The following is a 230,686-nucleotide window of genomic DNA, read 5'->3' on the forward strand; positions in this document are numbered from 1 at the left end:
GCCCACGACGTAGGTGCGGGTGCAATCGGAGTTGAACCCGCGCAGGTGCGCACCGAAATCGATGGTCACAAGGTCGCCGTCCTCGATGGTCCGGTCATCGGCACCATGGTGCGGCATTGCCGAATTCGGGCCAGAGGCGACGATGGTATCGAAGCTCACCCGCTCCGAGCCGAGCATGCGCATCCGGTATTCCAAATCGGCGGCCACCTGGCGCTCGGTGCGGCCGGCACGCAGCTCGCCTGCAGCAAGCAAGTCTTCCAGTGCCTGGTTAGCCAGGGCGGCAATTTCTTCCAACTTTTCTAGCTCAAGTTGGTCCTTGACCAAGCGGATATTTTCAATCACCCCAGTAACAGGGACCAAGGTGACCGACTCCGGAGCCGAGTCTTCAAGGTCCTTGAGCTCAGAGACCGTGAGATAGTCGGCTTCGAAGCCCACGCGGACCGGGCCGTCAACATCGGCAAACTGCTGGAGGAGCACCTTTCCTACCGCGCGGCCTTGGATAGCCTCCAGATCGGGAACCTCGCGGGCGATCTGCGTGGTGTACCGGCCGTCGGTAGCAACCTGCGCGGTAAGATCCTTGCGCAAAAGCAGCCCGCCATTCGAACCGGAGAACCCCGAAAGGTAGCGCACGTGCGTGAGGTGGGTTACCAGAACGGCATCTATGCGCTGGGCGGCTAGTTTCGCGGCAAGCTTGCGGCGCCGGTCGTTAAAGCGGGTATCTGCCAAAGCCATGATTTCATCCTTCTGGGTCGACTGCGGTGTAGAAAGTATCCACCCAGTATATCGACGCCGCCACCACAGTTGGGCCGCTTTATCTCTTCACGGCTTCTATCCAGCCCGTTCGTGGGTGCTTATTGGCACAGGTAATCCACTGCCGCCACGTAGCCAAAAACTCCCAACCCGGCGATGACGCCGCGGGCAATAGGGCTGAGATAAGAGTGATGGCGGAAGGGCTCGCGCGCATGCACATTAGAGATATGCACCTCAACGAATCCGGCTCCATCCGCGACCTCTGCCAAGGCGTCCCGCAGGGCCACTGAGGTATGGGTAAAACCGCCGGGGTTGATAATCACTGGGTGCCCCGCATCCGCAGCGGCATGTACTTTCTCAATCAGCTCGCCCTCATGGTTGGACTGGAAGCACTCTACTTCTGCCCCGTGCTCGGCGGCGCGAGAGGAGACCATATTCTCTACGTCCGCCAAGGTGGTGGAGCCGTAGACATCCGGCTGCCGCTTTCCCAAGCGGTTCAAGTTCGGGCCATTGAGTACAATAATCTTCATTTCTACTCCGAAATCGCGGCGTAGGCCGCCTCTAGCTCTTCCGTGCTGGGGCCTTCTAAGCGCGTGGTCTCGCCCACCCCAGTCAAAGCGACAAAGCGAATCTTGCCGTCGCGGTTCTTCTTATCGTGGGTCATTGCCTCATGCAGGTCTGCAAACTGGCCTGCTCTATATGACGTCGGCAGCCCAATGCTGTGCAGGATACGGCGGTGCTTTTCCACAAGTTCAGTGTCAATGAGGCCGCGCGCTTGCGACAGGTGGGCAATAAACATCATGCCGACCGCTACCGCGTTGCCATGGCGCCATTCGTAATGTTCATGGCGCTCCACAGCATGGCCAAAGGTATGGCCGTAGTTCAGCGTTTCACGCAGTCCCGATTCTTTGAGGTCCTCGCCTACCACCGCGGCCTTAACCGCAATAGAGCGCGCAATCAGTTCTGGAAGGAAGCCCTGCGGATCCAAACAAGCGGAAGGATCACTTTCATAGTGCTCAAGGATTACCGGGTCATGGATGAACCCAGTCTTGATGATCTCTGCCGAACCGGCCACGAGTTCTGCCGTGGGCAGGGTTTCAAGGCGTTCCAGATCCACAAATACAGAATCCGGCTCGTGGAAGGCTCCGACCAGATTTTTCCCGGCTGCCGTATTGATGCCGGTTTTGCCGCCGACGGCTGCGTCAACCATTGCCAAAAGCGTGGTAGGAACCTGGATGACCTTGATACCACGCATCCACCCGGCCGCGGCAGACCCCGCCAAATCGGTGGTGGCACCACCTCCCAGGCCGATGATGACGTCACGGCGGTTAAAGCCCTTCTCCCCCAGCTGATCCCATACTCCACCGATGACGCTGAGCTGCTTGGCGGCCTCGGCATCGGGGACATCGATAAGCGTAGGCGAAACTCCCTCCGCGGCAGCGAGTTCGGCTAGGTGCTCAGCCGCGGCACGCAGCGGCGGCTGGAAGACAATGCCCGCCTGGTTGGCACCAATCTCCACGCAGCGCCGTGCGATGTCCTGGTTTAAACCGGCGCCAATGCGAACTTCATAGGGCTGCGGTCCATTAACGGCAATCGTGGGCATGGGGTGGTCCTTTCCGTTCGCCGCCCAGCCGGTGTGGCGAGGAACAAGTGCTAGCGCAGGAGCTTTTAAAGGGTATCGAGAAAGCCGAGAATATCGCCGACTACCTGCTGCGGGGTCCGGGCATCGGTGCGTACCCGGTAATCGGCAACTTCCAGGTAATACTGGCGCCGCGCTTCCACGAGGCTGCGATAGTGCTCAAGGGGATCCTCAGCCGCAAGAACCGGCCGGTTACTATCGCCGGAGGTGCGCCGTACACCTTCTTCAGGGGAAATATCCAAGAAGATGACGGTATGGCGCTCCAGTAGTTCACGGGTGGAATCCGTGAGCACCGCCCCGCCGCCAAGGCTGACGACCCCAGACGTGCGCAGGGCAGCAGCGACGTGCTCAGCTTCGAGCGCGCGGAAGTCCGGTTCCCTGAGCTCGCCAAAGACTTCTCCACAAGGCTTTTGCTTTGCCTGTTCGATGAGGTGATCCGAATCCACCAATTCACAGCTCAAGGCATGAGAAAGGCGGCGGCCAATGGTGGATTTGCCCGCGCCCGGCGGGCCAACCAAAACAACGCGTGGACGGGGTTGCCCCGTGACAGCGGCTGGGGTGGTCATAACCTACTCCTGGTTAAAAGCAAGACGGTCCGAAACGTATTTATCATACGCAGCAATGGCCTGGAAAGTTTCTTCGAGGCTATCCCCGCCGAATTTTTCAAGCACAGCACGCGCAAGAACGAGGGCAACCATGGCTTCCGCCACCACCCCGGCCGCTGGAACGGCGCAAACGTCCGAACGCTGGTGGATCGCGGTAGCATCAGCGCCGGATTCCATATCAATCGTGCGCAGTGCCCGCGGAACGGTGGAAATCGGCTTCATCGCCGCACGCACACGCAATTGTTGCCCATTAGTCATGCCGCCTTCGAGGCCACCTGCACGGTTGGTGAGGCGGGATACGCCGTCTGCAGTTCGCACCATTTCATCGTGGGCAGCGGAGCCACGACGACGAGCCTCTGCAAAACCATCACCAACTTCCACGCCCTTGATAGCTTGAATCCCCATCAAAGCGCTGGCCAATTGTGCGTCCAAGCGGTCATCGCCGGAAATGTGTGAGCCCAACCCAATAGGCAGGCCATCCACCACGACCTCGACGATGCCGCCCAAGGTATCGCCCTGCTTCTTTGCAGTCTCGATTTCCGCGATCATGGAGGCTTCAGCCGCCTTATCGCAGGCGCGTACGGGCGAATCATCGATAGCTTCGATATCTGCGAAAGCTGGCGTGGGCCCCTCATAAGGCTCGGAAGCGCCAATAGAAATGACGTGGGAGAAAACCTCGACGCCGAGGGTTTCGCGCAGGAAATTGCGAGCAACGGTAGCGGCAGCCACACGCGCTGCAGTCTCACGGGCGGAAGAGCGCTCCAGAACCGGCCGCGCTTCACTGTGGCGGTATTTCACCATTCCGGCAAAATCCGCGTGTCCCGGACGCGGCCTAGTCAAGGCGGCACCACGCCCCGAGTTCATCGCCTTAATATTGTCTTCATCGTCCATATCCAACGGGTCAGGCGACATGATAGTGGTCCACTTCGGCCATTCCGTATTGCCAATCATGATGGCGATGGGGCTACCCAGGGTGAGCCCGTGGCGGACTCCTCCCAGCACGGTGGCCTCATCAGCCTCAAACTTCATACGGGCACCGCGGCCATAGCCCAGGCGGCGCCGGGAAAGCTGATGGGAAATATCGGCGCGGGTGATAGGAACCCCGGCGGGCATATGCTCCAGGATAGAAATGAGAGCCTGGCCGTGGGATTCACCTGCAGTAGTCCAACGAAGCATGCGGGTATTATCGCACGGCATGGCCAATCCAGTATGAACTTGGCACTGCAATATATTCTTCCACCCCCTCAAAGAGGGTGCGCACACACCACGACAACGGCCGCGGCAAGCAACATCGCGGGGCCATGCGGGCTTTTCTTCTGCCCAGTACACGCAGACCAAAAAAGCGTCAGCATAGACGCGCAGCCACTGGCCGCCACCACTCCCATAAAACCCGCCACATGCCCCACCAGCATTCCCAAGGGCAGGGCGAGTTTTATGTCCCCTCCGCCCACGCCTGCGTGGGCCAGCCCCAGAACGAGGTATATCCCCGGCCACCACAGTCCACTCCAGTTGGCAACGGTAAGCGACAGCGCTGCTGCCGGCAGCGTTAACCAATCTGGCAAACGGCGCTGCCGAACGTCCCACCAAGACAGCACTGCTGCCCAGGAACAATAGATAATTCCCCCGAAAATAAGCACGGGGCTCAGAGTAAGCCACGCTTAGAGGAAGCGCTGACCGCTTACTCATGCATGGCGAAATCTGCTGCGTTTCCCCCACGCGGTTGCGGCCCGCGCTTGCCGACGCCTCACCTAGTGCGTGTTCTCCGAGCGTCGCCGCAATTCCTCATTCAATGCGTCCAACATTTCTTCCCGCGGAGCGGCCACCCCTGTAAATTGCTCGAATTGGCTAAACGCTTGGTACGCGAGCATGACATGCCCGCCGATAGTTTTGTGCCCATTGGCCGCCGCACATGTAGTTAGCGGTGTGGGCCATGGATCATAGATGACATCCAGCACCGGTGCGTGAGCGATGTCAAAGACATAGCCTTCCAAGGCTGCAGCTGGAACGGTAGACACGATGACGTCGGCTGCGCGAGACAGCGCAGATAAGTCCCCGTCGAAGCCGGCAAAGGAAAGCTCCAGGCCTAATCCGTGCGCAAGCGGTAATAACTCGGTGCTACGGTCCGAACGGTTGAGAACCGTAACGTTAGCCGCTCCGCGCTCGGCAAGCGCCCACAACGCGGGGCGGGCGGTGCCCCCTGCACCGATCAGCAGCGCGTGGCGTACTGGCTCATCCCCCAGTAGTTCTGCGAGGGCACCGCGCACGCCCTCGGTGTCGGTATTGTCTGCAAACCAACCATCTGCCCTACGCACCAACGTATTAGCCGAACCAATCAGCTGTGCGCGGTCACTCACGGAATCTGCGAGGCGTAGGGCGGCGAATTTGCCCGGCATGGTGACGGAGAAACCGACGAAATCTAGATCCCTTTTCTCTACAAATTCCGGCAAACCCTCTGCTGTCGTTTCGAAGCGAGTGTATTCCCACCCTGCCAGCCCGGCTGCCTCGTAGCCAGCATTGTGGAGCACCGGAGACAAGGAGTGCTCGATGGGACTGCCCAAGACTGCCGCGCGTGGCATGATGATCTACCCCTTCATGGCTAGCGGGACTCTAAGGAGCCGGTTGATCGGCAGCAGCGTCGCCGTTGCCGGAACCAGCGCCTTCGCCCTCGCGCTTCGAATCGAGAACGCCGGAACGGATGGCATCATCCACACGACCCAAGTGTTCATCGTAGGTATCCGAGAAGACAGTGGTGCCTTCTTCGTCCACGGTGACGAAGAACTTCCAATTACCTTCAGCTGGCTTCTCCATTGCCTGAATAGCCTCATCGGATGGAGATGCAATCGGAGTGTCCGGCAGGCCTTCCTTCGCGTAGGTATTCCACGGGGTCTTCTCCCCACGGGCCTCATCGGTGGTGGCCAGCTCAACGTCTTCCAAGCCGTAGTTCACGGTGGAGTCAAACTCCAGGCGCATTGGCTCGTCCAAGCGGTTGAGGATAACGCGGGCAACCTTGTCGAACTCACCCGCTGGGGCCTCACGCTCCACCAAGGAAGCGGAAGTAAGCAGCTCATATGGGCTCAGCCCAATGGCCTTTGCGCGTTCTTCAATATTGGTTTCGTTGTAACGCTTGGTGGAGCGGGTGATGAGATCCTTGAGGATGTCCTTGGCCTCCATGTTGGGATCCAGGACGTACTGGCCTGGGGCAATGAGGCCCTCAATGCGCTTGGGGTCATTGCCGCGCTTATTAATAGCGTCCAAGGCCCACTCCGGTGCGCCCAGCTCGGCTGGGTCGGTTTCGGCGGCAACCTTTTCTAGGTCCTCCTTCTTCAGGCAGTTGCCATCGTTGCAGCTGACCTCAGAAATCAGGGAGTAAATGCCGTAGCGAACGTCTCCGCCCACAACCTTGACGTCCTCCAAGGTGGCACCACCTTGCACCTCGAGCATGTCCACGCGGTTATTCTCATCCAGCAATGCCTCGACCGCTGCGTCTGCGCTCATTTCTTCCTGCAGACGGTAGAAACCCGGCTGGATTTGGCTCGCACTGTGGTTCATCGACGCAGCAGAATCGAAAGCGTCTTTCGTCTTCACCACATTCTTTTCTACCAATGCAGGTCCGAGCTCGGACATGGACGAGCCTTCCGGCACCTCCACCAGCTGGGTGGTACCGTTGCCGGTTCCTTCATAATCGGCGGAGGTATTGCCGAGGCGGAATCCGATGTAGATAAGGGCGCCAAGGATAACGATGATGGACGCAATGACAACGGCAATGCCGCGCTGGCGGCGCTTGACGTATTTCGGCTCCATCGATCGGCCGAGGCGTTCTTGGTTACGGCTCACGTGTTTTAGTCTCCTGAGTCTGAAGGCTGGTCTATTGCATCATGGGAGCGTAGCGCGTTCGCGCGCCCATCTAACCAAGTCTGCAATATCTCCACCGCTGCTGCTTGGTCGATGACTTTACGGCCCTTCTTCTCGGACACGCCGGACGCGCGCAGCGCGGTGGTTGCTGCCACGGTAGTCAGACGCTCATCAGCCAAACGTATTGGTGGTGGAACTTTATCTATATTTGCATCTCGATTCAACCGACGGCGGATGCGAAACGCAATTTCTTTAGCATGTTTTACGCTTTTGGACCCATTTCCCTGCAAGTCCCGTGGCAACCCTACGATGACCTCAACTGCATCGTAGGAATCAATGAGTTCCAAGATGCGGTCAATATCGCCCTTATCGCGATCCTTGAACCCGGTTTCCCGGTGCACGGTCTCCACTGGAGTGGCAAGCGTTGCTTCCCTATTGGACACTGCCACGCCAATACGCACCGTACCGACATCGAGTGCGATCCGGCGGCCCTGCCCCGGGTCATCAACTCCGGGGGTATCTGGTTCCACTTTTGCCACGGTCGAACTCCTATAGGGACTCGAGCATGTCCTTGACGGCTGCAAAGCCGCGCTCAGCACCGGCTGCAGTAGAACCAGAGCCCTGAGCCATATCCGGCTTACCGCCGCCACGACCGTCGACGTACTGGCCAAACTGCTTCACAATGTCCCCGGACTTCACGCCGCGTCCAACGGCCTTGTCCGTAGCCGCCGCGATGAACGGGAACTTACCCTTATCCTCGGCACCCAAGACGATAACGGCTTCTTCCTCGCGCAGGCGGTTGCGCAGGTCCGTAGCAACGGTGCGCAGGTCCCCGCCAGTGGTGCCTTCCGGCAAGGTCAGCGCAATGACCTTGAATCCATTAATGTCCTTGGCTGCGCTGACGAACTCGGTGGCACGCGCAGCCAGCTGTTGCTTGCGCAGGGTTTCAATTTCCTTCTCCGCTGCCTTGAGCTTTTCAGACAGCTGCGCGATGCGATCCGGCAAATCCTCGGTCTGCACCTTGAGCTCGCGGGACACGCCTTCTACCAAGGCAGTTTCCTTGGAGTAGTAACGGAAGGCATCCAAACCAGAGTAGGCCTCGATGCGGCGAGCACCAGAGCCAACGGAGGACTCACCCAGCACGGACACCGGTCCGATTTCAGCGGAGGAACCAACGTGGGTTCCGCCGCAGAGCTCGATGGAGAACGGTCCGCCGATTTCTACTACCCGGACTTCCTTGCCGTAGTTCTCACCGAATAGTGCCATAGCTCCCATGGCCTTGGCCTCCTCCAGGGAGGTCTCAATGGTGTTAACCGCAAAGTTGGAGTCGATTGCCTGGTTGGTAATCAAAGCAATCTCCTCCAGCTGTGCCTGGCTGAGCTGCTCGGAGTAGTTGAAGTCAAAGCGCAGGTAGCCCGGGCGGTTCATGGAGCCGGCCTGGACGGCGGTGGGGCCAAGCACCTGGCGCAGTGCGGCGTGAATGAGGTGCGTAGCAGAGTGTGCCTGGGTAGCACCGTGGCGCCACTGCTCGTCGACGGCCGCTTCAACGGACATACCCAAGTCAAGGCCGCCAGCGGTAACCGTGGCCTTGTGTACCCACAGCTTCTTGCCAATCTTTTGAACGTCGTTGACCTCTAGCAAAGACTCACCGGCCATAATGCGGCCGCGGTCTGCCATCTGGCCGCCTGCTTCGGCGTACAGCGGGGTGTGGTCCAAGATGACCTCAACCTGCTCGCCCTCGTGCACCTGGTCGACCTTTTCGCCGCCGCGGACGAGGCCGATCACGCGGGCGTTGGAAGTAAGCTCCTCAAAGCCGGTGAAGACGGTGGGATTATTGTCTACCCAGTCGCGGTAGAGGGAAAGGTCGGTGTGGCCGTGCTTCTTGGCCTGGTTATCGGCCTTGGCGCGGCGGCGCTGCTCGCCCATGGCGTCGTTAAAGCCATCCATGTCGACCTCAAGGCCGGCTTCCTGGGCCATCTCCAAGGTCAAGTCGATGGGGAAACCGTAGGTATCGTGCAGTTCAAAGGCCTTCTCGCCCGGCAGCACCTTTGCGGTCTTCGCGCGGGAAGTGGACTTGAGCTCCTGGACGGCATCATCGAAGAGGCGCGTGCCGGACTCGAGGGTCTTCAGGAAGGCCTTTTCCTCATTCACGGCAACGCGCAGGATGCGCTCGCGGTTGTCCGCAATCTCCGGGTAAGACGGGGTCATGGTGTCCATGACCGTATTCATGAAGCGTTCCATAGTCGCGCCCTTAGCGCCCAGCAGCTTGGCGGAACGGATAATGCGACGCAGCAGGCGGCGCAGGATGTACCCGCGGCCCTCATTGCCCGGGGTCACGCCATCCAGGATGAGCATCATGCCGGTACGGGAGTGGTCAGCTACCACGCGGAAGCGGATGTTGTCTTCGTGGGATGCCTTATCGCCATAAGTGGCACCGGTAAGCTCTTCAGCTACGTCAATAACTGGGCGCAGCAGGTCCGTTTCATAGACATTGTCTACGTCCTGCAAGATGCAGGCCACGCGCTCGATGCCCAGGCCGGTATCGATGTTCTTCTTGGGCAGCTCGCCGACGATCTCAAAGTTGCCCTTGCCAATGCCCTCGCCGCGCTCATTTTGCATGAAGACCAAGTTCCAGATCTCCATGTAACGGTTGTCATCGGCAATCGGGCCGCCGTCCTTGCCGTACTCCGGACCGCGGTCATAATAAATCTCGGAGCACGGGCCACAGGGCCCAGGGATGCCCATGGACCAGTAGTTGTCTTCCATGCCGAGGCGCTGAATGCGCTCTTCTGGAACACCGATCTTGTCGCGCCAAATCTCGGCGGCCTCATCATCATCCAGGTAAACCGTGACCCACAAACGCTCTGGGTCTAGGCCAAAGCCTCCCTCATCAACGGAGCCGGTAAGCAAGGTCCACGCATTGGTGATGGCGCCTTCCTTGAAGTACTGGCCAAAGGAGAAGTTGCCGGCCATCTGGAAGAAGGTGTTGTGGCGGGTGGTAATACCCACCTCATCAATGTCTAAGGTACGTACGCACTTTTGGATGGAAGTGGCAAGGCCCTTGGCAAAGGGCGGGTTCTGCTGGCCCAAGAAATAGGGCTTAAACGGAACCATGCCGGCATTAACGAAAAGCAGGTTAGGGTCATCCAGGATCAGCGAGGCGCTTGGTACTGCCTCGTGACCAGAATTGACGAAGTGCTGGGTAAACCGTTCCCGGATCTCATGAGTCTTCACGAGCAACAATCCTAACTGTCTGAGCTTTCATCTTCTATCAAGAAGTTTCTAACCCGCCCAACTCTACCCTTCGCTGCACAGCGATTTCCCATCGGTGGGGATCAGCGAGGCCGGCGAGCGTTTTTGCCTGGGCCGCGCTTGCCACGAATAATGCTGCGCAAGCGGCCAATATAGTCATAAACTCGCTTCTCAGCCCCGTGATCGGTGGGTTCATAGTAAACCGAACCCTCCAGCTCATCGGGCAGGTACTGCTGCTCCACTACGCCGCGGGGATCATCGTGGGGATAGACATAGCCCACGGCATTTCCCATCCGCTTGGCACCCTCATAGTGCCCATCGCGCAGATGCGGTGGCACGTGGCCCACCTTGCCAGCGGCTACATCGGTTTGCGCTTGCGTGATGGCAGAAATGACCGAGGGCGATTTTGGCGCGGTGGCCAGGTGGATGGTGGCTTGCGCGAGCGGGATTCGGGCTTCTGGCATGCCAATGAGCTGAGCGGCCTCGGCCGCCGCCACGGCCACCTGGAGCGCGGTTGGATCAGCCATGCCGATGTCCTCAGAGGCGTGCACAATGAGCCGCCGGGCAATAAAGCGCGGGTCCTCCCCGGCCTCTACCATGCGGGCGAGATAATGCAGCGCGGCATCCACGTCGGAGCCGCGGATGGACTTAATAAAGGCAGAAACCACGTCATAGTGTTGGTCGCCGTCGCGGTCGTAGCGCACCACTGCCTTATTGACATTGTCCGTGACCGTTTGTGGGGTAATTTCCCCGCCAGCGTCAACTGCTTCGGCCGCGGCCTCAAGATAGGTCAGCGTGCGCCGCGCATCGCCGCCGGCGAGGAGTACCAACTGGTCCAAGGCTTCATCGGTAATTCGAATGTTGCGCTCACCTAGGCCACGGTCGCTTTCGAGCGCACGCTTAGCGACGCCTCTCAGGTCATCATCGCTTAGCGAATGCAATTGCAACAGCAGCGAACGCGACAAAAGCGGCGCGACGACGGAGAAGGAAGGGTTTTCCGTAGTTGCCGCTACGAGCAATACCGTGCGATTTTCCACGGCTGCGAGGAGTGCGTCCTGCTGGGTTTTGGAAAAGCGGTGCACCTCATCAATAAAGAGCACGGTCCGCCGGCCTTGAATGAGCTCTTGCCGGGCGTGGGTGATGACCTCGCGGACCTGCTTGACGCCCGAATCGAGGGCGGAGAGGCCCACGAAGTTCTGCCCCATTTGGCTGGCAATGAGCGAGGCAATGGTGGTCTTGCCGGTGCCCGGCGGCCCGTACAAGATGACGGAGGCCTCGCCTGAGCCTTCCACGAGGCGACGCAATGGCTTTCCGGGGGCCAAGAGATGGTCTTGCCCGACCACTTCATCTAGGTTTTGGGGACGCATGCGCGCCGCCAGTGGGGACCCGGCGTGGGTGGCGAAAAGGTTCTTCCCGGGCAGCGGCGACGCGCTGTGGTCCGAAGTGGGCCCGCCAAATAATGAGTCTTGAGACACTGGAAAGCTACCTCCTATAAGGGTGCGGGCACACCGTGATTGTCTATTCGTCATCCAAGCGGCGCGCAATGGTGCTGCCAAATTCTGCGATGGGTGCACAAGCGGGGCCATCGCAGCGCGCGGCATACCGGGATAGCGCCTCAAAGGTTTCATAGAGGTCGCGGCGCACGAGCAATTCATCTTCCGTAAACGGGCCGTGGTCGGCCGGACGCAAAATGGAGCGCTGCGGATCATGGACGACCTCGGCTTCTCCCCTGGCTAGGGCAACCAGGCCTTCGATGCCGCCGGCGTGCATCGTGGTCACGCTCGATAGCGCCCAGCCAATGAGCGACGCCACGATAAGGCCGTGGATTTCTTCCGCATTAGAAAATAGCGGCCACACCTCAGATACGGCACGACACCAAGCAGAGATGAAGATATCTGCCTCTTCGTCCGTGATCGGCTTGGAGAACAGGAACTGTGGGAAGCCGGCGATAACGCAGGCTACGTCGAAGCCAACATTGCGGAATCCTGCCCATTCATAGTCCAAGAAGTGCAGGCGATGAGACACAATAATGTTATCCGGCGAAAGGTCGAAGGGAGTAAATGCCCGGTCCTTGCCGGATGCCAGAGATCGAGCGGCTTGCCCCGCTAGCTCCCGGAAGCTGACGGGTGCCTCAAGCCCGGCTTTATCCAGCAAGTCGAGACCGATGCCAATGGAGCGCTCCAGCGCCTCATCGCGCACGGACTGGTGCGGAGCCAAGTCCGGATTCTTGCGCAGCATCCTATTCAGTAGGGTTTCATAATCTTGCTCGTGGCCCGCGGTTCCAGCGTGCATGTGCCCCAACGCACTGCCTAGCGAGCGCAATACCCGCACGCGGCCATCATCGGTGGACTGTACAAGGACGTCGGCAAGCGTTTCGCCCTCACCCAAGTCCGTCAACACAATAATGCGCTGCTCCAGATCGTGGGCAAGAAGCACGGGGCCGGGACGCACGTCCTCAGATAACGCGGTGGTGAACTGATAAGCCACAACCTCGCGCAGCATCGCAGCATCATCGACACCATAACCGGTAACCGGGTTGTACTTAATAACTACCGAGCGGTGCGGCAGGAAGGCTCCGGGGGCGATCCTAGCGCGCAAGACCATTGCATTGCCGGAACCGTCCAAGCGCTCCACGCTCGACATCTCCGGGGTACCACCAAAACGGCGCGACAACATCTCCGAGGCGGCCTTGATGACATCCTCGGGTGATAGCACAGCTTCGTTATCAACCATAGTTCTATCCAGTATGCCCCCTCACACCAAAGCGGGGTCACAAGTTCGCCCGCAGCGAAATTGCCGCGGCCAACGATGTGCCCCGCACGGTGCGCCTGAAAGGCCGAGGATTAAGCTACCCGCTTACTTCTCCTCAGCAGTCTCGGCCGTAGTGGAGCCGGCCTTGTCCTGTTCCTTCTTCTTTTCCGGCTTGTAGTCTACGCCGGTCTCCTTACGCTGTGCGGCAGGGATAGCCGCCGGGGCGTCGGTAAGCGGATCCACGCCGCCTCCGGACTTCGGGAACGCAATGACGTCGCGGATGGAGTCGAAGCCGCCCAGCAGGGAGACGATGCGGTCCCAGCCGAAGGCAATGCCGCCGTGTGGTGGGGCGCCGTACTGGAAAGCATCGAGCAGGAAGCCGAACTTCTCCTGAGCCTCCTCATCACCGATTCCCATGACGTCGAAGACGCGCTTCTGCACGTCCGGCTGGTGGATACGGATGGAGCCGCCGCCAATCTCGTTGCCGTTGCAGACAATGTCATAGGCGTACGCCAGCGCCTCGCCCGGGTTCTGGTCAAAGTTGTCCAGGTACTCCGGCTTCGGGGAGGTAAAGGCGTGGTGAACCGCGGTCCACTTAGAGTGGCCCAAAGCGACGTCGCCGGAAGCAGTCGCATCAGCGGAAGGTTCAAAAAGCGGAGCGTCTACAACCCAGGTAAAGGCCCAGTCGCCTTCCTTGATAAGGTCCAGCTTCTTTGCAATCTCGCCACGTGCAGCGCCCAACAGGGCGCGGGAAGACTTGGTGTCACCGGCGGCAAAGAAGATGGCGTCGCCCGGCTTAGCGCCGACGTGCTCTGCAATGCCCTCGCGCTCGGCGTCGGTAATGTTCTTAGCCACCGGACCGCCCAAGGTGCCGTCCTCGCCCACGGTGATGTAGGCCAGACCCTTGGCGCCACGCTGCTTCGCCCAATCCTGCCAAGCATCGAACTGACGGCGCGGCTGGGAGGCGCCGCCTTCCATAACCACGGCGCCGACGTATTCGTTCTGGAAGACGCGGAAGGTGGTGTCCTTGAAGAACTCGGTGCACTCCACAATCTTGATGTCAAAGCGCAGGTCCGGTTTATCGGAACCGTAGTACTTCATCGCATCGGCGTAGGTCATGCGCGGGATCGGAGTCTTGATCTCGTAGCCGATGAGCTTCCACAGCTCGGTGACGATCTCTTCCGCCAAGGCGATGACATCGTCCTGGTCTACGAAGGACATCTCCACGTCCAGCTGGGTAAACTCCGGCTGGCGGTCAGCGCGGAAGTCCTCATCACGGTAGCAACGCGCGATCTGGTAATAGCGCTCCATGCCGGAGACCATGAGCAGCTGCTTGAAAAGCTGCGGGGACTGCGGCAGTGCATACCAGGTGCCTGGCTTCAAACGTGCTGGAACCAGGAAGTCGCGTGCGCCCTCCGGGGTGGAACGAGTCAGGGTTGGAGTCTCGATCTCGGCAAAGTCATGCGAATCCAGTACCTTGCGGGCCGCGCGGTTGGCAGCAGAACGAAGCCGCAGCGCCTGTGCCTGGCGCTCGCGGCGCAGGTCCAGGTAGCGGTACTTCAGACGAGTCTCCTCGCCTACCTCACCTGAGGTGGAAGGATCATCAATCTGGAATGGCAGCGCTGCGGACTTATTCAGAACCTCAAGATCCGCGACGTTGACCTCAATCTCACCGGACGGCAGGTTGGGGTTTTCCGAGCCTTCTGGGCGAGGCTCCACGGTACCAGTGACCTTAACGCAGTATTCGGAACGCAGGTCGTGGGCGCGCTCCGCCACGTCAGATTCACGGAAGACAACCTGAGCGATGCCGGACCGATCGCGCAGATCAATGAAGATCACACCACCGTGATCGCGGCGGCGGGAGACCCAACCGGTTAGGGTGACGGACTCTCCTGCGAGTTCTTTGCGGAGTTCACCAGCTAAGTGGGTACGCAGCACTGTTGTTCAATCCCTTCTGAAAATTGTGTCACTTGCGGGTCCTGCCACGCGTAAACAGCGCGCGCCGAACCAAGCACAAGACTAGGAACGCGCACAATTCTACATCCCTACCGGTACGCGGAGCGCAGTAAGGTAGGCGCAAGCTAACCTCTAAGGCCGCAGAAGAGCCACCGTTTCCCTGCTTCAGTCTCTTTCCAGCAAGCTTCATCCTGTGTATGAGGAGGCCATGTGGCACTATTTAGGCATGACTTTTAGATCAGGTGCCGATTTCGGTGGCAAAGAAGCGCGTTCGGGTGGGGGCGGTGGTGGCATCGCCATTGGCGGTGGCGTCGGCTCAATTGTTCTAGTAGGCCTTTTCCTCCTTATGGGCGGCAATCCCTCAGACTTGGGATCGATTCTGGGCAGCGAGCAGACCCAATCCGACGGTGCTGCACAGGGTGAAAGCCCCGAATGCGAAACTGCAGAAGATGGAAACACCAAAGATGATTGCCTCGTAGAGTTCACCGGGCGCAGCGTGGATAACGTCTGGTCCAAGGTCTTGCCGGAACAGGCAGATATCCAATACACCGAACCGGAGCGCGTAGTCTTCCACGGCAGCGTTAATACCGGCTGTGGCGCCGCGTCTTCATCTACTGGCCCCTTCTACTGCCCGCGCGATGAGTCCGCCTATTTCGACACCGCGTTCTTTGATTCCCTGCGCAACTTCGGCGCGGAAAATGCCCCTTTGGCCCGCATGTACATCGTGGCGCACGAGTTCGGCCACCACATTCAAAACCTTGAAGGCACCCTCGGCCTGTCGGACTATAACGACCCAGGCGCCGATTCCAACGCGGTAAAGATCGAGCTACAGGCTGACTGCTACGCAGGCCTGTGGGCTTCCTATGCCGATAAGGGTGATAACCCCTTGCTTGAGCCAATCACCAAAGAACAGGTCTCGGACGCCGTAGCGGCCGCCCAGGCGGTGGGCGATGACAATATCCAGCGCCGCTCCGGCGGCCAGGTAGAGCCTGATTCCTGGACGCATGGTTCTTCCGAACAGCGTGAAAAGGCATTCCTCGCCGGATATAACTCTGGCAAAATGTCCCAATGCGACACCCTTGAGCGCGGCGCCTACCGCGGCTAATACTCACAACGTGGCCGTCACCGAGAGCGGCGGCCACTATGTTCGCGAATAGCCACAATGCTTTCACGAACTCCACATCTTGAGTTCACTTTCCCGAAACCTAGGGGCTTTAGTCTGAGCGTGCATTCTCTACATAAGAATTTCTTTTGAGAATCCTATACGCCTCGCTGAGAAGCGCGGGCATACCTCTTGTGCACGCTTTCCCGAAAGGTTCCACCTGTGTCTACCCCTACCACCCACATGACGGACATTGAGGCCGTCAACGGCAAGGGCAACGACTGGATTTGGCACGCCATCTTTGGCGGCCTTACCGCCCTTACCCTCATCGGCTTTATGGTCTGGGGCCACGACTACGTCGACGGCTCTAAGCCCATTCTCCTTGGCACCGCCATTCTCTTCGCCCTTTTCATGGCCTTCAATATTGGCGGCAATGACGTCGCCAATTCCTTCGGTACCTCCGTAGGCGCCGGAACGCTGTCTATGAAGCAGGCCCTCGTTGTCGCCGCCATCTTTGAGGTCTCCGGCGCCATCCTCGCCGGCGGCGAAGTTACCGATACCGTGCGCTCTGGCATCGTCGACCTTGACGCCATTGATGGGCTAGACCCCATGGAGTTTGTCTACATCATGATGGCGTCCCTCTTGGGTGCGGCCATCTGGCTCCTTGTTGCCACCCGTATGGGGTGGCCAGTATCTACCACCCACTCCATCGTCGGCGGCATCGTCGGCGGTGCGCTAGCGGTCGGCTTTGTCACCGGCAAGGGCAGCTGGAACATGGTGCAGTGGGGCGAGATTGGCACCATTGCCATCTCGTGGGTGCTCTCCCCTGTCCTCGGCGGTCTCGCCGCGTTTATCCTGTTCAAATGGATTAAGACCTCAATCTTGGTCTACAACGAGGAAGCGGACCAAAAACTGCGCGAAATCAAGACCCGTCGCGCGGAGCTGCGCCAAGAGCACAAGACTCGCTTTGCTCGCCTCAATGAGATCCAGCAGATTAGCTACACCAACGCCATGGCCCGGGACGCCGCCTTGGTGGCGGAAGAAGACTTCGATCCGGATCAGCTGGAATCTGAGTACTACCGCGATCTGTATAACCTCAACAAGGACATGGATGATGTCAAGGCTCACCGCGCCCTGGAGAGCTGGGTACCGGTACTAGCCGCCATCGGTGCCATCATCATTTCCGCCATGGTGATGTTCAAGGGTCTCAAGCACACCGGACTCGATTTCAGCGTTCTTCAAAACCTCCTGGTCATGGGCATGGTCGGCGCTGTGGTGTGGATGGCCGTCTTCATTTTCGCCCGCTCCCTGAAAAAGAAGTCGCTGGCTAAATCCACCTTCCTTCTCTTTTCTTGGATGCAGGTCTTTACCGCCTCCGCTTTCGCCTTCTCCCACGGTTCCAACGACATTGCCAATGCCATTGGCCCCTTCGCTGCGGTTATTGACGTCCTCAAGACCGGCCAAGTAAACGATGAGGCTGCCGTGCCGGTTGCCGTCATGATTGCCATGGGCGTTGCCCTGATTTCTGGCTTGTGGTTCATCGGCCGCTTCGTGATTCAGACCGTGGGCTCGGGCCTAACCCAAATGCACCCCTCCTCCGGCTTCGCTGCTGAGCTTGCCGCCGCCGCTGTAGTGATGGGTTCATCGATCTTGGGCCTTCCGGTTTCTTCCACCCACATCCTCATCGGCGCCGTGTTGGGCGTGGGCATTGTCAACAAAGCAGCAAATTGGAACCTGATGAAGCCTATCGCCTTGGCGTGGGTTATTACGCTCCCAGCCGCCGCAGTCATCGCCGCCATTACCGTGTCTGTACTGCGCGTAGTCTTCTAACGGCAGTCCCTCTCGGTTCAGCCTCGGCAAGCTCACCACATCCGCTAGTCTCACCGACCATTGCGCCGGGGCTAGCGGATTTTCCATTGGGTGGCTCGGACAAACACCCTGCTTGGCGACGCCCTCTTCTCTACACTGGCCCATATGACCGCGCACCGAGCTACTGCATTCCTGGCTGCATTCAACGACATAGAACAACACTTGCGCTCAGCTCTCAACGCTGAGAACTCAGATTCTTTCTGGTGGATCGTAGACAAGGCACGAGACAAGCACGTGCTTTCCAGTAAGCAAGCCGAAGCGCTCAAAGATTTTTCTAACCTACGCAATGCCATTGCCCACGGTCGCTACTACAAATCAGAGCCCATTGCAGAACCGAACGAGGCCGTGGTTAAGCAGATTTCCGCTCTCCGAGACATAGTGGTTTCCCGCCCGACACCCTCCGCGTCTTGCAGCCACAAAAGGTATTCACCTTGACGTCTGCCACATCAATCATGGAGGCATTTAACGTCATAAAGGATAAGGACTTCTCCCAAATCCCTATCTACGATGAAGGTCGCTTCACCGCTTTGTTAACCACCAACACTATTGCGCGATGGGTAGCAAGAGACCTCAGCGATAATCACATGCTCGATGCCACGGACATCGCAGACATTGTGGAATACAAAGAACCCAGTGATCGCGCTATCTTTCTTGCCCGCGCAGTAAGCGTGCAAGAGACGGTGGATGCTCTTTCAGAAACCGATAGTCAAGGGCACCGCCCTTGCGCAGCGGTCATCACAGAACACGGCAAAGTCAATGAGAGACCCCTGCGCCTCGTTGCACCGGCCGATCTACCAGCTCTTTTTGATGCCCTAGAATGGGAATAATTCTCCCGCAGCCGGCTTCTCTTGCAGCCGGCACTGCGTCTATCTTCACTCCTGTGCACCGCATAGAAAGGCAACCATGCAATTCGGCATCTTCACTATCGGGGATCTCACTACTGACCCCATCTCAGGAAAGACACCCACTGAGGCTGAGCGCATCCGCAATCTAACGGAAATTGCACTCAAAGCCGAAGAGGTTGGCCTTGACGTCTTTGCCACCGGTGAGCACCACAACCCACCCTTCGTACCGTCCTCTCCTACAACGCACCTGGCTTATATCGCCGCGCAGACGGAGCGCTTGCATCTATCTACTGCCACCACGCTGATTACTACCAATGACCCGGTAAAGATCGCGGAGGACTACGCCTTTCTGCAGCACCTTGCTAACGGCCGCGTAGACCTCATGCTCGGCCGCGGAAATACCGGCCCAGTCTATCCCTGGTTTGGCAAAGACATCCAGCAGGGCATTCCTTTGGCTATTGAGAACTATCACCTGCTGCGCAGGCTCTGGCGTGAGCCGGTTGTTAACTGGCAAGGAAAGTTCCGCGCGGGACTAGAGGGGTTTACCGCTACTCCGGCACCGCTGGATGGAATTCCGCCGTTTGTCTGGCACGGCTCTATTCGTTCACCGCAAATCGCTGAACAAGCGGCATACTACGGCGATGGCTTCTTCCACAACAATATCTTCTGGAATAAGGAGCACACCGCTCAGTTGGTGGATCTCTACCGCCGTCGCTTTGCAAACTATGGCCATGGTCAAGCGGACCAAGCAATCGTCGGACTTGGCGGCCAAGTCTTCATTGGCGAAACCGAACAAGAAGCTAAAGACTTCTTCCGCCCCTACTTCGACAACGCCCCAGTCTATGGCCACGGACCAAGCCTTGAGGACTACACGGCGCAGACTCCATTGACCGTTGGCACCGTGGAACAGGTAATTGAAAAGACCCTCAGCTTCGCTGACTGGGCCGGTGACTACCAACGCCAGCTATTCCTCATCGATCACGCCGGACTGCCCCAAGAAGTAGTTCTCCAGCAGATAGAAATCCTGGGTACACAAGTAGTCCCCGAGCTGCGACGCCGCTTTGAGCAGCGCCGTCCGAGCCACGTACCTTCTGACCCACCGACGCACGCAAGCTTGCTCTCTGTGCCTAATCCTTCGCACCTTCAGGTCAGCCCAGGAAAGGAGAACTAGTTATGCGCTCCCTACTCGTTATCTCAGCTGGCCTTTCGCAGCCGTCTTCTTCTCGCAGGTTGGCAGACATGCTCGCAGAAGCCACGCGCGCCAAAATCTCTGCGCGCGGTGAAGGAGCCCAAATCGATGTCATTGAGGTTCGCGATCTCGCTTTCGAATTAGCTACCGCCATGACCGATCAGACTGCGCAAACGCCCCTTTTGGCTCGAGCCAAGCAGCAAGTTGCCGATGCCGATGGCCTGATCACCGTCACCCCTGTGTTCCAAGGCAGCTATTCGGGCCTTTTCAAGATGTTCTTTGACACCTTGGAGCCCCATGCCCTCGACAACCTACCCACCATCATCGCAGCTACGGCTGGTTCTTCACGCCATGCCCTCATTTTGGACTACGCGCTGCGCCCGCTATTTAATCAGCTCCACGCAAACGTCGTGCCGACGGGCGTGTTTCAGGCCACAGAAGATCTAGGAACTCCGGAAGGAGAGCGCATTGCTGCCCGCATTGAGCGCTCTGCCATCCAGCTGGCTGACCAGATAGTTGCCCCGCAGGACAGAGTGCCCGGAATTGCCGGCGATCTCACCGGGCTGGGAGGCCGCTCCACCGTCCGGCTAGCAAAGGAGAACTTCATCCCCCTTGACAAGCTCCTGAATGGGTACGGCAAATAAGCCACAACGCTAGCAGTGCTACGCATAGACGGCGATTGATAGAAGGTGTGACTTTCGCTACTCTGGTCACATAAAATCTGCCTCTACCCTTTGGGTCCAGCTTCGACCGCAATAGCGGCACAGCAAGCACCCGATAGCTATCCCTTCAGAAAGGTTCGGCACAGCTTAACTATGACAATTAGCGTCACGGACATCTTCTCCATCGGCATTGGCCCTTCCTCTTCGCACACCGTTGGACCCATGCGCGCAGCTAAGCAATTCCTCGATTCCTTAGAGAAGCACCCAGCTAAGGTCTATACGGAATTGCGCGGCTCGCTTTCCGCCACTGGCCGTGGCCACGCTTCCGATCGCGCCGTCATCCTTGGGCTCGCCGGCTGGGATCCGCTGAGCGTGCCTATCGACGCCGAACCTCACGCGGGCGGCTTTATCCCTAGCGAGGGAACCATTTCTGGTCCCCGGGGCACGGTGGACTATGAAATCGTCTTTGATAACGAACCGCTGCCCCAGCACCCGAATGGCATGATTTTTAGCGCCTGGGATGACAGCGGCAACCTCCTCGCAGAGAAGGAAGAGTACTTCTCTGTCGGCGGCGGCTTTATTCTCTCCCGCACCGAGCTCGATGCGGAAGTCGCCGAAAGCAATGAGGTTCCTGCCGGCGTAGCCGCCGCCCATGTAGAAGACTCCATTCCCTATAAGTTCACCACGGGCGAAGAATTGCTCAACCTCTGCGAGGCTCATGACAAAGCAATTTGGGAGCTCGTCCTCGCCAACGAGGAGGCCTTGCACCGCGATGAAGGCGGAGCGGAATACGTTCTGCGCCACCTTGATTTGGTCTGGGACATCATGCGTGAATGTGTGACTGAGGGTATTTCCACCAAGGGCCTTCTTCCAGGTGGCCTGCGTGTGGCACGCCGTGCCCCGAAGATGTATGCCCAGTTGCTAGAAAACCAAGACGATACCAGCTGCGGTTTCTCCGCCATGGAGTGGGTTAACCTGTACGCCTTGGCGGTTAATGAGCAAAACGCTGCCGGTGGCCGCGTCATTACTGCACCTACCAACGGCGCGTGCGGCATCATTCCAGCGGTACTGCATTATGCGCGCGATTTCCGCGCAGACTTCACCCGTTCCACTGCCCGTCGGTACCTCTTGACCGCCGGTGCCATTGGCATGATTATCAAGGAAAATGCGTCCATCTCCGGAGCCGAGGTTGGCTGCCAAGGCGAGGTGGGTTCCGCCTCTGCTATGGCCGCCGCAGGCATGGCTGAGCTACTGGAGGCAGCCCCAGCGCAAGTGGAAAACGCCGCGGAGATTGCTTTGGAGCATAATTTGGGACTTACCTGCGACCCAGTCGGCGGATTGGTGCAGATTCCGTGCATCGAACGCAATGCCATCGGCGCGGTAAAGTCCATCAACGCCGCGCGTATGGCCAAAATGGGCGAAGGCACTCACCACGTGACCTTAGATAATGCAGTACAAACCATGGCTGAAACCGGCCGCGATATGCTCTCTAAGTACAAGGAGACCTCCCTGGGCGGATTGGCCAAGACCATGGGCTTTAGCGTTTCGCAGGTGGAGTGCTAAAAGGACTCCATGCGCGCAGATGCCCTTCACCGCCGCACCGCCATTATCGCTGCGGCCTGCCAGCTCTTTCGTACCCACGGCGATGATGTCGCTTTGGAAAAAGTGGCTACACAGGCTGGCGTAAGTGTGGCAACGGTCTATCGCAACTTCCCCAACCGCGCGAGCCTTATCCGCGCGTGCGCGGAATATATGGGTGATGCCTTTGCCAAGTTTCAACAGCGCCTCATCGCGGACTTTGAAAACTCCACGCATTCTGGAGAAGACTACGTCCGGACCTACGCCAACCATATCCTGACCATGGGACTAAACACACTCATTCCTGCGTTCGTCCCTCAGGATTTGGACTCTCTTAGCCCTGAATTAACCGCCCAGCGCGACCTCCTAGAGCGCAACGGCCGACGGTTTATTGAGCTAGGCCAAGAGCAAGGCGAGATTGGCCCCGGCGTCACCCACCTCGAATTCATTGTGGGACTGTTAAGCTTGGCACGACCCCGCGAGGTTGATATTGAGGCCTACCAGCCGGATATTCAGGAAAAGATAATTGACCTCTTTCTGGCGGGCATAAAAAGTGGGCACCGCGCCTAAGCGCGATGCCCACCGACCAAAGAAATCTATGCCTCGACGTTCATTTCCCGAGCAAGTACGGATACTAGGTCAGAAACCTTTACGTCGTGCTGCTCATGGGCGGCAAGGTCCTTGAGCGCAACCGTGCCATTTTCTAGCTCCTGCTCACCCAAGACCAGCGCGAAGCGTGCACCGGCGCGATCGGCGCCCTTCATCGCGCCCTTCAGGCCGCGGTCTCCAAAGGACATATCCGCAGAGATTCCGGCCTTGCGGAGGTCATTGATCAAAGTGGTCATGGTGCGCTTGGCGGCAGCACCCAGTGCAACGCCAAAGACGTCCACGCGGGACTCCACGCCATCCAGGGTGATGCCCTCAGCCTCCAGCGCCAGCAGGGCGCGGTCGACACCCAGACCGTAGCCGATACCAGACAGGTCTTGGCCACCTAGCTGGGCCATCAGCCCGTCGTAGCGGCCACCGCCGCCGATGCCGGACTGAGCACCAAGTCCGTCATGGACGAACTCGAAGCAGGTCTTGGTGTAGTAGTCCAAGCCGCGGACCATGCGTGGATTAATCTCGTAGGCTACGCCCATATCGTCCAGCATGCCGGTAACGGTTTCAAAGTGCGCACGGCATTCGTCATTGAGGTGGTCGAGCATCAAGGGGGCGTCAGCAAGCTGCTCCTGGACCTCAGGGCGCTTGTCATCCAGTACGCGCAAAGGATTGATCTCTGCACGGTGGCGGGTCTCTTCATCCAAGTTGAGCTTAAAGAGGAATTCCTGCAGCTTCTCGCGGTAAGCCGGGCGGCAGTTGCGATCGCCCAAGCTGGTGAGCTCAAGGCGGAAGCCGTTAAGCCCCAGCGCGCGGAAGGAGCGATCCGCCAAAGCGATGACCTCGGCGTCTAGCGCGGGATCGTCCACGCCAATAGCTTCTACACCGACTTGCTGTAGCTGGCGGTAGCGGCCAGCCTGGGGACGCTCATAGCGGAAGAACGGACCAAAATAGTTGAGCTTCACGGGCAGCTGGCCGCGGTCCAGATTGTGCTCGATGACCGAGCGCATTACGCCGGCGGTACCCTCTGGGCGCAAAGTAACGGAGCGGTCGCCGCGATCAGCAAAGGTGTACATTTCCTTAGACACCACATCGGTGGACTCGCCCACGCCACGGGCAAAGAGCGCGGTGTCTTCGAAAATCGGCAGCTCGATGTGCTGGAAGCCGGAGAGATGTGCCTGTTCCACCATGGTCTGGCGCACCTTATAAAATGCGGCCGACTGTGGCGGGAAATAGTCTGGGACACCTTTGGGGGCGGACAGGGCTTGGAACTGCTTCTTATTACTCACGGGTATTACAGTACCTCCCTCAATGTTCCGAAGAAGGGATTGGTCGCCCTCTCCTTGCGCATGGTGGTGGTGGGACCGTGGCCGGGCAGAATGTCTAGGTTGTCTGCCAAACTCCACACCGGGCTGGCAAGAGATTTTTGCATGGCATTAGGGTCCGAGTGAGGTAAGTCGGTGCGCCCAATGGCGCCGGCAAAGAGCACGTCACCGGTGAGGGCAAAGTCCTCGGAGACAATCATCACGCATCCCGGCGAGTGCCCAGGCGCGTGTTTGAGCTCAAAGGTATGACCGATAAGCTCCAGGGTTTCGCCGTCATGGAGCTCGCGGAGGTCGGAGATGGGGGTCATATGGGCAGCGTCGAAAAGCTCTTGGGCCTGGGGTGATACTCCTTCGCCGCTGTCGAGCATAAACTTGTCAGCGGGATGAATATAGACAGGGATGTCGAGCTCAGCCGCCAAGGTGCCGGCATCCCGGGTGTGGTCAATGTGGCCGTGGGTGAGCACGATGGCCTCATAGTCCAAGTCATGCTCAAGGACTTTTCCCGCTGCATCCATGCCGGGATCCACTATGAAGGCGCGGCGGCCTTCCGCAATTACATAGGTATTCGTCTGAAACGGACCACCAGTAAAACCGTAAGTTTCCATACCCACTACCCTAGCTGCCCACATAAAAAAGAGCCGGTCTCCCCCATCTTCTGGATGAGTAGAGGCCGGCAACCGCCTGAAGGCTTAGCGCAAAATATCCCAAACCTTGTCGTAATCAAGCTGGGTTACAACGCCTGGAACCATTTGGGTGTGGATCACCTTGTGGTTTTCATCAGCCACCACCACGGAGCGGGCAAGCAGGCCTTCCAGGACGGAATCGCGCACAGTCACGCCGAACTTCTCACCAAAGTCAGAGCGAAATGCGGAGGCGGCGATGACATCATCAATGCCGTCAGCTGCGCAAAAGCGCTTGAGGGTAAAGGGCAAATCGAGAGAAACGGAAAGAAGCTTAGTGTTATCTAGCTGCGAAACCTGCTCATGAAAACGGCGCAGCTGATCCTGACAGGCAGGGGTTTCGATAGAGGGCAAGATGGAAATAATAAGGCGCGTGCCCGCAAAAGTCTCATTGGTAATCTGACGCAGGTCGGTACCGATAAGTTCAAATTCGGGCAGCGGGTCTCCCACTGCGGGAAGTTCACCAACGGTGGGCGTTGGCGGATCGGTGAAATCTGATTCAACCATAGAAACCAGAGTACTTATGATTGGGCTTAAAAGCTATTAACTTGCCCTATTTTCATGCCGACGCCCTCACGAGAGTATCCAACCGCTAGAATCGGTCAGGTTGAATCATGCCACCGATAATCGCTAGAAAGGTTGACTCCCGGTGCCGAATAATCAAAAGCGCGGCGAAGAGGCGCTGAGCAAACTCGAGCGCGAGCTGAAATCCCGCGAACGCAAGCAAAAGGCACGCCCATTGGGCGTTGTTGCCGCCTCCCTCGTAGTAATTCTCGCCCTCGTCGGCGGCATCTACTTCTTCTCCACCCGCGAAGGCGACGATGAAAATGTACAGGCTGAGGAGTCTTCCGCAGCTGAGACCTCGCAGGAAACCCCACAGGCGCAGCCCATCGCTGACAAGCGCGCTAAGGCTCTGCCGGATACTGTGACCTGTAAGTATGAGGACAACGGTCAAGAGTCCAACGGTGCGAAGAAGCCGAACGGCAAGGATATTTCCACCAATGGAACCGTCACCGTTTCCTTTGAAACCAACCAGGGCACCATTGAGATGGAAATGGACCGCGCCAAGGCGCCGTGTACCACCAACGCTATTTCTGAGCTGGCTAAGTCCGGCTACTACGATGACACCGTCTGCCACCGTATGACCTCAGGCGGGCTCAACGTGCTGCAATGCGGCGACCCAACCGGTTCCGGTTCCGGCGGTCCTGGCTTCAGCTTCACCGATGAGTACCCCACCGACGAGGTGGACGAGAAGGACGCACAGAACCCTGTTGTCTACCCGCGCGGCTCTGTCGCCATGGCTAACAGCGGCCCGGACACCAATGGTTCCCAGTTCTTCCTCAACTACGACGATTCTGAGCTGGCCCCGAGCTACACCTACTTCGCCACCATCACCGACAAGGGCATGAAGACGATGGACAAGATTGCCAAGAACGGCGTCGAAGGCGGCCAACCAGATGGCAAGCCGGCAAAGGAAGTCAAGATTAAGAAGGCAACCGTCAAAGCTTAAGCGGCGGAAAAGCCCTGCTTGACGACGCCCCCTCTTTACCCCACCGCACCACACCCTCTAACGGGGGCGGGCACAAAGCCCCGGCCATTCACCACACATTCCGTAGATGAATGCGCCGGGGCTTATCCTTTCCTTAAATTATACTGAGCCCGATTATGAGGGTTAAGCTGCAGAAACAGGAGAACACTAAAATTCCTCGAGATCACAAGAATCACAGTAGTAAACACGCAGCACACAGCGGCCGTTCAGCTAGTTCAGCCAATGAACAAAAACCTGCGAATACTGTTGCGGAAGCCTGTCAGCCTGTCTAGTATTTGAAACGTCTTTGAACACACCAAGCTTGTTAGGAATCAAAAAATGAAGCTTTTCTCCCGCAAGGCACTTGTTGCTGGCGCAACCGCTCTGTCCATGACCTTTGCTGGCACCACTGTAGCTACCGCTGCTGAGACAACCACTGCTACCAAGTCCGTAGAGACTAAGCCGGCAAGCACCCCGACCAAGACCACCAAGCCGTCTGAGGAGCCAAAGGAAGGCTCTTCCATCAAGGACTTGGATCCAGATGAAATCAAGGCTTGGATTGGTGTATTCACCGCCGTCATCGGCGCTCTGGGCACCCTTTTCGCCTTCGCAGACAAGTACCTCGACCTGCCTTTCGGCACCAAGTAAGGTCACCGCTTCATAGCGATTCTTAAGCCGCTGCATTCCAATAGGGAGTGCGGCGGCTTTTTCATAGGCTTTTGAGCAATCGGAAGTATTGCGCGACGCCTGTTTTTCCAGGTCTAGAGATGCATCTAGGACTCTTTGGCGTCCTCAATGTACTCGGCCCCTACGAGGTCCTTGAAAAGCTCTGGGTCGATTATTTGACCGACCCTGATGACAGAGATGTGACCCGTGGGCTCAAGGATCATAATCTGGACGTCCTGCATGCGGCTAATGCCTGCCTTGCGGGCAGCAGAATAAATATCTGACTTAGTAATATGTGCCAGGGTTAAGTTATCCTCAACCATCTTCCCGCGAAAGACTAGGAGAATTGGGCGCCGGTCAAGAAAGCGAGTCCACTTCACCACTTTGCGGATAGTACCAAACGCGGCCTCTAGAGCCATCAGGGTAGTCAAGCCGATGACGCCGGCGGCCAGGGTCGGTGGATTACCCACAATGACACGGCCTGCAACCGCGCCAAACATAATGATGATGATGGCATCTGAGGCCGTCATGGACGTAAGTACGCGAGAGCCAAATACCTTCACCAAAACCATGAAGGATAGGTAGATACCCAAAGTCGCCAGCACGACAACGGGAATACGGTGCCATTCAATACCCAGCTGATAAGTAATCTCGCGGAGGAAGAGTTCTAGAGTATCCACGACTGCTTAGGTTACCCGGCAGCCGCGAGACATACAGAAAAGGCGGAGCGTCACTCCCCCGTTCAGGAAGAGCCGCTCCGCCTTGCGTTGTGGTGTCCTAGATGTGGAACTGCTTGCGCAGGTCCTCAATCATCTTGCGAGCTGGGGCAGGAAGAATCTGCGGGTTCATGCCCACTACCGCAACGCCAGCTACCAGCGCTGCAACGATGGCAAGTACTGCGCCGCCCACGGAAGAGCCGTTGGAGGACAAGGAAGAGCCCTTCGGCTCAGGCTTAGCTCCCAGCTCTTCGGAGCCCTCGCCGCTTACCTCGAGTGGCAAAGTTGCCTTAGTTCCAGCGTCGGTGGTGATTTCTAGGTTCTGGGTACCGCTCAGGTTCTCTGGAACGGTGAGCTTTACCGTTGCGCGACCGCGCTCACCAAATTGCGCATCGCCTTCTTGCGCAGCATTGTCGATGTCGACGGTCTCCTCAGCGTCGCCCAACTTCACGGTTGCCTTCTTGGCCATCGGTTCGCCCTCGGTGGAGTAATTAAGGCTAGATAGATTGACGGTGATTTCTTCACCCGGCTTCACGTCCCCCTCAATGTGTGCACCGATCTGGCCCTGGCCGGTGCGAACCTCCGATTCACCCGACTTGATGTAATCGATCATAGCCTGAGTGTCCATGTAGCCCACATCGTTCTTGTCCTTGATGGAACCAGCGTTGAAGTAACCGTCACCGCCTGCTTCTTCATCACTGGAAGCAAGGAAGGAAGACAGGGCAATGGAGTAATCCTTCTTCGGATCAATTGGCTCGCCGTTGATGGTCACGGACTTTACGCGCTCGCCCTGGTCGGCCTTCTGGTCGTAGACAACCTGAACATTATTAGAAAGGCCCATGGCCAGGCGTGGACGGCTGCCTTCCTGCCACTGGTTGTCCAAAGCATTGATGAACTCCTCGCCGGAAATCTTGGCGGTAATCACGGAGTTGCCAAACGGCTGCACCTCAAAGATGTCCTTGTAGGTAACGTCACCACCCTTCAAGTCGGCCCGCACACCACCGGCGTTCATCACACCGATCTCGATATCCTTGCCTACCTGCTTGCTCATGGCATAGCGTTGGCCTTCTGCGATGAAGTTATTGAGGGTGGATTCTACGCCACGGTTGGAGCCTGCCTCTGCGCCTTCGTCAGAGCCACGGAACAGGTCTTGCTTCACATTGCCGGCAGTCTTAGAACCTTCAACCTCGGCTTCCTTCTGTGCCTTCTCAACGACGGCCGCAATCTCGGCGTCCGGCTCAACAGCGGCAGCAGCCGTAGCATCGTACTGGCTGAGTTTGATGTCGGTTACCTTCTTGGCGGACTTGTCAAAGGTAATGTCGACGTCATTAAGCAGCTTGCCATACTCATGACCCTGCGCCCATTGCAATGGGAGTGCGCCTTCGCGCGGGACTTCGCCCTTGGTACGCTGGTGAGTATCGCCGCCGAAGAGCACGTCTACGTCTTTATTGAAGCCCTCGGCATATTCTTGGGCATCCTCGTGGAAAAGGGCGACAACAACGTCTGCTTCGCCGGATTCCTTTAGCCGGGTGGCCTCTTCATTCGTTGCCTTTACTGGGTCCGTGAAGGTAACGCCCGGGATCTTCGCCGCGGATACCTTGTACTTGGTATTTTCCGTCACGGTTCCGACATAGCCCACCTTGACGCCGTCCACCTCTTCAACGTGAGAAGGCTTGAGCAAGGGTTGGCCATCCTTAAGCACGTTTGCACCCAGGATGGGGTACGTGGAGCTCGGCTGAATGCGCTCGGTGAGATCCTCGGTGCCCTTATCGAACTCGTGGTTGCCCACTGCTGACACCTTCATGCCCATCTGATTGAGAGCCTCAAGGGTGTACTTGTCATCAGAAATTGCAGAGACGAAGGCGGAGCCACCCACATTATCGCCCGAGGAGGTCAGGTTGAATTCCTGCCCCTCATTTACCTGTTTAATGAGGGTCTGCAGACGAGCTACGCCGATCTCATCGCCGGCCTTGGCTGGGTCACCAATCTTGTCTTCCAAGTGACCGTGAATATCGGTGATATTGGTGACGGAGATGGTGGTCTTAGTTTCCTGTGCTACCGCCTGCGCGCCGGAGAGAGCAACAGCGGAAACAGTAGTGGCGGCCACGAGCTGGCCGATGCGACGGAACTGCATTGAAGTACTCCTAGATAGTAGAAAGCGACAGGATAATTTATATCGCTTTGCTAACTACTTGGCAGGAGAAATTAAGCTTGCTTGCTGGAGTTTTACCTTGCAGCAGTCAAGAATTCACACACAGGTAACCTCCCCGATGCCTTCGCGTTGCTTGCCCCGCCCCTCCTTGAGGGTGGGGGCACAGCGCCTTAGGCGGTTACTCGGTAAACGTCAAAGACGCCTTCGGTATTGCGCAGTGTGGTCATCAAGGTTCCCAATTGCTTGGTATCCGAGACGGAGAATGTGAACCTTACCGTCGCGATATGGTCATCGCCACGATTAGAGTTCATGGTCAAAACGTTGATGTTCTCATCGCTCATTACCCGAGTGAGCTCCGAAAGGAGGCCCTGACGGTCGAGGGCTTCCAATTGCAGCGTCGCCGAGAAAGCGCCCGTTGCGGAGGTCCCAGAAGACCAGGCCACCTCTAGCATGCGCTCTGGTTCTGCCTTGAGCTTTTCCGCATTAGTGCAGTCGGCTCGGTGCACGGAGACTCCCCCGCCGCGTGTAACGAAACCGAAAATGGCATCGCCCGGCACGGGCTGGCAACACTTGGCAAGCTTTGCCATCACATCGGGGCTGCCTTCCACCAAGATGCCAGTGCCCGATGCCGAGTCTTCAGTGTGTTGGGCGCGGGAGTGCTCAATCTCAGACAGTGGCGTGCGCGAGGCCAGGGTGTCAATGGCATCGTCTTGGTCGCCGAACATGGCAACCAATTGGTTGGCCACGTGTTGAGCAGAAACGTGGCCCGCGCCGATGGCGGTATACAGCGAATCGACGTCAGCGTAGTGCAGCTGCTCGGCTACCTGCTTCATGGAGCTGGCGGTAAACAGGCGGTGCATAGGCAGGCCGCCGCGCTGGACTTCGGTCGCCAGGGCATCGCGGCCGGCTTCCAAGTGTTCTTCACGGCGTTCCTTGGCAAACCACTGCCGCACCTTGGTCTTGGCGCGAGCGGACACGAGGAAATCCTGCCAATCGCGGGACGGACCAGCATTGGGATCCTTGGAGGTAAAGATTTCCACCTTGTCGCCGGACTTTAGCTTCGATTCAAGCGCGACGAGCTTGCCATTGACTTTGGCGCCGATACACCTGTGCCCCACCTCAGTATGTACTGCGTAGGCAAAGTCCACCGGAGTTGAACCGGCAGGCAAGTTCACCACATCGCCTTTCGGGGTAAAGGCGAAGATTTGCTTGGCGGTCAGGTCGTAGCGCAGCGAGTCGAGGAACTCGTTGGGATCGGCGGCTTCCTTCTGCCAGTCCAGAAGTTGGCGCATCCAAGCCATCTGGTCCACTTCTTCCTGGTGGCCCGAGTTCTTGCCCTTGGTTTCTTTGTAGCGCCAGTGAGCGGCCACGCCGAATTCGGCGTTGTAGTGCATCTCGTGGGTGCGTACCTGGACCTCTAGCGTCGCGCCACCATTGCCCAGCACGGTGGTGTGCAGCGACTGGTAGACGCCAAATCGCGGCGAAGAAATATAGTCCTTAAAGCGCCCGGGCAGAGCTTGGTAGATCGAGTGAACCACGCCAATTGCGGCATAACAGCTATTGACGTCTTCGACTAGGATGCGGATGCCCACTAGATCAAAAATCTCTGCAAAGTCGCGGCCGCGTACGATCATCTTTTGATAGATGGACCAGTAGTGCTTTGGGCGGCCCATAACTTCGGCTTCAATGCCATTTTCCTTCAGCGCCCCACTGACCTGGCTAATGATCTCTTTCAGCGCGCGATCGCGCGAGGGGGCGCGATCTGCCACCATGCGCACGATCTCGTCATATTTCTTCGGATACAAGATGGCAAAGGACAGATCTTCCAGCTCCCACTTCACGCTGGCCATGCCGAGGCGGTGAGCTAGCGGCGCGATAACCTCGAGGGTTTGCCGCGCCTTCTTAGCCTGTTTTTCGGGCGGGAGGAACCGCATTGTGCGCATATTGTGCAGGCGGTCGCTGACCTTAATGACCAGGACTCGGGGGTCGGTGGCCATGGCGACAATCATCTTACGAATGGTCTCGGCCTCTGCGGCCGACCCCAGTGCCACCTTGTCCAGCTTGGTCACGCCATCGACCAAGCGAGCCACCTCCGGACCGAACTCTCGGGTGAGGTCCTCTAGCGAATAGTCCGTATCCTCCACGGTGTCGTGTAGCAGCGCTGCAACGATGGTGGTGGTGTCCATACCGATCTCCGCCGCGATCGTCGCCACGGCGAGCGGGTGGGTAATATACGGTTCTCCGGATTTGCGAAAGACACCCTCATGAAGCCGCTCCGCAGTGTCATAGGCGCGATTAAGCAAATCAGCATCGGCCTTGGGATGAAACTTGCGGTGAATGGACATCAACGGGTCCAGCACCGGATTTACCTTCACTCGGCCGCCGGTAAGCGAACGAGCGAGGCGAGCCGACATGCTGCGCATTCCGCCGCCGGACTGGCGCTTTACGGGTTTGTCCATGGCCAAATCTACCGCCCTTCACAGTGCCACAGGCCTTGTGGCCTCATGTCCATCTAGATCGTGGAATCTAGCTTAGGCATCCCATCTTAGTCTGTGGCATTCAACACAATGAGCGGCGGTCCGGATAAGCGCTCACGCCCGTTGAGACCCTTGACTTCCAACACCACCACATTGCCAGCGACTTCGGCACCTGCGGACTCAAGCAAAAGCTTGGCACCGTGGAGGGTGCCACCGGTGGCCAAGACGTCGTCGACAAGCACTACGCGCTTGCCCTTGATGTCAACGCCGCTGGCTGGAATCTCCAGCGCCGCAGAGCCATACTCCAGCTCATATTCCTCGGTATATACCGGAGGGGGAAGCTTGCCCTTCTTGCGGATGGCCAGGATACCCAGTCCCATCTTGTAGGCGACGGCCGAGCCGAGGAGGAATCCACGGGCGTCTAGGCCGCCAATCATATCTGCGCCCAATTCCTCGCAGGCGGCCGCCAAGCCGTCCACTACGGTGCGAAATGCCTCTGGGTCCGCCAAGACTGGGGTGAGGTCCTCAAAGAGGATGCCCTCCTCTGGGAAGTCTTGAACGAGGCGAACCTTGTCCTTGAGTGCCTGTGCTGCTGATTCGTAGTGCGAACTCATAATCTTCCTTGAGAAATAATTGCGAGAGGTCGTAAACGCCCGATATTCGGGGCCTATTCCTTGTCCGTTGGGACGGTGCTGTGCCAGCGGTCCATATTCCAACCGATACCCGAGACGCCAGTGTACGGCAGGACACCTTCCACGTCGCGGCGGACGAGAAAGACGCGCGGCTGCGCGGAGAGCGGAATGGATGCCACATCCTTCCACAGAGCCTCTTCTGTTTTCTTCAGCTCCGCAGAGTTCTTCATGCTGGACTCCACCGTGGAATATTCCGTCTGGGGATCGACCGGTCCGAGGAAGGCATCGACGGTAGGCGTCCAGGTTTCCGGATCCATTTCCAAGTAGTGCTGGGACATGAACTCCGCAGACGCGTCCTCAATGGTGATACCAGCCGGCTCACAGGATGCACGAAGTTGTTCCACCATGGCGGCGTAGCGTTTGTCTGGCCCCAAATAGCCGACCTTGATGGTCGTACCGTTGAGGTCGCCGGCCTTGGCTAAATCGGTGTCTTGGTGTTGCTTACCCACCTTGTCTAGACCGCCGGCGACTGGGTTGGTAGCGGAAACAGTACGCAGGTAGGCCGGTGGCACCTCCACGCCAGAGGCCGCTGAGCTTGCTTGCGCAACAGCCTGCTGGTCGACGCAAGCGGCAAAGCTCTCGCGTGCCCACGGCTCCGCGAATATTCCAGCTTCAGATAGCGTGAGCGTGTCCGTAAGCTCGCCAACCATTGGAGTGACCTCGTAAGGGGACTCCCCTGACTCATCCTTCGTGCTGTCCAGCCAGTCAGGGTTTTCACTTGCGGCATCCACTACGCGCAACGCGCCTTTATCTGCGAGCTTTTGTGCATCAGCATCCGAAGGCCAGACCACAACATGTTCCTCGGCGGGGGCGTCTCCGAAGTACTTTTCGTTTGCTTTGAGAATGATCTCCCCTTCGTCGCCTACCTTGTCAATGACATAGGGGCCGAAGGAGACCTGCAGCTCGGGATCTAGTTGATCCTTGGCCACGGAGAAGCCATAGCGCCATTCCTTAGCAACCGGCGCAAGCGCCTGCATGTCTTCTACTGTCAGCGCCGCGTTGAGTTCCTTAACGCTCAACCCGGACTTTTTGGCTAGGGCATGGGCCGGCATGATCGTGCCGGCGCCAAACATGTGGCGCCAGCGCTGCCCCTGATCCTTGTTAAAAGTCAAGGTGAACCTTTTACCTTGGGGCTCACAGCTAAAATCCGCGATGTCATTCATCAACGGCATATGTGAGGCAAATTCAGCTGGATGAGTACCGGCCACATACGCCAAAAAGTAGTCATCACAGGTAACGGGAGTGCCATCGGAAAAGACGGCATCCTCCTCCAAAGTGAGCTGAATGCTGCGCTGGTCACTGCCGGCTACAGGCGGAAGCTCTTCCGTCTCCACTAGATCCGCATTGGGGATCAGCTCGCCGGAGGGCCCGGGCACGAAAAGTCCTGGATAAAGCCGCGTAGACAACAGACCGGCGGAGGTGGCATCACCAAAAGACGTGCCGGCATTGGTCGTGGCCAAGCGGGAATTTACCTGGTAGCCAAAGTATCCGTAGGATTCTGGCTCCTGCGGCACGCTAGCTGTGTCCTCCTCACTGCCCTGCCCGCTACAGGCAGAAGCAGCTAGGGCTATGGCCGAAACGCACGAGGTAATTACTTTCCTTCCCCAGTGACGTTCACTAGAACCGCTCTTTAACTTAAGCACCGTATTTTGCCCTCACTTCAGCTACCACTCCGCGAATATTTTACTACCGGAGGTTACCGGCCCGGGCGCCAGGTTGCGCCGGGTTGTCCAGTGGACTCGGCCGGATCATCATCGATCTCAGCCGGAGTGGCGGTTGCGCTCGTTGGTGAGACCACGGTGCGGGCGGGGGATGCTGCGCCAGATTCTGCCGCGGCATTCTCGTCCTTGCCGGCACGGTAGTCCGTGACCCGCTTGTTGTGACGCTTGATCCTCTTGGACATGTTGGCGAAGGTCACAACCAAAGGCGTAGCGAAGAAGATGGAGGAGAAAATACCCTCGACCACACCGATGAGCTGGATGAGCGCCAAATCGCGGAGGGTACCGATACCCATGAGCCACACAGCTACCACGAAGAGCGCGATGATAGGCAGCGCAGAAATAACCGAGGTAGAAATCGAGCGCATAACGGTCTGGTTAATAGCCAAGTTTGTCAGTTCAGCATAGGTCTTCTTGCGTTGGCCCTCGAGGCCTTCCGTATTTTCGTTGATCTTGTCAAAGACGATGACCGAGTCATACATAGAGAAGGTCAGGACGGTGAGCAGACCAATGATGACAGCCGGGGAAACTTCGAAGCCAAAGAGGGCATAAATGCCGGCGATGATCACGCCGTCTGCAATCAGTGCGATGATGGCGGCGAAAGCCATGTTCTTCTGCAAGCGAATGGCCACGTAGACGGTCGCAGCCACCAGGAAGACCAGCATGGCAATGAGCATGCGCTGGGTAATAGAAGAACCCCAGGATTCGGATACCGTGGACGAGCCAATGGCGTCCGGGGTGGCCTTGCCGTTTTCATCCTTCGGTTGGAAGTTGTCATAGATAGCCGCGCGGGCCGCATCCACGTCCTCTTGGCTCAAGCGCTCAGAAACGATTTCCAAGGTCTCGGAATCGCCAGCGCCCACGATGTGAACCTGCTCGGGTTCTACACCGGTGGAGTCTTCGAAGACCTGGCTTACCTCATCTTCCTTGAGGTCGCCTGCCGGCATCGACAAAGTGGTGCCGCCTTCGAAGTCAATAGAGAGCGAGAAACCACGAATGAGGATCGCGGCCACTGCGGCCACGATAAGTGCTGCAGTGATGCCGTACCACAGCTTGGTGCGGCCGATGAAGTCATAACCGCGCTCGTCCTCGTAGAGGCGGTCCATCCGGGAAATCTTATGCTTAGTCGAAACAGCCATGCTTATTTCTCCTCATCTTCCGCAGCATCTACGGGACGTGCGGTACTTGCGGCAGAATCTCCTGCCGTTGCTTTGGTGGCTGACTCCTTCGCGCTCGCGGACTCAGCAGCGTGTGCTTGACGACGTCCCGAGCCGAAGTAGCCGCGCTCACGGCGCTCTTCCACCAGTGCGTAGATACCACCGAGGCCGTTCATCGAAGGTTTAGCAGCAGCCGGACGGCGGCCGACCATCTGCATCAGCGGCGCCATGACCAGGAAGGATACGACCAGGTCGAATACCGTGGTAAGGCCCAAGGTAAAGGCGAAGCCCTTCACCTCGCCGATGGCGAGGAAGTAGACCACAACGGAGCCAATCAAGGTCACCGCGTTACCGGTCACAATGGTGGCACGAGCGCGCTCCCACGCCTTTTGCGTAGCGGAGCGGAACGTGCGTCCCTCGAGGAGCTCATCCTTGATGCGCTCGTAGTAGACCACGAAGGAGTCAGCAGTTGCGCCCACACCAATGACTAGACCCGCGATGCCGGAAAGGTCCAGCGAGTAACCGATCCAGCGGCCCAGCAGAACCAGGGAGCCATAGGTCAGGAGGCCAGAGGCAATGAGGAAGATGAGGGATACGCCGGCAAGCGCGCGGAAGTAGTACAGCGAGTACGCCATCACTAGTACTAGGCCAACGAGGCCTGCAATGAGGCCGGCCTGCAGTGCGGCCTTGCCCAGTGTGGGCGGAATGGACTCCACGGTGCCGCCTGGTTCGCCATTTTCACCTGCGAAGGACAACGGCAGTGCGCCATACTTCAGGTTATTTGCCAGACTCTGTGCCTCTTCCTGGCTAAAGTCACCAGTAATGGAGGTGGCAGAGCCTACCGGGGTTGCACTCTGGATAACCGGTGCGGAAATAACCGCAGAGTCAAGCGTGATGGCAACCTGGTCCTTAAGGTGTTCCTGCGTCAGGTCTGCCCAAGTCTGAGAACCGTTCGGACCATCACCGGTCTTGAAGGAGAAGTTGATCTCCATCTGGCCAGACTGGCCGTTGAGACCGCCTTCGATCGGAGAATTGGTATCGATTTCGTTACCGGTGAGGCGGGTACCGTTTTCGTCCTTGATGCCATTGAGAAGCGGTGCTGGCTCCAGTACGTACGGGTTGCCGTTGGAGTAGTCACAGGTAACAAACGGTTTAGCAGGATCGTCGGCTCCGGCAAGGGGATCGGTACTGCCCTGGCAGGTCATCAGCGCGGAAGCTGCAGCCTGGGTGGTCGGATCCTCGGACTGACGGTCCTTCAGCAGGATTTCCGTTACTTCATCGCGACGCTTAGTCTGCTCAATAGAGTTGCTTGGCTCCTCAAGCGGCTTGGCGCTGACCTTGGGAGCTTTCTGTTTCTTCGGCTCCTTACCAGTCATCTGCGCTTCTTGCTGGGCGATGGCCTGGGTCATCTGCTCCATCTGCTTGTTGGCCTCGTCTGCGCTGAGTACGTCGTACTTCACCCAGCGGTTGGCCATATCTTCCAGCTCCTTATTGAGCTTTTCCATATCCGGCATGGATGGCTTAGCCACCGGACGGAAGAACAGCTGCGAGGTTTGGCCGACGGCCTGCGCTTGGGAGGCATCTTCTCCCGGAACGGTAATGACCAAGGTGTTGCCGTTGATGACAACCTCAGAACCAGAAACACCCATGCCGTTGACACGCTGTTCCAAAATGTTGCGTGCTTGCTTGAGTTGGTCTTGGGTGGGTTCCTCGCCTTGCGGCGCCAACGTTACGCGAGTGCCACCCTGCAAGTCGATGCCGAGCTTCGGGGTGCTTTGACGGTTACCAGTTAAAAAGATAAGCGCGTAGATAACAACCACAATGAGAACGAAGAGCGCGATCGCGCGCTTCGGCCATTGGCGTTTGCTATTTTTCATAGCGCCACGGGTTTTTGCGGACAACGATAATCTCCTGTGCTGCTTATAACAGGGTGTTTAAACATTAAATACGGCCCAGCCACATGGCGCAGGCACGTTAACAACGCACAATCGTACGTCATCAAGCGGAATTTTCCTTAACGAGGTCCAGAAAAGACTCAAAGTGTGATGGGGTCTACGCTCCCCGAAGGCCCCACCCACCTAGCAAACGTTAAGGCAACTCTTAGGAAATAGCGGGCTATTTCTTCTCCTGGCCGTCAAACGGAGGATATTCCTCATCTGGCAGGTCATCTGCCGCATCATTCTTGGCGTCCCCAGCAGCAGGGCGCTCAAGGCTATTGGCTTCCTCCTCCGTGCGAATGACGGCCATCTTGTCAAAAGTAACCACCACACCAGGGGCGATTTCTAGATCCACATCCTTGTCGCCAGTACTGCGCACCACGCCGTGCACGCCGCCCGCCGTAACGATGGCGTCGCCCGGCTGCAGGGAATTCTGGAGGGCCTGCATCTCATTTTGACGCTGGCGCTGCTTTCGCATGGCCATAAACGAGGGAACAACGAAGAGGATGCCAATAATGATGAGAATGATGATTTCCATAGCACCCTAGTGTGCCAGACGGCGGTGCGCACAGAAACCCCAAGGGGGCCATCGCCAAGCAGGCTAGCCCTTAAATTAAAACAGCCCGGCCGCGCCCTCCGGCGGGGTAAGCCCTAGGTGTCGCCATGCTGCAGCGGTAGCTACACGGCCGCGTCCCGTGCGCGCAACCATCCCGGCACGCACCAGGTAAGGCTCACACACCTCCTCTACCGTCGAGGGCTCCTCGCCCACTGCGATGGCCAGTGTGCTCACGCCAACCGGTCCGCCGCCGTGCCCCTTAATCAAGGCATTGAGCACCGCTCGGTCGAGGCGGTCAAGTCCCATGTCATCTACGTCAAAGACTTCGAGCGCTCCCTGGGCCGCGCTGAGATCAATCCGGCCGGTGCCATTGACCTCGGCATAGTCACGAACGCGGCGCAGCAAACGGTTAGCAATACGCGGGGTTCCGCGCGACCGAGAGCCAATTTCTACCGCCGCATCGTGGTCAATTTCCACGTTCAAAATGTGGGCGGCGCGCTTGATCACCTGGGTGAGATCAGCCGTGTCGTAGTACTCCATCTGCGCGGTGAAACCGAAGCGGTCGCGCAATGGGCCCGTGAGCATGCCGGCGCGCGTAGTCGCACCGACCAAGGTAAAAGGCGGGATCTCTAGCGGAATAGAAGTAGCACCAGGCCCCTTGCCCACGATGACGTCAATGCGGAAGTCCTCCATTGCCATGTACAGCATTTCTTCTGCTGGCCGGGCAATGCGGTGGATCTCATCGATGAACAGGACATCGCCTTCCATAAGGTTGGAAAGCATTGCGGCCAAATCACCGGCGCGCTCCAAAGCGGGCCCGGAAGTCATACGCAGCGAGGTGCCCAGCTCTTGGGAAATAATCATCGCCATTGTGGTCTTGCCCAAACCGGGCGGCCCCGAAAGCAAAACGTGGTCGGGCGTGACCCCACGGTTCCTTGCCCCCTTAAGCACAAGGGAGAGCTGCTCGCGTACCTTGGGTTGGCCGATAAACTCCTCGAGCGACTTTGGACGCAAGGAGCGTTCAATATCATGCTCCTCGGAGTGCGCGGTGGCATCCACATCGCTATTGCGCGGGGTGGCGTGTGCCGCGTCGACGCCCTCAGGGAGATTGAACTCGGTGCGCTCAATATCGGACATGATTTTCAGCCTTCCTGCCGGTTATTTCTTCTTGCCCAGCTGCGCCAGCGCCGCGCGCAAGAGAGAGGACGTATCGGCATCGGGATTTTCCGCGTAGGCGGATTCCACCACGGGACGCGCTCCCTTATCGCTAAACCCAAGGCCAACAAGTGCCTCAGTCACGCTTTCAACCACGGCACCACCGGCCGGCGCGGTGACGGCATCAACGGAGCCTGCGGCGGCAGGCTCGCTTGGCGCAAAGGCCGCTACCTTATCTTTCAGCTCCAGAGCCAAGCGTTGAGCCATACGCTTGCCGACGCCCGGGATAGTCTGCAGCGCCTTGACATCTTCCGCGCCAATTGCCGCAGCAAGTTCCCCTGCCCCCATGACCGACAGCGCCGCTAAGGCCAGCTTGGGGCCTAGACCAGACACGGATTGCAGCACTTGGAACATCTCGCGGTCCTCATCAGCGCTAAAGCCATAGAGAGTCAGAGAATCTTCCTTGACCACCAAGTTGGTAAGAACCGTAGCCTGTTCTCCGCGACGCAAGGTGCCCAGTGTCTTTGGGGTAGCCAGAAACTTGTACCCCACGCCTGCACAATCGATAACCCCATGGTCGAGTCCAATATGGATTACCTCTCCACGCAGTGCAGCAATCATTGGCTTCTTATCCTTCCACTCTCAGTAAAAATCCCTAGCGCTTCTTGCCCTGGCCGCGCACGCCGCTGGTCTTAGCACCAAGCCCGAGCCCGGTATGGTCCATCCGCACAATGGCCGGGGCACGCCAGCAGTGGCACACTGCCAACGCAAGAGCGTCGGCGGCGTCGGCAGGCTTGGGCGGTTCAGTCAACCCCAGAATACGGGTAATCATGGTGGTCATCTGCTTCTTATCTGCGCGTCCGTTCCCTGAGATGGCCTTTTTCACCTCGGACGGGGTGTACATGTACACCGGAATATCGCGTTCAGCCGCAGCCAGCACCAGCACCCCTACGACGTGGGCCGTTTGCATGACTGTGGATACCTGGCCGCGTTCGAAGACGCGCTCGATCGCCACCACATCTGGCGAATAGTCATCCATCCACTCTTTCGCCGCCACCGAAAGGCGCAGGAGGCGCTCCGTCAAGTCCTTATCGCTAGGGGTGCGCACCACGCCGACAGAAACGGGAAGGATTGCTCGGCCACGACCAGCCTGAACCACCGAAAGCCCGCAGCGCGTCAAGCCTGGGTCAATTCCCATCACGCGCATTCCTTCTAGGTTCATCTCTCCCCCATGGTCATGTCGGCACCACCGTGCACTGCCTACCGCCCCATTATGGACTACACACAGGTGTTCTACAAGCGTAGCATCCAGCCACCCCATGGAAAAGCGCCGGCAACGTCTCCTGCGGGCAATCCCCACGGAGCGCTACCGGCGCTAAGGTCCGTTCCTGCTACAAGAGGATTAATCCTCGTTCAGCTCGGCTAGAACCTCATCGGAGAGATCCATATTGGTGTAGACGTTTTGCACATCATCGGAGTCTTCCAAGGCATCAATGAGGCGGAAAATCTTCTTGGCGTCATTGGCCTCCAGCGGCACCTCGACAGACGCACGGAAGTCATTGTCGGAGTCATCGACCTCAATATCGGCGTCCTTGAGCGCGTCCTTGACTGCCTGCACATCCGTCGGCGCGCAAACGATCTCAAACTTCTCGCCTTGGTCCTTAACCTCTTCCGCGCCTGCTTCCAGCACGGCCATCAAGACGTCATCCTCCGTCAGCTCGCCTTTTTCTACCAAGACGTAGCCGGTACGGGTGAACATGTAGGCCACAGAGCCGGACTCACCCAGGTTGCCGCCGTTCTTGGACATCGCGGTACGCACGTCGGTCGCCGCACGGTTGCGGTTATCCGTCAGGCACTCAATGAGCATTGCTACGCCGTTCGGGCCGTAGCCTTCGTACATTATGGTTTCCCAATCGGCGCCGCCGGCTTCTTCACCGGAACCGCGCTTGCGAGCACGCTCAATATTGTCATTGGGGACGGAGGCCTTCTTGGCCTTCTTGATCATGTCATCAAGGGTTGGGTTAGCCGCTGGGTCACCACCGCCAGTACGAGCCGCCACTTCGATGTTCTTGATCAGCTTGGCAAATTCCTTGCCACGCTTGGCATCGTTGGCAGCCTTCTTATGCTTGGTAGTTGCCCATTTCGAGTGGCCTGACATGTAGTCCCTTTCTAATCGGGTGCTGAAACTGGTGGCAATTATACGTGTGCTGCACGAACGCGTGAAAGCGACCCCCTTATAAGCGGGACATCCTTATACGTTGTGCCAATTGCCATGGGCAGAGCCGCTGCCCAAATTTTCATCTAAGTAACGTGTAAGGCCCTCTTGATTTACCAACGCCACCAATTCACCCTGCTCTGTAAAAATTTTGCCACGCGCAACCGCCGTTGCGTTCGACGCCGCGGGTGATACCTGCTCATACAACAACCACTCATCCACGCGGAATGGGCGCAGGAACCATATCGCATGGTCAAGGCTGGCCAATTGCACTTTTTCTCCCTGATGCGGAATAAGGGCCGAGCGAATCAGCGTCATATCTGACATATAAGTCAGCGCAGCGCAGTGAAAGGCAGAATCCGCTGGGAGATGACCTGTGTTGCGGAACCAGATATACCGATAGCCTGCACCGGTGCGCTCTGCAGCCTCCGGATCGCGTCCTTCTTCTGGCACGAGGCGAATATCCCATTCCTCCCACTCTTTGAGGATAATCCGGGTGGAGTACGGGGCCCCACCGCCCATCCGAGCTGCCTCCTCGGGCCCTGGCACCTTCGGTGCGGCGTCCTGATGCTGCGGACCATAGTCACCGTCGCGGTGGAAACTAGCCATGAGAATAAAAAGGAGCACGTCACGCTGGTAGACACGCACCTGCCGATTGGCAAAGGATCTCCCCTCCCGAATGCGTTCGACCCGGATCTCAATTGGCCGGCTCGCATCGCCAGGGCCGACAAAGTAGCCATGCAGGGAGTGGATGTCTTTGCTGGACACAGTGCGCTGGGCTGCGGCCACTGCTTGAGCAGCAATCTGCCCGCCGAAGGTACGTTCAATCCGCGACTCCACAGCAGGGCCTTTAAAGACATCGGCCACTTTCGTTTCCTCGACAGCCAGAACCTCGCGAATAGATGCCATCTGCACACTCCCTATGTCCTACATCACTTTCTAAGCAATTGCCGTCCACACTACTCACTGGACGAGCCGTCAGTTTGTTTTTCAATCCGTCCCCCACTTCTGGGAGCAAAAGTGGAGGAATTTTCTAGAAGAAACTATGTCCGCTACCGAAGTAGGCGCGCATTGAATAAAGTCTTTTGAGTGAAACGCATCGCTTCTGTTCCAGCAGTATGGATTGGGTGGGTCATCGCCCGCCTCGTCCTTATTTACCTACTCAAGATTAACCACAATCCCAGGGGCGATGTCGCATATTATTTTGCCGGGCTCTTTGGCGATGACCCGACACAGATGACCGAATACCCCCACTCGGGCACGTGGCCCACGGTGCTTTTGGGATGGCTCACCGGCGAGAATATCACCGCATTCTATATCGGCTTCACCATCATGACCCTGCTTGTTGACGCCGCCTTTTTAGCCCTCCTCCTGCGCCACCACCCGACTCAACCGCGCAGTTTCCAGGCCGCCTGGTTCTGGGTCCTCTTCGGCACCGCAGCTGGCCACACCTTTGTGTGGCGTCTCGATATTTTCCCCGCCTTAGCCGTGGCCGGGGCAGCTGCACTTCTAGCTACCCGTCCGCTCATCGCCTCAGCGGTACTGGGATTTGCCACCACGATGAAGCTATGGCCAGGAGTCCTCGCTGCCGGCTTGGTGGGCCGCTTCAACAGCTCCGCAACCTGGCAGCGCCTACTCGCGTTTTTCTGCACCATCGTCGCGGTCTGCACCGTCACGATTACTGCCTCTGGCACCGAGCGCCTGCTTTCACCGCTGAATTATCAGGGCGTGCGCGGTCTCCAGTTGGAGTCCATCCCGGCGACGTTCCTGCTGCTGCAGGCACATCGCTCTCCGGGGCGGTGGCACCTGGGCTACGCGCCGTCCAAGAGCTTTGAAATTTCCGGGCCTGGCGTAGATACCGCAATGACGTGGAGCACTATTGCCACCATTGCCATGCTCCTCTTCGCAGTGGGCTGGGCGCTGTACCGACTGTGCGCCGGCGGATGGACCACCCGCACGACCATGGCGTTTTTTACCGTTATGGTCCTGCTTCTTATCGCGACGAATAAGGTTTTCTCCCCGCAATACATCGTCTGGCTGGGCCCCTTGCTTGCCGTGGTGATCCGCCAGCGCCTGCCGCAAGGATTCGCCTCCCTGCGGAAATTCCAAGCCTTGTTAGCGTCCTGCACCATCATCGCCGCCGTGCTGGGCACCTTGGTCTACCCATTCAACTATGACTACATCTGGAACCACGTGGGCGAGAACATGTTCGCCGTCTACCTATTGGTAGCCCGCAATATCCTCATCGTTGTCATGGCCATCATCGGACTTATCTGGTTTGCAGTCGAGGTGGCCCTGGCTTCGAAGATCGAGCGGGCAGATGTGCAGCAGCGACAGCCTCCTTCCTCCCCGGCAGATGGCGCGGCTGCTAGCACCGAGGCACAGCCGGTATTCCGTCGCCGACGCGGCCGGCACGCACTTGCCTCCTGAAACTTGAGGTAGATCTGCTGGCTACTCGGCCAGCATATAGTCAAAATATTCCGGCAATTTTGCGGTGCCGCCCAGATGAAAGAGCCGTACCGCAGGGCGCAAGCGCAGCGCGCGAGTGTCGCTGACCGCCTCATTGTAGAAGCGATGGGCAAGTTGGATGCGGCCCTCGGCGTCGGCAAGCGCGGCAGGGCGACGGTCCGCCGGAAACTCCCTCACTATGGCGGCAGATAGTTCCCGCTCGGCCATCGTGCGTGGTTCGAAATGACCCTGATAGAGCTCGGTAGATTCCGCTCGCTGAGCTAGCGCCGCAAGCTCTGGTGCTACGGCCGCTGTCACCGCTGCCCTGCGGTCTAGAGCCGCCTGCAGCTGGGCCAGCGAGGCATCAGTGCGGATATGCAGTGAGTTAAGCCGCTGGGCGGTAAAAAGCGCCCACAAACCGACGATGATAAGTAGGAAGAGGACTAGAGCAATTTCAATGGCCATCAACGCTTTACCCTCACCTTGGTACCGTCTTGGACAGTCTCATAGACCTGCATCACGGCCGCCGCTACATGGTCCCAGTCATAGGTGCTGGCACGTTGGACGCCATTGCGCACCAACTGGGCCCGATACTCGGCATCATCAAGTACCTCGTTGAGGACGCGAGCCAAATCCTCGCTGTCTTCATTGCGAAAAAGTGCGCCGGCAACCTCGTCGGAATCGGCATTGCACACCGCACGGAAGGCTTCAAGATCGGAAGCAACGACAGCTGCGCCGGCGGCCATGGCCTCTACCAGCACGATGCCGAAGCTTTCGCCACCGGTATTTGGGGCCACGTAGACATCGGCACGGCCCAGGATTTCTGCCTTTTCGGCGTCGCTGACCCGGCCTACAAAATCCACACTCTCGACCTCGCGGGCGCGGCCACCGCCCATGATGGTCACGCGGATATCGTGGTGTACTTGGCGGAGCGCGCTCAGCAGGATATCGAGGCCCTTGCGCGGTTCATCCAAACGTCCCAAGAAGACAACTTCCAGGGGATCGCCAGAGGCTTTGGCCGGGCTCCGGCGCCGAGCCTGGGCGTAGACCGACGTATCCACGCCGTTGGGAATGAGGACCGGGTCTCCGCCCAATTGCTCCACCTGCCACCGCCGCGCCATGTCGGATACCGCGATGCCACCCCGGATCTTTTCCAAGAAGGGTACGAGGAAAGGTTTGGCCAGGGTCAGCACCAGGGAGCTAGACGCGGAAGCGTGATACGTCGCCACCAGTGGGCCTTGGGCCACAGCCAACGCGGTCATGGAAAAGCTCGGGGAGTTCGGCTCATGGATGTGCAAGACATCGAAGTCGCCCTCCTTGATGAATTGCTTTACCTTACGTGTTACATGGGGCCCCACGGACAGGCGCGCCACCGACCCGTTGTACGCGATGGGGAAAGCCGGCCCTCCCTTGACTACGAAATCCGGGAGCTGGGTGGATTCCGCAGCGGGGCCAATGACCTGTACATGGTGCCCTTGTTCAATGAAGACAGTCGCTAGGTCAAGAATATGGGCTTGAACCCCGCCTGGTTCATCGAAAGAGTAGGGGCATACGATTCCTATGCGCACTAGCTCCCCCCTTCCTGCGATGGCCCAGTGTGGCGGGCATTGCGGGCATTTTCGGCCGCCCGCGCTTGCCGACGCCTCTCTATGTCCACATTCCACTGCGGCTGCAACATATGCCAATCCTCCGGGTGGCGGCGGATATTGGCGGCGAAGCCATCGGCCATGCGCTGCGTTGTCTCCTGCAAGTCCGTTACCTCGAGCTCAGGAGACACAGAGAGCCCCCAGCCCTCGCCTGCAAACCAGGAGTGCACCACGTGCAGGGCGGCGCCAGTCTCTAGGGCAAGCTGTGCGGGACCGGCGGCCATATTGGCCTTTTCCCCCATGAAATCCACGGTAACGCCGCTTCGGGTGAGGTCGCGCTCAGCCAGCAGGCAGACCACGCCACCGGCTTCCAGCACCTCTTTGAGGCGGGCGAAAGGCGAGGCTTCGCCGCCAGTGAGGGGGAGAACCTCAAAGCCAAGGGTTTCGCGGTAGTCCACAAAGGCGTCGAAAAGCACTGCGGGCTTAAGGCGCTCTGCAACGGTAGTGAACTGGCCATAATGACCGACGAGGAAGACGCCCGCCATATCCCAATTGCCGGAATGTGGCAATGCCAAAATGGTGCCGCGGCCGGATTGAGCCGAAGCATCAAAATGCTCAAGGCCTTCCAAACCACTGAGCAAGCGCTCATGCAGCCCGGCATCACCGTGGATAGCTGGCAGGCGGAACGCCTCCATCCAATAGCGCATATAAGAACGCACGGAATCCCGCACCAACGCGCGGGTAACGTTTTCCGGGCCCACCACTCGCGCTAGGTTGCGGCGCAAGCCCTCCATTCCCCGACCGTTGCTACTTGCGTAGTCCGCACCCCAGCGAAAAAGCGTGCGCGCAATGGGCTCGGGCAGACGGCGCACCACCTTCCACCCCGCCAGGTAACCCGCCGCGGAGAGGTCTTCTCTATCCCACATGGTGTCACAACCTCCTGTTTTAGGTGGTGCAGTACCAGCTACTGCTGCTCTTGGCGGGCAGCAATAACCATACGCTGGCACACGGTAAAGACGGAGCCAACGGCCAAGATCCACAGCGCTACCTCAATGGCATGCGGGACTCCCAAGCCTTCGAGGCCGATGCCGCCCAATCCCAAAATAAGCCGCTCGGGACGCTCAATCAGGCCGCCGACCATCTTGAACCCGGACGCTTCTCCCCTAGCCTTGATATAGGAAATGACCTGAGAACATACCAAGGTGACAAAGCACGCAATAACCGTGATGCGGGAAGAATCCGCAGAATAAATCAGCCACCATGCAATAGCACTGAACAATGCACCGTCGGTGATGCGATCACAGGACGCATCCAAGGTCGCACCAAAGGCAGTAGCCTTGCCGGTCAAGCGCGCCATTGTGCCATCGAGCATGTCGAAAGCGGCGAAGAGGCCGGACAAAACGGCAGCGGAAAAAAGGTGGCCGGTAGGAATGAGGATCACCGAAATCGCAATGGTGACTATGGTACCCACAACCGTGACCACATTCGGGGTCAGGCCTAGCTTCAAAAAGGCCTTGGCTATAGGTTCCACCACCACGGCGGCGGGCTTTCGCCCATGCACGCTAAGCACGCGAATCCTCCTCTTCCATCTCGCGCCATCCTTCTGCCAGCACGCGACGCGTATCCTGCAGAAGCTGCGGTAATACCTTAGTCCCATCGAGGACAGTCATAAAGTTACTATCCCCGGGCCACCTTGGCACCACATGCAGGTGCAGGTGATCTCCCACCGAGCCGCCCGAAGCACGACCCAGGTTTAGGCCCACATTGATGGCTTCTGGGTGTGAAACCCGCTTGAGCACCCGGACGGCCTTTTGCGCGAAGGCCATCAACTCCTGAGATTCCTCTTGCGTAAGGTTCTCCAGCTGCGATTCCTTGCGATACGGCACCACCATGAGGTGCCCGGCGTTGTACGGAAACAGGTTCAGCAATGCATACACGGACTTGCCTCGAGCAATGATGAGCCCGTCTTCGTCGCTACCCTGTGGCGCTTCCACGAAGGGGTCCTTAGAACGCTTGGCAATATAGGCCATGCGATAAGGCGCCCATAACCGCTCTAGGCGGTCCGGCTCGCCAGCGCCTGAGTCAACGAAGGTCTCCTCCGCAGCTGGGTTTTCAGCGACGGAGGAGCTGTCGGTTTCGTGTGTCTCTTTAGCGTCGGGCACTGATGAGCTCTTCGGTCGGCTGCTCGTTGTTGCGCTCTGCTACCCATGCGGCGATGAGCTCCACAGCTTCCTTTACCGGCACACCATTGACCTGGGTGCCGTCGAGGAAGCGGAAGGACACGGCATCAGCTTCTACGTCGCGCGCGCCAGCCACCAGCATGAACGGAACCTTACCGGTGGTGTGGTTGCGAATCTTCTTCTGCATGCGGTCATCAGAGGTATCCACATCGGCGCGGATACCCTTCTGACGCAGCTGGGCGGCAACCTCTTCGAGGTGCGGGGAGAATTCGTCAGCCACCGGAATGCCCACCACTTGGTGCGGTGCCAGCCATGCTGGGAAGGCGCCGGCGTAGTGCTCCAGCAGGACGCCAAAGAATCGCTCGATGGAGCCGAAGAGCGCACGGTGAATCATGATTGGGCGCTTCTTCGTGCCGTCCGACGCAGTGTATTCCAGCTCGAAGCGCTCCGGCAGGTTGAAGTCCAACTGCACGGTAGACATCTGCCAGGTACGGCCGATGGCGTCGCGAGCCTGCACAGAAATCTTCGGACCGTAGAAGGCTGCACCTGCGGGATCCGGAACCAGCTCCAAGCCGGATTTTTCTGCGACCGACTGCAGGATAGACGTAGAGCGATCCCAGATCTCATCAGAACCGACGAACTTATTCGGGTCCTTGGTAGAAAGCTCCAGGTAGAAGTCAGACAGTCCGTAGTCCTTCAACAAAGAAATGATGAAGTCAAGGACCTTGGTCAGCTCCTCTTCCAGCTGCTCTTCGGTGCAGTAGATGTGAGCATCGTCCTGGGTAAAGCCGCGGGCACGGGTCAGGCCGTGGACCACGCCAGACTTTTCATAACGGTAGACGGTACCGAACTCAAACAGACGCAGCGGGAGCTCGCGGTAGGAACGGCCACGGGATGCAAAAATTAGGTTGTGCATCGGGCAGTTCATGGGCTTGGCGTAGTAGTCCTGCGGTTCCTTGACGGTATTGCCCTCTTCGTCATATTCGCCATCGAGCTGCATCGGCGGGAACATACCGTCGGCGTAGAAGTCCAGGTGACCAGACTTCTTGAATAGGTCACCCTTGGTGATATGCGGGGTATTAACAAAGGAGTACCCAGCCTGTACGTGGCGGTTGCGAGAGTGGTTTTCCATCTCCATGCGAACGGTCGCGCCATTCGGGTGGAATACCGGGAAGCCGGAGCCAATCTCATCTGGGAAGGAGAAGAGATCTAGTTCCTGACCCAGGCGGCGGTGGTCGCGCTTTTCAGCCTCTTCCACCATGGTTTGGTAGGCCTCCAGCGCCTCCTTGGACTCAAAAGCGGTGCCGTAAATGCGCTGCAGGCCAGCCTTGGACTGGTCACCGCGCCAGTAGGCAGCTGAAGAACGGGTCAGCGTGAAAGCCGGGATGTACTTGGTGGTCGGCACGTGCGGTCCGCGGCAGAGATCGAACCACTCTACTTCCCCGGTGCGCGGGTTGATGTTGTCATAGTGGGTGAGATCGCCGGAACCGACTTCTGCGGCCTCGTCGGAGTCAGGGTCAACGTTGCCCTTGTCTTGGACCAGCTCGAGCTTGAAAGGCTCCTCGGCGAGGGCCTTTTCCGCTTCCTCCGCGGATTCATAGACATGGCGCTCGAAGCGCTGGCCGCCCTTGATGATCTTCTTCATGCGCTTTTCAATCGCTTTGAGGTCTTCCGGCGTGAAAGGCTCGGCGGTCTGGAAATCGAAGTAGAAGCCATTCTCAATGGCCGGGCCGATGCCCAGCTTGGTGCCGGGGAATTCGGCCTGCACGGCCTGGGCCATAACGTGGCCGCAGGAGTGGCGGATGACGGCACGGCCGTCTTCCTCGCTAGCGGCAACCGGGGTAAAGGTGGACTCCGTGTCTGGGGTGTGCGACAAATCAAAGAGAGTGCCGTCCTCACCGCGCACGACTACGACAGCCTCAGGGCCCTTATTAGGAAGGTTGAGCTCTCGCATTGCTGCGCCCACGGCCTGGCCGGCGGGCACGGTGAAGGAATCGTAATTGACCGGTACTGCGGGGATGAGTTCCGCCATAATCGCGCTCCTTTATGCGCTCGTGCGTCGGCGGCATACCTGGCCGCGTCCGCTATTTAAATTTACGGATAGCTATTCTACAACCCTGCATGCTCGCAGAGCGATTTTGCCCACCATGACTCGCGCCCGTCGGCATCGCGGGTGCCCGGCGGGCAGAAATACATAGCCGAACCAATATGAGTCAACCACTCGTTCAGCAGGTCCGATTTATCCAAACGGGCCTGGATAGGCTCGAATTGCTTGGTGGGATCTTGCTGATAGCAGATGAAAACCTGGCCAATATTGGAAAGCTGCCCATCCTTGCCATCGGGAGCCAGCTCATAGTTATACGGCCGGCGCAGGATGCGCTGCTCTGGATGATCGGCCGGCGGGGCGGCAACGGCCATGTGCGAGTTCTTATCAATCACCGGCAGGCCGTAATCATCTACCGCATCAAAATCTGCAGCATCAAATTCTTCTTCACCGGTAAGCGGGGCGCCGGTGTCGAGCTTGCGGCCCACCGCATTTTCGCGGGAGGGGCGGTCGAGTTTCTCCCACGTATCCACATTCATGCGAATGCGACGCACTACCATCGCCGTTCCGCCTTGTGCCCACTTCGGCCCTTTATCGATCCATACCTGGGCTGCAAAATCCTCCTCGCTGCGCGGATTGACGGTGCCGTCCTTTTGCCCGAACATATTGCGCGCGGTAGCGCCCTTTTCGTGGCTGCCATAGGCGTTAATAAAGCCCTGCTGCAGCCACTTCACGCTGGCATAGTGCTCACCTGCGCGCACCATGTGCCGCAGGGCGTAGGTATTCATCAGTGGGTCATCGCAGCAGATCTGCAAGACGATATCGCTTTGTCCCCACTTAGCCTCCAGCGCATCGCGTTTAAAGGAACGCACATCTCCCAACCAGCGTGGTTTCTCCACGCCGAGCAAGGAGAAAACCTTTTGACCTAGACCGCAGGTGATGGTCAAGTTGGCGGGCTGTTGCACCATTTCCGGTTCCAGGGTGCCCAGCGGCGCCTCCCCCGTACACAGCGCGCGGGCGTCCTCAGTCCACAGCTTCATGAGGCTGGCGAACCCCCGCTTGTCGACGCCCCTTTTAAGATCAAACCCAACCAGGTTCAGGTGCGCTTGCTCCGCGGTTGCGATGCCTGCTTGATGCTCGCCGTCAAAAGCCACGAGGGCGTCGGCCAACACAGGCTGTTCCTGTGCCCCAGCATCCGGGGAAGACCCCTGGTTATTGCAGCCTGCCAACGCGAAGGCACTGGTCGATACCGCAGCGCCGGTAAGAAACCCCCTTCTGCTGAATCCAGACATAACTAGTGGTCGTGGCCTTCCTTATTGTGGGACATATCTCCGTGCTCCATGTGGGACATTTCGTGGCCCTCCATATCGCCGTAATCCTCATCCCCAGCAGGCATGCTACGCGTTTGGATCTCGCCCAGATCGAGCTCTTCGCCGCCCTCTAGTTCCACTTTGAGGTCAAGGGATTCGCCGGGAGCGATGTGATTTTCCATGTCCATGAGCATGAAGTGGTCACCACCAGGTGCCAGCTCGTGGGACTCGCCGGCTTTGACTACCAGTGGGCTCGACATTTCCTGCATCTTGCCATCGACAGTCTCATGCATCTGGTTCACCTTGGCATTGAGGCTGGTGGAAAAACCGGTGATAGCGATGTCCTTATCGGTATGGTTCACCAAGGTGCCAAAAATAGCAGTCATGTCCTTGTCCTCATTGGCGCGCACGACAGCATCCTCAAAGGTCAGTTCTTTAGATTCCGCAGCGGAGGATGTTTCCCCGACACTAGTGGAAGCATCCACCTTCGACTCGGTGGAATCATTTTGGTTTTGCGGTGAGCAACCCGCCAGGGCGAGGCCGGCCACAGTCAAGCCCACAAGGGCGATGCTAGAAATCTTGGACATTATTTTTCACCTTCCGAATCAATGCGACGAGACTTGGCAATAAATAGGGCAACTACTGCGGCAATTGCCAAAACACCGCCCACCCCCAGAATGATTTTCAGCGGCATTGACAGGCCCTCGGTTCCTTCCTGGTCTGCCGTGTCTGACTCTGGGGCCTCGGTGTTTTCGGACCCGTCACCTTTGACAGAAAATTCCACACCGCCGCGGGTAGCGTGCCCATCCGATGACGTGATCTGAAAGCCCACCTGGTATTTACCCGGCCCAGGATGGACATCCGCAGGGGTCTCAATGGTGAGATCCCGCTCATGGAGCTTTGGTTCTTGGCTAAAAAGTTTCTCACCGGTATCGGTGTTGGTTACGGCGAAGGTGTTGAAGTCCTCTTTGGGGATGCCAGAAAACTCGAGGGTGATTTCCTTAGGGAACTCATCGAGTTGGTCGCCGTCTTTGACCGAACCGCCAATAACGGAGTCGTGCGCGAATGCGGCAGGCATTGACCCTCCCAAAACCAGTGCGGCCGTGCCCACTGCTGCAGCTGTACGGCGCAGCCAAGGTACGCGGTAGCCCATAGATAGCTCCTTTTGTGTTGAAAATGCACAAGTTGAATTGTCAGACATACTAGCCCCGCGACTTGCCAGAGCGGCAATCACAAAAAGCAGCGCGTCGAGACATATGTCGGCTTGAACTGGGATCGAGTTCCACCTTCGAAATAAAAAGAGGTATTTATCACTATTTAAGCCAAGTTGACTCAATTCGAACGGACCCTACCTTAGGGCCTCTCCATTTGTCGGGCATTAAAAACGGACCAGAAGCCATCAAGGCAAAAATAACCAAGGCGGCGCCTACGCCGATAAGCGCCAAAGGCCACGCCGCGTTGCCGCTGCCGTCACCCGCATCTGCCGCAGTAAGGCCCGCAGAGAAAAGTACAGTCCCCGAAACAAAAGACGCGAAGCCGCAAGCTCCAACCAATAGCGGTACCACTAATGTGCGTAACATCTTTCCTCCTCCGCTGAGGGTTTTGACCTTGCAAAGGCAAGCGTATCGCACAAAGCGCAGAAGGAAACATAGAAAAAGCCACCCCATGGCAGGGGTGGCTATATGGAGCGGATGACGAGACTCGAACTCGCGACCCTCACCTTGGCAAGGTGATGCGCTACCAACTGCGCTACATCCGCGTGGCAAACATAAGTTTGCCACGGGTTCTAAAAGGAACCCTGTGCGCGATACTGGGATTGAACCAGTGACCTCTTCCGTGTCAGGGAAGCGCTCTCCCACTGAGCTAATCGCGCTTAATGCCCGAAGGCATTAAGAAGTTGAGGTGGAAACGGGAATCGAACCCGTGTGCACGGTTTTGCAGACCGTTGCCTCACCACTCGGCCATTCCACCGTGGCGATACCGCCTCACACAATACAGTGCTGGAGCGGATGACGAGACTCGAACTCGCGACCCTCACCTTGGCAAGGTGATGCGCTACCAACTGCGCTACATCCGCATGCGAAACCAGGCCCGGTTTCTAGGACAAAGTCCTTGTGCGCGATACTGGGATTGAACCAGTGACCTCTTCCGTGTCAGGGAAGCGCTCTCCCACTGAGCTAATCGCGCGTTATTCATTTAGAATCACTCTTCACGGGAGAACCCTTAGAAAAGCGTGGAGCGGATGACGAGACTCGAACTCGCGACCCTCACCTTGGCAAGGTGATGCGCTACCAACTGCGCTACATCCGCATTGCCCCGCGAACTTTGTACCGTTGCGGTGCGAGAAGAAACATTATCGTGCTCCGCGCCAGTTTCCAAATCCCCAGCCCAGCGGCATTCTTTGCGGCGCCGATTTTTTACATTCGGACCATCCCAAAACACACTGATGTGATTCTCTGAAGACAGAGAACCACAAGCCGCCTCCCTCTGATGTGCACTCCTGCCCAGCCAATTAGGTGTTTGAATTTAGTGCGGTGTAGATTTAGCCACCGCAAGGTCCTATAGCTCAGTGGGAGAGCGTTCCGTTCACACCGGAAAGGTCACTGGTTCAATCCCAGTTAGGACCACAATTTCCCGCCCATCGCTCCACTCCATGGGAGCTTGGGCGGGTTTCTTTATATGCCTGTAAAGTGTCCCGACGTGTTGTGGATTCTCTTAGGCATTATCGCCGGACTCGTTCTGCCCGTTCAGACCTTGGTTAATACGCGCCTTCGCGCGTCTACTGGCACGCCGTTTTCCTCCTCGCTCATCTCGTTTGCCGTGGGCACGATGACTTTGCTTGTCATCGCGACAGCCGTCACCGGCGGCGAATTCGGCATTTCCCGTGCCTTTGGGGAACCGCTGTGGATTTGGTTCGGTGGCCTGCTCGGCGTGGTTGCGCTTACTGGAAATATCCTGTTGTTTCCTCATCTGGGCGCGGTCCAAACCGTGGTCCTTCCCATCGCTGGCCAGATCATGATGGGCCTTGTCGTCGACCACTTTGGACTATTTGACTCCCCCACTTCCCCACTATCTCTGGTTCGCGCCCTAGGGGCACTAATTGTCCTCGGTGGAGTGATTTCTATTGTAGCCAGCCCCGGCGCGCCGACGAAGCAAGAAGACAGTGTTATGGCGTTATGGCTTTGGCGCCTCGCAGGCTTTGTCTTTGGTTGCTTTACCGCAAGCCAATCCGCCATTAACGGCCACCTTGGTCAGATCACCGGGTCGCCCGTTAGTGCGGCTTTGGTTTCTTTTAGCATTGGCGTTTCCGCGCTGGTAGTGCTCAATATTGCTTTGCGCTGGCGCCCTCGCATTGAGCGTCCTGAGGGCAAGGCTAACCCATGGTGGATGTGGGCAGGCGGCGCCTTGGGAGCCTTGTTTGTCTTTGGCAACGCGGCCTTAGTACCGCAGATTGGTACTGGGCTTACTGTGGTGGCAACCCTTCTTGGTTCCATGGTGGGCTCCCTACTGATCGATCGTCTGCGGGGCGCCCCCGTAGCAATGCGCCAGGTAGCCGGCATTGCAGTGATTTTGGTTGGCGTAATACTCATCCGCTTGATGTAGGCCCATCGTCTGGGGTGCGCCCTGCGCTTTACCGTTCTGGGTATCTGCTGCCTTGACTAGGCTGGGAAGGCATGGATATCTCTTCGCTATTGGGCCCGGATTCCGGTGATGTATTCACCGTCCGCACAAATATGGTCAGCACGCTAACCGGCTCGGCAACCATGAACCACGTTTCCGAAGACATGGGAAATGATACTGACGGGCAGCTCTTCGCAGCTTTACGTAACTGGGCAGACGTCGTGTTGGTGGGTGCGCAAACGGTGCGTGCGGAGGACTATTCAGGAGTCGCTCCAGCCAGGGATGGCTCACGTCCCGCTCCGATTGCGGTGCCTTCCCGCAGCCTTGATTTCGATATCACCTCGGACTTCTTCACGGATTTCACAACCCCTCCCATCCTCTTAGTCCCCCATAGCAGCCGGGACGACCAAGAGCTCGCACAGCGCATCGTGACCATCGAATCCGCAGGCGCGGAAGTCTGCGATGCTGGCAAAGGAACCGTGCGGGACTATATATCCGTCTTGAAGGACCGCGGGTTTAAGCGCGTACTCTGCGAGGGCGGGCCAGGAATGATAGGGCAGCTGGTAGACATCGATGCCATCGACCAGATGTATTTGACCCTAGACCCACATCTATCTACCGGCGTGGAAACTCCCATGGCAACTTTTCAGGGCGAGCATTCCCATCGCCGCATGCAGTTAGAAAATGTCGCGGCCGATCACGATGGCACGGTGTTTCTGCGGTATTCCCGCGCCCGCTAGGCCGTAGACTAAGGGGCCGTGAATTCCCGAATCAATGCCGCTGCCTGGCCTGTGGCCATCCTGCTTGTTGTGCATCGCGTGTTCATCATCGCGCGCAATGGCACGCCGACGGATGATTTCACCACGGTGTATAACGCTGTGGCACGCATGTCCACTGGCCAGCCGGTCTATGAGCAGGCTTATAACCACGTTGATCCGCTGTACCTGTATACCCCGGGGGCGACGCTGCTGCTCGCGCCGCTAGCGCACATCGATTTTTCGCTGGCACGGGGACTATTCATCGTCGCCAACGCTGCTGCAATCGTGGCAGCGCTAGCGGTACTCACCCTTGCGGTGGGCCGCACACTTACTTCGGCAGTGTGGCCAATATCCATCGCTTTGGCCTTTGTCACGGAATCGGTGACCAATACGCTCGCATTTACCAATATCAACGGCATTCTCTTGCTGTGCATGGCCGTATTCTTGTGGGCCTTCGTGCGCGCCGAGCGCACCCCATTGATGGGCTGGGTGGCAGGCGTGGCCATTGGACTGGCCATCGTCATTAAGCCGCAATTTGCGCCGTTGCTCTTCCTGCCGTTGGTCAAGCTACAATGGCGCAGTCTCGCGACCGGAGTCAGCGTACCGGTAGTACTCAACCTACTAGCGTGGCCGCTCGTGCCGGACGCTAGCGGCTTTGTGGATAACCTCCTGCCCTACCTCTCAGAGACCCGTGACTATGCCAATTCTTCCTGGGCAGGCTTCCACGCCTACGTTGACTTTGGCACGGGACTGTATTGGACCGTGTGGTTGATATTTGCCGCGCTTTCGGCCGCAGCGATTCTCGGGCTTTTACGCTGGCGCAACTCCGACCCGACCTTGTGGGCACTGACGACCAGCGGGGCGATCATGGTGGGTATCTTCTTCCTGTCTTCCCTCGGCCAGCAGTACTATTCCATGTGGCTTTTCCCGCTGATGTTTACCGTGGTACTCCCACGCTCAGTATTTCATTCCGCAGGAGCGTGGTTTGCGGCCTTTCTCTATTTGGCTCCCGTTTCCTGGGCGTCTACAGCGCACCCGGATGCTGGTCGGTGGATGAATTTTTTCACGGCCACGGCGGGATGGGCGCTGCTTATCGTCGCAATTTTCGCGACAGTCGCCGGATGGTGGCGTGCCGCGCGCAGCACGGTTTAGACTCGGCCCATGACCGATTTCAAGCTCATTGCCGATACCGAATGGCGCCAGCGCTTAAGCCCTGAGGAATACTACGTCCTGCGCGAAGCCGGTACCGAGCCGCCCCACGTAGGCGAGTACACCAATACCACCACCGAGGGGGTCTATTCTTGCCGCGCGTGCGGAACGGAGCTCTTCCGCTCTACGGAAAAGTTTGAGTCCCACTGCGGCTGGCCTTCCTTTTTCTCCCCACTCGCAGGAGACAAAATCATTGAGCGCGAAGACAACTCGCTAGGCATGCGTCGTGTAGAGGTTTTGTGCGCCAACTGCGAATCCCACCTAGGGCACGTCTTTGAGGGCGAGGGCTACGATACCCCCACCGACTTGCGTTATTGCATCAACTCCATCTGCCTGGACTTGGAGGAAAAGCCGGTAGAAGGTGGCACCGCCTAAGGTGGCATGCACAAGAAAGCGCGCCCCGTCAGCAGCCTAACTTGCAGGCTAGTGACGGGGCGCGGCTAAGAGGGGACGTCGCCAAGCAGGGCTACTGCTGGGCGGCGCTTCTTTTAGGGCAGTACTGCGATAAGCTCTGCTACGTCCTTGACGCGGCGGCCGGTGTGGAAGGGAATCTCCTCCCGCACGTGGTGGCGGGCCTCGGTGTACCGCATCAGGTACATCAGGTCGACGATGCGGTGGAGCTCATCCGCCTCGAAGGCCAAAATCCACTCATAGTCACCCAGGGCAAAGGCTGGGACGGTATTTGCACGCACATCGGGGTAGTCGCGCGCCTGCATACCGTGCTCCATGAGGATGCGGCGGCGCTTTTCCTCGTCCATGGTGTACCAGTCATAAGAGCGCACGAAGGGGTATACCGAGATCCACTCCTTCGGCTCCTCACCCATGATGAAGGATGGCAGGTGGGACTTATTGAACTCTGCTGGACGGTGCAAGGCATTGCCCACCCAGGTCACTTCGCTGACTTGCCCTAGGGTGGTCTCACGGCGGAAGTCCCCAAAGACCTTCTGCAGGTCAGAGAATTCCTCAGCGTGCCACCAGATCATGAAGTCGGCGGAATCGCGCATAGCCGTGAGGTCGTAAATGCCGCGCACCGTTACCTTCCCGGCCTTTTCCACGCCGGCAAAGAACTCCTGCGCTTGGGCGATGATCTCCGCTCGCTCGGTGCCGAGCGCGCCCGGAATCACCTTAAAAACCGCGTGCTGGGAATATTGCTGAACCGCGTTGAGTTCCTTGTAGTCAAGCTTCGCCATTGCGTTCTCCTTTGCAGAAGTCTTTGGATTAACGAACATATCCATCATAAGTTGGATATGGAACCTTGTCACTTCCCTTCCCACACAAATGGCGACACACTTGCGGATCGGCGCGCCTCCCCCAGCTAGAGGCCGCGAAACTATAGCTTGAACGTCGTGAGCAATTCCGAATCGACCACCCCACGCAGCGCCGAGGCCTCCGCCCCCACCCCTTTGCACGGGCAGGCGGAAAGCCACGAGCCAGCCACCCCCGCCGCCTTCACTCAAGCAGTGGAGTCCATGCACGCGGCCGACCTGCGCCCTGAGATAACCCTAGGCTCCATTCGCCCACCGCAACGCCTTGCGCCGTTTAGCCACGCAATCGGCCTCGAAGTGGGAAACGAAGACAACCCAGATATCGTGCCCACCGATGCAGAGGGCGACGCCTTTGGTCGCCTCATCCTGCTCCACGATCCGGGCGCTGAGGAAGCTTGGGAGGGCGCCATGCGCCTTGTGGCCTATATCCAGGCGGATATGGATGACGCCGTAGCCGGCGATCCTCTCTTGCCCGATGTGGCGTGGCAATGGCTCAACGAAGGCTTGGAAAAGGAGGAAGCCGACCACACCAATTTGGGCGGCACCGTCACTTCCACCGCGTCCGTGCGTTTTGGCGAGATTGGCGGGCCTCCGCGCGCCTACCAGATCGAAATGCGTGCTTCGTGGACTGCCGAAGGCCTCGACCTCGCACCCCACGTCCAGGCTTTTGCCCAGGTATTGGCCAACGTTGCCGGACTACCCCCTGAGGGCGTCACCGAACTCGGCCGCTAATATGCCAGAATTCCGCAGCCGGCCGCTCGAGGGCATCCCGCCGGTTCTTGCCACCCCGGAGGGATTCACCGCTGCCGCGGCCCGCCTCGCCGCAGGTACGGGCCCCTTTGCCATCGACACCGAGCGCGCCTCCGGCTATCGCTACGATGATCGCGCCTTCGTAGTGCAAATTCGCCGCCGCGGCGCGGGCACGATGCTTTTTGCCCCTGAAGGCCACCGCGAGGAGCTCACGGCCGCCCTTGCCCCAGTGCTCAACGGCACGGAGTGGATTATTCACGCCGCCCATTCGGATTTGCCTTGTCTCGGGTGGCTCGGTCTATTTCCTGGCTCCATCTTTGACACGGAACTGGCAGCGCGGCTCGCGGGATTTGAACGGCCCAATCTGGGCACTATGGTCGCAGAGCTTTTTGACGTCGAATTGGAAAAGGGCTACGGCGACGCCGACTGGTCCACCCCGCAGCTCAGCGAGGAACTCAAGGCATACGCCGCGCTCGATGTGGAACTGCTCCTCGAGCTAGCCGAAGCCCTGCGCGACATTCTGGCCGAACAAGACAAGATGGACTGGGCTTTAGAGGAGTTTTCCGCCATAGTCCAAGAACATTCCGGAGACTTCGCTCCCCAGCCGCCCACGTGGCGCGATCTGAAAGGCATCTCCAGTTTGCGCAGCGGCACTCAGCTCGCTGCTGCTCGAGCGCTGTGGTTTAAGCGCGACGCTATCGCTCGGCGCACGGACACTGCGCCCGGCCGGGTATTAGCAAATAAGACGCTGGTAGAAATTGCACGCGCCCTTCCCACCACCGCCGGCGATCTTGCCCGAGTCAAGGGATTTCCCCGCCGGCGCAAGGGCGCGACCGCCCAGTGGATGGCTGTCCTTCACCAGGCGCGCGCCGTTCCCCCGCAGCAGCGGCCTCGCGTCCATCGCGCCCCACAACCGGTTCCTTCCAAAACCATCTGGGCCAAGGATTACCCGAACCTATGGGAGATATACCAAACTATCCGCGCGGACATCGCCGATCTCGCCACTGAACTCGGTATGCCATCCGAACTCCTTATCCGCCCGGCCGCTTTGCGTGCAGCGGTATGGGCGAAGGTAGGTGTACGCGCCGATAAGCGCCACCGCGGACCTGATTCTGTCGCCGGTGCCATTCGCCAGCCAGGCGACGTCGCTGCCTTCCTCCGCGCGGAGGGCGCGCGCGAATGGCAAATAGAAATGACCGCCCCGATTATCGTGGACGGCCTTTCTAGGAATATTTAGCAGGATAGGTTTAGTTCTCTTCTCCTCGCGCGTTGGCATCAGCAGTGAGGTTTTCTAGCCACTCGCTTATCGACGCCGCCATAAGCTCCGGCGTTAGCCCAAATTCTTCCAAAACCTCGCCGCGGGAGCCGTGCTTAGGGAAATACCCCGGAACGCCGAGTCGGCGCACAGGAGTATCGACCTCGGCTGCGCTGAGGGCCTCCGAAATCATGGAGCCAATACCGCCGCGTACAAGGCCGTCTTCTGCAGTAACCACCAAGTCGTGGTCAGCGGCGAGAGCCACCACAGAGCTTGCCACCGGCGCTACCCAACGTGGGTCAACAACGGTAACGTTCACGCCCTGCTCGCCGAGCAGCTTTGCAGCCTCGATGCTGCGAGCGGACATGGCGCCGATGGAAACGATGAGTACCTCAGGGATGTCCTCGCCGGCATCGGCTTCGCCATAGTGCAGGATGTCTACACCATCTCCCAACGTATCCACCGCTCCCATATCCGGCAGCAGGTTGCCCTTAGGGAAGCGGACCACGGACGGACCAGATTCAATCTCTAGCGACTCACGGAAGAGCTCCCGCAGGCGCGCGCCATCGCGCGGGGCGGCAATATGCATGCCCGGCACAATGCTCATGAGCGCCATATCCCACACGCCATTGTGCGAAGCGCCATCGGAACCGGTAACTCCGGAGCGGTCAAGCACGATGGTTACCGGCAGCTTTAGCAGCGCAATATCCATAATGACCTGGTCCACGGCCCGGTTTAAGAAGGTGGAATATACCGCCACGACGGGGTGCATCCCGCCGAGCGCCAAACCAGAGGCAGAGGTCATTGCGTGCTGCTCGGCAATTCCCACATCAAAGAACCGCTCTGGGAAGCGCTCTTGGAAGGGAGCAAGCCCAGTTGGTCCGGCCATAGCAGCGGTAATGGCAACGATGTCATCGCGCTTTTCAGCAGCGGCTACCAGCTCCTCTGAAAAGGCGGCCGTCCAGCCAGGTTGCTTGGTGCCCTTAGCCACACCGGTGACCGGATCGATAGCACCGGTGGAGTGCATCTGGTCCTTCGGCTCATTGACGGCTGGGGCAAAACCGTGGCCCTTTTCGGTAACCACGTGCACGATGATGGGCCCGTCATAATCGCGGGCATAAGTCAGGGCATGCACCAAGCCATCGAGATCGTGCCCGTTGATGGGGCCGATGTACTTCATCCCCAGTTCCGGAAACATCTCGGTAGGCAAGACGGTGGACTTGACGCCTTCCTTCATGGCGTGCAAGGCATCAAAGGCACGCTCGCCTACCCATCCCATTTGCTTCAGGCGGCGCTTACCCTGTTCCATGAGCTCGTCATAACCGTGCTGGGAGCGGATGCGGCCTAGGTTTTCGGAAATGCCACCGATAGTGGGCGAATAGCTACGGCCGTTGTCATTGACCACGATGACCGCATTGCGCCCCTTATCCTCAGAGATATTGTTTAACGCCTCCCAGCACATGCCGCCGGTGAGGGCGCCATCGCCGACGACACCGATGACATTGTGGTGACCGTCGCCGCGAATCTTGAAGGCCTTAGACAAGCCATCGACCGTAGACAGCGACGCCGAAGCGTGGGAGGACTCGGTCCAGTCATGCTCGGATTCGCCGCGGTCCGTATACCCCGAAAGGCCGTCCTTTTGCCGCAAGGTATCGAATTGATCCGTGCGCCCAGTCAACATCTTATGCACATAGGACTGGTGCGAAGTGTCAAAAATAATTGGCTCGCGCGGAGAATCAAATACGCGGTGCAACGCAATAGTCAGTTCCACTACGCCCAAGTTAGGTCCCAGATGTCCGCCCGTGACGGAGACCTTGTCAATGAGGCGCTGCCGAATCTCTGCCGCCAGCTCCTCAAGCTTGTCTGCAGACAGTGCCTTAAGGTCCTGCGGCGAGTTAATGGTATCCAAGATAGTCATGGAGCGGCCTTCAACTCCTTCTGTGCTTAGTTCTTCTTTTCTACCGTACCCGCGGCGGGCGGTGAATATTATATCGGTCAATGTTCCGAGAACGGCGCGGCAACGTGCCACACCCCGCCTCGGAGCTATAAAGGCTCCTTAGGCAGGGGTAATGAGAGCAATCGTTTCAAAGTGGTGCGTTCCGGGGAACGCGTTAATGAGTGCCATCTTTTCTATTCCGTATCCGTGCTGGTTCCAGTATCCCAAGTCGCGCGCGAAAGTGGCGGGGTCACATCCCACGTGAACGACCGCCTGGGGTGCAGCGGCCGCCACGGAACGAATCACGTCCTCCCCTGCTCCGGTGCGCGGCGGATCAAGGACTACAGCGCCAGGCTTGCGAAGCTGTGCGGCGACGTGCTCTACCTTCGCGGACTTTACTTCCACATCGCAGTCCGCCAGGCCGGCCTGTTCCCCGGCCGTAGCCGCCGGTGAGTAATCCACGGAGATAACCTTGCCCTGCACGGCGTGGGCCAATACTGGAACGAAGAGGCCGACGCCACCGTAGAGATCCCAGGCGGTGTGCTCTTGGTACTCGCGGCCCCCGAGCCACTCCGCTATCAGATCGGTATACGCGGCCGGAGCGTGGCTGTGGGCCTGCCAGAAGGCGGTAGCAGGAAAGCTAAACGCCCGCCCGGCGACATGCTCGTGCACCTTGCCGCTGCCTTCTACCACCTCACGGATGGTCTCCACACGGCGCCCGCGCGGGGCCTTGCGGGTTTCTACCACGTGGCGGTTGCCCTCGCCATCGAAAACGGCGATAACCTCAGCACCTGGGGTAAACCGGCGCGCGCCCTCTCCAACGAGCCCCTCTGCCAATCCCGGAGCCAGTTGCGTACACGCAGCGCCCGTAACAAGCTCATTGGACCTACGCTGACGGGTTCCGGCGCGCCCTTGCTTGTCGACGCCCCACCTCACCCGCGTGCGCCATCCCCGAACCGGCTCTAAGGTGTACTGCTCAATTTTCAGTTCCTCGCTGGTGACAACGCCAGTGCGGCGCAGCTGCTCCGACAAGATCTCTGCCTTGATTCCGGTTTCGGCCGCGGGATCCAGCTCGGCGAAATCACAGCAGCCTGCTCCTTGCGCGGCCGCAGGACATGACGATGGAACGCGCAACGCCCCAGGGCTTAGTACGCTTTCCAGGTCTGCCTTAATGAACGACTTCTTTACACGGCCGGCCGTAGCTTTTACGACGTCGCCAGGAAAAGCGCGGGGGACAAATACCACTCGCCCATCCGGCGCCTGGCCAATTCCTTCCCCGCCATGCGCCATGCGGTCAATGGTGACCTCAAAACTATCGCCACGGCTCATCGTTGATTCAATCATTTTCTGCCTCAGACTTTTGTTCTCGTTCTGCGTTAGTGTGCTCACCTGCGCCCGCCGCTGCGTCAACGGCAGCATCCGCGCGGCGCACCATCCACACGGTCAGCGCCGTAACTAGAAGCGTCAATGGCCACCCCATCAGGATTCGGGTCACCCCTAAGGCCGTGGTTGCATCCGCATCATAAATGGCGCGCTGAACAACAAAACGGGCCAGGAAGATGACCGCCCACCCACCAGTAGCGATGGCATAAGCCCGGCGCGCCTCTGGAATCTTTTGCCACTGCATCTCCTCGCCATTGATCCCCTTCCAGATGACACCCACAGCGGGCCACCGAAAAAGGATTGATAGTACCGCGGCAATGCACAGCGCCAACGACATCCAGATGCCGTACAAGAAATACCCTTTTGCATCACCGGTAAACCAGGCGATGGCTGCGCAAAGAGCCACTCCCAGCAGACCCGATATAGCTGGCTGCAGGGTCTCTTTACGGATTACCCTCCAAAGTGCAATAACAACGGCCACGCCGAGCGCCGCCGCTAAGGCTGGCCCCAGCCCAAAGAAGTTATTGACAGGAATCAGCACAATGACCGGCAAGGTCGCCGAGATGAGCCCTGATAAGCCTCCCATTTGCTCCAGCAGGGTGGGTTCGGCAGCAGACTCCTCAGAGTCCAGGTTCTTAGCGTCCGGGGAAGGTTGCGGCGAGGAAGAATGTGTCACGTGGTTTACTGCTTTGCCTAGTTCTTGGAATTAGGTGCAGAGCCCTCATCGGGCTTCTGCGGGGACGATCCATTCTCACCCTGTTGTGGGGTACCACCCAAATCGCGCAAGTGTTGCTCCGCCTCTGCTTCTGCCGCAGGGTCGGGGCCGCCCCCGCCGTTTTCTGAGTGGTGTTGAGCATTAGCGGCTGCCTGCTGTTCTTGCTGGCGCTGGTCCATGGCCTGCTTGACCTGCTCTACGAGCTGCTCGGGCATGATGACCGGCAAAGCATTTCCCGCCAGGATGGGGTCTTCCCCGCGGTAGACGAAGGTACGGGCAGCAACCTCGCGGGCCATGTCTGCTAGGTCTGCTTCCATACCGGCCGGCGCGGCTAGGGTCATGCGCAGCATCCAGCGCGGACCATCTGCGCCGATAACGCGGACCTGACCGTTGTCGTTCTTGCCTACGACCTCAGCACCCCAAGGGCCTGGCTCGGTAGTAACGGTAAGTCCGTCGCGGCTCATGCCCTCCTTGATTTCCTCTACGGATTCTGCCCACTGGCCTGGCTTACGTGGGGCAGCAAAGGCTACTGGAGTAATTCGGCCTACCTTGGTCACGATGTGTAGCATTCGTGGGCCTTGTTCGCCCATTTCCACTTGTACCTGGGATTCCTTTGGCAGTGGGATGCGCAGGGACCCCAAATCTAATACGCCAATGGAAAAGTCGCTGAAATCGAAGGTCTCGATATCGACGGAGTCGCCATCAAAGGGGCCGGTCTGGCCATTGATCGCATCATGGGCGAATTCGCGGGGTTCATTGCCAGAAGCCGCCGCGGCATCTGCTGCGGTGTCGCCTACTGGAGCATAGGTCTCCTGCGCCTCCGCATCTGCGGACGTGGGGTCCGCCGGCTTTTCGCTTTGTGCTGCAGGCTTTTCCTGAGCCTTCTTTTCTTCGTCGTTCTTCTTGCCAAAGGGCCAGATTCCCATGGGTGCTACGTCCTTTCTAAAAGTTTCGTTGAGTCTCTACTGCTTGAACTACACACCGGTAGAGCCATAGCCGTCGGCTCCGCGGACGGTGTCATCCAATTCTGCAACCTCAGCAAACCCCACCAGCTCTACGCGCTGGACCACGAGCTGAGCGATGCGCATTCCGCGTTCGATCTCAATAGGAGTATGCCGGTCGTGGTTGATGAGGCAGACCTTGATCTCCCCGCGGTAATCGGCATCCACCGTGCCCGGGGTATTGACAACGGAAAGCCCTTGCTTGGCGGCTAGTCCGGAGCGCGGGTGAATTAAACCGACCGTTCCTAGTGGCAGCGCAATGGCAATCCCGGTGCCGACGAGGGCGCGCTCGCCGGGTTGCAGGGTAAGAGCTTCAGCTGCATAGAGGTCCGCACCGGCGTCGCCACGGTGGGCGCGGTGCGGCAACGGAAGCTCCTTATCTAGGCGCTTGACTTTAACGTCCCCAAAGGGGCTTTCTGATTGAGAATGCGGAATCGAGTCAGTCACCTGGCCAATCCTACCTGCCTTGGAAGGTTCATTCTGCGGCGCGTGTGGTCTAGACTGACTAGACGTGTCTGATACATCTGCTACTTCCGCAACTCCGGCACCGTCAAGCGCCGCTTCGGCACAGGGCACGGTGGCTCCTCAGGTGCTCTACCGCGAACGCCAATGGGTCCCTTGGTACTTTTGGCTTTTTGCAGCCGCCATCGTGGGGCTTACTTCCGCTACCGCTGGCCTTAACCGCTCCATGTGGTGGACCATTATTCCCGCGATCCTCCTTGGTGCTATCGCCGTATGGGTGCTTATTACCTGGTCCAATACAGTCATCAAGGTAGAGCGTGACCCGGATGGAACGCGTTGGCTCACGGTCAAAGATGCCCAATTGCCTAACGACGTCGTGTCGCGGTCTATCACCGTTCCTAAATCTGCGCGGCGCAATGCGCTGGGTCCGCAGTTCGATCCCGCAGCGTTTTTGGTTTCCCACGCTTGGGTGGATGAGCACGCCATGATGGTGCTCGATGATCCAGAAGATGATACTCCTTATTGGCTCATCGCCTCGAAGGATCCGGAGGCTTTGCTCCACGCTTTCGTTCCGGAACAGCACTAATCTTTATTGACTTCGCACACCACAGAAAATGTGGTAGCTGCTACAACAAACCCCGCACTCGGCAGATGAAAAGTTGCCGAGTGCGGGGTTTCGTTTCTGCTGCGTATTCCTTTAGGCGCAATCCTTGCAGATTGGCTGGCCGTCCTCTTCGTGGGAGTAACGCTTATTTGACTGCACTAGGAAACACGAACCGCAGGTAAACTCATTTTCCTGACGTGGAACTACCTCAACATTAAGCTCCTCGCCCGTGAGGTCTACTGATGGCGGCTGGAAGGCTTCGACGATTTCTCCGTCATCGTCCATGCCGTTGTTATCGCCCTCAGCGGCTTTGAGTCCTTCTAGGGAGTCAGTTTCGAGTTCATCTTCCGCGCGCCGGCGCGGTGCGTCATAATCGGTGGCCATAATGCACGCCCCTAATGGTCAAGTTGCTTCAAGGAATGGGTATTTATCGATCGCGCATAGTAAAGCACAAATGGCTCGATGTCATCTCACCGCTCGCCGGCGTGGGAAACTATTACCCCCCCGCAGCGCGTCCGTGGCCCTGTGCGCTGCTAAAAGCTTTTCGAATGCGGGGGCCAAATCTGCCCCCGCGGCCCAGGTAAGTTCACCGTCAGCGGAGCCTTTATCAAAGCCTGGATGGCGCACCACCGCACCTGCCTCGCGAGCAATGATTGCCCCAGCAGCGAAGTCCCACGCATTGATGCCGTGCTCAAAGTAGGCATCAACGGTTCCCTCTGCCACTCTGCATAGGTCGAGCGCGGCAGCGCCGATGCGGCGAATATCACGCACATTAGGCAGGAGCTTGGTGAGGAGCTCGGCTTGGGCTGCTCGCCGGTCAGCTTCGTAACCAAAGCCGGTGGCTACCAAGGCCAACGCAGGATCTTGTGTCTCGCCACACCGCAGTGCGTGCTCAATTCCGTCTGGGCCGGTGACCGTGGCACCTCGGCCGGCTGCGGCAGCATAGGTGCGCCCGCGCGCCACGTTGACCACCACGCCAGCTACGAGGTGCCCTTGGTATTCTGCACCAATAGATACGGCGTAGTCCGGCACCCCGTAGAGGAAATTCACGGTGCCGTCAATCGGATCGACAATCCAGGTAACACCACTCGTCGATTCCACATTGGCGCCTTCTTCGCCAAAGATTCCGTCCCCGGGGCGTTGGGTGCGGATGGTGGTGGCAATGAACTCCTCTGTCGCGGTATCGACCTCCGTTACTGGATCTACGTCACTGGACTTGGTGTGAGTATGCGCCGCGATGCCGTCGCCTGCTACGAGTTCTGCGCGCCGCGCAGTAATTAATTCCGCAGCCCGCGTGGCGGTAGAAACGGCAAAATCCCGCAAGTGGAGAAAATCGATCTGCTCAGTCATGCCAACTATTGTGCCTTCTTCTAGACTATCGGGCATGACTACTCTTTCTGGCCATTCCTTCGGCATCGATATCGGCGGCTCCGGCATTAAAGGCGCTGAGGTGGACCTTGCCACCGGCGAATTCGTAGGTGAACGCATGAAGATCGCCACCCCACAGCCATCTACGCCGCACGATGTTGCCAAGGTGGTAGCCCACATCGTGCAGGAAAAGAAGTGGGACGGCCCCGTTGGCATCACCCTGCCTTCCGTGGTTCGCAACCAAGAAGTCGAGACTGCGGCAAATATTTCCAAGGACTGGATTGGGGTCAACGCCACAGAACTCTTTGCGGACTACCTCGATGCAGATTTTGTCGTGCTTAACGACGCCGACGCGGCGGGACTAGCCGAGGTCGCCTACGGAGAGGACATCGCCAAGCAGGGCTCCGTAATCTTCCTAACCCTGGGCACCGGTATTGGGTCGGCCTTCTTCCTGGACGGCCAGTTGTTCCCTAATACCGAACTGGGACACCTCACGGTGGGCGATGACGAGGCTGAGAAGATTGCGTCCTCGGCCGTAAAGGAACGCGAGGGACTCAAGTACAAGCAGTGGACTAAACGGCTCAACAAGGTCCTCGCGGAATATGAAAAGCTCTTTAACCCGCAGGCCTTCCTCATCGGGGGTGGGATTTCCCGCAAGTTTGAAAAATGGGGCCCACACCTTGATATTGAAACCCTCGTCATGCCTGCACAACTGCGCAATCGCGCAGGAATTGTCGGCGCTGCGATGGCGGCGGTAGACGGTTTGAAACCGTAATATTTACGCACTGCAGGTGACCCTATCCACCGGCAGATTGGAAAGATCCTCTATACTGGGCGGTCGATCCTAAGTTAAATAGCTCTAGGGCGTGTCTGGCCTGCATAAGGCCACAACGCGCTAACATCACACTGATGCACGAGCACCCGACTAGGGCGCACAGAGCTGTTTCAATCAAGAAGTTAGTCGAAAGGGCGTACGTGGCAGCCACTGAATCTTCAGACCAGGCACTCGGCGAGGGCGAAAACGCCGCTGAGGCATCTACTCCTGCAAAGAAGACCGCCAAGAAGACGGCAAAGAAAACCGCGAAAAAGACGGCTAAGAAGACGGCCAAAAAGACCGCTAAGAAAACAGCCAAGAAGACTGCGAAGAAGACCGCCAAAAAGTCGGCCAAGAAGACCACTAAGAAGTCTGCCAAAAAGGCCACTAAGAAGACGGTCCGCAAATCCGCGGCAAAGAAGCAGGAATCGCCAGCCGAGTCCGAAAAGCAGGCACAGCCGGAAGCAGAAGAGGAGCTCGAGGAGGACGAGCACGACGAAGACGTCGACTTCGATCCCACCAATGCGGACATCGAAGACGATGATGACTTCGACGCCGGCGAAGACCTCGAAGAGGACTTGGACGACGACGATGAGGAAGAAGAGGAAGACTCCTCTTCCGTCTGGGACGAGGAAGAATCCGCTGCGCTGCGTCAGGCACGCAAGGATGCGCAGTTAACCGCCTCTGCTGACTCCGTTCGTGCCTACCTCAAGCAGATTGGTAAGGTCGCCCTGCTCAACGCCGAGCAAGAGGTTTCCCTAGCAAAGCGCATCGAGGCTGGCCTGTACGCACAGCACCGCATGGATGAGATGGAAAAAGCCCGCGCCGAAGGCGATAAGGCTGCCAAGCTCTCCCCCATGGAAAAGCGCGACCTGCGCAGCATCGCCCGCGATGGCCGCAAGGCCAAGAACCACCTACTGGAGGCCAACCTGCGTCTGGTGGTTTCCTTGGCCAAGCGCTACACCGGCCGTGGCATGGCTTTCTTGGACCTCATTCAGGAAGGCAACTTGGGCCTTATCCGCGCCGTGGAGAAGTTCGACTACACCAAGGGCTACAAGTTCTCCACCTACGCCACGTGGTGGATCCGCCAGGCGATTACCCGCGCCATGGCGGACCAGGCCCGCACCATTCGTATCCCGGTACACATGGTGGAAGTCATCAACAAGCTCGGACGCATCCAGCGCGAGCTGCTGCAGGACTTGGGCCGCGAGCCCACCCCGCAGGAGCTGGCCAAGGAGATGGACATCACCGAGGAGAAGGTGCTGGAGATCCAGCAGTACGCCCGTGAGCCCATTTCCCTGGACCAGACCATTGGTGATGAGGGCGATAGCCAGCTGGGTGACTTCATTGAGGACTCCGAGGCAGTCATTGCTGTCGACGCCGTGTCCTTCACCCTGCTGCAGGACCAGCTCCAGGACGTGCTCACCACCCTGTCGGAGCGCGAAGCCGGCGTGGTTCGCCTGCGCTTCGGCCTCACGGACGGCATGCCGCGCACTTTAGACGAGATTGGTCAGGTCTACGGCGTTACCCGCGAGCGTATCCGCCAAATCGAGTCCAAGACGATGTCGAAGCTGCGCCACCCGTCGCGCTCGCAGGTCCTGCGTGACTACTTGGACTAGTTGCATGTAGCCCTTGCGAAAAGGGAGAGCGGCGAGGAGATTACGTATCCCTCGCCGCTTTTGATCTAAGCTCCTTCAGGATGGACTGTAGAAGAGCCGCCGAAAGCACGACAACTGTTACCGCGCTTATAGGAACCTGCGGGATTCCCTCTACGGCGAGCATCGAAGGCGAACACAACTTCTCTCGTGAGATCTTCCCCGTCTACGCCGACGCGGAATTCGTGAAGTAAGAGCCGGCCTTGGGCCGGCTCCATAAGCATCCGCATGAGGCGCGTAGTAGGAACTTGCCGGTGTTGCCATACCGATTCGCTGGATTTGGTTGGTTCAGGGTTTTGCGCTTTCACGGGAACTTAGCCGCGTTCCACCTCAACCGCTATCCAACCAGTCAGGGCACGAAACCACCACGGGCGGGCCATTTACCCCTCATATCATGGCACCCGTGGAAGTACTCTTGACTTACTCGTCGAGTCCCTGAGCGATACCGTCAGCAATCTGGTCGACAAGGGCAGAGTCACCAGCTTCTCCGCTGACGGTGACTGACGCGCCATGAGGCGCGCCGAGAGACATCAGCATCATTGCTGAATCTGCTTCAGCGTCCTCACCATCGTAAGCAATGACGATGTCACCGTCTGCCGTCGCCGCCATTTCAGCGACTTTTGAAGCGGGCCGGGCATGCAGGCCCGCTGCGTCCGCAACAGTGACGGTTCGCTTATATGACTCTCCCGTTTCTGATGTTGCACTCGCAGTGCTTTCGTCAGTTGTCGCCGAGCGGGAAGAATTCGATGCGACAAAGATATCAATGGCCTGTGCTGCTGCCGTGGCTACGGCGGCAAGGTCATCTCCTTGTTGCGCAGACGTAGCCGCAGCAATGGCGGCCTCCACCAACGGTGCATCAACGAAAGTCACCGGATCATCTTCTAGGAACTCCAGTACAGACTCCACTGTCATCGTGGCTGAGCCTAAGTCAGTGAGAACAACCACACCGAGCTCCTGACTTAGGAGGTCGGTGATGGCAGATTCGATGAGGTCATACGAGGTTCCAATTCCCCCGTCTTCGAGTCCACCAGCTGTGCGGATGGTGACGTCCGAGGCCATCTGGGCTGCGAGTTCCGCGAGACCTTCGACAAGTTTGGCCGAATGAGAAACGAGTACGAGGCCAACGTGTGGTTGTGGCATCGTCTAAGCCTCCTCTGCTTTGTTGTTGCCGCTGTCTTCAGTCACTGCGCTCGAGGCTGCGTCGGCAGCCGCTGCTAGAAAGAGCGCGGTGGACGCCGCACCTGGGTCCTTGTGCCCTACGGATCGCTCTCCCAGATAGGAGGCACGTCCCTTCGTCGCCACCATTGAGATGGTAGCCTCGGCGCCTTCGGCTGCGGCTTCGGCAGCCGCGCGCAGAACCTCAGCTGGGCTGCGTCCGGCATTTGCTGCTTCACGGGCAGCACGGGCAGCAGGAGCCCAAGCATCAACCATCGTCTTCTCCCCCTCCGTGGCCTTGCCTCGCGAGGTGATTCCTTCAGCGGCGGCTTCGATAACTGCAGCCGCTGTAGAGGCATCGAGATCACCAGAGCCGGCTGCCTTAGCAGCACGTAAGAACGCGGTGCCCAACAGAGGCCCGGAGGCACCACCAACAGTGGACATCAGAGTTTTGGCGGTGAGCTTGAGCACGTCCACAACGGTCGAGCCGTCTTCAGTGGTTTCGGCAGCAACCTTGTCCACCACGGCACGGAAACCGCGGTCGACGTTTTCACCATGGTCGCTGTCACCAATTACACGGTCTAGCTCGATGAGCTCATCACGATGGTCATGGGCGGCTGCAGCACAGTTCTTCATCCAGTCCTGTGCCCAAACAGTTGAAAGGTTAGTCATGATTACATTCCTTTGCGTAGAGCGGCGGTGTGGCAGGGGGCGTCGAACAGCGCAATATCTTGATCATCAGCGCGCATCACGGTGACAGAACAACCCGCCATATCCAAGCTAGTAACGAAGTCACCCACGAGTGATCTCTCGATGGTCACGCCCGCGTCCTTGAGACGTTGAGCCACACGGCGGTAGACCACATAGAGTTCCGAAGCAGGCGTAGCTCCCATGCCGTTTACCACAACGATGGTGCGCTCGCCTTCACTCAGTTTAAGGTCCGCCAGGATGGGATCCAGCAGGTGATCCGTTACGTCGTCAGCAGAAACAATCGGGATTTCTTTCCGGCCGGGTTCACCGTGAATACCGACGCCCAACTCGACCTCGTCCTCCCCCAAATCAAAGGAGGGCTTTCCCACATGGGGCACGGTGCACGCAGACAATGCTGCCCCCATAGTGGCAGTGTTCTCCACTACTTTCTTTGCGACAGCAGTAACGGCAGCAAGGTCATCGCCTCGCTCGGCGGCCGCGCCCGCCAGCTTCTCCACGAGAAGGGTTCCAGCCACGCCGCGGCGGCCAGCGGTATACGTTGAGTCCTCAACGGCGACATCGTCATCTACGATGGCCTGGCTGACCTCAATGTCATCAAACTCGGCGAGTTCAGCCGCCGTATCGAAGTTGAGGACGTCCCCCGTGTAGTTCTTAACAATGTAAAGCACGCCCGCGCCGGCATTGACGGCGTTGGTTGCTGCTTGAATCGCATCCGGCGTCGGTGAGGTAAACATCGCACCGGGAACAGCAGCGTCGAGCATGCCATGGCCAACGAATCCCGCGTGGAGCGGCTCGTGTCCCGAACCGCCGCCAGAAACGACGGCGACCTTGCCGCTCTCCTTTTTCTCTTTGCGGCTTACGAATAGAGGGTCAGTTGCACGCGTGACGATGTCTTTGTGTGCCTGCGCGAATCCTTCAACAGATTCAGCAACAACGTTTTCCGGCGAGTTGATGAGCTTCTTCATCATCCATCTCCTTGGATCTTCTTAAGCCAAAGGCCTACGGGCAGGATGATATCGAGCTTACTCTTCCTAAAAACATTTACACCGTTCACATTTTCAGACGCACGTTCGGCGCACCTCCGCTGAGACTCAGCGGACGCTTCTCGAAGCGTTTACCACTTGCGCAGGTAGTCGATGCGCTCGCGAAGCTGCTCGGCGTCGCACAGCGCGGTGGGCGGCCCGCCGCAGGCCTTGCGTGCTTCGGTGTGAATGGCGCCGTGCGGGCGTCCGGTGCGCTGCGCGGTGATAGACACGACGGTGTTGAGTTCCTTGCGCAGCGCCGAGATTTCATCCACCGTTCCGGCATCGGAGCCGGCAGAGCTTGGTGCCGCCCCCGCGGCACCCGCCTGTCCCCCACGCTTCGGCGCGTGCGGGGTGCCGTAGAGCTTGCGACGCTGTTCCTCGGCTGCCTCTGCAGCCCGGCGCGCCTTCTCCTCGGCCTCGCGGCGGTCCATCTCTTCCGACTGCTTCTTGCGCAACAGGTCCTTGACCTGGTCGGCGTCGAGAAGCCCCGGAATGCCCAGGAAGTCCTCGTCCTCGTCAGTGATTGCTCCGGTGTTGAACTGGGAGCCGTTGTACAGCAGGCCGGAGAACTCTGCCTCCGCGCCGAGGGACTCATAAGAAGGCTCGAGCATGTCGGGCTCGGACTTCTTCTTATTGGCATCCTCAAGCAGCTCGTCGTCCCAGCCCTCCTTGTCGGGGTTCTTCTCCCCGCCGAGGACGTGATCGCGCTGCTTTTCCATATTCTCCGCCAGGCCCAACAAAACCGGTACGGAGGGCAGGAATACTGAGGCGGTCTCTCCCGGCATGCGGGAGCGGACGAAGCGACCGATGGCCTGCGCGAAGAAGAGCGGGGTGGACGCCGAGGTGGCGTAGACACCCACGGCGAGGCGGGGGACGTCGACGCCCTCAGACACCATGCGCACGGCCACCATCCACTCGTCGGTGGATTCAGAGAACTCGGCAATGCGCGCGGACGAACCCGGGTCATCGGACAGGATGACGGAGACCGGGGTGTTGGAGATCTGCTTGAGGATCTTGGCGTAGGCACGCGCCGTCGTCGTGTCGGTTGCCAGCACGAGGCCGCCAGCATCCGGCATGTTGCGGCGCATCTGCATCAGCCGGGTGTGCGCCGCCTGCAGGACCGTGGGGATCCACTCGCCCTTCGGGTCCAGGGCAGTACGCCAAGCACGCGCGGTCTGCTCCGGATTGAGAATGTCTCCTAAGCGCGCGACGTGTTCCTCGCCGGCGCTGTCGCGCCAGCGGGATTCGCCGGAGTAGCTGAGGAAGACGACGGGGCGCACGACGCCGTCGGCAAGCGCATCGCCATAGCCATAGGTATGGTCCGAGCGGGATACCTTGTGCCCCTCCCCATCGTCTACGTATTGGACGAAGGGAATGGGCGAGTCATCGGAGCGGAAAGGCGTACCGGTCAAAGCCAGCCGGTGGTTGACATCGTCATAGGCTTCCTTGACGCCATCGCCCCAGCTCTTAGCGTCGCCTGCATGGTGAATCTCATCAAGAATTACCAAAGTCCGCCGAGCAGAGGCCACCGCGCGGTGCTTAAAGGGGTGCATACCCACCTGCGCATAGGTCACCACAATGCCGTCCATGGAGGGATTAACGGCAGAGGAATTGCTAAACGCCGGATCTAGAGCCAGACCTACGCGAGCGGCAGCGCTAGACCACTGGGTCTTGAGGTGTTCGGTGGGCACCACCACGATGACGCGTTCGACCGTGCGGTCTTCCATAAGCTCGGTGGCAATGCGCAGTGCGAAGGTAGTCTTTCCGGCGCCCGGGGTCGCCACCGCCATGAAGTCCTGCGGCTTAGTGGCGAGGAATTTATCGAGGGCGGATTGCTGCCAGGCGCGAAGGTTAGTCTTTTTAAAAGTCCTCACTTGCGGCGCAGACCCTTATACACACGCTCACAATCGGGGCACACCGGAGAACCCGGCTTTGCCTGCTTGGTCACCGGGAAAGTTTCGCCGCACAGCGCAACGACGTACTTGCCGTTCACCGCGGAATCGAGGATGTGATCCTTTTTGACGTAGTGGAAGAACTTCGGCGTGTCATTATCCGTCGTCGAAGTGTCTTCACGAATATCTGGCCGTTCAATTGTCTTCGTAGTCGTAGTCACGCACTCCATTTTGCCGCATCGGCATCGAACTTTGCGAGTCAGGCGGCTACCCTTGGAGAACATGTACACGTCATGCACGCCGGCCACTGCGCCCCACTCCCCTTATCGAGGGAACTCCGACGCGCACGAGGGGAGCCGAGTCTAGGTTGTTTGGCAAAAAAGAGCGCTATCTCATCACAGATGCCAAGCTCACGCCTGGCCAGGACCGCAAGCGCCGCGAAATTCGGTACGGAATCTTCCAGTTTTTGCGCGTTCCTTCCCTGCTCATCGCCGGCTATTTCCTTTATATGCATTGGTGGCTTTTAGCCGCCATCATTGTGGGCGTGACATTTCCCCTCCCCTGGATAGCCGTGGTGATTGGCAACGGCCGGGGTGAAAAGAAGGATAAGCGCGAGAAAAACGTGTACAAGCCAGCCATGAACCGGCAGCTTTATAGCCAGGCCCACGCCCCACAGGTATCCGGCGGCACCGCTCGGCCTATTGAGGCACACCACGACATCATCGATCACGAAGAAGAGTAAAGGATTCCTGCCTACATGACGACCGCTTTTGGCCCCGACTTTGATGCCCCCGCGCTAGCCAAGCTGGCCGCAGAGCTTTCCGACGTCTTTACCGCCGCCGGTTTTACTACCGATGGCGTAGCCGGGCACCTAGGTCCGGAAGTTACCGAGGCCCTCTTCCGCGGCGAACCCGCACCAGTTGCGCTCGCCGCGCACAGCGAATCTCAATTGGACCTTTTGATCCGTTTCTTCCTCCTGCATCAACACCTGCCGGCCACGCTTTTGGGCGAGGCGGTAGGCGCGCGCCTGGCTACCCAGTTGCTGGATGCCAATGTTGCGGTTGCCGACGCCCATGGCAAGGCCTACATTGCCCTCGATATCCGCCCCCACACCATCGTTGGCGCCAACCGTCTCATCTTCTCCGACGTCGACGCCTCCTTGGTCGACCACGTACCTGGCCCAGACCATGTGCTTGGCGTTGGCGCGGCAAGCCTCTCCCTACTGCAATCCACACCAGTAAGCCCAGTGGGCAGCGTCTTAGATCTAGGCACTGGCTCGGGCGTCCAATTGCTGGGGCAGCTCGATTGCGCTGAAAAGATTACCGCCACCGACGTGCATGAGCGTGCGTTGAAGCTGGCCGAGGCTACCATTGCCGCTACTGGCGATAGCGAGAAAGTGGAATTGCTGCAAGGTTCGTGGTTCGACCCCGTAGCCGGCCGCCGCTTTGACCGCCTCGTAGCTAACCCACCTTTTGTCGTTGGTCTTCCCGAAGTTGGCCACGTCTACCGCGATTCCGGGTTAAACCTGGACGGTGCCAGCGAGCTAGTTGTCTCTCGGGCCGCCGACCACCTAACCCCTGGCGGAACGGCTCACCTTCTGGCCGCTTGGGTACACACCAGCGGCGAGACCTGGCAGCAACGCGTTGCTTCCTGGCTGCCGGACAAAGGAATTGCCGCCTGGATCATTCAGCGCGACGTAGCCGATCCCGCACTCTATGTGTCCACCTGGCTCGAAGACGAATCCCTGGATGTACGCTCCTCTGAAGGACAAGAACGCTCACGCGCCTGGCTGGAACATTTTCAGCAACATGAGGTCAATGGCATTGGCTTTGGATTTGTCGCTATCCAACGCATCGGCGACGATGAACCTGCCGATATCTTGGCCGAAGAAATGCCGCAGGCCTTTAGCGACCCACTTGGCCCTGAAGTAGAAGAATACTTTGCCCGCGTGGCGTGGTTGCGCGACCTAGTACCCGGCGAGCTACAGGGAAAGCACTTCCACGTGCGCCCGGGGCTGGCACGCGAAGATATCAGCACCCCAGATGGGGAATTGGGCCAGGGCTTTACACGGGCCGCTCTACGTCTTACTCGCACCGACGGTCCGCGCTGGAGCCACGAAGTAGATGAACATATCGCTGCCATAGTCGCCGGACTCAACCCACAAGGCTTGAACCTGGAAGAAACCATTGGCCTGTATGCGGCGGCGTACGGATTCGACGAAGCAGAACTTACTACTGCTGCCCTACCCGCCGTGATCGATATGGTCCGACATGGCCTGCTTATCCCAACTGATCTCCTCTTGGATACCGATTCGCCGGACCTCAGCTAGATCCACACTGTCCCCCCACTCGTTTTATAAGGAGAAGTAAACCATGCGCGCAGTTTTGACTCGGGTATCGGAGGCCACAGTGAGCGTCGATGGAGAAACCGTAGGGGCCATTGCTAGTCCCGAAACCGGTGGCCTTCTCGCTCTAATTGGGGTCTCGCGCGAGGATATGGATGATTGGCAGCCCCGCGCTGAGAAAATGGCACGCAAGATTGCAGAACTGCGCATTCTTGATGGCGAAGTGTCAGTCATTGATGCCGGAGCGCCCGTGCTTGTGGTGAGCCAATTTACTTTGTACGGCAGCACCGCCAAAGGACGACGCCCTTCGTGGGCGGATGCCGCTCCAGGACCCGAGGCCGAACCGGTCATCGCGGCGATTATTGCGAACCTCAGGGAACGCGGCGTGTCAGTAGAAACAGGCCAATTCGGGGCTAAAATGCGCGTTTCCTCTGTGAACGAAGGACCTTTCACCGTCTTGGTAGAGACCTAGCCCGCACCCTCAATTTCCGCCCCACGAGATCTGAAAATCGTGTTAAGCAGGCCCTTTTACAAACGATTCCGTGACCCAAACCACTTTTCTGGATTTTGCGTAGAGCAAGCCATAAAGCGCTGGGGAATGCAAATTCTCAGAGAGTGATAAATGCCCTACTCGCAGTGCAATAATTTATTATCATTCTGCAAGATTTTGTTCTATACTGAAGGCACAGCGAAGCAAAAGGGCTGGACACGCAGGATACGAGATAGATTCTCAAAATCCTACAAACGCAAAATTGATTGAGAAAATTTTTCTCAATCATGGTTGCAGAAGCCCAAACGCTTCGGCCGACCAACTAGATGTAGGAAAGAAAATGTCCCACTCAATCACGCGGCGCAACAAAGCCCAACACCCAGAAAACCAGGCTGAGATGCCTGAGGATCTCAAGGCCTCCAAGGCAGCTCCCTCCTCCAAGGAATCCGCACCAGCCCCTGGCATTGACACCCCGTTCGATGGCCAGAAGGGTGCACCGAAGTGGAATAAGGAAGACACCGTATGGATGCTCTCCCTGTTCGGCACCGCAATCGGCGCTGGTGTCCTCTTCCTCCCCATTAACGCCGGCATTGGTGGCATCATCCCGCTTATCATCATGACGGTCTTAGCACTGCCTATGACCTACTGGGCTCACCGCGGAATGACCCGCTTGGTACTGTCCAGTTCCAAGCCAGACGGTGACCTCACGGACGTCGTGGAAGAGCACTTTGGCAAAAAGGCTGGTGTGCTCATGAACGTCCTGTACTTCCTGTCGGTCTACCCCATCCTGCTGGTCTACTCGGTCACCATCACCAACACGGTCAACTCCTTCCTGGAGCACCAGCTCGGAATTACTCCTCCGGACCGCTGGCTTACCTCCCTCCTGCTGGTAGGCGGCCTCATCCTAATCGTCCGCATGGGCAAGGACGTCGTAGTTCACGTCATGTCCTATTTGGTATACCCATTCATCGGCATCTTGGTTCTGCTTTCCCTCTACCTCATCCCGAAGTGGAATACCGCGCTCTTTGATTCCTTCGACCTCAACGTTGCTCGCGAGGCTTCTGGCCACAGCATGGGCGTTACCCTGATGCTGCTGGTTCCGGTTATGGTCTTCTCCTTCAACCACTCCCCGATGATTTCCTCCTTCGCCGTTGACCGCCGCCAGACCTACGGCAAGTTCGCTGAGGCCAAGTCCCGCAAGACCTTGCTCCGCGCAGAAATCCTCATGGTCGTCGTGGTTATGTTCTTCGTCTTCTCCTGCGCTCTGAGCCTCTCCCCGGCTGACATGGCGGAAGCTAAGGCACAAAACATCACCATCCTGTCCTACTTGGCCAACCACTTCGATAACCCACTTATCCAGTGGATTGCCCCAGTCATCGCCATGATTGCAGTTGCTAAGTCCTTCCTCGGCCACTACCTCGGCGCAGCCGAAGGCTTCGAAGGTCTCGTCGTCAAGGGCAGCAAGAACGCAAGCAAGGACGACGCAGAGTCCGCCCACAAGCTCGATACCATCACCCTCATCTTCATGCTGGTCACCGCTTGGCTCGTCGCTTGGGCTGACCCATCCATCCTGGGCATGATTGAAACCCTGTGTGGCCCGACGATTGCCATCATGCTCTTCATCATCCCAATGGTCGCCATCCACAAGGTCCCAGCGCTGAAGCGCTACAAGGGCAAGGCTTCCAACTACTTCGTCTTCTTCATGGGCCTCGTCGCCCTAGCAACCATCATCTACTCCATCGTCCAGGCTTTCTAAGCACCGCCGCAGACGAGAAAATCGCAGAGGATTCAAGGAAAGAACAATGTTCATCAGCATCTTCGATATGTTCAAGATTGGCATCGGCCCCTCAAGCTCACACACCCTTGGCCCAATGAAAGCCGGCAAAGCTTTCGTGGACGAGCTCAAGGAAAAGGATCTCTTAGACAAGGTCACTCGAGTTCAGGCAAATGTCTACGGCTCCCTCTCCCTCACGGGTATCGGCCACTCCACCGACAAGGCCATCCTCCTCGGCCTCGCTGGTGAAGAGCCAGAGACGGTTGATATCGACGGCATCTCCGAATTCATGAAGAATGTCCGCAGCAGCGAGAAGCTCATGCTGGGCGGCTCCCACGAGGTGGAATTCCCCAAGGACGGCGGCTTCTTCTTCCACGACGAGTACCTGCCAATGCACGAAAACGGAATGTGTCTTATCGCCTTCGCCGGCGAAGAAGACATCCTGCACAAGACCTACTACTCAGTCGGCGGCGGTTTCATTGTCAAGCAGGAAGACTTTGCCAAGCGCACGGACGTCAAGGTTGATATCCCCTTCCCGTACGCCAGCGCCGCAGAAATGCTCGAGCTGTGCGAGAAGAACAACATGACCCTCCCGGAGCTAGGCCTTGCCAACGAGTTGGCACTTCGTTCCGAAGAAGAGGTCAATGAGCACCTGCGCAAGGTTCGCGATGTCATGTACACCGGCATCAAGCGCGGCTCCGCTACCGACGGCCCGCTCCCAGGCTCCCTCCTTGTCCCCCGCCGCGCCGCTGCCCTCAGGCGCCGCCTGGAGCAGTCCGAACCGCACGATGGTCTGAACATCCTCAGCTGGGTCAATATGTTCGCACTGGCTATCTCTGAAGAGAATGCATCCTGCGGCCGCGTTGTCACCGCACCTACGAACGGCGCCTGCGGCGTTGTCCCGGCAGTACTGGCTTACTACGACAAGTTCGTTGAGCCCGTTACCACCGAGATGTTTGCTGATTACATCTTCGCCTGCAACCAGATTGCTTCCCTGTACAAGATGAACGCTTCCATCTCTGGCGCTGAGGTCGGCTGCCAGGGAGAGGTTGGTGTAGCGTGCTCCATGGCTGCTGGCGGTCTCGCCCAGCTCATGGGCGCTACCCCAGAGCAGGTTTGCATTGCAGCCGAGATTGGCATGGAGCACAAGCTGGGCCTGACCTGTGACCCAGTCCTTGGACAGGTTCAGGTACCCTGCATTGAGCGCAACGCTGTCGCTGCCGTTGACTCCATCACCAGCGCCCGCATGGCGCTGGAACGCGAGAGCAAGCCATGCGTTTCTTTGGACGAAGTCATCTGGACCATGTATAAGACTGGTAAGGATATGAACGCCAAGTACAGGGAAACCTCACAAGGTGGCCTGGCCCTAGCAGTTCACCCGCCAGTTCCGGTGTGTGGATAGAGACCACCCTGTAAAGAAGCGATGAGCCGGGTGAGCACAGCGCTAAGCCGCTTGTGTTCATCCGGCTTTCTTGGCGCTACTCCCCCTTCCGCCTATTCGCTTCCGTGTGATATCTTCTCTATAACCTGACAGGAATTAAAGGACATGCTTCAGCTAATGAATTTCCCTAGCGGCAGTGCCTCCGAAGAAAACTTCCTCGAGCAGTACATTCCCCTCGTCGAATTCCTCGGTAAGGCAATGGGCCCCAACACCGAAATCGTGCTGCACGATCTCGACGTTCCCGATAAATCCATCATGGCCATCGCCAACGGCCACATCTCTGGCCGGCAGCTAGGCGGCCCCGTGACCGATTTCGCTCTGTGGTTTATGAAACAAGGCGATGCCGCAGCAATCCCCATGATGACCGGCTACCGCGCCCTCAATGCGGAAGGCAAAATTTGCCGCTCTTCTAGTTATTTCATCCGAGACGACTCTGGCCATATGCGCGGCATGCTGTGCATCAATGTTGATGTCTCCGAGTTGGTACACATTCGCGATGCCGCCGCCGCACTTATCGGCAACGCCGATGATCCCGCATTTGATAAGTCGAAGGCCTTCGGCGGCTACCCCGGCACGGAAGAACAGCCGCAACGACCCGTCGCGGTACCAGACCCGGTTCCAGAAGACGAGGCTGCGGAAGAGGAGCCAGAGAAGGAAGAAGTCAGCGAGTCTTTGCGTTCCAACGTGGAGAACCTTCTAGATTCCATGTTGAATTCCGCAATTTCTAACCAGAGCACGCCAGTACCTCGCATGCAGCGCGAGGAGCGACTCGAAGTGGTCTCTGACCTTGAGGATGCAGGATTCTTCCTTCTTAAAGGCGGAATTGCCGCGGCAGCGACGCGCCTAGGCGTATCTGAACCGACTATCTACCGCTACCTCGTCCAGGTGCGCGGATAGTAGTTCCACATACCAAGCTATTCGCAGCTCGTAACCGTTCCCCGTGGTACCTCTCCCCCGAAAAGGTGGATTTGTACCACGGGGACCAACTGTTTTTAACAATTCTCTCTGCACCGGGAACTAAATCGCTAAAGACTCCGTTGTACTTTGTGAAACCGGCGACAAATTCAGGAGGCTTCACTATGACGAAGACATCTGCCACCACCGCCAAGGGCACTTCAAGTGCCACTACTGATGAAGAACAGGAAGTAGACCGCGGATCTCGCCGCAACCAAACCAACGATAATCCTTCTGCCGACCTCGTCCGCGTTTATCTCAACGGCATCGGCAAGACCGCACTGCTCAGCGCGGAAGATGAGGTAGAACTCGCTCAGGCCATCGAGGTTGGACTGTACGCGGAGTACAAGCTCAATAACGCAGAAAAGCTCACCCGTGCCGAAAAACGCGACCTAAAGATCCTCGCCCGCGAAGGCAAGAAGGCACGCTCCCACCTGCTCGAAGCCAACCTGCGCCTCGTTGTCTCGCTGGCCAAGCGCTACACCGGCCGCGGTATGCCACTGCTGGATCTCATCCAGGAGGGCAACCTAGGCCTTATCCGCGCAATGGAGAAGTTCGATTACGCCAAGGGATTCAAGTTCTCCACTTACGCCACTTGGTGGATCCGTCAGGCGATTACCCGCGGCATGGCTGACCAGTCCCGCACCATTCGCCTCCCAGTCCACTTGGTTGAGCAGGTTAACAAGCTTTCTCGTATTAAGCGCGAGATGTATCAATCATTGGGCCGCGAAGCTACCAACGAGGAGCTTTCGGAAGAATCCGGTATTGATGAGAACAAGATTGAAATGCTGCTGCGCCAGTCACGCGATCCGGTCTCTCTCGATATGCCGGTAGGTACCGATGAAGAAGCTCCTTTGGGCGACTTCATTGAAGATGCAGAAGCTACCGATGCTGAAACTGCGGTCGTCGCATCTATGCGCCATTCTGATATCCGCGGTGTGATTGACACCTTAGAGAAACGCGAGCAGGACGTCATCCGCCTGCGTTATGGCCTCGATGATGGTGTTCCGCGCACCTTGGATCAGATTGGTCGCCGCTTCGGCCTTTCACGCGAGCGTGTACGCCAGATTGAGCGCGAAGTCATGGCAAAGCTGCGCGATGGAAACCGCGCCGATCGCCTGCGCGAGTACGCTTTGTAATCCACGCCTACTGCATTCGGCAGCGCATCCTCTCCCCGGGCCCATTTGGCAACGTACCGCCATGGGCTCGGGGTTTGGCGTTGATAAGGCATCGGCTTGGTTCCTAGCGGCGAGCCAAGCCTTGGGTAGGCTAATCTGGACTGCAGAGTCTAGAAAGCGCTTTCCCGTTCTTGGGCGGGACTATAGCCGCGTAACGGTATTCACACAGAAAGGTATGCCCACGTGAGGGACCTAGTTGATACAACGGAGATGTATCTGCGGACCATCTACGAGCTAGAGGAAGAAGGCATTACTCCCCTACGCGCCCGCATTGCGGAGCGTTTGGAGCAGTCCGGGCCTACGGTCTCTCAGACTGTAGCTCGCATGGAGCGCGATGGCCTTTTGCACGTGCGCACCGACCGCAGTTTGGATCTCACGGACAAGGGCCGCGACCTAGCTACCGCAGTCATGCGCAAGCACCGGTTGGCAGAGCGTTTGCTTACCGACGTCCTGGGGCTCGACATTGCCAAGGTTCACGACGAGGCCTGCCGGTGGGAGCATGTGATGAGTGAAGAGGTGGAAAAGCGCATGGTTGCCGTTCTCGATGATCCGACGCGGTCGCCTTTTGGCAATCCTATTCCGGCGCTATCTGCACTTGGCTTCGATGTTACGCAGCCGGACCAGGGCACCCGCGCGGTCGATCTCCCCAATGGCGAGCAAATCTCCGCGACCGTCATCCAGGTCAATGAAATCCTGCAGGTTGATGATGGCACCTTCCAAGAACTCACCGATGCTGGAATCCGTGTGGGCGCCAAGGTGTCTGTAGTCAATAACAGCGGCACGATTACACTGTCGACACCGGAAGGTGGCAGCGTCGTGCTTTCCGACGATTTGGCGCACGCAGTGCGCGTGGAGGTATAGCCATGAAACTTCTCATCACCGGTGGCGCCGGCTACGTGGGCAGCGTCTGCGCCGCAGTATTAGTTGAGCAGGGCCATGACGTAACCATCATCGATAATTTCTCCACCGGCAACCGTGAGGCCGTTCCGGAAGCCGCCCGCCTCATCGAGGGCGACGTCGCGGACAAGGCTGCCGATGTCCTGGGCGAAGGTGGCTTCGAAGGCGTCATTCACTTCGCTGCACGCTCCTTGGTGGGCGAATCCGTGGAAAAACCAGATGAGTACTGGCAGCACAACGTAGTTACTACCCTGATGCTGCTTAATGCCATGCGCGATAACGACGTCAAAAACCTCGTCTTTTCCTCCACCGCTGCAACCTACGGTGAGCCTGACCAGGTCCCGATTACGGAAGACATGCCAACCCAGCCCACCAATCCGTATGGTGCGACCAAGCTGGCCATCGACTACATGATCACGTCCTTTGCCCACGCCTACGGCCTGGGCGCTACCTCGCTGCGCTATTTCAATGTAGCTGGCGCCTACGGAAATATTGGCGAGAACCGCGAGGTAGAAACCCACCTCATCCCCATCGTGTTGCAAGTTGCTTTGGGCCACCGGGATAAGATTTTCATGTTCGGTGATGACTGGGATACCACAGACGGCACCCCAGTGCGTGACTACATCCATATCTGCGATCTGGCCGACGCCCACGTGCTTGCCCTCGAGTCCAATGAATCTGGCGCCCACCGCATTTACAACTTGGGTTCTGGCGATGGGTACTCCGTCAAGCAGGTCATCGAAATGTGCCGCAAGGTCACCGGCCACGACATTCCGGCTGAGGTGGCCCCGCGCCGCGCAGGCGATCCAGCTACGCTCATCGCTTCCTCTGAGAAGATTCAGCGCGAGCTCGGGTGGAATCCCACCCGCACGGACCTGGAAACCATCGTCACCGACGCGTGGAACTTCACCCGACAGCTCGGCGATAAGGCACATTCGGCGAAGCGCTCCTAGAACGCCGAGCGTGTTAGGCGGGGCTGTCGACGCGAAGCCCCGCTGCCACGCGGGCTAGCTCGCAACCATGGCATAGGCTGGAGACCAACCGCTTTCCCATGCCGCTGCGATATCCCTGCGCTATGAGGCGCCCCAAATTGTGATGGGGCGCCTCTTCTACTACGACGGAAAGCGCCGGACCGGCATAAATTCCGAATTCGTGGGACACCTGGCTAGCAGCATACAAAGCTAGGGCGTTGTAGCGAATAGGCCCCTGGAATGTACGTGCTACCGCCAATAACAGGTCACCTGCTTCCTGCGGCGCGGAGACGAGCTCCGTAATGACTAGGTCGCGGGTCCAGGTGGTAGACATCCACATGGCTGCCACACACAACAATTCTTCATTTTCTAGGGTTTCCTCCAGCGATTCGACCTCGCTGAGCACATAGCGGGCATCGGCAATAAGGTGTTTGACCACCTGCACAGGATCTGTAGTGCCGTACCCGTGCCCGGCGCGCAATTGGCAGGCAATCTCTTCGGCGCATCGCTCCATGGCCCTAATCTCTTCTTCCCCAAAGTAGGGGTTCGGGTCCTTAAAGCGCTGGACCAAGTCATGACGGCTAAGTTCCGGAAGCATGCCATTATTCACGCAGGCGCGCATCGTGTGGCTCGTCGAGATGGCGGGTATGGTTCCTTCCATCCAGTTCTGCAGCGGGCCCTCGCCGCTTTCTGTTGCGTGGCCAAAGATGAGGTCATAGGCGGTATTGGTGGAGAGTTCTTCGGACAGCCAGCAGGCATCGATACCCATACCTGTCCGGTCTTGGAAATGGTAAAGAGACTGCAGAATGTCCCAGAGCTCGCCTTCCTCGCGCTGGGAGAGCACGAAACAGAAAATGATTTCGGGATTTCCGCAGTGAAACGCATCCATCACTTCGTGAAGGGCACCAGGCACATCGTGCAGATCGAGGCGGGCTACTGGTCCGATGCTGTATCCGCGTGGGCTGGGCTGGATGGAGATGAGGACGACTGATTCAGTGGGAAAAAATCCGAGAATTCCTGGAATATTGGCGAGGATATCGCCGGGCGTACGGATGGGCTGAGTTGGTGTTGTGATGTCCATAGCCCCAGCTTCAACCACGCGCGCAACTATGCATAGGCCACCAAGGGCTAGGTAAGGGGGATCTGTGGATAGGTGGGGTAAAGGGGGCGTCGGCAAGCGGCTTTCCACACCCCGCCCCGGATTGCGCTGGCAATGCGCAGCGGTTTGGGGCACAATTGTTTATTTAACCTCGCAGTGCGCGCGGGAATAGTACGCACGCACGCGGCGTTGGCGTAGGTGAGAAAGCAAGGAGGTAACACAACATGCACGAAGAAGATCGCCGCATGTATGAGCTGGAATATCCGGCTCCGGTGATTAGGGATGATTCCGGTGACGGACAAGGCCCCACCATGATTGTTGCCATGCACGGCTATGCTGACGCTGGCCAGGCCATTGAGGCAAGTGCTGACCACCTGAAGGCCGCTTTGGAAGGCCGTCAGCTGGCATCGTTTAACTCTGATGAGCTGATTGATTACCGCTCGCGCCGCCCAGCCATCACGATTGATAAGGATCGGGCGCTGGAAATCGAGCCTATGGATCTTGGTATTAAGGTCCTGCGCGATAATTCCGGCAAGACCTTCCTACTGCTGTCTGGGCCTGAGCCAGACATGCGCTGGGAGGCGTTTACCACCGCCGTGGTGAAGCTGGTGGAAAAGTTCAATATTGAAGACACCATCATGCTTTATGCCGCGCCGATGCCGGTGCCGCACACCCGCCCTACGGTGGTTACGGCCCATGGCACCTCCTCCCGCTTGACCGAGCACATGCTCTCGATGGATTCCACCATGATGGTGCCAGGCTCCGCCGCGCTGTATCTGGAAAAGGCTCTGGCGGATAAGCACCGCACGGTAGCTGGATATACCGTCCACGTGCCGCATTACTTGGCCGCTTCGCCTTATCCGCAGGCCACGTTCCAGTTGCTGGATGCGGTGGCCCGGGCGGCGCGCCTCAATATTCCTTTGGGCAGCATTGAGGCCGACATTTCTCGCGTGGAAAACCAACTGGAGGAACAAGTTGGTGGCTCGGATGAGATTGAAGACGTAGTCCAACAACTCGAGCAGCAGTATGACGCTTATATGGAGCGCTACCGCAAGGAGCATCCGCAGGCGATCATGCCTGGCGAGGAGCCCATGCCTACCGGTGAGGAAATCAGCGAGGAATTCCAGGCATTCTTGGCTTCCTTGGATGAAGAAGAAAGCCAGCAGATTATCAATACCGAGATCGATGACCGCGAAGATTCCGCCGAGGAGGAAGGCCCGCAGTCCGATGATGGGAAGGATGGCCCTGATTCTGCTTCAGGCGAGGGCGACTTAGGTGACGATATCTAACTAACCCGCCCCCATCGCCGCTATGGTGGTGGGGGTGAACTTATCTCAGCTGCTGCCAGATTTAACGGAAGTACCCGAGTCCCTCGTAGACGAGGCAATTTGGGATACCTTTACCTCGTGGACCACCGCCCGGGGTATCAATTTGTACCCAGCTCAGGAAGAAGCCTCGCTCGGTATTTTGGCCGGCGATAATGTTATCCTCGCTACCCCTACGGGCTCGGGAAAGTCCATGGTGGCTAATGCTGCGCACTTCATTGCCCTAGCTCGTGGCCAGCGCAGTTTCTATACCGCGCCGATCAAGGCCCTTGTGAGCGAGAAGTTCTTTGCCCTGTGCGATATTTTCGGCGCCGAGAATGTGGGCATGATGACTGGCGACGCCACCGTTAATGGCAATGCCCCCATCATCGCCGCCACCGCCGAGATTGTGGCCAATATTGCGCTGCGCGATGGCGCCGAGGCCAATATCGACCAGGTAGTGATGGACGAGTTCCACTACTACTCCGAACCGGACCGCGGATGGGCATGGCAGGTGCCGCTGCTGGAGTTGTCCAAGGCGCAGTTCCTGCTCATGTCCGCCACTCTGGGCGATACTCAGTGGCTAGAAGAGGATCTCACCCGCCGCACCGGCCGCGCCACCAACCTCGTCGCCGGCACCACGCGGCCCGTGCCACTGGACTTTTCCTATGTCTTTAGCGCGGTGCACGAGACCATCGAGGAGCTCTTGGCCGATAAGAAGGCACCCATCTACGTGGTGCACTTCTCGCAGCGTGAAGCGGCCGAGCGCGCGCAGGCGTTGACCTCACTTTCGGGGATTATCACTAAGGAAGAAAAGGAAGCGATTGCCCAGGAAATCGGTGGGTTCCGCTTCACCACCGCCTTTGGCAAGGATCTATCCAAGCTGCTGCGCAAGGGCATCGGCATCCACCACGCGGGCATGCTGCCCAAATACCGCCGATTGGTAGAGCGCCTGGCGCAAAAGGGTCTGCTTAAGATCATTTGCGGTACCGATACCCTGGGTGTGGGCATTAACGTTCCCATCCGCACAGTGCTGATGACTGGACTTGCCAAGTTCGACGGCCAGCGCCAACGCATCCTCAAATCGCGCGAATTCCACCAGATTGCCGGCCGCGCCGGCCGCGCCGGCTATGACACCGAGGGCACTGTGGTGGTCGAGGCCCCCGAGCACGAGATCGAAAATGCCAAGGAACGCCGCCGCATCGGCGACGACCCCAAACGCTTGAAGAAGCTCAAGAAGAAGTCCGCCCGAGAAGGCGAGGTGTCCTGGTCCGAGAAGACTTTCGCGCGCCTTACTGAGGCTGAGCCGGAACAGCTGACCTCTCAGTTCCGCGTTTCTAATTCCATGCTGCTCAACGTCTTGGCGCGCCACGGCAATGGCTATGACCACATGCGCCACCTGCTGCGAGACAACCACGATAACCGCAGCAAGCAGAATAAAGACATCCTCACCGCACTCGATCTCTTCCGCGGGCTAGTGGATTCCGGCGTGGTGCAAAAGTCCACCAAGGGATTGGATATCTACGGCCGCCCCTACCATTTGGTGCGAGAGCTGCCGCGTGACTTTGCGCTCAATCAGCCGCTGGGTCCATTCGCCTTGGCGGCGCTCTCGCTGCTGGACCCGGAAGCGGAGACCTATAACCTCGACGTTATTTCAGTTTTTGAGGCCATCCTAGATGACCCGCGCCAGGTGCTCATTGCCCAGCAGAAGCAGCGCCGCGGCGAAGAGATCGCCGCGCTGAAGGCGGACGGGGTGGACTACACCGACCGCATGAATATCGTGGAGGATATCACTTGGCCGAAGCCGCTCGAGGAGCTACTGGAGCAGGCCTACGATACTTTCGCTGAGACCAATGCGTGGGTCAAGGAGTTTGAGCTGCGACCCAAGTCCGTGGTGCGCGACATGCTCGAGAATGCGATGACCTTCTCGGATCTGGTCGCAACCTACGGCTTGGCCCGCTCCGAGGGCGTGATTTTGCGCTACCTGACCGACGCCTGGCGCACTCTTAAGCAATCCATTCCGGACGAGTACAACACTCCAGAGCTCGAAGATATCGTTGTCTGGCTAGGTGAGCTTATCCGCCAGGTGGATTCCTCGCTTGTCGACGAATGGGCGCAAATGGCCGGCGAAGATTCCCCCATCGACCAAGACACGGTGGACCGCGAGCTGGCCTTTGGCGTGGAGGACCCCACCGCGCTCACAGCCAATCGCCGCGCCTTTACCATCATGGTGCGCAATTACATGTTCCGCTTGGTGCAGCTCTTTGCTTTGGAAAAGGAAGACCGCTTGGCGGAGCTGCTCGATTACTTGGACGAGGTGCCGGACTTCGGCGCTATCCTAGATGATTACTTCGATGAGTATGATGACATCGATTCCGGCCCCGAGGCCCGCGGTCCGGAGTTTTTCCGCCTAGGCGATACTGACTCGCGTTCGTGGTCCGTGCGTCAGATCATCAAGGACCCAGACGGCGATCACGCCTACCAGTTCGTCGCTACGGTAGATCTCGATGCCTCCGATGAGGCCGGCGAAGTCCGCCTAGCAGACCTGCGCGTGGAGTACTAGCCTGCGACAACGACAAAGCCGCCCTGGCTGCCACCCCCCAGATAAGAGGGACGTCGGCAAGCGCGAGGGCGGCTAAAAGCCGGCTATTTTAGCGTGCGGCCTCAATCTGGACAGCCTGTGCCACAGCCTGGACAACGGCCGCAACCTTGACGGCCTCCCAGACCTGCTCCTTGCTCAGACCAGCCTCGTTGAGCTCGTGAGCGTGAGCACCCAGGCAGTGCTCGCAGCCATTGATGGCGGAAACTGCGGTATTCCACAGCTCGAAGTTGGCCTTGTCCACGCCTGGCTTGGAGATGATGTTCATGCGCAGGCCGAACTTAACCTGTGCGTAGTCATCGCCCAACCAACCCTTGGCGCGGTAGGCAACGTTGTTCATAGCCATAACGGTGGCTGCGCCGTAGGCTGCCTCGATAGCCTCCTCGGAGAGGTGGTCCTTTGCTTCCTCCGCAATCTCAGAAAGCACGGTGTCATTGCGGGTTGCGGCAGCCGACGCCAGCAGGCAGCCCCAGAGCTGCTCCTCGTCCAGGTCCTTGGAACGGGTCAGGGCGCCCAGGTTGAGCTTCTGATCCTTGGCGTACTCCGGCAGGGAAGACTTCAGATTATCAATAGACATAGCTTTTCTCCTTTGAGGTTTTGATAGGAATTTTCTGCACTGGATTTAAAAGGAAACCCCGCCACGAAAGCGGGGTAAACCTGCATCTCAGTGAGATTTAGAGTGCGGACTGAACGACGTCCATCTTGTTGATGTTCTTGGTTGGGTCGTTCTTCTCCCAGTTGCAAGCGCAGACCTCTTCGGACTGCAGGGCGTCGAGCACACGCAGAACCTCGTCTACGTTACGGCCAACGGCATCCGGGGTAACGGAGACAAACTGGATAACGCCATCCGGGTCGATAATGAAGGTGGCGCGGTCAGCAACGCCATCAGCGTTTTCTACGCCCAGTGCGCGGATGAGGTCGTGGCGCACGTCAGAGAACATCGGGAAAGGAACTTCCTTCAGGTCCGGGTGGGTTGCGCGCCAGTTGAAGTGAGCGAACTCGTTATCGATGGAGCCGCCAAGGATCTGGGTATCGCGGTCCTGGAACTCCTCGTCCAGCTTGCCAAAGGCAGCAATCTCGGTCGGGCAGACGAAGGTGAAATCCTTCGGGTAGAAGAAGACGACCTTCCACTTGCCCTCGTACTTGTCCAGGGATACCTGCTCGAAGTAGTCCTCCGGCTGGTTAGCATTGACGTCGTGCAGGTCGCCACCGGTCAGGGCGGTGAGGTTGAACTCTGGGAACTTTTCGCCGACAGTCAAAATAGGCATAGTCTTCAACTCCTTTAGCAAAGGCTTTTCCTCTAAGTTTCCTGCCGCTTGGCGTACAAGCAGCGGGGCCGGACCGCATCCGGCCCAACACGATCAGTTATACCATCTTTTCCGCTCGCGTCAATAGGAAATCCTATAGGTAAGTGTTAGAGTAATAGGCATGCATAATAAAGAGTATCGCCCTACACTTGCTCAGCTGCGTACCTTCGTCACCGTTGCAGAAAACAAGCACTTTGGTACCGCGGCCGCCAAACTCGAGATTTCCCAACCCTCCCTCTCCCAGGGCCTCGTTGCCCTCGAGCAGGGCTTGGGCTTGCAGCTTATCGAGCGCTCCACCCGCAAGGTCATCGTCACCTCGGCTGGTGAGACCCTCCTCCCCTACGCCAAGGCAACGCTTGAAGCAGCCGATACCTTCCTCGCCCATGCTCGCGGCGCCAACGGCACCCTTGCCGGTCCACTGACCATCGGCGTTATCCCCACCATTGCTCCCTACATCCTCCCCGATCTGCTCTCCATGCTTGCGGAGGCTTACCCGGATCTCGAGCCGCGCTTCGTTGAGGAGCAAACCCAACACCTCATTACCCGCCTGCGCAACGGTAACTTGGACCTTGCCATCATGGCCCTTCCATCCGAGGCCACCGGCATGGTCGATAGCCCGCTTTACACGGAGCAATTCTCCATTGTCTGCCCGCCCGATCACCCCATCGCTGGCCGTGAGGATGTCGAGCTTGCGGAACTCAAGGACCTGGATTTGCTGCTGCTTGACGACGGCCACTGCTTGCGCGACCAAGTAGTCGACCTTTGCCGCCATGCCAATATCAACCCGGCCGAGGCCACCAATTCCGTCACCCGTGCTTCCTCCCTGACCACCATCATGCAGCTGGTCATGGGCGGCCTGGGCTGCACTCTCGTCCCCGAATCCGCCCTCGCCACCGAATGCCATGGCAAGGACGTCGCCATCGCCCACTTTGCCTCCGATGTCACCGCCGAACGCGAGGTGGGTCTCGTGTTCCGTTCCTCCGCAGCTCGCGCCGAGGAGTTCCGCGAATTCGGCACGCTCATCACCGCCGCCTATAATAAGGCGATTGAGCGCTCCCGGCAGTAATCGCTCACGGCAAGCCCCACGGGGGCGTCGCCAAGCACGCCAAAGGCCACCGTTCCCGCGTAGGAAACGGTGGCCTTAATCTTTATCGCGCTATAGCTGCGGGAGCGTATTGCGCCCAGCACACTGGCGGAACATATGCGCCTGTGCCAAGAGGGTAACCGGATAAGCCACGATGAGGCCAATGCCCAAAAGCAAGAAGCCGGCCACAATGATGAAGAAGTTCAAAATGGAAAGCAGTAGCAGCTGACCGTAATTGTTCTTACCTGCCTGAAAGCCCTTCTTCACGGCGTCACCAACGCCATCGCCGTCGGCCGCGAACCATTGCATTAGTGAGAAGAATGGTTGGATAAAGAAGCTAATGAGCAAAAGCACGCCCATGATGCCCATGACGCTTAATACTGCCGCAACTGCTTCGTCCTCCGTCATATTCTCGGCGTCGTTAAGCAACCCATAGACAGTTCCACCTACTGCAGCGAATGCAATGAGGCTCGCCACCGCTCCGATGACGAGCATGATGACCAGCGGCTGCCACCAGCGTACGTTCTTAAACAGATAGCCCCACCCGGTGCGAGAATCATCAATCTGGAAAAGCGCCAGACGCATAATTACCAGCGACAATACAAAGCTTAGGACAGTCGAGATGAGCTGAGAAACCGAAGAACCCGCAGTTGACTCACCCGTACCGGAGTAGCTCGCGGCATTGATGCCGCCTGCAACGGCGACAAAAACGATACTTAGAACAAAAAGCGCTAGTGCTCCTAGAATCCACAGCTTCCAATTGCCAAAGACAATCCTAAAAGCCCAAGAAACCGCATCTATTGCGGAGGCCTTTCCGGTAAACGGCCGCTGGCCTGCTTGATAGCCCACGTAGCCTTGGGTATTTCCTTCATGGCTTCCGCCATAGGACGGAAGCTGTCCGTAGTTTGGACGGTCCTCGGGGTGATCGGTCGGTTCGTAGCGCGGAAAATCATCATTCCCACCCGAATACGGGTTCGTCATAACCGGGGTTCCTCCTTATGGAATGCGAATCAGTGCATGGATAAGTATTTTCACTTTAACAACTTTTTCCTCATTTCTGATGGGCAGGTAAACTCTGTGCCTAGTCATGACTATGAATGAAACCCCTTCCCGCGATGAACTTTTCGCTGCACTCGACAATGTCACCCTCTCTGCAGCCCGGTCCTTCCGCCGCCGCCTCAAGAAGGCCCGCGCCCCTAAAGCGCTGCAAGAAATCGGCGCTGAAATCCATGACGCGGCCGAGCGCGTCGCACTTACCGACGCCGCCGTTCCCACCATCTCCTACCCCGACGCCCTCCCCGTCACCGCCCGCAAGGACGATATCGCCGAGGCAATTCGGGACAACCAGGTCGTCATCATCGCTGGTGAGACCGGTTCTGGTAAGACCACCCAGATCCCGAAAATCTGCCTCGAGCTAGGTCGCGGCCGGCGCGGGTTCATCGGCCATACCCAGCCGCGCCGTATTGCAGCGCGCACCGTGGCCGAACGCATCGCCGCGGAATTGGACCAGAAAATCGGCGAGTCCGTTGGCTACGCCATCCGCTTCGATGACCGCGTCTCTGAGACCACCGCCGTCAAGCTTATGACCGACGGCATTCTGCTCGCCGAGATGCAACGCGACCGCTTCCTCAATAAGTACGACACCATCATCATCGATGAGGCCCACGAACGCTCGCTCAATATCGACTTCCTCTTGGGCTACTTGAAGCGCCTATTGCCCAAGCGTCCCGACCTCAAGGTGATCATCACCTCCGCAACCATCGACCCAGAAAGCTTCGCCGCCCACTTTGCCGACGCCGACGGCAACCCCGCCCCTATTATCGAGGTCTCCGGACGCACCTACCCCGTAGAAATCCGCTACCGGCCACTCGAATTCGAGGCCGGCGGAAAAGTCGTGGACCAAGACCCGCTCGATGGCTTGACCGAGGCCATCGAAGAGCTCATGCGCGAAGGCGACGGCGATATCCTGTGTTTCTTCCCTGGCGAGCGAGATATCCGCGATGCCATGGAGGCCATCGAAGGCAAAAAGTGGAAAAACGTCGAGGTCACTCCCCTCTTTGGCCGCCTATCTAACCAAGAGCAGCACCGCGTGTTTAGCGAGCACCGTGGCCGCCGCATCGTCTTGGCCACCAATATCGCCGAAACCTCGCTTACCGTGCCCGGCATCCGCTATGTCGTCGATACCGGCACCGCCCGCATCTCGCGGTATTCCACGCGCACCAAGGTCCAGCGGTTGCCCATCGAGCCCATCTCGCAGGCCTCCGCCAACCAGCGCTCCGGCCGTTGCGGCCGCGTTGCCGACGGCATCGCCATCCGCCTCTATAGCGAACAGGATTTTGAAAGCCGGCCCGAGTTCACCGACCCAGAAATCCTGCGCACCAATCTCGCGAGTGTCATCCTCCAAATGGTTTCGCTCAAGCTCGGTGATATCGAACAATTCCCCTTCATCCAACCTCCCGAGCACAAGGCCATCCGCGATGGTCTCACACTCCTCCACGAGCTCGGCGCCCTCCACGACAAGCAGGACAAGCCCTCGCTCACCACCATCGGCCGCGATCTCGCCCGCATCCCCCTCGACCCGCGCATGGCACGCATGCTTATTGAGGCCAATACCAACGGATGTCTCAATGATGTCATGGTCATCGTTGCCGCCATGACCATCCAGGATGTGCGCGAACGCCCCCTCGACTTCCAAGCCCAGGCCGACCAAGCCCACGCCCGCTTCAAGGACAAGACCTCGGATTTCTTGTCCATGCTCAAACTATGGGATTACATCAAGCAAACCCGCAACGAGCAATCCGGCAATAAATTCCGCAAGCGCATGAAACAGGAGTTCCTCCACTACATGCGCATCCGGGAGTGGTTTGACTTGGTGCGCCAGCTCAAGGACGTCGCCAAGCAGCTGGGTTGGACCTACCAGGAAGGCATCGAGCGCCGCTCCGATGACATACACATGTCCCTCCTTTCGGGCCTGCTATCCAATATCGGCGCCCGCGATGGCAACTCCAAAGAATTCCAAGGCGCGCGCAACACCCGCTTCCTGGTATTCCCCGGCTCCGCCCTGGCTAAAAAGCCTCCCGAATTCCTCATGGCTGCCGAGCTGGTAGAAACTTCCCGCCTCTGGGCGCGCGATGTCGCCGCCATCGATCCTGCCTGGGCGGAAAAGCTCGGTGCAGACCTGCTCAAGCACAACTACTCCGAGCCCACCTGGTCTCGCAAGCGCGCCGCCGCCATCGCGCACCAAAAATCCACGCTCTACGGCGTGCCCATCGTGGCCGACCGCACCGTGCCCTACCACCGGGTCGATCCCGCCGCTGCCCGCGATATGTTCATTCGCAATGCCCTTATCGCCGGCGACTGGAACACCCACCACGCCTTCTTCAAGGCCAACGCCCAAGCGCTTGACGACGCCGCCGCATACGAAGAAAAGGCCCGCCGCCGCGGCCTCATCGTGGACGAAGACACACTCTTCGATTTCTATGACCAGCGCATTCCGGCAAAGGTAACCACCGGCCGCCACTTTGACTCGTGGTGGAAAAAGGAGCGCCGCCGCACCCCGGATCTGCTGGATTTCGATCCCGCTAAGCTCATCGATGACTCCCACGAGGTCACCGAGGAATCCTTCCCCGACCACTGGCGCAAGGGTTCTATCGATTACGAACTGACCTACAAGTTCGAGCCCGGCGATCCTCTCGACGGCGTCACCGTAATGGTTCCCATTCCTATGCTCGCCGGCTTGGATACCGAAGGCTTCGATTGGCTCGTTCCGGGTCTGCGCCTCGAGCTCGTCACCGAGCTTATCCGGAGCCTGCCCAAGGCCCTGCGCCGCACCGTCGTACCCGCGCCCGAGTTTGCCGAGCGCGCCATCGACCGCCTCATCCCTTATGAAGGACCCATCACCCAGCAGCTTGCCGACGTCCTCCGCGAACTCGGCGGTCAAGGAATCAACGCCACCGACTTCCAGGCCAGCAAGCTACCCGCCCACCTGCGGATGAACTACGGGGCCATCGATAAGCACGGCAAAATCGTCGACTCCGACCGCGACCTCGCGGCGCTCGTCCGACGTCAGGCCGGACACATCAAGTCCTCCGTATCTCGCGTCTCGCGCACCTCCGAGTCCACCGCCGTCAGCGAATGGACCGACGACACCCTCGGCACCATCGATGACACGGTCAAGACCACCGTCGACGGCCACGAGGTCACCGCCTACCCTGCCCTGGTCGCTACCAAAAACGGCGTCGAACTCAAGGTCCATCCCACCAAGGCCGCCGCAGATGCTGCCATGGTCACGACCACACTTACGCTCCTCATGCGTGAGATATCCGTCAACGCCTCCCAAATGGTCAAGGGCCTGCCATTGCAACAGCGCGTCGCCGTCGATTCCTATCCGCACGGCGGCGCCGACGGCCTTGTCAACGACGCCCGCGTCGCCGCGATCCGCGACCTGATGATGGAAGCCGGCGGACCCGTCCGCACCCCCGCAGCGTTCCAGAAGCTTAAAGATACCGTCAAGCCCCAAGTCCCAGGCCGCGTACGCCAGGCAGTAGTAGCTATTGCCCCAGGACTCGCCGAGTACTCCAACCTGCGAGCGGAACTCGCTCATTGGGACGGTCCAGCGATCGATGACATGCGCGCACAACTGGACTTCCTCCTACCCCGAAACGCCATCACTGTCCACGGAATGTCCCATCTGCGTCATCTACCGCGATATATCCAAGCCATGCGAATTCGTCTAGAGGACATGAACCTTGACCCGGACCGCGATGCGGACCGCCAAGCCGAGGTAGATAACGCCAAGGCCTACCTATCCAACCGCCTTCGCAGCCTCCCGGCCGGCCGTGAAAAGACCCGCGAGGCCAAGGACGTGCACTGGATGATCGAAGAACTTCGAGTTTCTCTTTTCGCTCAGCGCCTTGGCACAGCCCACGCCGTTTCACTCCGCCGTATCCAAAAGGCGGTGGACAAACTGCGTTAAAAGTCCTCGCGATCGCGCCTTCGCATCAGCCGAATCTCGGATTCAAAGTCATCTGCGCTTTCAAAGGATTTATATACAGAGGCAAAGCGCAAATAGGCCACTTCATCAAGGTCCCGCAGTGGTTCCAGGATGGCCAGGCCAATCTCGTTCGCGTTGACCTGCGAGGAGCCATGACTGCGCACGGTCTCCTCTACTTCTTGCGCCAGCTTCTTCAGGGCATCGTCGCTTACATCTCGCCCCTGGCAGGCACGGCGCACGCCGCGAATCAATTTATCTCTGCTGAAGGGCTCGGCCAGACCGTTTCTCTTCACCACAAGCAACACGGCCTTCTCAACCGTGGTAAAGCGCCCCTTGCACGAAGCACACTCGCGCCGACGACGAATCGACGCTCCAGCATCGACCACACGCGAATCGATGACGCGGGATTGCTCATTGTGACAAAAGGGGCAATACACAGTGGTCCTTTCACTGACGTTGTTACGCCAGTAGTTTACTCACCTTCAATTCCGCTCGACCACCGGGCTTCGCCCCCGTTCCCCCCTAGCGTGTTACTGCAGCCTCTACTTGTTGCACATTAGAGGCCGGCGGTTGCGGTGCACTGTTTCCTTCAGTGCTAGCTAGTCCGCCTAACAAAGTGCCCACAAAGACCGCTACACCAAACACGGCGCCCAATGCGTAGTTACCTGTGTTCGACTCACCCACACTGTTTCGGACCCTATTCGATCTGTCCCCAGAGCCTCCGGTCGACGTACGGTTCGAACGATAGGTCGTGCGATCCTCCACACGTAGAGTTCGAACATACCTAGAGTTTGCGGAACCGCGGACCGCAGAACCGTAGCCACGCTCCACATCCCATACGGATACAGAAGGCACCACTACGGGTTCGATAGCGTTGCGAGTTACCAGGTTATTGCGGGAATTGATCAGCAGAGACATAACTTTCCTTTCGACGACTGAACCCACCGTAGGCACCTCATGCGACACGTCATGATTCCCAGTCGCCATAATGTTCGATTTAGTTGGTACGTTCGATTTATAGCATCGCTTCGAATACTTGTCCAGCCCAACGCGCAAATCTCGAACATCTGTACTTTTCGTGCTACAAATGACGTGTGGCAACTTTTCAACGCCGCCAGCTAACAGACCACCTATAAACCCACCCGATCCCCTCCGAGGAGCCAGCAATGGGCCGCAAGCCAAAGAAGACCACCGAGAAGACCGATTACGCCTCCCTATCTGACCGCCAGCGACGCATTCTCAACGTCATTAGTGACGCCGTTATGTTGCGTGGTTACCCACCAAGCATTCGCGAAATTGGTGACGCAGCGGGTCTACAGTCCACATCATCGGTCGCCTATCAGTTAAAACAATTGGAAGAGAAAGGGTTTTTGCGCCGAGACCCTAATAAGCCGCGTGCCGTAGATGTTCGTCACCTTAATACGGATGATGGCGCCAAAAAGCCCGGCCGCAAGCCGGTTAAGCCTGAGCAGCAAGTTCCCGAGGATGCAGGTGCCGTTTCCTATATTCCTGTGGTCGGCCGTATCGCTGCGGGAGCACCTATTACCGCAGAGGAAAACGTCGACACATACTTCCCAATGCCTGACGAGGTGGTCGGTGGCGGCGACCTTTATATGTTGCAAGTAGTCGGCGACTCGATGCAGGATGCCGGCATCCTTGACGGCGACTGGGTAATCATTCGTTCCCAGTCAGTTGCAGAGGAAGGCGAGTTCGTGGCCGCCCTGCTCGAAGGATCTGAAGCTACCGTCAAGGAGTTCCACCGCGATTCCTCCGGCGTATGGCTGCTTCCCCACAATGAGGCCTACGCTCCCATCAACGGCGATAATGCGGAAATCATGGGCAAGGTTGTATCGGTATTCCGTAAGCTTTAACCACTCACCCGACGCAGATTCTATAACCCCGCAAGGGCCGAGCGTGGCCTCGCGGGGTCTATCTATGTTCACCCTTCGTTGACGCGGCCGGTTTCCTGCCACCCCCATTTTTGCTCCAATTCGGACCCGGACACCAAAAGAGACGAAAATCCCACTTTCCCACTTTTCCTCCTAACCAGGCATTTCAGGGCGCCAGATCCACAATGCAACCGTGCAAATTTTTGCTTTAGTCCGTTTATTCCCGATTTTTGAAACAATGGACTAAGTAAAACAACATCGCCGGATCTTCACTTCCGCATAAAGTGGCAACTTTTACCCCCACGCCATGACGCGATGTCTCTAGATTCAAGGAGGAATCATGTACGCAGAAGAGCGGCGTCGCCAAATCGCTTCCCTCACCGCCGTTGAAGGCCGCGTCAACGTCACTGAACTCTCAGAACGCTTCGAAGTTACGGCCGAGACCATCCGCCGCGACCTTGCGGTGCTTGACCGTGAGGGCGTCGTCCATCGCGTGCATGGCGGCGCAGTAGCCTCCCAATCCTTCCAGACCGCGGAACTTACCCTGGATACCCGCCAGCGGTCCGCCTCCGGCGCAAAAGCGGCTATCGCCCGCGCGGCCCTAGATTTTCTCCCCCAGGGCGGCGGCAGCATTTTCTTAGACGCAGGCACCACCATTAACGCGTTCGCAGAGCTCATTGGACAGCAATACCCGCAGGCGCAGTTTAATATTGTCTCCAATAGCCTGCCTATCGCCCTGTCGCTAGCGGGCAATGGCGTGCCTGACGTCCAGCTACTTGGCGGTACCGTCCGCGCGATTACCCAAGCCGTCGTTGGCGATACCGCGCTGCGCACCCTAGCTTTGATGCGTGCCGACGTCGCCTTTATCGGCACCAATGCCCTAACCCTGGACCATGGCTTGTCGACGGCCGACTCCCAAGAGGCAGCCATCAAGTCCGCCTTTGTCACCAATGCCCACAAGGTAGTGGTCATGTGTGACTCCAGCAAGCTGGGCAATGACTATTTGGTAAGTTTCGCGTCTGCCGCCGATATCGACGTCGTCATTACGGACGCCGCTGCCCCCGATTCTTTCGTGGAAGCGTTGCGCGAGCGCGAAATTGAGGTCGTGCTCGCCAGCGAATAATCCCCCGATCCTTCGCCTGCTTTAGGCGAAGGACTCCATGCGTTCTACCACTGCGGTACGGGCAGCGTCAGGGCTTTCCGCATCCAGTGCCACCTCGGCAAGCTGTTGGCATTGTTCCAAGGTAACTTCTGCCAGCTGCGCGCCGACGCCTGCTACCGCCGTCGACGCTGCGGATAGCGAATTTACGCCCAAACCGGTAAGCACGCAGGCCAACATCGGGTCGGCCGCTGCCTCACCGCACACGCCTACCGCGACGTTATTGGCCTGGCCCACGATGCAGGTGTGCTGAATGAGCCGCAGCACAGCCGGCTGCCACGGGTCGGTCAGGTAGGCCAGCTGTGGCGACAGGCGATCTGCAGCCATAGTGTACTGAGTCAGGTCATTGGTGCCGATGGACACGAAATCAAGGTGCGGCATGATTTTATCCGCCATAAGCGCTGCGGCCGGAACCTCGATCATGGCGCCGGCAGTCAGGCCGCGTTCGCGGCACAGGCTAGCAAACCACTGGGCCTCGGTAGAGGTGGCAACCATAGGAGCCATGACCCAAGTAGATGCTTTGTCATCGCGAGCCTCAGCCGCCTGCGCAATCGCATCCAGCTGACGGGTCAGCAGAGCTTCATTATCGCGTGCTATACGCAGGCCACGAACACCCAATGCTGGGTTTTCCTCGGAGCTTAGCGTGGCATAAGAGATAGGCTTATCGGATCCAGCATCCAGCGTACGTACGACAACCTTTGATTCAGGAAAGGCATTAAAGACCTTGCCGTAAATCTTTGCCTGCTCATCAACGCTGGGCTCTTCACTGGCCGAGAGGAACGATAGTTCCGTGCGGTACAGGCCGATACCCTCTGCCTGCGAATCCGAAGCAATGCGGGCAGCGTTGCCATCAGCGACGTTGGCAAGCAGCTGCACACGGTGACCGTCCTTGGTTTCAGCCGGGCCGCGCCATTGGGCAACGCGTGCCGCACGCTCGCGGTACTCGGCCACTGCCTTTGTGGAAGCCTCTTCATCGGCCCCAAGGGTAACGGCGCCCACTGCACCATCGACGAATACCAACGTGCCGCTTTCAATATCGCTAAGGGCGGCGCCCACAGCAACGATGCATGGAATATCCAACTGACGGGCGATGATGGCCGTATGGCTGGTAGGTCCACCAAGCTCGGTGACAAGGGCCTTGATGTGCTTGGTATCAAGCGTCGCGGTATCGGCCGGGGCCAAATCGTCCGCGAACAGCACGGCCTCGCCGTCTACGAGCGGCAGGCCCGGCTCGTCCTCGCCGCGCAGCTCTGCGATTACGCGGTCGCGCACGTCCTTCAAGTCAGTGGTGCGCTCTGCCATCACGCCGCCAGCGGCCTCGAACATGGTGACAAACTTATCGGTGGCACCGACAGTGGCGAATTCCGCATCCCGGCCGGTGCGGATATTCTTGCGCACCGCCTTATGCCAACCACGGTCCTTGACCATGCCGGCCGTTGCGGTCAGAACTTCCGCAGCCTGACCTTCCGCGGCAGCAGCTCGCTGCTCCAAACGGCCAGCGACAGTATCTACGGCCGCAAGGAAGCGGTCATATTCAGAATCGCTCGCTTGCTCTGGGTCAATGCTTCCCTCGGTAGGCAGGGCCGGGCGAGGGCGGACCCACACGGCTTCGGCGTAGGCGACTCCGGCAACGACACCGGTTCCTTTGATTGTGGACTCAGACGCGTTTTTCATGAGCGTACTTCCTTCAAAGATAGCGGTTTATTAACTTCCAGAACACCACAAATCGGATAGAAAAGCAATGTATACCACAGAAATTCTGTTGACTTTCGGGCACAATCGGACAAGAATCAACATTTAAGGGCGGGCCATGCCCGCGAGGTTCTCTCCAACGGCGTTCGGCCCCAATATACAACCTGCGAAAGGGACAACTTGATTCTCACGCTGACCCCCAATCCCAGTATCGACGCCACCCTTGTGCTCAGCGAGCCATTGACCTCCGGTGATGTCCACCGCGCCAGCGAGGTCACACAGGTTGCTGGCGGCAAGGGTGTAAACGTCACCCATGCCGTGCACTTGGCCGGCGAGCAATCCTTGGCTCTTTTCCCGGCCCACGACTCCGATTCTTTCCTAACTCTCATCCACTCGGCCGGGCTGCCTTCCTCTGCAATCCACATGGATGGCACAATTCGCGTCAATACCACCATCACAGAGCCTGATGGCACTACCACCAAGGTCAACGGTCCAGGCCCTGTGCTTTCCGACGCCGACTCCCACGCCATTACCTCCGAGCTCACCGCCCGCGCCCTTGCCTCCGACTGGGTGGTTCTAGCCGGCTCCCTGCCGCGTGGCGTTAACACCGATTGGTATTGCGACCTCATCTCCGCGGTCCGCGCGGCCGCACCACAGGCTCGCATTGCCGTCGATACGTCAGATGCCCCAATGCAGGCCATTGGCGAAAGCCTCAATTCTGCTGCGCCGGATCTCATTAAGCCCAATGGATTAGAGCTCGGCCAGCTCACCGGAACCGACGGCCGCGAACTGGAAGACCAGGCCGCACGCAGCGAGTACTCGGGGGTTGTTCGGGCGGCCCGGGACGTCGTCAAGCAGGGCATCGCAGAAGTACTCGTCACTCTTGGCGGTGCCGGCGCGGTGCTGGTTACCGCGGACGGCGCTTGGGCTGCAACTCCCCCGCCAGCAACGGTGAAATCCACCGTAGGCGCCGGTGACGCCGCGCTCGCCGGATACCTCCTCGGCCGCACCGCAGGTAAATCACCGGCCGATAGCCTCGCACAGTCGGTGGCCTACGGAACTGCGGCTGCATCCAAACAAGGCACCCAATTCCCCCGCCCAGAAGAACTCGATATCGCACATACCCCCGTAAACTCGCTAGCCTAAGGAGTGCCTAAACATGGCTTCCGACCTCATCACTACCGACCTAGTCGCGCTCGACGCCGACTTCGGCGACAGCGTTGACTCCGTCATCACCAACCTGGCCACGCTGGTCCATGACACCGGCCGAGCCACCGACATCGCCGGTTTGGCACAGCCCGCCATCGACCGCGAGGCCAAGGCCGGTACCGGCGTCCCTGGCGGAGTCGCCATTCCACACTGCCGCTCCGAGGCCGTGACCGAACCTACCCTCGCATTCGCTCGTCTGAGCCGCGGCGTGGATTTCTCCGGCCCCGACGGTGACGCTCAGCTCGTTTTCCTCATCGCCGCTCCGGCCGGCGGCGGCAAAGCCCACTTGAAGATTTTGTCCAAGTTGGCCCGCGCCCTAGTACGCAAGGACTTCCTCGAGGCACTTCGCAACGCACCCACCAAGGAAGAAATCGTTCGGCTTGTGCTGGACGTAATAAATGCCGAAAAGCCGAAGAAGAAGCCAGCCGAAGAACCGGCCGCCCAGGGCGCTACTGCCGGCACTGCCGCAACCGGCGCCGGTGCCGGTGCCAGTGCCGCCGGCTCCTCCGCCGCCGCGCCCTCGGCCGCAACCCCTACCAACGCAGAATCTTCGGCCGATGTCACCCGCATCGTGGCCATCACCGCCTGCCCCACCGGCATCGCCCACACCTACATGGCCGCCGACGCGCTGACCCAGACCGCAGCCGAGCGTGACGACGTCTCGCTGACCGTAGAGACCCAAGGCTCGTCAAATAATGAGTCTGTCTCTCAAGCCACCATCGACGCGGCCGATGCAGTTATCTTCGCCACGGACGTCGGCGTGCGCGATCGCGAGCGCTTCGCTGGCAAGCCGGTAATCGAATCCGGCGTCAAGCGCGCCATCAATGAGCCCGGCACCATGCTCGATGAGGCCGTCGCTGCCGCTCACAACCCGCACGCCCACAAGGTCTCTGGCACCGCTACCCGCGCCGATGCGGAAGAAGGCAAGTCTCTTGGTTGGGGCAAGCGCATCCAGCAAGCCATTATGACCGGCGTGTCTTATATGGTCCCGTTCGTCGCGGCCGGTGGTCTGCTGCTCGCCCTCGGCTTTCTTTTCGGTGGTGCCGATATGGCAAATGGTTGGCAAGCACTATCGACGGACTTTTCGCTCGGCAACCTCCCCGGCCATGACGTGACCGTTGACGGCGAACTCATGCACTTCGAGCGCTCCGGGTTCTTGCTCTATCTCGGCGCTGTTCTCTTCGCCGTCGGCCAAGCGGCTATGGACTTTATCGTCGCCGCGCTGTCGGGCTATATCGCCTACGCGCTCGCCGGCCGTCCGGGCATCGCCCCGGGCTTCGCGGGCGGCGCGATCGCAGTCACCTTGGGCGCTGGGTTCATCGGTGGCCTGGTAACTGGTCTTCTGGCGGGCTTTATCGCCATGTGGATTGGCAATTGGAAAGTGCCGCGCTGGCTGGGCTCGCTCATGCCGGTCGTCATTATCCCGCTGCTTACCTCGCTAATCGTCGGCCTTGCAATGTACCTGCTGCTGGGTGCACCGTTGGCAGCCATCATGGACGGCCTGCAAAATTGGCTATCGTCCATGTCCGGCTCCTCGGCCGTGCTCCTTGGCATCATCCTCGGCTTGATGATGTGCTTCGACCTGGGCGGCCCAGTCAATAAGGCGGCCTACCTCTTCGCGACGGCCGGGCTTTCCACCGGTGACGAATCCTCCATGCAGATCATGGCCGCCGTCATGGCTTCCGGCATGGTCGCACCGATTGCGCTGTCTCTGGCTACGTTTATCCGCAAATCGCTGTTTACACCGGCCGAGCAGGAGAACGGCAAGTCCGCCTGGCTGCTGGGTCTGTCCTTCGTCTCGGAGGGCGCCATCCCGTTTGCGGCGGCCGATCCGTTCCGCGTCATCCCTTCGATGATGGCCGGCGGCGCGGTGACGGGCGCGATTTCGATGGCCCTGTCGGTCGGTTCCCGTGCCCCGCACGGCGGCGTGTTCGTCTTCTTCGCCATCGACCCGTTCTGGGGCTACCTCGTGGCCATTGCAGCCGGCGTGGTTGTCTCCACTGCGGCGGTGCTGGCGATGAAGCAGTTCTGGCCTAACAAGGCCGTCGAAGAAGCCGCCCAGAACGTGGCAGCATAAACCAAACACTCGTACACTGGATTGTAAAAATCCCCGTAAGAAAGGATATTTTCCATGGCTTCCAAGACTGTAAAGGTTGGCTCCTCCGTAGGCCTGCACGCACGTCCCGCATCCATTATCGCGGACGCTGCTGGCGAGTTCGATGAGGATATCTTCCTTAACCTGGTCGGTGACGATGATGAGGATGAGACCGACGCTGCCTCTTCCCTGATGATCATGGCTCTTGGTGCAGAACAGGGCGATGAGGTTACCGTCACCTCCGAAAACGAAGAAGCAGTGGAAAAGATTGCCGCTCTCATCGAGAAGGACCTAGACGCTTCCTAAGTCCTAAAACGGTTCGACTTTAGGCTCCCCACCCTTGCGGTGGGGAGCTTTTCGCTTGCCGACGCCACCTATCCCCACGGTGGCACCCACGTCACCTGCCCACGCACTCGGGCTAGCCGGCCTCGTCGCGGCGGGGCGTTGGGGTCATCATCATTGACGCCGTTGTGATAGGGACAGCATGTCGCAAGGTTCGCAGCGTTGGTCTCGCCGCCATGCTTCCAGGCTTTGAGGTGGTGAATCTGGCACTTGTCGGCAGGATAGTTACAGCTCTCCCACGGGCATACCGGGTTGACCGCAGCCGCCATGAGCCGCTGCTTGTCGTTGGCTACGCGCGAGGTCCGGTAGAGGTTGACCGGACCCTCATGGGGATGGACGAGCGTGACATAGCCGTGGTCACTCAGTGTCCGCGCGACAAGCTCGGCTCCGGTGATTCGAGCGCCATTGGTGAGTTGGAGGGTGATTTCCTCGCCGCCTCCGTCTACTACGCGGTCGAGCTCGTCAAGGGTGAGAACCACCTGCGTCGTCACCGTCGCCCGCGTTGCATCCGCCTTGCCAAAGAAGAGGTCTTTGGCAGATTCCAGCGGCTTATTGGCATCCAATGCAGCGTGCATATCCGCCACATCGGCCGAATCCCCGGTAATGGTCAGTGACCACGGGCCGCCGGAGCGGCGGGTAATTCGTACTCCCTTTTCGGGCGCGCGGCGCGGTCGCAGTTCGCGTACCAAAGCGCGGGCACGCTTTTCCAGGGCGGTGGCGCTGCCGCGAAAGGCACACAGTTCGGTGCGTAGGGTCCAGGCATCGCGCTGCGTCGGCAAGCGCAAGGCGTATTTTTCAATCAGCAGTAGCACGTCGAGGGAATGCCCAGTCTGCCGCGCCGCTCGCTGTTTGGCAGCAAAGCCGCACCGGCCGAAATAGGTATCACATAAACGCAGCAGGTCGCGCGCGGCTATATCTGAGGCGCCTCGCGCGATCAGCTCACGATCGCTGAGCCCCTGAACTGCGGCGACAATGTCCATGCCGCCGCTGACAGCGTTTAAGTATGCGTCTAATGCGGTCATGCCGCTGAGTTAAACAGCGCCCGCACGCCTACGCGAGCCGCATATCGGCCCGCTGTGGATAACCCGCGTTGGCCCGTCAACAAAACTGCCCGCCGCGGGCGCGCGACGGGCAGTTATTCACAGGTTGAAAATTAGTACTTGGCGCCGTGTCCCTCGCCGACGGAATCGTAGAGCTTTTTCATAATCGGATAGGCCACGATGATGCCAACCGAGCCCCACGCAATGCCCTCGAGGGAAACCCCACCTACGGTGAGGGTCAGGTTGCCGATGCCCGCGATCAGCGCCACCGCGGCCGCAGTCAGGTTGACCGGGTTATTGAAATTAACCTTATTATCCATCCAGATGCGCACACCCAGCATGCCGATGAGTCCATACAGCACGATGCAGGCGCCGCCGAGAACGCCGGTGGGGATGGTAAAGATCAGCGCACCAAACTTCGGCACGAAGGCCAAAAGGATAGCGGTAAAGGCTGCTACCCAGTATGCGGCGGTGGAATACACACGCGTTGCGGCCATCACGCCGATATTTTCGGCGTAGGTCGTGGTACCGGAGCCACCGAAGCCGCCGGCAAGGGTGGACGCGAGGCCATCGGCAATCAGGGCGTCACCGGCCAGGTCATCGAGATCGCGCTTTGTCATCTCGGAGACGGCCTTGACGTGGCCGACGTTTTCCGCGATGAGAACTACCAGCACGGGAAGCGCCACGGCAATGGCGGAGACGTTGAAAGAAGGCGCGTGGAATTCCGGCAGGCCCATCCACGGGGCGGCATCGATGGCCGCCACGGCGTCATCGCCGAGGTTGCCGGTCAGCGCCGCGAAGACCCAGCCGACGACCACGCCGAGCAGGATGGACAGGCGCGAGACCATGCCGCGGCCGGCGACGGTGGCCAGCAGGATGACGAGTAGCGTCACGGCGGCCACGAGCGGCTGGGAGGCGAAGTTCTCGGCCGCATTCGGCGCTAAGTTGAGCCCGATGAGGGCCACGATCGCACCGGTCACGGCCGGCGGCATGACGGCGTCCAAGACGCGGCGGCCGGCGATTTTGACTGCCACACCCACCGCGGCCAAGACGAGGCCGGTGACCAAAATGGAACCCGCTTGCGCGGCGATGCCGTACTGCTGCGACGCCGAAAGCGGTGCGATGAACGCGAACGAGGAGCCGAGGTAGGACGGCAACCGGTTGCGCGTGATAAGCAGGAACAAAATTGTGCCGAGACCGGAAAAGAGCAGCGTCGTATTGACGGGGAATCCGGTCAAGGTGGGAACCAAAAGCGTAGCGCCGAACATGGCCACCACGTGCTGCATTCCGATTCCGATGGTTCGGCCCCAGCTGAGTCGTTCTTCCGGCGCTACGACCGCGCCCGGTGCAATCCTTTTACCGTCTCCGTGGACGGTCCAACCTTTTAAGCTCACGAGCCTTAATTATGGATCACCCGGGCTAGTTTTAGGAAACTTCCTCCACGATGAATTCGGCGAGTTCGCGGGCGGTGGGTGCGGGAAGGCGGACGTCGACAAGCGTGCCATCGGCCGTGTACTCCTCGTGGCGCACCGTGCCCTCGGCGTGGACGCGGGCCACCACATCGCCGCGGGTAAAGGGAACCTGCAGCTTGACGTGGCTGTCGCGGGCGTTGAGGAAGAGCTCTACGCGCGCGGTAAGCTCGTCGATTCCCTCGCCCGTGCGCGCGGATACGTAGACAACATCCTCGTGGTCGAGAACGTGGCGCAACTCAGCAAGTACCAGCGGGTCGGCCTGGTCGATCTTATTGATCACGATGATCTCGGGCGGGGCCTGCTCGCCGGTTTCGGACACAATGTCATAGATGACCTGGTTGACCGCCTCAATCTGCTTGAGCGGGAATGGGTCAGAGCCATCGACCACGTGCAACATAATATCGGCGGCCAGTACCTCTTCCAGGGTGGATTTGAAGGCCTCGACCAGCTGCGTGGGCAGGTGGCGGACAAACCCGACGGTGTCGGTGAAGACGACCTGGCGGCCGTCGGCAAGCGTGGCACGGCGAGTGGTAGGGTCCAACGTAGCAAAGAGTGCGTCCTCCACCAGCACGCCGGCGCCGGTCATGGCGTTGATGAGCGAGGACTTTCCAGCATTGGTATAACCGGCAATGGCTATCTGCGCGATGGTTGAGCGCTGGCGCTTGGAACGCTTGACCTCACGGGCGGTCTTCATAGCGCGCAGCTCCCTGCGCAACCGAGCCATCTCCGTGCGGATGCGACGGCGATCCGTCTCGATCTTGGTCTCACCGGGACCACGCAGGCCCACACCGCCGTTGGAGCCGGCGCGGCCGCCCGCCTGGCGCGAAAGATTGCCGCCCCAACCACGGGTATGGGTGTAGAGGTATTCCAGCTGCGCCAAGGAGACCTGTGCCTTGCCTTCTTTGGACTTGGCGTGCTGGGCAAAGATGTCAAGGATGAGCATCGTGCGGTCAATGACCTTGGTGTTAAGCGCGCGTTCGAGAGCGGTGAGCTGGCCGGGGTTGAGCTCGCCATCGCATACCACGGTATCGGCGCCGGTGGCCTCGACGATGTCGTGCAATTCCTTGACCTTGCCGGAGCCAATGAAAGTGCCGGAATCAGGTTTATCGCGCTTTTGGTAGATCATCTCTACTACTTCGGCGCCGGCGGTCTCGGTCAGCGCCGCGAGCTCGTCCATGGTGGCTTCGACTTCGGCCACGGTGCCTTCGGTCCACACGCCAACCAAGATGACGCGCTCGAGGCGCAGCTTACGGTACTCCACCTCATAGCCGTCGGTGGTGTCCTCGGCGCGGATGGTGGTCTCACGGGTAACGCGACGGAAGGCGTTGCGCTCCGCCAGGTCAAGGTCACCGGTGGTGGGCGTCGCCTCTGGTGCGGCCGGGGCGTCATTATCGCGGAACGCGCGGGCAAGGAGATCGTCGTTATTGTGCTGGGAAAATTCGGTCATACTAACTTTCATTTTGGCATGTTGCGGCCGAAAGCGGGAATTGCGGATTCTTAGCTGGCTGCGCAAGGCGATACAATGGCGGGCATGAACGTTAAGGACACTGGGGTGAAGCAGAATACCGAAATGCAGGCCATCGGCCTCAATTTCGCACGTTGGCAGGATGCCGTCGAGGCCGCTATCGCTAGCGATCGCTTGGCCGTTACCGGCGAGGTACGCGGTGGTCAGCTGATTCAGTTCACCGATCCATCGGGCGCGCAGCTCAATATCCTCGCGGTGGAGCCTTTTGCTACTTTCATTGGCTTCAATGCCGTTACGCAGGGGTTCGCCCACGTGGAGATGGTCAACGATGTCCTCGCCCTGCTGGAGATTATCGATCCTTTCGGCACCACCATCGCCCAGGCCACCGCGAACTTGGCGCAGGGGCCTTTGCTTGCCGACGAGCCCTTGCAGCAATGGCAGCAAATCTCCCTCACCGCCATGGGCCTTGATGTCCGCACCTACGAGTCTGCCGCTGCCTATGAGGCGGCCGAGGGCGAGTTCCCGGCGCTCTTTGAGTCCGCGGGAGCGAAGGTTATCTCCTCCGGCTCTGGCGCGGAGGTTCCTACCCCAGCCGCTACCTTTGCGGCCCGCGTCATGGAATCCGAGTGGCGTACCAATGAGCTAACCGGCGAGAAATTCGCCCACCTCGTCATGGATGGCCTTTTCCCCTTTGATCTCTGCCTACCTGCGGGGGGCGACGAGCTACCGACCAAGGACTCTATCGTGGCCGGCACCGCCTTGCTGACGGCTTCTATTGAAATGCCCAGCGGTGGCTGCGGCGACGGCGCTGGCTGCGGTTGTGGCTCTGGTGGCTGCGGCTGCGGCGGCCACTAAGAACTGACGCAAAGGCCTGGTGGAATAGCTGTGTGGATGCCTTTTCCGGAAAATGCGAGAAACCGGCGGGTGCTGGTTCTCGCGCTGATCCTGGTCGGATCAGTGGCGGTTGTGGCAACCCTAAAACTTCCCGGTGTTTTCATCGCGGCACTACTTATCGCGGCGGCACTGCTTATGCTCCACGCACGGCCGGATGCCTCGGAGCAGGCGGCGCTGCGCAGCTCTATTCGGCTCTCTGCCGAAGATATTGAGGACATCTTGGCGGAGTACGAAGACTTCCGGTCCTCCGAGGCGGCCGAGAAGATCGCGGACCGCACGCTCTACCGGCCGGCGCTTTTAGATCTGGATTGCTCCGACCCCACCATCGAAGCCTTCCACTATGAAACTTCGGGCGCCCGACGGTTCCTGCGCCGGTTGAACCTGCGCGTCAACGCGGAAGAGGTCAGCACCAACGAGCTGGAGTCCTTGCTGAAGGTGACCGATGGACGGGCTCGCGAGCTCAAGGAAACATGGCTATCCGCCCGCCGCGCCGCTTTTGCGCTCGGGCCGAAGTATGAAAAGAACGAAGTAAAAAATCGCGCCCTGCGCCGCCAAGCCCTCGAAGAGCAAGCATTCGAGAAAGAGGAAGGCGAAGGGCGCAGCGCCTAAGCACTCACCGCGCGCGTCGGGCCCGACGCAGTCTAAAGGGAGGTCTCGCCGGTGGCAACGATGGCGGACGGGCCGGTCAGGCGCGAGCCACCCTCGTAGATGTCCACCGTCACTTCCCCGCCGGGGACGTGTACGTGCACGGTGCCGTGAGGGGTGGTGGTGTGGTCAACGGCGGCGTCGGCAAGAGCGGCGGTCGCGGCCGCCACGGTGCCGGTGCCGCAGGAGCGAGTCTCTCCTGCCCCGCGCTCAAAGACGCGCATATGCACGTGGCCATCGCGCAGCGGGGTCACGATCTCAACATTCACGCCGGCGGGGAAGAAAGAATCATCAATGACGGGCTGCTCGAAGGTCTTGGCTGCAAGGCCCTCGGCGTCCAGCCCCGGCACCACGGCCGCGAGGTGGGGGTTGCCCATGTCAATGCCTAGACCGGCGTAGCTCTCCCCGCCCATAGACGCGGTAGATACACCCGTTACTTCGGCCGGCCCCATTTCCACGGTGACCTCAGCCGCATGCTCATCGCACGAGTGCACCGTCACGCGCTTGGCGCCGGCGCGGGTACCGATGGTGAACTCGTCTTCTTCCACGAGGCCGCGCGAGCGCAGCCAGTGGGCGAAAACGCGGGTGCCATTGCCGCACATTTCGGCCACGGAACCGTCGGCGTTGCGGTAATCCATGAACCAGTCATTGGACGCGATGCCCTCGGGCAGCGACTCGATTTCCCCGGCCGCGAGCAAGGCCTCGGCGCGCACCACGCGCAGCACACCATCGCCGCCGATACCGGCGCGGCGATCACACAGCGCCGCTACGCGCTCGGGGGCAAGCGGCGTGGCGGCCGCGTGGTCTTCGACGATGACAAAGTCGTTCTCAGTTCCATGACCCTTGGCAAATTTCATGCTCCCTACCCTAGCGCGCGCAGCGCCTGGGCGGTCGTATCGCCTGCGGCATCCAGCCACATGATCCGCTTATCGCGGTTGAACCAGGAACGTTGGCGGCGCACGTAGCGCCGTGTCCCGGTAATTGTGCGCTCGACGGCCTCATTCCACGTAAGTTCGCCGCGCTGGGCTTGGAATACCTGCGCATACCCTATGGCGCGCCCGGCCGTGGAATCGGCCACCAAGCCTTGGGTTTGGAGGCGCTCGACTTCCTCAATGAGCCCGCGCTCAAACATCTGGCGCGTGCGTAGCTCGATGCGCGGATTAAGCCAATCTGCGGTAGTGCGCAGGCCGAGCAAACGGGTGCCCCACCGCGGCGGGGCATCCTTCGGCGGTTGGCTAGCCTTATAAGGTTTACCGGTCAGTTCGATGACCTCCAAGGCACGCACTGTGCGACGTGGGTCCTTATCTTCAATGATGGCGGCTGCGGCCGGATCTACCTGCGCCAGCTCCTCGTGCAGGGCATCGGTACCGATTTCTACGCGCCGGGCCTCATACTTGGCGCGGACGGCGGGGTCGGTGGGTGGGAACTGCCAGTCGTCGACAAGCGCTTGGGCATAAAGCATGGAGCCGCCGACGAGGATTGGCGTCTTGCCGCGGGCCATGATGCCTTCCACGTCCGCGATGGCATCGCGCTGGTAGCGGGCCACAGAAGCGGTCTCGGTCACGTCCCACACATCGAGCTGGTGGTGCGGGATTCCCTCGCGCTCGGCCGGGGTGAGCTTGGCGGTGCCAATGTCCATACCGCGGTAGAGCTGCATGGAATCGACGTTGACCACCTCGCCGTCCAGCTCATGCGCCAGCGCCAACCCCAGCGCCGATTTGCCGGAGGCGGTGGGTCCAAAGACTGCAATCGGGCGCATTAGACCTCCCACCCTGCAACGTAGCGGCCAACACCCAGGGTGGCGTCGGTGGCCAGCAACTGCGCCTTCTTTGGTTGTAGTCCTGCTAACTGCTCCCACAGCGCGGGCTCTACCACACCGCGCTGGGACAGCCACTCGCCTGCCTTGCTTGCCGACGCCCCCATGAGCACCTCCTCGCACCACTCGTGCGCTTCCTGGGCACCGGGAACCAGCGCCAAGGGGGCGCGCTCGGTCAGACCCGCGCTGCCATCTGCCACCACGATGGTCAGCGCCGCCGGATCCGGCTGGCCGATGTGCTCCCGGCTAGCGCGGGCTTCAAGCTGCGGCACGCTGTGCAGCACGTACCGGGCCATGATCTCCGGAAGAAAGTTGCCGCCGCCTAGGTCCGTAGCCGCGCCCCAGGCCCGTAAGCTACCGGTATGGGCGGTATACCAGCGCTTATCCTGGCTGCCGACGATATCTACTTCCGCTATTCCGGCGGCCGCAGCCTCCACTGCGAGCGTACGGGCAGCAGCAAGTAGTGCGCGGGAGGCGGCGTCATGAGCGGAAAGCTCCACGGCCAACGCCGGTGACGCTGGCATTACCATGAGATTGAACATTATTCCTCCATACTATCTACCCAAGTGGAGGTAATTAAATAGAATCTGGGCACGCGCGGGATATTCGCGGTAATGTATCGAGTGATTTTATTCGGCAGCCGTGACGCGCGGCGATCTATGCATAGGAGGGCTTGTCATGTCTCCCATCCCTACCCCAGGTTCCATGCCCAAGAAGGGCCCTCGCCCCACCGCAAAGCCTGTTCCCGTGCAGGCACCAAGCAAGAATGACCCGGCCAAATGGGGCCGCGTCGACGCGGATGGTTCCGTCTTCGTTTCCGCTCCGGAGGGCGAACGCAAGATTGGCGAATGGCAGGCCGGCACCCCCGAGGAGGGCCTGAAGCACTATGGCGCGCGCTACGACGATCTCTCCACCGAAATTGAATTGCTCGAGGCTCGCCTGCGCGCCAACCCCGGTGAGGCCGCTGGCATCAAGAAGACCGCAGCGCAATTGCGCGAAACCCTGCCTACCGCTGCGGTTATTGGTGATATCGCGGCCCTTGACCGCCGCCTTGTTGCCGTCATTGAGCACTCGGTAGAAGCCGGCGAGCAGGCGCAGGCCGATAAGGAGCGTCGCCGCGAGGAAGCTATTGCTGCCAAGGAGAAGCTGGCGGCGGAAGCAGAAGAGATTGCCGAAAACTCCACCGAGTGGAAGGCCGCTGGAGACCGCATCCGCGCGATCTTGGAGGAGTGGAAGCAGATTAAGGGCATTGATCGCAAGACCGACGATGCCCTGTGGAAGCGCTACTCCCGCGCCCGCGACTCCTTCAACCGCCGTCGAGGCTCCCACTTTGCCGAGCTGGACCGCGCCCGTGCGGTTGCCCGCAAGAAGAAGGAAGAACTCGTCGAGCGTGCCGAGGCCATCCAGGATTCCACCGAGTGGGGCCCCACCGCCCGCGCCTACCGCGATTTGATGACCGAGTGGAAGGCCGCCGGCCGCGCCCCGCGCGACGTAGACGATAAGCTTTGGGCCCGCTTCCGCGCCGCCCAGGACAAGTTCTTCAATGCCCGCAATGCCGTCAATGACGAACGCGACCGTGAGTTTGCAGAAAATGCCAAGGCCAAGGACGCCTTGATTGCGGAATACGACGGCCAGATCGACCCGTCCAAGAGCATCGAAGGTGCGAAGGCCAAGCTGCGCGAGCTGCAGGAAAAGTGGGAAGAGGTAGGCTTCGTTCCCCGCAAGCAAGTGCGCGAGTACGAGTCCAAGATTGAGGCGCTGGAGCAGCGCGTCACCGAGGCAGAAAAGTCCGAGTGGCGCCGCACCGACCCAGAGGCGCAAGCACGCGTGGCGCAGTTCCAGGCTAAGGTCGATGAGTTTAACTCTCAGGCCGAGGCAGCTGAGGCCAAGGGCAATGCGAAAAAGGCCGCTGATCTGCGTGCGCAGGCCGAGCAGTGGCAGGCTTTTGCCGACGCCGCCGCTAACGCCGTCAACGATAAGTAGTGCACCTCGTCCACATTGCGCGGCCACCGCGGCCGCACTCGCCTACCGCTCACGCCCGGCCCAGCGAACCTGCGGACTGCATTCGCAGCTTCGTCTTTTGGGCCAACTTGGCGGCCCAAGAAGCAAGCGGCGATGCCGCGGCGTCGACGTCGCCCGGCCGCGTGGTTCAGCGTCTGCAGGGTTCTAGCGAATCACAGACCCATCTCTTTGCCGTAGTGGACGGCGACTCCACCCTTGGTGAGGTTTCTGAGCTGGGACTGCCGCTCATCCCCTCGGTGGAGCCGAGCCCGGAGCTGGATTACCTCGGGTTCATCCACATCAGCCTGCCGCTGTTGGAGGAGCGCGAGGCCGCAGAGATTGAATGCGTGCTGTGCGACCTGCCTCTGCCCGGCGAGCAGCTCGATGAGGAAGGGCGCAAGGTTGCTGAGTGGATGGGTGCGAAGGCGCTGGAGCTGGCCCGTAAACTCGGCCGCACCGTAGCGCACGTAGGACTATTGCACCCGCCGGGCGCGGACCCAGACTACGACGCTATGGGCAGCATCTACCGCGAGTTGGGATTTACGCAGAGGCATGCGGAGCACCAGCTGGTGATGGACATCCCTGAAAGCCCTGTGGCAGCGCTACTCCCGGCGGGAATCACCGCCCACGTTTGGCCGGATTACGACATCCCTGAGGGCTACCTCGACGAGGTCATGCGGCTGCTTAGCCTAGCTTCCGCTGACGCGGAAACTGGTGATCTGACGGTGGAGCCCATCGTGTGGACGCGTGCTCGATTGCGCGAAGCGCACAGCCGACTGCGCTCTCGTCGCGGGCACACGCTTCTTGTCGCACTCACCGGTGAGGAGGGAAAAATCCTCGCGCTGGCGGAAATGGCTCGGCACGAGGACGCGAATCCTGAAGTATGCGAGTGGACTCTGACTGTAACCGATCGCCCGCACCGACGCCGCGGACTTGCGCAGCTAGCCAAGCTCACAGCGCTGCATGAGGTGGCAGACTATTGGCCGCGGGTACGGCGCTGCTATTGTTCCGTTGCCGCCAAGGACGCGGCAATGAATGCCATTTACCGCAGCTTGGGCGCCCGGGAACTTTCCCGCTCTTCTGCGTGGGAGTTACGGCTGCGGGACTAGTGGCGGTGATAGGCCTACTGCTCGCCGCGCTGGGCGCGGTGGCGTTCGGCGGCTTGCTTGCGGCGATTGTCCACCAGTGGCTCCCGCTGCGGTGCCGCGTCTATCCTGGATTGAAATTCGCCCACCTCATCGAGCTGTCCGGCGGTGGCGCGCACGCGGGCTTCGGCGGCCTTCTGCTCTGGGCTGCGGCGCAGCGCCACCGTGCTATAGGCCAGAAATGCTAGGAAGGTAGCCAGCATTCCTACCCACATTCCCAACGACGCCCCGTCGGCGGTAGAACCACGGAACCAGAAACCCCATAGGTTGGCGAAGAAGGACACCGTCACCAACATCCACGCGATGAGTCCCGGCGTAGCGCGGCGGGTAAACAGCGTCACCGGAGTAAGAACGCCCAACCCAATGAGCGCGAGCCACGCGGAGACGGTTTCCATGATGGAAATCCTCACGCCACTAGATGTGGTGCCGAAGGTCAGTGCCTCCCAACCATGGGCCGGACCGGCGTAGGGCAATATCAGGTAGAGGATATAGGCCACCACTGCAATACACAGCGTCACCTTGTGACCGCCGAGGTCCATTGTTTGTGCTGCTCTCCGCTCAGCGTTAGCTGCATTGTGGGCTGCGGTGGTCGTATGTTCCTCAGTCATGGCTCCCTAGCCTACTCCCCTGCTAGCAACCGCAGGAATCGCCGGACTCGGCCACCGCGGGCTTGCCAATCGACGGCAATCCCAGACCGACGCCGATGGGTGCGGTGGTAGGCGTTTCGCCGGCAGCAGACATGTCGCCGGCCTTGGTGCGGGTGTGGGAGGTCACGGCGGCGTCGGCAAGCAAGAAGAAGGAGCCCGCACCGGTGACCTGGGTATGCACCACATCGCCCGGGCGAATCTCCGCCGAAATATCCGTGCCGTCAGAGTCAACCGGGGTGAAATGCACTAGGCGGCCATCGCGGGCGCGGCCGGTCATGCGGTGGGTTTCATCGTTCTTGCGGCCGCCTTCGGCCTGCACCAAAAGCTCCACATCGGTGCCGATGAGCTTCTTGTTTTCCTCGGCCTGGATGCTATCTTGCAGGGCAACGAGACGCTCGAAACGATCCTGGACGACCTCCTTGGGAATCTGGTCCTCCATTTCCGCAGCCGGGGTTCCCGGACGCGGCGAATACTGGAAGGTAAAGGCCGAGGCAAAGCGAGCGCGGCGCACAAGCTCCATGGTGTCTTGGAAGTCTTCCTCGGTCTCGCCTGGGAAGCCCACGATGATATCGGTCGTGATTGCGGCGTGCGGAATCTTATCCCGTACCTCGTCCAAAATCCGCAGGAACTTCTTCGTGCGGTAGGAACGGCGCATGTCCTTAAGGACCTTGTCGGAGCCAGACTGCAGCGGCATATGCAACTGCGGGCACACGGCCGGGGTCTCGGCCATGGCATCGATGACGTCGGAAGTAAACTCCGCTGGGTGCGGGGAGGTAAAACGTAGGCGTTCAAGGCCTTCGATCTTGCCTACCTCGCGCAAAAGCTTAGAAAAGGCGAAACGGTCGCGCGGCATCTCGGGATCGGCGAAATTGACGCCATAAGCATTGACGTTTTGCCCCAGCAAGGTGACCTCGGATACGCCCTGATCTACTAGGGCTTTGACCTCGGCCAAGATATCGCCGGGCCGGCGGTCCTCTTCCTTGCCGCGCAGGGAAGGAACGATGCAGAACGTGCAGGTGTTATTGCAACCTACGGAAACAGAAACCCAGCCGGCATAGGCAGACTCACGCTTGGCTGGCAAGACCGACGGGAAGGCCTCGAGGGAATCAACGATTTCCACCTGTGCTTCGTCGTTGTGCCGGGCGCGCTCTAGCAGCGTCGGCAGGGCCGCCATATTGTGGGTGCCAAAGACAGCATCAACCCACGGGGCATTATCTAGGACGGTGTCCTTGTCTTTCTGCGCCAAGCAACCACCCACGGCAATTTGCATGCCGGGATGATTTTCCTTTGTCTTCTTCAAGGCACCCAAGGTGCCGTAGAGCCGTTTATCGGCATTTTCGCGCACGGCGCAGGTATTGAAGACGATGAGATCTGGCTCCACACCTTCGCCGGCGGCCGCGTAGCCGGCCTCCTCCAAGAGGCCAGAGATGCGCTCTGAATCGTGCACATTCATCTGGCAGCCGAAAGTTCGGACTTCATAAGTACGGTTATCTGCGATTGTCTGCTCCACGTCGGCATAGTTTAGCCATGAAGCTAGGCATCTCATAACTGTCGGACTTGTTCACTCCGGCGCTACCCTGCCTTGGCCGTATCAGTCCTCTGCGCGCAGTTCCGCGCACCGCGCGTCAAGCGCTGCGATTGCGATCTGCAATGACATTCCTTCATTGAAGCCGCGGCGTGCCAGCACACCCACGATGCGGCGTAGGGCCTTGTCGCGCTCCTTGCGATCCGGCGGGACGGTCTTAATGGAGCGAGCCTTCTTTTCCGCAAGGGCCTGCGCCATGGCTTGTTCATCGGCAGGGTCAATTTGCTCGAGGGCCTCAGCACGGTCGGCCTCGCTCACGCCCTTTTCCCGCAGTTCCCTGTTGAGAACCGAGCTGGACTTGCCGCGCCGCTTATGCCGTTGGCGCACCCACTCGTGTGCAAAGGCTGCGTCATTCACCAGCCCCGCGTGGGCTAAATCATCTAGCACGTCCTCAACGACATCTGGCTCAAACTCGACCTTTACTAGACGATCATAGAGCTCTTTCCGGGACCTAGAACGCTGATCCAAAAGGCCCAGTGCCCGAGAGCGGACCTTGGCCTTGGCTTCCTCTGCCTCTCGATCAAAAAGCCCGCCCCCAGCTGCTCCATTCTCATAGGCCTCGAGGGCCTGACGGAGTTGGGCGAGCTTTTCGGGGGCGGGCTGATTCATGATGCAGATTCAAATGGTACGCGGAGTGTGTGGGTACGGGGTTAGACGATTCTAGTCGTCATCAAAATCGACGTTTGGAACGAGATCAACGGACTCATCGGTTAATGGGTCATCGGCACCAGGAACGTCCATCGCGGCACCCTCCTCGCCTTCGGCCGCGGCCTCGCCGATACCGAGCTTCTGGAAAATCTTCTGCTCGATTTCATTGGCTAGATCCGGGTTATCCTTCAGGAAATTACGCGCCTTCTCCTTACCCTGGCCCAGCTGGTCGCCTTCGTAGGTAAACCAAGAGCCGGACTTGCGAATGAAGCCGTTTTCGACGCCAAGGTCAATGATGGACGACTCGCGAGAGATGCCTTCGCCATACATGATGTCGAACTCGGCAATCTTAAATGGTGGCGAGACCTTGTTTTTTACTACCTTGAGCTTGGTGCGGTTACCGATGGCGTCCTGGCCATCTTTTAAGGTCTGGATGCGGCGGATATCGCAGCGCACGGAAGAGTAGAACTTGAGCGCTTTACCACCGGTGGTGGTCTCTGGCGAGCCGAACATCACGCCAATCTTTTCGCGCAGCTGGTTAATGAAGATAGCGGTGGTACCGGAGTTGTACAGGGCACCGGTCATCTTGCGCAGCGCCTGCGACATCAGGCGGGCTTGGAGACCGACGTGACTATCGCCCATCTCACCTTCAATTTCCGCCTTCGGGGTAAGGGCAGCCACAGAGTCAACGACAATGATGTCAATTGCGCCAGAGCGTACCAGCATATCGGCGATCTCCAAGGCCTGTTCGCCGGTATCTGGCTGGGAAACCAAAAGGTTATCGGTATCCACGCCAAGCAGGCGAGCATACTGCGGGTCGAGCGCGTGCTCGGCGTCAATAAACGCGGCAATGCCGCCGTCCTTTTGTGCAGATGCAATGGCGTGCAGCGCAACAGTGGTCTTACCAGAAGACTCCGGGCCATAGATTTCTACGATGCGCCCGCGCGGGAAACCACCAATACCCAGAGCAACATCGATTGCGGTATTACCGGAAGAAATGGCCTTAATCGGTGGGCGGTTGTCATCACCCAGGCGCATCACAGCGCCTTTGCCGTAATCCTTCTCAATCATGGCCATTGCGGCATCGAGGGCCTTTTGGCGGTCATCTCCCTTAGAGGCGGCAGAAGAAGACTTCTTTTTGGTTGCCATTAACTTTCATCCTTATCTTTAACGACGATGTACTAACGCATTATTAGACTGCCGTGGAACTCAAACGGTTCCCTCCGTCAACGCCATCCCACTGTAGACGACTGCATCGACACCTCCGCCATATTACATACATCTGTTCGAATTTTGAAAGTGGACACGCCAGTCCGTCAAATTCGACAGCGCTATAAAGTAGGGTAATCGACTCCCAACCTGCGCTCCTTCGGTACATCAAAGTCATCGCACAGGCTCAGCCAGACGCGACGCGGATCGACGCCGCGTTCGATAAGCTCATCGGGCGTTGCCCCGAGGTCGGGCAAGACCTGGGAGTGGCTAATCCACTTTCCCTTAGACTCGCCGAATTCGTCCACAATGAGCTGGTGATACTCAGTCAATCGCATGCGCGCCATCCTACTCAGCACTAAAGCACGGGCGCCAGCGGTCCAGAAAGCGTCGATTGGGAGCCCGCCGCAATGGCCCTACCTCACAATTATCAGCGTCAGATGAACACCGTTCAAAACCCTCAATTGTCTGCAGTTTTCATGCAGTGCTAACCTCTTGAACATGAAAAAGAACTCTCTGGCAACCACCATTGCCTATGTTGCCGTGTTTACTGCTCTCGTCATCGTCCTTGCCTTCGTGTCCATCCCCATCGGTTCGGCCGGCGTGCCCATCGTGTTGCAAAACGCAGCGCTGATCCTCGCCGGCCTTATTTTGGGTAGCAAGCGCGGCGGTTACGTGGGACTCCTCTTTTTGTTCCTGGGCCTTGCCCTCCCAGTTTTAGCAGGTGGCGGTACCACGCTGCGTGCCTTGGCAGGCCCAACCGCGGGTTACATCATCGGCTATGTTCTCTCGCCAGCGGTTGCAGGTGCAATTGCCTACCGCTCCCCTAAGAACAAGGGTGGCATGGCGGTCATACTTGCCATTGCTGCGATTGTCGGCCTTGCCGTCCAATACATCTGCGGCGCCTTTGGTCTCATGATCCGCTCTGGCTTGGAAATTGGTCCAGCCTTCGCAGCCCAATTGCCCTTCATCCCTGTCGATGCTGGAAAGCTTGTCGTTGCCGTCATCATCGCTCTCGGTGTTCACTCGGCCTTCCCCGATCTGATGGGACGAAAGGCCGCCTAGTGCCCACGATCGAATTTACCTCGGTCTCGGTGGCTTTTGATGACACCGTGGTGCTCGAGGACATCAACCTCACCCTCACCGAACAACGCATTGGCATCATCGGCCAGAATGGTGGCGGGAAATCCACCTTGACCAGGCTCATTAATGGGTTGGGCGAGCCTAGTGAGGGTACGGTGACGGTGGACCAGATGGACGTCGCCAAGCAGGGCAAAAAGGTGCGCGAAAAGGTGGGGTTTGTCTTTTCGGATGCCGAAAACCAGATTGTCATGCCCAATGTGCGCGATGACGTCGCCTTTTCGCTCCGCCGCTTTAAGCTGCCCAAACACGAGCGCCTCGCCCGCGTGGATGCTGCCCTCGAGCGCTTCGGACTCGCCGAATTTGCTGAGCGCTCACCGCATACGCTCTCCGGCGGACAAAAGCAGCTCCTCGCGCTGGCAGCGGTCATGGTCATCGACCCGATTCTCATCATCGCTGATGAGCCCACTACCCTGCTGGATCTGCGCAACCGCGATCGAATCAAAAGAGAATTCGCGCGATTGGAACAGCAACTAATTGTGGTGACGCACGATCTGGACTTTCTGCGCGATTTTGATCGGGTCATTTGCATCGATGACCACCGCATCGCCGCGGATGGCCGGCCGGCGGAGGTCATAGATTTTTACCAAGACCTCATGGCCCAGCGGCCGCTGTAGGGAGAATTGTCATGCAACGACGCACGAATCTCCCACTTTCCGTCTATGTTGATGGCACCAGTTTTGTTCATCGCATCAAACCTAGTTGGAAGATCGCATTCCTCTTAGTCTTTATCCTGGTCACCAGCATCTTTTTCAAGTCCATTCCGTGGGCAGCAGGCGGCGTCATTCTCGTCATCTTTCTCTATGCTTGCGCCCGGATTCCACTGGGCATTGCGTGGAGTCAAATCTGGCCGCCTCTCTTTTTCCTAGTCCCCTTGGCAGGCTTTCAATGGTGGGCAAAGGACTTCGACTATGCGGCGGTGATGTTCCTCAATGTCTTCGCCGCTATGATGGCTGCCTTCTTGCTCACGCTGACCTCCACGGTAGATGAAATCATGGAGTCACTGGAAGAGTCGCTGCAGCCCCTAAAGCGACTAGGAATACCGGTAGAAAACATCAGCTTGGCTATGTCACTGACTATTCGGCTCATCCCGCTGATGTTTGAAACCGTCTATGAAGTCCTAGATGCCCGCAAAGCGCGCGGTGCCGGGATGTCCCCGCTGGCATTTGGCACCCCCGTTATTATTCGCTCCATCCGGCGAGCGCGCGCGATGGGGGAAGCGTTGCAGGCCCGCGGCGTCGGCGACTAGCAGCATAAGTTATCGCCTCCCTTGCACCACCAAATGATGACCAAGGGAGGCGATAATTTTTTAAAAGACAGTCGGGGGTTTTACTCCCCACGCAACTCACGCAGACGGGCCTGTACAGCATCGTTGTTGGCACTGCCTGGCTGGGCAGCGTTGTCGGCAGCAGAGCCAGAAGCTTTATTGCCCTCAATGGCCTGAGCCTTATTGCCTTCCACGGACTTAGAAGAGTTCATTTCACTGCGAATCTGCTCCAAACGGGAATGACCGGCCATCTGCACGCCTGCCTGCTGAACCTCGGCCATGCGGTTTTCCACGGAGTTCTCGGCAAGCTCAGCCTGGCCGAGCGCCTTGGAGTAACGGCGCTCAATCTTATCGCGCACAGCATCCAGAGACGGCGTATTGCCATTGGCAGTCAGCTCGTTCATAGAGTTCAAAGACTCAGAGACCTTTTCCTGCATCTTTGCCTGCTCCAGCTGGGAAAGCAGCTTGGAGCGCTCATTGACCTTTTCGCGCAGCGCGGCGTTGTTACGCTGAACTGCATTCTTGGCCTTTTCTGCCTGCTGCAGCGCCTGGTCGTGCAGCTTCTTGGTATCCTCCACGGACTCCTCAGCCGTAACCAGCTGGGCGGCGAAGGCCTCTGCTGCGTTCTCGTACTCCACGGCCTTATTCTCATCGCCCTTGGCACGGGCCTGATCAGCCAATTCCAGAGCCTGGCGAGCATTGCCCTGCAGCTTTTCTACCTCTGCCAAACGGCGGTTAAGCTGCATTTCCAGCTGCCGCTGGTTACCAATCACGGCGGCCGCCTGCTGAGACAGCTCCTGATGCTGGCGCTGAGCATCCTCGATAGCCTGCTCGATCTGCACTTTCGGATCGGCGTTTTCCTCGATCTTATTATCGAAGAGTGCCATCAGGTACTTCCAGCCCTTAACAAATGGGTTCGCCATGGTGTGCTTCAACCTTTCTAGGTTAAAAATGTGCGTAATGTTCTGCTGTTTATACTAGCGAAGCGCTGTTTCCACCGCTTGCACTCCCCGCGGTCGCGGGCGCTTGCCGACGCCCCCCTTAACCACCACAGCCGACCCTCCTCGCGAGAGAATAGGCCGGCTGTTGGCGTATACCGCTGTGGGCTAAAGCTCTGATGCGGCAGGTGCCGTATGGGCTAGCTCCTCATCCATGGAGGGCAGGGCCATGTAACCGGCTGCTTCAATCAATACGTCAGAGACCGAGCAATCTAGCGCGTGGCACACAGACGCAAGGAGCTCAGAGGAGACCTCCTTGCGACCGCGTTCGAGCTCTGAAAGGTAACCCGGCGATACGCGGGCCACTCCGGCCAATTCGCGTAGGGTCACTCCTTTGTCCGCGCGGAAGGCGCGCAGCGTCAACCCAAGAGCCTCACGCAAAAGCGGCTCAGGGGTACGAGCAGTGGCGGGCGCCGCTGGTGCAGTAGCGCTGTTTACCGAGTGTTCGAGGACTGCAGTGGAAGTGTTCATCACTATGGTCAACGCTCCTTGTCTCGCTATTGTTCCCGCAGTGCCGGATTTTCTTCCACAGTTGCGCGCAATAGACGCAAGGCGGCTGCGACCGTGGCCTCTCTAATTTCGTTGCGCTCCTTGCCCAATCCGGATAGCAGCTGGGAGAAAGCGACTCTGCCAGGAGAATAGATGCCGATATATACGGTGCCCGCCGGCTTGCCTTCTTGTAGGTCTGGTCCTGCCACTCCGGTAAGGCCTATCCCCCAGTCCGCAGCGGTTTCTGCCACTGCCGCGCGGGCCATAGCAAGGGCGGTCTCCCCAGAAACCACTCCGGCTGCTTCGATATCGGCTACCGGTTGGTGCAAAAAGTGGGATTTCACCTCGGTGGCATATGTTATAAGCCCTCCGCGCAATACAGCCGAGGCTCCAGGGACAGAAGCCACCGTGGCGCTGGCCAACCCAGCAGTAAGTGACTCACAAAAGGACAAAGTCTCGCCGCGCTCGGTGAGCTCGGATACGAGGCGGGCCGCCATGGTGCTCATTAACTACCTAGCTATTCTGCTTCTTGCCGTCGATGAGGTATTGGACGCCGGTAACGACGGTCACCACTGCGGCCAAGAGCATCACTAGGAAGGTAGGTACGTTCATCCACTCCGGCAACGGCCACAGATACAGCCCGACTGCCAAGGATTGTAATACAGTCTTCAGCTTGCCGCCCTTCGAAGCAGGTACCACCTTGCCGCGGCGCAACAAGACCATACGCCAGATGGTGATACCGAACTCACGGATGAGAATGACCACGGTAATCCACACTGGCAGCACCCCGATGATGTTGAGGCATACCAGTGCGGTAGTCATAAGCGCTTTATCCGCGATGGGATCAGCAATCTTGCCAAAATTGGTGATAAGGCCACGGGCACGTGCGATGTCCCCGTCGAGCTTATCTGTGAGCATTAAGGCGGCGAATAGGCCAAAAGCCCACCATTCATGGCCGGCAATAACTAGCCATGCGAAAACCGGAATGAAAAGAATGCGCAGGCTGGTGAGAATATTTGGCAGGTTCCAATTGGATACCTGTGGATTCACATCCGAGGATTGCGCTGACTGTGTTCCGGGTTGATTCACGTTATACATACTACCTGTTAGCACCAAGCACCTGCGCTTGGATGCCCCTGCATTTTAAAATGCGAAGCATGAAGTATTTTGCTGTTAGCTACGACTACAACCCCAATAATCCTGAGATTGCTAAGGCTCGCCCCGCGCACCGCGAGTTTACCGCGCAACTTTTTGAGGAGGGCACCATCATTGCCACAGGCCCCTTGACGGATTCCAAGGGCGGCGCACTCGTCATCGTGGGGCTTGCCGACGACGCCGTGGTCGCCGACGCCATCGCCCTCATGGACAAAGACCCCTTCTACCAGGCCGGCTGCATCACCGGCCGCAGCTTCCGCGAATGGAATCCCGTAAACGCCCGCTTCTAGTGTGGTAGCTCTTCCTTGGGCAGGTCTTTGGCCTTGCCCAAGAACTCGCCCCTCTTGTTCCGGACGATCTTATTGCCTTCCTCGTCCCAATCGAAGTGATTGTGCGATACCGGCACTCCGCCTTGGTTCTCATCGCGTTTATTTTTAATAATCGAGGCGATAACCGTAATAACCAAGACACCCACGATCACGATAAGTGAGGTGATGGTGGAAAATTCTGGGATCGACTCCACGTTCTCGCCGCCGTTTACGAACGGCAAGTTATTCTCATGCAACGCATGGAACATGAGCTTTACACCGATGAAGCCCAAGATGATGCCCAAACCATAGGGCAGGTACACCAAACGATCCAGTAGGCCATCCAGCAGGAAGTACATCTGGCGCAATCCCATGAGGGAGAAAGCATTCGTGGTAAAGACCAAGAACGCTTCTGAGGTAATGCCGTAAATGGCTGGGATGGAGTCGAAGGCAAACATCACGTCGATAAGGCCAATGGACACCAACGCAATAAATAGCGGGGTGAACGCAAATTTCCGCTTGCCCGAGGAATCTTCCACGCGGTGCGTGAGCCTATCGCCGTGGTAGCGCGGTGTGACGTGGACTACCTTGCGGATCAGCTTGATGATGGCCATGTCATTGGGATCGGTTTCGGGGGCATCCCGAATCTCATCGACGATGAGCTTGATCGCTGTGTAGATGAGAAATATCGCGAACAGGTAGAAGATATCGGACCATGCCGCGATGACCGCAGCACCCAAAAGGATAAACACCAGGCGGCATGCCAAGGCAATAACGATACCGATGAGCAATACCTTTTGCTGGTACTTACGCGGGATCTTGAAGGCGCCCATGATAAGCGCGAAAACAAAGAGGTTATCTACGGATAGCGCTTTCTCTGTCACGTAACCCGTGAGGTATTGGATGCCGTGCTCGTGGTCCCATATGGCCCACACGCCGGCACCAAAAAGTAAAGCGAGGCCGACATAGAATAGGGTCCAGAACCCGGATTCCTTCAGCGTCGGCTCGTGCGGGGTGCGCACGTGGGAGTAGAAATCAAAAACAAAGAATCCAAGAATGACGACGATGGAAATCGCCCAGATCCACAATGGCACATGCATTGGTACATCCCTCCGGTCGAAGATACAACAAAGTGACCGGAGGTCTCCCCCGCCCGGCTAGATAGCTGCAGCCGGGCCGGCACGACCGGGAGCGTAACGCTTCCGTGCTGACGATCAATGCCGAAGGATGGGGTACTCCCCTCCAAGACCCGTCCAACTCTACACGATCTTAGAAGGCACCTGTCGAAGGGTTATACGTTGCCTGGACGGTACGGGTGTCCTCGGCATCGCCCTGCGGAGAGGAATCGGAGCTTGGAGAAGAGTCGGCATCGGAAGTAGCGGCGGCATCATCCTGCTCCTGCTGTTGCATCTCCTCCTGAATTTCCTTCGGCGCCTCGGCAGGATCAGCGCCCTTGATCATCCAAATGATCGTATCCAGCTCTTCTGGCTTTACCAGTACCTCACGGGCCTTGGAGCCTTCTGATGGACCGACGACGCCGCGGGATTCCATGAGGTCCATGAGGCGACCGGCCTTGGCAAAGCCGATACGGAGCTTGCGCTGGAGCATCGAGGTCGAGCCCAACTGGGCGGTGACCACCAGCTCGACGGCTTCGAGGAGGTCGTCCATGTCCTTGCCAATTTCCTCATCGATTTCCTGCTTGGCCTCGGATTGTTTCTCTTCAGTTACGCCCTCGGTGTAGTTCGGCGCGGCTTGCGACTTGGCGGCATCGACAACCGCCATGACTTCATCATCCGAGACGAATGCTCCCTGCATACGCACAGGACGCTTGCCCTGCGGAATGAAGAGGCCATCGCCCATACCAATGAGCTTTTCCGCGCCACCCTGGTCCAAGATAACGCGAGAGTCCGTCAGGGAGGACGTCGCAAAGGCCAAGCGTGAAGGCACGTTTGTCTTAATCAGACCGGTCACCACGTCAACGGACGGGCGCTGGGTTGCCAGCACCAGGTGAATTCCTGCGGCACGCGCCTTCTGGGTGATGCGGACGATGGAGTCCTCAATCTCCTTTGGCGCAGTCATCATCAGGTCCGCCAGCTCGTCAACGACACAGACGATGTACGGGTACGGGCGTACCTCACGCTCGGAGCCTGCCGGTGCCTGGTATTCGCCGGAGACCACCTTGCGGTTATAGTCCTCAATCTTGCGCACGCGAGCAGCCTTCATATCCATGTAGCGCTGCTCCATCTCCTCCACCAGCCACTGCAGGGCTGCTGCAGCCTTCTTCGGCTGGGTAATGATGGGCGTGATCAAGTGCGGAATGCCCTCGTACGGGGTAAGTTCCACCATCTTCGGGTCCACCAGGATGAGGCGAACCTGCTCAGGGGTGGCTCGGGTTAGCAGCGAAACCAACATGGAGTTGACGAAAGCGGACTTACCGGAACCGGTAGCACCGGCGACCAGCAAATGCGGCATCTTTTGTACCGAGAACGAGGTGTATTCGCCTTCGATGTCCTTGCCCAAACCGATGAGCATGGGGTCCGGTGAGCTGGTCATGTTCGGCGCATCAAGCACCTCGCGCAAGTGCACCATCTCGCGGTCCGGGTTCGGGACCTCAATGCCGACGGCCGACTTGCCGGGGATGGGCGTGAGCAAACGTAGATTATCCGTGGCCACGGCGTAGGCCAGATTGGACTGCAGGTTCGTAATCTTCGATACCTTGACGCCTGGTCCCAGCTCGATTTCATAACGGGTAACTGTTGGGCCACGGCTAAAGCCGGTTACCTGGGCATCGACCTTGAACTCTTCGAAGACATCGGTGATGGCCTCAATGATGCGGTCATTAATCTCCGTGCGCTCCTTTGCTGGAGTACCCGGGGTCAGCAGGTCCGTGGTAGGAACCGCGTAATTCTCATTGCCAAACTGCGCGGACGGAGCGGGAGCTGCAGAAGTACCCGTTTCCCCTGCGGCCTCTGCCGCAGGCTCGGTGGAGTCCACCTGTGCACCGGTCGTAGCGTCGCGTCCGGAGCGATCGCGGAAGAGTTGGCGGGCCTTCTCGTGCGCGGACGAGACCGCATCAGCGCCTCCTTTCACCGCAGATCCAGCAGCACCGCCTGCTGCAGCGCCAGCGGCACCGGCAGCACCCGCAGCAGCAGTCTTTGCTTCGCCACTTGCAGCTCCCGCAGCACCCGCGGCGCCCGCAGCCACACCAGCGGCCGAGCCAATTGCGGTACCGGCGGCGGTGCCAGCATCAGCACCCGCTGACGTAGCCGAGCGAGTGGAAGGAGAAGTGGGACGTTGACGAGTAGTGCCCAGCACTCGGGTCGGTTCCGGGTCCCCGGAAGCCGGTTGTTGCGGCGACGACGCAGCGGCGTCGTCTACCACCGGGATCTCATCGGTATCACCGATGTCACGAGAGACCGGCTTCTCAGCCGCGTTAGACACGGACTGGAACCCGCCTCGGGTTGGTGCACTAAAGGCGCGGGTGGCATGTTCCTCCTCTGCTGCAGCAGGGGAATCCACCGGATAAGAAGAACCACGCGGGGCGGGGTCTTCAGTGGGGCGTCGGAAAGCGCGCAGGCTTCCACCACGCTCAGAGGAACGACGCTTGGCCACAGGTCGTGCTGGGCGCTCGCTGCGCTCGCGTCCCTCCGCGATGTCATCAATATCGCCAGTCACGTGGCCGTAGAGGTCATCGCCCTCTTCGTCGTAATAATCTTCCTCCGCGCCGCCAAAGCGGGAAAAGGCCGCAGCAATGGCATCAGCCACCAACTCATAGGCCTCGCGGATAGTAATGCCGGTGACCAATAGGGCGCCGTAGATAATGACGAGGAAAAGCAACGGCACAGCGACGAAAGAGGTGAAGGCCGTCTCCAGAAGGCCGCCGATGGCGTAGCCGATTACACCGCCGGCACCACCGGCGCTGTCCGGGGTAAAGCCGAGCTCAGGGGTACCAGCAAAGATATGGATCAAGCTGAGCATGGCAAGGACGATAATGCTAATACCGCCCACAATGCGCGGCTTAAAGTGTCCCGCTGGACCAGAGATGTCCATCATCAAGGCAATGGCCAAGGCCACTAGAGCAACCGGCAGCACCCATGCACCTGCACCAATGACATAGCGGACGATATTGCCCACCCAGGCGCCTACCTGGCCGGCAACGCCAAACCAGACGGTAGCCGCAAGCACGATGGCAATGCCGATCAAAACGAGTGCCACCGCATCAGGATTTTTCACCTGAATACCGCGTGATTCTTCCTCGCTTACTTCCTTGGTAGAAAGCTCTTCTTCCGCAGCTACCTCGCGCGCCCGAGTAACCTTGTTCTTCTTCTTTTTCTCCCCGCGTGCAGAAATTTCTTCCGGCTCCCTCGACGTCTCGTACTCCTCGGTGTCATATATGTCTTCGCTAGGCCTGAGCCCGGCCACGCCATGGCTTACGCCCCGCGCCATATTTCCCATGCCGCGAGCCGTGGCACCAAAGGCAACACCCAAGCCCTTGCCGACGGCCCGGAACGCACTGCCCGTACGCTCCTGCGAGGTCGCCGCCGCGCGCCGATGCGAAGACGTCATAGCCAGGTTTTCCGGCATGCCAGCACCGGACCGGCTGCGGCCCGACGGCCGTGAACGATTCGACTTTCGGCGCGTTCCGCGCGAAGAGGCATTTTTGACAGACATGCCTCTACTTTAGCCGGAACACCCCATAAATAACATTAGCCACACGCGTTTCTTTAACTCCGAGACCGCAATCTATCGGCATACACCTCAGTCACAGCCCGCAGCTAAGGATAAGCACTTAAATCAAGTTTAGATAATTGACTTTACAATCTTCTCGGTATCCCCTTCGACCTTAACTTCAGCAGCATCACGCCCGAAGGACCAGAGGATGAGCTCGCCTACCTCGCCTGAAACGCGGACCACGGCATCGCCCTTATCCGCCACGCCATGCGTATCGGCGGCCACGATTCGCGGCAAACCTTCCGGCTGCAGAATAACCGGACGTTCAGATTTACGCAGAGCCAGCTTAGCCAAGGGCTTTAGGTAGCTATGCATCTGCTGCTTGATGCGTGCCGAAAAGTCGCGTGGGCCCATGCCGTTAGCCCGGCGAATATCTTCGTGGTGAACAAAGTGCTCCACAAAGTTTTGCTGTGCATCCACGAACCGGACGGGGTTATAGGAAGCAGGTCCCCTCCCCCAGTCATCAACCAACTCATCAAAGTCGCGCTCGGCCACCTTGCGTGATTCCTTTTCAAGACGGCTAGACAGTGCTTTAACGAAGATGCCGGCGGCCGCATCGGGGCGATTTTCCCGCACCCACAGATGTACCGCTAAGTCGCGGGTTGTCCAGCCCTCACACAAGGTGGGGGCATCGGGACCAAGCTTATGAAATAGCGCTACCATCTTGGCGCGCTCAGCAGAAGAAAACGACATAAGCCCCAGCATACCGAGCTAACTGGCATGCTGGGGCTTGCTTTTACTTAGCGCGAGGAACCCGTTCTATTTACAGGGACTCCCGAGAAGCGTCAACGTCTTCTTCATCGGTAACCAAAGGACCGGAATTAGTCGGCACGATGGTCGGGAGAATAACCGGCTCGCGCTTGTACTTGGAATCCATAAGCTTGGATACCTTGCGGCGAAGCTTCTGCACCATGCGGTAGGTATCGTTCTCACCCTCCGCGGCGAGATCGTTCATGGTGTTTTCCACCATCTCCGCAACCTCCGGCACAATGCCGCGGTCATCATCGGAGAAGCCTGTGGTAGATACCGTTGGGTGCTCCAGCAGGCGCGAGGTGCGGTTATCAATCACACAGGTGATAGACACCACGCCGCCGGCACCCAGGTTGGTGCGATCAGCCAAGGTATCGGCATCCACATCGCCCATGGATACGCCGTCGACATATAGGTTACCCACCTGCATCTGACCTACGACCTCGGCGCGGCCCTTGCGCAGGTCCACGACGACGCCGTTTTGTGCCAGCACGGTACGGTCGCGGTCCACACCGGTGGAGATAGCCAGTTCCTTATTGGCGCGCAGGTGGCGCCACTCGCCGTGCACCGGCATCGCGTTGCGCGGGCGTGCTGCGTTGTACAGGAAGAGTAGCTCGCCAGCGTAACCGTGACCGGAGGCGTGCACCTTTACATCTTGGTTAGTAATGACGTTGGCGCCGATCTGGGACAGCATGTTGATGACGCCGTAGACGGCCTCCTCGTTGCCCGGGATGAGCGAGGAAGAGAAGATGATGGTATCGCCATCGCGGACGGTAATCTGGCGGTGCTCACGGCGAGCCATGCGCGACAGAGCTGCCATGGGCTCACCCTGAGTACCGGTGGTAATCAGCATGGTCTTATGCGGAGCCATCTTGGCTGCCTCATCGATGGGGATAATAGTGCCGCGTGGAACCTTCAAAAAGCCCATCTTCTCCGCAATTTCCATGTTGCGCATCATCGATCGGCCGTTAAAAGCTACCTTGCGCCCGTTAGCGACAGCGGCGTCGATAGCGGCCTGGACACGGTAAACATTGGAGGCGAAGGACGCCAAGATTACGCGCTGTTTAGCGCCGGCGACGAGCCGCTTGAAGTTGGCGGGAATATCGCCCTCAGACGCCGATACACCAGGGACCGTGGCGTTGGTGGAATCACACAGCATGAGGTCAACACCCTCGTCACCATAGCGGGACAGGGCTGGGAGATCCGTTGGACGGTTATCCAGCGGGGTCTGGTCCAGCTTGATGTCACCGGTGTGGATGATGTTGCCGGCTGGGGTCCCCAGCATGATACCCAAAGCATCCGGCACGGAGTGGTTGACTGCCCAGAAGCGCACGCGGAACGGACCGTAGGTTACGTCAGACTTTTCATTAACCTCGACGAACTTCGGCTTCTGGCGGTGCTCCTTACACTTTGCAGCAATGAGCGCGATGGTGAAGCGGGAAGCAACGATGGGGATATCCGGACGCAGCTTGAGCAGCCACGGGATTGCACCAATGTGATCCTCGTGCGCGTGGGTAACGACGAGGGCCTTGACCTTGTGGATCTTCTTCTCAATGGGGCCGAAGTCAGGCAGGATAAGGTCCACGCCTGGCTCACCAGAGGATGGGAAGAGCACACCGCAGTCAATGATGATGAGGTCGTCGCCGTACTCGAAGACGGTCATATTACGGCCGATCTCCGAGATACCGCCCAGAGCGTAAATGCGCAGGGCATCCTTCGGCTGCTTCGGTGGCTCTGGCAGGCGCTTGGTCAGATCCGCGCCCTGCATAGACTTGGGCACGTTGCGGCGGCCACGGTTATTGCGGCCCCGGCCCTTACCGTTCTTTCCGTTGCCGTTGCCGTTCTTGCTGCCGTGGTTATTGTTTCCACCGTGGTTATTGCCATTGCCGTTGCCACCACGGCCACGGCCGCGGCTGCCACGGGAACGGGAGCGACGGTTATTGCTGCCGCCATCAGTGTTGTTGTCAGAGGAATTCTTCTTGCCAGAATTATCTTTGTCGCCCTTAGCGGAATTATCCTGCGCGGAATTGCCTGCGTCAGTTGCTGGGGCTTGGAAAACTGGCGAAGCCGCCTCGTTGGAGGCGGTTTCGTTTTCCGCCGGTGGGCCCGCCTTGCGGGTCACCTTGCGGGAACGGTTACGGGGTTCATTCATTCTTAGAGGACTCCAGATTGTTCCAGATCACGGCGAAGTACCTCGCGTTCCTTTTCGCTCGCAGCGGTGACAGGAAGACGGGTATCGCCAACTTCGATGCCCTGCAGGCGCAGGGCTTCCTTTGCAAACGTCGCTCCGCCCAACCGAGCTTGTGCATGGGTTAGTGGAAGGAGCGTAGTGACATTGATTTCTCGGGCGCGGGCCATATCGCCTGCGTCGAAAGCTTCATAAAGTTCTACCAAGGCACGCGGTGCAACATGGCCGATGACGGAGATGAAACCAGAAGCGCCGAGGGAAAGCCACGGCAGGTTAATCGGATCATCACCGGAATACCAGGCCAAACCGGTTTCTTGGATGAGTTCTGCGGCCGCAGGAAGGTCGCCCTTAGCGTCCTTTACGGCTTGGATGGTCGGCAAATCCGCAAGGCGGCGGAGGGTATCCGGCGCCACTGGGATGCCCGAGCGGCCAGGGATGTCATAGACACAGATCGGCAGATCCGTGGCTTGCGCGACTGCGGCAAAGTGCTCGTAAACGCCCTTCTGAGAAGGCTTGGAGTAGTACGGAGTTACCACCAGCAGGCTATCTGCACCCGCTTCCGCGGTGGCCTGAGCCAACTTAATAGAGGTTGCGGTGTCATTCGTTCCGGCACCGGCGCAAAGCTTTGCGCGGTCTCCTACTTCTTCCTTTACGGCTTTGAGCAGCTCCAGCTTCTCTTCGACCGAAGTGGTCGGCGATTCACCCGTGGTTCCACCTAGGATGAGCGAATCAACGCCATTGTCAACGAGATGAGCTGCTAGGCGACGACCTGCTGCAACGTCCAGCGCACCGTCACGGTCAAACGGGGTGACCATGGCGACGCCGATGCGTCCAAAGGTGTCGACGCCAGTCTTTGCTGTCATACCTGTGCTCATAGCCGTCAAGATTACCCTTTTGGCTTGCAATTAGCCGCATCGGGGTCCCGCGCGTGTTAGGCGTAGGGGCTCGCTGCCATCTGGGTTCCATCAGCCAGAGTGGTGATATTGAAATCATCAAAGAGCACTGGCGCCTTGCTTTGCAGCAGTTTCAGGCACTCCACCGCAACGTGGCGGAGTTCCTCGTCGGCCTGTTCGGCGGCCCGTGCACCAATAAAGTGTCGCCACGCGCGATAGTTGCCAGTAACAACGATGCGCGTTTCTGTCGCGTTTGGCAGCACGGCACGCGCCGCCTGACGGGCCTGCTTCTTGCGCAGGAGCACGTTAGGTTCATCCAGCTTCTCTTCTAGTGCGCTAAGCAGTTCATCGTAGACAAAGCGAGTCTCATCTACCGCTTGCGTTACTAATCGGCTAAGTTGCTCGTCCTCAGCCACCAACTTAGGCAGGACCACCTCCGTCTCCTCCGGGTGGACAAAGCGCTGGGAGAGCTGCGAGAAGGAAAAGTGCCGGTGGCGCACGAGCTCATGGCTCGCCGACCGCGACAGCCCTGTGATGTACATGGTGGCCGTGGCATGCTCGAGCAACGCAGTATGGCCTACCTCCATGATGTGGTGCAGGTAGGCTTCATTAGTTGCCGTGCGAGGATTTGGCTTATCAAAGGACTCGTAGCAAGCCCGTCCTGCAAACTCGACAAGTGCCTCGCCATCAGAGGCCGAGTCATCCACGCGCCACTCCACGCCCTGCGGGGCGTGGAACTGCGTTGCGGCAATGAGCTGAATGTCTAGCTCACTTGCTTTAGCCATGGTTTAAAGCCCCAGGTACTTATCAAGGCCTACGACTAGGCCCGGGTGGTCCGCAATTTGGCGCACGCCCACCAGTACGCCTGGTGTAAAGGACGCGCGGTCATAAGAATCCTGACGGATGGTCAGCGACTGACCTTGAGCACCAAAGACAACCTCTTCGTGTGCCACCATGCCACGGGTGCGAACCGCGTGAACCGGAATGCCGTCGACGGTGGCGCCGCGGGCACCATCGAGCTGCTTTTCCGTAGCATCCGGCATGTCACCCAGACCAGCCTCCTTGCGGGCGGCGGCAATTCCTTCGGCAGTATGGATCGCAGTACCGGACGGCGCATCCAACTTGGTTGGGTGGTGGAATTCGATAACCTCTGCAGTCTCAAAGAACTTAGCAGCCTGCTTAGCTAGCACCATCGTGAGCACTGCGGAAATGGCAAAGTTCGGCGCAATGAGGACATTGCCGGCACCGTCCTGCTTGGTCCACTCCTCTACCTGAGCCAAGCGCTCCTTATCAAAGCCGGTGGTTCCCACCACGCAGTGAATCCCGTTTGCGATGCAGAATTCAAGGTTTCCCATTACGGAATCTGGCTGGGTAAAGTCCACAATGACCTCAGCGTGGGCGTCGATAAGCTGCTGCAAATCATCACCGCGGTCAATTTCCGCTACCAGATCGAGGTCATCTTCCGCGTTGACACCTTCAACGATTGCCTGGCCTACGCGTCCATGCGCGCCCAGTACGCCAACCTTGATAGCCATGGTGTGTTCTCCTTCTTCAGCCACATCGGTAGTACTTTTCTCCCCATCCTAACGCGCATGGGGGTTGCACAATTCCTCGCCTGCCTTGGAATGGACTTGCGCTCTTCGACGATGCCCTCAGTCTCACTAGGATGGCGAGCATGCAGATATATATCGCTTCCGTCCCTGTAGACGACGTTGCCCGCGCTCACGATTTTTACGTCAATACCCTTGGCTTCCGAATCAAGGATGACGTAACTCACGGCGATTTTCGGTGACTTACTGTTACCAATGCTGAAGGTGAGGGAAATACCGAGCTGCTTCTGGAACCGAAGGGCCATCCCGCCGCCAAAGACTATGCCGCAGCGCTCAAGGCGGACGGTATTCCGGTCACGCAGTTCCTGTCCGCCGATGTGGAAACCGAATATAAGGAGCTCAGTGACAAGGGCGTGAAGTTCACCATGGAGCCCACCGATGTCGGGCCGTCCATCATCGCTGTTTTTGATGACACCGTGGGCAACCTTATTCAGCTCGTGGAACTGAAGAAGTAGTCGCACCCTCCCCCCATCACACGGATTAACACTTGCATCACTTCCTAATGGTTGTCCCATCTGCCCCAGTAGAATGGGTGTAGCAACACGGTAAGCACCAAGGAAGTGATGAATATGTCTCCCTCAATTTTCTCTCGCACTATCGCCGTGGCCATCAGTGCAGGATGCGCGTTAGCACTTGCCGCTTGTTCCGATAAGGACACTACGCAGGCAGGCACGCCGGCTTTCAGTGAGGTTCAGTCAACTACCGACACTGCTGAAGTTCAGAACAGCTCCCCTACCCCTGCCACCACTTCTGCACCGCGCAATACCTCAACGGCGGATGCAGAAAAGCAAAAACTCCCCCAAGACTCTGCCTCAATGGCGTTCGCCGGTATGGGCACGGCCTCTCTCGAGGACCAACAGCATATGCCAAAGAGTCTCGGAAACTTCGTCCCCACGGGCGTGCGGGTGGGGGCGCACGATGGGTTCACCCGCGTCGTCATTGACATGGAGGGCGAAGGTGAACCGGGGTGGTTTACTTCCTATACTGATAGCCCTGCCCAACAGGCATCCGGAAAGCCGGTTGAGGTCCAAGGAAATACCTTCCTCAACCTAGGCATTGAGGGAACGCCGTGGCCTTCTACCCCAGAGCTAAAAGAAAAGTACATGCAGCCAGGCACTACCCCTGGTGCCGGGGTGGTCAGCGCAGTCAACTACACCACCACCTTTGAGGCACAAACACAGCTTATTATTGGGCTAGAGAAGAAGACTGCCTACTCCGTGACGTATCTGAAAGAGCCCTCGCGCGTGGTCATCGACTTCCAGAACTAACGTTTAGCGGCACCTCTAGTTGGTGCACACCTACGAAGAAAGGCTCTACCATCCAGCGAGTGAGCTGGAAGGCAGAGCCTTCTTTGGGTTTAGGAATTAGTCCTCCACCGGAACCAGGGAAATCTTGCCGCGGTTATCGATATCCGCGATTTCTACCTGAACCTTATCGCCAACGTTGATGACGTCTTCTACCTTCTCGATGCGCTCGTCGCCACCCAGGTTAGAAATGTGGATCAAGCCATCGCGACCCGGGGTCAAGGAAACGAATGCGCCGAACGGCACGGTTTTTACCACGGTGCCCAGGAAGCGCTCTCCAACCTTCGGCAGCTGTGGGTTTGCAATGGAGTTCACCTTATCGATGGCAGCATCCGCGGCCTCACCGGTAGCAGCGGAAACGTAGACGGTTCCATCATCCTCAATGGAGACATCGGCGCCGGTTTCCTCGGTGATCTGGTTGATGGTCTTGCCCTTTGGTCCGATAAGCTCACCGATCTTATTAACCGGGATCTTGACGGAGGTAATCTTTGGAGCAAGGCCGGACATCTCATCCGGGGTATCGATGACCTCAGCCATGGTTTCCAGGATGGTAGAACGGGCATCGCGAGCCTGCTCCAGGGCCTGGGCCAGGACCTTAGACGGGATGCCATCCAACTTGGTGTCCAGTTGCAGGGCGGTGATGTACTCAGAGGTACCGGCGACCTTAAAGTCCATATCGCCGAAGGCATCCTCGGCACCGAGGATATCCGTCAGGGCGACGAACTTTTCCTTGCCATTTACCTCGCCAGAGACCAGGCCCATAGCGATGCCAGCTACCGGAGCCTTCAGCGGAACACCGGCATTGTAGAGGGACAAGGTGGAGGCACACACAGAGCCCATAGAGGTCGAGCCATTGGAGCCCAAGGCCTCAGAGACCTGGCGGATGGCGTACGGGAAGTCCTCGCGGGATGGGATGACCGGAAGCAGAGCGCGCTCGGCCAATGCACCGTGGCCGATCTCGCGGCGCTTCGGGGAGCCCACGCGGCCAGTCTCGCCAGTGGAGAATGGCGGGAAGTTGTAGTGGTGCATATAGCGCTTGGATTCCACCGGGGTCAGGGAATCAATCTGCTGCTCCATCTTGAGCATGTCCAGGGTGGTAACACCCAGAATCTGGGTCTCACCGCGCTCGAACAGGGAGGAACCGTGAGCACGCGGAACCAGGTCCACCTCAACGGAGAGGTCACGGATATCGCTAACGCCGCGGCCATCGATACGGAAGCCCTCGGAGAGGATCTTCTGGCGTACGATCTGCTTCATCAAAGCGTTATAAGCGCCGCGAATCTGCTTAGACGCATCGGCCTCTTCCAAGTCCTCGAACTGGTCCAAGAGCTTTTCTTCGACCTGCTCCATGTATTCATTGGTGGCGTCGTCACGTTCCTGCTTGCCCGGAATGGTCAGCAGCTTCTCTAGCTCCTTGGTAGCAGCCTTTTCCACTGCCGCGAAGACATCATCGCCGTATGCCGGGAAGAGTGGGAACTCCTGGGTTTCCTTGGCGGCACGCTCCGCGAGACCGTTCTGGGCTTCGCACAAGGTCTTAATGAATGGCTTTGCTGCTTCCAAGCCTTCAGCAACGGTTGCTTCCTGCGGTGCAGGAGCGCCGTCGGCAATACGCTCAGCAACGTTGGTGCCGGCACCGGCCTCGACCATCATGATGGCTACGTCGTCCTTGCGGCCCTTTTTGACAATGCGGCCGGCAACGACCATCTCAAAGAGAGCGCGCTCGTGCTGCTCGTGGTTAGGGAAGGCCACCCACTGGCCCTCGGGGTGCTTATCATCAGCGATCAGTGCCATGCGGACACCGCCGACAGCGCCGGAAACGGGCAAGCCGGACAGCTGGGTGGCGGCGGAAGCGCCGTTGATAGCAACGACGTCGTAGTACTCTTCCGGATCCTGAGACATCACGGTGACAACGACCTGGACCTCGTTGCGCAGGCCCTTGACAAAGGTTGGGCGCAGCGGGCGGTCGATAAGGCGGCATGCCAGGATGGCTTCAGAAGAAGGACGGCCCTCACGGCGGAAAAAGGAGCCTGGAATCTTGCCGGCCGCGTACATGCGCTCTTCTACGTCCACAGTCAGCGGGAAGAAATCAAATCCCTCGCGCGGTTGGTTGGACGCGGTGGTCGTGGCCAACAACATGGTGTCATCGTCCAAGTAGGTGGTCACGGAGCCGTCTGCCTGCCGGGCCAGCTGGCCGGTTTCAAAGCGCAGGGTGCGGGTGCCAAAGTCACCATTGTCTAGCGTGGCAATGGCCTCGGTAATGCCAAAGTCCTCGTCAATATTGAAATCGACGGAGTTCTGAACGCTCATTAAAAAATGTCTCCTTGAGTGGTTTAGGCGATCGTCGGTGCCGCCTGGTCGATTTTGTCTATGACAACGCTGTCAAATTCTAACAGAAAAACCACAAAAGCCCCGCCAAACGGCGGGGCGAGGTGGCCGAAGCTGGGCCGAACTTAACGGCGCAAACCCAGGCGAGAGATCAGATCACGGTAGCGATCGACGTTGTTCTCAGCCAGGTACTTCAGCAGGCCACGACGGCGACCAACCATCAGCAGCAGACCACGACGGGAGTGGTGATCGTGCTTGTGGAACTTCAGGTGCTCGGTCAAAGTATTGATGCGGGAGGTCAGCAGGGCAACCTGCGCCTCAGGGGAACCGGTATCGGTTTCGTGCAGGCCGTACTCCTTGAGGATTTCGGCCTTCTTCTCAGTGGTCAATGCCATGAGTATTTCTCCTTTATTTCAGTCCACATTATCGTGACGCTTAAGCCTGCGCTGGGCGCATTACTTGTGCGTGCCGCAACTGCTGTGAACCGCAGTCGCTAAGCCAAACAAACACCTTACAGCGCCCAGGCAGAAAAAATCAAAACCACATGGCTTCTAGGCTGTGCTTTTAGAGCTCGCTGAAGAGCGTCTCAAGGCGTTCGACAAACTCTCGCACAAAGCGCTCACTATCCACACCCGCAGCCACACGGGCGGTGGGCGGCGCATCCAATCGCGTTTCATCCGCGATTGTCCGTCCACGGGTAGGGCCGGCGGTGTCAGTCTTGAGGTTTATCGAAAGGACGTCGACAAGCGAGGCATCTGCCGCCACCGCAACGGCCAATGGATCGTGCAGGCCGCACCCGCCCAAGTGGGGCGATGTGGTGGCATAAGCGCGGATATAATAGTCCACCATATCCGCAAAGACGCGGCCGGCGCGGGTACCGGTAGCGCGCCAACGAGCGGACTCCGCCGTGGTCAAAAGCGTGCGCAAGGTAACATCCAAACCAACCATGGTGGTATCGCTAGTGTGGCGGAAGAGATAATCCGTAGCTTCCGGATCCTGGGAGATATTGGCCTCAGACCACGGCGTGACGTTGCCAGGAACGGTGAGAGCCCCACCCATCATCACCAGGTGTGCGGCCGTGGCAAAGGAAGGATCCTGCTGCATGGCGGCAGCAATCGTGGTGGACGGGCCGGTCGGAATGATTACTAAATCATCGCCGTGCTCGTGCACAGCCTCGATAAGGAAATCGGCCGCAGGTTGGGACTGCGCCTGGGTAGTTGCCGGCGGAAGAAGGACCTCCCCCACGCCGTTGTGACCGTGGATAAAAGGAGAAATCTCGCTTGGCCGAAAACCATCCGGGCTAGGCCCGGCAAAGACTGGAATATCGTCTTGACCCAGTAGCTCTAGAAGGGCCAGTGTATTGCGCACGGCTAAGGGCACGGTCACGTTGCCGTACGTGCAGGTCACGCCGATTAGGTCCAGGTCCGGATGGGCGCTGGCGTACGCCAGCGCTAGGGCATCATCAATGCCGGTATCAAGATCGAGAATCGCCTTCATTTATTTCTCCCGCAGGAAGTAGTCTTTCGCGGTCCAGCCCTGCGCCTTAGCATCGGCAGCGAGCACCTCGCGGGCCTTGGCTACGTCATTGGCCATCGCTTCTAGCAGCTCGTCTACGGAATTGAACTTCACCATATCGCGGAGGTGGCCCACAAAGTGCACCGTGGCCTCGTAGCCGTACAGGTCAGCGTCGCGGTCGAGCACAAAGGACTCGATAGAGCGCTGCTCATCGCCGAAGGTGGGGTTGGTGCCTACGGAAATAGCGGCCGCATAGGCCACGCCAGGGCGCATATCCCCTTCGATAGAGAAATCAGAGTGCACGATGAACCAGCCCGCGTACACGCCATCGGCCGGGATGGCCACCGTATCCGGGAAATACTGATTGGCAGTGGGGAATCCGAGCTCCTTGCCACCACGTCCTGCGCCGCGCACTACGGGGCCGGTCACGGTGAAATGGCGACCGAGAGCCCAGTTTGCGGATTCGATGTCCCCCTGCGCAAGGCACTCACGGATGTGGGTGGAGCAAATGCGCACGCCCTCATCATCCAGCAGTGGGACAATTTCGACACTAAAGCCGAACTCGGCACCAAAGTCCTGCATAGCCTGGGCGGTTCCGGTGGCGCCGGCGCCAAAGGTGAAGTTCTCGCCTACCACGATGTGCTGTGCTGCGAGCTTTCCTACCAATAAATCCTCTACGTAGGGCCGTGGCTCCACCCCAGCAAGGTCTCGGGTGAAGTCAATAACGAGCACGGCTGCAATGCCCATCTCTTCGGCCAATTCCAGTCGGCGTTCAAAGCTCAACACCGCCAGGGGCGCACGCTCCGGGAGGAATACCGACACTGGGTGCGGGTCAAAGGTCACCATGACAGGGCGCTCACCATGAGCGCGTGCATGCTCCACGCAGGCGGAGATGAGCTGCTGATGGCCCCGGTGCAGGCCGTCAAAGACGCCGATGGTTACTGACGTTGGGCCCATTTCCGCGGGGATGTCATCGATTCCGTACCAAATATCCACGCAGACCATCGTAGAGCATAGACTTAGAGGCTATGACTGATGCGCTCGCAAACTCCGGACTCGTCATCGTAGACAAACCCGCCGGCATGACCTCCCACGATGTTGTCGGCCGCCTACGCAGGTACTTTCACATCAAGAAGGTAGGCCACGCCGGCACTCTCGACCCCATGGCCACCGGCGTGCTTGTCCTTGGCGTGGAGCGTGGCACCAAGTTCTTGGCCCACATGGTTGCCTCCACTAAGTCCTACGACGCCACCATTCGCCTCGGCGCCGCCACCACAACCGATGACGCCGAGGGAGAACACTGCTGGGGCGCTAGCGCTGCGGCCATTGACCGCACCGCAATCGAGGCAGAGATTACCAAGCTCACCGGCGATATTATGCAAAAGCCCGCGGCCGTATCCGCTATTAAAATTAACGGCCGCCGTGCCCATGAGCTAGTACGCGAAGGCCAGGAGGTAGACATTCCCGCCCGCCCAGTAACAGTAGATAGGTTTGACGTTCTGGCAGAGCGCCGCAAGGGCGACTACATCGATCTAGACGTCACGGTGGATTGCTCTTCCGGCACCTATATTCGCTCCCTGGCCCGCGATCTGGGCGAGGCCCTGCAGGTGGGCGGGCACCTGACCGCCTTGCGCCGCACTGAGGTGGGCCCTTTTGCGCTTGCCGACGCCCTCTCGCTCGACGCCCTTGCCGAATCCCCTCGCCTTTCCCTCAGCTTGGATGAGGCCTTGGCTCGCTGCTTCCCCGTCCTTTCCGTCACGGAGGAGGAGGCAGCCGCCCTCGCCATGGGCAAGTGGCTTGAGCCCCGCGGACTCAAGGGCGTCCACGCTGCTGTGGCCCCTAATGGTCAAGCCGTGGCGCTCATTAAAGAAAAAGGCAAGCGCCTAGCCACCGTATTTGTGGCACGGCCCTCTACCCTTTAGCGGCTAAAGTCTAAAGCCGGAACCGAGGTGGAGACGATAACATAGCCGTCTCGAATTACCCAGCGCCCAGTGATAAAAGGTACCGGTGTGGGCCTAGCTAAAATATAGGAAATAAGCGTGCCGTCCTCGCGCAGGTCAATTTCTGCTTGGTCAAAGTCCAGCCAGCGAAAGGTCATGGGAAACCACGACTTATATGTGGCCTCCTTGGCACAAAAAAGCAATCGGTCCGGGCAGGTAATCCCCGCCTCACGAAGCCGCAAAAGCTGCGGCATCTCCCCCGCTCGGGCAATCATGGTGAGCACATGATCCGGCAGCGGTTCGGCGGGTTCTGCATCCAGGCCCACAGATTTTAAGGCTGAGGTAGGGGCAACCACCGCAGCTCGCATGCCCTCGGTATGCGTCATCGAGCCTACAAAACCCTCGGGCCACAGCGGCATGCCCCGCTCGCCGCGCAGAATCGGCGTCGCCGGGCTGGCCCCCAATTCCTGCAAGGCTCGGTGCGCGCACCACCGAGCATCTCCGAACTCAGCCTTGCGTACATCAACTGCCTGGGAAACCAGAGACTTTTCTTCGGCCGCGAGTTCTTCAAAATTGGCCAAATCCGTATAGCTCGAGTCCGTGCGTACGTAGCAATAGCGCGCACTTTCTGGAAATAGCTCTGGATACATCATCGTGTCCCCTCCTCTACAAAGGAACGCAGTACCGGATAGGGCCATGCCTGGGCGCTCTCACGCCCCTGCCATTCACGCGGATATCCCAATGACGTTTCGATGTGATCAACGCCGTCCACATTCATGCGAGACGGCATATGCAGGTGCCCATAGACGACGGACTGCGCGTTATAGCGCCGCGGCCACGACCGCGTATGCCTGGTTCCGCACCACAAGGCAATTTCAGGAAAGCGCAATAACATTGTCGGCTCTTGGACCAACGGCCAATGGTTAACCAACACGGTAGGACCATGTACTCGGGAAAGGCGCTTGATGGAATAGGCCAACCTGTCCCAACACCACGCCCGCACGTCTACGAAGGGGGCGATGGCGAACTCATCGGTCATCATCAGTTGTTTTGCGCGCGCCGCGTCAATAGCTTCGTCCACGCTAAGGCCATGCGGACGGAAACTGTAATCATACAAAGTAAATAGCGGAACGATGGTGGTCCCGTGGAATACCGGATACGGGTCTTCGGGAGTAATAACTCCAATTTCCCTGCACCTTTCCACCAGGTGCGTATACTTTTCTCGGCCTTGATACCGGTCCTGGGAGCGGGTAAATAGCTCATGGTTACCCGGCACCCAGATGACCCTGGCGTAGCGATCATTAAGCTGGCGCAAAATACGAATAATGAGATCGGCGCGTTCTGCAACGTCCCCGGCCACGATGAGCCAATCTGCGGGATCGGGCGGGGTGAGCTGATCAATGCGCTCGCTATTGGTTTTGACCGCTCCATGCAAGTCAGAAACCGCCCACACTGTTGGCATAGGTTTCTCACCCGCCTTCCTAGAATCTGCGCGCTGCACGGAGCCGAGCACCGCGCGAGAGTATGAACACGCCCACTTTAGCGCAGCTAGCGCTCCTGTACTACGGCCCATTTCATCGAACGGAACCGGTAGACCACACCCACCATGCGGAAAGCAATGAAAGCGGCGAGGCCACACCACACGCCGGTTAAGCCTGTACCCATGAAGTGCGCCAAGATAACGCCCGGCAAAAATCCCACCAGGACCGAAGAAATGGTCAGCGTGCGCAGGAACGCAGCATCGCCCGCGCCCAGCAAGACACCATCGAAGGCGAAGACCACGCCACCGCCGATAACCATGGCTACCAGGATCCACCACGGCTGAGAGATGGCATCGAGCACTTCCGGAGCGGAGGTGAAGATGCGCGGAATAATCCCTGCACCAGCAGCAAATACGACAGCCAAGAGGCCAGAGAAAATCGTAGAGTACAACGCCACCTTGCTGCCCACACTTCGTGCGTGCCGCGCAGAGCCAGCACCTAGTGCAGCACCAGTCAATGATTGCGCGGCAATGGCCAACGAATCCAAGATGAGGGACATGAAGTTCCACAGCTGCATCATGATCTGGTGACCGGCCAAAGAAGCGGTACCAACGCGGGAGACCACAGCCGTGGCGGTAAGAAACGCCACCTGGAAGCTAGCCGAACGCAAAATAAGATCGCGGCCTAAGATGAGCTGTTCGCGTACCACATGCCACTGAAAATGCCAGGAGCCGGTATGTTCCCTGTGCAATTCGCGGACGAATAGCGCAGCAATAATGCTCATGCCTAATACCGTGGCAATGGCCGAGCCTGCCAGCCCCCAGAAATGAACGAAGATGGGCACCGCAATAGCGCCGGGAATCATGCCCGACAAAGTAAAGTACAGTGGCTTCTTCGTATCTTGGACACCACGCATCCAGCCGTTTCCGGCCATCTCCACCAGAGTAACGGGAATAGCCAGAGCTGCGATACGCAGCCACAAGGCCGTCCCAGCGGCTGTAGTGGGATCACCAGTTAGAGCACGGGCAAATACTCCGCCGAAAATCCACATGATTACCGCGAGCAGCCCGCCTACTCCTAGAGCCACATAGGTGGCTTGCACGCCTTCAGCAACCGCAGCTTCGCGCTTGCCGGAGCCAAAGAGCCGAGCAGAGCGAGCGGTCGTGCCGTAGGACAAGAAAGTCAACTGCGTCGTCACCACGGAGTGAATTGTGGTGGCTGCAGCAAGCGAGGCGAGCTCTTGCGCACCAAGACGCCCGACAACCGCGGTATCTAGCAAAAGGTAGAGCGGCATGGCCGCAAGTACGCCAAGCGCGGGAAACGCGAGGCCAAAGACCTCGCGTGCGGTTACCGTGCCGGCGGTGGAGCGATCCTCAGCGTTCATTCCATCCGTCTGCCTATTTCTCATTGGATAGCGGCCACCAATTCCTTAATAATCTCTTCAGGGGCCCCGTGGGCGGTATAGCCCGCGGCCGGTACATGCCCGCCGCCGCCGAAGGTTAGCGCCACCGAAGAACAATCAATGCAAGAAGAACGCAAAGAAACCGCCCACACCTCCGGAGCTTGTTCCTTAAACACCACGCCGACGGTGGTTCCTTCAAGCGCGCGAACGAACTCCACTAGTGATTCGATAGCCGAATCGGAGTGTCCCTGGATATCTTCCAGCCGCGCGACGAGAATGCCTAGGGTGTGCTCCGCTACTTCTTCGAGGCGCAAACCGGCCAATACCCTACCGATCATCTGAAGATCGTCCGGAGTGGTGGAATCTAAAAGGTCAGCTGCGATCTGCTTGGTATCAAGATCGTAGTGCATGAGGCGGGTGGCGATATCATGCATAGCCGGTCTACCCCAGCGGAAGCTGCCAGTATCGGTCATCAAACCGGCATATAAGCAGTGCGCAATATGACGGTCAATCTGAATCTCCAGTGAATCCAGGATTCTCAGCAATACCACGGTGGTGGATTCACATTCAGTGTCCACCACATTGATCGCACCAAACCCTGGGTTAGAAGAATGATGGTCAATGCACAAAACCCGGCCCTGCTGGGCTAGCTGTTCAATCCGATCCGCAAAGAACCCCGTTCGGTCCAAAGAACCACAATCAACGGTGACGTAGAGGTCATAGCCTTCCGGCAGCTTACGACCAGTGGTGACGTCGTCGGCGGCAGGAATGGTGTAAAGGTTACGGGAAATTTCCCGCTCCTGGCCCACAACGGCACACACGTCTTTGCCCCGTTGACGCAGCGCGAGCAGCAACGCCGCAGCAGAGCCGATGGCATCGGCATCCGGCCGCAGGTGCGTCACAATGCAGATGCTGTGAGCATCGTGCAAAGCGGCAACTGCCGGCTCGTATTGCTTCTTGGTCACTTAGGCCTCGTCTTCATCGGAGGTTTTATACGGGTTCGCATCCCCTGCCGGCTGGGCGTTTTCCTTCAGCTTTGCCAGTTCTTCATCGCGGGCGCGAGCACGGGCCAGAAGTTCTTCCATATGAGCAGAGGCCTCCGGAACGGTATCGACCTCGAAGGTTAGCGTCGGGGTAAACCGCACCGAGAGTTGATCGCCCACAATCTTGCGCAGCTGACCTTTAGCGCGTTTGAGGGCTTCTTCTGCTTGTGCGAAATCTGGCTCGGAGTCGATGTCTTTTCCGCGCACGGTATAAAAAACGGTGGCATCGTGCAGGTCGCCCGTCACTCGAGTATCCGTAATGGTCACCAACTCGAGGCGGCGATCCTTAATCTGGCGTTCGATGGCGCTTGCCACGATTTCCTGAATGCGCTTGGCCATGCGCGCTGCGCGTGCGTGATCGACCATGTGAACCTCCCAGCTCAAAAAGAATCTATCTCTAAAATTACCGCCAACCGGTAGAAGAAACCACCAGTTTAGTGCCGAATCGCGGACAATGAAAACCCGTCGCGGCAGCGCCTGTAGGCAGCGGCACCCACGGCGCCCTCAACTCACAGACGCAGAAATAGCACAAGGCCCGCTTCCAATCTCCCCGGGCCTTCCCTACTGTGTGCTGGCAGCACATGCAGTGGGGACGGCGGGAGCGGAAGCGGGCCTTGAGACGGCGACGTTTAGTCGCGCGGAACCTCGACCTCTTCGTAGGCCTGGATGATGTCGCCTACCTGGATATCCGGGTAAGAGAGCACCATACCGCACTCGTAGCCGGCCTTGATCTCGGTTGCGTCGTCCTTTTCGTGACGCAAAGACTCAATCTTGGCATCGGCAGTGATGACGTTGTTATCGCGCAGCAGGCGAACCTTGCCGTTGCGGACAACCTTGCCCTCGGTAACCATGCAGCCGGCGATGGTACCCACCGCGGAGGACTTGAACAGGGCGCGGATTTCGGCCGCACCGGTGTCGCGTTCCTCGTAAATCGGCTTGAGCATGCCCTTGAGCGCAGCCTCGACCTCTTCGATGGCCTTGTAGATGATCGTGTAGTAGCGAATATCCACGCCCTCTTGGGTGGCCATCTCCGTCGCCTTGCCTTCCGCACGGGTGTTGAAGGCAATAATGACGGCATCGGAAGCCGCTGCGAGAGATACGTTGGTCTCGGTCACAGCACCGACACCACGGTCGATGATGTTGAGCTCAACTTCGTCCTCGGTCTTGATATCCAGCAGGGCATCTTCCAGTGCCTCGACGGAACCGGCGTTGTCGCCCTTGAGGATGAGGTTGAGGGTCGAAGTCTCCTGCAATACCTTGTCCAGATCCTCCAGGGAGACGCGCTTGCGCTGCTTGGCCTGCAGGGCAGAGCGCTTGCGAGCATCACGCTGGTTAGCAATCTGGCGGGCGACGCGGTCGTCTTCCACCACGAGCAGGTTATCGCCTGCACCCGGCACACCGGACAGACCCTGGACCTGCACCGGACGGGATGGGCCAGCCTCTTCGACATCTTGGCCAAACTCATCGAGCATGCGGCGGACACGACCGTGCGCATCACCGACGACGATGGAGTCACCCACGTGCAAGGTACCGCGCTGAATGATGACCGTTGCCACCGGACCACGGCCGCGATCCAGGTGCGACTCAATGGCCACGCCCTGTGCGTCCATGTCAGGGTTAGCGGTCAGCTCCAAGGCGGCATCCGCGGTCAAGATGACCGACTCAAGCAACTGGTCAATGTTCTTGCCCTGCTTCGCGGAGATATCCACGAACATGGTGTCACCGCCGTACTCTTCCGGAACTAGGCCGTACTCGGTGAGCTGGCCACGGATCTTATCCGGCTGAGCTTCCGGCTTATCCACCTTGTTCACAGCCACGACGACCGGAATATCGGCAGCCTTGGCGTGGTTGATGGCCTCCACAGTCTGCGGCATAACGCCGTCATCGGCGGCAACCACGAGGATGGCCAAGTCGGTGGACTTAGCACCACGGGCGCGCATGGCGGTAAAGGCCTCGTGGCCCGGGGTATCCAGGAAGGTGATGGTGCGCTCGCCGTCCACGTCCACCGTGGTTTGATAGGCACCAATGCCCTGGGTGATGCCGCCTTCCTCGCGGGCGCCCTCGTTGGTCTTACGGATGGCGTCCAACAGGCGGGTCTTACCGTGGTCAACGTGACCCATAACGGAGACGACTGGAGGACGATTCTCCAGTGCTTCCTCGCCGCCTTCGTCCTCGCCGAACTTCAGGTCGAAGGACTCGAGCAGCTCGCGGTCCTCGTCTTCAGGGGAGACGACCTCGACGTTGTAATTGATCTCGGAGCCAAGCAGCTGCAACGTATCTTCCGATACGGAAGCGGTTGCCGTCACCATTTCACCGAGGTTGAACAGTGCCTGCACCAGTGCTGCCGGATCCGCGCCGATCTTCTCGGCGAAGTCAGACAGGGATGCGCCACGACGCAGGCGGACGGTCTGGCCCTTGCCATCTGGCAAGCGCACGCCGCCTACGACATGCTTTTGCTGCTCCTCGTACTCATGGCGCTTCTGACGCTTGGACTTCTTGCCTTTACGTGGAGCGCCACCTGGACGGCCGAATGCACCCGCGGTGCCGCCGCGACGTCCGCCGCGTCCGCCTCCGCGGAAACCGCCTGGACGGCCACCACCTGGGCCACCGTGACCCGGACCGCCGCGACCGCCGCGACCGCGACCACCACGTCCACCGCCGCTCGGTGCCTTAGACGGCATCGACGCAGGGTTCGGGTGGGACGGCATCATGGCCGGGGATGGACGACGACCGCCGCCACCCTGGTTATTGCCACCCTGGCGGTTATTTCCGCCCTCGTTCTGGCCACCGCGCTTACCGCGGTTATCGCCTGGCTTATTGCCGCCACGCTGACCCTTGGAACCGCCTGGACGGGGGCCCGGACGGTTGTCGCCGCCACCCGTGGAGAACGGGTTATTGGCTACGCGACGGGAACCGCCTGGCTTCGGCATTGGACGAGGCATGGAATTGCCTGGGGTCGGGCGCTCGCCCGACTTCTTGCCGCCAGCCTGGTCTGGCTTCGGTGCGCCCTGGCCAGGCTTCGGTGCAGCAGGCTTAGCACCAGGCTTCGGGGCCTGAGCACCTGGCTTCGGGGCAGCTGGCTTTGCGCCGGGCTTAGCAGCAGCACCCTGTCCCGGCTTCGGTGCGCCCTGGCCAGGCTTCGGTGCAGCGGCCTTCGCGCCTGGCTTTGGCGCCTCTGCGCCCGGCTTGGGGGCAGCGGGCTTCGCACCCGGCTTAGGGGCGCTCGCCTTTGCGGTGCTCTTAGCGGCACCCTTGGCAGGCTTATTGTCTTGCTTCTTTTCGGCGGCGTCATCGCCGCCGGACTGTGCTTCATAATGAGCTCGCATCTTCTTAACCACCGGCGGTTCGATGGTGGAAGAAGCAGTCTTTACAAACTCACCCTGTTCTTTCAGGGTGGCGAGCAGTTCCTTGCTGGTTACTCCGAGCTGCTTTGCGAGCTCGTGAACACGTAGCTTTCCGGGCACTTGTCTCCTCTTGGTATCGACTAGGAGTCAAGGCCGCGGAAACTGGCCTGACCCCTAGTTAGGTGTGTAGGACTTTCATCGCTGATGCTTCATCGTTGTGCGCTCATCAGTGTTCGGTCTTCCTTTGTAACTCTGGTTCGTACGAATCCAACGCGGCGTTTTCCGCGCTAGGTACCTGTCCGCTATGCGCTTCCAAGTACTGCCGTACCTGACCTGTGTCCACGGGTGCGGACGTGCGAAGCGCGCGCTTGAAGGCGCGTTTGCGCTCCGCTAGCTCGAGTGCAGAAAGAGTGGGGCTAATCCACGCCCCGCGGCCGGGAAGCCGGCGGTGTGGATCTGCTACCAGACGGCGGCCGTGCGGATCATCGTGGTCAATGACCACCCGTAGCAAGTCCGTATCTGGCAGGCGGCGGCGAGTAGCGATGCAGGTCCGGAGTCTTAGTCTCTCAGACATTCAACTCCTTACTTTTCGCGTCGCCAATATGCCCCAATCTGCAACTGGGCCGTTTACTAGCCTACGCTACAAAAGCGCAGATCCTTAATTAGCGTCAGCGTCCGAGTGAATATCGATCTTCCAACCGGTCAAACGGGCAGCTAGACGGGCATTCTGCCCCTCTTTACCAATAGCCAGGGACAGCTGATAATCCGGCACCACCACGCGCGCGATTTGCGCCTCATTGTCTACAACGGTGACCTTGACCACCTTCGAGGGAGCCAATGCGTTGCCTACGTAGACCGTTGGATCCTCGCTGAAGTCGATAATGTCAATCTTCTCACCGCCGAGCTGGCGCATGATGTTGTTGACGCGCTGACCGCGCGGGCCGATGCAGGCTCCCTTAGCGTTCAGGCCCTTGGCATGGCCCACAACGGCCACCTTGGAGCGGTGTCCCGCCTCGCGGGCGATGGCAATCATTTCTACGGTGCCATCAGCAACTTCTGGAACTTCGAGCTCGAAAAGGCCACGCACCAGCTCCGGGTGGGTGCGGGAGAGATTGATCTGTACTTGGGCGCCGTTGCGGTTAACGCCTACGACATAGGCCTTAATGCGGTCACCATGCTCGAGCTTTTCTCCCGGAATCTGCTCGGCCGGCAGCAAGATGCCGTCTTGGGACTCCAGCTCAGAGCCCAGCTGGACCACGACGATGCCGCGGGCATTAGCGCGCGCATCACGCTGGACGATGCCGCTGACAACGCGACCGGTAAGCTCCGAATAGGAATCGTAGGTGCGCTCTGCCTCGGCCTCGCGCAGCTTGCGCAGGATGGCCTCGCGCACGGCCTGCGCGCCCACACGTCCAAAGTTTTCCGGGGTGTCATCATATTCGGTGGTTACTTCCCCAGTTTCTGGGTCGCGCTCCGAGACAATGACGCTGACCGCACCGGTGGTGGCGTCGATATCGACGCGGGACTTGGCGCCTTCTACCTTGCCGCCAGCATTAGACTCGCGGTAATCCAGGTAGGAATACAACAAGGCACCCGCAATCGCTTCCAGCAAGTCCTTTACGGGGACGTTGCGCTCGGACTCGATGGTACGAAGTGCCTGTAGATCAATATTCACTTGTCATTCCTCTCGGTTGCCGGTTAATTCTCGGCTTCTTCAAACGTCTTGCGCACTGCCTCTAACTCTTGTTCGGACGGCTGTGCAAACTCAATTTCTACCACTGCCCGGGCAATGTTTTCCAATCGTTCGGCGCGCGCCTGCACGTCCTTTTTGCTTGCCGTGATGAGAATTACGGCATCGGCGGCGTCGTTAAGCGCGCCAATGCGCGCCGAGTGCGTCTTGCCATCGCCAAGGTCAAAGGAGACCTTGCGCCCCCGATTGCGGCGCCAGTGGCGCGGGGCGGTTAACGGCAAGTCCACGCCGGGGGTGGAGACCTCCAAGGTATAGCCTGCACCGAAGTTCAGCTCTCCTTGCGCTTCCTTGTCATCAAAGAAGGCAGAAATCTCGTTGGATACTTCCTCCAACACATCGGAGCTAGGACGCTTATCGCCGTCAATACGGATAATGACCTGGGATTTCTTTCCCGCCTTGGTGGTTTTAATGTCTTCTACGTCCAATCCCCGCTCAGCCAGTTTGGGTTGTAGGAGATCGGTCAATTGTTGTGCATCTGGGAAAGCCATGTGCACTAGCCTACGTGCTACGGGGTACAGTCTTTTGCGTGAACCGCCGACGAATAGCTTTAACCCTCGTAGCCACAACCGCCGCCCTGCCCGCCTTGGCTGGGTGCCAAGCGGTTGATTCCGTCGTCGACTATTTTGGCCCGCGGCCAGAAAGCAGGCTACTGGCGCTTGCCGACGCCGCCGCCACCGACGCCTTATCCCTCAGAGGCGTCGATGACCATGCCGCAGGGCTGCGCAACTCCCAGGCGGACGCCCTTTATGCCGAAATTACACGGCTATGTGGCACGGATGATGCTGGCAATCCTCCACGCTCCTGCGAGGTAGAGCGTCCTACCGAGGCCAATCACGCCGCAGACTCTGGCGAAATTATGGAAAATGCCGCCTCCGCAACAACAGAGGCGGCCGATGAAGTCACCGTCGAATCGCGCACCCTAGTTACCGAGCAGGCCATCGCGCTCAATGCTTGGCTGCCTGGCGATGCCCCCGATATTCCCGAGCTTTCCCAACCGGAGCAAAAGAGCGCTGCTAATCTCTTGAGTTGGGAGTATGAGCAGGTATACGGCCTAGATTTCGCCCGCGCCTACGTTGGCCCCGAACACGAGGAAAAGGTGGATCATCGCCTAGCCGTTCATCATCGCCGCATCGACGCCCTCCAGGACGCACTAGCCCGCTACGGCAACACGCCGCAGCCGGAGCCGGCTTATGCCTCCGGAGAGCAAGAACTGCCCCACGATTCCGCTTCCGCCCTGGCCTTTATCGATGGCCTTGCCGAACACGACGGCCGCAAGTGGTCCGCTGCCGCTACGGGTGCAGCGCAAGAAGAGTCCCCGGATCAGGAATGGGTTACTTGGCTCATTGGCATCGCGGCGGAGTCCCACGGTATGCACTAGACCACAGCCGCCCCAACCAGCCCCACCTGTCCATCCCCTGGCAATGGGCCAGCGAAATGACAGCTACCTCTACGACGCCATGCATTGCCTCGGTTCCTCTAGCGTGCGTAGGTTGGGTCACCATGAGCTTGCAGGAGATTCCGCAAGCTAGACAGACACAAAGAGAAGGAGTTTCCTCTCAATGCGTTCTAAGAAGACCATGTTGACCGTTTCCGCCGCAGCTCTCGGCCTTGCTGGCTTGGCCGCGCCTGCCGCTACCGCCGCACCGGCTAGCGCCTGGGACCAGGTAGCCGCCTGCGAGTCCGGCGGTGATTGGCACATCAATACCGGAAATGGTTACCAGGGCGGCCTGCAGTTCAACCCGCAGACCTGGGCCGCCAATGGCGGCACCCAGTACGCCGCAACCGCTGACCAGGCAACCCGCGAGCAGCAGATTGCCGTGGCCGAAAGCGTCCTAGCCACCCAGGGTGCTGGTGCCTGGCCCAACTGCGGCGCCCCCGTCGCCGGCTAGATTCTAGCCTCGGCATTTAACACGAAGCCGGCCTCCTCCCTTACTCCGCGGGGTTTCGCGGAATGGGGAGGAGGCCGGCTTTTTGTGCTTCATCTAGATGGCTAGCATGCAGCCATGGTGACTTTAGGCCTCGTGCTTGGCGATGTTCCAGGCATACATCATCAACAGCACTTGTAGCGGCTGGCGGATGATGTGGTAGATCTTCTTTGGCCACCCTGCCTTACGCTCAATCCAAGCGTGGTACATATTAGCCGGCCACACCGCAGCAAAGAGTGCGAGTGCGGAAGCACCGCCGAAGCCGCGGGTGGCGCGGCGGCGAAGCAAAGCACCGGTGGCAATCTCCCACAGGCCCGAAGCAAAGTTATAGAAGCGCGCAGGGCCTGGCAGTTGCGGCGGAACAATGGATTCGAAAGTCTTCGCCTTCACAAAGTGCAGTACGCCCATTGCTGAAAGCACGGTGGAAAGCCCATTCTTTTGAAAGTTCATGCCTTCCACGGTACCCCGCCGCGCAGAGGTTGGTCTTATTTAACCACGCACGAGCTCGAGGATCTTGTCCACGATGTCCTCGGCTGGAACCTCGAGGGTCTCACCACCGCGGATGCGCAACTCGATTTTCCCTTCCTTGAAGGCACGGCCCAAGATGGCCACGAAGGGCATGCCAAGGAGCTCTGCATCCTTGAACTTCACACCTGGGGAAACCTTTGGGCGGTCATCGAAGAGCACCTCGAGCCCCTTGGCAGATAGCTCCTCTACCAGCTTGTCGCCGGCCTCCATGGCGGCGGCGTCTTTGTTAGCCACGGCCACGTGCACTTGGTAAGGCGCGACGGCAACCGGCCAATTGAGGCCCTTGTCATCGTGGCGCTGCTCAGCCAGTACGGCCAACATGCGGGTGATGCCAATGCCATAGGACCCCATGGTAGGAACGGCACGCTTGCCGTTTTCATCCAAGATTTGCACGTCAAAGGCCTCGGTGTATTTGCGGCCCAGCTGGAAGATATGGCCGAGCTCAATGCCGCGCTCCAAGGTCAGGGTGCCTTGGTTATCAGGAGCCAGGTCGCCTTCTTTAACCTCTGCGGCCTCAATGAACTCATCCACGGTGAAATCGCGGCCGGCCACACAGTCAACCACGTGGCGATCACTCGCATCGGCGCCGGTAATCCACGCCGTACCCTTGACCACGCGCGGATCGGCCAAGACCTTAATGCCATTGGCGTTCAAGGCGCGCGGGCCAACATACCCCTTGACCAAGAAGGCATTGTCAGCAAAGTCCTTGTCCCCGGCCAACTCAAACTCCACCGGCTCGAGTGCGGCCTCAAGGCGCTTTTCATCCAGCTCGCGATCGCCAGGGATGAGAACGGCCGCCAACTCCGACTCGCGCTCTTCGCTCTCCGCGGTCGGGTGGTAGAGCTTGACCATCATGCACTTGAGGGTATCTGCAGCGGTGGCCTCGCGGCCGTCGACAGTAATTCCTGCGCCCTGGGCCCATTCGACCAGCTTCTCAATGGTCTCTGCTCCCGGGGTGTCATACTCCTGTGCCTCTGGCTGGCCCTCAATATCCTTCTCCGCCGGTGCTGGGGTCACCACGGCCTCGACGTTGGCTGCGTAGTCCCCCTCGGTGGAGCGCACAAAAGTATCCTCGCCCACTTCAGAGACGGCGAGGAATTCCTCGGAGGCGGAGCCTCCCATGGCACCAGAGGTGGCCTTACAGATGGCGTAGTCAATCTCTAGGCGGTTGAAGATATTCTGATACGCCTTGCGGTGGCGGCCGTAGGACTCGTCCAAGCCCTCATCGGTCATGTCGAAGGAGTAGGAATCCTTCATCGTGAATTCGCGGCCACGCAGCACACCAGCGCGAGGGCGCTCCTCATCGCGGTACTTGGTCTGAATCTGGTACAGCGTGACCGGAAAATCCTTATAGGAGGAATACATATCCTTGACCGCACTGGCAAACATTTCCTCGTGGGTAGGTCCAAGCAGCATATCTGCGTTCTTGCGGTCCTTCAGGCGGAAGAGGTTATCGCCGTATTCCACCCAGCGGTTGGTCTTTTCATAAGGCTCGCGCGGCAGCAGGGCAGGAAATAGCATTTCCTGGCCGCCAATGGCGTCCATTTCCTGACGGACTACATCTTCAATCTTGCGCAGGGTGCGCAGCCCTAACGGCAGCCAGGTATAAACGCCCGGCGCGACGCGGCGTACATAACCGGCGCGTACGAGCAGCTTGTGGCTAGGGACCTCGGCATCGGCGGGGTCCTCACGGAGGGTACGGAGAAATAGTTCAGAAAGGCGGGTAATCATGCACAAAAATATACCCCGCTACCCTGTATATATGCTCATTATCCTCCCTCCTTCAGAAACTAAAGCTCATGGCGGTACGGGACAGCCCCTTGACTTCAGCCAGCTGTCCTTTCCGCAATTGCATGCCACCCGGCAAGAAATTGCCGCTGAACTGCAGTCTCTTCCGGTAGACGAGGCCATGGAGGTACTCAAGCTTTCGGAAAAGCTACGCGGTGAGGCCGAATCCAACCAGGGGCTTTTCACCACCCCCACCATGCCAGCCGTGTTGCGCTATACCGGCGTGCTTTTTGATGCCTTGGATGCCCCTTCCCTGCCCACGTGGGATCGCCTTGCTATTGGTGACGCCCTCTTTGGCATCCTCCGCGCCAGCGACCCCATTCCGCATTACCGACTTTCGGGAGGCTCGAAGCTTGGCGGCCGCACCATGAAGTCACGCTGGGGCACACAGATCACGCAGGCGCTCGAGGGGGTAGACGAGCTTCTTGTGGATCTGCGCTCGGGCACCTACCAGCAGCTCGGCCGCGTAAAGGATGCGGTAACGGTACGGGTGGAAAGCGTGCAGGACGATGGATCGCGCAAGGTGGTCAGCCACTTCAATAAGCACTACAAGGGCCTTTTAGCCCGCGAGTTAGCGCTCTCGCCTGCTGACGCCTATTGCGCCGCCGACGTTGCCGCCATTGCGCGCGCCGCGGGTATGACAGTTGAGGAGCCGGGGCCTGGGTCGAGTGAGCTCACGCTCGTCGTCAAGCGCTAAGCCCACCGCAAACTACTCAGCACAGCTTGCCTAGCGCAGCTGTGGGTTATACAGCAGGCTGTTGCGCTGTACCGAACATTCCGTAGCCACGCGGACCGAACGGGCAACATGCCCGGACTCGCGCAGGGGATAAAGCTGGCTTACTACCCTATCGCGCAGATCCCAAGGCGAGATGGTGTTGAGGTAAATTTTGGTACCGCCTTCGAATCCGGCAAGGGTGGAAATGCGGAGCTTGATGAGGATGCGCCATGGCTGAGCGACGTCGACGTCGGCAGGCTTGTGGTGCCACTCCTCATTGCAGGGCACCTCGCGGCCTACTGCGGCGTGGGCGGCGTGAACAAGGTCGCTCATGGCGCGGATTTCCTCTTCTGACTGCCGCCACGGCTCACAGGTCGCGGACTTGGAGTAGACCTCCAAGGTGGGATAGCGGTGCCCAAAGCCGGCGAAGAGAACGGCATGGTCATTTTCCGCGACGATGAGGTTGCGGCTAGCGGCATAGTCCACCGCCCACTCGTTGTACATGTTCATATTGCTGCGCAGCATCTGTACCTCTCGGTGGGAGGCCATGCCGCGGTCATCGATGGCAACGAGTTGCTTGTGCAAGTGCTCAAAGGAGGCGCCGGCTGGCTGCAGCCAGTTTTGGAAGGCCACCACATAGGGAGCGTAGCGGTTGCGCTCGTAGAGGTCCCGCATGGCATCGATAGTCAGCTGCATAAAAAGCAGGTGCTCTTCGGTGCTTAGGGTGCCAGAAGATACCACGTGCGAATCATCCTGTGCACCGCGCTCAAAATGGCGGCCGGCCACGATGACATCGTGGCCTCCTGCGAAGAAGCCCGCCGCCTGTTCTATAAGTTCCTCTTCGCTTGCCTCAGGCAGGTGCGCTGCCTTTCGCTTCGTGCGCACGATATTGAGCACATGTTCCCGGCCAGCAGGATCGGCAAGGTAATTGTCCATGCGCTGTCGGGTCTCAGCATCCATGTCGAAGCCGTAGTTAGCGCGCCAGTAGTCATAGGAGACAATTTCAAACAGATTGGGGATGCGGCGAAAAGCCGGCACGGTGTGACCGTACTCGCTCAAGGGCAATCCACGCACAATCCCGCCGGAAGGCAGGATGCGGGCCTTTTCCGGCGGGGTATCAGTTATGCGACCTGAGCAAAAGGCGCAGCGATGGGTGAAGTCTTCTTCGTGCAAGGGCTGCGGGTTAGCCACCGGTGTGGACAAGGGGCGGTTGCCCCGGCCCGGCACGGTCCACACCTCGGTCCCGGAGAACGGGTTGACCTGCTTAACCGTCCCATCCCGCATGGTCTGGATGGGTTCTATGCGGGCAAAAAGTGCATCACTCATGCTCACTAGGATAGTAACGCCTAGTAGCTATTTCGCAACAGAGCGACGACGCGCCACCGCACAGGACCCACCAACGGTGAGCACGATCATCACGATTAGAACGACAGCGGCGACAGCTCGAGATTGCTCATCACCACTGCGGTTGACGCCCATTACTAGCCCCCAAGCGTTGGCATCAGGCAGCACGCGGAGGATAGCCTTAGCCCAAGGAGCGCTAACGGCATCGAGGGCGGTTTCAATGACGAAATACTCTGCCACGAGAATCATCGCTGCGAATGCACCACTGCGCAAAAGGTAGGCCAAGCTGGTAGCTAACAGGATAAAGACAGTCCACTCAACATAGCCAAGGATGAACCCATTGTTATCCGGCCAATGCATGAAGCTGTCAAAATTGAAATCACCTCCGAAGGCAGTAATCAACAGCGTGGCTACCACCATGCCCAGTGTGGCCGCGAGTAGTAGCGAAAAGGTGATGATGAAAAATTGGCTCAGCACTATACCTACGCGGCGATTTGATGAGAGGTATGACCATGAAACTGTTCCATTACTTTGGTCGCCGCCTACCATCATGGCGGCAGCAAACACCATCACGACAATGGCGAGTGAACCGGAAATGGACACATCGACAGCCTCGAACTTGCCGTCGACCGTACCATTGAAGTCATTCGCCCAAGCCAACAAAACAGCGCCGGCAGCCATGCCAGCTGAAACTACGGCGAGGTATATCCAAGTAGAGCGGAGCGAAAATAGTTTCCGGGATTCAGAAATCAGAGCGTTCATGTGAATCTATCCTTTGCAGATGGAGCGTAGTGTGCAGGTGAAAAACTATGCAGAGCGGTAGGCCACGTGGTCGGCGGTGGCGCCGAGGTAGGCCTCTTCCAGGGAGGGCTGCTTGCGTTCCAAGCTGGAGATGAGAATGCGGTTATCCAGACAGATGCGGCCGATGTCGGAGCCTTCGAGACCGCGCACGCGCAGGACCTCACCGTCAAAGGAGGTCTCCGCATCGGTGCCGTGCAACAGCCGCAGGAGTTCATCGGGCCGGTCCACAATCACTTCGAGGCTTGCGCCTCCCGTGCCGTTGACGAACTCCTCCACGGTGCCCTCGCCCAGCAACTTGCCCTTGCCGATGACCACGAGGCGATCTGCGGTGAGCTGCATTTCCGAAAGCAGGTGGGAGGAAACCAGCACGGAGCAGCCGGCCTCGGCGAATTCGCGGATACGGGCACGCATCCAGTGCACGCCTTCGGGGTCGAGGCCGTTGACGGGTTCGTCAAGAAGCAAGTGCTTCGGCTCGCCGATGAGCGCACAAGCAAGGCCCAGGCGCTGCTTCATGCCTAACGAATAGCCGCCCACGCGCTTGGTGGCTACCTGGGTAAGGCCGACGCGGTCCAGGGTGTCATCCACGTGGTTCATAGACACGCCCTGCAACGCGGCCATGTAGCCCAGGTGAGCACGGGCGCTGCGGCCCGAGTGGAACCAGTTGGCGTCCAACAAGGTGCCCACCGTGGTAGCAGGATTGGACAGTTCACGGAAAGGCGTGCCATCAAAGGTCGCGGTGCCGGAAGTCGGATTCTCTAGGCCCACGCACATGCGCATGGTGGTGGATTTGCCAGAACCATTCGGTCCGAGGAAGCCGGTGACTTGGCCGTCTGGGACCTCAAAGGAGAGGTCATCTACTGCTTTAAAGGAACGGAAATTCTTGGAAAGGTGTGAAACTTTGAGCATGGTTTCCATCGTGCCGCCTGACCAGCACGAAGTAACCATCCTCGGGAGTGATTTAGCAGGTCATACCTAGGGATGAGACAGCAGCTCCTCCACCGAAACCACGCCATGAGTAAGGGCGTAGAGCACAGCATGCACACGGTCGCGCGAGCTGGTCTTAGTAAGAATATGGCGCACGTGGGTCTTGACCGTGGCCATGGAGACGAACTCGCACTCCGCGATTTCGGTATTCGAATACCCCAGTGCCATCAGCTTAAGGACGTCCAGCTCGCGTGGTGTGAGTTCTTCGGCCGGAGGGACGGTAGCTGCTGCCGCAACGGGGGTGGCATGTGAATCGGGCTGTGCTGCAGACTGCTCGTTGCGCAGTTGCTGCAGCACCTGGGCGGTAATGCGCGGCGAAAGCACCGCCTCGCCGGAATGTACGGTACGAATAGCGGCGAGGAGTTCCTCCGGTTCAACGTCTTTGAGCAGGAATCCGGAGGCCCCAGCGGAAATTGCTCCGTGGACAAAATTCTGGTCATCGAAGGTGGTTAACATAATGACCTGGGTGTCCGGGAATTCCGGCAGCAGCCTTTCTGTGGCGGCGATGCCATTGACGCGGGCCATCTGGACATCCATGAGCACAATATCAGCAGGTTGCGCGCGGGCAAGGTCGAGGACTTCATCGCCATCGGATGCCTGCCAGGCAACGTCCAAATCTTCTTGGGAGCCAAGGAGCATGGCGAACCCGGCGCGCACGAGGGGCTGATCATCGACTAGGCCGATACGGATGGGGCCAGCGGGCGCGCCTGTTGGCTGCTCAGGGTTAGTCATTGGGTACCTCCACGGTAATAAAGAAGTGTCCATCCTCGGTGCGGGTAGCAACGCTGCCGCCATAGGCCTTGACACGTTCGCTCATTCCAATAAGTCCGTAGCCGGGCTTGTGATTATCCGGCATGCGTGCGGCCGGATTTTCGGCACTCAATACTAGGCCGTTTCCAGTAGAGCGAAAGCGCAGTACTCCCCTTTTATCACGCGAATGCTTGATCATATTGGTCAAAAGTTCTTGCACCACGCGGTAGACGGTGAACTGGTATAGCTCGTCACTTTCGGTCGGCAGATCCTCCAGCCCGTGCACGGTGATATCGAAACCGGTCCGGCGCGCTTCCGAAATAAGTCCTGCAATATCGCTTGCACCAGGCGCCTTGGTATCGGCGCGGGAATCACCATCTCGCAGCACGGAGAGCAATCCGCGCATCTGTTTGAGGGAATCGCGGGAGGTAGAGGCGATGGTTTCCAAGGCTTCTGTGGCCGCTGCGGGATTTTTGGCGGCGGCGAACCGGGCGCCGTCGGCAAGGGCAATAACGCCCGCTAAATTATGCGCCACAATGTCATGCATCTCGCGAGCAATGCGGTTGCGCTCTACCGCGCCAGCCATCTCCGCACGTTCAACCAGCAGCTGCTGGTCCTCACGCTTTTTGCGGTCATTGGTGCCAAGCAAGAAGAAAAAGCCCATAACCGGCCACGCGATGATAACGACGGAGGCTAAGGACACTAGGGGATCAATCTGTGCCCCCTCGAGCCCAAAATCAATATCACTAAAGATCAGATTGCCAAAGTGCTGCGCCCACACCGAAAAAAGGGTGCCTACGCCTATCCAGACAATCCATACACGGCGCAAGCGTTTCGGGGAATGCGCTCCAATGAGAAAAACGCAATACGCCAAGGGGAATGCATGGACATTACCCAACGCGGCCAAAGGGGTAAAAAGACACAGGGTAAAAACAATAGCGATTGCGCCTATCGCCTTTTCCTTCAATTTAGGATGCAGCCACAACGCCAATGGAAGAACCGTGGCGTAAAGAACTAAGACGCCCTTTTGAAAGAAGGAATGCCTGTCCATTACATCGGAAGCATAAGGAGCGGAAGAAAACCAGAAAAACAGTGGAATGATAATTCTCCACGGTGGGCCTACCCAGGCACGAACCGCATCCGGCCATAGCTTCTTCATGGCTTTCTAGGCTAGCGCAGGCTCTAGCCCATAGTCCTCATCCCTGGGGCTGACTAGACTGGCGGGCATGCAGCACGAGTTCTTTGAGGTTGATGTTTTTGCCACGGGTGCCTTTAACGGCAATGCCTTGGCGGTGGTTGCGGGCGCCGATGGCCTAAGTACCGAGCAGATGCAAGCAATCGCAAACTGGACCAACTTTTCTGAGACCACTTTCCTGTTAGAGCCCAGCGACGCCCGTGCCGACTACCGCGTGCGCATTTTCACCCCCTATGAAGAGTTTGATTTTGCTGGCCATCCAACCTTGGGCAGCGCTGCCGCGTGGCGGGCGCTGGGCAACAAGCCGCGGACGGAGGGACGTCTCGTCCAGGAGTGCGGCGCGGGGTTGATGACCGTCCGCGAAGAGGGCGATGTCTTGTCCTTTGCTACCCCGCCGCTGCGCCGCGAAGAACCGCTAAGCCCGGCGGATCTGAAGGAGGCCTGCGGTGGGCTGGGGCTAGATAGCGCGGATATTGTGGACCATGGCTGGGTGGACAATGGCCCGGGCTGGCGCCTGCTCCAATTACGCGATGCCGAGGCGGTGCGTACGGTTAAGCCCCAGGGCGAGCGCCCCAAGGTCGGCGTTGTGGGCCTTAATCCCAACGCCGCAGGGGGCGAGCCGGCCTATGAGGTGCGGGCCTTTACCACGCAATTCGAAGACCCAGTCACCGGTTCTTTCAATGGCGGCGCCGCGCAGTTTATGCGCTCGCGCAACTTGGTGCCGGCGCGCTATACCGCAACACAAGGCAGCCAAATAGGCCGGGCGGGCGAAGTATTTATCAACGATGACGGCACGGATATTTGGGTAGGCGGCCGCGCCCAGATTCGCGTGCGCGGAACACTGGAGGTTTAAATGCAGCTACACCACGATTTTGCCCAGAAGCTTCCCCACTTGGTTCGCCCCACCGAGGGTGAGGAGCAGCCGAACCCAGAGATGGTAATCCTCAACGAGGAACTGGCCAGGCAGTTGGGCTTTGACCCGGACTGGCTGCGCTCCTCCGAGGGCATGGATTTCCTTACCGGCCGCGCGGGCGGCCACGCCATGGCCTATTCCGGCTTCCAATTCGGTGCGTTTAACCCGCAGATGGGAGACGGCCGGGCCATGCTTTTGGGCGAGGTGGATAAGGACGGGCGGCTATGGGATCTCCATGCCAAAGGAACTGGACTTACTCCCTTTTCCCGCCTCGGGTCCGATGGCCGCGGAACGCTGTCTTCCATGCTGCGCGAGTACCTAGTCTCTGAGGCTATGCATGCCTTGGGTGTTCCCACCACCCGGGCGCTGGCAGTCATCTCCACCGGACGGCCCATTCAGCGCGGGCACGTGCAACCGGCCGGCATTGTGGTACGCGTGGCAGCCAGCCATATCCGCGTCGGCACCTTTCACCTAGCCGCGCAGACGGATTACACCCGGCAGTTGGCCGACTATGCCATTGCGCGCCACTACCCTGGCGCGGACTACCAGGAATTTTTCACCCAGGTGATGGATGCGCAGATCCGCACCGTGTCCCAGTGGATGCGCTTGGGCTTTATCCACGGCGTGATGAATACGGATAACACCACCATCTCTGGCGAAACCATTGACTATGGCCCCTGCGCCTTCATGGAGGCCTATTCGCCCGCGACGGCCTTTTCCAGCATCGATAGGCAAGGCCGTTATGCCTTTGGCAATCAACCTTCCATCCTGGGATGGAACCTGGCCCGCTTGGCGGAATCCCTCCTGCCGCTTTTTGATATAGACATGAATAAGGCCATGGACTTCGCCCAAGAATCCATCAACGGCTTTACCGAGCGCTTTGAGGACCAGCACAGGGCAGATTTAGCAAAGGCTTTGGATACCTCTCAAGAAGTCGCTTCTTCTTATGCGGCTGCCATGCAGCTCAACGGCCCAGATATCACGCAGGCTCACCGCGCTCTTGCCGACGCCGCCGCGGGCCACCCCATCCACGCCCGCGAGCTCTTTGCTGAGGGAGACTTCTTGGACGACTACCTTGCGTCCTCTCCTGATCCTTCCCGTGTTGATAGGGCCGTGCCGCGGGTTATCCCGCGCAACCTCGCCGTAGAATCCGCGCTGGATGCTGCCGAACGCGGGGAGTTGGGCCCGTATCAGGAGCTTCTCCACGCGGTCACCCACCCGTGGGAGCCCAACCCAACGTTCGAATCGCCGGATCCTAATGGGCTCCAGGGCTACCTCACCTACTGTGGCACCTAGGGCTGCCTTTACCTGCTTAGTAGACACGGAACCCCGCACCGCAAACGTGGCGGTGCGGGGTGTGTAGCGAGGAAAGCTAGCTCTTAGCGGTCCAGCTTCAGGGTCTTCTGGGTGTACTCCCACATCTCGTCGTACAGCTTCTCATCGTTGCTCAGCTTGATGCCATAAGACGGAACCATCTCGCGGATCTTGTCTGCCCAATCAATCATGTGCTCGCCGAAGCAACGCTCCAGCAGCTCCAGCATGACGGCCGGGGCAATGGATGCCCCCGGGGAAGCGCCGAGCAGGCCGGCGATATTGCCCTCCTGGTTATTCACCAAGGTGGTGCCAAACTCGAGGGAGCCGAACTGCGGAGCACCAGCAGGCTTAATCACCTGGACGCGCTGGCCAGCGATAACAGTCTCCCAGTCGCTTTCCTTTGCTTCCGGTACGTACTCGCGCAGGGCTTCCACACGGTCCGAGAAACTCTTGCGCACCTCATCCACCAGGTACTTGGTCAGGCCGAACTCCTGCACGGCAACGCCGAGGTAAGAGGTGATGTTGTCTGGACGGATGGACTTGAACAGGTCCAGGTAGGTGCCCTTCTTTAGGAACTTCGGGCTCCAACCACCGTAGGGACCGAAAAGCAGGCCCTTCTCGCCGTCGATAACTCGGGTATCCAGGTGCGGCACGGACATTGGCGGGGCGCCCACAGCGGCCTTGCCGTAGACCTTTGCCTGATGCTGCTCAATAAGTTCAGGGTTCTTGGAACGCAGCCACAGACCGGATACTGGGAAGCCTGCGTAACCGGCAACTTCCTTCACCTTTGCCTTGCGCAGCAGGTCCAGGGCGTAACCGCCGGCACCAACGAAGACGAACTTTGCCTTAACTACAGTGATGTCACCGGTGTGCTTGTTCTTTGAGTACACCTTCCACGCGGAGCCATCACGCTTGATGTCGATGACTTCATGTCCGTAGCGGATCTCGGTGCCGGAGGCCTTAGCTGCGGTCAGGAACTGCTTGGTCAGCGCGCCAAAGTTGACGTCAGTACCAGCGTCGGTCCAGGAAATGGCCACCTTATTGGAGAAGTCACGGCCCTTCGCCATCAGCGGCAGCTTCTCAGCAAAGTCGGAATCGTCTGCGGAGAACTGCATGCCCGGGAACATGTGCTTCTCGCTCAGCACATCATAGCGGCGCTTGAGGTAATCTACCTGGATTTCGCCCTGTGCGAAGGACACGTGCGGAACCGGGTTAATGAATTCGCTCGGGTCGGTGAGAATACCGTTGTTGAGCTGGTGGGACCAGAACTGGCGAGACTTCTGGAACTTCTCGTTGATGCCCAGAGCCTTGGAGATATCAATACGGCCATTCTTCTCCGGGGTGTAGTTCAGCTCGCACAGCGCGGAGTGGCCAGTACCGGCGTTATTCCACGGGGAGGAGGACTCCAATGCGGGGCCATCGAGGCGCTCAAAGACCATCTGAGTCCAGCTGGGCTCCAACTCGCGGAGCATAGCACCCAGGGTGGCGCTCATGATGCCAGCACCGATAAGTGCTACATCGACCTCGTCTACAACCTGTGCTGTCTTCTTAGCGGAGGACACTGTGTTATTACCTCTTCGAATTGAAAATAGATATCCATCGGCGCGGTCTACGCCTTGATTTTTAGCGCTTAGCGCCCCGCGCCACCATCGTTGCACTATGACAACATGGTAGTGCGTCACGCATTAAGGCCTTACTCTACGCTTTTCTCATCCAATTTGGGATTTCTCCCCCAGACCAGTGGCGAAAATGTGGGAATTTCCGCCCCCAGTATTTACACCCCACCGGCAGCACCATAAGTTCTTCATTGCACCTAGAATCGAGGCATGGTTACACACTCCCCGGTATGGGGCCCAGACAAACTTGGCCCTGACTATGAAGCTGCCACCATTGACTTGGGTACCGACCCCGATGGCGAGGGCGACGTAGTCACCACGCTGGTGCACTACGCGCCGGAGCACGCGGGTGGTACTGCACGTGAGTCAGCTGCCCCGTCACGCCCGGCGCTGGTGTGGCTACACGGCATGACCGATTATTTCTTCCACACCCACGTAGCGGAGCACTTTGCCGCCGAGGGTTATGACTTTTATGCCATCGATCTGCGCAAGTGCGGCCGCTCGCGCCGCTCGGGCCAGTCGTGGCACTATGTATCGGATTTGGCGTTCTATTTCGCTGACCTCACCGCCGCACTTGATGCCATCCCCAATGATGAGGTCGTCTTCATCGCCCACTCCACCGGTGGCTTGATCGCCCCGCTGTGGATGGATCATCTGCGCCGAACCGACCGAGAACGCCACCAGCGCTTAGCGGGCCTCATCCTTAATAGTCCATGGCTCGACATGATGGGCGTGCCCGGCCAGATTCTCACTCCCCTCAAGCCGTTGCTCTATGCGCTGGGCCGCAAGGCCCCCATGACTCCCCTGCCCGGTGGCAACCTCACCGCCTATGGCGAGTCCGTACACAAGGATTTCTACGGCGACTGGGATTTTGATCTTCGCTTTAAGCCATTGGCCGGCCATAAAAAATATGTCGGCTGGATAGCCGCGGTGTTCCATGGCTTTGATGCTATCCACAGCGGCCGCGTTGATGCCGGCGTCCCCATCTTGACGCTGCAGTCCACCCGAACCCTATTGGGTCAGCCGTACTCCGACAGCGTGAACCACGCAGATGTCATCATCGACGTTGCGCAAACGCGGCGCTGGGCAAAAGAACTCAGTGCCCACTACACCTTGCATCCCATCAAGGGCGCTCGACACGATGTGTTCCTATCGCTTCCGGACCCGCTCCAAGAAGCTTTTGACACCTGTGACAAGTGGCTGCCCACCGTCCTCGATACTCCACAATCCACTCAGTAATTTAGCCCCTATATAAAAGGAATAAACGTGACTACTTCACGCCAGTCCCACACGCCCGCTGCCGAGGAACATTTCGACCTCATTATCATCGGCACCGGCTCCGGAAACTCCATCCCTAGCCCGGATTTTGATGACCAGAAAATCGCCATCATTGAAAAAGGCACCTTCGGCGGCACCTGCCTCAACGTAGGCTGCATTCCCACCAAGATGTATGTCTATGCCGCCGATATTGCCCTAGCGGCGCGCGAGGCCGGCCGGCTGGGCCTCGATGCTCAGGTCACTAGCATGAATTGGGGCTCCATCGTGGACCGAGTCTTTACCAACCGCATTGACCAAATTGCCAAGGGCGGCGAGCAGTATCGCCGCGGTGAAGAAACCCCGAATATCACCGTGTACGACGAGCACGCACGTTTTGTCGGTCCGAAGACCATTCAGACCGGCGAACATGTCATCAGCGGCGACCAGATCGTCATTGCCGCCGGCTCCCGCCCGGTGATTCCGGAGGTCTATGCCAACTCGGGCGTGAAGTACTACACCAATGAAGACATCATGCGCATGGACCACCAGCCAGAAAGCCTCATTGTAGTAGGCGGTGGCTATATCGCCATGGAGTTTGCCCATGTCTTTGACGGCCTCGGCACCAAGGTGACCGTGGTCAATCGCTCCAAGACCTTGCTTCGCCACTTGGATGATGACCTGTCCAGCCGCTTCAACCAGATTGCTCGCGATCGCTTCGACGTGCGCATAGCGAATGGCACCGAGCTCGAGGAAACTGACACGGGCGTGCGGTTGGAGCTAGATGATGGCACCTCTATTGAGGCAGAGGCCATTCTGGTTGCCACTGGACGCACCCCAAATGGCGATCAGATGGATGTAGATAAGGCAGGCATTGAGATGCTTTCCGACGGCCGACTAAAAACCGATGAGTTCGGCCGCACCACTGCAGAGGGCGTTTGGGCGCTTGGCGATGTCTCTTCTCCATATATGCTCAAGCACGTAGCCAATGCGGAGACCCGCGCCGTGCAGCACAATCTGCTCCACCCAGAAGATCTCCGCCCACTGCCCCACGACAATGTCCCCGCCGCCATCTTTACCCACCCACAAATCGCCACAGTGGGCCTAACTGAGAAGCAGGCACGACAGAAGGGCTTCGACGTCACCGTCAAGGTCCAGAACTTTGGCGACGTTGCCTACGGCTGGGCTATGGAAGATCACACAGGCATCTGCAAGCTGGTAGCAGACCGCTCCACTGGACAGCTTCTCGGCGCGCACCTCATGGGTCCACAGGCTTCTACCGTGATCCAGCAATTGATTACCGCGATGGCCTACAAGTTGGACATGCGGGAGTTCACCCGCAACCAATATTGGATCCATCCCGCACTGCCAGAAGTAGTGGAAAATGCCCTTTTGGGACTGGAGTGGTAAAAGTAAATTGTTACGTGATCTTTCTCACATATGCCCAGTATCTTCCCAGCTTTCAGTGCATATTCCCATTTCACGCCAAGGAAGTCCCATTCGCACCTGCAGGGAATTCACCACCATTTAGGGGCACACATTAATTTAATGGATGAAATTCCGGCCCTTGACGTGCAAAAGGACAAGAGTTTTACTAGATTCACTGGGGACACCGGCTAGAGCCGATACGAACACGGCTACCGCGTGTTTCTGGATGTTCCCTGTACATTCAATAACACTTTGGTTTCCCAGTGTGGAAGCCTTGCAAGTACGACTTTTAAGGAATTTTGATATGCGTATCCGCAATGCAGCTATCGCTGGCGCAACCGCTCTCGCCGTTGCTTTCGGCGGCACCACCGTCGCTTCCGCTGCCGACACCGTCAACCAGAACGGCACCGAGATCGAGGTACAGCCACAGAACCCGTCCAAGACCGCAAAGGGCGGCGACGACGATCAGACTCCGGAGGACTACACCCCTTCCCTGTCCTCCAAGATTGGCCACAAGCTCGAGGGCGACCAGGCAGCTAACGGCGTTGGCATCTTCGGTTCTTCCAAGGACTTCTCCGGCCAGCCAGCATGGGCAAAGGTCTTCTACGGTGCTACCGTTCTAGCAGGCGTTGGTGCCCTGCTCGGTGGCATCATCGGCCCTGTTTACAACTTCTTCGTACACGGCCCTTCCTTCTAAGCAACAGCCACTCGGCTCAATCAAAACTTCCGAAAGGTAATTTTCACAATGCGTAACTTCCGCACCGCAGCCGTTGCTGCTGCTACCGCTGTCACCGTAGCTTTCGGCGGCACCGCCGTTGCTTCTGCAGAGTCCTCCACCACCAACGAGAACACCACCTCATCCTCTTCCTCCAGCTCCCTGACCCAGCTGGGCAAGGAGTGGGGCGCATGGACTCCGGGCGAGGACGGCAAGCCGGTCGTAACTCCAGACAACCAGGTCACCGGCGAGGACATGTTCGGCAAGGAGACCTCCGAAAACATCCCGGAGTGGGCTTCCAACTGGAAGAAGGGTGCTACCGCACTGGGCATCACCTCCATTGTCGGCGCAATCATCGGCGCTTACAACTACGCTGTTTACAACGGCATCGTCCCGCAGCACATCTTGGACCCAATCTTCCGCCGCTAATTATTAGCCGCAGATTGGCTCTAGATAGCTAGGGCTTGCAGGGGCCTCGTTTTAAGAACGGGGCCCCTTTGCTATGCGCAGCTACGTGCTGAGTGCTGATGCCTTGCGCGGGACGTCAGCAAGCATGCACAAAGGCCGCCCCCACTTCCCTGCATTGGGTCGTGTGGAGGCGGCCTTTGTTAAAAAGCTTTAGTCCTCGTCGGGAATGGTGAGGATTTCGTTGCCATCCTCGGTAATGACGAGGGTGTGCTCAAACTGGGCGGTGAACTTGCCGTCGGTGTTTTGCACGGTCCAGTCATCATCCCAGATCTCGTAATCCAGGGAGCCAAGATTAATCATCGGCTCAACAGTCAGGGTCATGCCAGGCTCAAGGATGTCGCGGTAGACGGTCGAGTCATGGTGCAGGACAACAAGGCCGTTATGGAAGGTCGGGCCGACGCCATGGCCGGTGAAATCGCGCACGACGTTGTAGCCAAAACGCTTGGCGTAAGACTCAATAACGCGGCCGATGACATTAATCTCGCGGCCAGGCTTTGCGGCCTTGATGCCGCGCATGGTGGCCTCCTTGGTGCGCTCTACCAGCAGGCGGTGTTCCTCGGAGACATTGCCGGCAAGGAAGGTGGCGTTATTATCGCCGTGGACTCCATTCTTATAAGCGGTGATATCGATATTGACGATGTCGCCGTCCTCAATCACGGTGGTATCCGGGATGCCGTGGCAAACAATCTCATTGAGGGAGACGCAGCTGGACTTAGGGAAGCCGCGGTAGCCTAGCGTAGACGGGTAAGCGCCGTGGTCGCACATGTACTCGTGCGCCACGCGGTCCACGTAATCAGTGGTTACGCCCGGCTGCACGGCCTTTCCAGCCTCCTTGAGGGCGTTGGCTGCAATCTTGCAGGCCTCACGCATCTTCTCAATAACCTCTGGGGACTGGACGTAGGGCTCACCAATGCCCTCTTGTACCTCGTCCTTCCACACGTACTCCGGTCGCTCAATGCTCTCTGGCACGGTGAGGATCGGAGTGGGCTTGCCTGGCTTTAGCTTTCCTCGATTACTCATGGTTTCCCATGGTAGTCCTCTGCGCCCATAATGCAGCAGCCGGGGTCATAAGCTAGGGCCGTAGCTCCAGCTCTGGGTCTACCCTTCGGCCGGCGGAGCCGCACCCTCGTGCGGACCGGAGCGGTAGGCATCGACCTTCTGCAAGAAATTGCTGGTGATATTGACCGAAGCATCGGAACCGCCGCCCAAAACCACGAGGGTGGCAAAGGCGATATCGTCTTCCTCCCGGTAACCGGTAAACCAGGCGTGCGAGCCCTCGTTAATCTCGGCCTCACCGGTCTTGCCGTAAATCGTGCCACCCGCTGCCATGCTGCGGGCAGTACCGCTGGTGACCACTTGGCGCATCATGGCGCGGACATTGTCCAGCACGTGCTTGGGAATCCGCTGCGGCTTATCGGAGGCTGTGGTTTTGTGCCCCTCGATAAGCGTCGGTGTAGGCGTCTTGCCATTAGCAACCGTTGCAGAAACAAGCGCCATTCCGAAGGGGCTAGCCAAATCGTAGCCCTGTCCATAGCCGGCTTCCGTGCGCTCTAGTGGTTCTTTTCCCTCCGGGATAGAACCAGTAATGGTAGTCAGGCCCGGAATATCGTATTCCACGCCGAAGCCGAACTTCTTACCCATGTCCTTCAATTCACCGGGCTTGAGCTTAGTGGAAATATCCGCAAAGGTGGTGTTGCAGGACTGCGCGAAGGCTTGGCTGAGCGGAACGCTGCCTAGGGCGAAGGCATTATAGTTGGTCACCACGCGGCCAAAGATGTCCATGGTGCCCGGGCACGGCACGATGGAATCGGTATTAAGGCCCTGCTTTTCTACACCCGCCGCGGCAGTGAGAATTTTAAATACAGAGCCGGGCGGGTACTGACCTTGGAGGGCTACGTCGCCGTCCTCATCGGCCTTCTCGGTTTGGGCTACGGCCAAAATATCGCCGTTAGAGGGACGGATGGCTACAAGCATGGCTTGCGAATCCGAGCGCTCGTTTACCGCTTCTTGTGCGGCGCGCTGCACGTCGTAATCAAGACCCACCTTAATCGACGGCGCAGCATTAGGCGCATGCTTCTCGACGTCCGAAAGCGCCGCACCATTCTCATTGACCACGGAGATGGACCACCCAGTTTGACCATCGACCTCGTCTTGGACCGCAGAGCGCACGCGCGACATAAGATCGGGGGCTAACCCGCGGTCGCGGGTAACCAGGGCTGGTTCCTCATTAAGGCGCACGCCGTCCATGCCCTCCACCTTCGGGCGCACCGCCTTGGCTTGGTCCTCCGTGAACATAGTTACGGAGTAAGAACCGTCTGCATCCTCCAATTTCTTGGCCAAATCCTTGGCATCAATCTCTGCAATTGAATCATCCTGGCGATGGGCGGCTGCCAACGCGCCGCTGATCTTTGAGGCGGTGGGCCGCACATCATCGAGCGAGCTGGTATCTACCACCAGCCGGTAGTTCAGCCCCGGGCTCATCAATTCCACCCCATTGGAAGAAACCACGCTGGCACGCTTTGCTTCCAATGCGCGCAGCTCCAGGTGCTGGTTTGCTCCCAGGTCGGGGTGGATAAGGCTTGGCTTCCACCGCACCGTCCACTCATCCTCAGTCTTGCTCAGGGTCATCTGCGTGTCATAGCTCAAGGTACGATCCTTGGGCAGATCCCAGGTGACCTTGTAGTTCGCTGTGGCGAGGTTCTCATCTTGGTCCACGCCTTCAAGCTCAATGTCGAGCCCCTCGGCCTGCAGGCCGGAATAGGTGGCATCGAGGGCAGAGGTGGCGTCGGAGGGGGCGTCGGTAAGCGCGGCTAAGCCGTCATTATTGCGGGATTCCATCCCCTGGAGGAATTCTTCCGCGACCGGTTCCGCAGAAACCGGCTTCGGTGTACAGGCAACCACGCTGGTGGAGGCGAGCGTGATAGTTGCAACCAGCGCGACCAACTTCTTCATGTCTTGGCACTCTAGCAGCGCAAGCGCCAAAAAAGACTGCCCCACACCGAAGTGCGGGGCAGTCTGCTCAAAGTGGGTAAATTACTGGGTTACGCGAACCTCAGCCTTGGCGCCTTCCACGGCTTCCATACCCTGCTCATCGGCAATGCGCATGGCCTCTTCAATGAGGGTTTCCACAATCTTGTCCTCGGGCACGGTGCGAACGACCTCGCCCTTAACAAAGATCTGACCCTTGCCATTGCCGGAGGCAACGCCGAGATCCGCATCGCGGGCCTCGCCCGGACCGTTGACAACGCAGCCCATCACGGCAACGCGCAGCGGGAACTCCATGCCCTCCAAGCCGGCAGTAACTTCCTCCGCCAGCTTGTAAACGTCCACCTGGGCGCGACCGCAGGACGGGCAGGAGACGATTTCCAGTTTGCGCGGGCGCAGGTTGAGCGACTGCAGAATCTGGTCGCCCACCTTGATTTCCTCTACCGGCGGAGCGGACAGGGACACGCGAATGGTATCGCCAATGCCTTCTGCCAACAGTGCGCCGAAAGCAACCGAAGACTTGATGGTGCCCATGAACTTCGGACCAGCCTCGGTCACGCCGAGGTGCAGCGGGTAATCAGTCTTTTCCGCCAGCTGGCGGTAGGCCTCCACCATCAGAACCGGATCGGAGTGCTTAACAGAAATAGCGATATCGCCATAACCGTGCTCCTCAAAGAGGCCAGCCTCCCAAATAGCGGACTCGACGAGTGCCTCCGGGGTGGCCTTGCCATACTTTTCCAGCAAGCGCTTGTCCAAGGAGCCACCATTCACGCCGATGCGAATTGGAATGCCGGCATCGCCGGCTGCCTTAGCAACTTCCTTCACGCGGCCATCAAACTCGCGGATATTGCCCGGGTTCACGCGGATGGCGGCGCAACCAGCATCGATGGCCTGGAAGATGTACTTAGGCTGGAAGTGGATATCCGCAATCACCGGGATGGGAGATTTCTTGGCAATGGCCGGAAGCGCTTCCGCATCGACAGGCTTAGGGCAAGCCACGCGCACGATATCGCAGCCGGAAGCGGTCAGCTGCGCAATCTGCTGCAGTGTGCCATTGATGTCGTGCGTCTTGGTATTGGTCATCGACTGCACCGAAATTGGTGAGTCAGAGCCGACACCGACCGGGCCCACCTGCAGCTGACGAGTCTTGCGGCGTGGGTGCAGGACTGGTGGTGGGCCGTCTGGGATTCCTAGACCGATGGGGGTCGACATGAATTCTCCTTGTTGAAGCACAGTAAGTACATACGGTGGGTGATTAACGCCCCCACTCTAGCACTGCTTGCTTTATGCCTGAAGTGCGCGCAGCGAGGGCTGCGGCGGCTAGCCAAATAGCTGTATGGGGTTGACCACATCGGCGACGATGACGATGACACCAACCCCCATCAGCAGGCCGGCCATTACATAGGTCACCGGCATCAGCTTGGTGTAATCGGCTGGGCCCAGAGCGGGCTTACCTGCCAGCTTGCGGATCCCATCGCGCAGCTTTTCATAGATGATGACTGCGATATGTCCGCCGTCGAAAGGCGGCAGCGGAATCAGGTTAAAGAGTGCGAGGAAGAAGTTCAGCGTGGCCAGCATCATAAAGAACATCGACCACAGGGAGCGCTCCGCCAATTCGCCGCCCACGCGAGAAGCGCCGACGACGGACATCGGACCATCGGCCTCGCGTTCGTGGCCGAAGATGGAGGCCACCACACCCGGAATTTTGCCGGGGAATTGCTTGAGACCATCGACCGTTGCGCCCAGCGAATAGGTGCTAAAGCGCCAGGTTGCCGGTAAGGCGTCGACGGCGTCGTGCTTTTCTACGACATCGATAAGCTGATTGCTCAGCCCGATTGAGCCAGCATCCACTAGCTCGCCGTCTTGGTTCAACCGCTTGACCGTATCGAGGTGGATTGTGAAGTCCCTGTCTTCCCCACCGCGCTCGACCGTCAGCGTAATGGTCTCACCGGGGCGCTGCATTACCTCATCGCGCAGCTGGGTAAAAGAATCCAGCTTCTGGCCATCGAGGGCAACAATAATATCGCCCTCCTGCACGCCGGCCTTTCCAGCAGGGCCTTTACCCGTGCACGTTTCTAGCTCTTGGTTCGGCTTCTGATTGGCCGAGCAAGTCACCTCGCCCACACGCGGGCGCACATCAGCATCCGGATTGGGAAGACCAGCCGTCATCGCCACAAAGTAGAGGATGACAAAGCCCAAAATCAGGTTGACCCCAATGCCACCAGCCATCACGATTATGCGCTGCCACCACGGCTTTTTATACATCGCATGGGGCTCTTCTTCCTCGGTGAGGATTTCATCCTGCGCAGTCATGCCAGCGATATCGCAAAACCCGCCTACCGGGAAGGCCGCAAGTCCATATTCGGTGTGACCCTTCCGGAAGGAAAATAGGCGCGGCCCAAACCCAATAAAATAACGGCGCACGCGCATGCCAAAGGCACGCGCGGTGAGCATATGGCCTGCTTCGTGCAGCGCTACGGTAAGCCCGATGCCAAGGGCGAAAAACACAATGCCCAGCAAGTTTGCCATGGTGTGAAAGCTTTCTAGTCAGCCAGCGAATCAATCAGCGCATTCGCGCGCCTGCGCGCCTCGCCTTCCACCGCGAGGATTTCATCGAGGCTAGAGACTACACCAGCAAACTCGGATGCGGAATCAAGGATCCTGCCCACGACGTCCACGATCTCCGGGAAATGGATGCGCCCGGACAAGAACGCGGCCGCTGCCTCCTCATTGGCGGCGTTGTAGATGACCCCTGTTCCCTCAGCCGCGGCCCGGCGGGCGAGGTTAACGGCGGGAAAGGCGGCATCATCAAGCGGCTCAAAACGCCAATCATGCGTCTGCGCAAAGTTCAAGGCCGGCTGGGCACCTGGTACGCGGTGCGGCCAATTCAGCGCTAGCGAAATGGGCAGCTTCATCGACGGCGGCGAGACCTGAGCAATCGTGCAGCCGTCCTTGAAGGTGGCCATGGAGTGAATGATGGACTGCGGGTGCACGGTGACGTCGATGCGCTCCGGGGCGATGTCGAAGAGCAGCGTTGCTTCAATAAGCTCCAAGCCCTTGTTAATGAGGGTGGCAGAGTTAAGGGTATTCATCTGCCCCATGGACCACGTAGGGTGCTGCGCTGCCTGCTCAGGGGTCACATCCCACATCTCTTCGCGCGACCAACCGCGGAAGGGGCCACCAGAGGCGGTAAGGACCAGCTTATCCAGCTCCCCCTCCTCGCCGGCACGCAGGCACTGCGCCATGGCGGAATGTTCCGAGTCAACAGGGATAATCTGGCCAGGGCGCGCCTTCTGCGTAACCAGCGTGCCGCCCGCGACGAGGGATTCCTTATTGGCCAAGGCTAGGTACTCGCCCATCTCCAAGGTTGCCAAGGTGGCCTTGAGCCCCAAAGAACCCACCAAGGCATTGAGTACCGTATCGGCCGGGGTCGAGCGCACTAGATGCTCTGCAGCGTCGGCGCCACGCAAAACCGAACCACCTAAAGCAGCCGACACCTCGGCCGCGGCGCCCTCGTTGGCCACGGCAACGTGGTCAAACGAAAGGTTGAGGCTACGGGCTTGTTCGATGATGAGCTGCGGATTGGAGCCACCCGCAGCGATTCCCACGACGTCGAATTTATCGGGATTATCCGCAATGACTTCCAGAGCCTGCGTGCCGATTGAACCGGTGGAACCAAGAATGAGTATTCGCTGAGTAGTCACGCTTCCACCCTAGCGCCCACCACCATTGGGCGGTCGCGGCAGGTACGTCGCACTGCGACGGGGGTGTTTAATCGCCATCTAAGGTGCGATGTTTTAGAATGTGTAGCAGACAAATGGCATTGGTGTGCCCGCATGCCCATCGCACAGACGGACACACGCAGAAGCGAAGGAGAGCAAGTGTCTTCCCACAAGCCGGTACCGCAGGTATTTGACGGTGTTTCTACTGAGGACGTTCCATCCGCAGGATTCGGTTGGTCCCGCATCAGCCGCTCTGGCGTACAGATCGCCGGTTGGATTTCTGTCCTGTTCCTACTTGCCTACAACTTTGGTAACCACCACGGCCACGTTGAGACCATCTGGCTCATTGCCTTGGCTATCTTGCTCGCCGTTGGCCTGCTCATCCACGCTTTCCAGCCTAAGTTGCACCAGGTTCGCACCGTAACCGCCCGCAACCAGCCGGTGGGCCACCAGGAGCCGGACTGGGTCTACGACCAGAAGACCAACACCGGCGTATACGCCGAGCTGACCGATTCCCAGCTGCGCGCCCTCAACATTGAGCCTTCCCGCGTTTCTCACCTGCGCGTTGAGCCAGGCACCAACAACGCCACCCCGGTTACCTCCGGCAAGCACGCGCTCTAAGCTTTTAGTACGCTTTAGCTACCGCCGCCCTTCCCCGCGAAGGCCGGCGGTTTCTTTATGCCTCCGCTTGGCGACGCCGCGCGGCGCAAGCAATCTCCCCGTACTCTGCAGCCGGCACGCACTCCAGCAACTACGGTGAGGTTGCTACTGTGCGCCCGTCTGAATTGCTTGGCCAAGCAACAAAGCCAAGAAAACATTAGAACTACACTCGCGGGTTAAGATACCCAGTGCCTGACCTTGGAGTAGATTTCAGGCAGCGTTTCATCCACACGTTTACCGCTGACCTGCAAGGCAACGATATAGCAAACGACGGGGACCGCGATTACTAAGACAAACCCCAACGCGAGCAATACGGAATTTGAACCGTACCCGAGGGCCATTGGGATAACACCGGGAATAATCGGCGTCCAGCCGATAAACAGGCTCAAGATTGCGCTTAAGAACGCGCTGGCCGAGTAGCCAGATTTATCTGCCCACATACTGCCACCGGGCCGCGCGGTGGCAAAGGGATTAAAGGTAGTGAGAAGAAGGGATAGCCCTGCAGAAGAAATGAATATGCCCGTAGCCGCAGCGATAAAGCACACAGACTGCAGCTTGTCTGCGCTTAATATATAGAGGACTATAGCCAATATCACGAATACGATAACCGAAAGCATCAAGTGAGCCCAGTGACGCGCATAGAGCAGCGTACGGGGGCGGACCGGAGCAGCCAGCTTCACCCAGAGACTAGGCCCGTCATAGCCGAAATCGTTGGTAGCCAGCAATCCACCGAAGAGACCCAAAAATAGTATGCCTATTGTGGGCAGCTCGGAATCAGAGTTGATTCCCTGGAAGATGAAAATAAGCGCAAGGATCGGTTGCATGATGATGCTGCCGATAAGGCGTGAATCGCGGAAGATATAACGAAAAGAGCGCGTAAATTCCATCGCCGCCGGACTGCGGTAGGAAAATGATCCCAATGAAAAGCGGCTGATCCCCTTGGCCTTCCCGCTGCGCTTATGCTCGCCAGCAGCAAGGGTGCGGCGTTCGTACTGCAAACGCAGTAAGCGCTGCCAGGCCCATGCAGCCACACATAGCGAGACCACGGCTATAAGAAACTGCGCGATGGCTACCACTAGCTCGCCTTGGCAAAGAGATAGCGCCCATCCCACTGGCGCACCCAAAGGGGTCCACGCAAGAACCCCTCCCACTGTACCTAGTGGGAAATCAGAATCCATAAGGGAAGAAAGACGGTTCGAGCCAAAAATAAGCAAGACTACCGCCACTGAACCTAGCACTTTCAGCATAGTAGAGCTTAGCTCCGCGGCGGTGGCGCCAACATAAACCGCAAGGTCCGCGAGAACCAACGTCAGCACTAACGCAAAGATCATTCCTAGGACAAAGGGCAAGATAAGCAGAGCTTGTGCGTTGGCGGCTAAAGTCACACTTCCAATGACTGTGTACGCAATGGTCAGCAGAACCGGCACCGGTGCGCGCAAGTTGAGTACCGAAGCTATTGCAAGTGCTGGGGTAATGTCTTTCAGGCGCAACGGCAACGCGGAAAGCTCGCGCGCAGATAGCTGGTTCTCCCCGCTGGGCATGATGAGCGTGATGACCAGAAAAGCGAGGGTGCCTATTGCAGGGGCGGCAGTAAGTGCATGGAAGTTTCCGGTACCAGAATCACTGGAGATATCTGCCGCCGCCAATACAGCGAGCGAGGCCATGCCGATGAGTCCGTAGAGCAACAGGCAGATTGGAATCAAGACCGCTGAGGCATTGGACTTTAGGTTCCGCACCCACAATGTGCGATGAAGTTTTAGAAGCGTAGAGGTCATAAGGACTAAAACTCCCCTCCCCTACGTTGCGGCTCGTCGCTATCGCGCCGCAGCCAATCAAAGGAGCCGGCATCAAATTCACTGCCGCCGGCGAAGTGGATAAAGGCATCCGTGAGGCTGCCTTCTTGGCGCACCTCCTCTACGTGTCCAGCAGATAGCACTTGGCCACCGGCAATAATGGCTACGTGGTCGCACAGCCCCTCCACCAATTGCATGACATGGGAGGACAAGATAACCGTGCCACCGCGGTCAACGTAGGCACGCAGTAGTTCCTGAATGAGTTTGCCTGATACAGGATCCACGGCCTCCAAAGGCTCATCAAGAATCACAACTTCTGGGTTGTGCAATAGTGCACCAGCTAGGAGGATCTTTTTGGTCATGCCAGCGGAGTAGTCTGCGATGGGCTTATCGGCGGCGTCGGCAAGCTGCAAGGCATCCAAGAGTTGCGCGCTGCGGTGTTCCGCCTCCGTTTGATTCATGCGGCGCAATGCCCCGAGGTAGAAAAGGAATTCCGGTCCTGACAAGCGGTCGAAAACTGGAGCACCATCGATGAGAAGGCCCATTGCCGCCTTCGCTGCGATCGGGTCCTGCCAGGTATTGTGCCCGGCGATAAAGGCCTCGCCGCTATCTGGCCGCAGTAAGCCGCAAGCCATGGTGAGCATGGTCGTCTTGCCAGCGCCATTCGGTCCGACGATGCCATAAATAGAGCCCCGCGGGATGTCGAGGCTCAAATTCGACACCGCGGGGCGTCCAGCGAAAGATTTATTCAGACCGCGCACGGCAAGGGCCTGCGCGGTGGGATCATCTGCAAGCGGCGGATAATTCGGAATAATCATATCCGCCAATATTATCAGTTAGGCAGACTTATCTTCCCGTTCATCCGCTGCGAGCTGACCACAAGCTGCCGCAATCTCATCGCCCTTGGTATCGCGCACCGTGCAAGGAACGCCTTGGGCCTGTACGCGGCGCACGAACTCGTCTTGGCGGTCCTGCGGGGCCGCATCCCATTCCGAGCCCGGTGTGGGGTTCAGCGGAATGACATTGACGTGAACCTTGGAGCCCAGCTTCTGATGCAGCTTGCGGCCCAGCATATCCGCGCGGAAATCTTGGTCATTCTTATCGCGAATCAGGGCATACTCAATAGACACGCGGCGAGCAGACTTATCCGCGTAATAACGCGCAGCATCGAGCACCTCATCGACGGACCAACGGTTATTGACCGGCACGAGGCCATCGCGCAGCTCATCATCCGGAGTGTGCAAGGAAACGGCGAGCGTGCAGGCCAAATCCTCGTCCGCCAGCTTACGGATTGCCGGAGCCAAGCCCACGGTGGACACAGTCACGTTGCGCTGAGAAAGACCAAAGCCGGCACCATCCTGGCCAGTAATCTGACGCACGGCCTGCACCACGCGCTTGTAGTTGGCCAGTGGCTCACCCATGCCCATGAAGACCACGTTGGACAGGCGGCCGCCTTCTGCCGCCATTGCGGCGGCAGCATGGCGGAACTGCTCAACGATCTCGCCCGTAGACAAGTTACGGTCCAGACCGCCCTGGCCGGTAGCGCAGAACGGGCAGGCCATACCGCAGCCGGCCTGGGAAGAAATACACAACGTAGCGCGTCCTGGGTAGCGCATCAGAACCGACTCCAGCAGTGTGCCATCATGCAAACGCCACAGGGACTTAGTGGTCTCGCCGTCATCCGTGGAAGTAGTCCGGATAGGCTTCATGAGCTCAGGGAAGAAGGCTTCCTTAACTGCTTCGCGCTTGCCGGCGGGGATATCGGTCATATCCTCCACATTGTCAGTATAGTGCTCGTAATAGTGCTTAGCCAGCTGCTTTGCACGGAATTTAGGTAGGTCAATTTCTGCGAGCTTATCAATGCGCTCGGTTTCGGTCAGGTCGGCGAAGTGCTTAGGGGGAAGTCCGCGGCGCGGGGCGGAGAAGTTAAGTTTCACTGGTTGAGCCATAGTGTTGCCCATCTTTCCACGGTCTGCGTGGGTTTTTCCAATTGAAAGCCGTGCCAAGTGGCATAATCGACAGGTTTAAAGAAATAATGGATACATGACAAATCCGAATTACACCGCAGATGACTTTTCTTCTTCCGACGCAGACCTCTCCTCGACGGAGATGAACGCTTCTGCACCGGAGACCGGTTCTAGCCTAGAGCCGACGGTCTCTGACTCTACTTCTCACTCCACCCAGCCTTCCGGCAAGGCGAAGGGATCTTTCGCAGCCAGCACGTGGATCGCGCTCATCGTAGGTTTCCTGCTACTGATTGTTCTCATTGTTTTCATCATGCAAAACCAGCACGCGGTTCCCATGAATTTCCTAGGCTGGTCCGGTGAGTTCCCTGCTGGAATCGCTTTCCTCATCTTCGCCATTGGCGGAGCACTCATCATGGCGTTAGTGGGTGGCTGGCGCATGTTTGAGTTGCGCCGCCAACTGCGCAAGCAGGCTCAGCAGGTATAGGTCTTAAAAAGCCGCCTCTCCCCCTGTCCTGCCTTCTTAGGACGGACTATTGGGGAGAGGCGGCTTTTGCGTACCCGCTGCTTCTATGGCGTGAACGTTGCCAGGAAGCTAATGGCCACCCAGGTGACCATGGCGGAAGGCAGCATGCCATCTAGGCGGTCCATCAGGCCCCCATGGCCGGGCAGCAGGGCCGACATATCCTTGATTCCGAGCTCACGCTTAAACTGTGATTCCACTAAGTCGCCCAAGGTGGCGCAAATGACAAGGCCAAGACCCATCAGGCCGCCCACCCAGGCATCGTGATGGAGCAGGAACTTCACGGTAAGCGCGCCGGTGACCACGCCAAAGAGGATTGACCCGGCAAAGCCCTCCCACGATTTCTTGGGGCTTACTGCAGGGGCCATGGGATGCGAGCCAAACATCACGCCAGCGATATAGCCACCAGTATCGGAGGCCACCACGCACAACATAAAGACCACGATGGAGGCGGCGCCACTGGCAAATGGGGTCGACACCAGCGACAGCATTGCTGCGAAGGTGGCAAAAAGCGGAATCCATGTCAGCACAAAAATGCCGACGGACATATCCCGCAGGTAGTTAATTGGTGGGCGATGACGACCATTATGGAAGAGGCGACCAAACATAAGCGCCAGCACAGCGGTGACATAGACCGCGACAAGGCCGGGCGCGCCCAGTGGCCACGAGACCCACACCATAGCTTGGCCCAAAATAATGAGCAACGTGCGCGGGATATAGTAGGAATGCTCCCGCAGGCGGCTGAGCACCTCCCACATAGCAACGCCAACTGCAAGGGCCACAAACGCGTACCACGCGAGTGGGCCGGCCCATACGGCGAGCACGACAAGTGCCCCGAGACCTACGCCGACGCCGATAGCGGCCGGCAAATCGCGGCCTGCGCCATTCTTCGGCTGAGGCAATCGGCGGTTAATGGCGTCACTCACCATGACCGGCTCCTTTCGCTGCTTCTTTCGCGCCCCCTCGCTAACTTCCACTGCTCGACCTCCCCTACTCCACACTTCGGAGCTGTAGGCCGCGGAACAGAAAAAGCGCCGCCGGCCGGGGACGGGCACGGCGGCAATGACGGGAGGTCTTAGACCTCCATCAGCTCGTTTTCCTTATTTTCTACCAGCTTGTCCACCTGCTCGATGTAGCCGGAAGTAATCTTTTCCATTTCCTTTTCCGCTGCGATGACCTCGTCCTCGCCGGCGTCGCCGTCCTTCTGCAGCTTCTTCAACTGCTCCATGGCCTTGCGGCGAATATTACGGATAGCAATCTTGCCGTCCTCGCCCTTGCTCTTGGCCAGCTTCACCATTTCCTTACGACGCTCCTCCGTCAGCTGCGGAACGGTAACGCGCAGAACCTGACCATCGTTGGTGGGATTCACGCCCAAATCCGAGTTGCGGATGGAGTTTTCAATCTCATGAATCATGGACTGTTCATAAGGCTTGATGAGCAGCATGCGCGGCTCCGGTACGGAAATGGTAGCCATCTGAGTAATCGGGGTAGGTACACCGTAGTATTCGGCTACCAAGCCGTTGAACATAGTGGGATTCGCGCGGCCGGTACGAATGGTCACCAGCTGCTCGCGGGTGTGCTCGACGGAAGCGGTCATGTGCTCTTCTGCTTCGAGCTGAATCTCATCGATCATGAGGTTAAATCATCCTTAAACGAATAGGGGTGGCTGTATAAAAAGGTAGCAGGTTCGCAGCCCTTACAATATTAGGACTGCACCAGCGTGCCGATAACTTCACCGCCGGCGGCGCGGGCGATATTACCCTCTTCCAGCAGGTTAAAGACCAAAATTGGCATATCATTGTCCATGCACAGGCTAAAGGCCGTGGCATCCGCAACCTTAAGGCCCTTTTCAATGACCTCACGCGGAGTGATTTCAGAGTACAGTTCCGCATCCGGGTTGGTGCGTGGGTCATCGGAGTAGACACCGTCGACTGCCTTGGCCAAGAAAAGAACCTCGGCGCCAATTTCCAGGGCGCGCTGCGCGGCAGTGGTATCTGTGGAGAAGTACGGCATGCCCATGCCGGCGCCAAAGATAACCACACGGCCCTTTTCCAGGTGGCGGTCAGCGCGCAGCGGCAGGTACGGCTCGGCAATCTGCGCCATGTTGATGGAGGTCTGCACGCGGCAGTCCACGCCCTGCTGCTTGAGGAAGTCCTGTAGTGCGAGGGAATTCATTACCGTGCCCAGCATGCCCATGTAGTCCGAGCGAGCACGATCCATGCCGCGCTGGGAAAGCTCGGCGCCGCGGAAGAAGTTTCCGCCACCGATAACCACTGCAATCTCGATTCCTTGGCGGGAAACCTCGGCGATTTGGCGGGCTACGTTTTCAACCACATCTGGGTCGATGCCGACCTTGCCGCCGCCGAACATCTCACCGCCCAGCTTCAGCATTACTCGCTTGTATCCGGTTCGCTTAATTTCTGCAGCAGTCACGCCTACTTCGTCTCCTTAACGCGGGGCAGTTTCAATCTCCGCCCTATCTTACCCATATATCTTTCGCTTCCTCACACCGCCCGTCGGTGCAAGCCAGTAGGCAATTGCTACGTGCCGGTCCCTCTCCTACGGATAGACAATCCGCACTAGTCGGCACGGTGAGCGCACGACAAAGCCCACGAAGGATAGTCCTTCGTGGGCTAGTCGTTAAAACAGGGGTGGGCTTAAGCGCCAACCTCGTAGCGAACGAAGCCGGTGATGGTGGTACCAGCTTCTTCAGCAACCTGCTTTACGGTCTTCTTGTTATCAGACAGGGAAGCCTGCTCCAGCAGAACGATGGACTTGAAGAAGCCGTTCAGGCGGCCTTCCACGATCTTCGGCAGAGCTGCCTCTGGCTTGCCCTCCTCACGAGTGGTGGCCTCAGCGATCTCGCGCTCCTTTTCAACGATCTCTGCAGGAACGTCCTCGCGGGTGAGGTACTCAGCGTTCATGGCAGCAATCTGCAGGGCTGCAGCGTGAGCGCCTTCCTCGCTGCCCTCGTAGGAAACCAAGACGCCCACTGCTGGCGGCAGGTCAGCGGAACGCTGGTGCAGGTAAACGGCAACGTTGTCGCTCTCTACGGTGACGGCACGGCGTGCCTGCAGCTTCTCACCGGTCTTTGCGGACTCCTCGTCCACGATCTCGGAGACCTTCTTGCCGTCGATCTCAATGTTGTTGAGCTCGTCAGCGGAGTTTGCCTTGGCCTCAGCAGCAGCGTCAGCAATCTTGGCTGCGAAGGTCTTGAAAGCCTCGTTCTTAGCAACGAAGTCGGTCTCACAGTTGATTTCGACCATGGTGTTGCCAGAAACGGCGATGAGGCCCTCGGTAGCCTCACGGTCAGCGCGCTTGGAGACGTTCTTAGCGCCCTTGATGCGCAGGTACTCAACGGCCTTATCGTAGTCGCCGTTGGACTCTTCCAGAGCCTTCTTGCAATCGAGCATGCCGGAGCCGGTAGCTTCGCGCAGTGCCTTGACGTCTGCAGCAGTGTAGTTCGCCATAGTTGGGGCGATCCTCCTTGAAAATCAAACAGTGTTCGTTCAAACAGCGTAGTCGACGCGGTGAAATCGCGCCGCTTTAGGGTGGCAGAAACCACCCCTTTCCCACCTCTGTATGAAAGTGGAGCTGGTTTCAGCAGAACCCAGCATAGATAAAACCAACCCCCGCCGCCGTTACAGCACGGTGGCGGGGGTTGGTAAACAGCCTTGGGCAGGAATTACTCCCTTGCTGCCCCACACCAAAAGTGCGTGGGGTATTCAGTTAAACGCAGGTGAGGAAAATTCCTAGCGAGAAGTCAAGACTACTTCTCGGCCTTGTCTGCGGATGCTTCCTCAGACTTTTCCGCGGAAGCCGGGTCGGAAGCTGCGGCAGCCGCCTCAGCATCGCGCTTTTCCTTCTCAGCGGAGTCGCCGGCAGCTTCCTTAGCTGCAGCCAGCTGGCGCTCCTCGCGCGCCTTCTTACCCTCCTCTACAGCGGAAGCAACGATGCCGGAAAGCAGCTTGGTGGAGCGGATGGCGTCGTCGTTGCCTGGGATCGGGAAGTCAACTTCATCCGGATCACAGTTGGTGTCCAAGATGGCGACTACCGGAATATTCAGCTTGCGAGCTTCCTTAACCGCGATGTGCTCCTTGTTGGTATCAACAATCCACAGCGCGGACGGGGTCTTGGCCATATCGGAGATACCACCCAGGACGCGCTCAAGCTTGGCGCGCTCACGGTTAAGCATGAGAACTTCCTTCTTGGTGCGGCCCTTGTAGCCGTCCTCACGCTCATCCATTGCCTGAAGCTCCTTCATGCGCTTCAGACGCTTGGAAACGGTCTGGAAGTTGGTGAGCATGCCGCCCAACCAGCGGTGGTTGACGTAAGGCATACCGACGCGGGTTGCTTCCTCAGCAACTGCTTCCTGAGCCTGCTTCTTGGTACCAACGAACAGGATGGTGCCGCCGTGTGCAACGGTTTCCTTGACGAACTCATAAGCCTCGTCAATGTAGGTCAGCGTCTGCTGCAGGTCGATGATGTAGATGCCGTTACGGTCGGTGAAGATGAAACGACGCATCTTCGGATTCCAGCGACGGGTCTGGTGGCCAAAGTGCACACCAGCGTCGAGGAGCTCGCGCATGGTTACAACTGCCATGATTCGCTCGCTTTCTTTTATCTTGTCTTTCGGTTTTCCAATTGTGCGGTGTTTTATTCCGCACCCTAGCAACGAAGGCCCCGCTGACACCTTGTTTCCAAGGACCACGTCAACCGTCAGGCTGTCTCTTCCTTCCAGCAGGAAGCGACAACTTCGCCGCGCGTAGTCAATGCCTCCACAAGGTGGACACACTGCTGCCCCAAAGAATAATCCCCTTACGCTGGTTTTTCCAAACCGAAGACAGCTTATCCACAACTTCGCCGCAGCCACTTTGCATCAATCGTCACAACCGGCTCAATCACATCATGCAACCCAAGTTGTCCACAGCTAAAGGAGAACGGACTCCCAAAACGCTTCTTTCCGGCGGAAACTGTGCCCATGAATCAGTTCCTTTCCCCCTCCGCATTTCCTGCTTGCCGACGCCCCACCTTCCTCCCCACCACTTTCCTCACCCTTCTTTCGCTTCTTATTCTGTGTTGCCCACCTGCCGCGGCCTATGTCGACCCTGCTTCCGGCAAACCTAGCCCGGCGCGGGTGTTGCGTGGATTCGACGCCCCAGAACAAAAGTGGAGCCCTGGCCACCGCGGCGTCGACATGGCCCTATCAGTAGGCTCGCCGGTAGTAGCCGCCGAAGACGGCGAAGTCGCCTTTGTGGGCACGGTGGCCGGCAAACCAGTTGTCTCCATTGCCCACGCGGATGGAGTGAGAACGACGTATCAGCCCGTGCACGGCTCCGTAAAGCAGGGCCAAAAAGTCCGCGAGGGCCAAGTGATAGGCCGTTTAGGCAATCCCGTCGATGGCTATCCCGGACTGCACTGGGGTGCACTCATCGCAAAAGATACCTACATCGATCCTTTAACTCTGCTGGATATGCCGGTAATTCGTCTCAAACCGCTTTAAGCTCGGGGATGGGCTTGGTCGTATACGCGCTGCAAGCGCTGCGCGGATACGTGGGTATAAATCTGCGTGGTATTAAGCGAGGAGTGTCCCAGCAGTTCTTGCACTACGCGCAAATCTGCCCCACCTTCCAAAAGGTGGGTTGCGGCAGAGTGGCGCACCCCGTGCGGGGTAAGCCCCTGTGTACCAGTGACTTTGGCGGCCTTTTCTACAATGCGGCGCACCTGGCGTTGATCGATGCGCCCTCCCCTACTGCCAACAAAAACCGCTTCAGTTTCAGCCGTGGCGATTTCTCCACGGCCTTTGTCAATCCACTGCTTTAAAGCGTCTTCCGCTGCGAGCCCGAAAGGCACTACGCGCTGCTTATTGCCCTTACCGGTGACATGCAAGGTACCGCGTTGAAAATCAATATCGCCTAGGTCCAGCCGGACCAACTCCGCCACACGCATACCGGAGGCATAGAGCAACTCCAGGATGGCGCTATCGCGAAGAAAGTGGACTTCATCTGCAGAGACCGCATTGCCCATAAGCTCGCCGGCCTGCTCCGGAGCGAGAACCGTTGGAAGGTGACGCCCCACTTTGGGCGTAACTAAGCGGGCAGCAACGTCTCGCTTAAGGTGCCCTTCGCGCGCTGCCCAAGTAGAAAATCCCTTCACTGCCGCGGTGCGCCGTGCCAGGGTGGAACGCGATTTTCCTTCCGCAACAGCCTCGGCCAACCATTGGCGCAGGCTGTTGAGGTCAAACTCCGCGAAGGTCGGCACGCTGCGTGCAAGGTCGCGCAAGTCGGAGCGATACCCGCGCACCGTCGCTTCTGCGCGGCCTTTGACATGTAGTTGGAAATCCGCGAAGTCCTCAATGGCCTCAGCCATCTGTCCCTCAACCTTCGGAGCCTTCGCGGACTTTCCATCTTCACTCATGCCACAGCAGTGTACTCGCCATACGCAGGTGCCATTTATTCCGTTTCCCGGCGCGCCCAGGTATTGCCATGCCGGACGACAACGCACATCTTTTCCAGCGCCAGCAGTAAGTGAACTGTCAGTGGTAAACGGAATCCCGCTTCACGGGCAATGTCTTCTGCCGTTGCTTTTTCCTGTCCTAGCGGTGGCGTCGCGTCAAAGACGCGCAACTCATTGCGGGAGAGGCGTTGGGTCATGGTTGCCGCAAAATTGATTTCGTACTGTGCTCCTGGGTCTACTTCCCCGGCGCGACTTACTAGAGCGCGAATTTCATCAGCACTGGTAACCAGCTGTGCACGGCCTTCTTGAATGCGCTGGTGGCAGCCCAACGAACCGCTAGTAGTTATCGGCCCCGGCACCGCCATCGCAACTCGCCCAAGCGCTTCTGCCCAGTTGAGGGTATTCAATGCGCCAGATCGAAATGCCGCCTCCATAACGACGGTGCCGTGGCTCAATGCTGCCACTAAGCGATTGCGCGTTAAGAACCGGTGGCGCTTCGGCGCGGTTTCCGGCGCGAATTCAGAGATGATGCAACCATTGTCCGCAATCTTGGCGAATAAGTTGGCATTGCGGGCTGGGTAATCCCTATCGATGCCACACGCTGCTATGGCTACCGTGCGCCCGTTGTTGTGCAACGCTGTTTCGTGCGCGACGGTATCCACTCCCAGCGCGCCGCCTGATATTGGAGTCCATTCATGCTGAACCAATCCGGACACGACGTTTTGGGTGGCCTGCCAGCCATAGCGGGAAATGGCACGAGTACCGACGATGGCCACAGCTTGAGCCACCTCTGCCTGCAATGGCGCACCGCGCACCCACAGGCTATGCGGCGGCAATGCTTGGTCATCAAAAGTAGCTGGGGCCTCCCCGCTGTGTTGATAGAAGCCGAATGCAGAGTCAAACTCCTCTGTGGGCCACTCTGGGCTTTCTGCCGTAATGAGCCGGGCCCCGACTTTTTCGGCTGCCGCCATATCTTCGGCTTGCCGCAACCAGTCATAGCGGGAGGCCGTGCGCGCTAAAAGCGGGCCTATCCAGTCGGCGCGATTGTAGATTCCGTGGGCGATTTCCTCAGCTGGGTATTGCGTGAGCAGGGCCTGCAATGCAGCAGAGGGGCCTTCCACCACCCGATTGAGATATACCCAGGTCGCATACGGAGTAGAGAGGTCAAGTTCGCTCATGCTGCGAGCCTCCCGACGTTAATTGAGCCGCGTAGATCGAGCGCGCGCCCCACTTCATCCAGGTCCGGCTGCGCCTTTCCTGCTAGATCGGCCAGAGTCCAGGAGAGCTTCAATACGCGGTCCACTCCGCGCTGGGATATTTCGCCTTCAGCCAAGTAAGCAGACAACATGACCATCGCAGCCTCCGCAGCGGGCCTCTTTCGGCGCAAATAGGACGAGGGAACTTCCCCATTGGTGCGCGCGGTGATGCCATCCGCCCACCAGCGCGCGGCGGCACGTTCACGGGCAGTGGCGACGCGCTCGGCGATGACTGCGGATTCCTCTTCACCGTCCGCGTTAATTGTTGCCGCCTGCCCGCTTAAGGTGACCACCATGTCCAGACGGTCTCGCAACGGTCCGGAGAGGTTGGAGAGGTAGTTCATCCGGTCATGGGGGTTGCACCTGCACTTGGACGGTTCTTCGGCCGCACACCTGCACGGATTTGCCGCCATGACCAATTGGAAGCGGGCAGGATAGGTAACCTCGCGGCGCGAGCGCGCCAACCGCACGTGTCCTTCCTCCAGCGGTGCACGCAGACCATCGAGTACCGGCGCGGCTACCTCACTGGCCTCGTCGAGAAAGAGCACACCATTGTGAGCCAAACTCACCGCACCAGGGCGCGGATGTCCGGAACCGCCGCCAAGTAATGCCGCCCGAGTAACCGAGGCATGCGGGGCGATGAACGGGGCGCGCTCGATGATCTCACCTGGGGTTCCGGTAAGCGAATGAATTGCGGTGGTTTCGACCTGCTGATCTGGGGTAAGGACAGGCAGGATGGTGGGCAGGCGCGAGGCGATCATGGACTTTCCTGACCCAGGCGGCCCAATCATCATCAGGTGATGGCCGCCGGCTGCAGCAACCTCGGCAGCCCATTTGGCATTAGCTTGACCAGCGATATCGCTAAAGTCGAGTCGCGACCCCGCCGCAGGCGCGGGGCTGAGCGACCCCGTAAAGCTCGCCGCCTGCGGCAGCCCACGATTACCGCAGGCCCATCCGAAAGCCTCCTTCAAAGACGAAGCAACCAGTACGTCCATGTCCGGCACCAATGTGGCCTCGGCGGCATTGCCAGGTGGCACAACGAGAGTTGTAATTCCTTGTTCCCGTGCGGCCAGAAGAGCGGGGATAATGCCTGCTACAGGCCGAACGGAGCCGTCGAGACCGAGCTCGCCTAAGACCAAGGTGCGCTGGAGACGTGGGGCGGGCGAGGGAGTACTGCCATAAGACGGGAAGTCGGCTTCCGCCTGTGCCGCGAGGATCGCAAGCGCTATGGGTAGGTCAAAGTGGGACCCGGATTTGGGAAGCGACGCCGGGGACATGGAGACCACCACTTTGGTCTTGGGCCAGGGCAGATGGGAATTAAAGGCTGCGGTCCTGATCCTATCCCGGGATTCGGAAATTGCGGTATCCGTCTGGCCTACAACGTGTATCCCTGGCAGCCCGTGGCCGACGTTCGCCTCCACGTCAACCAGGTGAGCTAGGACTCCGTTTAAGGACATGGTCAAACAATTACCTAGAGCCATCTTCAACCCCTTTGAAGTGTTCCAGCGCAAACCCCTGCCCGCGCGCAACCAAAGCAATGACGTCGAATCGCACCTCAGCCAGTGGCTTTCCATCAAGCCACTGCGCCGCGGCTTTCCGCAGTCGCCCGAGCTTCTGCGGGGTTACGGCCTCAGCTACCCCGTAGCGGGAATTGGCGCGGGTCTTAACCTCAACAAAGACGATGGTTCCGTCCGCCTCCCGGGCAATGAGGTCGATTTCCCCCACCCGATAAGAGACGTTGGCAGCGATTATTTCTGCCCCACGTTCGCGCAGATAGCGCGCTGCGAAGGCCTCTCCCCTTCTACCTAAGACTTGTTTATGACGAGGCTTCTTCGTGGCCAAGCGGTGTTCTGAACTAAAGTGCATTGCGGTTTATCCTTGTGCGTCGAGAAATTCATTGGCTAGCACAGGACACCGCAGGTGAAAGGGCCTGCACAAGGGACGCACAAGCAAAAAGACCCTAGCTGTGGATAACTACGCTCTGCAGCGCTTTTATCCACAGCTAGGGTACGGCGCTAGGTGCGCCGGCTTGACAAAGTTATTCCGGCATCATGAATTCCGGCTTATCCAGCTCCTCGATATTGACGTCCTTGTATGTAATAACGCGGACGTAGCGCACAAAGCGCGCGGAGCGGTACATATCCCATACCCAAGCATCAGACATGCGCACCTCGTAGTAGACATCAGGCCCAGAGGTATGCGGAATAAGCTCTACCGCATTAGCCAGATAAAAGCGCCGCTCAGTTTCAACGACATAGGAAAACTGGCTGACAACGTCCCGGTACTCGCGGTAGAGAGACAGCTCTACCTCAGCCTCGTAGTTATCGAGTTCCTCTGCACTCACGGTGGACCTCCAGGTTGTGGGTTAGCTCGCTTTAGCTTAGCGCGAGAAGTGCTAGTTTCTAGCTAGGCACGCGCGGCAAAATCCGCATGAGCGCGGCGGACATTCTCATAGCTCATCCGGTGCTCCGGGCACGCTCCAAGCGCCGCAATTGCGGCCTCATGCGCCTTGGTTCCGTACCCCTTATGGCTGGCTAACCCGTAGCCGGGGTACCGCGCATCCAGCTCGTACATCAGGTGGTCACGGCTGACTTTGGCCAACACACTCGCCGCGGCGATACACCGCGCGGCCGCATCGCCGCCGATAATGGGCAGGTGGGGTTGGGTGAGGCCGGGGATAAAGAGGGCGTCGGTAAGCACATAGCCCGGACGTACTTCTAGGCGCGCAACTGCCCTGCGCATGCCGGAAATATTGGCGTGCTGGATGCCGTGCTTATCGATGTCCCCCGCACCAATATGCACCACAGACCAGTCCACAGCCTTGTCTTTAATGAGTGGAAAAAGCTTCTCGCGTTGTTTGGGGGTGAGCTTCTTGGAGTCAGTAAGTTCCGACAACTCCTTGATCGGCCGATCGGGCATCACACAAGCTGCGATGGTGATTGGTCCACAGCAGGCACCGCGCCCGGCCTCGTCTACGCCGGCTACCGGGCCTAAACCGGCTTTGTTCAATGCGACCTCGTAGGTGCGTCGCTGTTTAAGCCGCCGCATGCGAGATTTCCGGGTGTTCCACCCCACCCCAACGCGAAAGCGGCAAAATGATGGCCTCGACGCGCCCGCGGACATTGTTCACTGGCACGGTGCCCTGCAGGTGGTCACCCAAGTGCGCACGGGAATCGAGGGAGTTGGTGCGATTATCGCCCATCACCCAAAGGTTTCCTTCGGGGACGGTGACTGGGCCAAAATATTCTCCGCCACACTCTCGCGAACCCACGCTGGGGTCTACGGGAATCTCTGGCGGATCGAGGACGAAGGATTGGTCAATGGGCTTTCCATCCACCATGACCGCAGGATCGCCTGCCTGACAACTCACCGTCTGCCCGCCGGTAGCAATGACGCGCTTTACCAGGATATTTTCCCCATTGGGAAGCAGCCCTACGGCCGCCAGGGCATTTTGCGCGCCGCGCACGAAAATATTGTGCGAACGATTGACCTCAAACTCGTTATTCCACGACTCGGGCCCTTCAAAAACTACCACCTCCCCGGGCTTTGGGTCCGTGAAGTAATAGCTGACCTTTTGCACGGCGATACGATCGTTCTTGCAGCCAGGACACCCGTGCAGGGTCGGTTCCATCGACGCAGAAGGAATGACATACATCCGCCCCACCAGCGCCTGCAGGAGCACCAGCAGGACAAAGCCTGCCACCACGGGGAGGAGAAAATCCCGGGTGCGCAGGCGTTGGGAGGAAGGCTTATTCCTGAATGTCCGGGTCATCGACCCCACCAATGCGGGTAAACGGCCAGAATACGAATTTCACCTTGCCACGGACGTTTTCTACTGGAACCGTGCCGTGGAACTTATCGGTCATGTGGTAGCGCGAATCAGCCGAAGCAGTACGGTTATCGCCCATCACCCAGATGTTGTCCTCCGGTACCTCGACGGGACCAAAGTACGGACCACCACAGGCCTCCGAGCCTGTCGACTCATCTACCGGATACGTTGGCGGGTCTTGCACGTAGTCCTGCTCAATGGGTTTGCCATCTACCATGACAGCAGGATCGCCCTCCTGGCAGGACACCGTCTGTCCGCCAGTAGCAACCACACGCTTGACCAGAGTATTTTCGTCTGGCGGTGCCAAGGATACGAAGCTCAACGCATCCTGTACACCGTGAATTACCGGATTGGACGAGCGCGGCGAGACGTAGCTGGAATTCCAGTCCTCGGTGCCTTTAAACACGACGACATCGCCTGGTTCTGGCTCACCGTTACCGTAGTAAGAGATCTTTTCCGTAAAGATACGGTCATTTGTGCAGCCCTCGCAGCCGTGCAGAGTCGGCTCCATCGAGCCCGATGGGATCACATACTGCCGGCCGATAAAGTTCTGGAAAAGTCCGACAATCACGAGAACCGTAGCCACGACCAGAAGGGTTTCCAGCAGCCACGGCATTTCTTTCTTCTTAGTCGCCTCTTTGCCTTGCTGGGTGGCGTCGCCCTGTACGGGGTAGGCCCCCTCGCCTTCCGGCGACTGTTCCTGCGAGTTGCTGTCTTTATTCACGCGCTAAATCCTAGCAACCCCATGTCCGATTTCCGGCCTTATCCCCCTCGAGGCAGGAGGATTCACAGACAACTTTCCGTTTAGATCAGGGCTTCCAACTGTGAATTGAGCAAAATTGGGCATTGAAAAATCCCCTTCCACCCACAGCAGGGTGCAAGGGGAAACTGGCGCGCAGCGCGCTAGTACTAGCGACGCTCCTTGATGCGAGCCTTCTTGCCGCGCAGATCGCGCAGGTAGTAGAGCTTCGCACGGCGGACGCGGCCACGGCGGGAGACCTTGATGGACTCCAGGTTCGGGGAGTGAACCGGGAAGGTACGCTCAACGCCGATACCGAAGGAAACCTTACGGACAGTGAAGGTCTCACGGATGCCGGAGCCCTGACGACGGATGCAGATGCCCTTGAAGAGCTGTGCACGCTCGTTGTTGCCCTCGATAACCTTTACGTTAACGTCGAGGGTATCGCCTGGACGGAAGGACGGGATATCGTCGCGCAGCTGTGCTGCATCGACCTTGTCAATAATGTTGGACATGCCAATATTCCTTTTCAGTTTGGGACAGAGGACCCTAGCGGCGTACTGCCTAACCGGTTCGTGCCCGTTACATAGAACGGTGCACTATTTTTCCACATACGCCAGCCGGAACCAAATTCTCATATCGCACGCTGCCTTGCCCAACCACGATTTTTCACCGCGGTGGGAGACATCTAGAAGCCTGCCCTCTTCAGAGCATCGGCCATAACTCCGCCACCGCCGGCGCTGCCTGCACCGCCCGTGCGGCCGCGCGAGCCACCCCGGGATCCGCGCCCAGATTTGTGGCCAGAGCGCTTTCCGCCTCCCCCGCCACCGGACTTGGCAGAACCGCGTGGGGAATCACCGCGGCGCTTCGGAGCCGGCTGCCCCGGTTCATCATCCAAACGGAGGGAGAGACCGATGCGCTGGCGCTCCACATCAACCTCCATGACCTTCACCTTGACCACCTGGCCAGAGCGCACGACCTCGTGCGGATCGGAGACAAACTTGTGGCTCATGGCAGAAACGTGGACGAGGCCATCCTGATGGACTCCGACATCCACGAAGGCGCCAAATGCCGCCACGTTTGTCACCGTGCCCTCAAGAATCATGCCCGGGGTGAGATCGGAGACTTTATGTACGCCTTCTTTAAAGGTGGCGGTCTTGAACTCAGGGCGCGGGTCGCGTCCGGGTTTATCCAGCTCGGCGATGATATCGGTCACCGTAGGAATGCCGAAAGTCTCGTCTGCAAAGTCTGCTGGCGCCAGCGTGCTGAGTACGCGGGTATTGCCAATAAGTTCAGAAATACCCAGGCCCGTCTTCTCCGCGATGCGGGAGACGACAGGATAGGCCTCTGGGTGTACGGCGGAGGAATCCAGCGGATCGGTACCGCCGTTGATGCGGAGAAAGCCCGCAGACTGTTCAAAGGCCTTAGGCCCCAGACGCGGTACCTTCTTCAGTTCCTTGCGGGAAGCGAAAGAACCGTGTTCATTACGGTAGGAAACGATATTGGCGGCGATGGTGGAATTGACACCCGCCACGCGCTCAAGCAGCGGGACGGAAGCGGTATTGAGATCTACGCCCACACCGTTTACCGCACTTTCCACGACGCCATCAAGGGTGCGAGCGAGCGCGGTCTGGTTAACGTCGTGCTGGTACTGCCCCACACCAATAGCCTTAGGGTCGATCTTGACCAACTCAGCCAAAGGATCCTGCAAGCGGCGAGCGATGGAAACCGCACCGCGCAGCGAGACATCCATGTCGGGGAATTCCTCCGCTGCAAGCGGCGAAGCTGAGTAGACCGAGGCGCCGGACTCCGAAACCACCACAGGAGTGGGTCGCTGACCCCCAGCGTGCTTGATAAGGTCCGCAATTTCCTGGGCCAGCTTCTCGGTCTCACGGGAGGCGGTGCCGTTGCCGATGGCCATAAGGTCTACAGAATGCTTTGCGCACAGGGTCGACAGCGTCTGAACTGCTTGGCTCCACTGGTTCTGCGGCTGATGCGGGTAGACAATGGCGGTATCGAGCACCTTGCCGGTTTTGTCCACTACCGCACACTTCACACCATTGCGATAACCCGGATCCAAGCCGATGGTGGCACGCTGGCCAGCAGGTGCCGCGAGCAGCACGTCGCGCAAATTGGTGGCAAAGATCTTCAGCGCGCCTTCCTCCGCAATCTCTTTCAGCCGCATGCGAACGTCCAGGCTGGAGGAAATATAGAGCTTGGTGCGCCAGCCCCAATGGACGGCGTCGGCAAGCCACTTGGAGGAGCGATCCAGATCGAAGCGGGAGGCGATTACATCCTCGTAATCGGCGTCATCGCCGGCATCTAGTTGCAGCTGCAGCACTCCCTCATTCTCGCCACGCAGCAGCGCCAAAATGCGGTGCGAAGGCAGCTTGTGGAAGGGCTCGTTGAAATCGAAGTAATCCTTAAACTTCGCGCCTTCGGCTTCCTTGCCCTCAATAACGTGCGCGCCCATGGAGCCTTCAGTGAACATACGCTCACGTACTTCACCCACCAGATCCGCGTCGAGCGCGAAGCGGTCCACCAAGATGGCCCGGGCACCGTCGAGGGCCTTCTTGGTGTCCTCAAAGCCCTCGGTGGTAAAGGCCTGTGCCAACTCTTCTGGAGCGGCGTTGGGATCCGCAATGAGCTTATCGGTCAGCCCCTCAAGGCCGGCTTCGCGGGCAATATCGGCCTTGGTTTTGCGACGCTTCTTATACGGCAGATACAAATCTTCTAGGCGCGCTTTGGTCTCGCAGGCAAGGATTTGATCCTTGAGGGCGTCACCAAGCTTGCCCTGCTCTTCAATCGCCGCAAGGATGGTCTCCTTGCGCTCCTGTAGTTCCTTTAGATAGTTCGCGCGCTCTTCAATGGTGCGCAGCTGGGAGTCATCCAGCCCACCGGTGGCCTCCTTGCGGTAGCGGGCGATAAAGGGCACTGTATTGCCCTCCGCAAGCAGCTGCAACGCGGTAGAAACCTGCGATTCCTTGACGTTGAGCTCGGCGGCGATAGTGGCCGCAATATTCACGTGGTCTCCTCACTCTTTCTCGAGGTTTGGGATTAGACCCACCCAATTTACCGCACGGCCCCTCTACTGCCTTCGCTTGCCGACGCCCCCCAAGACGCACAAAACCTCCTTTCCCAGTAAGGACAGGAGGTTGCCGTAGTGCGTTCTTAGTAGATAACCACGCGGGCGTTATCGCCGCCGGAGCAGGAAACGCGCGAAGAGCTACCGGAGCAGTACATGGTGTAGGTACCACCTGTGGCCGGCGAGTAGACACTCAAGGTAGCGCCGGTTCCGCCGCCAGCGACCCAGTTATTCATAAACGCGGTATAGACGTTGCTGGCAAAGCCGCTGGAGGTCTTACTGGTAGCTGCATAGTAGCTAGTGAAGTCACTCCAAGAGTGCCCATTGCTGCTGCCAGAAGACGCTGCCTGTGCCGGCGCTGGTGCTGGGGCGTCCTTGGTCTTGGTCACCGTGACCGGGCTAGAATCTTCATCCTCATCCTCAGCATCGTCCTTGGACGAGGAACCGGAGTGCTTGCTAGAACCGGAGCCAGAGCCGCTATTGGCATCAGCCTGCTGGAATTGACTATCGGCGTCCGCGCTAGTCGATGCATCATCCTTGGTATTGGTCACGAACATGATGACCATGGCTGCCACCGCGATGACCGCCACAATGGCTGCGATAATCGCGGCGATCGTGGCGCCACCTACGCCACCGCTTTGCTGCGGCTGGGAATAATACTGCTGATTGTACTGGGGCGGCTGTTGGTTATATCCACCGTAGTTATTGCCGTTGGGAGCCGTCATATTTAAGGGACCACCTTGGGAATAGGAATCTGGAGGGGATGTCTCCTTTACTATAGCCCTAGAAGGCATATGCACTGCAGTGTAGGCATGAAAAAGCGCTAAGAGATTTACCAGATCCCTCCTATCGCTCAGGATCCGTCCGCCACACCGCCGGGGCACCAAGCCCCATCTCCGTAAAACCGATTTCCGCACTGCCCACCCACGAGGCTGCCGGCGGCAAGCAGTCTGCTACCAAGGAAGCCACTGTGGCCAGCGGCTGCGTGGTCTCTCCGTTTACGATGAGCCGCCACACCGGAATTCCTTGTGGCCACTGGCCGAATCTGAAGCGATATTCCTGCGCTAGCGGGCTGCTTTCAGTGCACTCCCCCGCCACCTGGAGAGCGAAAATGCTTAGCGGCTCAAAGCCCCGTGCCCGCAGCGTCTCTGGCAATGCTTCGAGGCTATTCTCCCACTCCTGGGTTACTAGGAGTACGGAGAGGTCAGCGCTTACTTCCATTAACCTTCACCCTGTGTGTTGGCTTCTTGTTCCAACTGCGCGATGAAGGCCTTGTCGTCCTTATCGAGCTCAGCCGCCTCCAAAAGTTCGGGACGGCGTTGCCACGTGCGCAGTAAAGCCTGTTCCCTCCGCCATGTGTCTACCAAACCGTGGTTTCCCGAGGTGAGCACGTCCGGCACGGCTAGGCCCCGCCACTCTCGCGGCTTGGTATAGCTCGGGCCTTCCAAGAGACCATCAGAAAAAGAATCTTCCTCATGAGAGCGCTTATTTCCCAGCACACCGGGGATGAGTCGCACTACTGCCTCAGCAATCACCAACGTTGCCACTTCCCCACCGATCAACACATAATCACCGATGGAAACCTCGCGCACGCGGTAGCGCCGAGCGGCGTCATCCACCACGCGCTGATCGATGCCCTCATAACGCCCGCAGGCAAAAACAATGTGCTCCTCATTGGACCACGCCCGCGCATCTGCTTGGCTAAACGGTTTTCCCGTTGGCGTCGGCACGATAAGCAGTGGGAGGTCGCTATCCTCATCGGCCGTGGCATCAACCGCATAGGCTTGTGCTTCTACCCCTTCTAATTCGTCGTGGCGCGGACGGTTTAGGTGTGGCAGCGCAGACTCTAAATTAGGCGCACTTTCCCGCGCGGCGACGCTATCGAGCGCCGGCCCCCAAACTTCTGGCTTCATAACCATGCCGGGGCCACCACCGAACGGCGAGTCATCGACAGACTTATGCGCATCCGTAGCCCACTGCCGCAGGTCGTGCACACCTACTTCAAGGCGACCTTGTTCAATGGCCTTTCCCAAAAGCGCATGCCGCAACGGGTCTAGGTACTCCGGAAAGATGGTGATGACGTCAAGCCTCATAGGTCAAGCAGTCCTTCCGGCGGATCGATGGTGCACGTTCCAGCTTCCAGGTTCACCTCAGGAACAATGGCATGCACGAAGGGAATGAGCGCCTCCTTACTGTTGTCGAGTTCTACCTCCAACAAATCCTGGGTTCCGCCGTGGATGACCGATGTGACCTTACCAACTTCCTTGCCAGCTAAAAGAACGCGCAGCCCTTCCAGCTCATGGTCATAAAAGCCATCATCATCACTGTCGAGCGGAGCGGCAAAGAACTTAGTACCACGTAGGCTATCCGCCACTGTTCGGTCTTTGATCTCTTCAAAGGTAATGAGCAGCCTTCCCTTATGGCTCCGGACCGCCTTGATAGTTAGTGTGTGCTCCTTCTTGCCCTGCGTGCCATGAAGAACTTCCCCTACCGCAAAGCGCACCTCCGGTTCATCCGTAGTGGCTTCTACTACGACTTCACCTTTCACGCCGTGCGATTTAATCACGCGACCAATCATCAATTCCATAGCGGAAAGTCTACAACACAGACCTCTTTGCCCTTGTCAGTCATGAATTTTGGCGCTTTGGAAAGCAAACCCAGAATTTGAGTCTCATTGTCGTTAAAGTGGGCTCATGAGCGATCTACCAACCAACTCCCCAGACACGTTTGGCGCAGCTTCTCATTCAGGCGAGGAAGCCGTAATGTCCGCGCTAAACCTGCTGGACATCGCGCCTGATACCGATCCGCACCGCCCGCGCCCGGGCGTACAGCGCGTCTTGAGCGCCGATGGTGCCAACCTCATTCTCTTTAGCTTTGCACCTGGACAGTCCCTGCCCGATCATAAGGCCGCACATCCCATCACCGTGCAGGCGCTGCGCGGTGAGCTTGACTTCAGCTACGGCAGTGAAACCATCACGCTCACCCCCGGCTCGATCGTGCACCTTCCTGCATATGAGGTACATAAGGTCGAGGCTACAAGCGAGAGCGGCGACCCTTCTACCCCCGCAATTTTGCTACTCACCATGCTAACCAAATAATTTATACACGCATAGGTTTTGGTGATAATATGAATTTTAAAGAAACGCACAATAAGCCCTACCATCATGGAAACCTCCACGATGAGCTGCTCCGTATCGCTGTTCAACTAGGTAAAAGAAGCGGCCCCGACGCAATTACCGTCCGTGCGGTAACCCGCGAAGCAGGAGTGTCCCCTACCTCCGCATACCGCCACTTCAAGGACCAAGAAGAACTGCACGATAAGGTCGCTGAACTTGCTACCGATGAGTTGGTCCGGCGTTTACACGAGACTACCGAGACTGCAGAGGGCCTAGATTTTCCAGAACACCTGATGCAGATTGGTTACGCTTACCTCGAGTTTGCCTTGGATGAGACCAATTTCTTCCGCTGCATGCTGGAGTGGAAGGCGCTGCGTTTCATGCTTGGCGTAGATCCCAATACGGAAGATGATCCGAAGATGGATCACCTACAGCAGATTCGCGATTTCTTCGCCCTATTGTCCCGCCACGCGGAAGCGCTGGACAATACCACTGACTCGACGTATTTCATGCAGAATGCTCTGCTGGCCTGGTCAACTATTCATGGATTTACTGTACTTGCCATCACCGGCCCTATGTCCCAGCTTCCACGCGAGCAGATCCTCGAGCTTTTCACACCGGTTGTTGCAGGCGCCCTGCGCGGCATGGACTTTAAGGACCCCTCTAACGTCTACAGCCGCTACTCCAACTACAAGCCACAGAACTAAAGGCGAACTGGTATATCCCCGACATGGATGCCGCAAGTTTCCTAGCGCGTCACTGCCACTAGCGACCGCGCACGCGGCCCCGCCAAGGATTAGCGTGCGCGGTCGCTATCCTGTGCCGGCGTCCTTTCGCGAACTATAAAAGCCCCGCTACTACGACCAGTGATCGTAGCGGCGGGGCCCGAAGCTAAAGCGCTATGCGCTTAATAAGGAAGGCAGATTACTCTGCGGACTCCTCGGAAGCTGCCTCAGCCTTCTCCTCGGCCTCAGCGTCAGCTTCACCGGCGGCAGCAGCGGCAGCCTCTGCAGCAGCAGCTTCCTCAGCAGCCTTCTTCTCAGCCTCTTCCTTGGCCTTCTTCTTCTTTTCAGTGATGGCCTCGATGGTCGGGCCATTGTTAGCCTCAGCCAGTGCCTCGTTGAAGATCTCCAACTTGGACTTCTTCTCCTCAGCAACCTTCAGGGTGCCCTCTGCGCCCGGCAGGCCCTTGTGCTTCTGCCAGTCACCGGTTACCTTCAGCAGAGCGAGAACCGGCTCGGTTGGCTGTGCGCCAACGGACAGCCAGTGCTGTGCACGCTCGGAATCGATCTGGATGAGGGAGGGCTCTTCCTTCGGGTGGTAGATACCGATGTTCTCGATGACCTTGCCGTTACGACGGGTGCGGGCATCAGCAATAACCACGCGGTACTCAGCAGCACGGATCTTGCCCACGCGCTGCAGCTTAATCTTGACAGCCATGATGGCTCCTTTTCTAGTCACTGGGCAGTTCGGACGCGCACTACATAGTGCGCCGGTTCAACCCTTGGATTTTATCTGCGCGTGACATACCGGCCGACCGTAGACGGGAACGGTGCTACGCAGAATATTACGTTATGTAGTTCATCTAGCTCAGTACGACCGAGAAGATAACTTGAAATATTTTAGCGCGAGTAGCTGCATTTTCAAAAATTACTACGCCACGCACGCAGGTTCGTTATGCCTGCGATACTGAAGCAGAGTACCCTTAAGGGCCGAATATAGACATTTCGTTTCATATGTATGGCGCGCCTTCCGCCCCCACCATCCAGGCATAGGCGCACGAAAAGACAGTTTATGACTAAAGAATCACCGCGAAATTTCCGGTACCGCTATGACCTTGATGGTCTGCGCGGTATTGCCATCGGCCTCGTAGTTATCTACCACGTATTCGTCGGACGGGTATCCGGCGGCGTCGACGTATTCCTGCTGCTATCCGGCTACTTCTTCTTGGGCTCCCAGCTGCGCTACGCAAGCAAGCCCAACGCCTCGCTGAACCCATGGTGGCCCATCTGGCGCACCTTGCGGCGCCTAGTGCCGAGCTTGGTTCTGGTCATCGGCGTGACCTACATTCTAGTGCGCATTTTCACCCCGCAGCTTATGCGCACCGAGCTCACCCAACAGATCACAGCCACCATGCTGTATTACCAGAACTGGGAGCTAGCGGAACAAAACGCCGACTACACGGCCGCCGCAGCTGATACCTCACCGCTGCAGCACATGTGGTCCATGGCCGTACAGGGCCAGTTCTACATCATGGGCATTGCCTTCGCGCTCATCTTGGCTGCCATCATGAAGCTCCGGCCGAAGCAGCAGCCTTTGGGCAAGCGCAGCTTCCCCACGGTCAACCAGATTGCTGGCCCGATCCTCATCGTGGTCACCATCGTCTCCTTCGCCTACGCTTCGCGCCACGGTCTCTACGGAACTCCAGAGAACTACTACTCCACCTGGTCGCGCGCTTGGGAGTTAACCTTGGGCGCGGTCCTGGCCATCTATGGTTCCTCCTGGAAGATTCCGGCCCGCCTCTATGACCTCTTTACTGGTCTGGGCCTTCTGATGCTCATCTTTACTGGTGCCATCATCGCGGACACCACTGCGTATCCTGGCCCGCTTTCCCTCTTGCCACTAGGCGGCGCCGTGCTCATTATCTTGGGCGGCGGTGGCAAGATTTCCAAGGCCATGGCCTCCAAGCAGGCGCGCTGGCTGGGCGACGTAGCCTACCCGCTCTACCTGTGGCACTGGCCATTGCTCATTTTGTCTACCTCCTACCTGGGTCAAGAAACCCCGTCGTGGTGGTTGGGCGTCATCATTATCGTCATTTCGCTAGTCTTGGCGGACCTCACGCACCGCTTTTTGGAGAAGCCCCTGCGCCAGCACCGCAAGCGCCCCACGGCCGAGGATTTGCCGGTACGCAAGGGCCTTTCGACCTTGCAGAAACCCGCCGGTGCCGCCCGCGGTGTGGGCGGCGTCGTAGTCGCCGCAGCCGTGATCGGTCTCTTGGCTGTCCAGCCACTGTGGATGCGCACCCTTGATGATGCTGATGCGGAGCTTTTGGATCCTGCCCTCTACCCCGGCGCAACGACGTTCATCAACGACATCACCCCGCCGGATAATGTGGAGGCTAAACCTGATCCGATCCTGGCCGGCGGTATCCAGCCACCAGTAGCGGCAAATTGGTGCTTCGTACCAGATAGCCAGCCTGCTGACTTCTTCTTCGAAACCCGCAAGGATGGAAAGACCCCCTGCATTTTCGGTGACCCCAACGCAGAGAAGGAAGTCTATTTGGTGGGCGGTTCCCACGCGGAGCAGTATTCTGCCGCGCTGGACCGCTTAGGCAAGGAAATGGGCTTTAAGCTGGTACCGCTGCTGCGCCAGGGCTGCCCGATTGAATTGGGTGACGATGTCACCGTGACCCCAGAGTGTGCCGAGTGGGGCAAGCTGGTCATGGATCGCATCGAAGAGGCGAACCCGGCCTTAGTCATCTCGAATACCACTCGTCCGCAAAATGAATACGGCACCGGCCCCGATGCCGTGCCCGCCGGCTACCAGGCATTCTGGGATGAATTGGCCGAACGCGATACCCCCTTCTTGGGCTTCCGCGATAACCCGTGGGGATTCGATGAAGAAGGCCGCCCACGTGAGTTTGATGAATGCTACGTCGCTACCGAAGATGCCTACGGCTGCGGCATGCGCGTTGAACAGGTCTACCAGCCTTATGACCCCGGTGCGGTCGTGCTGTCGAAGTACCAGAATATGCTCTCGATTGATACCGCTCCGTGGTTCTGCGATGCCAATGGTGACTGCCCGGTCATCATCGGCAATACGATGGTCTACCGCGACATGCACCACATCACCAATGCTTTTGCGGAATCTGCAATGCCAATGATCCGCGAGGCCCTAAAGCCCTTCCTCAACGGGGAAAAAGTCCAGCAGGAAGCCCCGGATATTCCACCGGAGCAGGCTGCAGGAGCCGTGGAGCAAGCGCCCGCAGCGCCTACCAATGCCGGCAAGCAACATGCCAACCCAGTCCCCTACCCCAACGCTGGCCAAGATGAAGCAGTCTAGCTCTTAAGATCCACAACCGGCTGCGCTTTCGCGAAGCCGGTTTAAGGGGGGCGTCGACAACCGCAAGCACTAAAAAGGGGCTTCCGCGAGAATGCGGAAGCCCCTTTGCTCTGACTACGGGCTAGAAAGATTATTTTGTGCCCTTGCCAAAGTCCAGGTTGTTGAGGTCGATATTTTCCATTCCCTTCGGCATCTTTGGCATGCCGGGCATACCTGGCATGCCCCCGCCGCCGCCCATTTGCTGCTGGAGCTTTTGCAGCTCCTCCATGGACGGCATGCCGCCGCCACCGGGCATTCCTGGCATTCCGCCCATGCCCGGCATACCGCCTGGCATCTTCGGGCCGCGGTTGCCACCGCCGCCTTTGCCCTTCTTTCGTTTGCCATTCTTGCCCTTGCGGCCCTTAGGCTTCTTCTTGGTAGCGGAGCGACCACCCATGCCGCCCATGCCGAATTGGCCAGCCATCTTGGACATCATCTTCTTAGCCTGGTTGAAGCGCTCAATGAGCTGGTTGACCTCGGAAACGCTAACACCAGAACCATTAGCAATGCGCTTGCGGCGCGAAGCATTGAGAATCTTCGGATCCTCGCGTTCCTGCGGCGTCATACCGCGAATAATCGCCTGGATGCGGTCCAGCTGCTTTTCATCCACCATGGCGGCCATTTCATTCATCTGCTTGCCGCCGGGCATCATCTTCAGCAGATTGCCGATGGGACCCATCTTGCGGATCATCAACATCTGCTCAAGGAAGTCATTTAGCGTCAGCTCGCCAGAGCCCAGCTTAGAGGCTGCCTCTTCGGCTTTCTGATGGTCCAGGGTTGCTTCAGCCTGCTCGATAAGGGAGAGCAAATCACCCATACCCAGAATGCGGCTGGACATGCGCTCCGGGTGGAAGACATCGAAATCATCGAGCTTCTCACCGGTAGAAGCGTACATGATGGGCTTGCCGGTGACCTCACGGATAGACAAGGCCGCACCACCACGGGCGTCACCGTCCAGCTTGGTGAGAACGACGCCGGTAAAGTCCACGCCATCGCGGAAGGCCTCGGCCGTCTGCACGGCGTCCTGGCCGATCATGGAGTCGATGACAAAAAGGACTTCGTCCGGGTTGACGGCATCGCGAATATTGCGCGCCTGCGTCATCAGGGTCTCATCGATGCCCAAGCGGCCAGCGGTATCGATGATGACCACATCGTGCTGCTTCTGCTTAGCCTCAGCAATGCCCTGCTTGGCGACGTCCACCGGGTCCCCGTGCGAGGTGCCCATTTCATGCTCGTTGGAGTCCAGGGAGGTTCCCGGATCTGGTGCGAAGGTCGGCACCTCAGCGCGCTCGCCGACAATTTGCAGCTGCTGCACCGCGCCCGGACGCTGCAAGTCACAGGCCACCAGCATCGGGGTATGGCCCTGCTTAGCTAGGTGCTTGGCCAACTTACCGGCCAGGGTGGTTTTACCAGCACCCTGCAGGCCGGCGAGCATGATCACCGTCGGTGGGTTCTTAGCCAAGTTCAGGCGGCGGGTTTCGCCACCAAGGATCTCAATGAGCTCCTCATTGACGATTTTGACTACCTGCTGCGCTGGGTTAAGCGCCTCAGAGACTTCCGCGCCGCGGGCGCGTTCCTTGATGCGCTTGATAAAGCCACGGACGACGGTCAAAGACACGTCGGCTTCCAGCAGCGCGAGGCGGATCTCGCGAGCGGTGGCATTGATATCAGCCTCGGTCAGTTTGCCCTTACCGCGCAGGCCCGCCAGGGCTGACTGTAGGCGGTCTGATAGTGAGTCAAACACTACGGATGCGCTCCCTTAATTTAGATCGATCTAAAGTTCAACTATTCAATCTTAGTCCCTAGCCAGGGCCCTGGTCACATTCCCCACCACGGTAGCGCGAGAAACCTGCCCGGCGAGGTACACATTGACGATCATCGTCGCGCCCAAAATCTCATGGCGCAGCCATACAAAGTCCGGCAATGCCTCTACCAAGTGCCCTAAAGCGCCGATGCGCTCGACCGTCCGGATGACCAAAATGCCGCCCACATCAAAAGCCGCGGTGGTTACTTCTCCCTCGATATCTGGCAGCTCCGTATAAGTACGGGAGTTATAAGACTGGATAAACCTTACCTCCTGGGCCGCCTCCTTTAGGGTCTGTTGCACCGTCCGGATGAAAAACTCCGCCTTATAGACACCGTCCTCCTCGCGAACGATATTCGCCCGCACGATGGTCCACCCCAGCGCCGATAGCAAGGCGAAGATGCGCTTTAGCTCCCCTTGAGAGGTGCCGCACCACGACACGCTGACTTCTTGGTCTTCCCAATCCACTTTGAGCGCAACGCCTTCGCTAGATAGCGGTACATGCACAGCAGGGCGGTCGAGAACACGTGGCTTGAGCGCCTCAAGTGCCCGCGCGACGATCAGTTTCTGTGCTTGCTCCACTCGCGGTGTCCACACGCCAGGCCCAGTCGATTGGGCATCAGCCTCAGCCAACACCGCTAACAGGGATATAGTCAGCTGGTCATAATGCGCGGCAGCCAAGAGGGCATCGCGAGCGGCATCGGAAGCCGGGTCCATCGTCGCCGCTAACCGCGCCAAGGTGATATGTTCTGCCACTAAGGTTTGGGCGCGCGACCTATCGGCGACGCTCAACCGCATACGGGCTGCCTGGCGGGTAATCATCTCCGCACCTACTTGGGCATGAGGGCGCCCGTAGCCCTTGCCTATGTCATGGTAAAGCGCGGCCAGCAGCAATAAGTCAGGACGAGCCACCGAAGTACGCATCTGCGCGCACCGCGTTACCGTTGCGATGAGATGATGGTCCACCGCATTGACGTGGCTGCGCTCGCGCGGCAACAAGCCGCGCACATGCCCCCATTCTGGGACTAAGCGTTCCCATAGGCCATAGCGGTCCAAGTCCTGTATGACGCGCGGCGTGCATCGCGGCGAGGACAAAATAGCGAAGAAATCATCCACCGCTGCCCGCGGCCAGCGTAGCGGCAGCTCGGGCAGGCCTTGGAGCTGGTGCCACGTGGTCTCGGCGATGATATATCCCGTGCGTGCCGCGGCAGCCGCCACGCGGGTGAGCAGCCACGGGTCCTCTACATTTGGATTGCGGGAAAGGAAAATGTTGCCGCCCTCGGACACCACGTCCACATCGAGCGGGCGGCGCCGGCCCCGGCCGGTCACTGAAGCATTACGGCCTAGCACCCCACGGGCGGTAGCAAGGCCGCGCTCCACCGCCTTATTGACCGTGGCTGCAACGCTGACCAAAGCCGCTGTCAAGGCATAACGACTTTCAAACCCCAGGTCCGCAGCTACATCCGCGGCGAACTCGGGATCCAAGATATCCCGGTGGCGCCGGGCTGTGACGTGCAGGAGCGTGCGGGCGTCGAGAAGCAGCCGCTGCTCAACGTCCAAATCTGGAAAGTCGCACAGGTTGCCCAAAGCCATCGCGCGCAAGAGCTGAATATCGCGCAATCCCCCGCGCCCATTTTTCAAGTCCGGGTTCGTCATCGCTGCCACAGCGCCCGAACGCTTCCACCGAGTAATCGCGGTATCCAAGAAATCATCAAAGCCGCGCTGCAGCTGGCGCCGCCACGCTGCGAGCAATTGCGCCCGCGCCTCATCCACCAGAACCTTGCGCCCTGCTACAAAGGCCAAATCCAACTGGGCAAAGCCGGCAGAGGCATCTTCGGCGGCAATCGCCCCGCACTCTTGCGGGGTGCGCAGGGCATAATCCAGGCGGTACTTGGCATCCCACACGGGGTACCACAGCTGCTCCACCAAAGCCGGATCTGGCTCGTGACCTTCCGGATAGATGAGGATGACATCAATATCAGAGTGCGGAGTCATCTCATTGCGCGCAAAGGATCCGGTGGCAGCGAGCGCTGTTCCCGGTGGAAGCTCGAGACTGCGCAATACACGAAGCGCCGAGGCATGGGCCTCGGCGCGAATCTGTGCGGCGGTATGCATGCGGACTTAGAGCGCCGCCTCGCCGCGCTCGCCGGTGCGCACACGAATGGCATCTTCAACCGGGGTTACCCACAGCTTGCCATCGCCGATCTTGCCCGTGTAGGCAGCATCCACAATGGCATTAATGATGTCTTCGACGTGGTCATCGGCCGCAACAATCTCCAGCTTCACCTTGGGCACAAAGTCGGTGGCGTATTCTGCCCCTCGGTATACCTCGCTGTGTCCACGCTGCTGCCCAAAGCCCTGGCTTTCAGTAACAGTGAGGCCGCGTACTTCCTGCTGCTCCAAAGCCTGGCGGATTTCCGGCAGGGTGAAGGGCTTAACGATGGCCGTGATGAGTTTCATTGTTACTCCTTGCTAACTCTTCGGGGCGGGTCTACAGGCACCGAATAACGTGCACCCATTCTAGCCCGAGCACAGCAATTGCTGTGCAACTTTTCCACATTGCGTATTCAGAGCGCTGGTGGTTTCAGAAGACCTCCTGTGCAACCAGAAAAGCGGCGAGCTGTTCTGTCTTCCCCGCAGCCACGCGCAGGAACAGAAACGGCTCGCCGCCAGAAGGGGCTGGAGAGGACTAGATATCGTCTTCCTCTGCGTGCACGGTCTGAATTTCCCTATTGTTGTGTTTGGCGTGTTTGACGTCGGTGACGGTGACGCCGTAGATGGAACGGCCCAGATAAAAGGAGCCTACCGAGCCGATGATCCATACGCCGAAGCAAGCGATCAGTGCTTGGATGAGCAGCCACAGGGAAAAGCCATCGCGGCCAAAGTCCACGACTAGCTTGGCTACGATGATCAGCGGTACCGCAAGTCCCACGGTAGGGCCCAGCAAGTTAGCACGGGTCAAGGCATCGGGCGCTCGCCACAGCGACACCACCGTAGCGACCACCAAGAGGGTAGCGATGATAAGCAGGACCGAGGCGATAATTTCAGAAATGGCCATGGTTTATCGCCTGCCCTTCGAAATAATGCGGGCCATCGAGAGCGTCGGTAGCACACCGGCGGCAATGGCACCAAGGAGTGCAATGTAATACGCCATCGGGGCGTTATTGGTCATCGACCACGCTAAATACATGCAGATCATGCCGTAGAAAACTATATCCGAGGTAATGGCGCGGGTGAGCTCATCGCGCGTACGAAGCGCTAGCAGCACGCCACACCACGTGGCGATGCCAATGATGAATACGCATACAAATACGACCCAGCCGAATGGGGACAATGTGGCAAAGTCAATCATCGCTCGGTCTCCTTTCTGCGTTGTACGTTGCGGGCGCGGCGCTTTGGGTTTTCGACGTCCGCCTGGCTTTCTGAAAGCGGAGTGTCCTCCGCCCGCGCCAAGTCAGGCGAGCGCATATAGTGTCCCACAGACTCCAGCGGATACTCGTAGAAAGCCTCATCCAATTCTGTAGTCTCCCCTTGGCCCGGCACCCCATAATCGATGTCCTTAACCCGCGGGGCGAGGCGCTGTTCCATCTCAGCCAGATCAGCCACGATTCCCGCCGGGTCGGATCCTTGGACGGCCTGTACCAGCACGATGCGCGGCAGCCCTTGGCGGGGCGGTTCACGCAAACCGAGCGAGAGCGTGCCCGGGGTTGCGGTAATGGAGGACGTAAACCAGAAGATCTCCCAGGCACTAGTCACGCGCAGGGGGTAGCGAATGATAACCGGATTGTATTCGTTATCCGGTTTGAAGGCCGCCAGTGCCAAGCTAATGCCGGCTACGAAAATCTCCTTGATGAGCCACAATGCATACACAATTGCGTTCATTTAACGGCCCTCCTGGATTTCATCGATATTGGGAACGGCAATAGGCTCATCTCCCAAGACGGTTTCAGTATATGCGTTAGTGTCCAGCAGCTGCTCCGCTGCGGCATCCACAACATCGAGGACGATGCCGGAGAAGATGAACATGCACAGCGAACCAAGGATGAGAGCCGCGGATGGGGCCATGAGCTTTTTGCGGATGACCAATTCATCCGGGACCTTGTCCTCCGGCAGGCCCTTGCCCCAGAAGACCTTGCGCCACACGCGCAGCATGGCCAAGAAGGCAGCGAAAGAAGCGATGATGATGGCCGCGATGGCAATCCAGGCCCAAGCACCACCCACGCGGGCGATCTCGAAGACAATCATCAGCTTGCCCCACATTCCCGAGAACGGTGGGAAGCCCACGACGGAGAATGCACCGGCAGCGAAAATCCACGCGATGATGGGGTCGCGGCGAGCAAGGCCGGAAAGCTTGCTGAGCAAGCCCGTGCCGTAGGTCTCCTCAATAGCACCAGAGGCCAAGATCAGCGAACCAACGGTCACCATGTGGTGAATCGTGTACATGATGCCAGCTGCCAGTGCGCGACGTGGGTCATCAGAGGTAAACGCAAGCATGACCAAAATGAAAGGCATGCCGTTGAGCATCTGGTAGCCGAGGACGCGGCGGATGGAATTTTCCGCTAGACCGCCGAAGGCACCGATCATCATGGAGATAATCATGATGACGATGATCAACAGCTTCCAGCGCTGTTCCAGATCGAATAGCTGCACGTAGAGGCGGTAGAGCATGTAGACGGCCACTTTGGTGTGCAAGCCGGAAAACAGGCCCATCACCGCGGCGGAGGTTCCTGGGTAGGTGCGTGGCAGCCACGACTGCACGGGGAACACGCCGGCCTTGGCGGTAATCGCAATGAGGATCAAGCCTGCCGCCACGGTCACCGGCCCATTGCCTGCCGCTGCGCCCTTCAGTGCGCCTAGGTTGACCGCACCAGTAACCGAATAGATATAACCCACGCCAACAACCAACAAGGTGGAGGCGAAAAGGTTAACCAAGACGAAGGCACGGCCGGCTGCCAAGCGCGACCACGTACCAGACATGGTGATAAGGCCGTAGGACGGCAGAAGCATGACCTCAATGAAGACGAAGAAGTTAAAGAGGTCGGCGGTTAGCAATGCACCGCACACACCGGTGATCAAAATCAGGGTGAGCGATGGATAGTAACGAGACTTTGTCTCCCCACCCACAATGGCAAACCAGTTGGCACCAAACGCGACGATCATCGTAGTAATGATCATCAACGCGGAGAAGGCATCCGCCGCAAACGGGATACCCACATTGCCTTGGTAGAGGCCAACAGTATGGGCTACTACCCCATTGTTCATGGTGTAGATGAGCAGGCCCAGGCCGGCGAAAATTCCAATACCCGGGATGATAAGCATGATGGAATCGCGTAGAGCACGCCACGGTGCCAGCAGTGCGAAGGCCGCTGCAATCAGCGGGACCGCTGGAAATAACGGAAGGAGTTGAGCTACAGCATCAGCCATTATTTGTCATCCTCCTTCTGTTCAGTTGCGCCGCGTTCTGCAACGGGAGTGTTGTGGTCCACCTCACCAATTCGGTCAAGCTGATTGGTGGAATCCTCCAAAATTTGGCGATTTTGGGCGTCGCGTCCCAAGGTCGAAAAGGCATGGTCGATGGTGTTGTCATCAACTGGTTCCACCACATCGGTGTCGTCGTTCTTGCCCATGGCCGCCATCGTCAACAAGATGGTCGAGGTTGCCATGGAAATAACAACGGCGGTCAGCACGAAGGCCTGCGGCAGCGGGTCGGCCATCTGATCGTGCGGAACCTGAGATGGGAAGGACTCTCCGCGGTAGGAATACACACCCGTAGCCAGCAGCATCAGGTTGGCACCGTGGCCAAAGGCCATCATGCCCAGCACGATGCGTACCAAGCCGCGCTGCTGGATGAGATAGACAGCACTACCGATGAGCAAAGCAATAGTCAATGCAAGGATCATTACTTCTCCCCTCCCCGGATAGCCGCGGAGCGCTTACTCTTCCTCTTCGTCTTTGCTTCCGAAGGCGTCAGCAAGGCCAACGGATCGGTCGAAGGGTTGATCGGGTCTGGGTACGGATCGTCGACGTCTTCAAGCGAAATGCGTGGAGTCGTCGGCAGCGCGGAATCATCATTATGAACCCATGGCAAGAATTCACGCTCCGTGCCTGGGCGCAGGTAGCCGCCCAATGCGTTAATCGCCATAGTCAACATACCCAGCACCGCTAGGTAGATGCCCAAGTCGAAGATGAGCGAGGTGGTCCAGTGTTGGCCAAAGGCTTCGGCATGGATTGCAGCCAGGAAGCCACCATTGCCAATGCCGTGGTGCAAGTAGCCTACAAAGCCGGCGATCAAGGCGGTGATGATGCCGATACCGGTCAGGTGAATCGGAGTCATGCGGCCGAAAACAATTTCATCGGAGCCACGGGACAGATAGATAAGCCCGATTGCTGCACCCATGATCAGCGCCGCGGGGAAGCCGCCGCCGGAGGCATTGTGCCCGCGGAAGAAAACGATGACGGACATAATGACCAACAGCGGGATAACGACGTGCACGCCCTTGCGCAATGGCACGGAGTTCAACTGGGACTGGCCAAACGGCGCTGGGCGTGTACCCGACTTGAACGGGAACCGCGGCAACGTCGTAGTGATTGCGGCAATAACCACCGCAGCCATGCCCAGTACGGAAAGCTCGCCCAAGGTATCAAGTGCACGGAACTCCACGATGATAGTTGCGACAACATTGTCGCCGCCGGTGATGTCCGGAGCATTGTCCAGGTACCACATCGCCAAATCGGAGCGCTCGTGGCGGCCCATGAGTCCCCACACGCCTAGGAACGCAGCCACACCGGCCAAGACCGCAATGACGATGGAGCCGGTCTTGCGGGATTTGTTCTTCACCGGCTGGAAGGTTTCTGGCAGGTAGCGCAGCACCATCATCATGACGATGACGGACAGGGCCTCCACCATAAACTGCGTCAGCGCCACGTCAGGTGCGCCAAGCAGGAACATCTGCAGGGTCACGCCCGAGCCGGCAATGCCAATCATGATGGCACCGGTCAAGCGGTTCTGGGTGCGCACCAGCCCAAACATCGCTAGGGCGATGATGCCCAGTGGCAGCAGGTCCCATGGGTTATCCAGACCAGCCACCCGTGGCTGCAGTGCTACCCCGTCGACGCCATCGCGAATGAGGGTGGTAGCTGCCAGCACGATAATCAAAATGACAATCGGCAGCATATGACGGGATGGATTATGCGAATCGGACATCTTGCCCAGAACGCGCCCCAACTGGGAGCAACCCTTCATCAGGGAATACAGCAAATCATTGCCGCTGCGCGGCATGAACTCGTGAGCTTCAAAGCTTGCCCACATCTTCTTGCGGGCAAAGATACCGGCAATACCGACGATGAGGACCACTAGCGAGATAAGGAAAGGAACGTTGAACCCGTGCCAGAGGGCAAGGTGCGAATGATGCTCCAATCCCACGGCAGCCACTGCATCATCAATCGGGGCATCAAAGAGCCCGAGCACAAATACCAGCGGCAAGGACATAAAGCCCGGCAAAGCGGCGGGCAGCCAGAGCGACACTGGGGCTTCATGGACATGTCCCATGTCGCGAGGTCCGTCAAAGAAGGCGCCGAAGACAATCTTTGCGGAGTAAGTAAAGGTGAAAAAGGCACCGCTGCCAGCAACGATGAGCAGGATTACCTGGCCCGCGCCGCCAATCGGGGCGTCCTCAAACGCCGTGAGCATTCCCTCTTTGGACACAAAGCCCAGAAGGGGTGGCACCGCAGCCATCGAGGCCGCGCCAATTACTACGGAGCCAAATGTCCACGGCATCTTATTCCACAGTGGTCCTAGGCGGCGAATATCGCGCGACCCAGCCTCGTGGTCGATGACGCCAATGAGCATAAACAGCGAGGACTTAAACAGCGCGTGCGCCAGAGTGTGGACCAACGCTGCAGCGATAGCGAACGGGGTACCCACGCCAATGGTGGCAACAATCCAGCCCAGATGGGAGACGGTGGAATAGGCCGTTAGCTTTTTCAGATCCGTCTTCTGCACTGCAAATACCGCGGACATCACCGCGGTGCCCATGCCTACGACGATGAGCAACCAATTCCACACCGCCACATCGTGGAAGATGGTGGAAAAACGAATAAGCAGGTATACGCCGGCCTTGACCACCGCTGCTGCGTGAAGGAAGGCCGATACCGGGGTGGCAGCGGCCATAGCCTCTGGCAACCAGAAATGGAATGGGAACTGTGCCGCCTTAGTAAAGGCGGACGCCGCAATCAACACGGCTACGGCTGCCGTTATCCCTGGGCGTTCCGTCCATACAGGGGACGCCAAGATATCAGAAACGGTAGTCGATCCGGTCACCGTCGCGGCAATACCCAAGCCGGTCAGCAGGGTCAATCCACCAATAAAGGTTAGGATCAGTGTGCGCTGCGAACCAGCCTCGCCGCCTGAACCGGAGCGAGCAATCAACATAAACGAAGCCAAGGAGACTAGCTCCCAGGCAAGGAACAAAACCACCACGTCATTGGCCAGAACCAGCAACAAGATGGACAGCGTGAACGCTGTCATCAAGGTATAAAAGCTGGTGTTGCCCTCATTCTTGGGCAAATAGGCCGCCGAATACGTGAAAACGACGGCGCCAATGACCAGCGCCAACATAGCGAAGAAGATGCTCAACGCGTCCCCGCGGAGAGCAAAGCTTACGTCGACGCCTGGTGCGATGAAATCACGCACCCAAGTGGCGTGGAAACTTAATTCCTCCCCGGCTGCAATGGCAGGAAATTCCTTGGCGATGAGGACCGCTGCAATAAGAAAAAGGCCAGCCAGTGGATAGCCTGCTTTTCGGTCAATAACCTTTACGGTTACCGGTGCCAAGATCACTGCCAGCGCCGCGAGGAGGACTGCATAAAGTAGCGTCACGAAATACTTGCCTCACGAACCTGGTCTAGGTTTAATGCGAATTTCGCATTAAATACAGCCCTTTCAGGCTACCATTCCCGCCAAGGTCAAACCACATTGCAGCATTCCCCTGCGCTACATAAAAGGCAAGCACAACCGCCACAATTACGCTCGCAGGCAGAGAATTCACAGGCACTCAGCAGGACTTATTCCCGCGCCAATTGCATAGGACTTTTTGCATAGTCTGCGAACCGACAGCGAGATGAGAGAGAAAAGAATTCGCGAGATTGTTGCACGCTATAACTCGCCCATGAAAACGAAGGACGCCCCCAGCACACCGTGGCGCACGTACGTGACACCCGATATGCAGGGGGGAGTTGCAAGGTTGGCTGCTACTTCTCACCCAACAGAGCGTCGACGAAGCCTTCAACTTCGAATGGCGCGAGATCATCGGCGCCTTCGCCCAAGCCCACAAGCTTGACTGGAACACCCAATTCTTCTTGTACCTGGAAGACGATTCCGCCCTTAGCGGTGCCGTCCAGCTTGGTGAGAACCACACCGGTGATATCTACTACCTCGCGGAAGATTCGTGCCTGCGTAAGGCCATTCTGCCCCACCGTGGCATCCAATACCAGCAGGACCTCGTCCACATCGGTCTTCTTTTCTACCACGCGCTTGACCTTGCCTAACTGGTCCATCAGGTCCGTGGAGGTATGGAGCCGGCCTGCGGTGTCGACCAAGACCACATCTACTTGCTGTTCCACGCCGGTTGCTACCGCATCGAAGGCTACCGATGCTGGGTCAGCGCCTTCCTTGCCGCGCACGGTATCGGCGCCAACTCGGCGGCCCCACGTCTCAAGCTGATCAGCGGCCGCAGCTCGGAAAGTATCGGCCGCTCCCAAAAGGACCTTATGGCCCATGGCTACTAGCACGCGAGCAAGCTTGCCGGTGGTTGTGGTCTTGCCGGTGCCATTGACACCGACGACCATTACGATTGCTGGCTTGCCCTCATTCGGCATGGCCTTAATGGAGCGATCCATCTCTGGGTGGCCTGCTTCAATCAGGCATTCGCGCAGCATGGCACGGGCTTCATCCTCGCTGGAAACGCCGCGCTCTGCAATCTTCTCGCGCAGGGAGTCAGTCACTTTCATCGTGGACTTGGTGCCCAAATCCGCCATGATGAGCGTATCTTCGACTTCCTCCCAGGCTTCCTCATCCAAATCGCCTGCGGACAAAATTCCCATGAGCCCTTGACCGATGGCATTTTGCGAGCGCGAAAGGCGCCCGCGCAAACGCCCAAGACGCCCACCGGCGGGTGCGATATCATCCTGCGGAGCCGGTGCTGGGGCAGGTTCGCCTGTTGGAACTTCGGTCTGTTCCTTGGCGGCTTCGGCTGCACCGGTTTGTGCCTCGGCAGCAGCTGCGGCTTCTTCGGCTTCCTCGCGGTCGTCCACCCGCTCCTCGATGTCTTCCGCGTCATTGTCTTCAACAACCTCATCGAAGACTGGGGACTCCTCTTCTACCTCGGCATTTTCCACGGAGACAACGTCTTCCGGCTCTTTTGCCTTTTCGGCAGCTGCCGGCTCTTCCGGCTTGGGTGCAGCTTCTGGCTGTCCAGCCGCTTCCGGGGCACGGTCCGCGTGCGATTCTTCGCTTTCCGACGCCCCAGCTACCGCACCCGCTACGCCTGCCGCGCCAGCAGTCGTCGCCGCGGCCGCAGCGCCAGTTCCCTTGGACTGTGGTTTTTCTGTCTTATCAGCGGAAGATTCTGCCGCTTGCTTCTTCTCCTCCGCTGGCGCTTGGGCCTGGTCCTGCTTAGTAGGCTCTGCCGACTTGTCGGTCTTCGCCGGCTTCCCCTGCTGAGGTGCCGACTTGGTTTCTGATTTCTCTGCCACAGACTTGTCTGCCATAGGCTTGTCGGCCACGGGCTTGTTTGCCGCGGCATCAGTCGTGGGCTGAGCAGACTGTGGCTTATCAGCCTGCGGCTTCGCCTGTGCCTGCGGCTTTTCCTTAGACTGTGAGGTCTTGCCGCTGAGCTGCTCGTTGGCGATGTCTGTAGCATTCGGCTCTGTCTTCGCTGCCTGCTGCGCTTGAGCTGACTTGTCCGCCTGAACCGGGGCTTTCTGCGCTTCCTTAGCGCCGCCAGCAGGAGCAAAGTTAAAGCCGGACTTGGCTTGATAGTTGCCGGACTTTTGCTCCTGGGTCAGCTGCTTCGGTTCTTCCTCAGCAGGCTTATCAAAGGACACCTTCTTGGCGTCGCCGCGCTTTTTGCCGATTACTACGAAAAGAATAATCAGCACGATGACGACGATCGCAATGCCGATCCATAACCATAAAGAATTCATGCCTCTATAGTGCCAGTCTTCTCAGCTCGCGGCACGCCAAACCCCCTCCTATAGCGGAAGGATTTCTGCGGGAAGTCGACGAGCCCAGGCTACTTCCCCGCCTCGTCACCACGGGGAGCATCTACGCCCAAGCGAGTGGCATCCTCGCTGGCTTGCTCCGTTCCAGGGGCGCTGCCTGCGGGATTCATGCGCTGCGAAATCACGCGAGTAACACCATCGCCGCGCATGGTTACGCCATAAAGGACGTTGGCGACATCCATCGTCGGCTTTTGGTGCGTAATGACGATTAGCTGCGAGTCTTTCCGCAGCTCCTCAAAGAGGGCAATGAGGCGGCGCAGGTTGACGTCATCAAGCGCTGCCTCAACCTCGTCCATGACATAGAACGGGCTGGGGCGGGCACGGAAGATGGCTACCAACATCGCTAGCGCAGTAAGCGACTTCTCGCCACCAGATAGCAAGGACAGGCGCTTGACTTTCTTGCCCGGTGGGCGCGCTTCCACCTCGATGCCGGTAGTGAGCATGTCCTCCGGCTCTGTGAGAATAAGCCGCCCCTCGCCACCGGGGAAAAGGGTCTGGAAAACCTTAGGAAATTCTGCTTCGACGTCGTGCCACGCATCCGTAAACAGTTGCAAAATCTGCGCGTCTACATCTTCGATAACGCCCGCCAGATCCTTGCGGGCTTGGATGACATCCTCCAACTGAGTGGAAAGGAAGGAATAGCGCTCCTCCAAAGCCTTGTATTCTTCCAGCGCGAGCGGATTGACCTTGCCTAGGGAATTGAGGTCTTTTTCTGCTTGCTTCAAGCGCGCGTTTTCCGCCCCGCGGTCGAAATCTTCGCCTGGAGTGTAGTCCTGCAAGAGATCTGAAATCGAAATGCCCAGCTGTTCCACGATCTTGGCTTCGGCTTCGTCCACACGCACCTGCGCCTGGGAGCGAGCAATTTCCGAGTCATGGGCGCGGTTGGTCAGCCGGTCCAGCTGCTGCCGCGCGGCCGAGACGTGTTGCTTGACCTGCTGCAGCTGCGAGTTTAGGGAGGTGCGCTGTGCAAAGTAATCATCGCGCTCAGAGGTCGCGCGCTCGAGGAGCTGCGTGGCGCGGGCAGCCAAATCGCGGGAATGCTTGGCCACCGCACCGGCCAATTCTCCCTGGGCCTTGCGCCGCGCCATTGCTTGCTCATGGCGGGCCTTGGCTTGGCGTTCATGCTGCGCTTGGCGACGCAACGCCTCTCCCTTCCCCGCTACCTGCCCCACGTGGTCTTGGGCAGAACGGGCTGCAACCTGCGCCTCCATTTCCATGGACTTGACCTGCTCTAATGCTGCGGAGGCCTCATCGCGCTCCACCGAAGAGGGTTCGTCGGGTTGTTCGTCCGCATCGACGCGGGCGAGCCTATCGCGGGCGTCGGCAAGCTGCGTGCGGGCCTCGGTCAGCTTGACCTCGATCTCGGTCGCGCGCGACGCGGCCTTCTCGTGCTCATTCTTATTGGCCTCGTATTGCTTGAGCAGGCGCTGGTGATCGCGCTTCCACGCATCAACTTCAGTATCGTGCTCGCGCAAGGCGGCCTTTGCCGAGGCTGCAGTCACTCGGGCATCCTCCGCCGCGATCTTCGCGCCCTCAAGCGTGCCCGATAGTTCTTCCAGCTCCTGCGTGGCAGATTCCAACTGCTCCTCTGCCTCCGCGATGCGGGCGGAAACCTCGACGGTGGATGAGGCACCGGTGCCTACTTCTACCCAACCTTCACCCAGCACCACGCCGGATTCGGTGACCGCACGCAGGCGGGGATCCTCGGCCACCAGCTTTTTCGCCTCCGCGACATCGGAGACGAGCACGACATCCGCAAGGAGGCGGTGCAGCGCGGCGGATACCTCTGGAACCACCGCAATGTGGTCGAGCAACCACGAGGTGCCTGCGGGCAAAGTCGCATCCACGCGCCAAGAAGAGGAAGGGGCGGCCACGGAGACGTCGATAAGCGCAGAGCGCGTGCCCTTTTCCAAGTCCGCAATCAGCTGGGCAGAAATCTCGCCCGCCTGGGCCTCTGCAAAAGCACCCAACGCGGCAGCTACCGCGGTCTCGTACTTGGTGGTAATGAACTCGGCCAACGGTTGGAAATGCTCGCCGACCTCAATCTTTTCCGGCGCAGTTTGAGCCAAGGTATCGATGCGGGAGCGCAACGTGTAGACGGCGCGCTCGCGCTCGCGCTGCTCATCGCGTAGCTGCTCCAAACGCTTATCGGCCGCACCCGATTCACTGGCCGCTCGCACATGGGCTTCCTCGAGCGGCTCACGCTCACCGGCCAAAGACTGCAACTTATCCGCTACCTCATCGGCTTCCGCCTGGGCAGCTTGGGTGCGCTGCTTGGTAGAAGTCAAGGTCTCCTCTTGACGCGCCAGCTCCTCTTCTGCCGAAGTTACCTGGCCTGCCGCCTTTTCTTCTGCGGCGATGAGGCGGACGACGCCCTCACGCCTATCCGCAATAGCCCGCAGCTGCGCCATGTGCTCGCGCTCAGCGGCCTCGAATGCCTCACGACGCTCTGCTACCTCCTCGCGGATAGCCTCTAGGCGTTCCGCAGCTTCCTCTGCCGCGGCGAGAAGCTCCGCATGCTCTTCGTCCGCGCGGGCAGCACGGGCCTCTAGGTCATCCGGGTCCTGGCCAGAATAGGCCACCTGGGCGTCGGCATTGGCCGCTCGTTCCTCCGCGATGCGCTGGGTGGCGGAAATGCGCTCGGAAAGCGTGGATAGGTCGAACCACAGCTTTTGGGCGGAATCCGCCTTGGGGTTAATCTCCTCCAGCTGGGCTTCCACTTCTAGCTGGGAACCCGTTGCCTCTTCTAGCTGCGCAGTAACTTCTTCTACTTGCTCGGCTAGGACCTCGGCCGCGCGCTCGGCCTCCTGAAACTTGCTGCGCAGGCGCACTACCCTATCGCCGGCAAGCCGCAGGCGAGCGTCGCGCAAATCAGCCTGTACAGTGGCAGCGCGCTGCGCGGCCTCAGCCTGACGGGCCAAAGGCTTGAGCTGCTTGCCCAACTCATCAGTAAGGTCCTGCAGGCGATCCAAATTGGCCTGCATGCCGGTGAGCTTGCGCTGCGCTTTTTCCTTGCGGCGGCGATGCTTGAGCACACCCGCAGCCTCTTCGATATACGAGCGCCGATCCTCAGGCCGCGATTCTAGGATCTCAGAAAGCTTGCCTTGGCCGACGATAATGTGCATCTCGCGGCCAATACCGGAATCAGATAGCAGCTCCTGAATATCCATCAGGCGCGCTTTGGCGCCATTGATTTCGTATTCGCTGGCGCCATCGCGGAACATCCGGCGGGTGACCGACACTTCCGAGTATTCGATTGGCAGCGCACCGTCCGCATTATCAATGGTGAGGGTGACCTCGGCGCGCCCCAGCGCTTTGCGGTCACCAGCGCCGGCAAAGATGACGTCCTGCATCTTTCCACCGCGCAGCGTCTTGGCGCTTCCCTCACCCATAACCCAGGCCAGGGCGTCGACCACATTGGACTTGCCGGAGCCATTCGGTCCGACGACGGCGCAAATTCCTGGCTCGAATTTCAGAGACGTCGCCGACGCGAATGATTTGAAGCCTTTCAGCGTCAGCGATTTCAGGTGCATTTGGGTAAGTTTAGCAAGCCTTGAACGCAGCCGCCCAGCCGAGCCTCGAGATTCGGCTGGGCGGGCTTGTGCTGCGAGTTAGCGTTCGATGAAGCCAGATTCGCCCTTAGGGGCAGCCCATTGTTCGACGACTAGATCCACCGTTCCCGGGCGGCGGGTCGTACTCGGCTGCTCTTTGAGGAGTCCCAGCAATTCCTCGCATTTCTCCCGCGGACCTTCAGCTACCACCTGCACCCGGCCATCGGCCAGATTAGTGGCATGCCCGTTCAAGCCGAGCTCAAGGGCACGGGAGCGCGTCCACCACCGAAAGCCCACGCCTTGAACGTGCCCATGGACAAAAGCGGTCATTCTTTCCAGTGCCATGCGGTCTCCCTAATTTCTAATAGTGGTCGTGGTGTCCCTTATCGCGCAACACGCGGCGATCCTCCTCCCTGCGGCGAGTGACAGGATCCGATCCGTCCCAGCACTCTACGCCCTTCAGCTCCGGCATCATATCGCGGTGGAATACCGGGTCAATGCCTTGGCTGCGCTGCTTGTTGTAATTCTTGAGCAACTTAATCGCCACACCGGATAGTGGCACGATGGCGATGATATTGAGAATCACCATGGTTGCCGCACCGGTATCGGCCAAGGCAAAGACCAGCGGCAGGGAGCCCACTGCGCCGAACCAGACAAAGAAAAGCACAACAAGGCGGAAGATTACCAGCGCAGGCTTGCTCTGGGTGAGGTACTCCAGGTTAGATTCCGCCAAGTAATAATTGCCCAGGATGGAGGAGAAAGCCAGGAAGAGAAGGATGAAGCTGACGAAGTGGATGCCCCACTCGCCCACCTCAGAAGACAAAGCCGCCTGGGTCAAGGAGACGCCTTCTGCTTCAGCGCCGTAGGCAATCTCCGGCCCCAGCAAGATGACGAAGGCGGTGATGGTACACACCACCAAGGTGTCGAAGTACACGCCAAGGGTTTGTACCAGGCCCTGCTTGACCGGGTGCGAGACTGCCGCGGTAGCCGCTGCATTCGGAGCAGAGCCCTCGCCAGCTTCGTTGGAAAACAGTCCGCGCTGAATACCCTTCATCATGGCCGCACCGAGACCGGCGCCTGCGATTTCCTTAATGCCCAGTGCGTGACCGACAATATCTCCAATCATTCCCGGCACCTTGTCAAAGTTCGTGATGACTACAAAACCGCCGACAAGCAGGTAGGCCACCGCCATAAAAGGCACGATGATCTGGGTGATATTGGCAATGCGGTTAACACCGCCAAAGATGATGAGGCCTGCAACCATGGCGATAACAACACCGATGATGGCGCGGAACATGGTGTCATCGCGGTCAAAAGAGAAAGACACCGCATCCGCGATGGCGTTGGTCTGGAAGGCGTTGTAGACCAAACCAAAGGTAAAAGCGATAGCGATGGAGAAAAGAACGCCAAGCGGGCCCCAGCCCAAACCCCGCTTCATATAGTACGCTGGGCCGCCACGGTAACCATCACCATCGCGCACCTTCCACAGCTGCGCCAGCGTGGATTCGATGAATGCAGTTGCACCACCAAGGATGGCGATGAGCCACATCCAAAAGACAGCACCTGGGCCGCCCACGGAAATGGCCACGGCCACGCCGGCCACGTTACCGGTGCCGACGCGGGAGGCGGCCGAAATAGTAAAGGCCTTGAAAGCAGAGATGCCGCCGTAGTCCTCGTCCTCATCGCGACCTTCCCCCTTGGGTCGCTCGACGACGGCGCGGAACATATCTGGCACCATGCGCACCTGCACCAAAGCGGTACGGATGCCGAAGAATAGGCCCGCAGCGATGAGCAGCCAGGGCAGAATCCACGACCAGACGCCGTCATTAAATGTCGTTACGACATTTTCAAGAAAATCCATGCAGAATAATTTACTGCCTTGAGGTTCACAACGTGAACCTCATGCGCCATAACTTATTGGCAATGGGGGCAGAAATGGGTGGAACGCCCTGAAATTACGCAGCGCTCCAAGAGCGTTCCGCAACGCTGACAGGGCTGGCCAGCCCGCCCATACGCGGCCAAAGACCGCGAGAAGTATCCCGATTCGCCGTTCACATTAACGTACAAGGAATCGAAGCTCGTGCCACCCACTTTTAGGGCGGCGGCCATAACCTCTTGGGCCGCTTCGAGCAGGGCTACGGCATCCTTTTGCCGCAACGTCGATGCCCTTTTGCGGGGCGGAATCTGTGCCGCCCACAGGGATTCATCGGCATAGATATTGCCGATTCCAGAAGCCAAGGTTTGATCCAACAGTGCGGTCTTTACTGCAGTTTTCTTTGCCCGCAGGCGCCGTGCGGTAGCCACAATGTCAAAGTCTGGTTCCAACGGGTCAATGCCAATGTGCGAGATCTTCGCCCACGGCGCATAGAGCCAATAGCCAAAGGTGCGCTGGTCTACAAAGCTAAGCTCTGTCCCACCGCTTAGCTGAGCGCTAATGCGCAGATGCGGCGAATCAGTCGTGCCGATTCGAACCTGGCCCGACATGCCTAAGTGGACAAAAAGGACGTCGCGGTGGGGATCCATGAAATCTTCGCCCACAAATTCCAGCCACATAAACTTGCCTCGCCGGGCCACAGCGGCGATCTCTTTACCGACAAGAAGACCGGAAAGTGGCTCATCTTGGCCACGGTTGGCACGCGGGTGAAGGACGTACACAGACTCAAAAGTCCGCCCCACCACGTGGGGCTCAAGACCCCGGCGGACGGATTCGACTTCCGGCAGTTCCGGCATGCTTAGCCTTCTTTATGCGCAGTGCCCTGCACCAAGAGAGGAGTCTCACGCAAAGTCTGGCACGCCTCCTGAGCCGCTTGCTGCTCGGCTAGCTTCTTATTGTGTCCCACTCCATTGCCCACGGTTAGACCAGCTACGGTAGCTACCGCGTTAAAGGTTTGGTCATGTTCTGGGCCGGTGGAGGTAGCCGAGTAGACCGGCATCGGTGCCTTAAGCTCGGCGCACAGCTCCTGCAAAGTGGTCTTCCAATCCAAGTGGCGGCCGCTCACAGTGGCATTTTCGATTTTTTCCGCAAATAAGCGCAGGATGACATCTCGCGCAGTTTCGAATCCATGCTCGCGGTAGATAGCGCCAAAGATAGCCTCGGTGGTATCGGCAAGGATGGAATCCTTATCGCGGCCACCAGTGGATTGCTCGCCCTTACCCAACAATATGTGCGGGCCGAGGTTTATCTCACGAGCAATATCCGATAGTCCGTAGCGCGAGACGATCGAAGCACGCATCTTGGAAATATCCGATTCAGGACGAGAGGGATAAGTGATGTAGAGCTGAGAGGCCACCGACAGGCCCAGCACCGCATCGCCCAAAAACTCCAAGCGCTCGTTATTAGGCAAATGCCCATTCTCATTGGCAAACGACCGGTGAGTAAGCGCCAAACGCAGGTGTTCTGGCTGCAATTCCACGCCGAGCGATTCCAACAATGGGCTGTGGTCTACTGCAGCAAATTCAGCTGCCAGTGCCTCTTCCCCGGTTAGCTTCTTTTTGCGGCTCATAGGAACTTCTCCAAACCAGCCCAGCGGGGATCGACCTTGTCTTCCTCTTCTTCACCAGAAATACCGGTGGTCACCCCTTCAGGCGTGTCGATCTCACAGCCGTCCTCACACACCGGCGCGAAGGGAAGGTTGAGGCCTGCCTCATCGATCACGGCCTGCAAAAGGTCCAGCTCATCATCCTCGATCTCCGGAATCTCATCTCCGGAGCCTTCATCATCGGCTGCAGGATCATCGCCAGAGACGAAAGATTCATCGGCGGCAAAGACCTGCGTGACGTGCAAGTCCAGCTCTGGGTGCAGTTCCTTCAAGCACCGGGAGCATTCCCCTGTCAGCCGTCCAGATACGTTGGCATCCACCAAGACACCTGCACCTAGAGGGGTCAAGGTGGCGTCTACAGTGAGCTCCTCGCCCTTCGGAATAGCGATCATCTCGACGCCGATCCTCTCAGGTGCGGGGCCGGTCTGGGTGCGTTGCTCCGGCAGTGCGTCAGCGCCTTGGGCGTTCAACAATTCGCCCACATCGAACTTCAATGGTGATGTCATAACACTAGGTAGTCTACCTTGCCCCGCAAACTCCGCCTAGCGGCCAGCACAGGCAAACTTTCTGTCAAGAGTCTGTCGTTTAAAGTAAAAGGGCCTATGCCTTTCCGGAATAGCCTTTTCCCAAGCCAAAGCCGTCTTTAGTGTGGAGACATGACTTACCACTTGGCGCTAGCCTCCCCGGATCCACGCAGCATCGCACTCGGATTCGCCATGTTTAGCTGCCTTCCTGCCGCGGTATTAACCATTGCCGGCACGCTCGTGCACGCCACTCCACAGCCGGACCGTTCAGGAATCTATGGTGCTAGTGGGATTCGCCTTTTTACTGCACTCATCTGCAGCATCGTTGCTGGTTTGGTAGCTGGCACCAACCTGGTATTGCCCACTGGCATGGACCTTTCGGTGCTTACCGGCGCACTCATCTTTTCCCTAAGCGCAGGTGCCATTACTTGGTTCTCACGAGAAACCATTCCTACCGCGCTTATTTCTGTAGGCACCATGCTAGTTGCCACAGATGCGTTAGTGAGTATGTGCGCCATGTGCTTTCCGCAAAACTTTAGGGATAGTTCTTTGACGTCACTGTCTTCCTATTTCTTTACCGCACTCGTTGCATTCCTTTTCCCCGGCTTAGTGACCACAATCATTGCAGCATGTATGGCCGTCCAATCCGCCGCACCTGCGCATCTCACCTCGAAGGAAGAAGGCAGCGCCACGTCCACACACACGCCGTTAACAGCTACTCCCCATGCAGCAAATACGGCAGTGCCCACCACACTGCCGCGCTCCCGCGCAACCTCCTGAACTGCCAGCGTTGGTAGGAAAACATTAAGGCTCTGGTGGGTGGGCAGACGGTGTACGACAAACCGTCTGCCCACCCACCAGAGCCTTTAGCCGTGCCTGATATAAGGGACCAAACCATCCCTCACCCCTCAAGCTCCAGAGCCCAGTTCCATCCAGGAAATGAAGCTTAAGGGCAGAAAGAATTTAAAGGTTTAGCGCTCGTTATAGCGACGCTCGTATGCCTCGCCTTCTGCGTAACGGGGGCCTCCCGCAACGCCACCGGCACGACCCGTGGGCTGGTAGTCGCCGCCACGGGAACGGACGCCGGCACCGCCGCGCAGTGCAGAGCGGTCAGAGCTTACGGTGCGCAGCAGCCCATTGAGGGTGGTTTCAAATTCACTTAGCTTGCCGTCTACAAACTCATCACATTCACTGCGCAGACGGTTGGACTCGGTGTGGGCGGACTCCACAATGCGGTGTGCTTCCTCATCAGCGCGGCGGACAACTTCCGATTCCGAAACCATGCGCTCTTGCTCAGCACGACCTTCTGCCACGGAACGTTCATACTCATCATTGGCCTGAGCAATGGTGCGGTCAGCCTCCGCGCGGGCCTGTTCCACCATGGACTCAGCGCGAGCTTCAGCATCAGCCACTAGCTTGGCGGCATGCTGTTCTGCGTGGGAGACCGTGGCATCCGCCTCCTCGCGAGCATGGCCCACGATGTCATCGGCCTGCGCATTAGCGTCATTGATGGTCTGGTCCGCACGCTCTTCGGCGCCGTGGAGGATTTCATCCTGCTTATCCAAGACATCCTGCGCGTCATCAATTTCAACGGGCAGGGCGTTTCGGAGGTCGTCGAGAAGCGCGAGCATTTCATGGCGCGGAACCATGCAATTAGAGGTCATGGGGAGGCTATGGGCCTCTTCCAAGTGCTGGACTAGTTCATCTAGGGACTCAAAGACACGGTACATGCTGCGAATTTTACATGCCCTCACGTGCCAGACGTGGAGGCCACGCACCGAGTGTATACTGCAGATTTCACTTCCAGAGCCGATCATCTCCAACTATCGGCCCGCGCACGGAATTAATGGCGCTTCTAAAAAGCCACAAGCTCCCCTTCTCCACTACACAAAGGCAGCGCAGAAGGGGAGCTTAAAAGTAAAAGCGAGCTACTAAATGACGCCCTGTGCCAGCATGGCGTCCGCTACCTTCTTGAAGCCAGCAATATTTGCACCGGCAACGTAATCGCCTTCACGGTCATATTCTTTAGCCGTGCTATCGATGTTTTTAAAGATATTAGACATGATCGAATGGAGGCGATCATCGGTGTATTCAAAGGACCAGGAGTCACGGGATGCGTTTTGCTGCATTTCTAGCGCAGAGGTAGCAACGCCACCAGCGTTGGCGGCCTTGCCCGGCGCGAAGTTGATCTTAGATTCTTGGAAGACATGGACCGCCTCTGGGGTAGACGGCATATTGGCGCCTTCGGCTACGTAGCGCACGCCGCCATCGACGAGCTTCTTTGCGGATTCACCATCAAGCTCATTTTGCGTTGCGCACGGCAAAGCCACGTCTGCCTGTACTTCCCAGATATTTCCACCCTGGTGGAATTCCACGCCGTTTCCAGCTTCTTCGGCATAGGTGGAAATGCGTTCACGGCGGTTTTCCTTCACGTCCTTGAGCAGTTCAATGTCCACGCCATTAGGGGTAGTGATGTAGCCGGAGGAATCTGACATGGCCACTACGGTGGCTCCGAGCTCTTGGGCCTTAGCGGCAGCGTAGATGGCCACATTGCCAGAACCGGAGACGATAACCTTGGCGCCGTCGAAAGACTCGCCGTGCGTCTTCATCATCTCATTGGTGAGGTAGACCGTGCCAAAGCCCGTGGCCTCAGTACGAACCAGGGAACCACCCCAGGTCAATCCCTTGCCGGTGAGGACGCCAGATTCGTGCTGCGTGGTCAGGCGGCGGTACTGACCAAAGAGGAACCCGACCTCGCGGCCGCCGACGCCGATGTCACCGGCTGGCACGTCGCGGTATTCGCCAATGTGGCGGTGCAGCTCCGTCATAAAGGACTGACAAAAGCGCATGACCTCTACCTCGGACTTGCCCTTGGGATCAAAGTCAGAACCGCCCTTGCCGCCGCCGATGGGCAGGCCGGTCAGGGAGTTTTTGAAGATCTGCTCAAAACCGAGGAACTTGATGATGCCCAGGTTGACCGAGGGATGGAATCGGAGGCCTCCCTTGTAGGGGCCGAGCGCGGAGTTGAACTGAACACGGAAGCCGCGGTTGACCTGGATTTCGCCATTATCGTCGATCCACGGCACACGGAAGATGAGCTGGCGTTCAGGCTCGCACAGGCGCTCCACCAAGCCGTAGTCCGCGTATTGCGGGTCTTTTTCCAGGACAATTTTCAGCGAATCCAGGACCTCAGAAACCGCTTGGTGGAATTCTGGTTCTCCCGCATTGCGCTTGAGCAATTTGTCGTAGTACTCAGAGATTTGGCTATCTACTGACATGGTGTGCATTCCATTCTGTGGACTTGTAAGAACAGATACCAGTTTCCTATCACACTACCGATAATGCAAGCAGGTTCGAGGGTTTAGGGAGATACACAACACCTTTTACCAGCCACAATAAAGATAGATATTTTCTGTAGACCGTTCGAAACTTAAGCCGCGCAGTGCCCCATTGCACACGGGCTTTATAATTGCTGGCATGCATATTGTCGTCGCCCCAGACTCGTTTAAAGGCACCGCCTCCGCGCCCGAGGCCGCAGCCAGCATTGCTATGGGAGTGCGCCAGGTGCTTCCCGACGCCACAGTGACCACCCTGCCCATGGCCGATGGCGGCGAAGGCTCCGCTGCCGTCCTTGCGCAGGCAGCAGCGGCCGGCGGACAATCCGCCGAGACCATTACCCTGCCCACTACCGACGCCATTGGCCGCTTGACTCAGGCAAGCTATGTTCTCGCCGGAACCACTGCGTTCATTGACGTCGCCTCTGCCACCGGGCTGCCAGCCGTGCAGGACAGCCTTGATCCGCTCCACGCCGATTCCTATGGCACCGGCGTGCTGATCGCGGACGCAGAAACACGAGGCGCTACCTCGATCGTGCTGGGACTAGGCGGCACCGCCAGCATTGACGCCGGGATGGGCGTCCTCACCGCACTCGGCGCCGCCGCGCACGACGCCCGCGGCTATGCCCTGCCCAAGGGCGGCGCTCCTCTCGTTCAGCTGGACCACATCGATACCGCGCAGCTCAATATCAAGGCCGGCATGCTCGACTTCACACTGCTGGCAGATACCCGCGCTACCCCAGTGCAGGCGGCAACCATGTACGGCCCCCAAAAGGGAGCTGAAGGCGAACAAGTAGCGCTGCTGGCCGGCGCCATGCTCCAAGCCTGCGAGGTTACCGGCACCGATGCAGATTCTGCCTATTATGGCGCCGCGGGTGGCCTTCCCATTGGCCTGTCCTGGCTCTCGCGCACCCTCTGGGGCTCAGACGAACACGTGCGCGTCCTGTCCGGCGGCACGCACGTAGCCGCAGCACTGGGCCTTCCGGAAAAGATCGCCGCTGCCGATCTCGTCATTACTGGCGAGGGCCGCTTTGATGAACAGTCTCTGACCGGCAAGGCAGTCGGTACCATCACGGATCTCGCCCGACAAACCGGAACTCCCGTGGGCATTATCGCCGGCTCCTTCGAGCACGACACCGACGCCTACTGCGCTCCCCTTAGCCAAGAAGGCTCGTTGGCCCAGCAGCTAGCGGCGGCCGCCGGGGACATCGTTAAGCAGCTCTAAGGCCGAATGGACAGTGACCACGGGAAGATAGCGGGCCGTTCATGTGCCAGCTCGTCTTCAAGCAATACGTGGTCCTTGGGCAGCACTGCATGCGGGGTGAGAAGGCGCGAGAGCACCATGCCCAGCTGGTTGACCGAGCCACTCACGCCCGCCACCGCAATGTCGTAGCGGTGCACGCTCGCGTCCTCAAGGTCGCGGTCCTCATGCTCGTCGCGATAATTTTGCCGCAGCTGCTCCTCCAACCCCTCTGGAAACTGTGGTGCCTCTGGGCGGGTAACGTCAGCTGAGCAAAGCGAACCACTCTCCACCAGCTTGTCCGTGGCGGTGGTAAAGATTTCCGCGACGCGCTCTGCTTGCGCGTTGGGAACCAAAACATCAAATTGAATAACCGGCATAGCGCCAACCCTACCCAATCCCTAAGGTGTGAAACCATGTCTGATTCTGCCCGCATCGCCCAGCTTGTCACTTCTCAAGAAGCTGATCTGGGGTGGCAGCAGGACTTTTACGAAGACCTGCACCGCCACCCCGAGCTTTCGCATGAAGAGGAGCGCACCGCCGCTCGCATCCGCGCCAAGCTCGCCGATTTTGACTGCGAAGTAGTAGAACACATCGGCGGCTTTGGTATGGTCGCTATTTTCCGCAACGGCGATGGGCCCACTGCTTTGCTGCGCGCAGACTTCGATGGGTTGCCTGTCGAGGAAGCCACCGGCGTGTCCTATTCCGCCACTAATGGAAAGATGCACGCCTGCGGGCACGATATGCACACCACGGCGCTGCTGGGTGCCTGCGCGCTTCTCGACGCCTCTCGGAGCTCCTGGTCCGGCACCTTCCTCGCCCTTTTCCAACCGGCCGAAGAATCCTCCGTGGGGGCTAAGGACATGTTGGCCGATAACCTCATCGAGCGTGTGCCTCGTCCCGATATTTGCCTAGGACAACACATCATGCCCGGCCGCGCCGGTACTGTGCGCCACACCGCAGGCCCCATCATGGCCGGCTGCGATTCCTTGCGCATTCGCGTCTTTGGAAAATCAGCCCACGCCTCCATGCCCCATAACTCCATCGACCCCACCTATATCGCGGCCATGATCGTCACCCGCCTCCAAGCTATCGTGGGCCGCGAAGTTGCCCCACACGAGTTTTTTGTCATCTCTGTAGGCGAGCTACACTCCGGCGATAAAAACAACATCATTCCCGAATCCGCCGAGCTCGTACTCAATACGCGCTATTACGATCCCGCACTCGCGGAAAAGATCTATGCCTCCCTCGAGCGCATGGTCAAGGCCGAGTGTGTGGCGTCCGGAAGCGAGCAAGACCCGACCTTTGAGTACTACGCTCACGGCGAGGTCACCGATAACGACGCCACGGCCCACGCACCAGTGGCCGAGGTTTTCGATGCCGCCTTCGGCTCCGATTCGGTCATCGCCTCCCCTTCTACCGCCTCTGAGGACTTTTGCTATCTACCACAAGCATGGGGCGTACCTTATGTCTTTTGGCACATCGGCTGCACTCCGGAAAATGAGTTAGAGAATCCGCCTGTAAACCACCAGGCGACCTTCCTTCCGGACTATGCCCCGACCGTATATGCCTCCACCCGGGCAGCATATGGTGCGGCATTGACCTACTTGGCTAAGTCCTAGGTACCCGGCGCGCCTTTCCCTATTCCCCCTGCAAG

213 protein-coding genes, 7 tRNA genes and 1 pseudogene are annotated in these 230,686 nt (G+C 58.6%); 68 read left to right on the top strand and 153 right to left on the bottom strand.

Translation table 11 applies throughout. From position 1 onward, the window contains the following. From RAE04_RS00005 to aspS, 13 genes are all read right to left on the bottom strand, one after another. A partial coding sequence (locus RAE04_RS00005) for a Xaa-Pro peptidase family protein (RefSeq protein WP_317025999.1) occupies positions 1–732 on the bottom strand: 732 nt, incomplete at its 3' end. A gap of 119 nt (positions 733–851) precedes the next feature. Further along, entirely contained in the window at positions 852–1,280 is a 429-nt protein-coding gene (aroQ, locus tag RAE04_RS00010) for a type II 3-dehydroquinate dehydratase (RefSeq protein WP_317026000.1), read from the bottom strand. 2 nt (positions 1,281–1,282) lie between these two features. Continuing rightward, a complete protein-coding gene (aroB, locus tag RAE04_RS00015) occupies positions 1,283–2,353 on the bottom strand; it encodes a 3-dehydroquinate synthase (RefSeq protein WP_317026001.1) in 1,071 nt (356 codons plus the stop codon). A gap of 65 nt (positions 2,354–2,418) precedes the next feature. Next, entirely contained in the window at positions 2,419–2,955 is a 537-nt protein-coding gene (locus RAE04_RS00020; RefSeq protein ID WP_317026002.1) for a shikimate kinase, read from the bottom strand. Positions 2,956–2,958: 3 nt separating this feature from the next. Next, positions 2,959–4,170 (bottom strand): chorismate synthase, encoded by a 1,212-nt coding sequence (gene aroC, locus RAE04_RS00025; protein ID WP_317026003.1) that lies wholly within the window; start codon positions 4,168–4,170, stop codon positions 2,959–2,961. A gap of 68 nt (positions 4,171–4,238) precedes the next feature. Further along, positions 4,239–4,631, bottom strand: a complete 393-nt coding sequence (locus RAE04_RS00030) for an A24 family peptidase (RefSeq protein ID WP_317026004.1) — start codon at positions 4,629–4,631, stop codon at positions 4,239–4,241. A gap of 111 nt (positions 4,632–4,742) precedes the next feature. Further along, on the bottom strand, positions 4,743–5,570 hold the full coding sequence (locus RAE04_RS00035) for a shikimate dehydrogenase (RefSeq protein WP_317026005.1): 828 nt from the start codon (positions 5,568–5,570) through the stop codon (positions 4,743–4,745). A 31-nt stretch (positions 5,571–5,601) separates the two neighbouring features. Then, the gene (gene mltG, locus RAE04_RS00040) at positions 5,602–6,795 is read right to left on the bottom strand and encodes an endolytic transglycosylase MltG (RefSeq protein WP_317026257.1); all 1,194 of its coding nucleotides are present in this window, start codon (positions 6,793–6,795) and stop codon (positions 5,602–5,604) included. A 38-nt stretch (positions 6,796–6,833) separates the two neighbouring features. After that, positions 6,834–7,385, bottom strand: a complete 552-nt coding sequence (gene ruvX, locus RAE04_RS00045) for a Holliday junction resolvase RuvX (RefSeq protein WP_317026006.1) — start codon at positions 7,383–7,385, stop codon at positions 6,834–6,836. A 10-nt stretch (positions 7,386–7,395) separates the two neighbouring features. After that, positions 7,396–10,080, bottom strand: a complete 2,685-nt coding sequence (gene alaS, locus RAE04_RS00050) for an alanine--tRNA ligase (protein ID WP_317026007.1) — start codon at positions 10,078–10,080, stop codon at positions 7,396–7,398. Between the two features lie 101 nt (positions 10,081–10,181). Next, positions 10,182–11,573, bottom strand: a complete 1,392-nt coding sequence (locus RAE04_RS00055; RefSeq protein ID WP_408933098.1) for a replication-associated recombination protein A — start codon at positions 11,571–11,573, stop codon at positions 10,182–10,184. Between the two features lie 43 nt (positions 11,574–11,616). Next, entirely contained in the window at positions 11,617–12,831 is a 1,215-nt protein-coding gene (locus tag RAE04_RS00060) for a phosphotransferase (protein WP_317026008.1), read from the bottom strand. A 123-nt stretch (positions 12,832–12,954) separates the two neighbouring features. Further along, a complete protein-coding gene (aspS, locus tag RAE04_RS00065) occupies positions 12,955–14,787 on the bottom strand; it encodes an aspartate--tRNA ligase (protein ID WP_317026009.1) in 1,833 nt (610 codons plus the stop codon). A 244-nt stretch (positions 14,788–15,031) separates the two neighbouring features. On the opposite strand from aspS, the gene RAE04_RS00070 reads away from it, so the two are divergent. The 8 genes from RAE04_RS00070 (at position 15,032) to RAE04_RS00105 (ending at position 22,620) form a co-directional block, all read left to right on the top strand. After that, complete coding sequence (locus RAE04_RS00070) at positions 15,032–15,910, top strand: neutral zinc metallopeptidase (RefSeq protein ID WP_317026010.1); 879 nt, start codon at positions 15,032–15,034, stop codon at positions 15,908–15,910. 240 nt (positions 15,911–16,150) lie between these two features. After that, positions 16,151–17,737 (top strand): anion permease, encoded by a 1,587-nt coding sequence (locus RAE04_RS00075; protein WP_317026259.1) that lies wholly within the window; start codon positions 16,151–16,153, stop codon positions 17,735–17,737. A 144-nt stretch (positions 17,738–17,881) separates the two neighbouring features. After that, the gene (locus tag RAE04_RS00080) at positions 17,882–18,211 is read left to right on the top strand and encodes a HepT-like ribonuclease domain-containing protein (protein ID WP_317026011.1); all 330 of its coding nucleotides are present in this window, start codon (positions 17,882–17,884) and stop codon (positions 18,209–18,211) included. Then, entirely contained in the window at positions 18,208–18,603 is a 396-nt protein-coding gene (locus RAE04_RS00085) for a hypothetical protein (RefSeq protein ID WP_317026012.1), read from the top strand. Before RAE04_RS00080 ends, RAE04_RS00085 begins: the two co-directional genes overlap by 4 nt. Before the next feature lie 76 nt (positions 18,604–18,679). Continuing rightward, positions 18,680–19,792: an LLM class flavin-dependent oxidoreductase gene (locus tag RAE04_RS00090; RefSeq protein WP_317026013.1), complete on the top strand. Its 1,113-nt coding sequence runs from the start codon at positions 18,680–18,682 to the stop codon at positions 19,790–19,792. 2 nt (positions 19,793–19,794) lie between these two features. Beyond that, positions 19,795–20,454, top strand: coding sequence for an FMN reductase (locus RAE04_RS00095; protein WP_317026014.1), 660 nt, complete (start codon positions 19,795–19,797; stop codon positions 20,452–20,454). A gap of 171 nt (positions 20,455–20,625) precedes the next feature. Further along, positions 20,626–22,035 carry an L-serine ammonia-lyase gene (locus tag RAE04_RS00100; protein WP_317026015.1) on the top strand — a complete coding sequence of 470 codons (1,410 nt, stop codon included), beginning with the start codon at positions 20,626–20,628 and terminating at the stop codon, positions 22,033–22,035. Positions 22,036–22,044: 9 nt separating this feature from the next. Beyond that, the gene (locus RAE04_RS00105; RefSeq protein ID WP_317026016.1) at positions 22,045–22,620 is read left to right on the top strand and encodes a TetR/AcrR family transcriptional regulator; all 576 of its coding nucleotides are present in this window, start codon (positions 22,045–22,047) and stop codon (positions 22,618–22,620) included. A 26-nt stretch (positions 22,621–22,646) separates the two neighbouring features. Here the strand turns inward: RAE04_RS00105 and hisS are convergent, their stop codons facing one another. The 3 genes from hisS to tpx all read right to left on the bottom strand — a co-directional run bounded on the left by hisS (position 22,647) and on the right by tpx (position 25,159). After that, positions 22,647–23,936 (bottom strand): histidine--tRNA ligase, encoded by a 1,290-nt coding sequence (gene hisS, locus RAE04_RS00110; protein ID WP_317026017.1) that lies wholly within the window; start codon positions 23,934–23,936, stop codon positions 22,647–22,649. Positions 23,937–23,941: 5 nt separating this feature from the next. Next, a complete protein-coding gene (locus RAE04_RS00115; RefSeq protein ID WP_317026018.1) occupies positions 23,942–24,577 on the bottom strand; it encodes an MBL fold metallo-hydrolase in 636 nt (211 codons plus the stop codon). A gap of 84 nt (positions 24,578–24,661) precedes the next feature. Then, on the bottom strand, positions 24,662–25,159 hold the full coding sequence (gene tpx / locus RAE04_RS00120; RefSeq protein ID WP_317026019.1) for a thiol peroxidase: 498 nt from the start codon (positions 25,157–25,159) through the stop codon (positions 24,662–24,664). 142 nt (positions 25,160–25,301) lie between these two features. Here tpx and RAE04_RS00125 point away from each other — a divergent pair, with 142 nt between their 5' ends. Further along, positions 25,302–26,162, top strand: a complete 861-nt coding sequence (locus RAE04_RS00125; protein WP_317026020.1) for a peptidylprolyl isomerase — start codon at positions 25,302–25,304, stop codon at positions 26,160–26,162. Positions 26,163–26,519: 357 nt separating this feature from the next. Further along, the gene (locus RAE04_RS00130; protein WP_284787021.1) at positions 26,520–26,828 is read left to right on the top strand and encodes a hypothetical protein; all 309 of its coding nucleotides are present in this window, start codon (positions 26,520–26,522) and stop codon (positions 26,826–26,828) included. A 125-nt stretch (positions 26,829–26,953) separates the two neighbouring features. On the opposite strand, the gene RAE04_RS00135 is transcribed toward RAE04_RS00130, so the two are convergent. From RAE04_RS00135 to RAE04_RS00195, 13 genes are all read right to left on the bottom strand, one after another. Continuing rightward, positions 26,954–27,526 carry a DUF421 domain-containing protein gene (locus tag RAE04_RS00135; RefSeq protein ID WP_284787019.1) on the bottom strand — a complete coding sequence of 191 codons (573 nt, stop codon included), beginning with the start codon at positions 27,524–27,526 and terminating at the stop codon, positions 26,954–26,956. A gap of 97 nt (positions 27,527–27,623) precedes the next feature. After that, positions 27,624–29,696: a bifunctional UDP-sugar hydrolase/5'-nucleotidase gene (locus RAE04_RS00140; RefSeq protein ID WP_317026021.1), complete on the bottom strand. Its 2,073-nt coding sequence runs from the start codon at positions 29,694–29,696 to the stop codon at positions 27,624–27,626. 188 nt (positions 29,697–29,884) lie between these two features. Continuing rightward, complete coding sequence (locus RAE04_RS00145) at positions 29,885–32,173, bottom strand: bifunctional (p)ppGpp synthetase/guanosine-3',5'-bis(diphosphate) 3'-pyrophosphohydrolase (RefSeq protein ID WP_317026022.1); 2,289 nt, start codon at positions 32,171–32,173, stop codon at positions 29,885–29,887. 86 nt (positions 32,174–32,259) lie between these two features. Further along, on the bottom strand, positions 32,260–32,805 hold the full coding sequence (locus tag RAE04_RS00150) for an adenine phosphoribosyltransferase (protein WP_005324978.1): 546 nt from the start codon (positions 32,803–32,805) through the stop codon (positions 32,260–32,262). 53 nt (positions 32,806–32,858) lie between these two features. Further along, a complete protein-coding gene (locus RAE04_RS00155) occupies positions 32,859–34,397 on the bottom strand; it encodes an ABC transporter substrate-binding protein (protein WP_317026023.1) in 1,539 nt (512 codons plus the stop codon). Positions 34,398–34,579: 182 nt separating this feature from the next. Continuing rightward, entirely contained in the window at positions 34,580–35,740 is a 1,161-nt protein-coding gene (gene secF, locus RAE04_RS00160) for a protein translocase subunit SecF (protein ID WP_317026024.1), read from the bottom strand. A 2-nt stretch (positions 35,741–35,742) separates the two neighbouring features. Continuing rightward, positions 35,743–37,635 carry a protein translocase subunit SecD gene (gene secD, locus RAE04_RS00165; RefSeq protein ID WP_317026025.1) on the bottom strand — a complete coding sequence of 631 codons (1,893 nt, stop codon included), beginning with the start codon at positions 37,633–37,635 and terminating at the stop codon, positions 35,743–35,745. A gap of 238 nt (positions 37,636–37,873) precedes the next feature. After that, positions 37,874–38,233 (bottom strand): preprotein translocase subunit YajC, encoded by a 360-nt coding sequence (gene yajC / locus RAE04_RS00170; protein ID WP_299137607.1) that lies wholly within the window; start codon positions 38,231–38,233, stop codon positions 37,874–37,876. Between the two features lie 75 nt (positions 38,234–38,308). Continuing rightward, positions 38,309–39,388: a Holliday junction branch migration DNA helicase RuvB gene (gene ruvB, locus RAE04_RS00175; RefSeq protein ID WP_317026026.1), complete on the bottom strand. Its 1,080-nt coding sequence runs from the start codon at positions 39,386–39,388 to the stop codon at positions 38,309–38,311. A gap of 21 nt (positions 39,389–39,409) precedes the next feature. Then, entirely contained in the window at positions 39,410–40,027 is a 618-nt protein-coding gene (ruvA, locus tag RAE04_RS00180; RefSeq protein WP_317026027.1) for a Holliday junction branch migration protein RuvA, read from the bottom strand. 34 nt (positions 40,028–40,061) lie between these two features. Beyond that, positions 40,062–40,628, bottom strand: coding sequence for a crossover junction endodeoxyribonuclease RuvC (gene ruvC, locus RAE04_RS00185; protein ID WP_040425252.1), 567 nt, complete (start codon positions 40,626–40,628; stop codon positions 40,062–40,064). A 180-nt stretch (positions 40,629–40,808) separates the two neighbouring features. Continuing rightward, on the bottom strand, positions 40,809–41,564 hold the full coding sequence (locus RAE04_RS00190; RefSeq protein WP_005324988.1) for a YebC/PmpR family DNA-binding transcriptional regulator: 756 nt from the start codon (positions 41,562–41,564) through the stop codon (positions 40,809–40,811). A 93-nt stretch (positions 41,565–41,657) separates the two neighbouring features. After that, positions 41,658–42,530, bottom strand: coding sequence for an acyl-CoA thioesterase (locus RAE04_RS00195; protein WP_317026028.1), 873 nt, complete (start codon positions 42,528–42,530; stop codon positions 41,658–41,660). A 180-nt stretch (positions 42,531–42,710) separates the two neighbouring features. On the opposite strand from RAE04_RS00195, the gene RAE04_RS00200 reads away from it, so the two are divergent. Further along, positions 42,711–44,051, top strand: a complete 1,341-nt coding sequence (locus RAE04_RS00200) for a DUF2029 domain-containing protein (RefSeq protein ID WP_317026029.1) — start codon at positions 42,711–42,713, stop codon at positions 44,049–44,051. A gap of 21 nt (positions 44,052–44,072) precedes the next feature. Here the strand turns inward: RAE04_RS00200 and RAE04_RS00205 are convergent, their stop codons facing one another. The 15 genes from RAE04_RS00205 to RAE04_RS00275 all read right to left on the bottom strand — a co-directional run bounded on the left by RAE04_RS00205 (position 44,073) and on the right by RAE04_RS00275 (position 53,499). Next, positions 44,073–44,534 (bottom strand): hypothetical protein, encoded by a 462-nt coding sequence (locus tag RAE04_RS00205; RefSeq protein ID WP_005328532.1) that lies wholly within the window; start codon positions 44,532–44,534, stop codon positions 44,073–44,075. After that, positions 44,534–45,637, bottom strand: a complete 1,104-nt coding sequence (locus tag RAE04_RS00210) for a glycosyltransferase family 4 protein (RefSeq protein WP_049378267.1) — start codon at positions 45,635–45,637, stop codon at positions 44,534–44,536. Before RAE04_RS00210 ends, RAE04_RS00205 begins: the two co-directional genes overlap by 1 nt. Then, positions 45,637–46,581: a phosphatidylinositol mannoside acyltransferase gene (locus tag RAE04_RS00215; RefSeq protein ID WP_317026030.1), complete on the bottom strand. Its 945-nt coding sequence runs from the start codon at positions 46,579–46,581 to the stop codon at positions 45,637–45,639. The genes RAE04_RS00210 and RAE04_RS00215 overlap by 1 nt, the downstream gene beginning before the upstream one ends. A gap of 38 nt (positions 46,582–46,619) precedes the next feature. Further along, positions 46,620–47,225, bottom strand: coding sequence for a phosphatidylinositol phosphate synthase (gene pgsA, locus RAE04_RS00220; RefSeq protein WP_284791031.1), 606 nt, complete (start codon positions 47,223–47,225; stop codon positions 46,620–46,622). After that, positions 47,218–47,817 carry an HIT domain-containing protein gene (locus RAE04_RS00225; protein WP_317026031.1) on the bottom strand — a complete coding sequence of 200 codons (600 nt, stop codon included), beginning with the start codon at positions 47,815–47,817 and terminating at the stop codon, positions 47,218–47,220. Before RAE04_RS00225 ends, pgsA (RAE04_RS00220) begins: the two co-directional genes overlap by 8 nt. Continuing rightward, positions 47,804–49,867: a threonine--tRNA ligase gene (gene thrS / locus RAE04_RS00230; RefSeq protein WP_049378271.1), complete on the bottom strand. Its 2,064-nt coding sequence runs from the start codon at positions 49,865–49,867 to the stop codon at positions 47,804–47,806. The genes RAE04_RS00225 and thrS overlap by 14 nt, the downstream gene beginning before the upstream one ends. Positions 49,868–49,944: 77 nt before the next feature. Then, the gene (locus RAE04_RS00235) at positions 49,945–51,171 is read right to left on the bottom strand and encodes a Dyp-type peroxidase (RefSeq protein WP_317026032.1); all 1,227 of its coding nucleotides are present in this window, start codon (positions 51,169–51,171) and stop codon (positions 49,945–49,947) included. Positions 51,172–51,173: 2 nt separating this feature from the next. After that, the gene (locus tag RAE04_RS00240; protein WP_317026033.1) at positions 51,174–51,776 is read right to left on the bottom strand and encodes a copper chaperone PCu(A)C; all 603 of its coding nucleotides are present in this window, start codon (positions 51,774–51,776) and stop codon (positions 51,174–51,176) included. Further along, entirely contained in the window at positions 51,776–52,342 is a 567-nt protein-coding gene (locus tag RAE04_RS00245; RefSeq protein WP_317026034.1) for a copper resistance protein CopC, read from the bottom strand. The genes RAE04_RS00240 and RAE04_RS00245 overlap by 1 nt, the downstream gene beginning before the upstream one ends. A 530-nt stretch (positions 52,343–52,872) precedes the next feature. Next, positions 52,873–52,948 (bottom strand) — tRNA-Gly (locus RAE04_RS00250). Positions 52,949–52,990: 42 nt separating this feature from the next. Further along, a tRNA-Val gene (locus RAE04_RS00255) sits at positions 52,991–53,062 on the bottom strand. A 27-nt stretch (positions 53,063–53,089) separates the two neighbouring features. Continuing rightward, positions 53,090–53,160, bottom strand: a tRNA-Cys gene (locus RAE04_RS00260). A 30-nt stretch (positions 53,161–53,190) separates the two neighbouring features. Further along, positions 53,191–53,266, bottom strand: a tRNA-Gly gene (locus RAE04_RS00265). A gap of 38 nt (positions 53,267–53,304) precedes the next feature. Further along, a tRNA-Val gene (locus RAE04_RS00270) sits at positions 53,305–53,376 on the bottom strand. Positions 53,377–53,423: 47 nt separating this feature from the next. Further along, a tRNA-Gly gene (locus RAE04_RS00275) sits at positions 53,424–53,499 on the bottom strand. A gap of 245 nt (positions 53,500–53,744) precedes the next feature. Here RAE04_RS00275 and RAE04_RS00280 point away from each other — a divergent pair. From RAE04_RS00280 to msrB, 5 genes are all read left to right on the top strand, one after another. Further along, positions 53,745–53,816: transfer RNA gene (locus RAE04_RS00280), tRNA-Val, on the top strand. A gap of 73 nt (positions 53,817–53,889) precedes the next feature. Then, positions 53,890–54,792, top strand: a complete 903-nt coding sequence (locus tag RAE04_RS00285) for a DMT family transporter (protein WP_317026035.1) — start codon at positions 53,890–53,892, stop codon at positions 54,790–54,792. Positions 54,793–54,863: 71 nt separating this feature from the next. Beyond that, entirely contained in the window at positions 54,864–55,550 is a 687-nt protein-coding gene (locus tag RAE04_RS00290) for a pyrimidine reductase family protein (protein ID WP_317026036.1), read from the top strand. A gap of 18 nt (positions 55,551–55,568) precedes the next feature. Further along, positions 55,569–56,720, top strand: coding sequence for a glycosyltransferase family 87 protein (locus RAE04_RS00295; protein WP_317026037.1), 1,152 nt, complete (start codon positions 55,569–55,571; stop codon positions 56,718–56,720). Between the two features lie 9 nt (positions 56,721–56,729). Beyond that, positions 56,730–57,152, top strand: coding sequence for a peptide-methionine (R)-S-oxide reductase MsrB (gene msrB / locus RAE04_RS00300; RefSeq protein WP_005328550.1), 423 nt, complete (start codon positions 56,730–56,732; stop codon positions 57,150–57,152). Positions 57,153–57,265: 113 nt separating this feature from the next. Here the strand turns inward: msrB and hemQ are convergent, their stop codons facing one another. Next, a complete protein-coding gene (hemQ, locus tag RAE04_RS00305) occupies positions 57,266–57,967 on the bottom strand; it encodes a hydrogen peroxide-dependent heme synthase (RefSeq protein ID WP_308572231.1) in 702 nt (233 codons plus the stop codon). Between the two features lie 147 nt (positions 57,968–58,114). Here hemQ and RAE04_RS00310 point away from each other — a divergent pair, with 147 nt between their 5' ends. Together RAE04_RS00310 and RAE04_RS00315 are read left to right on the top strand one after the other, a co-directional pair. After that, positions 58,115–58,774 carry a DUF3000 domain-containing protein gene (locus RAE04_RS00310; protein WP_408933093.1) on the top strand — a complete coding sequence of 220 codons (660 nt, stop codon included), beginning with the start codon at positions 58,115–58,117 and terminating at the stop codon, positions 58,772–58,774. A 1-nt stretch (position 58,775) separates the two neighbouring features. Next, complete coding sequence (locus RAE04_RS00315) at positions 58,776–60,029, top strand: HRDC domain-containing protein (RefSeq protein WP_317026038.1); 1,254 nt, start codon at positions 58,776–58,778, stop codon at positions 60,027–60,029. Between the two features lie 10 nt (positions 60,030–60,039). On the opposite strand, the gene dxs is transcribed toward RAE04_RS00315, so the two are convergent. The 5 genes from dxs to dut form a co-directional block, all read right to left on the bottom strand. After that, positions 60,040–61,965 carry a 1-deoxy-D-xylulose-5-phosphate synthase gene (gene dxs / locus RAE04_RS00320; protein ID WP_317026039.1) on the bottom strand — a complete coding sequence of 642 codons (1,926 nt, stop codon included), beginning with the start codon at positions 61,963–61,965 and terminating at the stop codon, positions 60,040–60,042. A gap of 138 nt (positions 61,966–62,103) precedes the next feature. Continuing rightward, positions 62,104–63,327, bottom strand: coding sequence for a class I SAM-dependent RNA methyltransferase (locus RAE04_RS00325; RefSeq protein ID WP_317026040.1), 1,224 nt, complete (start codon positions 63,325–63,327; stop codon positions 62,104–62,106). Continuing rightward, a complete protein-coding gene (locus tag RAE04_RS00330; protein ID WP_408933092.1) occupies positions 63,320–64,042 on the bottom strand; it encodes a DUF3159 domain-containing protein in 723 nt (240 codons plus the stop codon). The genes RAE04_RS00325 and RAE04_RS00330 overlap by 8 nt, the downstream gene beginning before the upstream one ends. A 17-nt stretch (positions 64,043–64,059) precedes the next feature. Further along, complete coding sequence (locus RAE04_RS00335; protein WP_317026041.1) at positions 64,060–65,007, bottom strand: DUF3710 domain-containing protein; 948 nt, start codon at positions 65,005–65,007, stop codon at positions 64,060–64,062. Positions 65,008–65,055: 48 nt separating this feature from the next. After that, complete coding sequence (gene dut, locus RAE04_RS00340) at positions 65,056–65,529, bottom strand: dUTP diphosphatase (RefSeq protein WP_317026042.1); 474 nt, start codon at positions 65,527–65,529, stop codon at positions 65,056–65,058. Between the two features lie 64 nt (positions 65,530–65,593). Here dut and RAE04_RS00345 point away from each other — a divergent pair, with 64 nt between their 5' ends. Beyond that, positions 65,594–66,130, top strand: coding sequence for a DUF3093 domain-containing protein (locus RAE04_RS00345; RefSeq protein ID WP_049377388.1), 537 nt, complete (start codon positions 65,594–65,596; stop codon positions 66,128–66,130). 111 nt (positions 66,131–66,241) lie between these two features. Here the strand turns inward: RAE04_RS00345 and RAE04_RS00350 are convergent, their stop codons facing one another. Further along, positions 66,242–66,532 carry a DUF4193 domain-containing protein gene (locus RAE04_RS00350; protein WP_049377389.1) on the bottom strand — a complete coding sequence of 97 codons (291 nt, stop codon included), beginning with the start codon at positions 66,530–66,532 and terminating at the stop codon, positions 66,242–66,244. An 81-nt stretch (positions 66,533–66,613) separates the two neighbouring features. Continuing rightward, positions 66,614–67,534 carry an inositol monophosphatase family protein gene (locus RAE04_RS00355; RefSeq protein ID WP_408933091.1) on the bottom strand — a complete coding sequence of 307 codons (921 nt, stop codon included), beginning with the start codon at positions 67,532–67,534 and terminating at the stop codon, positions 66,614–66,616. Here RAE04_RS00355 and ppgK point away from each other — a divergent pair. Beyond that, on the top strand, positions 67,533–68,291 hold the full coding sequence (ppgK, locus tag RAE04_RS00360) for a polyphosphate--glucose phosphotransferase (RefSeq protein ID WP_317026044.1): 759 nt from the start codon (positions 67,533–67,535) through the stop codon (positions 68,289–68,291). The two genes, RAE04_RS00355 and ppgK, sit on opposite strands and share 2 nt — an antisense overlap. Before the next feature lie 134 nt (positions 68,292–68,425). Then, positions 68,426–69,949, top strand: a complete 1,524-nt coding sequence (locus RAE04_RS00365; RefSeq protein WP_193393090.1) for an RNA polymerase sigma factor — start codon at positions 68,426–68,428, stop codon at positions 69,947–69,949. 456 nt (positions 69,950–70,405) lie between these two features. Here the strand turns inward: RAE04_RS00365 and dhaM are convergent, their stop codons facing one another. The 5 genes from dhaM to RAE04_RS00390 form a co-directional block, all read right to left on the bottom strand. Next, a complete protein-coding gene (dhaM, locus tag RAE04_RS00370) occupies positions 70,406–71,125 on the bottom strand; it encodes a dihydroxyacetone kinase phosphoryl donor subunit DhaM (protein WP_317026045.1) in 720 nt (239 codons plus the stop codon). 3 nt (positions 71,126–71,128) lie between these two features. Further along, positions 71,129–71,812 carry a dihydroxyacetone kinase subunit DhaL gene (dhaL, locus tag RAE04_RS00375; protein ID WP_023022662.1) on the bottom strand — a complete coding sequence of 228 codons (684 nt, stop codon included), beginning with the start codon at positions 71,810–71,812 and terminating at the stop codon, positions 71,129–71,131. 2 nt (positions 71,813–71,814) lie between these two features. Continuing rightward, entirely contained in the window at positions 71,815–72,816 is a 1,002-nt protein-coding gene (dhaK, locus tag RAE04_RS00380; RefSeq protein ID WP_317026262.1) for a dihydroxyacetone kinase subunit DhaK, read from the bottom strand. Between the two features lie 149 nt (positions 72,817–72,965). After that, positions 72,966–74,750: a DEAD/DEAH box helicase gene (locus RAE04_RS00385; RefSeq protein ID WP_317026046.1), complete on the bottom strand. Its 1,785-nt coding sequence runs from the start codon at positions 74,748–74,750 to the stop codon at positions 72,966–72,968. Further along, on the bottom strand, positions 74,747–74,998 hold the full coding sequence (locus RAE04_RS00390) for a DUF3039 domain-containing protein (protein WP_005325062.1): 252 nt from the start codon (positions 74,996–74,998) through the stop codon (positions 74,747–74,749). The genes RAE04_RS00385 and RAE04_RS00390 overlap by 4 nt, the downstream gene beginning before the upstream one ends. A 137-nt stretch (positions 74,999–75,135) precedes the next feature. Between RAE04_RS00390 and RAE04_RS00395 the strand changes: the two genes are divergently transcribed. From RAE04_RS00395 to galE, 9 genes are all read left to right on the top strand, one after another. Next, a complete protein-coding gene (locus RAE04_RS00395) occupies positions 75,136–75,510 on the top strand; it encodes a DUF3099 domain-containing protein (RefSeq protein ID WP_239281982.1) in 375 nt (124 codons plus the stop codon). Positions 75,511–75,525: 15 nt separating this feature from the next. Then, on the top strand, positions 75,526–77,097 hold the full coding sequence (locus tag RAE04_RS00400) for a class I SAM-dependent methyltransferase (RefSeq protein ID WP_317026047.1): 1,572 nt from the start codon (positions 75,526–75,528) through the stop codon (positions 77,095–77,097). 43 nt (positions 77,098–77,140) lie between these two features. Continuing rightward, the gene (gene dtd, locus RAE04_RS00405) at positions 77,141–77,584 is read left to right on the top strand and encodes a D-aminoacyl-tRNA deacylase (RefSeq protein WP_317026048.1); all 444 of its coding nucleotides are present in this window, start codon (positions 77,141–77,143) and stop codon (positions 77,582–77,584) included. Between the two features lie 358 nt (positions 77,585–77,942). Beyond that, positions 77,943–79,358, top strand: coding sequence for an HAAAP family serine/threonine permease (locus RAE04_RS00410; protein WP_317026049.1), 1,416 nt, complete (start codon positions 77,943–77,945; stop codon positions 79,356–79,358). A 46-nt stretch (positions 79,359–79,404) separates the two neighbouring features. Then, complete coding sequence (locus RAE04_RS00415) at positions 79,405–80,778, top strand: L-serine ammonia-lyase (RefSeq protein ID WP_317026050.1); 1,374 nt, start codon at positions 79,405–79,407, stop codon at positions 80,776–80,778. Between the two features lie 144 nt (positions 80,779–80,922). Further along, positions 80,923–81,714 (top strand): transcriptional regulator, encoded by a 792-nt coding sequence (locus RAE04_RS00420; protein ID WP_410493244.1) that lies wholly within the window; start codon positions 80,923–80,925, stop codon positions 81,712–81,714. Positions 81,715–81,896: 182 nt separating this feature from the next. Next, positions 81,897–82,910, top strand: coding sequence for a sigma-70 family RNA polymerase sigma factor (locus RAE04_RS00425; RefSeq protein WP_005325073.1), 1,014 nt, complete (start codon positions 81,897–81,899; stop codon positions 82,908–82,910). 222 nt (positions 82,911–83,132) lie between these two features. Next, entirely contained in the window at positions 83,133–83,810 is a 678-nt protein-coding gene (locus tag RAE04_RS00430) for a metal-dependent transcriptional regulator (protein ID WP_317026052.1), read from the top strand. A gap of 2 nt (positions 83,811–83,812) precedes the next feature. Beyond that, positions 83,813–84,799 (top strand): UDP-glucose 4-epimerase GalE, encoded by a 987-nt coding sequence (galE, locus tag RAE04_RS00435; RefSeq protein WP_317026053.1) that lies wholly within the window; start codon positions 83,813–83,815, stop codon positions 84,797–84,799. A 13-nt stretch (positions 84,800–84,812) separates the two neighbouring features. Here the strand turns inward: galE and RAE04_RS00440 are convergent, their stop codons facing one another. After that, positions 84,813–85,898, bottom strand: a complete 1,086-nt coding sequence (locus RAE04_RS00440; RefSeq protein WP_317026054.1) for a DUF4192 domain-containing protein — start codon at positions 85,896–85,898, stop codon at positions 84,813–84,815. Between the two features lie 242 nt (positions 85,899–86,140). Here RAE04_RS00440 and RAE04_RS00445 point away from each other — a divergent pair, with 242 nt between their 5' ends. Next, positions 86,141–87,205 (top strand): PAC2 family protein, encoded by a 1,065-nt coding sequence (locus tag RAE04_RS00445; protein ID WP_317026055.1) that lies wholly within the window; start codon positions 86,141–86,143, stop codon positions 87,203–87,205. Positions 87,206–87,239: 34 nt separating this feature from the next. Then, a complete protein-coding gene (locus tag RAE04_RS00450; RefSeq protein WP_317026056.1) occupies positions 87,240–89,783 on the top strand; it encodes a DEAD/DEAH box helicase in 2,544 nt (847 codons plus the stop codon). Positions 89,784–89,871: 88 nt separating this feature from the next. Here RAE04_RS00450 and RAE04_RS00455 read toward each other — a convergent pair whose 3' ends face one another. Together RAE04_RS00455 and RAE04_RS00460 are read right to left on the bottom strand one after the other, a co-directional pair. Next, a complete protein-coding gene (locus tag RAE04_RS00455) occupies positions 89,872–90,396 on the bottom strand; it encodes a carboxymuconolactone decarboxylase family protein (RefSeq protein WP_317026057.1) in 525 nt (174 codons plus the stop codon). A 97-nt stretch (positions 90,397–90,493) separates the two neighbouring features. After that, on the bottom strand, positions 90,494–91,087 hold the full coding sequence (locus RAE04_RS00460) for a peroxiredoxin (protein ID WP_317026058.1): 594 nt from the start codon (positions 91,085–91,087) through the stop codon (positions 90,494–90,496). Positions 91,088–91,247: 160 nt separating this feature from the next. Here RAE04_RS00460 and RAE04_RS00465 point away from each other — a divergent pair, with 160 nt between their 5' ends. Next, positions 91,248–92,192 (top strand): hydrogen peroxide-inducible genes activator, encoded by a 945-nt coding sequence (locus tag RAE04_RS00465; protein WP_239273033.1) that lies wholly within the window; start codon positions 91,248–91,250, stop codon positions 92,190–92,192. 90 nt (positions 92,193–92,282) lie between these two features. On the opposite strand, the gene RAE04_RS00470 is transcribed toward RAE04_RS00465, so the two are convergent. Beyond that, positions 92,283–93,191: a hypothetical protein gene (locus RAE04_RS00470; RefSeq protein ID WP_317026059.1), complete on the bottom strand. Its 909-nt coding sequence runs from the start codon at positions 93,189–93,191 to the stop codon at positions 92,283–92,285. 106 nt (positions 93,192–93,297) lie between these two features. Here RAE04_RS00470 and hrpA point away from each other — a divergent pair, with 106 nt between their 5' ends. Beyond that, positions 93,298–97,185, top strand: coding sequence for an ATP-dependent RNA helicase HrpA (hrpA, locus tag RAE04_RS00475; RefSeq protein ID WP_317026060.1), 3,888 nt, complete (start codon positions 93,298–93,300; stop codon positions 97,183–97,185). Here the strand turns inward: hrpA and nrdR are convergent. Next, positions 97,182–97,640, bottom strand: a complete 459-nt coding sequence (nrdR, locus tag RAE04_RS00480) for a transcriptional regulator NrdR (RefSeq protein WP_005328590.1) — start codon at positions 97,638–97,640, stop codon at positions 97,182–97,184. The two genes, hrpA and nrdR, sit on opposite strands and share 4 nt — an antisense overlap. A 729-nt stretch (positions 97,641–98,369) precedes the next feature. On the opposite strand from nrdR, the gene lexA reads away from it, so the two are divergent. Both lexA and RAE04_RS00490 read left to right on the top strand, forming a co-directional pair. Next, positions 98,370–99,074 (top strand): transcriptional repressor LexA, encoded by a 705-nt coding sequence (lexA, locus tag RAE04_RS00485; RefSeq protein ID WP_049377409.1) that lies wholly within the window; start codon positions 98,370–98,372, stop codon positions 99,072–99,074. Between the two features lie 358 nt (positions 99,075–99,432). After that, on the top strand, positions 99,433–100,215 hold the full coding sequence (locus tag RAE04_RS00490; protein ID WP_239194046.1) for a DeoR/GlpR family DNA-binding transcription regulator: 783 nt from the start codon (positions 99,433–99,435) through the stop codon (positions 100,213–100,215). A gap of 21 nt (positions 100,216–100,236) precedes the next feature. Here the strand turns inward: RAE04_RS00490 and ptsP are convergent, their stop codons facing one another. After that, a complete protein-coding gene (gene ptsP / locus RAE04_RS00495) occupies positions 100,237–101,925 on the bottom strand; it encodes a phosphoenolpyruvate--protein phosphotransferase (protein ID WP_317026061.1) in 1,689 nt (562 codons plus the stop codon). A 198-nt stretch (positions 101,926–102,123) separates the two neighbouring features. On the opposite strand from ptsP, the gene RAE04_RS00500 reads away from it, so the two are divergent. Genes RAE04_RS00500 through RAE04_RS00510 form a run of 3 tightly spaced genes read left to right on the top strand, consistent with a single transcriptional unit; the run spans position 102,124 to position 105,553 of the window. Next, positions 102,124–103,089 carry a 1-phosphofructokinase family hexose kinase gene (locus tag RAE04_RS00500; RefSeq protein WP_317026062.1) on the top strand — a complete coding sequence of 322 codons (966 nt, stop codon included), beginning with the start codon at positions 102,124–102,126 and terminating at the stop codon, positions 103,087–103,089. Positions 103,090–103,102: 13 nt separating this feature from the next. Further along, on the top strand, positions 103,103–105,229 hold the full coding sequence (locus tag RAE04_RS00505) for a fructose-specific PTS transporter subunit EIIC (RefSeq protein ID WP_317026063.1): 2,127 nt from the start codon (positions 103,103–103,105) through the stop codon (positions 105,227–105,229). Between the two features lie 54 nt (positions 105,230–105,283). Continuing rightward, the gene (locus tag RAE04_RS00510) at positions 105,284–105,553 is read left to right on the top strand and encodes an HPr family phosphocarrier protein (protein WP_005325102.1); all 270 of its coding nucleotides are present in this window, start codon (positions 105,284–105,286) and stop codon (positions 105,551–105,553) included. 68 nt (positions 105,554–105,621) lie between these two features. On the opposite strand, the gene RAE04_RS00515 is transcribed toward RAE04_RS00510, so the two are convergent. The 3 genes from RAE04_RS00515 to hflX form a co-directional block, all read right to left on the bottom strand. Beyond that, complete coding sequence (locus tag RAE04_RS00515) at positions 105,622–106,611, bottom strand: HNH endonuclease signature motif containing protein (protein ID WP_317026064.1); 990 nt, start codon at positions 106,609–106,611, stop codon at positions 105,622–105,624. Positions 106,612–106,742: 131 nt separating this feature from the next. After that, positions 106,743–108,023, bottom strand: coding sequence for a uracil-xanthine permease family protein (locus RAE04_RS00520; RefSeq protein WP_049377415.1), 1,281 nt, complete (start codon positions 108,021–108,023; stop codon positions 106,743–106,745). 31 nt (positions 108,024–108,054) lie between these two features. Continuing rightward, positions 108,055–109,548, bottom strand: a complete 1,494-nt coding sequence (gene hflX / locus RAE04_RS00525) for a GTPase HflX (RefSeq protein WP_308572419.1) — start codon at positions 109,546–109,548, stop codon at positions 108,055–108,057. A gap of 75 nt (positions 109,549–109,623) precedes the next feature. Here hflX and RAE04_RS00530 point away from each other — a divergent pair, with 75 nt between their 5' ends. Together RAE04_RS00530 and RAE04_RS00535 are read left to right on the top strand one after the other, a co-directional pair. Continuing rightward, positions 109,624–110,421: a hypothetical protein gene (locus RAE04_RS00530; RefSeq protein ID WP_284786972.1), complete on the top strand. Its 798-nt coding sequence runs from the start codon at positions 109,624–109,626 to the stop codon at positions 110,419–110,421. A gap of 36 nt (positions 110,422–110,457) precedes the next feature. Then, positions 110,458–111,069 carry a hypothetical protein gene (locus RAE04_RS00535; protein WP_408933088.1) on the top strand — a complete coding sequence of 204 codons (612 nt, stop codon included), beginning with the start codon at positions 110,458–110,460 and terminating at the stop codon, positions 111,067–111,069. 32 nt (positions 111,070–111,101) lie between these two features. Here the strand turns inward: RAE04_RS00535 and dapF are convergent, their stop codons facing one another. Genes dapF through RAE04_RS00550 form a run of 3 tightly spaced genes read right to left on the bottom strand, consistent with a single transcriptional unit; the run spans position 111,102 to position 113,463 of the window. After that, on the bottom strand, positions 111,102–111,962 hold the full coding sequence (gene dapF / locus RAE04_RS00540; RefSeq protein ID WP_317026065.1) for a diaminopimelate epimerase: 861 nt from the start codon (positions 111,960–111,962) through the stop codon (positions 111,102–111,104). Between the two features lie 5 nt (positions 111,963–111,967). Beyond that, on the bottom strand, positions 111,968–112,864 hold the full coding sequence (gene miaA / locus RAE04_RS00545; protein ID WP_269953055.1) for a tRNA (adenosine(37)-N6)-dimethylallyltransferase MiaA: 897 nt from the start codon (positions 112,862–112,864) through the stop codon (positions 111,968–111,970). Continuing rightward, positions 112,864–113,463: a hypothetical protein gene (locus RAE04_RS00550; protein ID WP_284811164.1), complete on the bottom strand. Its 600-nt coding sequence runs from the start codon at positions 113,461–113,463 to the stop codon at positions 112,864–112,866. The genes miaA and RAE04_RS00550 overlap by 1 nt, the downstream gene beginning before the upstream one ends. A 136-nt stretch (positions 113,464–113,599) precedes the next feature. On the opposite strand from RAE04_RS00550, the gene RAE04_RS00555 reads away from it, so the two are divergent. Then, positions 113,600–114,904 carry a DUF349 domain-containing protein gene (locus RAE04_RS00555; RefSeq protein ID WP_317026066.1) on the top strand — a complete coding sequence of 435 codons (1,305 nt, stop codon included), beginning with the start codon at positions 113,600–113,602 and terminating at the stop codon, positions 114,902–114,904. Further along, entirely contained in the window at positions 114,904–116,031 is a 1,128-nt protein-coding gene (locus RAE04_RS00560) for a GNAT family N-acetyltransferase (RefSeq protein WP_317026067.1), read from the top strand. The genes RAE04_RS00555 and RAE04_RS00560 overlap by 1 nt, the downstream gene beginning before the upstream one ends. A 14-nt stretch (positions 116,032–116,045) precedes the next feature. Here RAE04_RS00560 and RAE04_RS00565 read toward each other — a convergent pair whose 3' ends face one another. From RAE04_RS00565 to RAE04_RS00585, 5 genes are all read right to left on the bottom strand, one after another. Next, entirely contained in the window at positions 116,046–116,675 is a 630-nt protein-coding gene (locus RAE04_RS00565; protein ID WP_317026068.1) for a hypothetical protein, read from the bottom strand. A gap of 22 nt (positions 116,676–116,697) precedes the next feature. Further along, a complete protein-coding gene (miaB, locus tag RAE04_RS00570) occupies positions 116,698–118,260 on the bottom strand; it encodes a tRNA (N6-isopentenyl adenosine(37)-C2)-methylthiotransferase MiaB (RefSeq protein WP_317026069.1) in 1,563 nt (520 codons plus the stop codon). Positions 118,261–118,305: 45 nt separating this feature from the next. Beyond that, complete coding sequence (recX, locus tag RAE04_RS00575) at positions 118,306–118,908, bottom strand: recombination regulator RecX (protein ID WP_284786960.1); 603 nt, start codon at positions 118,906–118,908, stop codon at positions 118,306–118,308. A gap of 51 nt (positions 118,909–118,959) precedes the next feature. Next, the gene (recA, locus tag RAE04_RS00580; RefSeq protein ID WP_005328639.1) at positions 118,960–120,096 is read right to left on the bottom strand and encodes a recombinase RecA; all 1,137 of its coding nucleotides are present in this window, start codon (positions 120,094–120,096) and stop codon (positions 118,960–118,962) included. 182 nt (positions 120,097–120,278) lie between these two features. After that, a complete protein-coding gene (locus RAE04_RS00585; protein ID WP_317026070.1) occupies positions 120,279–120,494 on the bottom strand; it encodes a DUF3046 domain-containing protein in 216 nt (71 codons plus the stop codon). A gap of 163 nt (positions 120,495–120,657) precedes the next feature. On the opposite strand from RAE04_RS00585, the gene RAE04_RS00590 reads away from it, so the two are divergent. Genes RAE04_RS00590 through RAE04_RS00600 form a run of 3 tightly spaced genes read left to right on the top strand, consistent with a single transcriptional unit; the run spans position 120,658 to position 122,545 of the window. After that, positions 120,658–121,221 carry a biotin transporter BioY gene (locus tag RAE04_RS00590; RefSeq protein ID WP_023021360.1) on the top strand — a complete coding sequence of 188 codons (564 nt, stop codon included), beginning with the start codon at positions 120,658–120,660 and terminating at the stop codon, positions 121,219–121,221. After that, on the top strand, positions 121,221–121,913 hold the full coding sequence (locus RAE04_RS00595; RefSeq protein WP_284811169.1) for an energy-coupling factor ABC transporter ATP-binding protein: 693 nt from the start codon (positions 121,221–121,223) through the stop codon (positions 121,911–121,913). Before RAE04_RS00590 ends, RAE04_RS00595 begins: the two co-directional genes overlap by 1 nt. 11 nt (positions 121,914–121,924) lie before the next feature. Further along, complete coding sequence (locus RAE04_RS00600; protein ID WP_317026071.1) at positions 121,925–122,545, top strand: energy-coupling factor transporter transmembrane protein EcfT; 621 nt, start codon at positions 121,925–121,927, stop codon at positions 122,543–122,545. 80 nt (positions 122,546–122,625) lie between these two features. On the opposite strand, the gene RAE04_RS00605 is transcribed toward RAE04_RS00600, so the two are convergent. The 4 genes from RAE04_RS00605 to pgsA (RAE04_RS00620) form a co-directional block, all read right to left on the bottom strand. After that, complete coding sequence (locus tag RAE04_RS00605) at positions 122,626–123,486, bottom strand: PspA/IM30 family protein (protein ID WP_049377429.1); 861 nt, start codon at positions 123,484–123,486, stop codon at positions 122,626–122,628. A gap of 183 nt (positions 123,487–123,669) precedes the next feature. After that, complete coding sequence (locus tag RAE04_RS00610) at positions 123,670–124,032, bottom strand: helix-turn-helix domain-containing protein (RefSeq protein ID WP_049377430.1); 363 nt, start codon at positions 124,030–124,032, stop codon at positions 123,670–123,672. A gap of 26 nt (positions 124,033–124,058) precedes the next feature. After that, a complete protein-coding gene (locus RAE04_RS00615; protein WP_049377431.1) occupies positions 124,059–124,556 on the bottom strand; it encodes a CinA family protein in 498 nt (165 codons plus the stop codon). A 7-nt stretch (positions 124,557–124,563) separates the two neighbouring features. After that, the gene (gene pgsA / locus RAE04_RS00620; RefSeq protein WP_005325132.1) at positions 124,564–125,148 is read right to left on the bottom strand and encodes a CDP-diacylglycerol--glycerol-3-phosphate 3-phosphatidyltransferase; all 585 of its coding nucleotides are present in this window, start codon (positions 125,146–125,148) and stop codon (positions 124,564–124,566) included. 59 nt (positions 125,149–125,207) lie between these two features. On the opposite strand from pgsA (RAE04_RS00620), the gene RAE04_RS00625 reads away from it, so the two are divergent. Beyond that, positions 125,208–125,495, top strand: a complete 288-nt coding sequence (locus RAE04_RS00625) for a YciI family protein (protein ID WP_317026072.1) — start codon at positions 125,208–125,210, stop codon at positions 125,493–125,495. Here the strand turns inward: RAE04_RS00625 and RAE04_RS00630 are convergent. The 7 genes from RAE04_RS00630 to dapB all read right to left on the bottom strand — a co-directional run bounded on the left by RAE04_RS00630 (position 125,492) and on the right by dapB (position 135,610). Next, positions 125,492–126,613, bottom strand: coding sequence for a TerC family protein (locus tag RAE04_RS00630; protein WP_317026073.1), 1,122 nt, complete (start codon positions 126,611–126,613; stop codon positions 125,492–125,494). The two genes, RAE04_RS00625 and RAE04_RS00630, sit on opposite strands and share 4 nt — an antisense overlap. 169 nt (positions 126,614–126,782) lie before the next feature. Next, positions 126,783–130,097 carry an FtsK/SpoIIIE family DNA translocase gene (locus RAE04_RS00635; RefSeq protein ID WP_317026263.1) on the bottom strand — a complete coding sequence of 1,105 codons (3,315 nt, stop codon included), beginning with the start codon at positions 130,095–130,097 and terminating at the stop codon, positions 126,783–126,785. A 216-nt stretch (positions 130,098–130,313) separates the two neighbouring features. Further along, positions 130,314–130,949 (bottom strand): TIGR03085 family metal-binding protein, encoded by a 636-nt coding sequence (locus tag RAE04_RS00640; protein WP_317026074.1) that lies wholly within the window; start codon positions 130,947–130,949, stop codon positions 130,314–130,316. Between the two features lie 58 nt (positions 130,950–131,007). Beyond that, the gene (locus tag RAE04_RS00645; RefSeq protein WP_317026075.1) at positions 131,008–133,146 is read right to left on the bottom strand and encodes a ribonuclease J; all 2,139 of its coding nucleotides are present in this window, start codon (positions 133,144–133,146) and stop codon (positions 131,008–131,010) included. Positions 133,147–133,148: 2 nt separating this feature from the next. Beyond that, the gene (gene dapA, locus RAE04_RS00650) at positions 133,149–134,057 is read right to left on the bottom strand and encodes a 4-hydroxy-tetrahydrodipicolinate synthase (protein ID WP_198493214.1); all 909 of its coding nucleotides are present in this window, start codon (positions 134,055–134,057) and stop codon (positions 133,149–133,151) included. Positions 134,058–134,113: 56 nt separating this feature from the next. Then, on the bottom strand, positions 134,114–134,860 hold the full coding sequence (gene thyX, locus RAE04_RS00655) for an FAD-dependent thymidylate synthase (protein WP_317026076.1): 747 nt from the start codon (positions 134,858–134,860) through the stop codon (positions 134,114–134,116). A gap of 3 nt (positions 134,861–134,863) precedes the next feature. After that, positions 134,864–135,610, bottom strand: a complete 747-nt coding sequence (gene dapB, locus RAE04_RS00660; RefSeq protein ID WP_049377438.1) for a 4-hydroxy-tetrahydrodipicolinate reductase — start codon at positions 135,608–135,610, stop codon at positions 134,864–134,866. A gap of 140 nt (positions 135,611–135,750) precedes the next feature. Here dapB and RAE04_RS00665 point away from each other — a divergent pair. Then, positions 135,751–136,140: pseudogene (locus tag RAE04_RS00665) on the top strand (VOC family protein). Between the two features lie 114 nt (positions 136,141–136,254). Then, positions 136,255–136,953, top strand: a complete 699-nt coding sequence (locus RAE04_RS00670; protein WP_317026077.1) for a hypothetical protein — start codon at positions 136,255–136,257, stop codon at positions 136,951–136,953. 96 nt (positions 136,954–137,049) lie between these two features. Here the strand turns inward: RAE04_RS00670 and RAE04_RS00675 are convergent, their stop codons facing one another. The 4 genes from RAE04_RS00675 to RAE04_RS00690 all read right to left on the bottom strand — a co-directional run bounded on the left by RAE04_RS00675 (position 137,050) and on the right by RAE04_RS00690 (position 141,834). Further along, positions 137,050–139,296, bottom strand: a complete 2,247-nt coding sequence (locus tag RAE04_RS00675) for a polyribonucleotide nucleotidyltransferase (protein WP_317026078.1) — start codon at positions 139,294–139,296, stop codon at positions 137,050–137,052. A gap of 143 nt (positions 139,297–139,439) precedes the next feature. Further along, complete coding sequence (gene rpsO / locus RAE04_RS00680; RefSeq protein WP_005278802.1) at positions 139,440–139,709, bottom strand: 30S ribosomal protein S15; 270 nt, start codon at positions 139,707–139,709, stop codon at positions 139,440–139,442. 169 nt (positions 139,710–139,878) lie between these two features. After that, a complete protein-coding gene (locus RAE04_RS00685; RefSeq protein WP_317026079.1) occupies positions 139,879–140,811 on the bottom strand; it encodes a nucleoside hydrolase in 933 nt (310 codons plus the stop codon). After that, positions 140,812–141,834 carry a bifunctional riboflavin kinase/FAD synthetase gene (locus tag RAE04_RS00690; protein WP_198493218.1) on the bottom strand — a complete coding sequence of 341 codons (1,023 nt, stop codon included), beginning with the start codon at positions 141,832–141,834 and terminating at the stop codon, positions 140,812–140,814. 23 nt (positions 141,835–141,857) lie between these two features. Here RAE04_RS00690 and truB point away from each other — a divergent pair, with 23 nt between their 5' ends. Then, a complete protein-coding gene (gene truB, locus RAE04_RS00695; RefSeq protein WP_317026080.1) occupies positions 141,858–142,751 on the top strand; it encodes a tRNA pseudouridine(55) synthase TruB in 894 nt (297 codons plus the stop codon). Here the strand turns inward: truB and RAE04_RS00700 are convergent. From RAE04_RS00700 to rimP, 9 genes are all read right to left on the bottom strand, one after another. Next, positions 142,748–143,422 carry a 4'-phosphopantetheinyl transferase gene (locus RAE04_RS00700; RefSeq protein ID WP_317026081.1) on the bottom strand — a complete coding sequence of 225 codons (675 nt, stop codon included), beginning with the start codon at positions 143,420–143,422 and terminating at the stop codon, positions 142,748–142,750. The two genes, truB and RAE04_RS00700, sit on opposite strands and share 4 nt — an antisense overlap. Further along, complete coding sequence (locus RAE04_RS00705) at positions 143,419–144,231, bottom strand: metallophosphoesterase family protein (protein WP_284836256.1); 813 nt, start codon at positions 144,229–144,231, stop codon at positions 143,419–143,421. The genes RAE04_RS00700 and RAE04_RS00705 overlap by 4 nt, the downstream gene beginning before the upstream one ends. Positions 144,232–144,317: 86 nt before the next feature. Then, entirely contained in the window at positions 144,318–145,658 is a 1,341-nt protein-coding gene (locus RAE04_RS00710; RefSeq protein WP_317026082.1) for an MATE family efflux transporter, read from the bottom strand. After that, positions 145,655–146,617 (bottom strand): bifunctional oligoribonuclease/PAP phosphatase NrnA, encoded by a 963-nt coding sequence (locus tag RAE04_RS00715; RefSeq protein WP_317026083.1) that lies wholly within the window; start codon positions 146,615–146,617, stop codon positions 145,655–145,657. The genes RAE04_RS00710 and RAE04_RS00715 overlap by 4 nt, the downstream gene beginning before the upstream one ends. Next, on the bottom strand, positions 146,618–147,061 hold the full coding sequence (rbfA, locus tag RAE04_RS00720; protein WP_239194447.1) for a 30S ribosome-binding factor RbfA: 444 nt from the start codon (positions 147,059–147,061) through the stop codon (positions 146,618–146,620). A 263-nt stretch (positions 147,062–147,324) separates the two neighbouring features. Next, positions 147,325–150,159 (bottom strand): translation initiation factor IF-2, encoded by a 2,835-nt coding sequence (gene infB / locus RAE04_RS00725; RefSeq protein WP_317026084.1) that lies wholly within the window; start codon positions 150,157–150,159, stop codon positions 147,325–147,327. Between the two features lie 106 nt (positions 150,160–150,265). Further along, on the bottom strand, positions 150,266–150,613 hold the full coding sequence (locus RAE04_RS00730; RefSeq protein ID WP_239273075.1) for a YlxR family protein: 348 nt from the start codon (positions 150,611–150,613) through the stop codon (positions 150,266–150,268). Positions 150,614–150,697: 84 nt separating this feature from the next. Beyond that, complete coding sequence (gene nusA, locus RAE04_RS00735) at positions 150,698–151,714, bottom strand: transcription termination factor NusA (RefSeq protein ID WP_198491606.1); 1,017 nt, start codon at positions 151,712–151,714, stop codon at positions 150,698–150,700. Positions 151,715–151,737: 23 nt separating this feature from the next. Next, entirely contained in the window at positions 151,738–152,277 is a 540-nt protein-coding gene (gene rimP, locus RAE04_RS00740) for a ribosome maturation factor RimP (protein WP_239273077.1), read from the bottom strand. 38 nt (positions 152,278–152,315) lie between these two features. Between rimP and RAE04_RS00745 the strand changes: the two genes are divergently transcribed. Both RAE04_RS00745 and RAE04_RS00750 read left to right on the top strand, forming a co-directional pair. After that, on the top strand, positions 152,316–153,167 hold the full coding sequence (locus tag RAE04_RS00745) for a DUF4439 domain-containing protein (protein WP_317026085.1): 852 nt from the start codon (positions 152,316–152,318) through the stop codon (positions 153,165–153,167). Between the two features lie 181 nt (positions 153,168–153,348). After that, the gene (locus tag RAE04_RS00750; RefSeq protein WP_317026086.1) at positions 153,349–153,678 is read left to right on the top strand and encodes a transglycosylase family protein; all 330 of its coding nucleotides are present in this window, start codon (positions 153,349–153,351) and stop codon (positions 153,676–153,678) included. Positions 153,679–153,801: 123 nt separating this feature from the next. Here RAE04_RS00750 and RAE04_RS00755 read toward each other — a convergent pair whose 3' ends face one another. Both RAE04_RS00755 and RAE04_RS00760 read right to left on the bottom strand, forming a co-directional pair. After that, positions 153,802–154,164, bottom strand: coding sequence for a hypothetical protein (locus RAE04_RS00755; protein ID WP_284836258.1), 363 nt, complete (start codon positions 154,162–154,164; stop codon positions 153,802–153,804). Between the two features lie 39 nt (positions 154,165–154,203). Further along, on the bottom strand, positions 154,204–155,973 hold the full coding sequence (locus RAE04_RS00760) for a proline--tRNA ligase (RefSeq protein ID WP_317026087.1): 1,770 nt from the start codon (positions 155,971–155,973) through the stop codon (positions 154,204–154,206). 31 nt (positions 155,974–156,004) lie between these two features. Here RAE04_RS00760 and yaaA point away from each other — a divergent pair, with 31 nt between their 5' ends. After that, positions 156,005–156,727, top strand: coding sequence for a peroxide stress protein YaaA (gene yaaA / locus RAE04_RS00765; RefSeq protein ID WP_317026088.1), 723 nt, complete (start codon positions 156,005–156,007; stop codon positions 156,725–156,727). 30 nt (positions 156,728–156,757) lie between these two features. On the opposite strand, the gene RAE04_RS00770 is transcribed toward yaaA, so the two are convergent. The 5 genes from RAE04_RS00770 to RAE04_RS00790 form a co-directional block, all read right to left on the bottom strand. After that, entirely contained in the window at positions 156,758–158,071 is a 1,314-nt protein-coding gene (locus tag RAE04_RS00770) for a DUF4921 family protein (protein WP_317026089.1), read from the bottom strand. A 27-nt stretch (positions 158,072–158,098) separates the two neighbouring features. Further along, on the bottom strand, positions 158,099–158,851 hold the full coding sequence (locus RAE04_RS00775; RefSeq protein ID WP_317026090.1) for an ABC transporter permease: 753 nt from the start codon (positions 158,849–158,851) through the stop codon (positions 158,099–158,101). A gap of 45 nt (positions 158,852–158,896) precedes the next feature. Beyond that, complete coding sequence (locus RAE04_RS00780; RefSeq protein ID WP_317026091.1) at positions 158,897–159,796, bottom strand: ATP-binding cassette domain-containing protein; 900 nt, start codon at positions 159,794–159,796, stop codon at positions 158,897–158,899. 66 nt (positions 159,797–159,862) lie between these two features. Continuing rightward, the gene (locus RAE04_RS00785; RefSeq protein ID WP_317026092.1) at positions 159,863–160,606 is read right to left on the bottom strand and encodes a response regulator transcription factor; all 744 of its coding nucleotides are present in this window, start codon (positions 160,604–160,606) and stop codon (positions 159,863–159,865) included. Then, a complete protein-coding gene (locus RAE04_RS00790; RefSeq protein WP_317026093.1) occupies positions 160,599–161,783 on the bottom strand; it encodes a sensor histidine kinase in 1,185 nt (394 codons plus the stop codon). The genes RAE04_RS00785 and RAE04_RS00790 overlap by 8 nt, the downstream gene beginning before the upstream one ends. A 67-nt stretch (positions 161,784–161,850) precedes the next feature. On the opposite strand from RAE04_RS00790, the gene RAE04_RS00795 reads away from it, so the two are divergent. Next, positions 161,851–162,672: a PhzF family phenazine biosynthesis protein gene (locus RAE04_RS00795; protein ID WP_317026094.1), complete on the top strand. Its 822-nt coding sequence runs from the start codon at positions 161,851–161,853 to the stop codon at positions 162,670–162,672. Beyond that, positions 162,673–164,028, top strand: a complete 1,356-nt coding sequence (locus RAE04_RS00800) for a protein adenylyltransferase SelO (protein ID WP_317026095.1) — start codon at positions 162,673–162,675, stop codon at positions 164,026–164,028. Between the two features lie 83 nt (positions 164,029–164,111). Here RAE04_RS00800 and mqo read toward each other — a convergent pair whose 3' ends face one another. Continuing rightward, positions 164,112–165,608 carry a malate dehydrogenase (quinone) gene (gene mqo, locus RAE04_RS00805; protein ID WP_317026096.1) on the bottom strand — a complete coding sequence of 499 codons (1,497 nt, stop codon included), beginning with the start codon at positions 165,606–165,608 and terminating at the stop codon, positions 164,112–164,114. A 264-nt stretch (positions 165,609–165,872) separates the two neighbouring features. Between mqo and RAE04_RS00810 the strand changes: the two genes are divergently transcribed. From RAE04_RS00810 to RAE04_RS00825, 4 genes are all read left to right on the top strand, one after another. Further along, positions 165,873–166,901: an alpha/beta hydrolase gene (locus RAE04_RS00810; protein WP_317026097.1), complete on the top strand. Its 1,029-nt coding sequence runs from the start codon at positions 165,873–165,875 to the stop codon at positions 166,899–166,901. Between the two features lie 27 nt (positions 166,902–166,928). Continuing rightward, positions 166,929–168,326, top strand: a complete 1,398-nt coding sequence (mtr, locus tag RAE04_RS00815; protein WP_317026098.1) for a mycothione reductase — start codon at positions 166,929–166,931, stop codon at positions 168,324–168,326. Between the two features lie 322 nt (positions 168,327–168,648). After that, positions 168,649–169,041 carry a hypothetical protein gene (locus tag RAE04_RS00820; protein ID WP_317026099.1) on the top strand — a complete coding sequence of 131 codons (393 nt, stop codon included), beginning with the start codon at positions 168,649–168,651 and terminating at the stop codon, positions 169,039–169,041. 48 nt (positions 169,042–169,089) lie between these two features. After that, positions 169,090–169,488: a hypothetical protein gene (locus tag RAE04_RS00825; RefSeq protein WP_317026100.1), complete on the top strand. Its 399-nt coding sequence runs from the start codon at positions 169,090–169,092 to the stop codon at positions 169,486–169,488. Between the two features lie 189 nt (positions 169,489–169,677). On the opposite strand, the gene map is transcribed toward RAE04_RS00825, so the two are convergent. The 5 genes from map to dxr all read right to left on the bottom strand — a co-directional run bounded on the left by map (position 169,678) and on the right by dxr (position 176,216). Further along, the gene (gene map / locus RAE04_RS00830) at positions 169,678–170,547 is read right to left on the bottom strand and encodes a type I methionyl aminopeptidase (protein WP_049377466.1); all 870 of its coding nucleotides are present in this window, start codon (positions 170,545–170,547) and stop codon (positions 169,678–169,680) included. Positions 170,548–170,625: 78 nt separating this feature from the next. Beyond that, positions 170,626–172,479, bottom strand: coding sequence for a penicillin-binding transpeptidase domain-containing protein (locus tag RAE04_RS00835; RefSeq protein ID WP_317026101.1), 1,854 nt, complete (start codon positions 172,477–172,479; stop codon positions 170,626–170,628). An 81-nt stretch (positions 172,480–172,560) separates the two neighbouring features. Further along, the gene (gene ispG / locus RAE04_RS00840; RefSeq protein ID WP_269953086.1) at positions 172,561–173,724 is read right to left on the bottom strand and encodes a flavodoxin-dependent (E)-4-hydroxy-3-methylbut-2-enyl-diphosphate synthase; all 1,164 of its coding nucleotides are present in this window, start codon (positions 173,722–173,724) and stop codon (positions 172,561–172,563) included. Positions 173,725–173,832: 108 nt separating this feature from the next. After that, positions 173,833–175,041, bottom strand: coding sequence for a M50 family metallopeptidase (locus RAE04_RS00845; RefSeq protein ID WP_317026102.1), 1,209 nt, complete (start codon positions 175,039–175,041; stop codon positions 173,833–173,835). 14 nt (positions 175,042–175,055) lie between these two features. Continuing rightward, positions 175,056–176,216 carry a 1-deoxy-D-xylulose-5-phosphate reductoisomerase gene (gene dxr, locus RAE04_RS00850; protein ID WP_317026103.1) on the bottom strand — a complete coding sequence of 387 codons (1,161 nt, stop codon included), beginning with the start codon at positions 176,214–176,216 and terminating at the stop codon, positions 175,056–175,058. A 132-nt stretch (positions 176,217–176,348) separates the two neighbouring features. On the opposite strand from dxr, the gene RAE04_RS00855 reads away from it, so the two are divergent. After that, entirely contained in the window at positions 176,349–176,855 is a 507-nt protein-coding gene (locus tag RAE04_RS00855; protein WP_317026104.1) for a DUF2631 domain-containing protein, read from the top strand. A gap of 215 nt (positions 176,856–177,070) precedes the next feature. Here RAE04_RS00855 and RAE04_RS00860 read toward each other — a convergent pair whose 3' ends face one another. The 3 genes from RAE04_RS00860 to rlmN are packed head-to-tail and all read right to left on the bottom strand — an operon-like array spanning position 177,071 to position 180,648. Continuing rightward, the gene (locus tag RAE04_RS00860) at positions 177,071–178,669 is read right to left on the bottom strand and encodes a hypothetical protein (protein ID WP_317026105.1); all 1,599 of its coding nucleotides are present in this window, start codon (positions 178,667–178,669) and stop codon (positions 177,071–177,073) included. A 5-nt stretch (positions 178,670–178,674) separates the two neighbouring features. Then, positions 178,675–179,505 (bottom strand): ABC transporter ATP-binding protein, encoded by an 831-nt coding sequence (locus tag RAE04_RS00865; protein ID WP_317026106.1) that lies wholly within the window; start codon positions 179,503–179,505, stop codon positions 178,675–178,677. An 18-nt stretch (positions 179,506–179,523) separates the two neighbouring features. Further along, the gene (gene rlmN / locus RAE04_RS00870) at positions 179,524–180,648 is read right to left on the bottom strand and encodes a 23S rRNA (adenine(2503)-C(2))-methyltransferase RlmN (protein WP_317026107.1); all 1,125 of its coding nucleotides are present in this window, start codon (positions 180,646–180,648) and stop codon (positions 179,524–179,526) included. Between the two features lie 82 nt (positions 180,649–180,730). Between rlmN and RAE04_RS00875 the strand changes: the two genes are divergently transcribed. Beyond that, positions 180,731–181,138 (top strand): lipopolysaccharide assembly LapA domain-containing protein, encoded by a 408-nt coding sequence (locus RAE04_RS00875; protein WP_317026108.1) that lies wholly within the window; start codon positions 180,731–180,733, stop codon positions 181,136–181,138. Between the two features lie 83 nt (positions 181,139–181,221). Here the strand turns inward: RAE04_RS00875 and RAE04_RS00880 are convergent, their stop codons facing one another. The 5 genes from RAE04_RS00880 to rpsB form a co-directional block, all read right to left on the bottom strand. Beyond that, positions 181,222–182,103 carry a phosphatidate cytidylyltransferase gene (locus RAE04_RS00880; protein ID WP_299137128.1) on the bottom strand — a complete coding sequence of 294 codons (882 nt, stop codon included), beginning with the start codon at positions 182,101–182,103 and terminating at the stop codon, positions 181,222–181,224. Between the two features lie 146 nt (positions 182,104–182,249). Then, entirely contained in the window at positions 182,250–182,807 is a 558-nt protein-coding gene (frr, locus tag RAE04_RS00885; RefSeq protein ID WP_005325221.1) for a ribosome recycling factor, read from the bottom strand. Positions 182,808–182,878: 71 nt separating this feature from the next. Then, a complete protein-coding gene (pyrH, locus tag RAE04_RS00890; protein ID WP_023027755.1) occupies positions 182,879–183,565 on the bottom strand; it encodes a UMP kinase in 687 nt (228 codons plus the stop codon). Positions 183,566–183,831: 266 nt separating this feature from the next. Further along, complete coding sequence (gene tsf / locus RAE04_RS00895) at positions 183,832–184,644, bottom strand: translation elongation factor Ts (RefSeq protein ID WP_299137132.1); 813 nt, start codon at positions 184,642–184,644, stop codon at positions 183,832–183,834. A 299-nt stretch (positions 184,645–184,943) separates the two neighbouring features. Next, a complete protein-coding gene (gene rpsB / locus RAE04_RS00900; protein WP_049377474.1) occupies positions 184,944–185,777 on the bottom strand; it encodes a 30S ribosomal protein S2 in 834 nt (277 codons plus the stop codon). A gap of 378 nt (positions 185,778–186,155) precedes the next feature. Here rpsB and RAE04_RS00905 point away from each other — a divergent pair, with 378 nt between their 5' ends. Beyond that, the gene (locus RAE04_RS00905) at positions 186,156–186,677 is read left to right on the top strand and encodes a M23 family metallopeptidase (protein ID WP_269953095.1); all 522 of its coding nucleotides are present in this window, start codon (positions 186,156–186,158) and stop codon (positions 186,675–186,677) included. On the opposite strand, the gene RAE04_RS00910 is transcribed toward RAE04_RS00905, so the two are convergent. The 14 genes from RAE04_RS00910 to rimM all read right to left on the bottom strand — a co-directional run bounded on the left by RAE04_RS00910 (position 186,674) and on the right by rimM (position 199,126). Beyond that, positions 186,674–187,591: a tyrosine recombinase XerC gene (locus RAE04_RS00910; RefSeq protein ID WP_317026109.1), complete on the bottom strand. Its 918-nt coding sequence runs from the start codon at positions 187,589–187,591 to the stop codon at positions 186,674–186,676. The two genes, RAE04_RS00905 and RAE04_RS00910, sit on opposite strands and share 4 nt — an antisense overlap. Positions 187,592–187,626: 35 nt before the next feature. Next, the gene (gene dprA, locus RAE04_RS00915; protein WP_316980791.1) at positions 187,627–188,808 is read right to left on the bottom strand and encodes a DNA-processing protein DprA; all 1,182 of its coding nucleotides are present in this window, start codon (positions 188,806–188,808) and stop codon (positions 187,627–187,629) included. Beyond that, the gene (locus RAE04_RS00920; protein WP_317026110.1) at positions 188,805–190,367 is read right to left on the bottom strand and encodes a YifB family Mg chelatase-like AAA ATPase; all 1,563 of its coding nucleotides are present in this window, start codon (positions 190,365–190,367) and stop codon (positions 188,805–188,807) included. Before RAE04_RS00920 ends, dprA begins: the two co-directional genes overlap by 4 nt. After that, positions 190,354–190,752: a YraN family protein gene (locus RAE04_RS00925; RefSeq protein ID WP_317026111.1), complete on the bottom strand. Its 399-nt coding sequence runs from the start codon at positions 190,750–190,752 to the stop codon at positions 190,354–190,356. Before RAE04_RS00925 ends, RAE04_RS00920 begins: the two co-directional genes overlap by 14 nt. A gap of 172 nt (positions 190,753–190,924) precedes the next feature. After that, complete coding sequence (locus tag RAE04_RS00930; protein ID WP_005325239.1) at positions 190,925–191,230, bottom strand: DUF2469 domain-containing protein; 306 nt, start codon at positions 191,228–191,230, stop codon at positions 190,925–190,927. A gap of 62 nt (positions 191,231–191,292) precedes the next feature. Then, entirely contained in the window at positions 191,293–191,934 is a 642-nt protein-coding gene (locus RAE04_RS00935; RefSeq protein WP_317026112.1) for a ribonuclease HII, read from the bottom strand. Continuing rightward, positions 191,921–192,658, bottom strand: a complete 738-nt coding sequence (gene lepB / locus RAE04_RS00940) for a signal peptidase I (protein ID WP_317026113.1) — start codon at positions 192,656–192,658, stop codon at positions 191,921–191,923. The genes RAE04_RS00935 and lepB (RAE04_RS00940) overlap by 14 nt, the downstream gene beginning before the upstream one ends. After that, positions 192,636–193,439 (bottom strand): signal peptidase I, encoded by an 804-nt coding sequence (gene lepB, locus RAE04_RS00945; RefSeq protein WP_317026114.1) that lies wholly within the window; start codon positions 193,437–193,439, stop codon positions 192,636–192,638. Before lepB (RAE04_RS00945) ends, lepB (RAE04_RS00940) begins: the two co-directional genes overlap by 23 nt. A 185-nt stretch (positions 193,440–193,624) precedes the next feature. Further along, complete coding sequence (gene rplS / locus RAE04_RS00950) at positions 193,625–193,969, bottom strand: 50S ribosomal protein L19 (protein WP_005325245.1); 345 nt, start codon at positions 193,967–193,969, stop codon at positions 193,625–193,627. 173 nt (positions 193,970–194,142) lie between these two features. Then, positions 194,143–196,479, bottom strand: coding sequence for a Tex family protein (locus tag RAE04_RS00955; RefSeq protein WP_317026115.1), 2,337 nt, complete (start codon positions 196,477–196,479; stop codon positions 194,143–194,145). A gap of 146 nt (positions 196,480–196,625) precedes the next feature. Continuing rightward, entirely contained in the window at positions 196,626–197,264 is a 639-nt protein-coding gene (locus tag RAE04_RS00960; RefSeq protein ID WP_317026116.1) for a hypothetical protein, read from the bottom strand. Positions 197,265–197,385: 121 nt separating this feature from the next. Then, positions 197,386–197,760, bottom strand: coding sequence for a hypothetical protein (locus RAE04_RS00965; protein WP_269953102.1), 375 nt, complete (start codon positions 197,758–197,760; stop codon positions 197,386–197,388). Further along, positions 197,760–198,632, bottom strand: a complete 873-nt coding sequence (gene trmD, locus RAE04_RS00970) for a tRNA (guanosine(37)-N1)-methyltransferase TrmD (RefSeq protein WP_225746784.1) — start codon at positions 198,630–198,632, stop codon at positions 197,760–197,762. Before trmD ends, RAE04_RS00965 begins: the two co-directional genes overlap by 1 nt. Further along, positions 198,629–199,126, bottom strand: coding sequence for a ribosome maturation factor RimM (gene rimM / locus RAE04_RS00975; protein WP_269953103.1), 498 nt, complete (start codon positions 199,124–199,126; stop codon positions 198,629–198,631). Before rimM ends, trmD begins: the two co-directional genes overlap by 4 nt. A 106-nt stretch (positions 199,127–199,232) precedes the next feature. On the opposite strand from rimM, the gene RAE04_RS00980 reads away from it, so the two are divergent. Both RAE04_RS00980 and RAE04_RS00985 read left to right on the top strand, forming a co-directional pair. Continuing rightward, on the top strand, positions 199,233–199,637 hold the full coding sequence (locus tag RAE04_RS00980) for a cupin domain-containing protein (RefSeq protein WP_269953104.1): 405 nt from the start codon (positions 199,233–199,235) through the stop codon (positions 199,635–199,637). A gap of 29 nt (positions 199,638–199,666) precedes the next feature. Beyond that, entirely contained in the window at positions 199,667–200,362 is a 696-nt protein-coding gene (locus RAE04_RS00985; protein ID WP_317026117.1) for a TetR/AcrR family transcriptional regulator, read from the top strand. Positions 200,363–200,579: 217 nt separating this feature from the next. On the opposite strand, the gene rpsP is transcribed toward RAE04_RS00985, so the two are convergent. Further along, positions 200,580–201,095, bottom strand: coding sequence for a 30S ribosomal protein S16 (rpsP, locus tag RAE04_RS00990; protein WP_317026118.1), 516 nt, complete (start codon positions 201,093–201,095; stop codon positions 200,580–200,582). Positions 201,096–201,449: 354 nt separating this feature from the next. Here rpsP and RAE04_RS00995 point away from each other — a divergent pair, with 354 nt between their 5' ends. After that, positions 201,450–203,717, top strand: a complete 2,268-nt coding sequence (locus RAE04_RS00995) for an acyltransferase family protein (protein WP_317026119.1) — start codon at positions 201,450–201,452, stop codon at positions 203,715–203,717. 130 nt (positions 203,718–203,847) lie between these two features. On the opposite strand, the gene ffh is transcribed toward RAE04_RS00995, so the two are convergent. The 16 genes from ffh to RAE04_RS01075 form a co-directional block, all read right to left on the bottom strand. Then, entirely contained in the window at positions 203,848–205,500 is a 1,653-nt protein-coding gene (gene ffh / locus RAE04_RS01000) for a signal recognition particle protein (RefSeq protein WP_225746779.1), read from the bottom strand. A 51-nt stretch (positions 205,501–205,551) separates the two neighbouring features. Beyond that, positions 205,552–207,675, bottom strand: coding sequence for a [protein-PII] uridylyltransferase (locus tag RAE04_RS01005; protein ID WP_317026120.1), 2,124 nt, complete (start codon positions 207,673–207,675; stop codon positions 205,552–205,554). A 6-nt stretch (positions 207,676–207,681) separates the two neighbouring features. Next, positions 207,682–208,020, bottom strand: coding sequence for a P-II family nitrogen regulator (locus tag RAE04_RS01010; RefSeq protein ID WP_239273121.1), 339 nt, complete (start codon positions 208,018–208,020; stop codon positions 207,682–207,684). Between the two features lie 229 nt (positions 208,021–208,249). Continuing rightward, entirely contained in the window at positions 208,250–208,618 is a 369-nt protein-coding gene (locus RAE04_RS01015; protein WP_198491644.1) for a Na+/H+ antiporter subunit G, read from the bottom strand. 3 nt (positions 208,619–208,621) lie between these two features. Then, positions 208,622–208,912, bottom strand: coding sequence for a hypothetical protein (locus tag RAE04_RS01020; RefSeq protein ID WP_023021278.1), 291 nt, complete (start codon positions 208,910–208,912; stop codon positions 208,622–208,624). After that, the gene (locus RAE04_RS01025; RefSeq protein WP_317026121.1) at positions 208,909–209,442 is read right to left on the bottom strand and encodes a monovalent cation/H+ antiporter subunit E; all 534 of its coding nucleotides are present in this window, start codon (positions 209,440–209,442) and stop codon (positions 208,909–208,911) included. The genes RAE04_RS01020 and RAE04_RS01025 overlap by 4 nt, the downstream gene beginning before the upstream one ends. Beyond that, on the bottom strand, positions 209,443–210,984 hold the full coding sequence (locus RAE04_RS01030) for a monovalent cation/H+ antiporter subunit D family protein (RefSeq protein WP_317026122.1): 1,542 nt from the start codon (positions 210,982–210,984) through the stop codon (positions 209,443–209,445). It lies immediately after the preceding gene. Beyond that, positions 210,984–211,460, bottom strand: a complete 477-nt coding sequence (locus RAE04_RS01035) for a sodium:proton antiporter (RefSeq protein WP_284838811.1) — start codon at positions 211,458–211,460, stop codon at positions 210,984–210,986. The genes RAE04_RS01030 and RAE04_RS01035 overlap by 1 nt, the downstream gene beginning before the upstream one ends. Then, positions 211,460–214,438, bottom strand: a complete 2,979-nt coding sequence (locus RAE04_RS01040) for a DUF4040 family protein (RefSeq protein ID WP_317026123.1) — start codon at positions 214,436–214,438, stop codon at positions 211,460–211,462. The genes RAE04_RS01035 and RAE04_RS01040 overlap by 1 nt, the downstream gene beginning before the upstream one ends. A 371-nt stretch (positions 214,439–214,809) precedes the next feature. Further along, entirely contained in the window at positions 214,810–216,762 is a 1,953-nt protein-coding gene (gene ftsY / locus RAE04_RS01045; protein WP_317026124.1) for a signal recognition particle-docking protein FtsY, read from the bottom strand. An 89-nt stretch (positions 216,763–216,851) separates the two neighbouring features. Further along, positions 216,852–220,373 carry a chromosome segregation protein SMC gene (gene smc / locus RAE04_RS01050; RefSeq protein ID WP_317026125.1) on the bottom strand — a complete coding sequence of 1,174 codons (3,522 nt, stop codon included), beginning with the start codon at positions 220,371–220,373 and terminating at the stop codon, positions 216,852–216,854. A 78-nt stretch (positions 220,374–220,451) separates the two neighbouring features. Then, positions 220,452–220,736, bottom strand: a complete 285-nt coding sequence (locus tag RAE04_RS01055) for an acylphosphatase (protein ID WP_225746771.1) — start codon at positions 220,734–220,736, stop codon at positions 220,452–220,454. A 16-nt stretch (positions 220,737–220,752) separates the two neighbouring features. Beyond that, a complete protein-coding gene (locus RAE04_RS01060; protein ID WP_225746770.1) occupies positions 220,753–222,252 on the bottom strand; it encodes an alanine/glycine:cation symporter family protein in 1,500 nt (499 codons plus the stop codon). 53 nt (positions 222,253–222,305) lie between these two features. Further along, positions 222,306–223,121 (bottom strand): bifunctional DNA-formamidopyrimidine glycosylase/DNA-(apurinic or apyrimidinic site) lyase, encoded by an 816-nt coding sequence (gene mutM / locus RAE04_RS01065; protein WP_225746769.1) that lies wholly within the window; start codon positions 223,119–223,121, stop codon positions 222,306–222,308. A gap of 2 nt (positions 223,122–223,123) precedes the next feature. Further along, positions 223,124–223,894: a ribonuclease III gene (gene rnc / locus RAE04_RS01070; protein WP_049378305.1), complete on the bottom strand. Its 771-nt coding sequence runs from the start codon at positions 223,892–223,894 to the stop codon at positions 223,124–223,126. After that, positions 223,891–224,436, bottom strand: a complete 546-nt coding sequence (locus RAE04_RS01075) for a YceD family protein (protein WP_049378306.1) — start codon at positions 224,434–224,436, stop codon at positions 223,891–223,893. The genes rnc and RAE04_RS01075 overlap by 4 nt, the downstream gene beginning before the upstream one ends. Before the next feature lie 150 nt (positions 224,437–224,586). On the opposite strand from RAE04_RS01075, the gene RAE04_RS01080 reads away from it, so the two are divergent. Next, positions 224,587–225,234 carry a hypothetical protein gene (locus RAE04_RS01080; RefSeq protein ID WP_317026126.1) on the top strand — a complete coding sequence of 216 codons (648 nt, stop codon included), beginning with the start codon at positions 224,587–224,589 and terminating at the stop codon, positions 225,232–225,234. 191 nt (positions 225,235–225,425) lie between these two features. On the opposite strand, the gene RAE04_RS01085 is transcribed toward RAE04_RS01080, so the two are convergent. Then, on the bottom strand, positions 225,426–226,184 hold the full coding sequence (locus tag RAE04_RS01085) for a DivIVA domain-containing protein (protein WP_317026127.1): 759 nt from the start codon (positions 226,182–226,184) through the stop codon (positions 225,426–225,428). Positions 226,185–226,385: 201 nt separating this feature from the next. After that, entirely contained in the window at positions 226,386–227,732 is a 1,347-nt protein-coding gene (gene gdhA, locus RAE04_RS01090; RefSeq protein WP_317026128.1) for an NADP-specific glutamate dehydrogenase, read from the bottom strand. A gap of 199 nt (positions 227,733–227,931) precedes the next feature. Here gdhA and RAE04_RS01095 point away from each other — a divergent pair, with 199 nt between their 5' ends. Beyond that, a complete protein-coding gene (locus tag RAE04_RS01095) occupies positions 227,932–229,014 on the top strand; it encodes a glycerate kinase (protein ID WP_239273137.1) in 1,083 nt (360 codons plus the stop codon). On the opposite strand, the gene RAE04_RS01100 is transcribed toward RAE04_RS01095, so the two are convergent. After that, the gene (locus RAE04_RS01100) at positions 229,011–229,409 is read right to left on the bottom strand and encodes a hypothetical protein (RefSeq protein WP_239283049.1); all 399 of its coding nucleotides are present in this window, start codon (positions 229,407–229,409) and stop codon (positions 229,011–229,013) included. The two genes, RAE04_RS01095 and RAE04_RS01100, sit on opposite strands and share 4 nt — an antisense overlap. 36 nt (positions 229,410–229,445) lie before the next feature. On the opposite strand from RAE04_RS01100, the gene RAE04_RS01105 reads away from it, so the two are divergent. Further along, positions 229,446–230,651 carry an amidohydrolase gene (locus RAE04_RS01105; protein WP_284836291.1) on the top strand — a complete coding sequence of 402 codons (1,206 nt, stop codon included), beginning with the start codon at positions 229,446–229,448 and terminating at the stop codon, positions 230,649–230,651. The last annotated feature ends 35 nt before the right edge of the window (positions 230,652–230,686 follow it).

This window comes from Corynebacterium sp. CTNIH16 (genome assembly GCF_032821655.1).
GTDB lineage: Bacteria > Actinomycetota > Actinomycetes > Mycobacteriales > Mycobacteriaceae > Corynebacterium > Corynebacterium marquesiae.

Coding starts and splice junctions, on each gene's coding strand:
- aroQ (WP_317026000.1), bottom strand. CDS start 1,280: ATGAAGATTATTGTACTCAATGGCCCGAACTTGAACCGCTTGGGAAAG.
- aroB (WP_317026001.1), bottom strand. CDS start 2,353: ATGCCCACGATTGCCGTTAATGGACCGCAGCCCTATGAAGTTCGCATT.
- RAE04_RS00020 (WP_317026002.1), bottom strand. CDS start 2,955: ATGACCACCCCAGCCGCTGTCACGGGGCAACCCCGTCCACGCGTTGTT.
- aroC (WP_317026003.1), bottom strand. CDS start 4,170: ATGCTTCGTTGGACTACTGCAGGTGAATCCCACGGCCAGGCTCTCATT.
- RAE04_RS00035 (WP_317026005.1), bottom strand. CDS start 5,570: ATGCCACGCGCGGCAGTCTTGGGCAGTCCCATCGAGCACTCCTTGTCT.
- mltG (WP_317026257.1), bottom strand. CDS start 6,795: ATGGAGCCGAAATACGTCAAGCGCCGCCAGCGCGGCATTGCCGTTGTC.
- RAE04_RS00060 (WP_317026008.1), bottom strand. CDS start 12,831: ATGGTTGATAACGAAGCTGTGCTATCACCCGAGGATGTCATCAAGGCC.
- RAE04_RS00070 (WP_317026010.1), top strand. CDS start 15,032: ATGACTTTTAGATCAGGTGCCGATTTCGGTGGCAAAGAAGCGCGTTCG.
- RAE04_RS00075 (WP_317026259.1), top strand. CDS start 16,151: ATGACGGACATTGAGGCCGTCAACGGCAAGGGCAACGACTGGATTTGG.
- RAE04_RS00080 (WP_317026011.1), top strand. CDS start 17,882: ATGACCGCGCACCGAGCTACTGCATTCCTGGCTGCATTCAACGACATA.
- RAE04_RS00090 (WP_317026013.1), top strand. CDS start 18,680: ATGCAATTCGGCATCTTCACTATCGGGGATCTCACTACTGACCCCATC.
- RAE04_RS00095 (WP_317026014.1), top strand. CDS start 19,795: ATGCGCTCCCTACTCGTTATCTCAGCTGGCCTTTCGCAGCCGTCTTCT.
- RAE04_RS00100 (WP_317026015.1), top strand. CDS start 20,626: ATGACAATTAGCGTCACGGACATCTTCTCCATCGGCATTGGCCCTTCC.
- RAE04_RS00105 (WP_317026016.1), top strand. CDS start 22,045: ATGCGCGCAGATGCCCTTCACCGCCGCACCGCCATTATCGCTGCGGCC.
- RAE04_RS00115 (WP_317026018.1), bottom strand. CDS start 24,577: ATGGAAACTTACGGTTTTACTGGTGGTCCGTTTCAGACGAATACCTAT.
- tpx (WP_317026019.1), bottom strand. CDS start 25,159: ATGGTTGAATCAGATTTCACCGATCCGCCAACGCCCACCGTTGGTGAA.
- RAE04_RS00130 (WP_284787021.1), top strand. CDS start 26,520: ATGAAGCTTTTCTCCCGCAAGGCACTTGTTGCTGGCGCAACCGCTCTG.
- RAE04_RS00140 (WP_317026021.1), bottom strand. CDS start 29,696: ATGCAGTTCCGTCGCATCGGCCAGCTCGTGGCCGCCACTACTGTTTCC.
- RAE04_RS00145 (WP_317026022.1), bottom strand. CDS start 32,173: ATGGACAAACCCGTAAAGCGCCAGTCCGGCGGCGGAATGCGCAGCATG.
- RAE04_RS00150 (WP_005324978.1), bottom strand. CDS start 32,805: ATGAGTTCGCACTACGAATCAGCAGCACAGGCACTCAAGGACAAGGTT.
- secF (WP_317026024.1), bottom strand. CDS start 35,740: ATGGCTGTTTCGACTAAGCATAAGATTTCCCGGATGGACCGCCTCTAC.
- secD (WP_317026025.1), bottom strand. CDS start 37,635: ATGAAAAATAGCAAACGCCAATGGCCGAAGCGCGCGATCGCGCTCTTC.
- yajC (WP_299137607.1), bottom strand. CDS start 38,233: ATGGAAATCATCATTCTCATCATTATTGGCATCCTCTTCGTTGTTCCC.
- ruvB (WP_317026026.1), bottom strand. CDS start 39,388: ATGTCCGATATTGAGCGCACCGAGTTCAATCTCCCTGAGGGCGTCGAC.
- ruvA (WP_317026027.1), bottom strand. CDS start 40,027: ATGATTGCTGCACTGCGTGGAGAGGTAATCCATATTGGACTCGACCAT.
- ruvC (WP_040425252.1), bottom strand. CDS start 40,628: ATGAACCTAGAAGGAATGCGCGTGATGGGAATTGACCCAGGCTTGACG.
- RAE04_RS00190 (WP_005324988.1), bottom strand. CDS start 41,564: ATGTCAGGCCACTCGAAATGGGCAACTACCAAGCATAAGAAGGCTGCC.
- RAE04_RS00195 (WP_317026028.1), bottom strand. CDS start 42,530: ATGGCATCTATTCGCGAGGTTCTGGCTGTCGAGGAAACGAAAGTGGCC.
- RAE04_RS00205 (WP_005328532.1), bottom strand. CDS start 44,534: ATGGCCATTGAAATTGCTCTAGTCCTCTTCCTACTTATCATCGTCGGT.
- RAE04_RS00215 (WP_317026030.1), bottom strand. CDS start 46,581: ATGTGGGATAGAGAAGACCTCTCCGCGGCGGGTTACCTGGCGGGGTGG.
- thrS (WP_049378271.1), bottom strand. CDS start 49,867: ATGGCGGAACTCATCCCCGCAGTACCGGTCAATTACGATTCCTTCACC.
- RAE04_RS00235 (WP_317026032.1), bottom strand. CDS start 51,171: ATGTCTGGATTCAGCAGAAGGGGGTTTCTTACCGGCGCTGCGGTATCG.
- RAE04_RS00240 (WP_317026033.1), bottom strand. CDS start 51,776: ATGTCCAAGATTTCTAGCATCGCCCTTGTGGGCTTGACTGTGGCCGGC.
- RAE04_RS00245 (WP_317026034.1), bottom strand. CDS start 52,342: ATGGGCTACCGCGTACCTTGGCTGCGCCGTACAGCTGCAGCAGTGGGC.
- RAE04_RS00290 (WP_317026036.1), top strand. CDS start 54,864: ATGGATATCTCTTCGCTATTGGGCCCGGATTCCGGTGATGTATTCACC.
- msrB (WP_005328550.1), top strand. CDS start 56,730: ATGACCGATTTCAAGCTCATTGCCGATACCGAATGGCGCCAGCGCTTA.
- hemQ (WP_308572231.1), bottom strand. CDS start 57,967: ATGGCGAAGCTTGACTACAAGGAACTCAACGCGGTTCAGCAATATTCC.
- RAE04_RS00315 (WP_317026038.1), top strand. CDS start 58,776: ATGCCAGAATTCCGCAGCCGGCCGCTCGAGGGCATCCCGCCGGTTCTT.
- dxs (WP_317026039.1), bottom strand. CDS start 61,965: ATGACTATCTTGGATACCATTAACTCGCCGCAGGACCTTAAGGCACTG.
- RAE04_RS00325 (WP_317026040.1), bottom strand. CDS start 63,327: ATGATTGAATCAACGATGAGCCGTGGCGATAGTTTTGAGGTCACCATT.
- RAE04_RS00335 (WP_317026041.1), bottom strand. CDS start 65,007: ATGGGAATCTGGCCCTTTGGCAAGAAGAACGACGAAGAAAAGAAGGCT.
- RAE04_RS00350 (WP_049377389.1), bottom strand. CDS start 66,532: ATGGCCACCGATTATGACGCACCGCGCCGGCGCGCGGAAGATGAACTC.
- ppgK (WP_317026044.1), top strand. CDS start 67,533: ATGACTACTCTTTCTGGCCATTCCTTCGGCATCGATATCGGCGGCTCC.
- RAE04_RS00355 (WP_408933091.1), bottom strand. CDS start 67,534: ATGCCCGATAGTCTAGAAGAAGGCACAATAGTTGGCATGACTGAGCAG.
- RAE04_RS00365 (WP_193393090.1), top strand. CDS start 68,426: ATGCACGAGCACCCGACTAGGGCGCACAGAGCTGTTTCAATCAAGAAG.
- dhaM (WP_317026045.1), bottom strand. CDS start 71,125: ATGCCACAACCACACGTTGGCCTCGTACTCGTTTCTCATTCGGCCAAA.
- dhaL (WP_023022662.1), bottom strand. CDS start 71,812: ATGACTAACCTTTCAACTGTTTGGGCACAGGACTGGATGAAGAACTGT.
- dhaK (WP_317026262.1), bottom strand. CDS start 72,816: ATGAAGAAGCTCATCAACTCGCCGGAAAACGTTGTTGCTGAATCTGTT.
- RAE04_RS00390 (WP_005325062.1), bottom strand. CDS start 74,998: ATGGAGTGCGTGACTACGACTACGAAGACAATTGAACGGCCAGATATT.
- RAE04_RS00400 (WP_317026047.1), top strand. CDS start 75,526: ATGACGACCGCTTTTGGCCCCGACTTTGATGCCCCCGCGCTAGCCAAG.
- dtd (WP_317026048.1), top strand. CDS start 77,141: ATGCGCGCAGTTTTGACTCGGGTATCGGAGGCCACAGTGAGCGTCGAT.
- RAE04_RS00410 (WP_317026049.1), top strand. CDS start 77,943: ATGTCCCACTCAATCACGCGGCGCAACAAAGCCCAACACCCAGAAAAC.
- RAE04_RS00415 (WP_317026050.1), top strand. CDS start 79,405: ATGTTCATCAGCATCTTCGATATGTTCAAGATTGGCATCGGCCCCTCA.
- RAE04_RS00420 (WP_410493244.1), top strand. CDS start 80,923: ATGCTTCAGCTAATGAATTTCCCTAGCGGCAGTGCCTCCGAAGAAAAC.
- RAE04_RS00425 (WP_005325073.1), top strand. CDS start 81,897: ATGACGAAGACATCTGCCACCACCGCCAAGGGCACTTCAAGTGCCACT.
- galE (WP_317026053.1), top strand. CDS start 83,813: ATGAAACTTCTCATCACCGGTGGCGCCGGCTACGTGGGCAGCGTCTGC.
- RAE04_RS00440 (WP_317026054.1), bottom strand. CDS start 85,898: ATGGACATCACAACACCAACTCAGCCCATCCGTACGCCCGGCGATATC.
- RAE04_RS00445 (WP_317026055.1), top strand. CDS start 86,141: ATGCACGAAGAAGATCGCCGCATGTATGAGCTGGAATATCCGGCTCCG.
- RAE04_RS00455 (WP_317026057.1), bottom strand. CDS start 90,396: ATGTCTATTGATAATCTGAAGTCTTCCCTGCCGGAGTACGCCAAGGAT.
- RAE04_RS00460 (WP_317026058.1), bottom strand. CDS start 91,087: ATGCCTATTTTGACTGTCGGCGAAAAGTTCCCAGAGTTCAACCTCACC.
- RAE04_RS00465 (WP_239273033.1), top strand. CDS start 91,248: ATGCATAATAAAGAGTATCGCCCTACACTTGCTCAGCTGCGTACCTTC.
- RAE04_RS00470 (WP_317026059.1), bottom strand. CDS start 93,191: ATGACGAACCCGTATTCGGGTGGGAATGATGATTTTCCGCGCTACGAA.
- hrpA (WP_317026060.1), top strand. CDS start 93,298: ATGACTATGAATGAAACCCCTTCCCGCGATGAACTTTTCGCTGCACTC.
- lexA (WP_049377409.1), top strand. CDS start 98,370: ATGGGCCGCAAGCCAAAGAAGACCACCGAGAAGACCGATTACGCCTCC.
- RAE04_RS00490 (WP_239194046.1), top strand. CDS start 99,433: ATGTACGCAGAAGAGCGGCGTCGCCAAATCGCTTCCCTCACCGCCGTT.
- ptsP (WP_317026061.1), bottom strand. CDS start 101,925: ATGAAAAACGCGTCTGAGTCCACAATCAAAGGAACCGGTGTCGTTGCC.
- RAE04_RS00505 (WP_317026063.1), top strand. CDS start 103,103: ATGGCTTCCGACCTCATCACTACCGACCTAGTCGCGCTCGACGCCGAC.
- RAE04_RS00510 (WP_005325102.1), top strand. CDS start 105,284: ATGGCTTCCAAGACTGTAAAGGTTGGCTCCTCCGTAGGCCTGCACGCA.
- RAE04_RS00515 (WP_317026064.1), bottom strand. CDS start 106,611: ATGACCGCATTAGACGCATACTTAAACGCTGTCAGCGGCGGCATGGAC.
- hflX (WP_308572419.1), bottom strand. CDS start 109,548: ATGACCGAATTTTCCCAGCACAATAACGACGATCTCCTTGCCCGCGCG.
- RAE04_RS00530 (WP_284786972.1), top strand. CDS start 109,624: ATGGCGGGCATGAACGTTAAGGACACTGGGGTGAAGCAGAATACCGAA.
- RAE04_RS00535 (WP_408933088.1), top strand. CDS start 110,458: ATGCCTTTTCCGGAAAATGCGAGAAACCGGCGGGTGCTGGTTCTCGCG.
- dapF (WP_317026065.1), bottom strand. CDS start 111,962: ATGAAATTTGCCAAGGGTCATGGAACTGAGAACGACTTTGTCATCGTC.
- miaA (WP_269953055.1), bottom strand. CDS start 112,864: ATGCGCCCGATTGCAGTCTTTGGACCCACCGCCTCCGGCAAATCGGCG.
- RAE04_RS00550 (WP_284811164.1), bottom strand. CDS start 113,463: ATGTTCAATCTCATGGTAATGCCAGCGTCACCGGCGTTGGCCGTGGAG.
- RAE04_RS00555 (WP_317026066.1), top strand. CDS start 113,600: ATGTCTCCCATCCCTACCCCAGGTTCCATGCCCAAGAAGGGCCCTCGC.
- RAE04_RS00565 (WP_317026068.1), bottom strand. CDS start 116,675: ATGACTGAGGAACATACGACCACCGCAGCCCACAATGCAGCTAACGCT.
- miaB (WP_317026069.1), bottom strand. CDS start 118,260: ATGAGATGCCTAGCTTCATGGCTAAACTATGCCGACGTGGAGCAGACA.
- recX (WP_284786960.1), bottom strand. CDS start 118,908: ATGAATCAGCCCGCCCCCGAAAAGCTCGCCCAACTCCGTCAGGCCCTC.
- recA (WP_005328639.1), bottom strand. CDS start 120,096: ATGGCAACCAAAAAGAAGTCTTCTTCTGCCGCCTCTAAGGGAGATGAC.
- RAE04_RS00585 (WP_317026070.1), bottom strand. CDS start 120,494: ATGCGATTGACTGAGTATCACCAGCTCATTGTGGACGAATTCGGCGAG.
- RAE04_RS00590 (WP_023021360.1), top strand. CDS start 120,658: ATGAAAAAGAACTCTCTGGCAACCACCATTGCCTATGTTGCCGTGTTT.
- RAE04_RS00600 (WP_317026071.1), top strand. CDS start 121,925: ATGCAACGACGCACGAATCTCCCACTTTCCGTCTATGTTGATGGCACC.
- RAE04_RS00605 (WP_049377429.1), bottom strand. CDS start 123,486: ATGGCGAACCCATTTGTTAAGGGCTGGAAGTACCTGATGGCACTCTTC.
- RAE04_RS00610 (WP_049377430.1), bottom strand. CDS start 124,032: ATGAACACTTCCACTGCAGTCCTCGAACACTCGGTAAACAGCGCTACT.
- RAE04_RS00615 (WP_049377431.1), bottom strand. CDS start 124,556: ATGAGCACCATGGCGGCCCGCCTCGTATCCGAGCTCACCGAGCGCGGC.
- pgsA (WP_005325132.1), bottom strand. CDS start 125,148: ATGTATAACGTGAATCAACCCGGAACACAGTCAGCGCAATCCTCGGAT.
- RAE04_RS00625 (WP_317026072.1), top strand. CDS start 125,208: ATGAAGTATTTTGCTGTTAGCTACGACTACAACCCCAATAATCCTGAG.
- RAE04_RS00630 (WP_317026073.1), bottom strand. CDS start 126,613: ATGCATGTGCCATTGTGGATCTGGGCGATTTCCATCGTCGTCATTCTT.
- RAE04_RS00635 (WP_317026263.1), bottom strand. CDS start 130,097: ATGCCGGAAAACCTGGCTATGACGTCTTCGCATCGGCGCGCGGCGGCG.
- RAE04_RS00640 (WP_317026074.1), bottom strand. CDS start 130,949: ATGCTGGGGCTTATGTCGTTTTCTTCTGCTGAGCGCGCCAAGATGGTA.
- RAE04_RS00645 (WP_317026075.1), bottom strand. CDS start 133,146: ATGAATGAACCCCGTAACCGTTCCCGCAAGGTGACCCGCAAGGCGGGC.
- dapA (WP_198493214.1), bottom strand. CDS start 134,057: ATGAGCACAGGTATGACAGCAAAGACTGGCGTCGACACCTTTGGACGC.
- thyX (WP_317026076.1), bottom strand. CDS start 134,860: ATGGCTAAAGCAAGTGAGCTAGACATTCAGCTCATTGCCGCAACGCAG.
- dapB (WP_049377438.1), bottom strand. CDS start 135,610: ATGGCTATCAAGGTTGGCGTACTGGGCGCGCATGGACGCGTAGGCCAG.
- RAE04_RS00670 (WP_317026077.1), top strand. CDS start 136,255: ATGTCTCCCTCAATTTTCTCTCGCACTATCGCCGTGGCCATCAGTGCA.
- RAE04_RS00675 (WP_317026078.1), bottom strand. CDS start 139,296: ATGAGCGTTCAGAACTCCGTCGATTTCAATATTGACGAGGACTTTGGC.
- rpsO (WP_005278802.1), bottom strand. CDS start 139,709: ATGGCATTGACCACTGAGAAGAAGGCCGAAATCCTCAAGGAGTACGGC.
- RAE04_RS00685 (WP_317026079.1), bottom strand. CDS start 140,811: ATGAAGGCGATTCTCGATCTTGATACCGGCATTGATGATGCCCTAGCG.
- RAE04_RS00690 (WP_198493218.1), bottom strand. CDS start 141,834: ATGGTCTGCGTGGATATTTGGTACGGAATCGATGACATCCCCGCGGAA.
- truB (WP_317026080.1), top strand. CDS start 141,858: ATGACTGATGCGCTCGCAAACTCCGGACTCGTCATCGTAGACAAACCC.
- RAE04_RS00700 (WP_317026081.1), bottom strand. CDS start 143,422: ATGATGTATCCAGAGCTATTTCCAGAAAGTGCGCGCTATTGCTACGTA.
- RAE04_RS00705 (WP_284836256.1), bottom strand. CDS start 144,231: ATGCCAACAGTGTGGGCGGTTTCTGACTTGCATGGAGCGGTCAAAACC.
- RAE04_RS00710 (WP_317026082.1), bottom strand. CDS start 145,658: ATGAGAAATAGGCAGACGGATGGAATGAACGCTGAGGATCGCTCCACC.
- rbfA (WP_239194447.1), bottom strand. CDS start 147,061: ATGGTCGATCACGCACGCGCAGCGCGCATGGCCAAGCGCATTCAGGAA.
- RAE04_RS00730 (WP_239273075.1), bottom strand. CDS start 150,613: ATGTCTGAGAGACTAAGACTCCGGACCTGCATCGCTACTCGCCGCCGC.
- rimP (WP_239273077.1), bottom strand. CDS start 152,277: ATGGCTTTCCCAGATGCACAACAATTGACCGATCTCCTACAACCCAAA.
- RAE04_RS00750 (WP_317026086.1), top strand. CDS start 153,349: ATGCGTTCTAAGAAGACCATGTTGACCGTTTCCGCCGCAGCTCTCGGC.
- RAE04_RS00755 (WP_284836258.1), bottom strand. CDS start 154,164: ATGAACTTTCAAAAGAATGGGCTTTCCACCGTGCTTTCAGCAATGGGC.
- RAE04_RS00760 (WP_317026087.1), bottom strand. CDS start 155,973: ATGATTACCCGCCTTTCTGAACTATTTCTCCGTACCCTCCGTGAGGAC.
- yaaA (WP_317026088.1), top strand. CDS start 156,005: ATGCTCATTATCCTCCCTCCTTCAGAAACTAAAGCTCATGGCGGTACG.
- RAE04_RS00770 (WP_317026089.1), bottom strand. CDS start 158,071: ATGAGTGATGCACTTTTTGCCCGCATAGAACCCATCCAGACCATGCGG.
- RAE04_RS00775 (WP_317026090.1), bottom strand. CDS start 158,851: ATGAACGCTCTGATTTCTGAATCCCGGAAACTATTTTCGCTCCGCTCT.
- RAE04_RS00780 (WP_317026091.1), bottom strand. CDS start 159,796: ATGCTCAAAGTTTCACACCTTTCCAAGAATTTCCGTTCCTTTAAAGCA.
- RAE04_RS00785 (WP_317026092.1), bottom strand. CDS start 160,606: ATGACTAACCCTGAGCAGCCAACAGGCGCGCCCGCTGGCCCCATCCGT.
- RAE04_RS00790 (WP_317026093.1), bottom strand. CDS start 161,783: ATGAAGAAGCTATGGCCGGATGCGGTTCGTGCCTGGGTAGGCCCACCG.
- RAE04_RS00795 (WP_317026094.1), top strand. CDS start 161,851: ATGCAGCACGAGTTCTTTGAGGTTGATGTTTTTGCCACGGGTGCCTTT.
- RAE04_RS00800 (WP_317026095.1), top strand. CDS start 162,673: ATGCAGCTACACCACGATTTTGCCCAGAAGCTTCCCCACTTGGTTCGC.
- RAE04_RS00810 (WP_317026097.1), top strand. CDS start 165,873: ATGGTTACACACTCCCCGGTATGGGGCCCAGACAAACTTGGCCCTGAC.
- RAE04_RS00820 (WP_317026099.1), top strand. CDS start 168,649: ATGCGTATCCGCAATGCAGCTATCGCTGGCGCAACCGCTCTCGCCGTT.
- RAE04_RS00825 (WP_317026100.1), top strand. CDS start 169,090: ATGCGTAACTTCCGCACCGCAGCCGTTGCTGCTGCTACCGCTGTCACC.
- map (WP_049377466.1), bottom strand. CDS start 170,547: ATGAGTAATCGAGGAAAGCTAAAGCCAGGCAAGCCCACTCCGATCCTC.
- RAE04_RS00835 (WP_317026101.1), bottom strand. CDS start 172,479: ATGAAGAAGTTGGTCGCGCTGGTTGCAACTATCACGCTCGCCTCCACC.
- ispG (WP_269953086.1), bottom strand. CDS start 173,724: ATGTCGACCCCCATCGGTCTAGGAATCCCAGACGGCCCACCACCAGTC.
- RAE04_RS00845 (WP_317026102.1), bottom strand. CDS start 175,041: ATGGCAAACTTGCTGGGCATTGTGTTTTTCGCCCTTGGCATCGGGCTT.
- RAE04_RS00855 (WP_317026104.1), top strand. CDS start 176,349: ATGCCCATCGCACAGACGGACACACGCAGAAGCGAAGGAGAGCAAGTG.
- RAE04_RS00860 (WP_317026105.1), bottom strand. CDS start 178,669: ATGACCTCTACGCTTCTAAAACTTCATCGCACATTGTGGGTGCGGAAC.
- RAE04_RS00865 (WP_317026106.1), bottom strand. CDS start 179,505: ATGATTATTCCGAATTATCCGCCGCTTGCAGATGATCCCACCGCGCAG.
- rlmN (WP_317026107.1), bottom strand. CDS start 180,648: ATGGGCAACACTATGGCTCAACCAGTGAAACTTAACTTCTCCGCCCCG.
- RAE04_RS00875 (WP_317026108.1), top strand. CDS start 180,731: ATGACAAATCCGAATTACACCGCAGATGACTTTTCTTCTTCCGACGCA.
- RAE04_RS00880 (WP_299137128.1), bottom strand. CDS start 182,103: ATGGTGAGTGACGCCATTAACCGCCGATTGCCTCAGCCGAAGAATGGC.
- frr (WP_005325221.1), bottom strand. CDS start 182,807: ATGATCGATGAGATTCAGCTCGAAGCAGAAGAGCACATGACCGCTTCC.
- pyrH (WP_023027755.1), bottom strand. CDS start 183,565: ATGCTGAAGCTGGGCGGTGAGATGTTCGGCGGCGGCAAGGTCGGCATC.
- tsf (WP_299137132.1), bottom strand. CDS start 184,644: ATGGCGAACTACACTGCTGCAGACGTCAAGGCACTGCGCGAAGCTACC.
- rpsB (WP_049377474.1), bottom strand. CDS start 185,777: ATGGCAGTTGTAACCATGCGCGAGCTCCTCGACGCTGGTGTGCACTTT.
- RAE04_RS00905 (WP_269953095.1), top strand. CDS start 186,156: ATGAATCAGTTCCTTTCCCCCTCCGCATTTCCTGCTTGCCGACGCCCC.
- RAE04_RS00910 (WP_317026109.1), bottom strand. CDS start 187,591: ATGAGTGAAGATGGAAAGTCCGCGAAGGCTCCGAAGGTTGAGGGACAG.
- dprA (WP_316980791.1), bottom strand. CDS start 188,808: ATGAGCGAACTTGACCTCTCTACTCCGTATGCGACCTGGGTATATCTC.
- RAE04_RS00920 (WP_317026110.1), bottom strand. CDS start 190,367: ATGGCTCTAGGTAATTGTTTGACCATGTCCTTAAACGGAGTCCTAGCT.
- RAE04_RS00925 (WP_317026111.1), bottom strand. CDS start 190,752: ATGCACTTTAGTTCAGAACACCGCTTGGCCACGAAGAAGCCTCGTCAT.
- RAE04_RS00935 (WP_317026112.1), bottom strand. CDS start 191,934: ATGCGGCGGCTTAAACAGCGACGCACCTACGAGGTCGCATTGAACAAA.
- lepB (WP_317026113.1), bottom strand. CDS start 192,658: ATGACCCGGACATTCAGGAATAAGCCTTCCTCCCAACGCCTGCGCACC.
- rplS (WP_005325245.1), bottom strand. CDS start 193,969: ATGTCCAACATTATTGACAAGGTCGATGCAGCACAGCTGCGCGACGAT.
- RAE04_RS00960 (WP_317026116.1), bottom strand. CDS start 197,264: ATGACGGCTCCCAACGGCAATAACTACGGTGGATATAACCAACAGCCG.
- RAE04_RS00965 (WP_269953102.1), bottom strand. CDS start 197,760: ATGGAAGTAAGCGCTGACCTCTCCGTACTCCTAGTAACCCAGGAGTGG.
- trmD (WP_225746784.1), bottom strand. CDS start 198,632: ATGAGGCTTGACGTCATCACCATCTTTCCGGAGTACCTAGACCCGTTG.
- rimM (WP_269953103.1), bottom strand. CDS start 199,126: ATGGAATTGATGATTGGTCGCGTGATTAAATCGCACGGCGTGAAAGGT.
- RAE04_RS00980 (WP_269953104.1), top strand. CDS start 199,233: ATGAGCGATCTACCAACCAACTCCCCAGACACGTTTGGCGCAGCTTCT.
- RAE04_RS00985 (WP_317026117.1), top strand. CDS start 199,667: ATGAATTTTAAAGAAACGCACAATAAGCCCTACCATCATGGAAACCTC.
- rpsP (WP_317026118.1), bottom strand. CDS start 201,095: ATGGCTGTCAAGATTAAGCTGCAGCGCGTGGGCAAGATCCGTGCTGCT.
- RAE04_RS00995 (WP_317026119.1), top strand. CDS start 201,450: ATGACTAAAGAATCACCGCGAAATTTCCGGTACCGCTATGACCTTGAT.
- RAE04_RS01005 (WP_317026120.1), bottom strand. CDS start 207,675: ATGCATACCGCCGCACAGATTCGCGCCGAGGCCCATGCCTCGGCGCTT.
- RAE04_RS01010 (WP_239273121.1), bottom strand. CDS start 208,020: ATGAAACTCATCACGGCCATCGTTAAGCCCTTCACCCTGCCGGAAATC.
- RAE04_RS01015 (WP_198491644.1), bottom strand. CDS start 208,618: ATGGCCATTTCTGAAATTATCGCCTCGGTCCTGCTTATCATCGCTACC.
- RAE04_RS01020 (WP_023021278.1), bottom strand. CDS start 208,912: ATGATTGACTTTGCCACATTGTCCCCATTCGGCTGGGTCGTATTTGTA.
- RAE04_RS01025 (WP_317026121.1), bottom strand. CDS start 209,442: ATGAACGCAATTGTGTATGCATTGTGGCTCATCAAGGAGATTTTCGTA.
- RAE04_RS01030 (WP_317026122.1), bottom strand. CDS start 210,984: ATGGCTGATGCTGTAGCTCAACTCCTTCCGTTATTTCCAGCGGTCCCG.
- RAE04_RS01035 (WP_284838811.1), bottom strand. CDS start 211,460: ATGATCCTTGCATTGACTATTGCTTTGCTCATCGGTAGTGCTGTCTAT.
- ftsY (WP_317026124.1), bottom strand. CDS start 216,762: ATGAATTCTTTATGGTTATGGATCGGCATTGCGATCGTCGTCATCGTG.
- smc (WP_317026125.1), bottom strand. CDS start 220,373: ATGCACCTGAAATCGCTGACGCTGAAAGGCTTCAAATCATTCGCGTCG.
- RAE04_RS01055 (WP_225746771.1), bottom strand. CDS start 220,736: ATGGCACTGGAAAGAATGACCGCTTTTGTCCATGGGCACGTTCAAGGC.
- RAE04_RS01060 (WP_225746770.1), bottom strand. CDS start 222,252: ATGGATTTTCTTGAAAATGTCGTAACGACATTTAATGACGGCGTCTGG.
- mutM (WP_225746769.1), bottom strand. CDS start 223,121: ATGCCGGAACTGCCGGAAGTCGAATCCGTCCGCCGGGGTCTTGAGCCC.
- rnc (WP_049378305.1), bottom strand. CDS start 223,894: ATGAGCCGCAAAAAGAAGCTAACCGGGGAAGAGGCACTGGCAGCTGAA.
- RAE04_RS01075 (WP_049378306.1), bottom strand. CDS start 224,436: ATGACATCACCATTGAAGTTCGATGTGGGCGAATTGTTGAACGCCCAA.
- RAE04_RS01080 (WP_317026126.1), top strand. CDS start 224,587: ATGACTTACCACTTGGCGCTAGCCTCCCCGGATCCACGCAGCATCGCA.
- RAE04_RS01085 (WP_317026127.1), bottom strand. CDS start 226,184: ATGTACCGTGTCTTTGAGTCCCTAGATGAACTAGTCCAGCACTTGGAA.
- gdhA (WP_317026128.1), bottom strand. CDS start 227,732: ATGTCAGTAGATAGCCAAATCTCTGAGTACTACGACAAATTGCTCAAG.
- RAE04_RS01095 (WP_239273137.1), top strand. CDS start 227,932: ATGCATATTGTCGTCGCCCCAGACTCGTTTAAAGGCACCGCCTCCGCG.
- RAE04_RS01100 (WP_239283049.1), bottom strand. CDS start 229,409: ATGCCGGTTATTCAATTTGATGTTTTGGTTCCCAACGCGCAAGCAGAG.
- RAE04_RS01105 (WP_284836291.1), top strand. CDS start 229,446: ATGTCTGATTCTGCCCGCATCGCCCAGCTTGTCACTTCTCAAGAAGCT.